Origin of the sequence: Spongorhabdus nitratireducens, from assembly GCA_947387575.1 — a bacterium.
Lineage (GTDB): Bacteria > Pseudomonadota > Gammaproteobacteria > Pseudomonadales > Endozoicomonadaceae > CANDOC01.
Map to the genome: position 1 here is coordinate 802,997 of CANDOC010000001.1, position 194,312 is coordinate 997,308.

Consider the following 194,312-nt stretch of genomic DNA (forward strand, 5'->3'; position numbering starts at 1 on the left):
TGTAATCTGGGCAGAAAATGGTCAGGGTGGTTTACCTAACTTCCAGTCAGTGCTGGTTGGCAGCGACGGCAGTGGCAACCCGATACCGGTTACCCGTCATCTGACGCTATAACCGCTGCTACTTTCCATTCCATGAAAAGCCCTGCTATGCCGCAATATACCGTTAACGACGGTTAACAATCATGACTTTTTGAGCACCGCCAAATCCCTGCGGTATACCGATAGTGACTGAGCACGAAACGTTCACCGATCGCTATCAAAAGGGGATACCCATGGAACTGGCCGTCTTTATTCAGAAGCAATCCGACAAGGTTGTGGCACAACTGCTGGATGTACCACTGCGCACAGTAGCGTCCTGGCGACGACTGGAGCGGGCGCCACGACCTCAGCAGGCCCTGAATATTATCAGCAAGACCGAGGGTCTGGTCAGCTGGCAGGGTATTTACCAGCCCTATGCTCGATATCAGTCACGGCTGCAGGCCCGGCAGCAGCGTTATCTTGAGCGCAGCCAGCTTCATGCTGAACAAGTATGAGGGTTCGGTATGCATCCAGCTTTGCAACTGCAGTTGTTAAACCTGAGAAGTCCGTCCTGGCAGCGCAGTGGTGCCGCCTATAAGTCCCTGCAGTGGGAAGATGTTGCTGCGGCGCTGGGCATGGGCCAGTTGCCGCCTATTCCGCTGGCTCTTGCCCGGGCAAAATTCTGCGACGACCGTCACCAGGGCAAGGTATTGCTGGTGTTGATGACCGAACAGGTACTGAAACTGGCGGAGCAGGAAAGTTGGCGTTGTCGCAAGGCGGTACTGGTCAAACTGGCACAGTTGGCCTGCCATGAACTGCTATCGGCTCATCACTGTAAACAGTGTGGTGGTCGCGGCATTACCCGCCGGGGTTTGAGTTGCTCACCCTGCCGCGGCAAAGGGCGGATACCCATGACAACCGCAGCTCGCTACCGCTTTGCAGCCATCGACAAGCGCAACTGGGACCGGCGCTGGAATCAGCGTTATGAACAGGTTTACAGCCAGCTGTGCGAAGCCGAAAACCAGCTGCTGGGACATCTGGCCCGACAGCTGAATGGCCGGAACACGGATTGATCCGGCTGTCGATGCCCAGGCCGCTCCATGTTGTATCAACAGCAGCAAAGCCCTGGGCGATATACAGGGAATTGCCATGGATACGCTTGCGCCCTCACCCGTAAAACAACCGAAAAACGACAGTCACCCCTATGACAATCATCAGGCTCCTAACCATCGGGCTACGGATCAGTATGATGATGCGCAGGATTACGACAATGAACCCACAGCCAACGGAATGGCCGTGGCAAGCCAGAAAGATACTCCGGAAAAGGACATCGCCATGGAGAATGCACAGTGGAAGGATCTGGTCAGCAGTGTTGCCCCGACGCTGGCCGGAATGCTGGGCGGCCCGCTGGCAGGAGTGGCTGTCAGCATGCTGGCGGAAACCCTGCTGGATGACCCCCAGGCCACCGAAGATGATATTGCCACCACCCTCAGTGCCGCGAGGGTTGAAGATCTCAACAAGCTGAAAAATCTCGACAAGGACGTACGGGTACAGTTACGGGAGCTGGGTATTCGTGAACAACAACTGGTGTATGACGACAAGAAAGATGCCCGCAACCGTCAGATGCAGCTGAAGGACCGGATGCCGGGTATTCTGTCAGTATTGCTGACGCTGGGTTTCTTTCTGGTACTGACCGCGATGATTCTCGGCCATGCCGACCCCAATAATGAAGCCGTGCTGCAGGTTATGCTGGGCGCATTGTCTACGGCCTGGATCGGCTCGATGCAGTTTTTCTTCGGCACCACCCAGTCCAGCCGTGACAAGAATCAAATGCTTCGTCGCTGACGGGTATGGCTGTATCGGGTTCGGGCGCCATACCTCCGCCATCTTCATCCATGCCAGCCTTGTCGCCGCAGGCATTACTGACCGATTGTTCGGTATTGGGCAAATTACCGTTGCGACCACCGCAGCATATTTTTCCGACACCGCTGGACAGTGGCAGTTATCGTGCCGGCAGTTGTTTTATGCTGGGTAATCATGCTCTGCAGCAGGGCTTCTGGGCGCTGGCCCGCAGCTGTTATATCAGTTGCCTGCATCGCCATCTCGAGCGGCCGGCACTGCATTACAATCTGGCTTTGTGCGAGCTGGCGACTGGCCGTTACCGCCAGGCTTCCATGCGACTGAACCGTGCTTTGCTGCTAGCACCGGGACATCCGGATATTCAGCAGCGGCTGGTTGATCTGGCTGTGATGGAACAACAACATAAGGCGGTTGACTGGTACTATCCGGTCACCACCCTGAACCGGGAACTGTTGCTGGAGCCGCTGCAGTTACGACACCTTCCGTTGGTCACAGAATTATTCCAGATACCGGCAACGGCTGCCCGGATTCAGGTGCCCGTACAATCCGGCGAAAGTGGCGTGCGGGACTGGTGGCGACAACGGCTCAATAATGGCAACCGGCGACTGCTGGCCGCCATGCATCGTGATCTGGGCTTTAGCGGACTGAGCCAGGTTTCAGTACATCGGCAGGACGGCTGGTGTGTGTTCTGGCTGGGTCAGGACGGACTGCATCCGGAGCTGGCGTTTCAGGTGATCCGACTGACAGTACGAATGATGCAAACCCGTGGGCTGGAACGGCTTTATACCGCCGTGTATCCGGACAGCCGGATCAGCTGGCGAGCACTGGAACGGGCGGGGTTTGTCCGGCTGGGACAACAGTTGCCCGACCATAAACCACGAGTGTGGTTTTATGGCCGCAAGCTGACCCAGTCGGCTGGTAAAGTGCTGGATCAGCAATCATTGCGGCTGTTTCTGCAGCAGGCGACAGCGGCTGGTGATGTGCTGTAGCTTTATAAGTCGGTAGAAGGGTTTTCCGGCTTCAATCGAACCGGCTTCTTTTTCAGGGCATCAAACATCATCGCGCCTTCTTCCCGAACATCTTCCAGCCGGTCTTTCAGCAGTGGCAGCAGGTCTTCACTCAATGCATCAGGCTTGAATGAACTTCCCCACCAGGACTGTACGGCCCCGGCAGCATTGGTACCGGGTTTCAGATGTTGATCCATTGATTTTTCAAGCGTACCGGGCACATCCATCAATGCAGCCAGCTGATTCTGAAATTCTTCCGGGGTTGAGCTGGTATCGACCAGACTCTGGACAATGGCGTTATCCAGATCCCGGGCGACCAGATTAAGCGCCGTTTTATGAAACAGGCCAGAAGCCGAATCATAAACCTCCTGGTTTTTCGCCCGCATCGCCCTCGCCCCATCCATAAGCCGGCTGGTTGAATGATAAGAGCTGTCGAGATGGTCCTGAAGATCCTGCAGGGTAACATCTTCACCCTCGAACAGATCGTTGACCAGATCCAGCAGTTCTTCATGGTACAGATGCCCGGCCCCCTCGCCATCTGTTACCTGGTCAGTCAGTTCAGCATGACGAGGTGGTGCAGACTGAGGCTTGTTGGTACCCGTCGGGGTTAGTGTTTCTTCTGGTGCGGGTGCGGTTGTCGTAGTTTTTGGCGTAGCTTGTGCAGTCGTTGTCTCCGGCCTGGGAGAAGGCACGGGGGCAACCGGTTCAGGTGTTATTTCAGGAAGCTGTGGCGATGACGTGGTGGTTATTGGCTCAGGGGAAGGCGTAGTAGCAGTTTTGAAAACCGGTGGCTCGGGTGCAGGAGCTGGGGTTTCAGGTCGAAGCCGGGACTGATCAGCAAATAATACAAAATCATCAAGAGCATCACCCCGGAGCCCCGCGCCTGACAGAGACAGCGTTGGATCAGGTTCAATAACAGCCAGCCTGAAGCTGTCCAGTGACCGAAAGTCCTTACTGGTTTGCTGAGTTCCCGGAAGACCACCGCTAAAGCGTGGCGGTTGATCGAACTTCTGCACTCCGAACTGTTTGAAGGTGCCGGTCTGCTCTGATGGCGGCTGACTTTTGGCAGCCTGTGGCTGATGAAACAGCCTGCCGACCTGACTGGCAATATCTCCGAGTCTGCCCACGGTTTCTTCCCTGAGGTTTTTTTATTCAGTTTAGACCTTGCTTAAAGATCGCCATGCTCCGCATGCAAGGCAGGAACATTTCCTGCCATCCAATTTAGCCACAAAGGATCTGCCAAAATGTATATGAAGCATCAAAATCATGCACTGGAATCAGGAGCAGCTCAAAAAAGACAGGCAGATGTCATTCAAAAGAAGGATGGGCTTCCGAACAAACTGAAAAATGGTATCGAACAATTATCTGGCATTGATATGAGTCATGTGAAAGTTCACTATAACTCATCAAAACCGGCTCAATTAAATGCTCATGCATATACACAGGGAAGCAATATTCACGTCGCTTCAGGCCAGGAAAAACACCTCGCTCATGAAGCATGGCATGTGGTTCAGCAAGCCCAGGGACGAGTTAAGAATACGAACCATGAGAATGGAACAGCAGTCAATGATGACCCGAAGCTGGAAAAAGAGGCAGATGTTATGGGGGCTCGAGCACTACAGCTTAAGGCAGATTTAGCTCCACACCAAACCCGGGACAAAGTGGCCCTTTCAAGAAATAGCTTTAATAGAATTGACTCCCCCGTCATCCAAAGAAAATTGGGGTTGGAGTTTGAAACAAGTAGTATCAGTGTAAAGCCATCTTCATATAAAGAGGTACTGGCAACAGGTGATGGCTTCAAAGTTGAGGGGGATAACGGTAATCTCGAAATAGTTACTGACCCTTTTTCAGCAAATAAAGAAGGCAAAGAAAAGCTTGTTCAGTCAGTTACCAGAAGCAAGTCTCTAATTTCATCCCTTATTTCTGGAACGGAACAAACAATTAAGAAAGACGATATAAAACATAAATTCGGACAGGTAAATTGGAAGAAAAATAGCAAGGGTGTTAAGTTAAAAAAGAAAAAGCATCCAGCAACAGCTCATCCTCAGGTAACAATGGGGATACCTTTAGCTAAAATGCTTCAAATGTATGAAATTATAAGCCAGGACAATCCTTCCATCCCTACCACAAATGGTGAAAATAAAAACCTACCTCATTTTGAAATGGATCAAAGAAAAAACAAGAAAACGAAAAATTTGAAATGGGATAAAATGAAAACCCACATGAGGCAAGCAATAGCTGACGTTAAACATTACATCAAGGAATATAAAGACGTTCATAAAAATACAGACGATCTTGATACATCAAAGCTGCAAGGACTTTTAACACAAATTTTAATATCAACAAATTCCGCTTCTGATGCAGATTTTCAAAAGAATGCAGAATGGAACCAGCACAATGTAATGAAGAATCAATTTGTAGTTCTTCCGAAAACAAAACTACATCACCTGTATAAATTAATGAGTAGAAAAGAGAGGTTAATATTTGTTGAATGGTCAAAGAAAGCAGAAACCAAGGATAAATTTTCTAAAATTGAAATACTTGAAGGAATACCCGTCAACTCCTGGATTGAGAACATATATAATCCAAATAGCGGAACCGAATTGGCAAGTTTTGATAGCCAGATTGAAGGACTTGGGTCAAAGCAATTTGAAACAGATGATCAAAATGGTGCTGCCGATCGAACACTAAAGGCCATGACTGAAAATCTGGGCTCGCCAACCAATATAGGTGATAGCAAAGACGACAGAAATGAATCTGGAGGGATTTTTGAGTTCCGCCACCTGAAAGCCTCTGTCCCAGTGAACGAATGGCCTGATGTTGCTGAAGAAGCCATGAGTCTGGCCATTTGGCTGGAAAGCACAAAATGATACACATCACTATCACTTCGCCTTATCCTCATTATAACTATCCAGCAGTTTGAATTGATCTGCCAGCCGCCATGAGAGTCTCAGATGTACAACCCGGCGACACCATCTTCTACAACTTCGAACCAGAAGACTTTCTTGAGCAGCGGGGCCTTGCCCCCGACATGAAGCATGTGGCTATTGTTACGGCTCAGTGCAATGGCATCATACCGGAAGTCGCTCATTTAACCGAACTCGGATTGCAGCTGAACCTGCTGAGTCAGAAGTTTATTGATTACAGTGGCAACACCGGCTGTAAAGTTTACCGCTATCAGGGCGATGTTATCCGGCTGCAGCGGGTAGCCGAACAGGCCCGCTGCTGGGTGATTAACCATCCCGACAGTCAAAGTCATAGTAAATACGGCGTTACTGAAAGGGACGATATTTCCGAAGACTGGACCTGGATCGATCCCACCGGCTATTCGATTACCATGGCAACTAAGTCCTTTTCTAAACTCGCCGGGATTCGTGCCTCGGTGGGCTTGTCATATTATGGCTCCAAAGCCCGGCGACAGGTGCATTATCTGGTAGAAGAATGCAGCAATAAAACGCCTTCGTGGTTTATCAATGCAGAAGGCGGCGGTCATATCTGTTCCTGCTTTGTGATTGCCGCCTGGCAGGCGGTACTGGGAGAACAGTCAAGCGCGTGCCATATGGCACTGGATGCCTGTGCAACCCGGCCGGAAACCCTATATGAGTACGTCAACCATCATTCAATATGGCAGAGCCTCGGCTATATCGGCCTGATTCCTGACGATGAATAAACTTACCTGATCCAGACTTCTATCCCCTGCCCTTCAACTCGCTCCCCAGGCAACCCGGAACCCTTTACAAGGAACGTTCAATGGCCAACGAAACCCAGAAGCAAACCCTGAAAGACTATTTCAAACCCGGTTCGGTGCCCACTGCTGCCCAGTTTTCCGAGCTGGTTGATTCCGTTGCTGATGCCACGCTGATCGACAAGGGTAAAATCGGCAATACTCATTTACCGGACAACATCGACCTGACCGGTCGCAACGGTAATTCTGAAATAAAAGCCGACACCTTCAATGGTGATGGCGCAGAGCTTACCCGGTTGAATGCCGGCAATATTACTCAGGGAACACTTGGTAACGCGCGTCTGCCCAATACCATTGATCTCACTCTGAATGCAGGCGGTACCAGCATTACAGCGGGAGCCTTCACCGGCAATGGTGCTGCACTGACACTGCTGGATGCAGACAATATCGCTGATGGCACCCTGAATAATGCCCGCCTGCCGGCAGCCATTGATCTGACCCTGAATGATCCAAACTCCAGCTTCAAGGCAAAGCAGGTCAACGCTGCACAGGTTGATATATCCGGCGGTCTGCAGGTTGATATTGATGCCGGCATAAACGGCAAACTGGGCGTCTCGGGTTTAACCACCCTGTCCGATGTTACAGCAACCGGTAATGCTTCTGTTCAGGGCATGCTGACAACCGGCGGGGAATCATTAACCCTGCTGGCCAACCAGTCCGGCACTCCGGCAAAAAATGCGGTGATAAAAGCGGATCGGGGTGATGAAGGTGAGCTTGCGATACTGACGTTTAATGAGTCAGCCGACCATATCACTGTACCGGTGATGAAGGATGGCAGCTTTGTTCAGGATGAGGTGGCGGGAAAGTCCTGGGTCAGTGCTGAGGTCGCAGTCAATGCTCAGGCTGTTGCCGCAGAAAAAAATCGTGCGACAACCGCAGAATCGACCCTGCAACAGAATATCGATACCGAAGCCGGTAATCGTCAGACGGCAGACAATCAGTTGCAGCAAGCCATTACTACTGAGAAGCAGCGGATCGACAGTATTCTGCAGAGCAGTGATGCCGACAAGGACTCCTTCGCTGAAATCGTTGCCCTGATCAATTCGGTCGACAAGGACTCCGACGATGTCTTTGCCGGTTATGTTACCAGCAACAATAACCGGGTCAGCCAGATTGAAACCGATCTTTCAGCCGAAACCAGTGCCCGCACAACCGCGGTCAGTAATCTGCAAACAGCTGTGAATGGCAAGGCTACTGCCGGCCACAACCATGATGCGGCCTACTATACCCGCAGTCTTGCTAACAGCACCTTCTTCCCCAAAACCGGTGGCCAGCTGAACGGCAACCTCGGGGTATCCGGTACCATTACCGCCACCGGCACCATCACTTCCAATGGTGATATTACCGCCTATTCCGACCGGCGACTGAAGCAGGATATTGCACCAATCGGTAATGCGCTTGAGAAAATCAGTCAGCTGCAGGGCATTACCTACAGTCGAAATGATCTGGTGACCGACAAGCGCAGCACCGGGCTGATTGCTCAGGATGTTGAAGCCGTAATGCCGGAAGCCGTGCATGAGTGTAATGGTTACCTGGCTGTCGCCTATGGCAACCTGACCGGCCTGCTGGTTGAAAGCATCAAGGAGCTAAAACAGCAGGTAACGTCCCTGCAGGATGAACTGAGCGCACTGAAAAAGCTTCAATAATCTTGGCAGACAGGGACGACAGATGACATTACAACAAAATGGCCCGATATCTCTGGGGCAGATTGCCACCGAGTATGGGGGTGAAACGCCCCATACACTTTCAGAGTACAGTACCCACCTTGATAAAACGCCGGGGCAACGCCTGAGTTTTGGCGACTTTCATGGCACCTCCGCTCAAGCTATTTTGCTACCTGAAAAAACCTTTCAGGTTTATACCACCAAGACGGCAACGATTCCGGCATCGAATATTCTGGCCGGTGCCGTAGATGAATTCAGTGGCGGGAATGATCCTGTTCAGTTGGTAAGTGTTCAAAGTCCGGTTAATGGCAGCGTCAGTAAAGACGGCAGCAATATCAGGTTCACTTCGACCGGGAGTGTTGGCCAGTCGGCCAGTTTTGAATATACCGCCCGTAACAGTATCGGCAAGATCAAAGCTCAGCGTGTCACCATGCAGGTAGTGGCGATTCCACCGATTATCTGCAACCCGGACACCTTCGATCTGCAGCAAGGTGAAACCGCCCTGATATCCCGCTCCAAACTGATTGCCAATGATACTGACGGCGCCGGCAGGCCGCTGACCGTGACGCAGGTAGGCTCAGCAACCGGCGGCACGGTATCACTGAATAACGACACTATAACCTTTGTTTCAACCGGGATTGCCGGGGAACCGGCCGGCTTTGAATATACCGTCAGAAATGACCAGAACACGACACAGACCGGGCGGGTTTATATCAATGTAACCCCATTACCCGAACAAGAACTGTATATCTACCGGGATACGGCTACGACCAACACGGCCCGCGCCAGTCAGACACCACCCACCGTTCAGGATGTTTTTGATTCCTGGGGACGTTTCGATGGTAACCAGTTTTATTCAGGTTTGTCTGAAGCCAGTGGTAATGCCGCCGCCTGGCAATTTCTGACCGGACCGGACCGGGTACAGATGCCACTTAACGTTTATCCGCCGAACGGCTTTGTTGCGCCGGATGATGAGAAGGTTGATAACTATACCTTTGAGGCCACACTGAATTCCAATGACAGTGATGACGATACCATCGGTCTGGTCGCCGCCTTTACCCGGGAAAAAAATGCCCAGGGTGCCGACGTTAACAATATTCTTACTATTGTGATAAACACCGGAGGAACACCACCGCACAGTACTGGCTGTGGGGTATATTTGAATTACGACAGCATCGGCTCAACCAACCGCCTGCTGAAGCAATACAATATCGGTACCGGTGGCGGCTGGTCCGGCAAGAAAGTTCGGGTCAAGATCCAACGCCAGCAAGACATCTTCAAATTCTATGTCAGCAACTGGAATGATATTGATAATTACAATATTGCCAGCGAGATGATTATTGACCTGAACTCGGATCCTGAGCTGCACCGGTTCAAGGGTAAACGATCCTACGGTTACATCACTTACTCCCAGCCCGATTCCACCTACCTGGATATTAAATTCAGCGGCGGCCTCAACAAATCCATGCTGTGTGATATCGAAGCCAATAAAGTCTGGCGTTTTGAAAACGGACAGTGGCGTGACAAGGGCGAAACCATTCAGCAAGTGATCGGTTATACCCGCAAGGTGCTCAATCCGGAAACCGGCCGTCGGTATATCATCAAACAGTCATCTATCACCTATCTTGGCAAGTCAACCAGTGCATCTGCATTCAACAGCAGTCAAATACTGGCAGCGCAACAGAACCTGGTACTGACAGCTGCCCGCAACCAGAACGGTGCAAGCAGCGCTATTAAGGTTGTGGCGCTGTATGAAAAAGACCGGGAAGAACATAACCACCTGCAGGGCAAATCGACCCTGACAACCACTTCAACCCATACCCTTTCCGGCAAAACCAACAGGGTCGGCAACTTCAACTGGTTTGCAAACAACGGCATCAACCTTGATATCAGCAACTTTATCGATGGCACCGTGGTATTTGCAGACGGTACTGCAGGCCGTATCACCGCCATTGGCAATACCGACGGCAGCAGTGCCTTTATCCGGTACGATGTATACGGCTATACCCTGTACGATCTCACTTTGTGAATTCTCCCCCTCGACATTAATCCAGCCTTTGCCTGTTTTCGATGCCCGGTCATCGACACCAGACTCCCTCGCTTCGACCCGTCGTACGACGCGAACCGGAGTATCCCCCCAAAATACAAGGAGAGTGCCTATGGCAAATAAAACCCTGTCCGGCAAACTGGCTGCAATTGATCCAGCTGCCGTGGCAAGCAATGCTGACAATATTGCCGGCAATATGAAGGCGGCAAAGTCGTTGTACCGTTTTGTGGGCATTGTCGACAAGGTGGCCAAGGTTGAAACCGCCAATATGGCAATGAGCGGCCACAGTGCAGCAGACAACAGCCGTATCCTGCTGACCGGCCAGACCACCGCCACTGAAAACGGGGTATATCAGGTCAGCGGCGGTAACCTGACCAGGGTAAACCATTCTCTGGAAGCCGGTAACCTGGTTGAAGATATGGAAAATGCCGACAGCAGCAAGACCGTGTTCTGGAAGTATGCTGATGGCGACAACTGGAGCAAGGAAGAGTTTATCGACGGTGCAGCATCCTGAACCTGAGCTCTGACCTTAGCTATAGAGCAACGTGACAGGAGGGAGCCACGCTCCCTCCTCTATTAATTCTGCCAACAGAGCCGCAGCATGGATAACAAAACAACAATCAGTCTGCAGGCACTGCTACTGCAGCTGCATCAGGAAACTTTGAAAATTGACCAACTGGCACGCACAGTAATGTCAGTGGCTCAGCAACAGCAGGATCTTGGCCGGTTTATGGGATACCTGGGGCGAATCGATTATGTGGAAACCTCGGCACCAACTATAGAAGCCCTGTATCAGGCTACCTCAGATCTACCAAAGAACAGTCGTATTCTGGCCACAACCCTTGATGGCTACATCTGGCGCAAGGAAGAAAATGGAGAGCTGATCCGGCAGGCTTTTATATCCCCACCGGAAACCGGCAACCGCATTTTTGGTCCAGTGTCCGATACCAACCCGACGGGACAGTGGCAGGTGACTGGTTTCTCTACCGACAACATTACCTGGCAACCAGTCACTTGAAACAACAATACTCAGCCTCTACTCCCCGATATCTTCATTCCACAAATCAGGATGCTGCCGAATAAAGTCACCCATCAGTTTGATGCAGTCCTGATCCTGCCTGATATCCAGCACCACCCCTCTGCTTTTCAACAGTTCTTCTTCACCCGTAAAGTTGCTGTTCTCACCAATAACAACTCTAGGAATGCCATACAACAGAATCGCCCCGGTACACATGGCACAAGGTGACAATGTTGTATACAGCGTACTGTTTTTATAGACCGATGCCGGCTGTCGTCCGGCATTTTCCAGCGCATCCATCTCCCCGTGCAGAATCGGACTGCCCTGCTGAATCCGACGGTTATGACCCCGCCCGATAATCCTGCCATCGTGCACCAGCACTGAACCAATAGGCAATCCGCCCTCTTTCAAGCCCGCCTCGGCTTCTTCTATCGCTACCCTGAGAAACTGATCCAAGTTGAACCTCCCGCCCTGAGTGTACCCATTGAGCTGTTAACTCGATTTTCACACTACTTTATTTAACTCTTTTTTGGCTCGGTATATCAGTATGGCGCTTAATTTATAAGATATATGATTGTATAAAATACTATTAGTATATATTTAAGCAAAATCGGCTGAAGCCGATGGTACTGAAAGTCCTTCTCAAACCAGATGGCTGTGCAGACACTATGGGTAAACCTGTTACCTCCCACAAACCGGTTGCATCTCATCAGCCTGCCGGTTCTGCCGACCCGCTCAAGCAGTCACAGCCTGAGGGGCAGGCTTTTGGCCATCGCAAGGCCCGGTTGCAGTCTCCCAAACAATATCTTGGTGAGCTGCTGGAGAAATTAAAATCCAGCCGCCTGGTTCAACGCTTTATTTTGCTGGTAACACCCAAACACAAACTGAAGCCACAAAAGGAAGCCCGGGGTGTTGTACCGGAATATATGGGCAAAGTGTCCCCTGCCCCTGAACTTAAGCAAGTACAACTCGGAGAAATGCTGGCCAATGGTAGCTTTGGCACAGTTCATCTAGCCAAAACTGATGATCCCGTTGCGAAAGCAGGTCCACTACCAGGGGCTCTCAAAAGACAATATGTAGTTAAGGATCAAAAACTACCTCGCCATAACCCTGGTCAAAAAGCCCACGCTATTCGTGAAGAAGTCCGAATGCAGAAAATGAACCCCGAAGCAGTCAGAATCCCGGCTCATGGGGACATAGATAGTGAGCAGTACCGTATTATTATGGAGCATGGAGGCTCCGACCTGTTCACCCTGTTGCACGGTCGCAACGGCAGAGATGAACAGCTGTTTACCGATGCTCCTCTTCCCCTGCCCCTGGCATCGAGCATCAGCCGGCAAACACTTGAACAGCTAAAAACCCTGCATGAAAAAGGCATTGCCCATCGTGATGTCAAAATTGAAAATATTCTGATAGACCATACCGGCAGTGTGCGTCTGGCCGATTATGGCGCCACTCGTGAGGGAGAAGGCGAAGCACACAGGTTTCATGACTTCGCCGGAACTCACGAATATATGGCGCCGGAAATCCTTGCCGCTGAAGAAGGTGACCCTGAAGGATACACTGCAAAGGCTGATGTCTGGTCCACCGGCATCGTGATGTTTGAAATAATGACAGGGGAACTGTTTGATATCATTGCCCCCAAATACAACATGATGGGAGACCGTGAAGGTTATGAATTTCACCAGAGTGTCTACGACCACTGTATTCAGTCGATAAAAAATAATCGGCGGCTCACACCTGATGCCAAAGATCTGTTGCTGAAAATGCTCGACCTTGATCCCAACAACCGCCCATCCGTTGAAGATACACTTCAACACCCCTTCTTTACTCGTAAACCTCTGGCAAAGCAATCCTTTGCCATGCTTCAGACGCAACACACTACAGCCTTTAAAAAACTGGCCCGGCTCGAACATGAACAGGCTCAACTGACTGGACAGCCGCTCTGGAAAAGAAGCGCAGAGACAAAATCCCGACTGGAGCAACTCGAAACAGAGATCAGCCAACTGCAAGAAGAGGTCAAAACCCTGCAGCAACATATGCAGGCGAAACAAACAAAAGCATCATCACGTATCGAGCCGGCAGCCATGACAACCCAGCTTCTCCTGGACAAAAGATCAGAACTCGATGCAGCCAGAGCAGAAATAGAACACATTAATACTATTCTGGAAAATCAACAGCAAACTCAAAAGTCAGGGAATACCCACCAGATAGCTCAACTGATCCAGCGTCAGGAACAGCTGCAATTGCAAATCAAGGACCTTGAACAATCGATTCAGAGCCTGGAAGCGGGCTGGCGCTAAACATTGAAATCGCCTCTGACCCCGCTTGATCTTAAGCACTGTCTTGTTTACATTGCGCTCCGGTTTTTTCGGGTTTTCGGAGTGCATTTTTTTATGAAACGTATCGTACTTTATGTGCAGGACAAATGTCCTCATTGCAAGGATGCCCAGCGTTACCTGGACTCAAAAGGTATTAAATACCGGTTACAGAATGCCAAGCTGCATCGCGGCCGACGTGAACTGGACGCTATGGGTGCGCGTAGCCTGCCTGTATTAAAAGTAGGTGATCAAATAATGGTTGGTTGGAATAGCAAAAACTTTGATGAATTATACAAATCTTGAATTAACCAGAATATTCAATATTTTGAATGACTGATTAAAATCAAAAGATACATATTTGAAATTCAATTTAGTATAAATTCAAATTCACCATCTTTATAAATAACAAAGTACATATCGGGAATAAATATAAATTAATTCATGGACGTATAATGACTATTGATCAAAAAATGGACTGGAAAATATAATAACCCCACCTACTCTGATCCTGATTGCTATCAATGCAAATAGACAGGAGATCAGAATGAAATATCAAAATTCCAATGCTTTATTTAGATTAGGCTGTATTTTTACAATACTGTTACTACAGCCCTTTTCTTTTGTTTATGCTACAGGTAATTTCATACTTAAGTCGTTTCCACAAGCTGACTCAACAATAACATTAGTTGATTCAGATGATGCCACCAAACGAGAAGTAACCTTACACTTTCTTACCAATTTTGAGGCGGGAACCACCACAATTGACCCGGGCACAGACGTTACTTGTTGCGTAACAGAAAAAGTAACTGATGATTTCAAAGCTGAGGCTGAAGCCAAGACTAAAGAAAAAGAAGGAACTGGCTCAAAAGAAAAAGTAACGGCTCATGCAGCTCCACTTAAGTACACAAACAGCCTTGGTGTAATATTCCCACCTTTTTCTCCCATGCATTCCACGTATTGCTTTAGTGACAAAGATCAGGCCCCTTATGAAGTTGCACCTGTTATGTTAATCGGATTTACAGTTTTTTTGCCTGAACTCGGGAAATTAATTGCCTCAACAGGAACTCCACTGAAAAAAATCACAGGCGACTCTACCCAGCTTACTGTAGGCCTGACAGGTGAAGAAAAAATATTAACATGGCACTTTCCTTGTTTGCCCAATACAACAATTCAGGTTGTAATTCCCAAGGTGCTGCATAGAAGAGTTGTTTTTAAACTGGTAACTGACTTAACGGTGACAAAGGAATTCGTTTATAGTTGGGAATCTGTTTCTCCTCCAGTTTTCTATACAAAAGCAATGCAAAAAGCTGATTTTATTGTAGATAAAAACCAAACAGACAGTTCAACCGCAAGCCACATCGCTTCTCAAACAACTGGCGCAGGAAAATTCACTACCACCAAAACCCAGTAGCTTTATCGTATATATCGCTTCATATGCAGGTCTGCGAGAGAACAGACCTGCATATGAAGCCGACTACGTTCTGCACACTCAAAACACCGACCGATCCTCAAACACCTGTGGAAAGTGCTTCGCATGCAGCCCGTTCTTCATGGCAATACGCTGGTTCTTCCGCCCCAGTAACCGCAGCTGCAGAAAACGTTCCCACCATAAAGACCGTCTCGGGTTGGCCTTCCAGGTTTTCTTGAACAGTTTCTTCGACGCAGCAATGGCATCCGGTGACTGTTGGCAGATTTCATCCGCCAGCATTTCCGCATCATCCATTGGCTCGAAGCTGATCTTGCTGATCAGGCCATATTCACCTGCCTGAATCCCGGAAAATACCCGCCCCGTCATGGTCAGTTCCAGCGCCAGATCATAGCGGGTCAGCGTCGTCATTGTGGTGGTCAGACTCATATCCGGTATCAGTCCCCACTTGATTTCCATCACCGATAATTTGGCATCCGGGGTTGCAATCCGGTAGTCACAACCCAGCGCGATCTGCAGTCCGCCACCAAAGCAGTTGCCGTGAACCACACAGATCACCGGCACTGGCAAGGTTCGCCAGACGTAGGCAACACGCTGAAAGCTGTTGGCCTTGACCCAGGGCAGCTTCATAAACAGCCGCACCAGGGAGGACGGTTTGGCCGACATTTCACGGAAATCCAGCCCGGAACAGAAGGATTTCCCTGCCCCATACAGAATCACTGCCCGGATGGATTTGTTGCTACGGATTTCTTTCGCGGTGGCAATCAGTTCGCGAATCATGGTATCCGTCAGACCATTATGTTTAGCAGGACGATGAAGAGAGACATAGGCTATGCGTCCTTTCGTGAAAAGGCGCACCTGTGACTTCTCAGGCATATAACGTCTCTTTAGTTAATTATTTATAGATACTGCTTGGCCATTTTTTCACAATAACTTGATCTAAGTCATATTTATTTTTTTAGTGCATCCCTTCGACATCTTTTTCATAAAATTAAACTATTAATCTTCCGTCGTCTACACCAAGCGCTACTCCGGTAGTGCATCGTACTGATGGGCATCACCACCAATCTCATCCCACTCGGCTTTAGAGGCAACGCAGATATGCTGCTTCACCTCCAGTCCCTCGTCGGATTCCAACAGCCCTGCCGGTACCCAGTATTGCGTGTCACGGAAGATATTGGGAACAGTAGACCCACAATGAGTACAGAAACTGACACAGTAGCCCGTGGGCTTACGGTAGGTTTTGATCTGGTCACCGCCAGCCAGCCATTGCAGCTGCTGTTTCGGGATCAGAAAGGCGGCATTGGCAGCAGCACCGGTGACTTTACGACACATGGAACAGTGGCACTGATATAAACCCGGAATCGGGCCACTCACTTCAAACTGTACGGTTTCACAAAAACAACTGCCCTTCATCCAGCCTCCGGTGCTGTATCTGTTGTTTTTTCATTGAATCATTCAACAGATAGTAAAGCCATGCTGACATAAGTTTGTAGCGGATAGTCGACGATAAATATGAAAACACCGCCCATCATACGCCAAATACCGCCACTGCAGCAGGCACCGGTTAGGGATAAAACAGCCAATGACTGCCTAAATCGCTTATTGTTGGCATTGGATCAGCGAGATAAAACTGGGTTTTAACAAACCAGAGTTTGAACCATCATGTCTGTTCTGTTCGCCATCTCCCTGACGACAGGGATTCTGTCCGGAATCTGGGGCTGGCTGTCGGTATCCCTTGGTCTTCTGACCTGGGCCGGATTTATGGGTTGTACCAGTTATTTCGCCTCCCCCAAAGATGGATTGCCGGGGCTGGCGTCGAGCATGGTTACCAATATCAGTGGTGTATTCTGGGCGGTCGTTATTATTCAGCTGTCGACTTTTATGGATGTCACCATACTCGGTTATGTCATCACCGGTATTGTTTCATTCCTGATGTGCATTCAGGCTAAAAAGCAGTGGCTGAGTTATATTCCCGGTACCTTTATCGGATGTGGTGCCACCTTTGCAGCCAATGGCGACTGGCAACTGGTGCTGCCGTCACTGCTGGTTGGCAGTCTGTTCGGTTATCTGATGAAGGCCACTGGCCTGTGGCTGCATGCCCGTATGACCAGACCGGCTGAGTCCAAGCCTATGGTTGAAAGTACTGCCGTAGAAGGTACCGCTTCAGCCTGACAGTAGATCCTGTCGTGTTTTCGGGTCGGCTTTCCCCCCTTTGCCGACCCTCCCCTGCCAGCGTTTGCACTTATCCCCCGCTACTCCTTGTCAGCCATCACTTCCACCAGCTGTGCCAGCGCCTGCCGTTCTTTTTGGCTCATTCCCATGGCATGGCCGATAATCCGCTGCAGATCCTGATCAATCTCCATATGCCCAGGCCTTTCGTCCCGGAATACCGGACCGTTACCCTCCAGATACCAATCAGTGGTAATACCATATAGCCGACACATGGCGACCAGGTCTTCATGTGTTCGTGGACCTGCACCATCACGCTGTTCCCAGGCATGAACGGTACTGCGACTTTTCCCCAGGCGTCGGGCAGCTTGCTGTACCGATAAGCCGGCCATTTCCCGGGCAGCCTTCGCCCTGCGGTACTTGTCTTTCATGTCCAGTTCAACTGGAAATGCCCCTTCAAACGTCCAGTTCACCCGGATCTTGTATGACGCGGGTCATGTTTTGGTGCAGTTCTTGTTGCACCCGCCAGCTCCTCTCTGCAAAGGTTGAGCGGTAGTAGGAAGTACCCGCAATAACAATAAGGAAGTGAAGCTGATGTATAACGAAGCAGGCGATGTTATAACGAATAACACCGGGGACAGCAAAGAACAGGCCGAAGCCATTCTGCTGCAGTGGCTGGCTGCGTGGCAGATCAGGGATATCGAACAGCGACTAAAAGCCTGCACCCGGTGCAAGCTGCGCACGATTGAATGGGGACAGCATTACCACCCTCAACCCTGACTGAAAATAACGACGAATGTCGTTATGACGGTATTGATTCCAGGTTCTGTTGACATAAGTTTGCGGCACTCAGCCAAAGCGAGAGTTTTCGTGGCAAGACGCAACAGCGCCGGAATACTCATGTCTTTCAAGTTGTTGCAACGCCGTCCACGGAAGCTCTCGCTTTGGCCCTTCGGGTGGCCCGTTAAGCGGCCATCCGACTGCGTTGGACTTATGCGAACATAGAACAACTATGTCCAGCACAAGCCCGCCTTGCGCATGACCGCTTTACGGGCCACTGAGTGCTGCAAACTTATGTCAACAGAACCTTGTACCGGTCTGATAACAACGTTCAGGCCGGTTTACAACATTTCCAACAGTCCCTGCACGGTATGGGCCTCGATATCCTTCCAGTCCAGCTGTCGCCTGACCGCATCACGATACGCCGCGGTGTATATTCTGGCCCGGGCCGGGGCATCCAGCACAATTCCCTCTTCCAGCGCCGTATTTTCCACGGCCTCAATTACAGCACGCATTAACGGCCGGGATATTTCACCCGGTTGTGGCGGCTGCACCGCGAGCAGCTTTTGCAATAATTGCGCCAGTTCAGAAGATTCGAGAGGCTCCCAGTGATTAATGCGTCCGGGGATTTTGTCATCACCCCATAGCGGAAAGGTACCGGCATGACCGACGGCCAATTCAGTTAATTGCTGCGGAGAAATATGACCGGAAAAACAGCTATGGCCAGCGCAAAGTTGCTGCAGGGTTTCTGCCATGGCAGTCGTCAGCGTTATATTCAGTGTCCGGGCCCGGGTATAGGAAACCAGTGACTTTTTATAGCAATGGATCGCACTCCAGCGTCGCATCACGATCAGCCGGTTTCCGTCTGTTAGCAAAAAAGTATCAGCCGCGGCCTCTTCGGGCTCGCTCCAGACTTGATGCAATTGATCCGGATTATCGCAGAACCCAACCTGAAACGGCTGTCCGGCTCCGGCCACCAGCCAGTCCAGATTCACTTGCTCCTGCTCCCGAATCGCCTTCAGAATATCCGACCCGGGAATAATATTTTTGCGGATGCCTTCCACGGCACCTTTGGAAATACCCAGCGCTTCCCCCCAGGGGTAAATTTTGCGTCCGGCCAACAGGAACTCAATCCGTTCCAGAAATTGCCCCATTGTTATTGTTCTCCTTGCGGGTAAAGGCCAATGCAGTCATCAATTAACACCACCTTGGCTGTTAACAATGTTAAACAGATTCCCGAAATAAATACATCTTTTCCGTCAGGCTGGCAAATTTCGTATCAAAACAGCATGAAAACAATATCCAAAATACAAAACGACAGAATTTTATGTTGCTTTTCCCTTTTTTAAGGGATAGTTTTTTATTGAACGCTGTAAAACATCATATAAAAACAACCCATAATTGATGGACGTCTACCATGACTGGCAGCCTCTCTACCCAAGCGCCCCGCCCGACGACCGTTCTCGGCTTTCGTACAACCGAGTCACTGATTAACCGGCTGGATATTCTGGCTCGCAAGGATAACCGCACCCGTTCACAGATGGCACGACTGTTACTGGAACAGGCTCTGCTTCAACACGAACAGCCTGAAGAGCACAGATCAACCACAGACAATAGTCAGTAAAGCTTACAGCCCGACCACCAAATCCCTTTTAAAAGGGAACAACAAAACCAAAATCATCTATCCCGGGGAGTCATCATGAAACTGACCCGCTACGGCACACCTGTGCTCAATTCGACCCCTCCACCCGCTCATACTGACTGGTTACCGGTATTTGCCAGTAACAGCTGGGGCTGTAACCCCGCCACATTTGTACTGGACCTGAATATGACTCGCCGGGATGTGGCATTGCTGGGCCATTTCTGTGCTGAGCTGCGCCGGCATCATTTACATCTGAACGGTGCCTTCTGTGACCGCAAGGCGGCGGAGCTGTTACAGCTGCTGAACCGGATTAACAACCATCTGATACCCGCACCCACGGAACAGGCTGCTGCACATACCCTATGATGGATCTGGAAGATCTCAAGGCCCGTATCGACCTGCATCAACTGGCGCAATTACTGGATATGCGCCGGGCCAGTGGTTCGATTCAGGGTAATGCCAGTTATCACTCACCGGTCAGGGAAGACCGTCATCCATCCGTATCCATCTATCGCCGTAACGGCCACCAGCGCTGGAAAGATCACGCCACCGGCGAAGGTGGTAGCTGTATTGATCTGGTTATCTATGCCGGCAAAGCCACAACGGTGGCCGAAGCCAGTCAGTGGCTGCACGACGCTTTTGCTATACCTTACGACCCTGGCGGTGGAAGTTATCAGTCTGCAACAGAGCCGCAAAGTAAAGAAGAATGGCTGGCCGAACGCTGTCTGGTTAATGCTGAAGCGGTACAACCCTATTTAATCGAACAACGCAGTATCAGCCCGGCCGTTATTGCAAAGGCCGGTGATCACAAAACGCTGGGATATTCTGACTACACCAGCAGCAAACCCGCCGGCGAAGTATTTCACGGTGGCCCGGCAGCCGCTTTTATCTGCCGAAACTCCGCCAATAAAACAGTAACCGCGATCGAGTATCGATATATTGATGCGGCACTGAATGGCGGTATCAAGAATCACTGCCATGGTCACAAGGGCAGCGCCTTCTGGTGTCTCGATCCAACAGCCGTCGCCTCAGCCCATACTATTGTGGTTGTCGAATCCGCTATTAATGCCCTGAGTGTTGAAACGGCTATCGCCCAATATCCTCAGTTAGCTGGCTGGACCACACTGGCCACTTTAGGCGCCAGTAATCTGCATGAAAAGGACTGGACCCGGCTGGCCGGCAAGCGGGTATTGATTGCCATGGATAATGATCAGCCGGATAGCCGCCCCGGCCCACGTCAGGGATTAAAACCCGGCGCAACAGCAGCCTGGGCACTGCATGAACGATTGTTAAACCTGAATATTGCCGCCCATCTACTGGATCACAGTGAATGGCAGGGACTGAATGATCTGAATGATGTGTTACAGCAACAAGGGGTTGATGCCGTCTACCGGCTGTTGCATAAAACCGAACCCTGGCTGATTCCCGGGGTTAATGGCCATCCCGGCAAGGGCCGGGGCCGGTTATGGCTGCCGTCCCATGATTACAGTCGTTACAGCCAGTTTCGTATTCAGGAAGACTTTACCTGTTATCAGCGCCAGGTGACTGACCGTACCGGTGAACAGCAGACCATTACCGAAGACTTGTGTGGGTTCCGGCTGGCCGCCCTGTCACGGATTCATATTCAAAGTGCAGCGGCCACAATGAGTGGCCGCCCGGATAATCAGCCGGCAGTAGTGTTTGCGGCCAGCATTCAGACCCCACGCCACGGCAACCGGCTGGTACGACAGGTTATTGCGGATGACCAGCTGTATAATCTGGAGCGCTGGCGCAGTATTGGCGGCGCTATCTATAAACCTGTACCGTTTACCCGCATGCTGAATATTCTCGAGCGGGCAACCAATATTGGCAGCCGGGATGCAATTAACTTTGTCGGACTGGCCTGGCGCAATGGGCAACCCGCCGTAAACCAGGGGCCGGACTGTTACTTCAGTGAACCGGATCGACAATGCCCTTATTACAATCTGCAGTTCCCTTCCGGGCCAATCGCTAATGCCCGCCGGGTACTATTGGCCTGGCAGCAGACCTTTAAGGCCAATGCCGCGACCTTGCTACTGCTCTGGAGTCTGGGCGCTCACCTCAAGGCCTATCTCGGGTTCTGGCCCCATATGGTGCTGCAGGCGGATAAAGGTGCCGGTAAATCCACCCTGATCAAACAACTGGAACAGTCTATTGGCTTTACCATGTTTTCCGGCCAGAGCCTGCATACCGAGTTCCGGCTGGTCACCTCAGTGTCCCATACCTCTCACCCTGTGGGCTGGGAAGAATTGTCAGCCCGTCGGGCTGAAGTGATAGACCGCGCTGTCGCCCTGCTGCAGGAGACCTATCAGTACACGATTACCCGTCGCGGCCCCGAGATGACGGAATATGTCCTCTGTGCCCCGGTATTGCTGGCCGGTGAAGATGTACCGGTGCAGTCATTGCTGGGCAAGGTGGTCCGCACCGAACTCGAAAAGAAAGGTGAGTTGCTGCCGAACAGCCTGCCCTGCTTTCCGGTTAAAGAGTGGCTCGATTTTCTGATCACAATACCGGCACAACAGATAAAGGACCGATACCAGCAACAGCTGCTGCATCTCAGCCAGTACTGTTCGACAGACAGCCAGGATAACAGTGTCGCCCGCATGGTCGGCAACTATGCGGCGCTGGCCACCAGCTGGCAGCTGCTCTGTGAGTTCAGTGGACTGTCACCTCATCAGGGTAATACCGTCAGAGATCTGCTGAAGGCCATGAACACCCATGTACTGGAAACCCATAATGACCGTGAACCCTGGGTCTGGATTATGGAAATTATTCTTGGGGAAATAGACGCCGGTCATTACCTGCGCCCGTTCCGCTATGAGCTGCACGGCGATGACTGTCTGCTGTTTATCCGTACCCCGCATATTATGCAGCATCTGAGCCAGACACCGGCCCTGCGCAGCAAGTACGACGCACTACCGGTAAAGACAGACCGGGCGCTTAAAAAGCAGTTGCTGAAAGCCGGGGTGCTGAGTCAGGAAAACGAGGACCGCGAGCGAAGAATCAACGGCCAGCGCTGCGCCCATATGAGCGGCCTGTCGCTGGCAGTGCTGGAACAATACGGCTTAAGCCCGATGCTGCCGGATGATCCGGTGTTTCTGAATAACCGCCATAACCTGCCACCCACCTGATAACGGAGCCTGGCCATGCTGACCACCGAACTGATGCTCTACGGCAAATACCGCAAGCCGGTGATTCATCTGAGTGAATGCTGCGATGATGTGCTGGGGCTGTGTTACAAGAATGCCCGCGAAGCCGCCCGGCGCGGTGAGCTGCCATTTCCGATTATCCGCACCCGGGATACCCGTAATGCCCCGTATCTGGTGCATATTCGGGACCTGGCGAGGTATCTGGATAAGGCTTTTGAGCAGGCGAGAAAGAAGCCCAGTAGCAACAACATATAGACTTGCACGAACCTAGAAACTATCAAAACGATTGATTTCAAGATGTACTGCCCTATTTTGTTGCTTATCTATAAAGGGTTATGTGAATAATGACTCAGACAGGCTCTAGTCGGCCTACATCCTGAGTATTTTGATTACAACGCTATAGAATCGTATTAAATGGCTGCACATACCAAAAAAGTAACTATTGCAAGAGAGCAGTTAGAAGACGCCATAGAACTGTTTTTAGATAAGCGATATATATCAGCATTAACTCTACTTGGTGCTGTAGACATTATTTTTAATGAAGAAATAAAGAGGAAAAAAGGCATAGACATAGATGAACAACTCTGGGAAAGAAATAATAGAATTCGCTCAAAGTTTGGCGTTCAGCATATGTCAAAAAGCAAATACATCTCTGGTCACAGAAAAGCTTATAATTCTGTAAAGCATTATGATCATAAGGATAAATCAGACAGACAATATATTGAGCCTTTTGCTGAAGCATTCATGCTTATCCAGCCCGCCATAGCAAAGGCTGATTTTTTAGAATTGAAGTATAAAAATCGCTCAAAATACATGGATTGGTATAAAAAACACTGGGAATAGTGTGCCCAATAGGGCAAGCCTTGACCACCCTTAAACTGAGACACTGATTTGCCGAAATAATCTTAAATAACCGGCAAGCATGGACAGTGGACAGGGATGAACAATTTTACCATCGGTACCAGTGGCTATTCGTCAATCCTGAATATCAGGGCTCTGACGCTCTATTTTGGGCTGATATTTGGTCTGCTGGGGTTTTCACCGGCGGCGGTATCACTGGTCTGCTCCGGCGATAAAGCCACTTACCCGGTTGAGTTTAATGATCCCGCACTTGCCGGGCAGCCGGGTAATCAATTCAGAGTCACCCGGTTTGAGCACCTGGGCAACAATATGTATGCGCTGAAAGTGGCGCCGCTGGCACATAATGTCAATCCCGACCAGGGGACTGAAAACTGGCAGGGCGCCCTGCTCTGGGTACAGTTGCAGGCGGAAGACCGGCCGATCATGAAGATTGTGCGCAGTGTATCTCTGCAGGACATCCATAAAAAACTGCCAGCTTATGAGGATGTGACTCTCCGTTTCTTCAGACAGCTGGTTCCCTACAGCGACGGTTCATTTACCGTGCTATACACCGGACGTGCCGCAAGACTGAAACCCCAGCCACCACAGGAAAGCGGGCAAATTTATCTGGCACGCTTTGATGCTGAACAGAAACTGTTATGGGATCAGGCCGTTTTTAGCAATGACTTCGGGTTAGGCGTTTATAAAATCATGCGATTCCCGGCCAGCGATGATAATCCGCAGGCCACGGTTATGCTTTCAGGCATTCCCCGGGAGAGAATTTCTGTTGCTGCGGTACAAAAGATCGGGGATGAGGCAGAACATTTCCGAATGAGAGTATTTGATGTGACGGGTTCAGTTGTTGCGAATGAGGCACTGGTAGATGGTGTTACTGCCATCGGGCTGATAGAAGGATCCAACGGGGGCTACATGGAATCCTCAATCGTCCAGCACGGCCCCATGCGTCGTCCGGTGATAGTATTTCACGAGCCATACACACAGACAAACGCATCGATTGCACCTGGTACCTTATTCAGACAGCCCAAGCATCTGGCCGCATCTTACGGCAATAAAGCACGACTCCTTATCCCGGAGGCCAGAATCCTGCTGCAGACAATGACCGTCAGCATGTCACCGACAGCCGGTGCCCGACGGGATTCATCGGTTTCACTGGGGTTTGGTGCGCTTGGCACCGGTGCTGCAGGGCTGCAGCAACTGCCCTGGTCACGTGAGCTGAGGATTGCCAGTATTAACCCCGGAGATTATCCAAATGATCAGTGGGAAGACATTTTCAACAGCGTAGCAAGTATCAGCTACCTGGGTGATCAGGAGATTCTGGTGCGGGACGGCTGGCAGTTTTATCTGCATAACCTGCAGACAGGTGCGCTGATTAGAGAAGGTTTGTTCAGTTATGGCCTCGGTATTGATGATCCACAACGGGCTGAGTCCAGCTTTCCAGCGACGGTTACCCTGAGTGCCCCGGATAGTAGTCAGACTGACTATGAAGAAGCAGTCGCCTGGGTTAATGGCAAAGGTCAGCTTGAGATGGGCATGTGTTCATTTGATGATGAAGAAATGTAGTCAGGCATGTCAATGAAGTCATGTCTTTCTGGCATGACCGGCAGCCATCACCGCATCACTTGATATCTGTTTCATACCTGAGAAATGGCTTAATGTCGTTTCTCCAGATTTTCGCCCTGCAATTTGATTTAGACCATAATACCATCCCCCTTGACATGCTAGGATACTCACAGTAGACGACACAAACCATCACAAAAATGTATAGCAAGGAAAGCTGTCGTGGTGGGGGCGGTAGCGTACCCAAAATAGTGCGGCCCAGGAGCAAGCTTTGAAGAACGCTCTTCCATAGCAAGAAAACAATATAGATACCCCCCTATCACTCTGATTTTGCGTAGAAAAACCAGCCAGCCTCCGACATAACAGCCCGGAAACTACCGGGTGAAATCACAAAAATACTAAAGAAGCATAATTCGAATAAAAACACCTGAAACAGAGGGGAATTTCTCATGAATAAGAACAGATGCCTTATTGCTCTCAGCATATCTCTTTTAATTGGAGGCTGCGCATCAACCTCAGATTATTCAGAGTCAATTTTACGACTCGATAAAGCTATTAACGACTCTGCAACAACAATTCAGGCCATCGATACCGATATTACTGCAAAAAATAATGCAAAATTAAAAGAAAAAATCATTTCAGGGGAGCTTCTTCTTGAAACGGCAAAGGGTGAATGCGCGGCAGGCACAAACTCATGTTCACTGACAGTCCATGAAGCCAGAGACGGTGAGAACACTCTGGTCAGCAGCTACCCAATCCAGTCAAGCATGCCAAAAGGACTGAAGGCTCTTGATATGGTGAAAACCTATGCCGGCAGGCTTAAATCGATAGTCGAAGCAGATACCGCAGCAAAAGTAGTCGCCAGTGCTAATGCCACTCTGGGAAGTCTGGAACAAATGACGAACCAGCTGGCAAAGGAAAACCGAAGCACTCACAGCAGCGTAAACAAAATCACAGAATATAAGAAACCCGTAATGGGTGTTATTGAGTGGGTCACGGATAAATATGTGGAACGGGTAAAAGTGGAAGCGCTGGCCCAAACCACACAGGATGCCCACCTTGTCATTCAGGATCTGACTGCATTTTACGCCACAGCAGCACAAAGTCAGAAACTTGCCAAATTTGCCGGGCAACATACAGTGTTTATGAAGAAACAGGAAACCTATGATGACAGCTCTGCCACTTCAAAATCTGTAGATGCTTATGTTTCTGCGGCTGCCGATTATGATGTTGCACTCAAAGCACAGACAGCCAACCCGCTGAAAGCATTTGAGGCAGCGCATGAAGCGCTGATGAAACAGCTTAATGGCGTATCTGATGAACAAGCAACACTGGTCGAAGTGGCATCTGCTTTAGATCAGCTTGAACAGGAAGTCAGTAAAATCAAGGCGTTGATCGATGCCTTTAAAAATAACAAAAAAGAAACAAATAAAGGAGATCAGTCATGACAACCATTGCTGAAGTCAGGGAGTGCTTTGAAATTGAGCTGCATGCCATTTTTGCACTGGATCAGGCTCTTGCTGCAGAACGTTCGGCGCTGAAGCGAAAAGCATTTGCGCAATCAAGAAAGCTAACAGATCAGGAGGTAAAGCGCCGTAAAGAAATTGTAGCCACACGGGTAGAGTTGGCCGAAGCAATAGAGGCTCTGGCGCTGGACACAGTAGACGCTCTGGAGAATGCTTCTGATGTTGACAGTTTGCTTGCCAATATCGGAGCAATCAATCAACAGCTTGAAGATGATTTAGACCACTTGAAACAACTCCAGAAAAACGCAGAACAAGCACAAAAAGTTGCAGAAGGCATGGCTGCGGTTGTAGACAAACTCATTGCCCTGAAAGGCGTACTGACTTAACCAAGACGCTTCAGTAAACGCCCATGGATCACGATACTCTCACTATTTTTTGAAGTGCCGGGTATCGTGATTCAAATATTGGATAAAGTCCCGAGGCTGGAGAGGTTCTAAAAAATGATGATCTCTGGTTTATGGCATAACCTCGATACGGGAAAAGACAGATAAAAAATCAACAGGACGAAGGAATGAAAAGAACAATAGCGGCGCTTTTTACAGTAATTTTCATATTAACCGGATCACTCGTCATTACTCTTGACTCATATCCGGATACAAGCATTGGCCTGTTTCTTATGCCTTTGAAATCTCTGATTTTTGGGGCCCACATGGCAGGATGGATGATCCTGGGCATGATATCCAATTATCTATGGGATTTGTTCAAGTCTGGAAAAACAATGAAGGATATATATTTGCCAGACTTAATGCTGCCCATATTAGTTTCTCCAATCGTTTTCTTTGGAATATGGTCCATGTGGCCTGACAAAAATATCGTATTTGCCCTGAATCTGGTGGCCTTTCAAAACGGTTTTTTTTGGCAGGTTATCCTTAGCAAATCCGGCCCTGTTACAACGAAAGTCCCAAACATTACAAGCTAAGACTCTGCTAGCCCTATCGTTAAGTAGACAAATCTTGCCCTCCGGACTTTTCCCTCCAGACTTTCCCTATCCTCTTCTTCCTAATGCCCACCTGCTCCCATAAACACCATAGTCCCACCTTTTGATCCATGTTAGCATCTCAAACCTAGACGACAGAAGCCGTAGCAGTGAACCCACCCCCTCGCAGGCCGGGCAATACCCACGGAGGCGGTAGTGTGCCTGTAAAATACGCTTCATCCCCGGCAAACAATAAAAACAACGAGCTTCAGCATGATCACTTGCCATGTCCGCTACGTGATTGACCCCGCCAAAACCGTCCAGTTCGAGCGCTATGCCAGGCTCTGGGTTCCGCTGGTCGAAAAGTTTGGCGGCACCCATCATGGCTACTTCCTGCCCGGTGAAGGTGCCAACAATATTGCCCTCGCCCTGTTTTCATTTCCCAGTCTGGCTGAGTATGAGCAGTATCGTATTCGCTCAATGCAGGATGAGGCGTGTCAGGCGGCGTTCAGGTATGCGGAGGATGAGGGTTTTATTGTCAGTTATGAGCGGAGTTTTATGCGGCCTGTGTTGTGATTGAAGCAGTGGCTGGCGAAGGAGGCACAGATAGTTCGTCCATGTAGTTGGGCGACAAATAAACAGCTCGTGAAAAGCGGCATGTGAATTACATGTAACATAGCCGGTAAAATAACCTGAAGGCCTGCTGTTTACTGGCTTGCAGGGGAGTGTCGGTTGCACACAGATAATATGTTATGCATTAAGGAGAAATTTCGTGGGATTAGCAATATCAAGTAGTGAGTATGCTTACTACCTAAAGGAAGACCCTGAAGGTGCTGAGTGGATGGAAGAAGACTTCAATATCATTAATTCAGCATTAAAGAAAAACGGAATTTTAGAGCATTCTGAAGCCACCGAAGTGCCAGATGTCGCCATGTCGTCGATTGAGGGCTTTCCTTATAGTTTTTTACACTATTTAAGAAGGGTTTTTGCTTTAGATAAGTTGGGGAAACCTGTCACGCCAACTAATGGCAACCTTACTACAGAAGATGATAATTTTATAATGGAAGCATCCGAAATGTTGGATTCTCATCTGCTTTGCCATTCGGATACTGAAGGATACTACGTTCCCATTGATTTTGATGAGGTGATATTTGATGAGAAGTTACCTGGAGGGATGTTAGGATCAAGCCAAAGGCTATTTTCAGAAATTCTTAAGGTAGCACATTTAATAGGCATAGAGATTAACGGTAGCGAAATATCCGAATCAACTCATCAAGAATTGGCGAAAGCAGATGAAAGCCATCCTTATTATATTGAAAGGGTAGTATGGTTTAACTTATTCGAAAATTGTCAGAACAGTATCGAAAACAACACTCTAATTTCTTTCGGATAGAAAAGAAAAAGAATGAGATAAAAGATAAAAAGATAAAAAGATAAAAAGATAAAAAAATAAAAAAATAAAAAAAATAAAAAGGACATCCATAAATTTTGTTAGGGTTACGAGGAAGGAACGATGCAGCATATCAAGTCAGCAATTATTGAATTAGAGACTTCTCTTTTCGCTCCCGAAACCAGAGCTTCTTCTGATAAGCTAAACAAGCTCATAGCTAATAATTTTACAGAAATAGGCGCATCAGGCATTAAATTTGACAAAAAGCATGTACTTAAACGCCTGCCATCAGAAGATGCCCCTAAAATTACCGCAATAGACTTTGAGCTTCGAGTTCTAGCACCTAAGTGCGTTCAATTATTGTATCGTGCTGTAATGGTAAAAGCTGGTGAATCAGAGCCTAACTTTTCATTGCGCAGTTCAATATGGGAGTTAAATAATAATCTTTGGCAAATGAGCTATCACCAGGGCACGCAGTGCGAGCCTTTCGAAATGTAACCCTAACAAGGCATTCAATCGGAAAAATACTTGCTGGCTTTTTTCCGCTGCGCTCCAAAAATTTAGCCAACAACCATTTTCCACTTAATGCGGCGTTAGGCGTCCGAGTTACCCATAACGAGAAAATCAATATGGATATTCATAATACAATTGTGTTGTCAGGAGTTTTATACAAAGTTGTTTCTTTAATCGTAGGAGCATTCTTTGGTTATCTTGGGTACAAACTTTTCATAAAAGGTATTTGGGGAAGAAGTGGAGACTTAGAAGCAAGCTTTAAAGATAATAAACTGATTGTCAAGCAAGCCGCACCTGGGACATTCTTTGCCCTGTCTGGTGCAATTATTATTTGTGTAACAATATATACAGGGATTGATTTCAAATCTGGTTTTAAGGATCACCCTAGAAATGAACAGTCAAAACAAACAATAGAGATAGAAAACGATGACCTTCCTGAAAAGCCTCCCTTTTAGAGTGTTAGTGCTAAATTGTATCCTCTTCTGCAATACTTCATATGCGGCTGAACGTGAAGATCTTTATGAACTGGGCAGAGCAGCCCTCAAAAATCAGGATTATATCTCAGCAGTTAAATACCTATATGCATTTTCAGTCGTAAACTCTGAAAAGCTAGATGATGATCCTGCATTCAAAAATACAATCAACACTAAAATCATGCAAGCGGAAACTGCTCTGGAGTTTGCAGTAAAGACAAATAATCGCTTTCAATTTACTGATGGGGGTGTACTTGTACAAGCCGGAGCAAAAGCCCCAGAAGGAACAGTAGATATGGATACATTTATAAAATCCTTAAACGAGACTCTTCAATATAAAGGTGGACAACCTGAAGTAGAACCAACTAATAAGTAAAAAGAAAGCAAGGAACAGAAGGAAGGGGTAAAAATCAAATAAAAATAAATAAAGATAAATAAAAGAAATAAAAGGACATCCATATATTTTGACATCATAAAATATATACAACATAGCCGGTAAAATAACCTGAAGGCCTGCTGTTACTGGTTTGCAGGAGAGTGTCGGTTTCACACAGATAGTATGTTATGCGAAGCTTTTTCGCATAAACCACTGTTATGTTACCTCAGACATTTAAGTCTGAGTCATCTTAATTAAAAACAAAAAGAAATCAGAGAAAATGACTAAAATAGCTTTTATAATCATCTCATCATTATTAATTACCAGTTGTGCCAGCCTAACTGGAGTTGATCCTTCAAGTCTAAAAAAAACTACCAAGACCAATCGTGTCGAGATTGAAGAAGACTTTAAATGGGAAGAGCATTTTGCTTTGGGTAATGTACATTTCCTAACGTTAAAATCTGGAGTCTACAATGCTTATTTAGACGACAAACGAGGCACCTATTATGAAGGTAGTGATATGTGTCTCGAATGGATTCAGACTTATGATGTAGCAGATCCATCTGACCCCAGTGCAATCACTAGGAATTTAAGATGTGGTATATATGTGCCAAACAATGATTCTAAACAGGTAAAAGTCTATTACTACATTAATATTGAAGAATCTAAAAAGGTTATCGGTGAACATAATCCAGGTATTATTATTCGAGCATTAGATAAAGCTGAATGGGATAACCTTAAACATCTAATGTACCAACCTGATAATAATAAATTGAAAGCTATCATTAGCGTAGTAGATTGATTCCTTAAACTTAAGGAACATAACAAAGAAAAAAAGTCAAAGAAAAAAAGGACATCCATTAATTTAGACAACCACCCGACCTGCTCTATCTTTCAGTTGAACTCCACTCCGCCGGTGATAGTTTCAATGACTCAATTATCCGAGTATTTCTATGACTTTTGAAGCTACGCTCATGTAATTTTCTATAAATTAAATGGATGTTATTTTTATTTTTTTGTGTTTCCTTTTCCCATTTTTCCTCACCAAAAAAATAGCAAACTCAAAATAACTGACTCAGACTTAAATTTAAGATGCGAATAAAAACCCTTAATATTACGATCACATTGTTACTTGTTACATTACTTAATGGATGTGCTAGCCCGGAAAAAAAACATCAACCAAGCAGTCCCGTGACAAGGCAATATTTAGAAGAAAGAATAAAGAATGATCCAGTTTTAACTGAAAAAACGGTTCAAAACATTCATATTCTTGCTGCCAGTTTATTACTGGGTGAATTCGGATACTTCGATGAAAACGGATATATATACTGGACTCAAAGACTCGGTGATAAGGCCTCCCCGGCACACAGGCACGTACTCCGGGAAGTTCAATTCATCCGCAGCCTCCAGGAAGATAAATTTCATGAGTTATCTGAGGTATATGTAGAACTTGTTGAACTCTGTGATGATAAAGCTCTTTTCCCAGAGTCTTTACATATTAATGATCAAAATAAAGCGGCAGCTTACCTTGCTGCTAAAGAGTGCATGCTGGATCGTCTCCTTAACAGTAAAGCTGCACGAGAAACCTATCAGCGCCATCTGGCTATATTTGACTTTAACAACAACGCTCAACTTATGATTAAAGGGCTTGGACTCTATGAATCCAACCCTTCAGATTATGGCAATCTAAATGAAGATGATCAGAAAGCGCTTCTTTTTGCAAAATTTCAATTGAATTCAATCAAAACAATATATCGAATTCCAATCCCGGTTAAAGATTTGGATATGCAATGGGATCCTGATTACAAAATTCTCACCAATCTTGTTTCATTGACAGAAAGTAACAACAATCATGACTGGAAGGTTTTAACTGATACATCAAGAAAGATCTTGATGAATACAAATGTTCCACATATTGATAAACTTTATATCGCAGAGATGGTGGCAACTGCAAGCTCTCTGAAAAGGCGAACCAGTCCCTATATTGAGTTCACTGATTTTATACTGGAAAATCCGGCAGCCACTAAAGCAAGGAAAAAAGACTGGGTTCTTGCTCGCACTTTTTTCCTGTTTGAAGCAGAACATTATTATATTGGCTTGTTAAATCTTGATTCTGGTCTTAAAAAGCTATAGAGCTTTCCATTAGGAAAGGCAGAATACAGAGAATAAGCTGAACCCGTAACACTTACTTTAAGTTTGAACAAGGGCTGGCTATCCTTGATAGCAATACTCCAGGCTGAGTCTGTAATATTTTCCTCTCACTGGTAAATAAACATAAAAAATGAATTCAGGCCTCAATACTGAAACCTGAATTCCGGGGATGGGGCTAATTATCTCACTGGTGGAATTTGCATGTGAAAGGGAGACCTTTCAACTTGCATCCCCCGGGAGTCAACAATGGCTTCCGATTCTAACTCGTCAAAGTGCCGGTGCACCAAGTGGAAATCCATAGCACTTGCACTGCATCCATAGCTTTCATTCACATAATGAAAAGCCTGCCACCACTTCAGAGTGCGGGTTACAACCGTTTTAATATCCAAAGATAAAAGCTCACCGTAATAGGGAGGTTGATAATCGGAGATCATAGGGTGTAAGTTACACTGAACCACTTTAAGTGCACCTGAGACATCATCACCTGATAAACTGCCTATAGGCCTATTAGATCTCCCCTGGAAGCCTAGAAGGAGCTGAAACAAACTCAGGCGGATACCTGAAATCAGTTCTGGCTCCATCGTAATCCCTGACCTGAGATGCCTATAAATACATTGTACTACTTGATGTGATTGCTTTCGTATTGCCAGCTCTTCAAATCTGGAAGGGGAATCATCATGATCGTCCACACAGGAGTAAGGAAGCCTGTTGCAGTCTTTATAACAACCGTTATGATCCATTATCGATTTTTCTACAGTAAATCTAACTGGAATCAACGGGAGGTAATGCGTAAGATTTGAATCATCAAGGTTAAGGGAGCAAAATACTGGCCAGTATATATATTTATTTTCAAATAGTTGGCATAGCATTCGGCGATAAGACGAATCAGTGGAACGTGCTCTTTGCATTCTTATTGGCTTTTGACCAGATGCCTTCATCCTCCTTGCCATCTTATTAATAGCTTCCTGAGGAAAGAGTTCTGAACCAGCCTGGTAATCCATATTTAGTTTTTCTTCAGAACAAAGCTGATCTATAGCAGCAAGGGTATACGGGTACAGCTCTGTCCGCTGGAAATCGCCCAGCATTTCAGCCATTTCTTCTTTTATTGTGCTGGCATCCCAGGTAGTCGCGCCATACCAACGAGAAGACCCAAGACTTCGCTGCTCCATACCTTCCTTAACGTAGTATATTTTCAGTATGGAAGAAAAGATAAAGCAGGCTGATACAGACTCGTGATAAGGAAAGTTATAGCGCCTAAGTTGCCCCAGATACTCAATAAAGTCTTCTAATCCTTGCTTATCATCAGGTAAAAGCCAATGGGAAGAAGAGAGAATATCATTAATTTTTGTTGTCATAATCTCCACATTGCCCTTCATACAAGGCAAACTGAAGCTCTCACCAGATTTGAGTTTATCGATCATGGAAATGGTTAGCTCCCAAGCCTCATCACCTTGCTCGCTTGTTAGTAGAGCCAACATGCCTTCTGCCGTCATGCCTGCATAATCAACCGGAGCCTCGCCATCAGTTATGGCTTGAGCCTCGAGACCAATCATGGCCTGACTATATAAACTATTCAGCATTAGAAAACTAAAGATAAAATAAAAAAGAAACCTTATTGTTTTGGGTTTCTGAAAGTATTTACTGAAACTAAAAATCATTGCTTTCATCCAATGTTACTATTTTGTTGATAATAGAGCTGTCATTGTTTGATTTGGAAAAGTTGAGTTTTCGCAACTTTTCCATTTCTGTTTTCAGTCATAATTTAATTCAGTTTATATAGCGCCTGTGGCGTATTTATCAAAAGAATAAATTTAATATTTGAATATCTTAAGGTCTGAGGAGCTAAATAGTTTGGTGATGTTTCAAATGTGCTAATTACGACTATTTTTATAATGAACTTTGGGAAGCAAAAAATAAAAATCTCTGGTGGTGTTTCAGGTGCACTAACTATGACCATTTTCAGCTGGATTATTTGACATCATGATGCTTATTTATGCGTTATGGCAACCTTTGAAAGATCTGATCAACAAAAACAATAAAAAAAGCGAAACAAAAAGATATAAAAATGACATCTATTTCCTTCAAGATTCAAGAACAAACACCAGCCCAAAAATTATAAAAAGATATATACAACGGTGATATTGCAAATGAATAAAACTCTAATATTTTTGTTGATTTTTCCATTGAGTACATTCGGTAGTTTTATGAGTGAGTGTGTCAAACTCACTAATGAAAGAAGCTACTCTGAGGCTGAGAAAGTCTGCATGCTTGATGCAAAGAAAGGTGATAGAGAATCTCAGTATCAACTGTCATGGATTTACTCACAAGGCAAAGACTTTCCCATAGACTATGAAAGGTCAAGATATTGGGCTGAAAAAGCAGCCATGCAAGATCACCTTGAAGCCCAACACCTATTGGGTGTTCTTTATATAAAGGGATGGGGAGTAGATAAAAACCCTGATGTAGGTATTGATTGGCTTACAAAAGCTGCCACCAAGGGTGAATATTTATCAATGCATGTACTGGGCGAGCTATATTTTGAAGGAAAAACCGTACCAGAAAACATTGAAAAGGCTATTAATTATTTTGAAGGTGCAGCCTTACTAGGTCATTCTGAATCCCAAGAAAACCTTGGAATTATATATTACCAGGGCATTGATATTGATAAAGATTATACTCGCTCCTTTTCATGGGCTTCGATGGCGGCAATGCAAGGGAACGCACGAGCATTATCTTTAATTGGTCTGCATTTTTTTAATGGAAAAGGTGTACCACAAAACTATGTGATGGCATACGCATATTTTCTAGCAGCACAAGAAAGTGGCATTAAAAAACTTGAAAAAGTAATCAATGTTTCCATTCAGAATTTAACTGAAAAACAGTATATCACCGCAAACTTTATAAAACGGCAAATTCTGAGCAGAGGAAATATCGTGAGTAGAAACAATGCAGATTAGGTATAAATAACTAATACAAAAAGAATAAAAAATAGAAAAAGAAGGACATCCATATTTTATACATACAACTTGTCCAAAAGAGAATAAATATGAAGTTAACAATCCCCCTTATCTTTATGCTCTCCATAAAAGCGCCATATGCCCTAGCTAGCAACGGTTCCTATAAAGTGGACGACACCGCAGTAATCACCAATGAACGGGTTGCACAACAACACTGTTCCCCTCATATGCTGGCGGCGTACAAAGTCAATCAGTCGCAGTGCATATCTGCAGCAAAGAAGTGTCTGGCCAAACTCGAAACCAATAAAATCGACCTGGAGGCGGAGCCGATGTATCACATCACCTGTCTGACCCGCGAGTTGGGTATTAAACTTCCCGCATTGTCTGAAAAATCCCAATAGCGATCATTTAATGATTACTACGGACTTTCTGTTTTATTTTTATTCGTAATTTCTAATAAAAAAATATAAATGGAGTTATTATGAGCGTTATACTCCTGATAAGTATGTATAGCTACCCATTGGTGGTATTCAGCCTAGTTATTCCTCCAATATCTTTCTTTTTCTGGGTCAAAGGTTTGATAAAACCAGGAAAAAACAAACCGAGATATATTATTTCCAATATTGTATTCATAGTAGCAGCTACTGCATCTCTAGCATTTTTATACTACCTCATGTATGACGATGTAGGTCTTATGCTTGGATGGTTCATCGGGATTGCTGCTTTACTATCCAACATTCTTTTTATCGTACATATTTTTTTGTACAAATCCTCATTTAAACCAATTAAATTTCCAGCAAACACCGCGCAACAATAGAGAACACCTAATGAAGTTGGTCTGGATACACGGCGCACCTGCAGCAGGCAAGCTGACAGTGGCGACAACATTACAAAAGAACCATGGGTTCAAGTTGTTTCATAATCACCTGGCGGTTGATATCAGCCTGGCGATCTATGATGAATTTGGTGAAAAAGATTTTTACCAGTTTACCAACGCGATCCGGTTCAAGGTGCTGAAAAAGGCCAATGAGCTGGGTGTAGAACATCTGGTTATGACCTATATGACCTGTGCCGAGGAAGATAACCCGCAGATTCAGGCCTATCTCGAGTTTTTCCACCGGGAAAATATTGATGTTTATCCCATCCATCTCAAACCGTCAGACGAGGTATTGCTGGAGCGAACCACGGCTGCCGAGCGCATCAATAGCCATAAGATCTCATGCCCGGAGCAACTGGGAACCTTGCTTGCGAGCAGCAAGTTCAAGCCAATCGAGCACCCTCGCACCCTGTCTATAGACAACAGTGAGCTTTCCCCTGAACGCGTTGCTGCTATGATCCTGAATCACATTGGATATTCGCCCACTTAACGCAGCACCCCTCACCCTATAAAAATAATGAAAGTTACAGAAACAGACCGAATTGAAATCAGGGAGTTTTGTGAAGTTGATACCGGGAATCTGGCTATCGTATTTTCGGACCCTGACGTTATGCACTACTCCTCACACGGGGTAAGAAACAAACAGCAGATAAAGGACTTCATTCAACAGTGCCAGCAAAATTACAGATCCGATAATTTCGGGCAGTGGGGGCTATTCCACAAACACAGTGGTGAATTTTTAGGCGTCGCCGGTTTGAACAGAAGTACCGTAAGTGAACGTGAGTTAATTCATATCAGCTACCGGCTGGCAAAACCCTGCCAGGGCAAAGGTTATGCGCTGGAAGCCGTCAGAGGTATTCTCAGTCATGCAAGAAAAAATCTGGGCTTCTCCCTGATGCATGCCATGATTGATCCGGGGAATACCTCATCCCGTAAACTGGCACACAGGGCTGGTTTTCGGGTGATATCCAAATGCACCTTCAAAGGCTCGGAGCTGAACCTTTATCGCCTTACGCTTGATAATCGTGACGGAGTGACACCGAGCTTAATGGAAGTAGACAGAACATGAGCAAGCCTATTGAAAACCACGCCGAATACGACTCGGAAGCCTTTAATGATATTGATTTGAGTAACAGCAGGCTGACGGATATAGAATTCGATGCCTGCACCTTTATCAACTGCGATCTGAGCGAAACCGTTTTTGAAAAATGCCGGTTTATCGACTGTCTGTTCGACAAATGCAATCTCAGTCTGGCCCGCCTGGACCATAGCCGGTTGCTGGAGGTCAGCTTCAGAAACAGCAAACTGATCGGTATTGACTGGACCCGGGTCGACTGGCCACAGATTTTGCCTGCTGCCCCGGTCAGTTTTCATAGCTGCATTCTCAACGATGCCTGTTTTTTCGGCCTGAGTTTATCTGAACTTATCATGGAAGACTGCAAGGCGCATGACGTGGACTTTCGTGAAGGGGCTTTTGTAAAAGCCGTATTGAATGGCACTGATCTAACGAACAGTCTGTTTAATAATACCGACCTGTCAGCTGCCAGTTTTATTGAAGCAGCTAATTATAATATTGATATCAACTTCAATAACGTCAAAGGCGCCAGCTTCAGCCGCTATGAAGCTACCCGGCTGTTGGAGAGTCTGGGGATAGAACTCGTGGATTAAAGCATTCCGTTAATGAATTGAAGGCATTTATTTCATAGTGCCCGACCTGTCGCCTGTCAGATATATCTTTTACTACTCCTTATACCAAGAAATCACTATGACCAAAGCCGCTGAAATTGTTAAAAAGCTTGAATCCCATAAACTTCCCACCGTGAAAATCCAGCCATTACTTCGCAACGCTGATGATATCCGCAGCAGCAAGTTTGGCGGTAAGCCCTACTGGCCCAAGGGGATGGATTACCCGGTAAACAAGGAAGGCAAGGCACTCTATTTGCTGGCTCAGATCAACTTTGAAGAAGTACCGCCCCTGAAAGACTATCCGCAAACCGGCATCCTGCAGTTTTTTATAGAAAATGATGATCTGTACGGGATGGATTTTGACAGGCCGATACAAGACGTTATAGAAGACCAAAGCGGATACCGGGTTATTTACCATAAGGACATCATTCAGACAGATTCCGATCTCGAACAGACACTGCCGGAAGCCAATCAGGACACTATCCTTCCTCTGGAGCGGGAATATGCGGTGAGTTTCAAGCTGGAACAGGAGCTTCCTGCCGCAACGGATTACCGCTTTGAGGCCATTGCAGGCGACATATTCAACTTCGAAGAGGATGTTGCAGAATATATCTACGACAATTTCTCTGCCGTTGGTAGCAAACTGGGTGGCTATGCCAATTTCACCCAGGAGGATCCTCGCGCACAGGGTGATGAACAATGGTTGCTGCTGTTTCAGCTGGATTCCGAGTGGGATAACGATATTGAAATTATGTGGGGGGATATGGGCGTCGCTAATTTCTTTATTCGGCAAGAGGATCTGGAACAGCAAGATTTTTCCGGAGTCTGGTATAACTGGGATTGTAGCTAAGCAGTTATCGGCCCGGCGGCCAGCCATACAGCAGTGCTAACTGTTATATGGCTGGTCGTTTCAGGAACAGTACCCTGTAGACCTCCGGGTTTATTCTGATACCAAATATCAGGCAGCTGCTAATATCGTACGATGAATCCTCTACCCTACATAAAAAATGTCCGTTTAAAGCGCGATCAGGTTGCCTCATTTAATACTTATCCTTTCTCCATTCCTGCCATCAAGGAACTGTATGATCTTGAATTTTCAGACACCGTAACGATTTTTGTTGGTGAAAATGGCAGTGGTAAATCCACTTTGCTGGAAGCCATAGCGGTCGCACTGGGCTTTAATGCCGAGGGCGGCACCAAAAACTTTAACTTTGGTACCCGTCATACCCATTCCGATCTCTACCGATTTTTACGCCTGTCCAAATCCTATAAAAAATACCGTGACGGTTTCTTCCTGAGAGCTGAAAGCTTTTATAATGTCGCCACCAATATAGATGAGCTGGATGAAGAATCCGGTGGCCCGCCGATCATAGACTCTTACGGTGGCATATCGTTGCATAAGCAGTCCCACGGGGAGTCGTTCCTGGCATTGATGATTGAGCGGTTTGGCGGACAAGGTCTGTATATTCTGGACGAACCCGAAGCGGCACTGTCGCCCTCACGACAACTGGCAGTACTCAGCAGAATGTCGCAGCTGATTAAACAGCAGTCGCAGTTTGTGATTGCGACCCACTCTCCCATCCTGATGGCTTACCCGGGGGCGCTGATTTACCAGATTGACCAGTCGGGTATTTATCCTGTCAGGTATGAAGACACCGAGCACTACCAGATTACCCGCGCCTTCCTTAATAACCCGGAGTCAATGCTGAAAAATCTTACGAGATAATGGAATTTAATGACCTATACAAGCCGGGGTGATATAGATGAGCCTGAAGAAGATTAATCGACAATAACGCTTATGAAATATTTGATTGCTCTGCTGCTGATTCCACTCACCGGGTTTGGCATCGAACTTGAAACCGAAAGTCACATTATTTCCATTGATTCAAAGTGCTCTGAAGGTGAAGTTTCCTGTGCCCGTTATTTCTATACTGGCACCAACAAAACGACAGGTGAGGTCATAACGCTGCAAGGCTCATCCTGGCATACCACCTGTAATGACGGGGTTACACCCTGCCGGTTTGTCGGTTATAAATTCAGTCAGGGAAATACAACGTACTGGGTGCATCAAGATGGTCTGTTTGAGGTCATACAGAATAGCCGGCAAGTGCTGATCAGTGAACAGGGGCAATGGAAGTAATCAGCCCCCAAAACCAGGTTTTTTCCAACCAGAACCCGGTTCTGCAAATAACAATAACAAGAGCATGACTCCATGGAATTTTTCTACAGTTCCCCCCTAGGCGCCCTGCACTCCCTCTCAGCCCTGGTGGCTCTGATTGCCGGAGCCATTGTATTCCGGAAACGGAAAGGCACGGGTCAGCATAAAAAGGTCGGTTATATCTATATCGCCTCGATGCTGACACTGAATCTGTCGGCCCTTTTTCTACAGAATATGACCGGCGGCTTCAGCTGGTTTCACCTGTTTATCCTGATGAGCCTGCCCTATCTGTTGATCGGCATGTACTACCCGATATTTGCACGACAGAAAAACAAGCGGTGGCAAGTCTACCATTTTGAGTACCTGTCATTCAGTTACGTGGGGCTGCTGGCAGCTTTTGTGGCAGAGGTTATTATCCGGGTGCCGCTGGCAGCGGGAGTATCATCGCTTAACCAGTTTATTGTCGGGATTTTTGTTGCGGCGGGTATGGTTGGGTTCGTCGGAGACCGGGTGATCAGATACTACCGGACGAAATTGTTCGGGTAATCCCGAGCCAGTAAAACTCCTCATTTCAGGTTGAACAAACAATGACTCCCATGTACAGCCAAAGTGCTGATTGATCCTGAAGACAGATAGGTAAAAAATGGCGTGCTGGCTATCCTGAATCTGTGACATATAATGCGCCATCCATGATGTAAGGTCGCAAACATGACAACAAGAACCTACCGCCTTCTGATCTCATGCCCGGATGCCAGTGGCATCGTTGCCTCTGTCAGTGATTTCATTGCCAGCCATGGTGGCTGGATTCTGGAAGCGAACCACCATTCTGACCCGGAGACGGGTCGCTTCTACATGCGTAATGAAATCAGGGCTGACAGTCTGCCATTTGATCTTGAGGGTTTCAGAACCGGTTTTCAGCCCATTGCTGATCGCTTGAAGCTGGAATGGAGTATCAACGATTCAGGCACGCCCCATAAAGTGGCGCTGCTGGCCAGTAAACAGGCTCACTGTTTGTCAGACCTGCTCTACCGCTGGCGCAGTGGTGACCTGCATATGGATATTCCCTGTGTCATTTCCAATCATGATGATCTTCGCGGGTATGTAGAATGGCATGGCATTCCATTCCACCATGTTCCGGTCAATAAAGAGAATAAAGCTGAAGCTTACAATCGTATGACTGAACTACTGACTGAACATGATGTGGATTCCGTTGTATTAGCGAGATATATGCAGATTATTCCGCCAGCGTTGTGTGATATCTACAAGAATCGCCTGATCAATATTCATCACAGCTTCCTGCCCTCTTTTGTGGGTGCCAAACCGTACCATCAGGCCTATTCCCGTGGTGTGAAACTGGTGGGTGCGACCTGTCATTATGTGACGGAAGAGCTGGATGCAGGTCCGATTATCGAGCAGGACGTTATCCGTGTGGGCCATAACCATTTGCCGGAAGATATGGTTCGACTGGGCAAGGATGTAGAGAAAACGGTTCTCGCCCGCGGTCTGCGATATCACCTGGAAGACCGGGTCATTGTTGACGAAGGCAAAACCATCATTCTTGATTGATGAGCCGGGGCCTGATGATCAGCCGGTTATTGAGACCACTCCATCACCAGGCCATCTTCAATATAATGAAACCGCCTCCTGTTCGGACCAACCGCTAAAGAGGTCCAGTCACTCTCCTGTGACTGGACATAGCCGCCAATCATCTGTCCCTGATCGTTGATCAGGCAGTTCATGGTATAGAACGCCATGGTGACACCGTGGTGCACATCAGCCCTTATTAATGTATTGCCATCAATGACCAGCGCCTTTGTCTCATTAAACAGGAAGGCCGGCCTCAGATATTCCCGCATATCGGAATCGTATTTTTTCATCACCCTCATACAACCGGACTCAGCCCGGTTCACTGTGCTCAGGTCGATTACCTCATCAGACGTTATCTCATTCCCCATGATCCCGGAAAATGATTGATAGACATGCTGCCACTCGGCAGGTATTTCACCGCGGGCTACTAATGGTTTCTGACCTTCATGGCTGAAGATAAGAAAGCAGATAGCAATAACAATCATCCCTGTTCGGGTAAATGCCAGCCGGATGGCTAAAAAGATCGTAAACAGCCAGGAGAACAGCGGGAAGCCTCCGTTATCGTTACAGCTCATAGATCAGGAACTTCTCTGCGGGGCGGGACTTTGGGTGTTGGCAGTTAAAATCTGATTTGCAGTATGCTTCAGACGCCTCATGATCGCAGAAGAAAGCTACGGATCAATCCGCATCTGACGCAGTGAAATTTAATTGACAACTTCATTATAATACACAAAAGTCTCTTTATTTGAGGTGTTAGTAGTGAAAGAGTGGTTGTTCTTATTTATTGCAATAGCAGGTGAAGTGGTAGCAACGTCATCCCTGAAAGCGGCTGAAGGATTCACTAAACTCACGCCCTCCATTATTGTTCTGGCGGGTTATTCTGTAGCGTTCTATTTTCTGTCACTCGCGTTAAAAACCATCCCGGTTGGTGTGGCCTATGCAATCTGGGCGGGCCTGGGCGTGGTGTTAGTGGCTTTGGTCGCCTGGCTGGTGCTTGGTCAGAAGCTGGATCTGCCATCAATGGTCGGCATGGGATTTATCGTTACCGGCGTTATTATTTTGAATGTTTTTTCAAAAACAAACGTTCATTAACGCTGACCTAGCATAACATGCAACAACTCATCTCATCCGCAAAACACCGGCTGGCAAAAACTGACGCCCTGCCCTTCACTGTCTACACCTCCATCAAAGAACAGCATATCTTCAACGTCAGAATCAACAAGCCAATGCTGATCTGCGTGCTGGATGGTTACAAGCAGCTAGGGAAACAAGGTGATTTCGAGTGTGGCACTGGAAGTTTTGTCTTTCTCTCCAACAAGCCGGCGCTGGAGCTGCGTAATATTCCCGGAGACACGGAATACTTCGCGCTGATTATCGAGTTTGATCACAGTGACTTTGACTGCTTCGAAACCAAAGAAGCAAGCACCGATACCTTTTTCCAGGGAGCAATCGATCAAACCCTGCAGCAAACACTGCAACAGTTTGTTGAATGGTCTGCCTTTGCACCGCCGGAGATGTGGCCACTGCGGCGGCGGGAAATTCTGCAACTGCTCTATCACCATGGTTATAAGCAGGTCTGCTCAGTGATGGAGCCGCCGGGTCTGAGCCATAAGATATACGGCATGATGGCGAGCCATATCAATGATGACCTCAATGCCGCCATTGTCTCGGCCAGACTGGCTATGAGTGAATCGACCTTGCGTCGCAAACTCAACACAGAAGGCACCAGCCTGCAGGAGATTAAAGACAGTGCCCGGCTTAACTATGGGCTGCATCGGGTACAGGTCAGTGCTGATCCCATCGGCCGGATTGCAGAACAGTGTGGTTTCCAGTCCCAGTCCCGCTTTACCGATAAATTCAAAAAGCTGTTTGGTATGACCCCCACAGCATTAAGAAAAACCCGCTTGAGCGATTCAGGCGAATAGTTGGCTGGTTTTGATCTAATCCTTCGGCCAGATACATTTTATCCTGAAGCCCTGTTAACAAGCCTGACTTGAGACGGGGTAAAACGGATGATGAGAAAAGTAACAACCCGACTGGTGTTGTGTCTTTCAGTTGTATCAAGCGCAGCACTGGCTGATTCATTCACACTACAGAGTGAAGATATCGCCCAAGGTCAGTTTATGAGCACGGCGCAGGAATATCAGGGTTTTGGTTGCTCCGGAGGCAATACTTCACCACAGCTGTCCTGGTCTAATGCCCCACAAGGCACCAAAGCGTTTGCGGTAATGGTCTATGACCCGGATGCGCCCACCGGCAGTGGTTGGTGGCACTGGCAGCTGGTTAATATTCCAGCCAATGTGGCCTCACTGCCGGCCGGAGCCGGTGACCCGGCTAAACGTCTTACACCTGAAGGCAGCATCCAGATAAGCAACGATTACGGTGCCAAAGCCTTTGGCGGCGCCTGTCCTCCGCAAGGGCATGGCGTGCATCGCTATCAGTTTACCGTTCACGCACTGTCGCAAAAACTGGATCTACCGGAAAATGCCTCAGGCGCACTGACGGGTTATATGGTCAACGCCCACTCACTGGCATCAAGCCGTATTGAGGCCCTTTACCAGCGCGAATAAAAGTTATCTGTAAAACCTCAAGCTGCCGTCAGTGTGGGCCTGACGGCTACTGGCAAGTGGCTTTATACTGGGACCATTCGCATATAAAAAAGAGAACAAACATGAAGGATCAGCCGTATACCATCAGCTACTTCTCCGGCCCGGAAGCCAGAAAATATCGGGATGATATTGCTGCAATCCGAATCGGTTTGTTCAAGGAATTTCCCTATCTCTATGAAGGCGACCTGACATACGAAACCGAATACCTGGAAACCTATTTCTCCCAACCGAATGCCCTGATTATGCTGGCCTTCCATAACAACAAGGTGGTCGGGTATTCCAGCTCGGTATCACTGGCGGATGAACTCGAGGAGATCAAAGCCCCCTTCTCTGGCGACAATGTGCCGCTGGATAAAATGCTCTATATCGGCGAGGCGATGATTTACCCGAAATTTCGAAGTAAGGGCATGTTCAGGCACTTTATGGAAAGTCATGAGCAGAAAGCAAAAACAGACGGTTTTGAGCAGATTGTTTTCATGACCGTAGACAGGGAAAGCGATCACCCTTTGCGACCCGCGGATTACCGGGAGCTTGGCCCTATCTTTGAATACTACGGATACAGCAAGATTCCGAACAAGAGGGTTCATATGGAATGGGATCAGGTCGACACGGGTGCTGATACGGCCAACACCCTCTCTCTCTGGATCAAGGCGGCATAACCGGGCGCCAGCCCGGTGCACGTGCGGTCTTACTGCAGCCGCTCATACATAGCGACACCACCTTCAACGCCGTTATAGCCGATATAGAGCCGGCTACCGTCAGCATTGAAAACCGCAGCCTTGTAGCGGGGCCCCACAGCAACCTGAGGCTTGTAGGTGCCTTCTTCGCCCATCCTTAATTGCTTTGCCTCGGTCATTTCACCGCTGTCACCCAGCTTCAGAAATGTCAGACGCTGGCCTCCCACTACCACCAGCAATTCGCTGTCCGGATGAAATACCAGGTGGTCTCCGCCTGCTTTAAACTCGTTGGGTGGCAGATTCTTTACCCGGGTTTCATCACGCTGCCAGATATTGACCCGGGAACCCACCACGGCCAGAAAACGTCCGTCCGGGCTGTAGGCGGTGTTGCGAGCTCTGTCGGTGGAATGCTGATACTTCTGGCATCCCAGGATGTCACACCGGCCTTCTGTTACCAGGCATTCTGAAATTGTGTCTTCATGCTCATTGATATAAGCCAGTGCGCCGTTGACACTGCTCATACCTGCCACATTGGCGGAACGGATGGTTTCACCCAGAAAGCGTGGGTCGCCGTCATCCGGAACAGCAATAGTGCGAATGGTATTGCCGGTATCGTAGACACTGGAGCCTTCCGCCGTCATCAGACAGCTGTCCCCTGCAGCAAACACCGGCTGATGTTTGGACAAATTTAGCAACACCCCGCACTGGCGGGCATCACAACCCTGTTTGAAGATTTTCTGCAAGCCATTGGCAGAGGGCTGCCACAGAATAGTTTCACCGGTCAGGCCCAGAGTAGCCAGCCATTCACCATTTTCGCTGATATTCATCCAGTTGGTACGGTCCAGCCCGCGATGGATGTATTGTTCTCCCGCTTCGTTTAAATGCGGAGTCGGCACGCCGAACCGGTCAAACTCAAATTCGGACAGGGAAACTCCATCGGAGAAACTCACCCCATAGAGGCGGTTTTTCAGGATCTGCATGGCATCAAAGCTGATCGGCCCCCAGCCTTTCTGACGTTTTTTCTCATCCGGTTCCTGAGTAAAGTGGCCGATATAGCGCCAGCCGGAAGGCTGAATAACGGTTTCCCATTCATGGCGACTGACGCCGATACCCCGAACCGGTGCAAGATTAACCTGCTGACCATTAATAGTGGCCTGAATAAAGGCCTGAACAGTAGCCGGGCCGGTGTCATCCTCGTCATCATCATCGCCCAGGTCCGGTTGTGGCTTGCCGGTGCCGACCCAGACTTCTTTGGACTTGCGTTCTTTCTGCGGCATTTCACTGCGGCCATAGCCATAGACTTTGTACGGTTCCTGCTGCCCGGCCGGTGGTTTAAAGGTCACCGTCACCAGCAGACAGCCGTCCTCTTCCCGCGCAGGCGAGATATCGAAGTAAGGCGCCAATGACCGATCGCTCAGTGTCAGCCCGGACACCGCTGCTGCCGCAGGACGTTTATCTTGGCAATCTGTTAATTCCCGCTGTTCCGAGCCACCCGCAGGCACCTGTCCAAAGTACAGCGACCCGACAAAGGCGGCATGGCCAGTAAAGGGCAACAGCATCAGGATCGAGAACAGGACAGGCTTCAGATTCATTGCGGGCTCCGCAGGGACTGGTTTAACAGTCCATCGGCGCTCTCGGCGGATGCTTGATAGCGCTGGTCAGCCTGATGATCATTGGCTTTCAGACAAATCCGGTGCCGCTCTGCCACGGCGCTGGATATAGCGTTGCATGGTGAATAAAGCGCACAATAGTGCCACCTGTTTTTACGTGCTAGCATGCCATCAGCCAGACGACACAGAATACAGTTTTTAGGCACCCGGCTGGAAAATATGGATTACGAAGTCGTATTTGAAATATCAAAGATCGGATTGCAAGACCTGAGTTTTCTCTTACCCCTCCCGGGTATGATAATAATCTTGCTCTTGATCTATAAGAAGGCACCGGATTTTTCGGAACAGCACTTATCGATTTCCCGGCAATACGTAAAGAAACTCTGCGTAAGCTGCATAGGCTTTGCCGTTTTTATAGCGGTAGCCAGTACCAGTAATATCTATAACAAAAAACAGACGCTGCGAGCCCTGTATGAACAAGGCAGGTTTCATGTTGTTGAGGGTATCGTTGAAGACTTCGACCCGATGACATCCCGGGGAAATAAAAACGAAAGCTTTACTGTAAATGGCGTGATGTTTAAATATTCGGGTTATCGTATCACCCAGGGTTTCAACCAGACGGCATCAGAAGGCGGCCCTGTCCGGGAAGGATTGCCGGTACGGGTTTCATATATTGATCAAGATAATACGATTATCAAACTGGAAACAGGCCGGATAGCCCATAACTAGAGAACAACGGTTCAGTATCACTCACTATGCGCACACTGCTTTTACTTTCTCTGCTGATATTGAACACAGCAACAGTCCGGGCCAATGAAGCCATGCAACTGAATCACCGGCAATGTGATGAGTACAACCGGCACCAGCATGACTACAAGCGCCTCGGTCTTGCCAGTGGTGCCCAGCACAACACTGTGTGTATTAATTACCAACCCCCTCAGGCTGGTGAATTTGAAAGTCTACCTCTGTTCGAAACATCAGGTCATTTTAAATACCGCAAAGCAGTGCTGCTTTCGATATCAACAGAAGATACCGGAGCGTGCTTCAGGTTTGCAGGGCTTGATAGCAGCGACTTTGAGATATGGATCAGACGACTCATAGCGGATTACTCCGATATCACTGCGGATGACTACGTTATTAGTTTCAAAAAAAATCCTGTAATTAAATAACGCGCCTGGCATGCCAACAGGCGCACTACTACACTGCGACTTTAACGTCGAAATATAAATTTAGTTAGCAATTACAGAAAATCAGAAGATAAAAATATCAATAAAATACAGATCAGGACTTCACCCACGCCCATGCTTCATCGAGTTCGTCCGGATCAAAGTTATCAAGGTGAACATCAAACAATCTGGCAAAGGGTTTGTCTGCGGAAAGCCACCATTTCCAGAGTTTTTTCGAGGTTACAAAAGCAATTTTTTCCATTTGTCGGGTATGGGTTGAAATCCACTTGAAGTCTTCATAGCCAGCGGCCATATCCCATTCGGCATTATCATCAAGAATTACCAGCATTCGAAGTTTTTTGTGCTCCTTCAGATGTTGTTCAATCTTACCCAGCCAGTACTTTTCCTCATCACCTGTAACTTTCCCTGATATTTTATAACCCAGCACATCATCTGTGCTTTGTGGGAGAATCTCGATCATAAGTGTTTACCTGTTTTAAGACACAGGAGATATAGTAATCACAATCCGTCAAAATGGTATTTTTTGAGACACATATGATTAAACAGTATTTGAATTTTTTATATTAATTTAATAGTTATAAATATCAGCACTAAGCCTTATCACCCGCCCTGGACAATATTGAAGTAGTCAATGAAGAAGATATTACCGCTCGTTTTCGTAGCCATTTCCGGTTGCAGCACAATGGATCAGCATCCAGCCAGAACACCGAAACCTGCAATTACCAAAGCTCAGCTGACAGGATCCTGGCATTGTCTCGATCATGGTGAAAAAAAGGACGGAACAAAGGGTTCTGTTGACTCTATTACAACGTATAGCGATGACAATACATTTACCGGGACTGGTACTGTATCCATACGCCCCAAAGGATCAAGCACCGACTTGTTATACACGGTAGATATTCGCGGAACCTGGAAGCTTGAAGGAAGAATTGTCACCGATAAAACCGAAGTGGTAACCGCAAAACCACTCAATATCATTGCCCACCGGTCATTACAGAAAGTTCAGGTAGAACTGAACAAGGCGTTTTCCAAAAACATTTCCAATATGATCCTGTACATTGACGACGATAAAGTCATCTTCAAAAACAGCCGAAAAAAGCGAAGCCTCTGTCAGAAGGTCAAAACCTGACGCAGGCTAAACCCTTCGGATTAAATCCGGGCAGATATTGGCAAGCTGGCCCGGGTTCTGTTAAGACCGGTATTTCACAACAATACTAACAAAAGGATTATCATCCCGTGCAGGATTCGCACCATGACGAAAAACAGGTCATAGCCGCCGTTAAAGTGTTTGCCCGGTCGATCAGCTCCAGTCGCAAGGTGGTTGCGGATATGACGGCTCTGATAGAAGCGACCAATCAACTGCCCCTGTCCAACCTGGAATACTGGGAGCGGTTAATCCGGTCAGAGTTTTATGCTGCCCTGCATGAAGCTGAGCAACCCGTTTTGAAGTTCTGGAAAAAATCGCCCCGCCCCAATGTTTTAACCTGGCTCGATCTGATCAGTCACGACGGCTATAAGCGGGAGACAATCTTATGCTCCCTGAGTGGCGGTGCGCCCAACCGTTTCTTCTTTGCCCTCGCGCTGCGCCGACTGAACGACTGGGTCGCTCCGGTGCGGGCGGCCGCCAGGGAGAAGCTGCCTCAACTAGCAAAAGCTTCGAATGCTGCAGATGTGACGCATGCCCTTTGCGTTACCCTGCACCACTGGGACTCCTGGGGCCGGATAGAGCCGGAAGGTAAAGCCATCATTCTGCAGCTGCTGGCGGAGCAGAATACAGCGGAGGCACTAAAAGCCAGCATCATCTCCTCCAGCACCGGGCCAATGGCACGCTTGCTGGCCCAGATCGGCCGTACATCAGCACTCGACAACTGCCTTGAAGAGATCGCAGCCTCAGCGATACAGCCTGCAGTCAGGGCCAGGGCATATCGCAGCCTGTTTGAAGGGCGCATGACGTGGCCTGAAGGACGTAAATATGAATGGACAGATATTCGATATTGTGAAGGCAGACAGGTCGTTGTAACGGGAGAACGCAAGCTCACGATAACCACACCGTTCAGGAACCTTTTGGCCAGATCCGCCAATGATCCGTCTTCTCTTGTCAGGCGAATTGCCGCCGAGTTTTTTATTCGTGAACTTGCAACGCTGGGTGAAGACGCGACCCAACTGGCTCGCCAGTTTGCTGCGGACGCTTCAGGGCCTGTTGCGGAAAGGGGAAGGTTTGCGCTGAAGCAACTGGAAACAATCAGGCATTAATACGGGCCCCTCCCAAATCGAGTCAATATGCTGGCAAGGGAACATGCCGAGATTACTCACGATGCCGGTATTCTCAAGCGGGTCGAAAAATACAACGGTTTGACCATTGAGCAGATCCAGGTGGGTGAAACAGAATCTATCAACGTTTTGATTGCCATGGCTCAACATCCGCTGCCAACCGGTGTTGTACTGCCCAATGGCAATATGGATATACTGGTTGCCACCGTGATTACCGACACCGAGATGCGCTGGTCGATGGTGCATGGCAGAGATCAACTGCTCAACAAACTGATCGCCTCCGGCGCCGGGCAAATCAGCGTACGCGGCCGTCAGTCTGTAGTTGATGTGGTTGAGTAACCGGAGAAAGCTGACACCGAAGCAGCCACTGCCCAGCAGGCCAGACACAGTTCTGTTCCTGCCTCCAGTCCTATACAACAAAGAAGTAGTTAATGAAAAAGTTATTGCCGTTTGTTTTTGTCGCCATTACCGGCTGTAGTACTGTCGATCAAAACATAGTCCCCACGCCTGAATCCGACATCACCAAAGCACGCCTGACAGGTTCATGGCAATGTAATTCCGCGTCCTATATAGAAGACGCCCGATTGACTTTCAATATCGTAACGGAATACCGGGAAGACAATACATTCAAGGGTAGCGGAACCGTCACTGCCCGGTTCCGGCGTGACAATACCTATATCTCTTTCGCGCTTGATGCCAACGGCAGCTGGGGGCTGAACGGCAGAATTCTCACTGACCAGACAGAAGACGTAACGGTCAAGGCATTGAATGCCATTTCAGTGCGGATACAGCCAGAGTTTCAGGAGGAGATGGATAAGATGCGCGATGAACCTTCATCCAGCGTAGTTATTTATGTTGATGACCAAAAACTTGTGACTGAAGACCGCCGCAAGGAGCGGTCAAGCTGCGTGAAGATTAAAGCCTGATATGTACTGAAACCTTCAATACAGGTTACGCAGGAACTTGTTTAATCGTACCGGTAGCAGCTGTCTGACAGTCTGCTGCCGGCACTTAGTTTTTCACCTGTGGGCAGGACATCGGTTCAAACTCGCCACTCTCAAGCCGGGCAAAGCAAACACCAAACTCCCGTTTTGATACAAACAGGTTAAGTTCACTGAGTGTGGCATTGGCAAGTTTCATCCATTCGACCGCTTCCTTCGGGGTGAGGTCGGGAGATGGAATTTTGTATCGTTTATACAGATTCAGGGTGGTTTCAAAATACGCTTCAGCCGTATCAAAATCGCAGGCGCCGTGCTTCTCCCATTCACCCTGTAACAGCCTTGTACCCGGGCTCATACAAATATAGCGGGCAAGCAGATCAAGACTGACCGGGGCAAGATCGCCTTTGCAGAACCTGGGGTGTGCAGTTTTACTCTTGCTGATAAAGCCTGCTCTGGACTCGCCCCACAAACCATGGATTACCCAGCCAAAGTTATTACCGGAAGCGCACTGAAAAGCAACATCTTCCAGCCGGCCTTTTGCTTCCATGTACTGGCAGAAACGGGGTGAGTTGGAATAGACCAGAAGAAAGAAGTCCGTCGGAATATCATTCACATAATCAATGCCGATGTCATAATCCGGATTTAATTGGCCTCTATCCACGGTACAGTATTGCCCGGCAGGGAGTATGGTCTTTCTGGTTTCGTCAGCTGTACTGGCGCGGGGAGTCAGCCAAAAAAGAACCAGCAAAACAGCCAGTATATTCTTCAAAACAATATCTCCCTGTTGGTCTCCCGCGCCGTCCCGGGCCTCAGTTCAAAACTGTAACAGTCCTGCCGGAATAAACCGAAATTAAATTATGAAACAATACCTGCTTCCTTCCCTGCCAAACTCCCGCTCCGGCTGAAACGTACAATAGTGCCAGTCATTGTTCCATGCTAGCATGCCTCAAATCAGACGACACAGGTCGTCACATCCAGCGATATCCTTCCGGGCATGGCAGCGGAGGCGGTAGCGTGTCTGCGTTTTACATTTCCCGCACCGAAATAACTGTAGAGATCACATGAAAGCATTCAGATCACCGGTTTATCTGTTCTCACTGGGCATGACGATTGCGAACATCCTATTCCTGTTTCTGGTGTTGCGCGGTTACGAATACGAAATCCTGCAGTTTATCGTGCTAGTGCTGGTCAATCTCACCATGACCCTGCCCTTCTCCGGTGTGGCTTATTATTTTGGTATTAAGAAGGCCGGCTCACACCCTTCTGTAGCGACAGCAGTAATGAATGGCTTTCTGGCCTTATCTACGACCCACCTGCTGGATAAATACCTCACTTTCAGCGAAACCAGCCCGTTTATGATTATTCCTGTAATTGCTGTCCTGTCTTTTGTTATCGGGTTGCGGGTATCCGGGCGGAAAAATACCAATAGCGCCATACAGCCATCCAGTCAGGCCCATTAACAGCAAGCATCAGGCCTCAGGCTTTGTCATAAACAAATATCTATTCAGCAGTGCAGTATGAATAAGACCAGAATAATCACCATCAACCTAATTTTAGGTTTGATGTTTTCCCTGTCCCATGTGCCAGTGGTTATTTTCAGGCTAATGGGTGACGCATCATTTCAGGATTTCAGCTTTATAAAACTGGCTCCCTATCTGACCATCGACATGATTCTGGTAGCCGGTTCGCTGCTGGCTTACTTCAGCAAGGAACTCACCAGAGAGCGGGTGATAATGGTGCAAGCCTGCGCCCTGATTGTCCTCAGTCTCATGCTGGTAGCCCCCATGTTGTGGTACCTGGTCACCTCTTTGCCGGACGGTAACTTCAGTGTTTCACTGGGTTATGGCGCGGCGATATCAGGCTATGCGGCCTATCTTGGCAAGACACTTTTCTACAAGGGCCAGCACAAAGTAATGCTGAACCTGGGTTGGGTTGTGTTTGTTGCAACACTCTTTATTGAAGTGCTGCTGATGTACAGGTTCTTCTTTGCACATTTCACTTGATGCCAGTGACATAACCTGAGTGATTTCTCTATGAAAACAACACCCGCTGCTCTTGTTCTCTGTGTTGCGATTATGACAGGCTGTGCTGCCAGCAAACCTGCTACCACTGACAGAGCGGAATCAGGTCCGCAAACATCAAAAACCATGGTTATTGAAGTTGCCCCGTTCAAGGCAGACTGCCATGGCATGATGCCCATGAAATGTCTGATCGTGGACGGTGACTACTTTTACAGTGATATTCAGGGCTTTGAGTTTATAAAAGGCTACAGGTACAAGCTGGAAATTCAGCGCATTCAGCAATACACCACTGATAATGTGCCGGCTGACGCCAGTTTGTATCACTACAGGCTGATCAGGGTGTTGGAAAAAACCAAAGTGAAAAAATGAGAAGGTACTATTCACCAGAGCTTCTCAGGCATAAATGATGACAATATGAACAAGCAGTACTATCTCAATAACCTGTACCGGGGCAAGGTAAAACAACAGTTTGGCCTAGAAACCGCAATAACAAAGACACCCGTCACTGATGATATATACCTCTCCACCGAAGGACTGGAAGGTGACGAATGCGCCGATCAACGTCACCATGGCGGACTGGAACGGGCACTACATCAGTATCCGGCAGAACACTATGGCTACTGGCAGGAAAGATATAGTACCGACAATGCGCAAGATAATGACTGGCAGGCCCCGGGGATGGGTGAAAACATCAGCTCGACCGGCATGACTGAAGACAATGTCTGCATTGGTGACCGTTACCGCTGGGGCGCAGCCATTATTGAAGTCAGCCAGCCCCGCTCTCCCTGTTTCAAGCTGAATAAACGCTGGAATGCCGATGATCTTTCCGTTCATATGCAGGACACCAGTCGCTGTGGCTGGCTGTATCGAGTGATTCAACCGGGTGTCGTTAATGCCGAGCAGCCGCTGGAACTGATTGAACGACCAACCAATGCCATGACCGTACGTGAAGTTTGTGATATTTACTTCGGTAACCCACTGGATCGGGAAGATTTACTTAAACTGCAGCAGCAAACCCGGCTATCCAACAGCTGGATGCAAAAGGTCGTACAACGGCTGGAGACCGGTGAAGTCGAGAACTGGAATTTCCGGCTGTTGGGCCATGCCTGATAGTGCCTATCAAGAGTAAATTCCCAATGCGTCTGATAACCTCTGAAGCATACTTCTCTTCCCGACTGATACGCCGGCGGTCTCTTGAAGAAGAGACCGCCCGGGTAGTATCCACTAATCGGGTTAGAAGCAATGAAAATAGCCAAACGTTCTGTGAGAAGACACCACAGGGAACGGTTGAAAAAGGCCAGACAGCATTTTTGGGGGCATGACTCAAAGCTCTCTGCCAGGCAGATTGGAATTTATGCGACAACAGCATGTGTTTGCTCTTGCTGGCTTTGTGGTAACCGTCGTCGGCATTACGGGCTGACCAGACGTGAGCGCGTCGCAAGTGCTGCCTTTGAGTATGAAGTTAAATTGTATAGTTGACCGATTACATTAAAGCTTAAGGACGGCAGGTTAGCTATCGAAGAAACATATTCAAGATCATCATAGTTCCCCTAATAGCGCCCGTATGTAAATATCGCTACATACGGCGCACCTGCTTCGAAAAATAATCATCAAAGCTATGAATGAAAAATATCTTCTTGAAACAGACAAACTATTGCTGAGGCAGATAACATCAACAGATTGGGACTTGTTCTACTCCCTTCAAACCAATGAATCTGTCCAGAATTTTGTTTCCGATATAAAAAACGATGAAACCATAAGACAAGCTTTTGATTCACGCCTGCCCATATGGAACAAATTGAATCCTCAGTGGCTTTGCCTTGTTATCATTCTCAGGGAAACCGGCGAGAGAATAGGATTAACAGGCTTTTTCCCTGAATGGGAGCCCCACCAGCAGGCTGAAGTCGGCTTCATGCTGTTGCCAGAGTTTCATGGCAAGGGTTATGGCAAAGAGTCCCTGATCGCTGTTTTAGAGTTTGCTTTCAGGGATTGCAGTTTCCACAAAGCCAAGGCAACAGTGACTGAAGGAAATACGGCATCATGCTGTCTTCTCAATAAGGTCGGTTTTCAGCAGGAAGGCATCATTCGGGACAACTACAAAATTGGCGGAACATGGAAAAATGATATTGTTTTTGGCATGTTCAGCAATGAGTTAATCACCACATAAGCAGGTATCGCGGGACATTAGAATCCTTTCACCCTGCACAGTGCTGCTGCCGCGTACGGTAAACCATCTCGAAACTTCCAAAGTAGTAAAAATGAACCATGATCACATCAGAGTTCGATAAATTCTGTTTTCATGATGCCCGGGTGATCGAGATCACTAGAGACAATGGCTCTATTTCATGTGAGTTTGAAAGTGCCTTCATGAGTAAAGATCACCCAGAGTCTGGCGGCAATGACTGGGTCATTGATCAGGGCGTGTTGCAACTCTGCAATGTATCGAAAGAGGTGGCGCTTTTCTGGTATGACAGCATCGAAGGTAAATCCCACCCAAGACCGGAACTGCCCCTGGATGAGATATCCAGTTTAGAGTTTAATGGGGCAGTCTTTGATTTTGGTGGTTTTCTGAATCGTGAGCCATGGGCTCAATGGCTGGTGTATGCCTCAGAGTTCAAAATTGAAATCAAGAGTAAGCACATCGAATCCAGTTAAAGAGATTCAGATTACTGCTAGCTCAAGGGTCAAATACCCGCCTTACTGAACACCCAGTAATCGCAACAATGCCGTGGCGCCGGCAGCCAGAGTAATCACAGCCAGAAACGGTGCTCTTGCCAGGCAGAGAATGACCGCAACAACAATTCCAGCCAACCGGGCGTGACCGGCATATTCGCCGCTTTCATACACGGTGGCCAGTACTGCAACGGAAAACAGCAGTAACAGGCTTGCATCTGAAAACATCTGTTGCCGAGCCGCGGTCAACCAGACCTGTTTGCCAAGTCGAGGGCCGGCATACCGGAATCCATAGGTGCCTGCAGCCAGCAGCAAAATACCGGCCAGCGTCAGGTAGGTATCATTCAGCATGCGTTTTTTCCTCAATACCTGATTTTCTGACACACAGCCCAAGAAGTCCTGCCAATGGGGCCAGACCGGCGACAGCGAAAGGTGCTGCGATAACGGCCGCTGCCGCTCCAAAACTGGCGGGTATCAACAGTTTTTGCTGCTTCAGTGCCGGCAATGTCAGCGCCACCAGCACGGCAGGAAACATGACATCCAGCCCGAACTGCGCCGGATCTTCAATAGAAGAGCCGATCAGGCCACCCAACAGCACACCCAGCGGCCATAACAATAAAATGCCAAAGCCGCAGAACCAGAAAGCATAATGACTCAGTCTTCTGTTTTTATGGGCCAGGGCAAAGGCAACAGATTCATCATTCATAAGATGGCAGGCCAGAACGCCCCGCATGCCGTCAGGAATGGTTTGCCGAATTGAAACGCCGAAAGGCAAATGCCGGCTGTTCACCAGCAGCCCCGCAAACGCGCCCGCAAACGGACTGCCACCACCGGATAGAATGGCAATAAAGATAAATTCAGAGGCGCCGGCCAGTACCAGTATGGACAGGCTCAGCGGTAACCAAAGCTCAAAGCCTGAGCTGACAGCACTGGCACCATAGGAGACACCCACCAGACCATCAGCAAGGCAGACAAATAGAATTGGCAGCAGAATCCTGCGTCGGTGCAGCAACAGAACACCCCGAAACATACTCATCCTCCGAACATTTGTTTGATATAATGGTCACAATTATCAATATTGTCAAAACGTACATACGTTTTTTATAAAGAACGGTCTGAGTATGGAAAAGAAACAGGCACTGATCCGACAGATTGCCCAGGCGCTGGTGCGCGAACGACGCAAGACGGGATGCTCCATTGCCGAGATTGCCCGTAGAGCCGGCATCGCCAAATCGACCCTGTCACAACTGGAAGCCGGTAACGGCAACCCCAGCATTGAAACACTCTGGGCTCTGAGCGTAGCGCTGAATATCCCTTTTGCCCGGCTGATTGAACACCGTCAGGCCGAGGTACAGGTTATTCGCAAGGGTGAAGGCGTATCAGTTACTTCTGACCAGGCTGATTATGAAGCGTTTCTACTCTCCACTTGTCCGGCCACGGCGCGGCGGGATTTATATCTGCTCTGTGTCCAGCCGGGTGAGCCGCGACTGTCAGAGCCGCATAACGCCGGGGTCATAGAGCATTTGGTCATCACCCAGGGGCGGGCTCTGGTTGGGCTGGAAGATAATGCTGTCGAACTGGCGGCTGGCGACTACATCACCTACCCCGCAGATGAGCGACATATATTCAAGGCGCTGGAGCCAGATACCATGGCATTGCTGATTTCGGAACATAGCTGAGATCAGTTTCTTGATGCTCTCCCTAACGAGAACCCGTTATGTTAGAACTCAAAACCATTGGTTTGTTTATTCTGACGGCTTTGGCAGAAATTATTGGGTGCTATCTCCCATACCTGTGGCTCAAGCAGGATAAAAGTGCATTATTGCTGATTCCCGCCGCCATTAGCCTGACAGTATTTGCCTGGTTACTCACTTTGCATCCGGCCGCTGCAGGCCGGATTTATGCAGCGTATGGCGGGGTTTATATTGGTGTTGCCATGCTATGGCTCTGGATAGTCGACGGTATCACGCCAACTGTTTGGGATCTTGTTGGTTCAGCCGTCGCAATCACCGGAATGGCCATTATCATGTTTGCGCCCAGAAGTGCATAACGCGGCGCTATGGATACGTGTTACCCATCACTGATGACAACATACCCTCAAAATTTCATGAGTAGTAAATTATGAATCCGGCACCTGTAAAAGAAATAATTTCAATTGAAGATCTGGACAAAATCGACATTCGTGCAGGCACAATTCTGTCAGTCTCAGAGATCGAAAAGTCTGACAAGCTGATGAAGCTGATCGTGGACTTTGGTGACCATACACGCTCAATCCTTGCGGGCATAAAACAGGAACGGGAAAACCCGAAAGAGATTGAAGGAAAACAGGCTCTGTTTGTCGTTAACCTACCTGAAAGAAAAATGGCAGGCGAGTTATCTCAGGGCATGCTCTTTGATATTGGCTATGCGGACAAGCTGACACCCTGCCTGGCGGTAACAGAAAAGCCTTTGCCTAATGGTGCTCGTGCGGGTTAATCAGAACAACAACACAGCACAGAGGTTGCGGCAACCGCCCTCTTCTTAAACAAGTGCGATGAGTATGAGAACACTGGTTTTATTATTAACGGGCATTACATCATTCAGTAGCGCAGTGATGGCAGAATGTGAGCTTACCGATGAATATAAGCAGGCTCGAACCCTGTACGTTCGGGAAGCGCGTCAAGCCTACAATGAATGTGTCAGCTCGGTAACAAATGCTGATTACTGGTATAAATACGTTCAGTGCATTGAAGCCGGCGACGGCAAGGCTGTTGGAGGCGGGTGTGCACATCTGGCCACGACTTCCGGTGAAAAATATCAGTCATTGGATATAGATACTGATTTCTGCACACCGCTGAAACCAACAGTCCGCTTCCTCAAGACAGGTTTTGAGCAATATATGCAGGCGTACAATGTCGCAATGTGTAAGTAACTTATGGATAAAAAGAAAAAATGAACACTAAAGTTGTACTTATCACCGGCTCAAGCCGGGGCATCGGTGCTGCAACCGCAAGGCTGTTTGCTCAAAAAGGTTTCTCGGTTTGCATCAACTACAAATCAAACCGGAATGCAGCTGAGGCGTTAAAACACGAGATCCACCAGCTGGGTGTGAAATGCATCGCGGTACAAGCGGATGTGTCAGATGAAGACCAAGTGATCAGGCTGTTCGAAACCGTCGATGAAAGCCTTGGTACCCTGTCTGTACTGGTCAACAACGCCGCAATTCTGAGACCCCAGTCGCGGCTGATGGATATGAGTGCTGACCGGATCAATGAGATTCTCAGCGCCAATGTCACCAGTGCGTTCCTGTGTTCACGTGAGGCCGTTAAACGCATGTCATCACAACAGGGCGGTACGGGTGGGTCGATTATTAATGTGTCATCAGTCGCATCCCGCACCGGGTCACCGAATGAATATATCGACTATGCCGCGTCTAAAGGTGCAATGGACACTTTAACCCGAGGGCTGGCAACCGAGGTGGCTGCAGAAGGCATTCGTGTTAACTGCGTCAGGCCTGGCCTGATCTATACCGATATGCATGCCGACGGCGGTGAACCGGACCGGGTTGACCGGCTGGCCAGCAAGCTGCCGATGCAGCGGGGCGGACAACCTGCCGAGGTTGCAGAAGCCATCTACTGGCTGGCCTCCGACAAGTCATCATTTGCTACTGGCAACTTTATTGATCTGGCCGGCGGGCTGTAGGTGTAAACAAGGCTTCGGCCCTGTTCCTGCTATAACCCCCTTAGCTGGCTTATCAATGCAACAAGTTCATTCATGACCAAACCGGCTCCCCTGGGGAAAGCACACTGCAGCGTAGCATCCACCAGCGCCGGTGTGGTGTCCGCGTTTTGACGGACAGACATAATTATAATGTATGCCAGTTTTTGACAGACTGTATTGATCCCCCTGGGGTAATCCTGAATTCCATGCAGGCAGGATAAATTCAGCACGACGCAGGTATGTCCATGAATAGCAATCGCCCTTTTCATGGCTTTTGCCAAAATACAGGGTGAGCAGCCAGATTCGCCATCATCACAGTCAGGATTCAGGATACTGCTGGCTATCAGTGCCACCCCCCGACTATAGATCAAACTGTGATTTTCGAGGTCGTCCCAGAATGCCGTATAGGTATAGTCGGAGCACGTTTTGTCCAGCTGCTCCATAATGTAGATGTCCAGCGGAGTAATAGGAAATTCATCGCCTTCATCTTCATCTCCGCTGTTGTTGTACGAACCTTCGACAGATACCTGTATAAAAGCTTGCCCGTTAAATGACTCATCTGAAAAAGACATCCCCATCACAGTAAAAAATAATACGCCAAACAAAATGCGTAGAATCAATATTCTCCTCCATCTGACAGGTTCTGCTCTGTCGCAAGAATAGACCAGTAAAGGCGGGCAATATTGATAACTGTTTGCCTATCTCTTTATTGGCTTAACAAGCTGTAGAAGATCTATTTATGAAAATCCATGAATTGGTACACGGTGTTGAAGCCGTTTCAAAATCCTACGCTGAAAAGCATGATATTGACCGGACAGATGAATGGTTTCTGCTCAAGTTGACTGAAGAAGTAGGCGAACTGACCCAGAGTTATCTCAAAATGAAAGGTCAGGCAAGAACCCAAGGGGCCGACCCGGAAACGCTGAGAGCAGACTTTGAGAAGGAAGTCGCTGATGTTCTGGGTCAGGTACTGTTGCTTGCCAACAATCACGACATAGACATCGAACAGGTTATGACACAAAAGTGGCTTTCATGGCTGGAGCAAAAATGAAAATACCGCATACCATTGGCCACAAGTCTACAGCACAGCATATTGAGATACTGCTGAAGAGTTATCACAACTACTTTGCCGAGCCTCTGTTGCCGGGTACAGATCACGACAATGCTGCTGCCCTGGAAACTTTGTGGAACGCTGATTTTGTCGTTGTCTCCCATGGTACAGAACCCGACCCGGTTTTTAACTTCGGCAACCCGACAGCCCTGAAACTGTTTGAACTGAGCTTTTCAGACTTAACCCGGTTGCCATCAAGAAAGTCGGCAGAAGCCGTATCACAGGCTGAAAGAGACAGGCTGCTGGCAGAGGTAACAGAGCATGGCTGCATTCAGAACTATACCGGCGTAAGAGTTTCTTCAACCGGTAAGAAGTTCTTTATCGAAAATGCCAGAGTGTGGAACTTATACGTTGAAAGCGGCGCATATTATGGCCAGGCCGCGATGTTTAAATCCTGGAAATTTGTGTAAAAAATTGCACAGGTTATGATAGTTACCCTCTATAAACCCATGATCTATTCCGGCTTTTGTTGAGTAGTAAATATGACAAAGCAATTGAAAGGCTCCTGCCTCTGTGGCGCGATTGAGTTTCAGGTTGAAGATAATTTTGATTACGTTGGGAACTGTCATTGCTCAGAGTGCAGAAAATTTACCGGTTCAGACTATTCGTCTGCAGGCGGCATAGCATCGGATAAATTCAATTTCGTTAAAGGTGAAAATGCTGTCAGCTTTTACAAAAAAAGTGAAAACACCGAATTGGCATTTTGTAAAACCTGTGGTTCCAGTCTGTTTTCCATTAAATCCGATAGTGGCAGATATAATATTCGCCTTGGTGCATTGGATGATGCACCCAGCCAAAAACCGGGGTTTCATATCTATGTTGGCTCGAAAGCAGCCTGGCTGGAAATCAATGATGATTTGAAGCAGTTTGAAGCACATCCTGAAAAACTTTAATCATCCGTACAACAGAAGTTTCGAGATAAATACGAAAGAAAACGATACTAATGAAAAAGTTAGCTGTATTTTCACTATCCCTTCTTATCGCCGGCTGCAAAACAGTAGCTGTAGACGAAAATTTTGAGGCCAACCCGGATCTGATCACTGGCTCATGGCATTGTATCGAGAGACAAAACCTTTCAGACAGAATGAGAATGACGCTGGACAGTAAAATCGAAATTCTGGAAGACTCGATTTTCACCTCTAAAAGCCAGATCAGCGGTCGCATAGACCTGCAGAACAGAGCAGTATCCTACACCGTTAAGGAAGCCGGCACATGGATGCTGGTCGGAAATATGATGTATACCGACCTTGATCTAGAGGATGTGTTCGCACTGAATTCATTATCAGCGCGTACAAAAGACTCGTTTATCAATAACTATATGAGAGACAGAAGAAATAAAAATTCTGCCGTTCAGATCACCTACCTGGACCAGCAAGTTATGCGCTATCAGGGCTACAGGGGAGAGATGGCTGAATGTAGCCGGGTATAGCTGTACAAGGAACGGGTTAGTGTTTAAACGATGTTCTCCACTGCGTTGGCGATACATGGAACGCAGCTCTGAAATGTTTGCGAAAAACACTTTCTGATCCAAACCCGGCCAGCTCTGCAACCCGGGAGACAGGACTTTGCGTGGTTTCAAGTAATCTCTGGCTCAGCAGCAGACGCTGATTCAACAGCCATTTATTAAAAGTGCAACCATAGGCTGACTTGAATTGTCGGGAAAAAGTACGCGTGCTCATCGCACAGCGCCGGGCGACATTCTCCAGCGAATGTTGTCGGGTGAGATTCTCCTCAACATCTTCGATGATCCGGCCCAGGCTGTTTTCTGCCGGCAACTTTACGCTGATCGGAGCAGGAATATACTGCCGCTGACCTCCCGAACGAAAAGGCGCAGTGACCATTCTTCTTGCCAGTTTGTTGGCAAATTCACTGCCATAGTAACGACGGACGATATGTAAACAACAATCAAGCGACGCAGCCGTACCGGCAGAAGTAATAATCTGCTCATACTCAATAAAAAGCGGGGCTGGGTCGACTTCAATATTCGGAAAACGTGACTGAAATTCACTGGCAAATTCCCAGTGTGTTGTCATTCGTTTGCCATCAAGCAGACCGGCACAGGCAAGGACATAGCTTCCGAGACACAGTCCGACCATCAATGCGCCTCGCTCATGGTGACGTTTTAAGGCCTGCAACAATCGGGGCCCCGGCTCGGGTAAATCGTTTGGCCAGCTCGGAATCACGATGACCTGCGCCTGTTCCAGTGCCTGAAGATCATTTTCCACTGTGATGCCCAGGCCGGAACTGGTTAACAGATGATTGTTGTTCTCGGTACATATATTCAGTTCAAACCCGGGTGATTTGTCCTGTATAGCATCCTGAAATACAAGACAGGGTACCGAGATATGAAAGGCACTGATATTCTCAAAGGCCAGCAAGGCAACATTGATCGGTTTTTCTGAAAGACTCATATTACGTTGGCCGGATTTGAGCGAACATTGGCTGGAAAGACAGTATTGCACCTTTGAACGGACCGTCATACTGGCCCCCTGTTTACACGCTTTCTCAAGCAAAGCTCATATTTGAGATTCAGGGGCAATATGAAAATTCATCATCTGCGTAGTGCGACTTTTATTATCGAATCCGGTCATCATTATATTCTGGTTGACCCCATGCTGGGAGCGAAAGGGTCCCTTCCCCCGTTCTCAGTCATTCGTGCCAAAGCCCGCAAGAATCCGACCGTAGACCTACCTGACAATGCCAGTACGTTGCTTGAAAAGGTCACCCATACGCTTGTAACACACAGTCAGACCTTTGGTATCAAGGCATTGCAGCACGGTGATCACCTTGATGCCGCAGGTGAAGCATTACTGGCAGAACGGAAGATTCCGGTAGCAACACCGATGAAAGACCAGGCTTATCTGGAAAAATACGGCCTGAATATCACCGCGGGCATTAATCACTGGGAGACCATCGATTTCATTGATGGCAAGCTGACCGCTGTTCCGGCACAGCATGGCCACGGCTGGATTCACAAGGTTATGGCCAATGGTGTCGGCTTCTTTCTGGCATTACCGGGCGAACCGTCAATTTACATCAGTGGTGATACGGTTCTGACAGATGATGTGAAACGTGCACTGGATGAATTGAAGCCTGATATTACCGTGGTGGCTGCAGGCCAGGCACAAATGGATGTCGGTCAACCCTTGCTAATGGCTGAAGATGAAGTGATGGAGTTTATCCGCCTGTCACCGGGCAAGGTGATTGCAAACCATATGGAAGCCCTGAATCACTGCTCAGTCGATCGTGACACACTACGAAAGTCATTACAGCGACATGGACTGGCAGACAAGGTGTCTATTCCTGCGGATGGTGAAACGCTGGTGTTTTAAAGGTCAGTCTTGCGCATGAAGTTTTGATCCAGTCAGTTGTATTTCAACATATCGCTTGTCACGAGGGCTATATAGGTCGGGTATTTACAGCCCCAGAAGATGTACATAATGAGTATCCTTTGAGTATTTGTTTTTTGCTCAATTATCAAGCTAGGTATGAAATACAGAAGGTTTTGTCAGAAAAGATCTATTGTAAGTAACGTCCCCCCTGTTAGCAGACTATGATTTATACGGCATTCAGGGCATTAATCATCCAGCTTTGAATGCCTTTACCACCCGGCCCGATCTGTATCGACCCAATGTAGATTTATAAATCATCAGATAAACGTACTGTGTACATTGATATAAACGTTCTTTACATCTTCATTTAAACCTTTGTATTTTTCTTACCTTTTTAACGACTTGATCTCTGGTCGACTACCCAGCTAAAGGGCTATTGCATGCTACGGCTGTAGCAATCAAATTTAAGATGTTGCATTATTAATCCTTGAGCACAAGCGCTCAAAAAAGCTTGTCCCATACAATAAATACAAATAAAAACATGAAATTATTATTTGCAACGCTTATCGCTTTTATTTCCATCTCTTCAGCCAATGCCAGCTGCAAGCAATTTAACGAGCTGATAGATACAATGAGTGAAATAAAAACTGACAACAATGGTATACCTGAAGAATACAACAGAGTTACTGTTGAGAGTTTTTCTCATTTTTCCACAATAAAAGGTTATATCAAAGGCTATGCCAGAGGGTTTGCAAGTGCCACAGACAATGAATCGGAGCGTTTTTTAGCCCTTCTTGCCAGTGCAGACGACAGTTTGTCAGACGAAGTTTTAGCTTTCACTGTGCTTTCTTGTCTCGAGGATGAGGAAGCGAATATGACAACTGTTATTTCTGACGCACTTGATATCGCTTTTAAAGGAGAATAACTCAATCGTTTTCATTGAAAACAGGCTTGGCAACACTATGTAAAATATACGATTGCAAGATGACTTAAAGGGTCAAAAAAACTGCTTTCCTGCAGGGCCCTTTACTTTTAAAAACCTGACTTTACCTGTGTATTGAACCGCAAACTACCAACCTCGCTGTTATCATTATGACGCCAGTTAACCTTAAAACCTGAACTGCTAGAATTGCACTTCGTTTAATACGGCCTATATGCCCCTGTCAATATCTTGCATATCTCGGCGAGACAACAGATATTATCTCCTTCAGTGATATCTGATTCTCTGTTTTTCCAGCGGTTTAGCTAAACATATCTACAACACAAAATCGCAGACCTATACCTGAATAACAATTGAACCGAACGATAACCATGACCATTGCACCTGCAGTACAATCCGATCTGGAAGCTTTCTTCACCTACATCGACCAACACCTTTCCGAAAGCGGCACCGGCGACACTCCGGTATTTCAACCGACCCCGAAATCACAGCAAGGCTTCCCCGCAGCCGGCAAGCAAACATTCATAACCGGGCTGGGATGCTCCCAGGGGGACAAAGGCTGGCGCAAACTCTGGCTGGCAAAGGACGACGCCAACAACATCATCGGTCATGCCGATATCCGTTATCACGGCGATGGCCTCAGTTTTCACCGGGTTCTACTGGGTATGGGTGTAGACAGTAGCATTCGCAAGAGCGGGCTGGGTACCCGGCTACTGAATACTGTTATTGCTTTCTGTCAGGAAAACCCGGAGATCGAATGGCTGGATCTTTCCGTGCTGTCAGAAAATACCCCGGCAAGGAATTTGTATCTGAAATCCGGCTTTTCAGTAACCGGCGAAGTACGCGACCGTTTCAGGGTTGATGGTCGGTCTATTTCCGATACCACTATGACCCTGAATGTTAAAATGGATTCATAACCAGACTTTCAGTTCGCTTAGCGGAGCAAAGATGGAAACTATTGTTATTACCGGTGGAAACCGCGGTATTGGGCTGGAGCTGACCCTGCAGGCGCTTGATGCTGGCATGAAAGTGATTGCAACCTGCCGCGATTCCAGCAATGCTCCGGCGCTGGATGCCCTGCGCAGTCATCCGGCACTGGAAGTACTTGAGCTGGAAGTCACCAGTACTGAGTCCGTTCAGGCTTTTACCCAAAAACTATCCGGTAAAACCATCGACGTGCTGGTAAACAACGCCGGCATCAAAGGCAGCAATGAGCAAGGTCTGACGTCAATGGACTACAGCGCCTGGTTGCATACCTTTGAGGTTAATACCCTCTCCCCCTTCCATTTGACCACAGCATTACTGGAAAACCTGAAACAGTCTTCGCGGCCGCGGGTCATTGCTATTTCCAGCATGATGGGTTCACTGAGCCGGGTCAGCACAGGCCTGTATGCCTATCGCAGCTCCAAGGCTGCACTGAACAAGGTGATGCAGGTCATGGCGCTGGAACTGATGGAAGACGGCATTATCGTCTGCCCGATGCATCCTGGCTGGGTTAAAACCGATATGGGTGGTGAAGCAGCGGATATTACCGTACAGGAAAGTGCCTCAGGTCTCTTGTCTTTTATCAATCAGGTGACGCCTGAACAAAGCGGCCGGTTCTGGACCTGGGAAGGTGAAGAACACCCCTGGTAACTGTAACGCTGTCCGGTGACAAACCCGGACGGCGGTCAAGTTTCACTGAAATGCCGGATGATAGGCAATATGACCTTCGGCCGACGTATCTTTCAGGGTTATTGCCATAAAGTACTCGGCCGGCACCCCGGGCAGTGTAATGGCATCACATACTTTAAAACCAAACCGGTTGTAATAGCCGGGCTCTCCCAACACTACGATGCCTTCGGCACCCCGTTGTATCATGGTGTCGATGGCCTTACGAATCAGGCTCGAGCCAATGCCCTGCCCTTGCACAGCCGGTAGCACCGCCACCGGACCAAGACCATACCAGTGCTGCTGACCCGACGCGATGGTGACTGGTGAGATCGCAATATGTCCCACAATTTGATGGTCTATTTCAGCCACCAGCGACAGTGTCAGTGCATTATCCGCACGCAGTCGCTCGACAATCAGCTGCTCTGTTGGCTCAGCTCCCGGTTTATGATGCGGATGATTTTTAAAGGCCTGATAATTCACTCTGCTTATTGTGGTGAAATCAGCCGCTGTTTCGCTTCGAATTAACATCTGCTGTGCTGTTTCCTGAGAACAATCATCATGTAAGTAGTGAGCGGGACAATCCCACCAGCAATGCCAGCAGTGAAAACCGGCACATGCTCCCGCTCCAGATGAACAGGCAGACATCATAAAGTATGAAGCCTTGGACAGGTCAAGCCTTGTTGGATAGCATGCCTTGTTGCTGAGATTCCTGCACTTAATGTGACACGCTGTATAAGAATGACAGAAACAATCATTGGCATATTAATACCACTGGCCATTATCGGTTTATTTATGCTGGCACCGGTATGGGTTAATTTTTTTACAATTGCAGAGAGAGACAAAAAACACTGGGCATACCCGATGGTAGATGAGGTTTTAAAATCACCAAGGGACTTCACGGGAAGGTTACTGGGGCAGCCCCTGTTATTTTTTACATGTACCCAAATTCTGACAGATGACAGTTTCACGCTGGATTTGAGTCTTCCATGTCTACTGGGAGCCTTGATTTTTACTGCTGGCAACGGCGTAGTTAAAGCATTTCTGACCCGTCCGAAACTAAGACAAAACTTTCTGCTGACACTTGCGGCACAAGGCACCCTGATTACACTTTACCATCAGGGTTTTCTGAGCATCACACTTCATTACCTTATGGGGCTTTTGATCTCTGTTTATCAGGCCTTTGTCATTCTTTTTTATAGCCTGCAGCTACAGTATCAGGCAGCATGTATTGATAAAAACGCCTGACTATCAGCCATCCGTAACAATCAGCAACTATCTGACACGATATTCACTATTGAATAATTATGCTTCAGGAAATTATGCTTCTCACCCCAATCTCTAACACAAAAAACGAGAAGAATTGTGAGAGCAAATTCCATTTATTGCCTGCTGACGGCTGCCCTGTTACCACTGGGTGCCACTGCCGGTGGCAGTCATAGTCATGACACTGTTACCGACCAGATTATTGACCAACAGCGCGCTCTGTTGCAGCAGAATACCGAAGGTAAAGGCTTTGGCCCCCAGGCACCGCGCGATATTGATTCACTAAACGGCAGCAACGCGGTCAGTTTTAATATGGCACCGCCCGCTTCCGAAATGAACCTGTGCAATATTCATTTCCATAAAAATGCCGAGCATAAAGGCGGTGAATTTACCCGTTTTGCCGGTAATGGTGATGGCCAGGGTTTCTCTACCGGATACCAGTACAATGGTCAGTTAACCAAAGCCGAGCTGGCGCCGGTGGCAAATGAAATTTGCCCCAGCAAGCATGGTGGTCTGTCTTCCGGCGATACCATTGAAGTGCATTATGTTCACTCCACTGCCCAGGTTGGTCCGGGCGCTACCCTGGGAGCCTGCCTGAACGAGGCGATCAAGAATCCACAGCTGCGGGTAGAAACCCAGGTTTATGTGCTGGTCAACGATGACAAAGCGGCTGACTTTATGAAGCTGACCCTGCATCAGAAGCGGAACGGCGTCCATCAAGCCTTGAATATTCCTGGCAACACCGGCACACCGGTGCAGTACACCGGCTCAACCACCGGCCCCGGTTATAACGAGAAAGGTTCACCGTTCCAGGTCAGCTGGAGTGTGCGTCCACAGGTGACCAAGGTGAATATTGAGTCTGTGGGCCAGTGGTGCAAGGGTAATGCATTCAAGGAAGACCATGCACACGGCGTGCGTAATCTGGTGGTCAATCCTGATCTGCTGTCGAATATTGCCGGGTAAACATTAAACCGGATTTCCGGCAGCTAAACCTGCTGCCGGATTCGCCCATCATGCTTGCTGTTATCAACGCTGTAATCTACCCACCATTTTATTTGTCTCCTGCTATCCGGGGAAATAACTCCACATGACATAAGCCCATGAACGGCATTCCGCTTTCCTATAGACTCTTCGCAACGTCTATAAGGGCATCGCAAGCCCTGTTCGAACCGGGAGATTTATGAATAGCTATTTCAAGGATTTTGATCTGTCCGACTTTTGGGAAGACTGCGACTATGCCAAACAAAGCTATATCTGTGAGCCGATAACGGACGCGCTCGTTCAAGAGATCGAAGCCGAGCTCGGGTACAAACTGCCTGCTTCATATATCGCTTTAATGAAAAGCCAGAATGGAGGCATCCCCAAAAACACCTGCGCACCCTGCAGTGAGCCAACCTCCTGGTCCGGTGATCATATTGCCATTACCGGCATCTATGGTATTGGACGCTCAAAGCCGTACGCGCTCTGCGGCAGTATGGGCAGCCATTTCAGCATTGAAGAATGGGAATACCCTGAAATCGGCGTATACATCTGCGACTGTCCATCAGCAGGGCATGATATGGTTGCACTTGATTACCGCAAATGTGGCAAAAATGGAGAGCCTGTAGTCGTCCATGTGGATCAGGAAGACGACTACAAAATAACGTTCCTGGCCACCAGCTTTGAGGCATTTATTCAGTCCCTGAAGCATTCTGACGACTATGAGTAACTGCAGCATGAAGCGATCAATGCCCAGCTGAAAATGGCCGAGTCACCCAACCATACAACGGTTTATATTCCCGTGGGTACCAATGGTATTCCTTTGGTGAAAGGCACCAAATAACCTTCAGCCGCATCGCTTCTCTATCACCGATGCGGCTTTCCCTAGTGTTCCGATTAAACTCGACGCGACAAACGTCATTGCAAACCATTCGCATTTGGCCTAGATTTACTGCTACTGTGAAAGCCACTTCATAAAACCTCTGTTTTTGAGTGAATTTCAATGAGCAAAAGGCTGTTTGCTGGTTGTTTTTGCGCCCTTTTATCCATGTACGTGTATGCGCACGTGCACAAGGTTCTGAATCCCGGAGACTTATCACATGAGTTACAGCAGGGTCGCATTGTAAAAGGCCATATCAATCTTCATCGCTGTACTGCTGATGACGGCCTCGCACCGCCAACGTTCCTCGGCTCCATTGCCATCGACTTTTCAAGGCATATGCTGGATCAGAATCGCTGCACCAGAACTAGTGAAGAATACGGAACGCTGGTCGCCCACGAGAAAGCATCTCAAGAAACACCAGTAACAGAAATCATCGCTTCAAGGGTTTTTTATACGGTGATTTCGTGTGAAGGCAAGCCAGTGAAGGTCACAATTCATTATTATGATCTGAATAATCAACTGCTTCTTGATAAAAAATTTTCCTGTTCCTGGCGAAGCTGGGGAGCACAGATGCAGTTGCTTTCCTACCCTTCCTCATAACATTGCCAACCTTGCTGCAGAACTATTTATCCAGTTGTGCTTTTAACTGTGCTTCCAGTTCACCCACCTGCTGTTCCAATATCGATATTGTCTGGTCTTTTTGCTGCATCAGGCTTTCAACATCCTCCCGGTCAAAGCGCTGCGGAATATGTTGTGGGCAGTTACGGTCAATGGCTTCCACCGTGAATTTGAATACCTGCTCGGGTTGGGCCTGATATTTATCTGCCGGCGGCATCAGGCTTTCCAGTAAATTCTGGTCGTTTTCAATAAACTCAGCCGTACCCCAGATTTTGACCCTGCGCTTGTTGGCATAATCAATCAGGAAGATAAAGGCCTTGTTGTTTTCGAACAGGTTGCCTTGACTGATAAACTGCTGATTGCCTTTATAGTCAGCAAAAGCCAGGGTCTTTTCATCCAGCACCTTTAAAAACCCTTTGGGCCCGCCACGGTGCTGAATATATGGCTGTCCCTGTTTATTGGTGGTTGCCAGAAAAAAGCTGCGCTGGTCTGCTATAAATTCCGCATTGCGCGGCGAGATAAACGTCTCCCAGCTGCCGTTCTGCTCCATATGGGCATAAGCATCTCTGGAGCCTTTGCGGGTCTGAATGCTTTTTACGGTATCGGTAAAGGCGATATCACTTGAATAGTTCATCCCTGTGACTCCATGGGTTTTCGGAGAGGGTCAAAAGTCCCTCCCCTTTTTAGAAGGGACAGTCTGAAATCAGAGTGGCTTGACGGGCGGAAAATCAACCTCGGTGCCCAGCACTTCGTTGAGGTAATTTGTCAGGGTATTCATAGCGACATGACCGACGATTTCCACAATCTCTGCATCACTGTAACCCGCTTCACGCACCGCCTGAACATCAGCATCATCGACCTTGCCACGGGCCCGGGTGACTTTGACCGCAAACTCAATCGCAGTAGCGACCTTTGCATCACTGGACGTTCCCCGGCGATTGGCTTCGATCTCTGCCGGGCTTAGCTTGGCTCGCTGTGCACCCAGATAATTATGTGCCGCCAGGCAGTAGTCGCAGCCATTGATTTCAGCCACTGCCAGCGCAATACCTTCACGCACCTTGACACTCAGGGATCCGTAACCGAGCGCACCATTCAGACCCAGATAACCTTCCAGCGTCTGCGGACTGTTGGACACTATACGGAACAGGTTAGGTACACTGCCCAGCAGATTGTTGACCGCTCTCAGTGATGCTTTTGCGCCTTCCGGTGCTGTATCAATCGAAGTCGGAGTCGGTATGCGTGACATAGTTTTATTCTTGTTGTGGCCGTTAAGGAGGCTCCACTATACAATTGCCAAACTGATTAATAATTGATGCCTTTTAAAATTCATTATTTCAGAAATTTAAATAATCAAAGGTGGGAAATAACCGCCTGAAAGTAAAAGGCAGATAAGGGGCACACAAAACAGATCATGGACAAGTTCGAAGCGATGCGGGTGTTTGTGACGACAGCGGAATCCGAGAGCTTTGTCATCGCCAGTCGCAAGCTTAACTTATCCGCCCCGACTATTACCCGCTCTGTTGCCCAGCTGGAGCAGTCTCTGGGCGTACGACTGTTTAACCGGACAACCCGCCATGTTCGTCTGACCGAGGCCGGCATCCGCTATTACGATGATGCCAGACATATTCTCGAACTGATCGAAACCGCTGATGCCACAGCTTCCGGGGTCTACGCCGAGCCCAAGGGAACATTGACGGTGACGGCACCGGTATTATTTGGTCAGAAACATGTCATTCCGATTATCAATGACTATTTGCGGGACAACCCTGCGGTCAATGTTAACGCCATGCTATACGATCGGGTCACCAATATTCTGGATGAAGGCATCGACGTTGCCATCCGCATCGGTCATCTGAAAGACTCCAGCCTTTTTGCTGTGCAGGTGGGCAATGTTCACCAGGTACTGTGTGCGGCTCCGGCCTATCTGCAGCAACATGGAGTGCCGGAACACCCTGCCGACCTGACCCGACATCAGATTATTCAGGCATCAACCGTCGAAGCCTCAACCACCTGGGGATTTGATTCTGCTAATGGGAAGGTTTCAGTCAAGGTTGCTCCCCGGCTGATCTGTAATCAGAATGGTGCCGTAGTGCGTGCAGCTGAAGATGGGCTGGGCATCACCCGCCTGATGTCCTATCAGGTAGGCAAAGAATGCCAGCAAGGCTCGCTGGTGCGGGTATTACAGGATTACGAAGCAGAACCACTGCCGGTTCATATTGTTTACCTGGAAGGACGCCAGGCCAGTGCCAAAGTCAAAGCCTTTGTAGATATGGCGGTTGAGCGGCTGCGGGCGAACCCCTTTATCAATATTCGAAGCCCGGGGATTACCTGAATACGACTCCAACAAAATTGCAGTGTAGAAACTGTTTCAGAGGATCGGGTAGCAATGGCGCTGGTATATCTGGCGATGATCACATTTATGGTGCTGTTAGGTGGATGCGGTGATAGCGAAAGGAATACCGTTATCCTGACGCAGGGCACCTGTCTGTCAGCTGATCAGCATGATGCGATCAACAGCAACTATGGCTTTATCGTTGAGATGCAGAATGATATTGCAGATAAATATCAAATTAGGGCATCAACTCGAAAATATGTTCTGCAGGATACAGTCCGTCTCGGCAACACTCTGCCAGTCTTCGATCATTTTCTCAGGGTTACCGGTGCTCGAATTAACCTGAATTACGCTTTATTTGTTTCCAGTCCTGATCAAGCCAATAACAGGGCCGCGATAAAGGGCCTGATCGCTCACGAGCTTGCTCATGCCCAGCATTTTCTCTGCTTTTCCGGGCTGGAACTATTGCAGCTCGGGCTGCGTTACAGCGCTTATGAAAGAGCCCATTCCAGAAGCAAGTGGGCTTTATGGGTCAGGAGTTATGAGCGATTTACCGATCTTCAGGTTGTGGCCTACGGCTTCGCTGATGAGCTTGTCAGTCAGAAACAGAAAACGCTGGAATACCTGCAACAGCATCCTGATGAAGACGCGCTCTATGAATTTACTGCCTATCTGACCAGAGCAGAAATTCTGGCCGTCAGGGACAACTTATCTGCTTTTGACAAGATGTTGCATGAGATACTCGATCTTCTTGAGTGGCCGGTATTCAGAGAGATCGCCGCCAGATTTCCCAGTTGTAACTAAACCGCCGCAGTGATTCCGGTATCTGGCAGGGTGTTTCCGGTGGGGGTGAAAACAATGAAACCTGGCTTCAGGCCGCTATCCGGGAACTCGACGAAGAAACCGGATTAACCGGCACTGACTGGAAACAGCTGGATGCCCTGTGCATGTTGCCCGGAATTTATTATAAGGGGCATGAACGGTGGGAGGATCACCCCTATGTGATTCCCGAGTACTCATTCTCGGTGCAAGTTGATACCGAGCCGGTGCTTTCAGATGAGCATAGTGAGTTTAAATGGTGTTCGGAAACTGAAGCCCGGGAATTGCTTGAATACGACTCCAACAGAATTGCAGTGTGGGAGCTGTTTCAGCGGATCAGATTTTTTTAGAGCTTGTTCATAATCTTTCGCGGATAGCGAGAATGTTGAGAAAAGTCCCAGATTCTTCGATTTTTCGAGGCGCATAGTGGTTCTATGTAACGAGGAAAAGCGGAGAATCAGGGGCTTTTATCGGCATTTGTAGCCCGCGATAAGATTGTGAACAGGCTCTTAGCGTAAAAGTCGAAATAGCGATGTTGAAATTATTACTTTTTATACCCGTATGCTTTGCTCTGAACATGACGCCCGGGCCAAACAATTTATTATCCATGAACAACTCTCGTTGTTATGGTTTTAAAGCGGCTGTTATCGCTGGACTGGGGAGAATCGTGGCTTTTGCTGTGATGATTTCACTCGCTGCTTCAGGTTTGGCTGTTATTTTGTACTCATCTGAAATGTTGTTCTTTCTGATAAAAATAGCGGGTGCACTTTATTTGCTCTGGATTGCCTGTCGCCTCTGGCTTTCAGGTTCAAGCCCCGTTACAGATATCACTCAAGGAAGAAGTCGTTTTGGACTGGCAAAGCAGGAGTTTTTATTAGCCGCTGGCAACCCCAAGGCTATTCTCATCTTTACTGCTTTTCTGCCTCAGTTTGTCGATATAACCGCCAATGTAAGTGAACAGTTTTTGGTTCTGGGTATCACGTTTTTAGTGCTCGAACTGTTTGCCATAGCAATCTACGCAATGTTCGGCATTTATCTAAGGCATTGGTTTTCAAAGCCTGAAATGGCAAAACTCTTTAATAAAGGTTGTGCTGTGTTCCTTGGATTGTCTGGTGGCAACTTGCTATTAACACAGCAGCAATGAAACTGAAAAAATTATAATCCGGCTGAACCTGCAGTCCCGGAATTTATAGCCGGACACACCAGGGGATTGTGTCACTGTTACCTGCAGGTTCTTTGCCGTTCGCTCACTAAAAAATGAATACAACAATAAATATATATACGGTGAATGGTTTTGTTTGAAACAATTGCAACCCTGTCCGGCTTGATCGCAACAGTCTGGATTACTGCTGGTGTTATATTGGCGGCCCGGTTTTACCCGGGTTACGACCATTCCCGCCAGTTCTGCAGTGAACTGGGCGCTGCCGGCAGCCCTACCGAGAAGCTTTCTCCTGCCATCAACAACTATCCACTCGGATTTTTGTTTTGCCTGTTTGGCTGGCATCTTATCCAACTGTCAGAAGCTGGCACTGCAATAGCCATTGCCGGGCTGTTAATTATTATTCATGGCATCGGCACCTGGGTGGCAGGCTTTTTCCCGATGGATAAGGATCCCTATACCAAAACACCAAGCTTTAACTGTAAGGTACATTCCTGGGCCGGGTTTATAATGCTGCTGTCGCTACTTGTAGCCCCGCTGTTTGTAGCGTTCAGTCCGGAAATTGCTGATATTCCGCTATGGTTCCGAGTCTGTTCAGTGGCCACTGTGGTGCTGGCCACTTACTATCTGGTGAAAATGGCCAGGGCAGTTAAAACACAGGGACAGGTTGGCACCTGGCAGCGGATCTCCTACTGGATCAAACTGATCTGGTTAAGTGGCTTGTCGCTGATGCTGTGGTTGGGATAATGCCAAAAGCCATTGGGCAGCTTTGAGCAATGCAGTAAAACACAAGGATTCTGACAGCATGGTCAGTGTAGAAGAACACTATGATGCGTTATTGGCTGATGTCTATACATGGCTGATGGGCGGTTTTGAGCAGGCCAAAGCAAACAACATTCAGTTTTTCAACGACAGAATGCTGTCGCCCACACGATCAGGCAATGCCTTTGATCTGGGTGCAGGTTCCGGGTTCCAGACCATTCCGCTGGCAGAAGCCGGTTATCATGTCACCGCCATTGACTTGAGTGACAAGCTGCTTGACGAGTTGCGAGGCCGGGCAGGAAACCTGCCGGTTAATACGGTTCAGGACAATATTCTGAACCTGCACAAATACATCAAGACACCTGTTGAACTGATTGTATGCATGACCGATACCCTGACGCATTTAAGATCAAGGGAAGAGGTTCAGGATCTCTTCAGCAAGTCCTTTAATACACTGGAAGCCGGTGGAAAGCTCGTGCTGACCTTCAGGGATTTATCTGAAGAGCTGATTGATACCGAACGTTTTATCCCGGTCAGAAGCGATGACAATATTATCTTTACCTGTTTTCTGGAGTATGAAGCAGACACGGTGAAGGTTCACGATATTGTCTATATCAGAACCGGAAACGAGTGGACTTTACATAAGAGCTGTTATCGCAAGCTTCGAATTTCAGGTCTTTGGGTCAAAAACCAGCTCAGTCAAACCGGCTTTACGATTCAGGAATTTAGTTGCCAGCAGGGTTTCACAACAGTTGTCGCGGAGAAACCCGCCGTTTGACATCAATAGCATTCCCCTGCTCTATCAATACCGGGAAGTCAGCCATGGAAAAGATTCTGGTAAGCGCTTGCCTGCTGGGCAATAAAGTCCGTTACAACGGCAAAGACTTGCTATGTGACGAAGAGATTCTGCTGCAGTGGTTGAATGAAGGTCGGGTTATTCCGTTCTGCCCGGAAGTTTCGGCAGGCCTTCCAACGCCCAGAGCACCGGCGGAAATACAGCACGGCGGTGGTGACAACGTCCTGACCCATCAAGCCAGAGTAATTGCCAATACGGGTGATGATGTCACAGCACAGTTTATCGCGGGTGCAGAAAACACCCTGAAAACATGTCAGGACAATCAGATCCGGATTGCCATACTGACCGAGTCCAGCCCGTCCTGTGGCAGTACGACAATCTACAACGGACAGTTTTCCGGTACCAAAGTAACCGGCACTGGAGTGACAACCGCGTTGTTGATGCGGCATGGTATCAGGGTGTTCAGTCAGCACAGCATTCGGGATGCTGCTGCATTGATTGGATATTAAAAGCCAGAAACCTGAAGATCCCAAAAGAAGTATCTATGAGTGAACTTGCATCAAGAAAAAGACCGGGTGTAGAAATTGCCAGTGCCACCTTCGCCGCCATTGTATTTTGCTTATTGGTCAGTATGGAAGGCGACAGCATGATCGTTGCGATTTTGGTGTCATCAGCAATGATTCTGGCTGCTGTTATGCAGTCCCTGTATTTCTACCGCAAACCGGCAGCATGGGTTCAAGACGGTGTACTGCACCTGAAGGCCTGGCCACTCAGCATCACCAGAATCACCTTGAGTGAGGTTGAACAGGCCACGTATGAAACAGGTCATAAAATGCCTGAACGTGGTGGTTACCGCGAGTTCCACCAGCTCAAGTTAAAGCTGGAAAACAGGTCGGAATGGGTGCTCACAGTAACGGATCAAGCTGAATACATACAAGGCTTGCGGTTGTATAAATATCTCCAGCAGGCACTGCCTCAGGTCAAGCTGGTGAAACGTTCCTCACGCTCTTGAACAACATCAATGCAATAACAAGACGTCATCAGAAATGAATAAGCTCTCCGCCTTAATGGGTGCAAAACTGGAAAGCATATGTGAAAGTACCGCTACGTATGAAGACACCGATAACAATACAACGCCACTGAAGATTAAAGGTCTGTCATTGGCCTTTGACAAGGGCTCGCTGGTAATTGAAAACCCCTATCAGCTTGCTGGAGCACCCGACCTAGATTCACTGATTGGTTCAAGGATCATCGATGCCATCGCGGGTGATATTGAACTGTCACTGGCTTTCGATAATTCTGCCAAAGTATCTGTTTCGCTGAGGGATGAAGACTTTAGCGGACCAGAGGCCGCCAGCTTCACACCTCTTCAGGGGGATATCATTGTCTTCAATTAAAGTACAACACATTCTGTCAGTGCATTATCCCGACAAAAAGCCATGAGTTTACCGAAATTCAAATACCATCCGGATCCTCTACAAACAGGGTCTGTCATAGAATCAGAGATTGAGTGCGAGTGCTGCGAAAAAGCCCGAGGCTATATCTATACCGGACCAGTATATGCTGAGGAAGAGCTTGATGACTGCATTTGTCCGTGGTGTATCGCCAGCGGCAAGGCATATGAAATGTTTGATGCCGAGTTTACTGACTATGACGGCATTGGCAATTATGGTGCCTGGGGGGATATTCCCGACAGCTTCAAGGAAATTGTGGCCAGGAGAACCCCCGGTTTTCTCGGCTGGCAGCAGGAACGATGGTGGGCACATTGTGGTGAAGCTGCCGCATACCTGGGGGCTGCAGGTAAGGATGAAATTGAACAATATGGGGCGCGGCTAAAACAGCAGCTACAACAGGAAACCGATTTTAACGATACGCAGTGGGCTGCCTATTTTGAAAACCTGTCGAAAGACGACTCCCCTACCGCCTATATTTTTCAATGCCTTCACTGCGGTGAGCTAGGCGGTTATTCGGACTGTCATTAGAACATCCTTAACACGTCATGAGTTTCTCTCCCTGCTGCTGAAACTTTATGTTGCGCCTGCCATTCAGATTCGACGATGAAGGAATCCCGCCCATGCTTAAAGTCATGATTAAATGACTGGGAAACTATAGTGAAGCATTTTCAAAATCCATCCAGTAACTTTTTGTACGAAGCCAGCTTTAATGAAAATCGAGCATTACCAACAATTCACAGAATTCGAGGCCAGGGGCCTGAAAAAACAGGCAACAGCAGCTATCCGGGCATTTATAGATTCATTTGATGACAGTGAAGAAATCGAAGCCTGGGTCTGGAAGTATCTGCCCGGTTTGAAAAGAAACCGTAATTCAAGAATCCGCCACGAGATTTTCCATGAGCTGGTGTATCCCGTTCTGAAAGCAGGGTATGAACGCGACGATTTCGACTGTACCCTGTGGTTGGGCAAGCTGTCACAGAACCTGTACCAGTCACGCAGGCTGCACGAAGAGTCAGGATGGATCAGTGCGCAGGAATTATATGAAAAATGCCATGAAATTGACCCTGAAAACAGCGAAGTCAGGCTGCTCCTTCTTGGCTCCATCATATCCTGGCTGGAATATACCGAGCATGAATGGCCGGCCGGTATTCTATACGACAACAACGGCGCCACGCTTGAGCAGTGTGATGAGATAAGCGCTGAAGTTGAGAAAGTACTCAGGCTTGATCAGGAACAAAAATACACTGCATTTATCAGCCAATACACCCCGAAGCTGAAGCAGTACCGGACGAAGTTGGTCAATCGATAAGAAGCAGGTGCTTATTGCCAGAATAAGACACCGGATAATGAAGGACCCGAATCAATGAATATCGTCAAAGTAACCAACCGGATTGCACTCGCAACGGTCATCCTGCTGATGTACTGGGTGTTTATCTTTATCTGCTCCACCGTCTTTGGCTTCAAGGTGTTTCGGGAGAATATGACCGAGATGTTCTTTATGAGCATTGTCGGCATTTTCGCCATTCTGGGCGGCGCCATTATCCTCAATATCATGTTTAATCTGACGGCGATTGCTGAAGGCAGAAAGGCTGGGGAAAATAATACTGAGACCAAGCAATCCGCAAAGAATACCACACGCTTCTTTATGCTGTTTCCGGTATCTCTGGTGGTGATCTTCGCCCTGCTCTATGCCGGCGATCTGGCAACTTCCCGCAAAAACGAGCAATACCTGGTATCTTCAGCAGCGGATCTGCTGCAGGAACAAAACCAGATTATTGACCGACTCTCTGACTACACCTTTTCCCGTGAATATATTGAGCAGGCCAGTGAAGATATCAGAATCCTGGGAAGGGTCGAGGAGAAATTCCCCCAGATTACGGTTATTACCAGAGATCAGTTGATGGGCAAGCCTGTACTGCTCGGATTTACCGGTCATACCAACCTTGGCAAGAATGAAAAGGCTTTGAAAGCGGATTATATCCTCAGTACGTCAAGCGAGGAGCGCAAGTATCTGAATGCTGTTTTTGATGGTATCACCCGCGAGCACCGGTTCTCGTCCAGCGATGGTCGTCATGAGGTTTACTACCCGGTCACCACTGAAAAGGGCCAGGTCGTGATTCATCTGACCCGCTACAGCCGTTATGGCAAGATGGGCTCATAATCTGAACCGGGGATAACGGGATGCACGGGAGCGGTCAGCTTCCCCGTACCCCGGATACAGGTATCCGGACCCGCCTGAAATGTATCATTCGCTCGATGAAAAAGTGCATTGCCCAGTCATCCCGGGACAGCTCCAGTGAGAACGGCTTGGGATCGCGCTGAACTTCCTGAGTCCAGGCCTTGAGTATGATATTCTGCTCACAGTTAAATTTGATCAGATAACCACAGTTTATATCACAGTTCAGTATCCTGAACTCATCCAATGGCTTGGGTCGGAAGAATAGCATCAGGTATTTTCTGAACAGGAAACTTGCCGTCATACAATGCAGGGTCATGGTCTGTATATAAGTCAGACTCAGTTCTTCAAAGCGAGCTGAACGGCAGGCTGCATAGTTCAGCGCGGTATCATAATGTATCCGGTCAACCATACTGGCCAGAGACCGCAGTTCCGAATCAACTGCCGCGATGAGTTCATGATAAAGTGGATACCAGGCCGTTACTCCTTCTGGCAGATATACCATTCCAATAAGATCTTCAGGTGTCAGCTTCAAATCTTCATCTGCCATCCACCCCTGCAGATGATAGTTCCAGAGAGCATGAAACTGCAGGGTATCCAGCGCTGCAATAATATTGGTACGACTCTGTCTGGTAATCTGACTGCCTTTACCCGCAACACACTCGGCATACGCCAACTGGTTTTTTTGGGGGACATTAGTAATTTTTGCCAGGGAGTGAATATGATGCTTGCTTTTTTGTTTCTGGTATTTCGCTTCGATACAGTAACAAAACCGGAATTCAACAGCTGTTTTTTGAGTCGCATTATGAAGGCGCAAAGTATCAGTCACTCTGAAAAAACGGTTCGCAATAAATAATGCCAGTTGGGCTCGCTGCCTTCTGCCTGCACCTATCTGTTCCAGTAACGCTGCATCTGTTTCCAGAATCGTCTGAACGATTGTGTCCTTGGCGCCGGAATTCAGGTGCAAGGCAAAACCATCCAGGCAAACGAAAGTATTGAGACACAGCTTCAGCCATACAATTTCGTAGTCCAGCTCCGGCCGGGATTTTAGTAGTGAAACAGCTTCCGCGTTAAAGTCATGTAATGACTGTGCCAGCGCTCCACCACTGCGGCAGGGCAACCAGGTTCGGGAATAGCGCAGCCAGGACATCAAACATCCGGTACTCATCCCGCTACCGGGATCAATCGGATAACGCTGGCGGTCAAGCCACTCAGAGAGTTCGGGCCTGATCAATGGGCCAGTGTTCTCTGACCCCGTTTGGGATTTGATTAGTGATGCCCCGGGCTTCCCGTTATCTTCGGCTGGCAGCTCAATATGCTCAATACCGGTGGTTTCATCCTCATATTCCTGAATGATCTCAATGCACTCTGAGCCAACAGCAGGAAGTGTAATTTCCTTGGTATGTTCTGAAACATCTCCCGCCTTTTCCGCATCAGTGCTGTGATCAGTTTTCTCCGGTAGCTTCGACTGTTCTACCTCTTCTTGTGTCACCTGACTCAAAGAGCGATAGCTGTACCCCAGGCTTGTAAAGATACCGGCTCGTTCCTGATTAACTTTTTTTCGTTTACTGACATTTCTTGTCGCAAGTGATGATCCTTGCACTGAAGATACTGGCAGGTGCTGAGCCACCCTCCGCCTCAGTCCGGATCCAGCGGGTTCAAGATTGCTACCACTTTCTTTGGACCAGTTATACCAATAGGGTCGGGCGTGCTCTTCTTCCAGCATAGCCATCGTGAGTGGTTTGGGCTGTAACCGCACCATACCTGTGAAATCCGGATTATCACCGGCCGGATCACTGCCCGTATTATCCGCATCATCCGTGAAAACCCGGCATGTTTCTCGCACCCGTGCTAGAGCAATATCTTCCTTGTTTTGTTTTTTGACAACTAAAGGGTGAAGTTTTTTCTCACCTGACTGTTTCTCCGCTTGTTCCAGGTAGCGACAGAAATCGGTCAGACTCATGGAAGCATATTGATACTGCTTTCGCCTCCGAGGTCTGATTCTTTTAACCCGTTTTACCGCAATCGCCTTGTTGAACGCCTCTGAACCCAGAGCAGGAAATTCCTCTGCAAGACTCTCACCCGGTGGATTGGACGCCCCGGAACAAATAACCGAACGGTAATCTGCAGCCTTTGCTTCCTCTTGAGTCATACCCATTACTGTATTCTCAGTCACCGGGAAGGTCATTGGTGCGGCAGGTGTGGAATAATGGCCGGGAACATATTGCAAAGCCGGGTAGAGGCCGTATGGGGTCTGGATATATACCGGTTGAACCACGACCCAGCTGACAGAACCCGAAGTAGTGACTTCCTGTTGTAGATCCTGCTCACCAGCGAGGCGATAGACACCTTCGCTCTGTTTCGACTGCAGGCAGAAAAACCCTTTACGCTCTGTTATTTGAAGACAGTCCTCTTCTTTCAGCCAGCACTCAACATTCATTCTGTAAACATGACCATGCCAGTCATACAGATAAGGGGTTTTTTCCATATCAGCCAGATTCTGCCCGAGCATCATTCTTTTGCCGGGAATTAATACCTCAATACTCTGGTCACTTTGCTTCCAGCCAACGTCCCGGCTACACCAGATACTTTCGTCGAAAATAACCATCAGGTACTGGCTTAAAAACGCTACCAGCTCAGGTGATGTATCTTGTTTTACAGACAAGGTATCTATAATTGAAATGGCAAGATCTTCAATAGATACCAGTTTCATTTCTGAATACAGGAAAGCGGGATAATAAAGCAGTAAAAACCAAAGCAATGAGAATCTTTTTCTTATCATATGAATCTTCAACAGCTATTTATAACTGACTAAAGCAGACCAATGTTCATCACTCCTCAACGCCTGCAAAAATCACATCAAATGCACTTTCAAAATGAAAAAATACTGCCGGCGTCAATAGTCGTGCGCAGCTTTGAATAACTGAAGCGCAGAACAACGCCTTACCATGTTTCAGGTAATACAGCAGCTCCAGGTCCGATGACAGGTAAGGCAGTGGAGTTTCGAACGATAACAGTTCGGTGGTGTCATCCCGGAGCCCGAGTTTAAACATTCTCAAAAACATCAGGGACTCAATTCTCCAGTGGCATGCTGTTTCTGGCAGTTCTGCAACCGTCCAGGCCTGAGCCTGCATATTTGAAAGCGCTGACAGTGTCAGCAGGAAACCATACAGCTCGTCCTGAAAGACCGCTCCCCGACACGATTTAATGACGGCCGGATAAATCTCGGCTTCTCGCATATAAAGCTCAAGAGCAGCATCCGTCAGTGTGATATCAAGGCAAGTATTGCCCTTTGCTGTAATCCATTTCACCGAGAAAGCCGGGGTTTCATTCTCATCCATTAACCCCAATGTCATGAATACCGGAAAAGCCTCCAGTCGGAATTTCATGACATGATGATGCAGCAAGCCTGCTTCTTCTTGAATAACCCATGGAAAACGCCCGGCATCAACGGGTTCTACAGAGTTAAACCAGCAAAAGAAATCATCCTGCACCAGAGCGTACAATTGTGCATTGGCTGAAACACTGATAAAGATAAGCCCAAGTACAACATGACATAATGTCTTGACTGACACCTGCATACCCCGGAACAGTCAGCCAGCTAAAGCTGCCTGCAACAAAGATAGACTAAAATCTCAATTATCATGCATCTTTAATCATAAGATAATCTCTTCACTCCCGATCAGAAAAACAATATTTCAATGCTGACAATCAGAAAATATAAACAAAGCGAAGCGTCTGAATTATGGAATATTTTCTTTAATACCATTCGCAGGATCAATAGCAGGGATTACACTGAAGCCCAGGTTCGAGCATGGGCACCAGATACATTTGATGAAACAGCGTGGCAGCAACGGATGGCAGCAATTGACCCGTTTGTTGCCCTGACCGACAACAAGATTGCAGGCTATGCTGACATTCAGCCTGATGGCTATATCGACCACTTCTTCTGCCATGCGGATTACCAGGGACGGGGTATTGGTAGCGCCCTGATGCAACACATACTGGCAACAGCTGAAGTGAATTAAATTACCCGTTGCTACTCCCATGCCAGCATTACCGCCAGACCGTTTTTCGAGCACTTCGGGTTTGAAGCAATAAGACGGCAACATGTGCGTATTAGAGGCGAACAACTCACTAATTATGTAATGGAAAAAGCGTTGTAATATATCGCAACAATCCCTGAAAACAGCAGCAGCGGACAGCACAACTAGGGGCTGTTGACAATTAGACATTCGACCAGTTCATCACACAAGTCCTCAGGCAAGGCGAGCGATGCGGGGCATGGTGGTTCCATGTTCAAGTCGTTCAACGCGGCATGAGGGCTTGTGTGATGAACCCGAAGGGCCGCTCATGGTTTACGCCATGCCACGTTGCTCACTGTTTATGTGGAATTACCACACCACACAGTTCGCGCCTAACCTGGCGTAAACCATGAGCGGCTGGTCGTATGTCTAATTGTCAACAGCCCCTAGAGAAAGAGATAAATAATTTTACCCTTACTGTTCAACTACAGGTTCTGATAAACCCTGTGACCAGATCAAGCTCAGGGTGCCATTAAGCAGGAAATCTGCCATCGACAACTCCTCCCCCTGGCATAGCCGGAAACCCTGCCACGCCGTAACGCCTGACCAGATCAAAAAGCAGCTGTACTGACCCAATATCGACAGGTCATACCGCGTATGCTGATGGTTTTGTTGCTGTAGACAGTTGTCATAAAAAGCTCCCAGACAATCAAACAGTTCGATCAACTGATGTTGGGTTGATACGCTCAGAATAAGTTGTGGGGTTGAAAGGTAAACACGATAACCCGCGCTGCATTTGCAAACAGCAAGAAAATCTTGCTGTAACGTACCATAGGGGAAGTACAGAAACGAAAGTGGTTGATCCTGAATAGACCTTGCATACTGAACGATGTCAACGGTTTCCTCGACACTGAATCTTGAGGGCAGCGTCTCCTGAATCAGGTTGTTAAACGCGACAACTTCTTTACAGTAACGGCCTTTGATTGAGCTGGCATAGGGTTCTTCGGCTTCATGACCCAACTCCCGAATCAAAAACCGTTTCAACCATTCGCAGGCAATCTGCTGCTCCGAAGATGCTTTTTTCCAGAAGCCTTCATTCTGACTCAATAGATTGACAATCAGGCTGGCATAAATGATATGCCTGAGCCGAAAAGCATTCGGCCTGTCCTCCGCCCGATCATAGTAGCTATCAGCCAGAAGATGTGCCTGACAGGCAGCCACATTGATCCTGTTGGCTGTAATTTCAAGTCCGGGGGTTATGGCAAGCAAAGCAGGTAGCAGTCTGGCGATCTCTCCAATGGACAGAAAAGATCTTGAATCAGCCGTGACTGGCACCAGAATCGGAGATGCAGTCCTGGCAGCCTGGCGAAGACCATTCACACTTAAATATGAAAGCTGCAGCTTCTGCCGATGTTGTCTGCCCAATAGCCCTGTCGTCTGATAATCTTCAAGATTGTTCAGATAAGTCTGCATTGCGCTGCAGTTGACCGGTTGATCCTGCAATGCATTGATAATAACCCCCAGTTCATTTTTTAATTTATCAAAAAACGCACCGATAGCATCCGGAAAACAATCGCACTGTTCACAGAACAGTTCGCCGTTGTCCAGCTCTTTCATGAGGGAGTCACAATCCGGGCAATGGTAGTCAGCCTGTGCGCCAAAAGATAATAAACTGGCCAGTATAATGACAATAACCTGCAGCATTTTTACTACTCATTATTATGTCATCAGAGATAATCCGGGCAGTATACTTCAGCAGTTTTACTATCCGGGCAAGCATGCATCGATTGATTGTAGACTGTATATTCAGGGCAGATGCAATTTCATGTGATGCCTGATGCACTAACTACCCATAAAGCCTGACAGTCTATCTGCTTCCAGTTCCGTCCCGCCAACATCGATGCCTCCTGTCGTCAAAATCTGCAACCAGTTTGTAATAAATTCCCTGCGTTCGTCAGAACACTCGTCAAATGCATCCTTTAGCAGTTCGTTGGCTGTGGGCCGGTAACGCGGATCCGGTACAAAACACAGGGCCACCAGTCGGGCCAGCTGCGGCCAGTTGGGATATACCCGGCACAGCAATCCAAGCCTGGTCACCTCGACCACCTGTTTTGCCAGCTTCGAATCGAAACTACCACCATTGACAAGAGCATCTGCCAACAACCCCAGACACGCATAGGCTCTTTGAGTCGATATCCCCGAGTGAGATATGAATATTTTCAGTACTGTACAGCCAAAGCCCCAGCTGTCGATTGCCGTGAAATAGGTGCTATCGAGCACATCGATCAGCCGCTGCCCTTCGGTTCCAAATGCTGTAGATGTGGTTACGTTGGTAAACATCAGAAAGCAGATACCCAAGTCTCTGTAGCCCGGGGTGCCAATCGGGCTGGCATTTCGAGATAGCAGTATCCGGCGTAATTTATCGGGTGTAGTAGTAGAGTCAAAATCTGTTACCCGGCATTTCAATCCACCGGTTTGATGAGCAGTACACAACAAAAAGTTAACCGCCTGCTGCCTGGGCATAGCGCCACCTGCAGGCATTACCCAGCGACAGTAAGGGCAATCCAGATATAACAAGATATTGGAGGGTTTGACATCATTATGCACCAGACCCGCCTGGTGAATAATGACCAGCCCCTGCAGGATACTCCGCAGAATACTTTTTACATTATCGACAATAATCTGTAGTGCTGCCGGTGAGTCCTTGCACTCCATCAGGATATTGGACAAGGCGCCATTTCCGAGACTGGTGAGCATCGTCTGCAGGTCAAATGACGCTCTTTCTGAATAGTGGTAGCAATAGTATCTTCGGGGCCTGTCCGGGTCTTCTTCAGCCATCTGCACAGCATTCAGCAAGGCGATATAGTCTGCTGCATTTTTCTCTACAGACATGTTTTCATACGCCTCAATCTCCGTCAGCCTGAAATGTGTTTTCTTGCAGGCATACTCCCTCTGGCCATGATAGATATAAGTGACCTGTCCGTTTCCTCCCTTGCCAATCTGTTGATCCAGGGCCTCTTTGGTGGGTAGCGGATAAACCCTATGCTCCCTAAAGCCCGCCGCAGGCCTGATAACTTTCACCATTCCTTCCGGCCAGACACTATTAAGCGGGTAAGGAAAATCCACCAGTTTAATATCCGGCTCCTGCCCTGCAACGGCAGGCTGCTGTTTTATTTTCGCTAGTTGACCGGCAAATACACCCTGCAAAGGTTCGCGGGCAGGTAGCCGTGTTTGATTTGCGGGTTGATTTTCAGGCTTGGATTCATTGGCAGAAAACCGGCAGGAGTGAATGGCAAACCCCAGGCCTGCGACATGCTCACCCGGATTCTGGTCGGTTGCTGCAATGGAGGTCATGATGCCGGCACTTGAGGAAGATCGACTATCAACATTATTGTCATCCAGCCTTCCCTGCCCTGGTGACCCTTTTCTGCTAAAGCCTTTATTCATTACTTGCGGCAACAATCCGGGATCAGGCGTTGTTGTTACCAGAACATCGTCAGGCTCGCAGGGAAATGGCTCCTGTGAACTGACGACTGCGGTAGATGTTGCACAGGCTTTCGGTGGCCTGTCACGATCAATAGCGGAGTCATGCTCCATGCACCGGGTAAAGGCAAGCCGCTCATAAGTATCCGTCTCTTGCCTCAGGTAAAATATACCGAGAGTGCAGCTTGATAACAGCATACCGGGCATTTTCAGGGGCAGCTGAGTAGAAACAACAGTATTGTCACCACTGATATAGGGCTTTACTTCATGGTGTTTACTGTCAACAGCCTCAACAGAAAATCCGGGATCAATATTCGGCTCCGGTGTATCAGAAGCTGAAGAATCATCCGCTCCGACCTGACAGGCGAAAACAGCAAGCCAGAGCCAAAAGAATTGCTCCGGAAATTTAATGGACAGTTTATTTTTCATTCGCTTCGTCCTGTAAAGACATCCGCCCTTGCACCGGCAGTACAACAGTCTTCATCAGACAAAATAACGTGTATCTATTATAACCTTTAAATAAATAGTACTGATTTTATATTCATTCAAAGGCTACAGACCTGAAAAACAAAATAGAATTTCTTATTTAATGAATGTTCAGTGGACACTTGGAGAATCCCGGACTTTACTGTAACCACATTGTTTTTTTACCGGTTGACCCCAGCCACAAGGGTGCCCCATGAAACTCAGCCGGATATTCCGTTTTTTTCCTGCCCTGATGCTGGGTGCATTGTCTTTGCTCACTCATTCTGCCTTTGCTGGCTACCTTTATTTTGAAATTTATCTTGATGATGTACTGATCGGCATACTGGAATACGGCACTTATAAAACGTATTGCTCTGATATTAATGAAAACACACTTTTAAATCTGGGCTGGAATAAAGTGGCACGGCGCCTGTCCGATGATGAGGAGATGAGCTGTCATTATAATCCTGCACCACAGACCAAAGGGTGCCACTATCTCTATGCTGACAGTCAGCCAATCATCAAAAGAGAGTATCGGTATTATTTCATTGTAAAGCTGGATGCACTGGGTGATATCTGGCAGCTGGATCCGAAGCATGCTCAAATCCGGTGGAGTCATTTTCACCTGACGGCTTTTGGTGTCGCTGAATGTCTTCCGGTGTATTTAAGATATTATGCCACCAGCTATGATGACCTAGGAAACCGACACTTTAGTTTCGATAAAAACAACCAGCAGGCAATACTCGGAAAGCTTTACAATGCAAACTTTCTGATTGACCCGCTGCTGGACTCAGGCTGGTACAGTCATACATCCGGGTTTAAGTTTGAGAACCCGAAGATTCCGGGTATTGGCTGCATTCACTGGGGTTCCCGGGGCCTGCCTGTATATGTTCAGGTCAATACTCCGATGGCTGACTCTGGATATAATCATCAACATGACAGCGTGGATTATCATGGGGCTTATGCCCTGATCCCAGTCAATCCCAGCCTGCATCAACTGAACCTTGAGCTAACTACCCGGTTTACTTTTCAAAATGACCGTCACAGGTTTCCCATAGAAGAACCTTATGACACAGAAGAGTCATATCTTAATTCTGTACATGCTCAGTTCACATCCGGTGGTGAGCCACGCTGTTTACAATATGTAGCAGTGCCCCGATCATCGTTTGACCTTGATAAATATGAACAGTGTGCAAGGCAGCGACTTCTAAACAGAGGCCCAGTAGAACCCCAACAGCTAGAGACCTCATCAGCGTTTACAAAAACATTCCGAACCCGCGGCGGCGGGATCAGGCAAGTATTCATTCAATCCACTCCTGTGCATTAGCGGACCAGTCTGCATACCGACTGTACTTTTTTGCCACATCTCTTTGCCATTCCGCTGCACCCATCTTTACCACCCTTCAGAACGGAACATTAGTACGAAGTAGTATTCCGTGCTAGCATGCCCGCAAACTAAACGACACAAGCCGTCACAATAACAATAATACGCCACGGTCCTTTCTATACCGACGGGGGCGGTAGCGTGTCTGTGCTAAAGTGGCTGTCGGGTTGTCAGACAGAGTTGTCAGACAATCAACCATCCCAGAAAAAATCACCTGAGCAATCATCCCGGAAACAATAATGAAAATCGCAATCTATTGTGGCTCCAGCGCCGGTAACGATGCCGGATATGTCGAGCAGACCCGGAAACTTGGCCACTATCTGGCCGAACAACAGATTGATGTTGTGTATGGTGGTGGCAAGGTCGGCCTGATGGGCACAATCGCCGACGCGGTGCTGGAAAAAGGTGGCCGGGTTTATGGCGTAATTCCTGAATACCTGGAAAGCAAGGAAATCGCCCACCCTCACCTGACCGAACTCAGTATCGTCCCGGATATGCATGCCCGCAAAGCCCGAATGGCCGCTATGGCCGATGCTTTTGTCGCCCTGCCCGGTGGCCCCGGCACACTGGAAGAGATCTTTGAAGCCTGGACCTGGGGCCAGCTGGGGCATCATGCCAAGCCCTGTGCTTTCTATAATATCGACGGCTATTACACCCCGTTACTACAGGGCATGATCCCGCAAATGGTGAATGCCGGTTTCCTCGGTTCCAGCTATGCCGACATGATTATTCAGGCCGATCAACCGGAAGCTCTGGTCACAGCCCTGCATAGATATCAGCCACCCCGCCACAAATGGAGCTAACAGGCAGCGCGAAAATGACCTGCACCGTTATCTTTGACGATGGTAATACCCTGTGTGAAGTGGGTTCACTGGCAACATCACTTCCTGCGGTATTCGACCACCCACGGGCACCGGAGATCGGCCAGTATATAGAACAAAGCATTGTTTGTTTTTGACAGAGTCCGGTTTACAGCGAGTTTGCGAGAGGTGATCAACGGAGCTCTGCAAACCTGAAATCCCAATAAGTGAAAGAATAACGGGACTAAAATGAAGAATAACACCTGCCCGGCCCCTGAATATTCAGCTGCAATTATGCTGGCGCTGACCTCTCTGTTGGTAGCACATTTATTTATTTCGTTGATATTTGATTTTCTGGACTTTCCTCATGCAGCCAGTCTCTGGAACAGTGATAAGGGCCTATATATCAAGGGCGTGATTATTACGCCCGTTATTACCTTTTTACTCAGTATGAGAATGATCAAGCAATCTCCTTCCCACAGAGTCTCAAGCTTTGTTCTGGCAGGTATTTATGCTGCATTTTTAAGTGTACTATTGACTGTTTCAATACACTCGCTTGGTTATGAGTCACTGGAAAGCCTATCTGAAGCAACATCGAGGAATAACCTGATACTTTTCACGTTGGTCGTTACATTACCCTTTGGGATAATTGCTTCAATTATTTCGATACCCTTCAGCTTTATCGTCGGGATAATTCATAAAAGTTATATAAAGCCTCAATATTAATATTCAATAGTGTTCCTCTGAAAAAAATTAAAGTTCCTGTTTTACAGGATCAGACATTACATTTACTGGCTATTCAGTTAAGATCATCGATGGCTATAGGATTTCCCATGCGAGCAAATAAAAAATAGAAAGCGCTACCTTTCAGCCTTAAAAATAAAGTCATTCTTTCTCAATATTTTCCTGTTTATTGTCTACGTTTAGTCCTGATTCAAAAAACAGAATCGGGATCAAAAATGAATAAATTAGTCCGTTGCTGTGTTTCATTATGTGCGTTGTGTGGTTTATTGATCTCTGGATCTGCATTTGCTGTTTATGGCGAAGCAGATCTTCCCTGTGTACTGGGTGCCGATAAGCCTGCGGTTTTTGGCTGGGATAATGTCGCAAGGTCATTTCATATTGATGAATGCAAATGTACTGGTGTTGCAGCCTGTGATAAGGGCCCAGATTGTGATTACAGGCCAACAAATCAGGATCGAGTGATACTCACATCCACGCGTATTGCTGTCGTTGATGGGAATGGCCCCAAAGGAGATCAGGTTGCTGATCAGTTAGCCTCACAACTGATACAAAAACCGGCGATCAAGGCGGTACCAGAGACACAAACCTGGATTAACAACAGTAACTTCGGTGAAAGTGCCGGTGGCGCATGTTTCGCAGCCCTGGAATTTCTTCCGGACAGTGAATTCCAAATAGATGTCAGTGGCGACTGTACCATTCTGATTGTTCCCCGAATCAGTATCTCCCTGGGTGATGACTTGCTGACTCTATTGCAAGCTGATCAAAGGCTGAAGTGGTATGGGGGAGTAATGGAAGGCATTAAACAGGCCGATCTATCTTTTTTTATGATATTCCATAATGCATACCCTGATGCCGGGCATATTGCTTCCGAGGTGCTTAACGAGGCCAGTAGTGAGGTATTTTCATATGTGCAATTTTTGCGAAAGGGGCATCACTCACCGCTTGATTATGCCACCCTGGTTTTTAGCCATAGTCGCCGTAATAAGCCGTACTTTTGTCTTCATGGCAGAAGTGATAAAACCATGCCGCAGAGCCAGATTTATAAGCGAACAGGGCCGGTCAGGGTCTATCTGTTGTCAGACGGTGTTTGCATTCACCCGGAAGAGCTGATCATTAACACCTACAGTGAGAGCTGTGAGGGTGCTGTAAGAATGATCGAGTCAATCACAACTCAGCGAATGACTGATGAATCGGGGTCCTGTAGCGTTGCTTTCGGTCTGGCCGAACGTTACGGCCTGAGCGGTCAGACTCAGGTAGCATCTTTATCGTACAAGACAGAAGGCGGAGAGATGGATGACTCTCTCGATACGGCCCTGAAAGCCGGCTGGTTGCTGCCAGCCGCCAAAGACAATCGCAGCATCGTGGTTATGGATATTGAGGACTAAGAAGGCTGCAACGATAAAACCCGATTATCTTGACACTGCATTTAAAACAAGCAAAACCAGCCTGCTAAACTGGGCCGTCATTCCTCAAAAAAGATGATGAGTGACGAGCCCTTTTTTACATATTTTCATTGCAACTGTTCAATACCCAACCTTCCAGACTGTCCTCTATTTCAAGAATCAGTACACCCATTTCAGAGGACCTTGAAGCGTCCAGACTGAATTCACCTGATAGTTTACAGCTATAAAAATCACTCTCAAACAAGAAGAAATAATGAAAAAAGTCCTGTTAATTCCTGTCGTTTCCTTGTTAACCGCCTGTTCTAGTACGCCATCTACTGGAAAGAAATCCGAATCCTACACCGATCGGATTTTCCGCATGGGGATGAATATGGCGTGTGATATGAAGTATTCAGATGAAGCGATGTGTGACTGCCAGACGGATGTGCTGGTTGAGGCATCGACTGCGAACCTGAGATACCAGTTCGTCAATAACCCGGACGCTCACCAGTTTGAAATTTTTTCATTAATGATGGAAAACACGGACAAACTTGAAGCCTGCAAGCAAAAAACAACCACTGTTGATGATATTCCCGCCACCCCTATTACCGCAGAGGAAATTCGGACGTATATTGACAAGATGGAGCAGCGGGTGATTCCTGATGTCGATATAGAAAAACCTTTTCCATGGAAGCAGAGAACCTCACTGGTCATCTATTCCGATGTTGCTCCCGGCGATAATCCAGATAAGAAAAACCCGTCACTGGTGTTCCATAATTACCAATACGAACGAATGGCCATTATCTCTGATGGGGCACCTTACCTGATAGAAGCCTCATCAGATAACATGGGGGAGATCATCAGCCAATGGATAGATAATGCCCGTGATCAGAGTGATCTGAACCGTGCAATGATTGCCCGGCAATGGGTTAGCGAAAAAAGCAGCGAGTATTACTTTATCGAGCTTGAACCTGCTGAAGTCGCTGGCAACGCCTACCCCTGGGCCAGACATGCAGATCAACAATAACCCCTGCATATATAACCGTCCTCTCCTTCCGCTATAAAATCCAAATATAATTTCTGGAAGAATAATGAAAAAAGCCTTCTTATTTGTTGTTGCTTTATTAGGTTCGATTTATGCCCACGCCAACACCGAACTTTCAAAGTCAGAATTCACCCAGGCCTTCGTCAACAAGATAGAACAGGCCATACCTGATTCAGCGTTTGTCATTGAGTCCCCGTTAAATATCAAATCCGATGATCTCAACGGTTATGAAATGACACTGAATCTGGAAAATGCCTATGCCCAGTACACCGCAAAGCAGAAAACGCTGGATGCCTTGACTGCTACCCAGATCGCCTCAATGAAAGCTACTGAAAAGGATTTTGGCCGAAGTGAGGCCGACAATATATTCCCTGTACTAAAGCCCAGATCTTATCTGGTAAACGTAAGAGAACACCTGAAAGCCAGAGGGTATGACGAGGAAGAGCTTCCTTTTTACTGGCATCAGCTGACTGATAGTGTTCTCGTACTTTATGCCTTTGACACACCGGAAAATATGCGATTTGCCACCCCGCAGGATGTCAAAGAACTGGGCTTGTCTGACGAGATGGTCAGACTTAAAGCCGCAGAAAATCTGGATACTTACTTTTCGGAAATCGAGCTGTCTGTGATGAAAATGGATACTCATGAAACCGGCAGTTTGTATTTCCTCAAGGCTGATGACAACTACGAGGCCTCTGCCCTGTTGTCTGATTTTCTCTGGAGCAAGGATAACTTTCCGGTTAAGGGTGATTTTGTGGCCTTCGTACCGGCAAGAAATATGTTGATCGTGGTGGGTTCTGAAGACAAACAAGGTATCACAATCGCATCGATGTTTGCCGAGCAGAGCTATCAGGATCTTGGTTACAGTATTTCGCCCCGCCCCTTTATCCGGCTGAATGACACCTGGCATGAGCTGCCCTGATAACACAAAATAACGTCCGTTTTACTAGCTGTTTCAAAGCATAAAAAGAGATTCAGAATGAAAAAGATAATCGCCTTACTGTCATTGACCCTGCTTGCAGGCTGCAGCGCGACCGCTACCCAGAACAGTATCAAACAATCCAAGGCCTTATACGGTAAAACCTTCACTCTTGAGGCTAGCAAGGAAGGCAGATTTTTCAGCCCCACGGAAAAGATCAAATATTTCGAAGTTGATTCATATCTCAACCATGTATTTACTGATCTGCGCTTCATGCTGGATGATAAATACCCCGAGCCACCACTGGTTGTAAGACCCACCATCCTTGAAACACAGACGTCCCGGGCCATCTACGCTTCCTGGGTACCCACTGGAGTGGGCTATACCGTCCTGCCAACGGCACACTACATGCTGATTACCGATGTATCACAGGAAGAACCTGTGACCAAACGATATATCATGTTGAAAGCTCTGGAGAAGATCAGTGAGCGGTACACCGTGGAAGAAGTCAGCACCCCCTTCTTTCATTATCTGATTCGAGTAGACGAGTCTGATCAGACAGATTTTGAGCCCACTGTTATTGCCATGTTGAATGAAATTACCGATGTATAAATGTAGTGACGTGTAACAGATAATAAAATAGATTTGAGCACCTCAGGAGGTTACAGCTATGCCAGTAAAGGTTGCTGTGATCTCCTGAGAAAACACTATAGGGGCTATTTTACTCCCGAATGTATTTTTAGGATTTCATAGCAACATGGGGGGCTTTAATACAAAAAATCTCACAACTTATAAAACATGCTTGAAAGATCTTTATAACAACAAAAAACACCATATAAACATGAAAACAAAGATAATACCAACTCTATTGACCTTCACTTTATTTGCAACACCGATAAATGCTGACGTAATTCAGGATTGTAAAAACTTAGCAAAAATATTTTACAAAGCCGCAGAATACCGAGACAAAGGAAAGCATATAATCGAAACATTGGAATATTTAAAGTCAACCAAAGTAGAAGATGATCTTATTTTTGAAGCTGCCAGAAACGCATATAAAAACCCTGATTTCCCCCCACAACATGTTGAACAGTATAGATTCATGTACTGCGTAAGAGAGATTACTCAAAAATATCCATGGGTATATATTGAATACCACAGTAAAGAAATCGGTGATACCTACAGCATTGAACGCCTCTTTGAAAAAAATACGATCAGAATAGTAATGGTTGATGATAGCACTTTGGAATTGTGGGTATCTTTCCCAGGCATTCATAAAGAAAAAGAGATCCGAATTATTATCGGAGAGACAGAATACTATTTGATCGCTCCGGCTCAATCAAAAACTCAGACAACTTACAGCCTGAAGAGAAGCATCAATGATCCTGAAGCAAAAAGAATATTGAGCACCATAAAAGATGCTAAAAAAATAGTCATTATTAAGAAATCCACAGCACATGAAATCGAGAACTTCTATATAGAAAAACCAGTAGAGCAACTCCTCAGTAAATTATCATCAGAAAAATAAAATGTGTCGGTTTATTTGATTTTATTCATAAGCAGCACACCTAATGATCTTAATCATCTAAAGACGGCAATGAAAATTTCAGTAAGATGAACATTAAACATTGAGAAGCAATATATGACAACTGTCCTCGTTGCCATGGATAGCGCAGCCTTTGAAAATTATCTGCAAATCGCTATTCCTGCCTACGCCCAAACCAATATCGAATCTGGTCGCTGGGAAGCAAGTACTGCTCTGGAGCAATCCCGCCAGGCTCACAGTGCTCTGCTACCCCAAGGAGCTGAGACCGAAAACCATTACCTGTTCAATATCAGAACTGAAAACAGTGACGAAAACGTGGGGCATATCTGGGTACATATCGATGACCAGCATAGCCTCCGGACAGCCTTTATCTATGATATTGAAATTTATGAATCATTCAGGCGTAAAGGCTATGCCCGCTCTGCCCTGAAGAATATTGAAGAATTTGTTGCCGGACTCGGAGCCCGGAGCCTTGGTTTGCATGTGTTCAATCACAACCAGTCCGCCCGTGCGCTATATGAGTCAATGGGATTTGTGACAGTCAGTCATAATATGAAGAAAACGATATGACCGCTTTGCCCTACCCATCAGGATATATCATGAGGGTCTGGTGCATTTCTGAGAACATGATGCCTTCTCATGCTTGAAAGGACTGGTACTCAATTACGAATTCGCCCGATCATAAACTGACAGTTTCTGTTCAAACTTTTCTTCAAGCTTGCACTGCAGCAGAGCCTTACTAAGGATCAAACCGGTTTGACCTTTGCCGAGGCCGATAATTATGTTGAACAAAACACACCCCTGTAGATCCTGCTTATGGATTCTGGATTTCTCATCAATTTCGACGTAACAATACAATGATTGCAACATTAAAGACTGTTTTTTTGTTTATATGCATCTCAACACTTGCTGGATGTGCTCAAATGTCATATTACCCATACCTAAGTGAGTATGGGAACGAAGAAGCAACCGGCTTGGTGATTGCTTCGGTATCGGTTAATTCAGATGAAAAATATGAACTCGGCAACCTAGTCATCAAAAGAGTACAAAAAGATAAAAAATTTGATGACTGGGATATGTACAATTTACCGAATGAACTAAGAGGAACCACTAATCGAAGTGGATTATATTCTGTTGGTTTACCTGAGGGTAAATACCAGATTTCAATGTTAAGAAAAGTTTATCCTTTAAGAGATTACATCAAGGTAGAAAAAGAAAGCGAAAACCTTACTTTTGAAATAAAGTCTGGTCAGGTGACAGATCTTGGAAGAATCATATTTTCTTCATATGATTACAAAACCTATATCATCGGAAAAAGCACAATTAATACAGACAACCATGAACTTTTCAACATATATCTTGAAAACTACAATCACTTTTTGAAAGACAAAAAAACAATCAAATGGAACCGAAGCAAAGCAGACGAAATCATTAATAAGCATGCAATTGATAACCCTATTGGCATAAACGATATTCTTGAGTTAAAAAATGGTGAGATTATAGCTTCAACCAATCTTGGAGTTGTTTTAAAAAGGCTTCAGAATAGAAAATGGAAAAAGGTTTTTCAGTCTACCAAACAGGCTTCCATTTCAGCTATTGATATTATGGGTTCTCATCAAGTCATTGTGGGCGATGAACTTGGATTTATCTACACTATCGACACTAATACAGGAGAATACGCTTCTATCGAAAACAGTCTTCCAAAAGGTGCCATTATTTTCATAAGTCATTCAGGTGAACATAACAAGTGGTTTGTTTCAGTAAAACATAATGAACAGGCTACTCTTTACACCGCCAGTAGTATTCACTCAAAAGAGTGGGAGCCTGTCAGGACTGACTTGTTCGGACGGGATTTTATGAATGGTGATACACAAATTTGGACACTTCGACATCCCGGTGGTTTTGTTTATGCATCCGGAAGCCGGAAGAGTATTGCTTGCTTTAATTACAGCCGCAACCAGTGGACAACCAATAAAACACCTCTCAGTAGAAGTATCATATCGATTTCCGGGTCATCACATCATACTGGAATGGGCATCCTAACTTCTCCGATTGGTGGACTATGGGGGATTACAGCCCAAACTCACATAACATATAACTGCGGCGAGTCCTGGATCAAAACAGATACCCCATACTCCATAAAAGCAACAGCTCCGATCGTTCTCAGTAAGAATAACATTATTGAGTCCGGTGCTCATGACGGAGATACAGGCATCTATTCCACCTCTGACAAGGGTAAAACATGGCAAAAGATATCTGGCATGCCTGTCATGAATATCGGGACGTGGTATACAGAAAATAATGGATTATTTGCTGTGTTCCGAGCTCAAGACGCTTTTGAGGTTATTTATAACTCGCTTGATAGCGGGAATACCTGGAATGTAGACCTTACAGTAGCAAGAATTTTGAAGAAATAATCATATTTGGCGTATATCTTCTTACAACCCAAAGATCAATCCTCGGAAATCTATCGCCTGGTCACAAGCCATTCCTTTGTATTAAAACACCTCGCTACACTGCAAAAGAGATAACAATAATGAATGACCAAAACACTAATCGCCCTGCCTCTGGCTCTGATACTGGCCGGCTGTACCACCACGCACATACAACCAGATGCAGATTATTGTCTGTAAGTCATAACATGAAAAAAAATCTGAAATAAACCCTGAACAAAGTTGAAAATTTATATATGAGGATAACAGTAAAAAAGAATAGATTGATATTTAAGTTAAAGAGCATCGAGCACAAGATTAAACCTTATAATTTATCATTCTCACTCCCCCATTTATACAACCAAAATAATAAAAACAATAACATGAAGAGAATTTCTGCATTATTACTATTTCTTCCAGTAAGTACTTTTGCAACAGCATTGGATACATGCATAGGCCTGATCCAAAAAAAAGAATATGCCCAAGCAGAGCGAGTATGTACCATCGAAGCAGAAACAGGTGACAATGATGCCCAATATGAGCTATCCAGACTTTATTTAATTGGAGAAAACGTATCCGTTAATTATAAAAAATCCAGATACTGGGCAGAGGCAGCAGCCCGGCAAGAAAATGCTGAAGCTCAACTTTTACTTGGAGTTACTTATCTGGAAGGGCACGGAACGAATAAAAACCCTGAACTGGCTATAAAATGGTTTAAAAAAGCTGCAGAAAACGGAAACATCAGATCGGCTTCTATTTTAGGTGACTTGTATTATGAAGGTAACATTGTGCCTCAGGATATTGAAAGGTCTGTAAGGTATTACCAGTCAAGCGCTCTTTCTGGAGATGATACAGCTCAGGAAAATCTGAGCATTATCTATTATCGAGGCAGTGGAACAATTAAAAAAGACCACAATCGATCCTTTGCATGGGCATCAATGGCTGCAATTCAAGGCAATGCCCGATCATTATCAATATTAGGGCTGCATTTTCTTAATGGTCAAGGTGTGCCTGAAAACAAAGCAATGGCATATGCGTATTTTCTGGCAGCGAAGAAAAAAGGGGTTGAGAATCTGGATGACTTAATCAATATTGCAAAAAAAGGCCTGAAGCGTAGTCAATATGTAAATGCACAAATAACCAAAGATCAAATTTTGAGTGGACTATCTTTATCCAATAACGAATGGCGCAAAGATATAACATTCAAATAAGAAATATTTACAAGAGTTCCAGGCCAAAGCGGTGCCATCACTTCTACTAACAATAAATAGAAGCGAGTAAACCGGAAATATTGAAAGTAAGCCCCATATACCTGAGGGAATTCCACTTAGCCTTAATGAAAGCAAGACTTGATAATAATCAGGTCTCTACGACCGTTGCTTAAGCTGGTAACTGGTTAAGTAAAATTCCTGTCCATAAGAAAAATTGCACTCAACTAATAAGTAAAACCAAAATGATAAAAAATCTTACCGCTCTGTCTCTTGGTCTGATGCTAGTCGGCTGTACTACTACACCTTCACAACCGGATACCAACCACTGCCAGAAACTGCAGCCACTTACCGTCAGCGACTATGCCCGGGTACTATCCTACCCTGATGCTGATAAGTTTCCCCTGCCTAAACGGCTGTATTCACCGGATTATCCCCGGGCATTACTGATCAAAGGGATCTCCGGCAAAGCAACGGTTCAATATGATGTGTTGGAAGATGGCACCACAGCCAATATCAAGGTTGTTGCAAAAACCCATTCAAAGTTCGGCAAGAGTCTGGAAAGAGCTGCAGCCTGCTGGAGCTTCGAGCCCATAAAAGAAGCCCGAAGCCTGCAGCAAAGTTATGAGTGGTTTGCACGCTGAATAACCACCTGTTGCCCTGTCTGCCAGCACTTACAGGGACGCAGACTGATGGCCCCTGCCATCGATATCCCGGAATCATTCCTGACTGTAATCCGACAATATAATTCAAGACAGGCAATACCAAATCCTGCTAGAGTTCCCGCCTGTTGTCGACACAATCGACTCATGATGCTGCCATGTTGGAGAAGTAGTAATGGAGCAGGAAACAGCCCTCAAGCTGCTGGAAGCACTGGAACTGTTAAATAGTAATATGCAAAACTTGGCATACCTGCTGGGGTTTATTCTGGCCGGTATTCTGGCTATGGGCGTTGTGAGCATCTGGGTTGACCTGAGAAGCAAAAAACAGCAAGACATTGCTAAGACAGCCAGTCTTCAGGAGACTCAGGAGCATAGCCCCGAGTTTGACCCCGTCCGTGCCGAAGATCTGTATGCACGGGGACAGGTCGAAGAACTTATCACCTACTGCGAAGCTTTCCAGCAAGAGTACCCCAATGATGTCCAGATATACTGGTACCTGGGACTGGCTTACTTTACCCGAGACGAGATGAGTCAGGCCAGAATCAATTTTGAACAGGTCATCAAAATAAACCCTAACTGGAAGGATCCTGTCAGCGGTTATCTGGCAGAAATAGAAAGCACTGATAACAACTACTTGCCGCGCTCATTGTCACTGCAATAATCAGGAGGCCTGCCCGGCTCAGGAAAATCAACATTGGCCCGGGCTCTTGCCCGGGAAACCGGTGCGGTGTATTTGAGCATTGATACCATTGAACAGGCAATCCGGTTTACCAAATAAATATCACCACCAACGGCGCAGATGATCACGAATTCCGGCTTTACCCCTTGCTGCCCTTGGTGAGGCCCTGTTTATCGCTTTGAAGATAAGGCTAGCTAATGAAAGCAGGTGAGAAATAAATATTATAGATGCATTTCATTTTCTCTTTGGCTTTAACGCACTGAAAGCAAGACTTGGAGGGGATGACATATATGTATCCCAAAAATTGTTATCTTTCTCATCCGGATTTAAAAAAGGTCCAACCCATCGGAATTCTTCAAATCCAGCCTCACTGAATGCCCACGCATAAGTTTCGGACTTATAAAAATAGCATTGAAAATCAAAACACGATCCATCTTCATTAATCCATTTATAGAGAATTTTATCGCCCTCCTTTATTTCAGATGAATATACTTTTTCAAATCCATATTTTTTATATGACGGCACCATTTTTGGAAGATATTTGGCATTTTCATTGTAGCCAATAAATCTGCCACCAGGCTGTAATAGACTAAACGCCACTTTCACAAGTTTGAGAAGCTCATCTTTATTCTGAGCGTAATTCAAGAGGTAGATTGCTATTACCAAACTGGCTTTCTTTGAACACTGAATTTCAGCAACATCCTGACGTATATAGTTACATCCCAGTGGGTATGTGCGTTCATTTTCTTGTGCCAGATTGATCATTTCGGATGAAATATCAATACCTGTAACAGATATGGCACCAGCCTGCCTGATTTTACGAGTGTAAAACCCATCGCCACATGCAAGATCATAAACGGTTTCATCACAAACATCGCCTAAAACTGAGAACAATGTATATGTTTCAATACACTCTCTGAAACCCAGATTTTTGGACTCTCGATAAAGCCTGGCGATAGAATCATACTGATCATTGAGTGTATTCATAAAACTGATGCTACTTAATGTCTTTAATGCTCAACTCAATTGACTGCTGACACTTCCGAAATCAAAAAACAAAAACTTTACTACCATAGATCAGATCATCTATAAATTTAATCCCATTAGCATTTTATAGGCTAAAAAACATCTAAATCAGAATCAAATGAATCATAAAAACTCTTTGACAGAGTCGCTGCCGACTTATTTGGCTCCTTCAATGATATGCCATTTTCCTTCCGGCAATGAGGGCACTTTGCAGCAACAAGACTGCCACATAGTTTATCAGCACATTCAAAACTTTACCGCCTGTTGTTGACACAATCGACTTATGATGCTGCCATGTTGTAGAAGTAGTAATGGAGCAGGAAACAGCCCTCAAGCTGCTGGAAGCACTGGAACTGTTAGTGGATATCTGGCCGAAATTGAAAGTGTCAGCAGCAACTATCCACCTCACTCACTGTCATTGAAATAGAGCCAACAGCCAGTCCTGCAGGCATTTAATGAATGCCTGCGTCGCTGAAATCCAGTTGGTATTCGTTATGTTTCAATAACTGGAATGCATCATACCCTCTCAGGGTTCGAGTTTTTTCGTTGAAATAAACCAGATTACGACATGAGAGTTCGCTCAGCCTTGCTTCATTAAACGCCTTGAAATAATCCTGCCGCCGCATTATCAAATGATAGTTACAGCCTGCCCTGGCCAGTGCCTGCCGCACCTGTTGCGGAGTTTCAGAGATAATGACTATCAGGGTGCCCTCTGACGCATAATCCTGCTGTATTTGCGGCCATTGCGCAGCCAGCTTTGCAGGGGTAAATGCCTCGCACACATCCACCAGCATCAGGTGTTTGATTTCAGAATTCGGTAAATGACAAACCCTGATTTCGTGCTGAGTGCGATATTTCGGGCTCCTCAGTTTGAATACCTCGGTCAGGTGACCCCCGGGGTTAAGTACTTCGTAATCCTTTCGGTCTTCCCTCCAGCGCATTTTATTGAAGCCATCCTTGCTGTCTTTGGCCAGGCAGAGGCAGACATCTTCATCCCACCCGGAGGCCATCATCTTGAAGTCCTTAAGATAACTGACCTCTGGCCGCTCAAGCGTGCTAAAGCCACGTTGTATCGAGAGCAGGCCACATGTAATCAGACCCGACTCGTCCACCCATCGCTCAATAAACGGCACAGAAAGTGTAGCGCTGCCCCATATGACTGTGTCTCCCTCCTGCAACCAGTCTCTCTCCAATAACTGTCTTTCCGGAACCAGATCTTGCTCCAGAGTTTTCCAGAACCGGGTAGGTTCTCCATGAAACAGATGCTGTTGAATTTCCGGTTCGATACCAATTCTGGTAACAAGCCCGTCAATTTCAGTATCAGGCAGACGTATGGCATGGAGTGGAAGATGGATATCGAGACCCCGGCCTTTTACCAGTACCAGTCTGTAATTTCTGACAGGATCCTCACTCTGAGTGGTTGGAAAAATTCCGGTTTCAATTCTTGACGTATGTGCCGCAACATACAGCTTTGAAAGATAGTGTCCCTTGCAAAGCGGGGCCTGCTGATTAAATTCAGCGGGAACAGAAATATCGATTATTGCCGCCCCTCTGACCCGATCCGGAATATTGTCATAAACCAGTACCTGCATATCGGCCAGACTGGAAGTATATGCATCGGGGGTTGCCGGCACTTTTATCAATTGGAGCCTGAACATCCAGTTACAGCCAGCCATCGGATAAGTGTGCTGCCCCAGGTCAATACGGGTTCTGATAATACCTTCGGCAGCAATAACAGGCACCGACGGTATAAAGCCTTTATGATAGGAACAGTCCTCGTTATCTTGGGCAAAAATCAGGATTTCATAGGTCCCATCTTCTGCAACTTCAAGATCCAGATCGAGCATCATGCCATCATAAATAACCCGGCCTTCGAAGCCTTTCACAGGAGGCATATGATCATCTACAGCAGATGAAATTAACGCTCCCAGAAAAGGAACAGGTGTCGGGTTCGCTACAGAATAATGTTTGTAAGAGTCTTCTTCCCCGACAGGCGTCGAAAAATCAAACTGATACTCAATGATGCGACCAATTTCAGCCTGTAGCGGCTGAACAGCTGCCAGAGTTAACAGGCCTGCTATCAGGAGGGTGTTTCTAAAACCTTTGATACATGGAACATCACCCACCGTCGATGACATCTGGGCTGCTAATCGGGTTAACCTCATCAGAATAATTCCTTGCTCTACTATTTTTTAACATTTCTAACACTGATAGTTTGAGCTTTCTCCTGAGGGGCAGTTCCAGATATATTTGCTATAACTACCAATAATAGTAATAACAACAAAAAAATCAGGATAGAAAGAAATAAATCCCCCCACCCTCCTTGATCAAAGGTAATGGTTACCGGCTGGCCTATTGAGTTGAAGCTGGAATTGCAGCTATGGCATGGGTTCAGCCAAAGCCATGCCTGTTCGCGATATGGCTGACCCAACTATGTACTTGATCTGGTAAAACACCGACATACTGTATTAATATACAGTACTAATAATTTTCCTATTGAAAGTATGTTTTTTCAACCTCACAAAAGGAGCGCTGCTAATGACCAAGGGCCAGTGCCACTGTGGCAATATCCAGCTCAAAATCCCTCATCTGACAGAAACCGGCACTAGCTGCACCTGTTCAATCTGTTCCCGTTATGGGTCGATTTGGGGTTTCTTTACCGATTCGGAAGTTGATGTCACCATCGGCGAACAGGGTATGTCATCCTATTGCCATGGCGACAAAATGATCGAGTTTAACCGCTGCAATCAGTGCGGCTGTATGACTCATTACACGTCAACAGCTCCGGGACCTGATTCACGGGTAGCTGTCAACTATCGAATGTTCCCTGCCCTGGCATTAAAACAGATCCGTATCAGGGTATTTGACGGTGCCGATACCTGGCAATATCTGGACTAAACCCTTTCTTAATTGAAGCCAGATGCAAAATCATCACTACGCGGGTTGTACCGGTTAAACAGAGCAGAATAATCAATGGATCTGAAAGCACTACAAGACCATATCAGACAACATGATTTTACGCCTGAGCAGGCACAGGGATATTTTCTGAAACTGGTTGAAGAAACCGGCGAGCTGGCACAGGCTCTGCGCCACAATAAATCCGGCCAACCCGGCATGGAAGACCTGAAAGGTTCGGTGGCAGAGGAACTGTATGATATTCTTTATTACGTCTGCGCCCTGGCCAATATCCACGGCGTGGATCTGGAACTGACCCACCAGCTGAAAGAGCAGTTAAACAAGACAAAATATAACCGTTAGCTCACTCAAACCTGCTCCACTTCTGTTCACTGCATACACTGATAATGACAATAATATGATTCAGGTAAACACCTCTGTAGTTTCCGGTGTCGCTCTTTCTGAAATTGATGGCGAACTGAAAATTCTGTTGATGAAACGTGCCAAAGAAGGCTTCTGGTGTCATGTCGCCGGCAAGATTGAAGGTGATGAGACCGGCTGGCAGGCTATTATCCGCGAATTCGCAGAAGAGACCGGCATCAAGGTCACTCAACTGTATAATGCAGAATACTCCGAGCAGTTTTATGAGCCTGAAAAAGACCGGTTTATGATTATTCCGTCGTTTGTCGTATGGTGTGAACCGGATCAGGCAGTGTCCCTCAATCCGGAACATACTGAGTACCGCTGGTGCACACTGCAACAGGCGCTAGAACTGGTACCATTTCCTAATCAGGAGAAATATTACCGGCATATATGGCATTACTTTGTCGATAAAGCGCCTTCGGATTTCATGCAGATCAAGCTGCCTTAACATCAGCCTTCAATCAATCAACAACAAGAATCCGCGATGAAACAAGCAGTAATTCTTCTCGCTATTTCCGGCCTGCTGGCCGGTTGTGTTAATACAGGTTCTGGTTTAAAACCTGGCTATTGCTATAAGCAATCTTACAAGACTTACAATACTGAAGAGGCTATTACTTGGACTTCAGCATCCGATACCACAGTGGAGGTATTTCCAAAACGGATTACCTTTCCCGTCTATCCGGCACAGGCCATCATCAAAGGTATCGAAGGCAAGTCAAAAGTACAGTACGAGATAACAACTACCGGTCGAACTGACAATATTAAGGTACTATCAAGTTCATCCCCGGCCTTTGGCAAGTCACTTGCTCGTTCAGTAAGCTGCTGGGAATTCCAGCCTGTAGCAAAACCGGTGACCATGCAGCAAGACTATGAGTGGGTGCTCGAATAATATTCAAGGCCTGATCACGGGCGTTCATATCCGGAACGCCCTGGATACTATTTTATTCCGTTACCCGGGCAACAATCTTTCTCACAAAAGGCGCCACAACAAAGACCGCAGGAAATGCTACTGGCCAGGTTGTCAGGCAACTTTTCAGCCACAACATCAGAAAGTCCGGTTGCAGTCCCTGGGAAGTGAACAGTACAAAAGCAGAAACAATAGCAACCATAATGGCTGACAGCAGTCCACTAAACAGCAGATTGGCAAAACGTGATGGTATACGCATGGTATTCTCCCTGTTGTTATTCAATTATTCCCGCAAAGCTGAAGATTGACTGTATTTAAAGCAGCTATTTAAAGCTGCAACAGCCACTTACAGCCCCATCCCGAAAAATAGAGCCCCAACCCGAACACACCATGAGTGATGATGCTTTGTAATCGGGCTGCAGCAGGATTCGGGGTTTTACTGGCAGCAATACCCGCGCCCATTCCCGGCTGCATAATCAGAAACGGTGCCAGTACTGTTCCAATTCCTACCAGCAGCGCAGTTATAAGGGTTGGATGGTGAAGCCATTCACTACCTGCAATAAAGATAAGTAACGCGGCAAAGCTGATGCCAATAAGATAATGAGCGGCCCACCCAATCAGATGCTCTGCCGGAATCTCAGCACTTTTTCCAATCGTCTGATGAATGAAACGGCCACGTGGAATATGGCCGATCCAGCGCCCGACCATGCCATAGTTTGGAAAGGCCTGCCCCAGTAAGTATTGCCGCAGCAGGCACCAGATATCCATTACGACCGTGGCACCAATACCTGTCAACAGCACAGCAATAATCAAATTCATACGCTCCCCCTTTATTTGTTTTCCAGAGCTTGTATTGATAGCGTACAACTTCAAGTCGACTTGAGGTCAAGGGGAAATTCATGGATATATCTGAAGTGGTTCGTCGCTCGGGCCTGCCCGCTTCGACCCTGCGATACTATGAAGAAAAAGGGCTGATTCGCTCCACCGGACGACGGGGATTACACCGGGTATTCAGTCCAGTAGTTCTGGAACAACTGGCCTTGATTGCCCTGGGTCGTACCGCAGGCTTCAGCCTGGATGAAATTCAGGTGATGCTGGGTTCCGGGGGAGATCTTCACATTGATCGGCAAATGCTGAGCAGTAAAGCTGATGAGCTCGACACCACTATCAGGAAGTTGACCGCGATGCGTGATGGCCTGCGCCATGCCGCGGTCTGTAGCGCTCCCAGTCATATGGAATGTCCGAAGTTCCGCCGTCTTTTAAATCTTGCGGCTGCCGGGGCTATTGGTGAAAAGAACACGCGTAACCTGAAGTCCAGTCATCTGAAAACAGGCAAAAACTCGAATAAATAAAGCAACCGCAAGCCTTTATCCGCTTGCACAGCTTTTTTGATATCACCTGAATCCAGCTGCGTATTACCTGCGTACGTATGGGTATCAGCATCAGGAAACAACATATATGTTACCCATGGGCACTATTATGACCACCGCGATGGTCATCGGCCTTGTCAGTGCAGCACCCTCCCCGGTCAATAAAATATTGCCGGACAGTGTCCGGAAAGTTTTACGTAGTCTGGTGATACTGGCCGGTTGCTGGAACGTATTCTGGTATTCACTGCAACACCTTGCTGAGTTTTGGGGACAGGCAGCGCTGGTTTCCGGACTTTTGATGCTGGTGACAGGTTTTTATATTTTCGGAGAGCAGCAATTACCGGCGGTACTGCGTAAAGCAAGACCCGTCGTATTGTCAGGGTTACTGTGTTGCGCCCTGCTCTACGGCATTACTATTTATCAGCTTTAATCCTTTTACTGATTTATTAAACACCCGACACAGGATTTGTTATGAGCTCTGCAATTTTTTCCCAGCGTCACCACTGGCAACAGGCCGTCGATCAACTGGCTGCTGATACCGGTCTACACTCCATCCTGATTATGGAATCCCTGCCGGACACCATGAAAGTTGTCTGTGCCAATGGCAGCCAGGATATTTATCATGAAGGCGATGCCGGTCCGAAAAGCGTTCAGCCCGGCTGTCATGAATTGTATTGTGAGCGGGTGGTTAATACGGGCGAGGAGCTGTTTGTCGCTGATGCTGCCATTGATGATGAATGGAAAGGCAATGAAGATCTGGTCAAGTTCGGGCTGGGTGTTTATCTGGGTTTGCCTGTACGTCAGAACGGTGAAATTGTCGGCACTGTCTGTGCCCTGCATGATCAGCCGTTCGATTTTGAAGCGGGTGAAGTCAGCACAAGGGAACGTCTGTATACATTACAGCAGCAGATTGAAACCCGGCTGGCAGCAAGCTGATTCAGTAAGACGGGTGTTAATCATCTGATAAATGCCCGTTTTGTTTCTCTGCAGAAAGTTTCGAAGATAGCAATCTGACCGAATCGTCGACCACAAGACAACTTTTATTTGGTTTGTTCTGATCATCTGGGTAGACAAGAATAACGGATCTTTTTTGGCTCATTACATGGATATCCTTGATCGCTGAAATAAAGTCCCCTTCGTTTGTATACAGGGCCCAGACAGCCTTGGGTAGCAGCATGCTATCCAGCAAACGAAGTTTGTATACCGTATCAAATTCCTGAATCTCAACTTCCGTGGCAATGTCCACATCCACATTATTTAAAACAGAAAAAGCGATCCCCTTGGCATCACAAAGATACCAGGTCGGGAACAGCAGCAGGGAAGACCCAACCAGACGTACTCGGTGAGATTGCTGGTTTAATTCGATCTGGCCATCATACAGAATACTGCCTCCAGCATTAGCCAGCGCTGTTCTCGTGACAAGAGCAACAGCCACAATGAAATAAAACAACAGGTTATAGGCTTTTAATACAATTCCGAAACACCGAGACTGGGCATAAACCATAGGCCACCCTGACAGTTGTTTTCACAATGGAGAATCGGCTACAGCCAGAACTGATCAGCTCGCAATTTATTGTAGAAAAAGACTGTAAAGCCCGCCCGGGAATGATAAAACACAATCAGCATGGTAATCTGCCAGCCGCAACACAATAACAATAAATAACAATAAGGAAGTATTGATGGCTTATTTCAAAAAAGCCCTGACCTGGCTTGCCTGGTTTCCACTGATTTTGCTGGGTTATTTTCAAAAAGCCCCCTACTTCCCCGAGAGCCCTTCCCTGCCCCTTGCCGACCAGTTTTATTATTGCGCTATTACCGCCGGTTTACTGCTGATTGCACACCTGCTGGTTTCGCTGCGCATCAATACCATAGCTTTGGGTGTTTATTGTTTTCTGCTGCTGCAAGCGGTTGGTTTCCAGCTTGATGTCAGCTGGGTCAGTCAGCTGCAGCTGTTGTTGCTTGAATCCGGCATGTTCGCCGTGATTGCGATCACCGCGATGGGCAGAACCCTTTTGTCCAGCCAGGGCTGTCTCGATAAGGAACTGTCCCGCTGGGACCACACCCGCACAGCATCACTGGTCATTGTACTGGCAGCCACCGTCGCCTTTATGGTGTCCTGGCAGTTCCGGGGTAATGTCCTGTTTTCGATTTATATCCCGTTACCGCTACTGCTCTATCTGCAGGGTATGCTGCAGACTGCCTTTGACCGTAACCCGCTGAAAGTACAGCTGTCCTGAGAGAACTCCCGTTACGCCAGAGTCATCACATCATGAAAATAACAACCGCGAGCCGCAACGATCTGCAACAACTGGCCGAAGTACATATTCGCTCATGGCAGCAGGCTTATCAGGGGCTGGTTCCACAGCAGGTTCTGGATAATCTTGATCCCGTCCAGCGGGCAGCCAGCTGGGAAAAACGACTGGGAAGCACTGACAGCCATATTCTCACCGCCCGTGACGATCAGGGCATCACCGGCTTTATTCATACCAGCCGCTGTCGGGATGTTGATCTTAATCCGCAATCCACCAGCGAAATCACATCAATCTATCTGCATCCGGATTATTTCAGGCAAGGTATCGGTACTTTATTGTTGAACAGTGCCGTTGATTCACTCCGGCAGGCCGGCTATCAACAAGTCAGCCTGTGGGTACTGAGCCGCAATAGCAATGCCCGTGCCTTTTACCACAAGCATCACTTCGCTACCGATGGTCAGGTTAAACACCTTACCCGGTTGCAGGCAGATGAAGTGCGCTATATCCGTTCAATCAATTAAACCTTTATTGACAGTAACTTTTGACCAGCAGTGAGTCCAAAATGATCAGACCGTTCGGCAAGACCGCAGTAACCCTTGCCATGATGATGACGCTGAGTGGCTGTGCCACCAATACTACTAAACCTGTCACTTTTGACCCGGCCCATTGGAAAACCGATGCCGAGCAACAGCGGCTGACCCGGGCCTATGCTGAAATCCCTGCTGTCGCCAGCCGCTGGCACCCGGCGATTAATGACTTTGCCAACCAGTGGCAGCAAACAAAGCAATACGATCAGGCAATGACACTGGTGACAGAGGCGGCCAATAACCTGTGGCAACAGGCCAAACAGGATATGCGCAGTCGCGGTGACTACGATGATCGCCCTTTGTACTGGGCCCGGCTGGGCTTTAACTGGGTTATTGCCAATATCCCTCCCGGCTTTGTTGTAAACGACTTGCAACGGAGTGCAATGCTGGAACAATTTGAAGAAGTCAGTCGTGGTCGCCAGGATCTGGCCTTTACAACCAATGCACCACTCAAAATTCTGATTACCGGATTTGATCCGTTCCTGCTCGACCGCAATATCAGTCAGGGTAACCCTTCCGGTCTTGCTGCCCTGGCACTGGATGGGCAGGTTATTGAGTATCAGGGACACAAAGCTGAAATCAATGCGGTTATCTTTCCTGTACGCTACGGCGATTTTGATGCCGGTGAAGTCGAAAGTCTGCTGACACCTTTTTACACCGATAATACTGTCGATATGGTGGTTACCATCAGCCAGGGCCGCACCGAATTTGATCTTGAGCGTTTTCCTGGTAAGCGACGCAGTGCTGGTGCACCGGGCAATCTCAATATCTACACCGGTGCCAGCAGTCGTAATCCAATTATCCCGATGCTGAACCAGCAACCCCTGCCCGGTCCCGAGTTTGTTGAGTTCAGTTTGCCTGTAGCCGCTATGCAGCAAGCTTCTGGTGAATACCGGATCAATGATAATTACCAGGTGACTACGTTGGAAGATGGAGAGATTGAAGCCGCTTCACTGGCACAGTTGGAAGGCAAGACCGCTGTTCGTGGCGGTGGTGGCGGTTACCTGTCGAATGAAATCTCCTATCGCAGTATCCGTCTGCTCAATCATCTGGGGTCAGCTATTCCAACCGGCCATATTCATACGCCGATATTAAGGGAATCAACACCGGAGCATGCCCGCCCAATTATTGAACAGATTACCGGTATGCTGCAGCGGGCACTGCCGAGCCTTCAAACGCCATCAAAATAATATATTCCGGACAGAATCAGGGGGAAAACAATGTATCAGGGCAGCTGCCTGTGTGGCGCAATCAAGGTTGAAATCGACGGGCCCATTACCGATATCATTCACTGCCATTGCTCATTGTGTCGCAAATCCAGCGGCACCGCATATGCAACTAATGGTTTTATTCAGGCTGAAAGCTTCAAGGTCATCGACCCTGAGCAACAGTTGGGGTATTTTGAGCGCAAGGAAGGTAGACGTCGTCACTTCTGCGGTAACTGTGCGTCACCGGTTTACAGCTCCAGTTCGGCTGACCCGGCTCGCTACAGAATACGACTGGGGATTCTTGATACACCGATCCGTGAACGGCCGATATCCCATAATTTTGTGACCTCAAAGGCGGACTGGGAAGATCTGGATGCAGCGCTACCCCGTTATGAGCAGTACGAGCCTTCTCGCAATAAGTAACGCAAAATCAAGGGGTTGCCACCCCTTCTGAAACCGGAATAACAACAATAAAGACCTGTCATATGGATATTGAATTTATTCCCGTTGATCTGTCACAAAGCCTGACGCTTTGTATGCAATTCCGAAAAGATGCCTGGGTTGCCAGCTTTGGCACAGAGCAGGGGTTTTCAGAACAGGAAACACTGAACTGGTTTCACCGTTTGATCAGCAATCACCCTGCCGGTTTCCTCCATATCCGCTGGCAGGGGCAAATTATTGGCCAGGTTGAGTTCCAGTCCGGTGTCGAGACCAGCGACGGTCTTCGGGCTGGCTATATCAATCTGTTTTACCTGCTGCCTGAATTCCGGGGCACCGGACTGGGGCAGCAGTTGCACGACAAAGTTCTTAAACAAATACAGGCTGACCGCTGTGATGGTGCCATGCTGCGTTATATTCCGGGGAATCTTCGAGCCGAGCGCTTTTATCTTAAAAATGGCTGGTATCCGGTAGGTGAGCCTGAAGCCAAACGCGGTCAGTTAATGCGACTGGATTTTGAATCAAACCAGTAAGCCTGCAAAAAACAACTCATTCCGGGGGGAAATAATGATAACAAGATCCGCCACTGTCGATGATGCTCCTGCCATGCTGGACCTGTTCAGGGATCTCGATTCAGAAACTCAGTTTATGCTGTATGAACCGGGCGAACGCACCACCACACTTGAACAGCAGCAAGAGATTATTCAGGACTTTATCGAATCACCATCCAAAACCATGCTGGTTGCAGTCGACGAGAGCTCGAATGAAATAGCCGGTTTTACCGTCGGTATCGGCAATACCAAAGCTCGTAACCGCCACAGCGTTTACTGTGTGATTGGCCTTCGCCAGCAATATACCGGACAGGGTGTCGGCAAACAGTTAATCGACAAACTGGAAAACTGGTCCAGGGAGCGACAGCTGCACCGAATGGAGCTGTCAGTGATGGAGCATAACCACCGCGCTATTAGCCTGTATCGCAAGTGTGGCTTTCAGTCCGAAGGGATTAAACGGCATGCGATCAAAATCGATGGGCAGTTTATCAATGAGTACCTGATGGCCAAGCTGCTGTAGATCAAACCAAATACGCTGGCCAGTCATACTGACTGGCCGTAACGTTACCTGCTATCCAATGCCCCCTACTTCCACCGGATCAGACTTTCCTGTTGCGGGAGATTGAACACTTCCCTGCCCGCCATATCATTGATAATCACGGCCGAGCGCCAAGCGGCCAGACTGAGCTGAGGTTCTGCAATACCATGAGAGTGCATACCCGCATTCACCGCGTAAATCCTGTTTTCAGCCGGGCCATTCCACTGGACTCTGAACTCAGGTGACAAGGTAAAGCGGCCTGAGTCATCCAGTTCCAGTTCCGGCATCAGCGGCTCGAGATACTGGGGCAGTTTATGTTCGAAACCGGTACACAGAATTACTACGTCAGCCTGCAGTCGCTCATCGCCACCACTCAAGGCATTTTCCAGGCGCAGATCCAGCATCTGGTTTGATTGCTTATCCATACCCGTCAAAGTACGGTCCGGCAGCAGTTCCCAACGGGTAGTCTGGTCATCAAACAGATATTTCCTGTCGTACAGCTCACGGTACAGTTCCTGTAGATACAGCGGAGTAATACCATCACTGGCCAGTTTCTGACGGCGGACAATGGTTTCCCTTCTGTCGGCCGGCAGGGTCAGGAACTGGTCGACATATTCCGGGGTAAACAGCTCATTGGTAAATGGACTTTCATCCAGCGGTTCAAAATTGGAACGACGTGATACCCAGCTGATTTCAGTCGCGGTGCCCCACTTCTGGCGCAGGGCATTCAGGAAGACTTCTGCGCCGGTCTGACCACCACCCACAATGGCAACCCGCTTGCCTTCCAGATTAACCGGTCGTGCAGCCAGTTCACTGGCGTGGAAACAGTTGTCGCTGATATAGGGTCTGGCGCATGAAGGCAGGTGCGGTACCTTGCCGGTTCCCAGACAGATATTATTTGCCCGGGTCAGTTCATTATTCGCCGAACGCAGCACAAAGTGCTCACCATCAAAGCTGACCTCACGAATCTCGGAATCAAACTGCAATGATTCAAGCCCGGCCGCCACCCAGCTCATATAGTCGACAAACTCATGACGACTGATAACCAGTTTTTCAGTGGAGAGGAACTGATAGAAGCGGCCCTTTTCCACCAGGTAAGAGAGAAAACTCCAGCGACTGGTTGGTTGTACCGCGGTTACCATATCCTTCAGGCAGGATGTCTGCATATGGGCGCCTGGCAGCATCAACCCCGGATGCCAGCTGAATTGTTTTTTAGCATCAAAAAAGCTGGCATTGATTTCCGGTTTGCTGTCCAGCAGCGCGGCAATACTCAGGTTAAACGGGCCCACACCCAGTCCGGCCAGATCCAGTGCCGGTTGGTCGTTGTATTTGGTCAGTTGCATTATTGTTGTTCCTGGAATTATTCCCGGGTCAGTGCCAGCGGATTAATCAGATTGGTTCCCAGCTCCGGAACCGGACGTTCGGCATCATCGCCATAGCCCAGCCGGAAACGAACCCGGTTAAGGCAGACCCGGGCAATCTCCGGGGTAAACAGATCAAACAATTCAAACCGTGATTTCAGTTCCGGGCTGGCCGTCATATAGGCCGCCAATTGCTGACCCAGCAGCTGATAGAAACGGTGCTCGGAATAACCGGTTTCAGCCATTACATTGGAGATAAACCGCAGCACGGTCACAAAGTGACCGGTTTGCAGATCATGAATCAGATATTCAGCCGGTAGTCGTACGGTGACTGAACGCACCGATTCCGACAGGGTTTCCAGCTCAGGAAAGTCCTGATTTACCAGGCGCAGATCCCCCTGGAAGTCCTTTAATGCCACCTTTACCGGAATATTGTTCTTTAATACCAGGGTCACATTCTGGCCATGAGCCACCAGCCCGACACCATACTTACACAACAGGTGATACAGCGGAACGACCACAGCATTAAACAGCTTGCTCAGCCATTCATCAGCACTTAAACCGGACTGACGAATATATTCGTTAATCAGTGGTTGGCCATTGCCATCCTTCTGGAACAGGGTCGCCATCAGAACAGCCTGTTCATTGTCGCCGGTTTTGCTGTGAACACTGTGACGCCAGATACAACCTAGCATCTCATGATAACGGTACGGACCATCCTTTACCTGACTATGCAGCGGATGGGGATAGAAGGCACCTGCCGGTTCTTCCAGAATGATTGCCCCACGGGATGCCAGTACCGGATCATCTGCCGCAATATCTGCCAGCCAGCGGGACAGCTCCGGGCCGGCGGTAATATAACGTCCCGGAATACCGCGATAGCAGGAGGTATTCAGAATTGATAGCGGCAGTTTGATATTCAGCTGCTTCGGCCGTGCACGATTCGACAGGGTACGCAGTGACTGCTGCGGCAACATCGGGTCACCAAAAGCACCCAGATGGATAATACGACCGGCAGCAATTTCTCCGGCAAACAGATTGACCAGTTTATTCTGCCACTGCCAGGGATGTACCGGCATCAGGAAGAAGCGACTGCGATCAACCTTCAGCTGATCACAGAGGCTGTTCAAACGCTGCTGCTCGCTTTGATCCAGCACTGCATTGATCAGTTGTTGTTCATCCAGCTCTTCAATCAGTGCCAGTTCACACTGTTCACGATCCAGCGCCAGCCATTCAAGCTGAATATCCGGGCGGAATTCAGTGGCATAAGCCTGATAATCCTCCAGTCCCCAGCCCATTCGACCTTTACTGACGGTCACTTTCGGGTGGCCGTCCAACAGGCACTGCAGCTCATCATCGGGCAGGCGGATCATATCGGCGGCAGTCATGGCCTGATAGTTTTCATGCACCTGCACTTCCGCCATCAGAGTATTACCCAGCTCTTCCAGAAAGTTGCACATGGTCGCTGAACTCATACCCAGTTCGGCGCGGGCATCCAGAAAGAACTGACTGGCATCACATGAATCGGTTTGCTGCCCCTTCTGATCCAGTCTGATAATAGAATTCGGCTCTACTATCAGCTGATCCCAGATACTGGTCCAGCCGGAGAACTGATATTCAGTACCGCTCTCCAGTGTCAGCTGATACCGGCCAGGCTCAATCTCAACCGGAGTCAGTACCTGCTCCCAACCCAGTTCATTAAAGGTTTTTGCCAGTAGTCGTCGATTAACGGCAGGCCAGTGTTGTTTGATCCGGTCCACCTGACTCACAGCTGAACCTCCTGAAAGAACTGTTGACGTTGACAGTCAACCAGTGCCGCCCGCTTATGGGGGAAATCAAATTCTTTCACGAAACGCCACGCAGCCGGCGCCAACAGTTTCATTACCCGGCTGTTATCTGCTCTGGGTTCACCCACCAGTCGCATAGTGCGCGGATCATCAAGGTACAGGAAATGGCTGATGGCACAGGTCCATGAACGGGAGTAACGCGGTCCCAGATATTTACGATTGCCTACCAGCAGATGGAATCCACGATCCCAGGCCTGACAGTCATAGTACGGCGCAATCCGGTCTTCCATGGCCCAATACACTTCCATATAACCGAAAGGTTCACCATTAAAGCAACCGACCAATGGCCAGGTACGGCGATCTTCGAGCAGGGTCTGAATATATGTTTTCAGTTCTTCCTTGCTCTGGTCCATTTCCCAGAATTCCGCGACACGTGACTGGTTCATCCACTGATGAAACAGTTCAAGATCCAGTTCCGGGTCAATGGTTCTGAACGACACTACCACGTCACTCTTGAAGTCATAGCGCTGGTAAACCGTGCCTGCCGGTTGCTCCGGACGCAACGGGTGGGCTGTACCCTTGTCGTTTTCAGTCCAGATTTCAGGGAACGTCCGCTCCTGCAGATGCGGTAGCCACAGTAACGGGTTCTGGTAAAAACCGGTACGGAAACAATTGCCCATTCCGGTTTTGGAATCGATCGTATGCACCAGACCGGAGTTCACACCCAGCTCCGGCGCCAGTGTGATCACAGACACTTCTTGTGAGTGGGTAAAGAGATAATCCAGTGCGGCAGCCAGCAGATGCACAGGCTCCACTCCCGTCAGATCTGAACGGTTTAACAGATCCAGTACCGGCTGGTCATCACCATAAACCTTCAACGCCAGAGAGTTATCGTTATCACTGACAATCAGCTCACCATTACCATAAACCTTCAGCGTGATACTGCCATTATCTTTCCATGGCAGATTAAATTCAGTTGTATCAGTCATTGTTCTTGTTACTTTAAAGTCATTCTAATGCTGTGATTCAGGCGGACTGCAGCAGTGGATTCTTCATGGCGTGATAGATCGCCAGTGGGTCATTCAGGGTGTTTTCATTCAGGTTGTTAAAAGCACAGTAGAAGTTGCCCTTGGACCATAACTCGGGGCTGTCGAGAATATATTCGAGACAGCTTGCATCCCGAGGTCTTGAATCCCGCAGCTTTTCCAGAAACAGTCTGAATCGGTGCAGCAGACGCTGTTCACCAATAGCGGGGTCGGAACCCAGCGCACTGATCAAGCCGAAGGTTGAATTAATAATCAGGTAATAGGTAAACAACCGGTTACCCAGATTTGCTTCAACATGATGCTCTGGGCTGTCTTCCGTTTCCTGCTTGTCGTGACCCAACAGGCTTCTGGCGACATGGCTGTAGCCGGTACCCTGACAGTCCCGGAACCAGGCCTTGCGCGGGTAGCCATCTTTCAGGTTGATCAGAATGTTCTGCTGATGGGCACCAAACAACAGTCCGTAATTACTCTGGGCCATCATCAGCGGTTCCACGACGGCTCGCAGATATTCATGGAACCATTTGTCAGCCACCGTACTGACGGCAACACCTTCTGCCGCTGCCAGCTGCTGCACCCGGTTAATCACCCGGGGATCACCGCACGGATTATCCTGAGTGAGCACAGCCATAAGCTCGGTATCGTTACAAATCTCATCACTGGAGAATGGATTCTCCCTGAACACCATCATGGTTTCCGGCAGTACTTCACCATCCGGGCCCTTGATGGCCGCATGCGCCGGCTCGGTCAGAATATCGAAGTCTGGATAACTGGCACGAAACTCTTTGCCGACCTCGGTCTGATATTTCACCTGATGAATCTCCTTGCCACGAATCACTTCCTTTGGCAGCAGGTGACGCATGGAGTTGGTCAACCGAACACTCAGTGAGTACTTCAGCATAAAGGAGGCATGCGGTGCATAGACGGAACGCACCGAGGATGTTGCCCGCCATTCACTGCCATAGACACCACAATCAACCAGTCTTCCATCTGCCAGCAACTGCTGAAACCATGGCGTCGCCAGCCATTGTTCTGCCTGCCAGGGGTGGGCCGGAATTAGAGTATGGCCGGACGGTATTTCACTGATAATCCTGTCATCAAGCTGGGGATCTTCCTGTGCCAGTTGCCGGGTCAGTTCATCAAAGCTTTTCTCGTGAACACTGTCAGCTTCCAGCAACGTGCTGTCGACAGTAAACCAGTGTAACCTGAAGCCACGACCAAACTCTGGAACAAACTGTCGAGCATCACCGGCTGTCATCTGATCCCGGCTTTTTGGCGTCGGGTGTACCGAGTGACCGGCCAGCAGTGACTGTTCCGAGTTCTGGAAACAGGTTGCCGAGGAATAAATATCAGACAGCTCTGATCTACGTTCACGCAGTGCCGTGGCAGTATTTTCAATACTGCTGGAAACACGACTCAGGAAGATCGACCGGGCCTGATCATCAACCGGCCACAGTGACTGGCTCTCGGAAAGAATCTGTACCAGCTCGGGAAATGTCAGGGTTCTTTTGATTTGCTGCTTGCGGTTACCCAGCAGCAACGGAAAAAGAAACCGGTGGCGCCCACAAACTGACTGGTGCTGCAGACAGATATAAATCACATCTCGGGTATTTTTCACCGGAATGGAAATAGCCGCCCGGGCCTTGCTATTAAGTTCACTATCAAGCTTGCTGACAGCCTCTGCCGGTACCCAGGACCATCCATCCCACTCACGCAGAAGAGCGTTTAAAAAGCAGCCGGCTCCCAGCTGCTCGGCCCATTGCTGAACTGAATTCGGGTCATAGCTGACCTCTTGCTGACACACTTTGACTAGGCTCCTGACGGCAACTGTTATTTTTGGAAGAGCTTTTCTGCTCGAAGCTAATGACCAGACACAAAGAGGATTTCTTTGAAAAGGCAGCGCTTTTTTTTTAGCAGGTAGTTATATCGCGTTGCATACTAAATAAAAATCGTTATCATTTGCAACAGTGTCGTGTAAGTTTGTTGCAATGAATAAAAATCAAATCAATCCCGGCGGTAGTGATTTGCTTGCCGCTACCAGCGCCGATTTCCAAAAAAATGAACCCAACAGCCAAAAGACAGCAAAGATTAGCCAACTGACTCGAACAGGATGTTATCTTGCAGTTTTATTACTTGGGATGGGACAGGTATCACTGCTGATTTGCCTGCCTGTTTTTGTGGCTAAAACCGGAATCGGTTATGACATTTTCGCAGCACTGGTCGGACTGGGAACCTTTCTGTTTATTTTTGCCGCACCTGTATGGGGAAAAATCAGCGACACACATAGCAGAAAACTACCCGTCGTCGTCGGGTTGCTTGGCCTGATAGCCAGTAACGGGCTCACCGTTTTTGCGCTGGAAAGTCTGGTCAGGGGAAGTATTGATCAACAGTCCACTATATTGCTGATGTTGCTTGGACGGATTATTTATGGACTGACGGTTGCCGGTCTCTACCCCGCAGTGCAGGTCTGGGTATCAGAGTCCACCCTGACTTCTGCCAAAGCCATTGAACTCGGTCGGGTCACGGCATCCATCAGCATTGGCAGATTAGTGGGGCCACTGCTGCCGTTTTTCCTGTTGCCACTGGGTTTTACAGTGCCGCTGGCTATCTTCGTGATGCTTGGAATACCGGTTTTACTGATAGTTCTAGTGGTAAAAGCACCCGATAGAACGCCCGACCAGCAACACACAAGTAAACCTGATCAACCCGATAACCGACAAATGCTGAAAAGTATCTGGCCGATTACTTTGCTGGCCGTATCTGTCACAACTCTGTTTGGCATTTTGCAGTATCTGGCCGGCCCTATTCTGCAGCAACGGCTGGGTTATACCGCCACAGACGCATCTCAGATGCTGTCACTGATGATGACTGCAGCAGCCTTTGCTACCTTGTGCGGCCATTTACTGCTGAAAAAGCTGGCTGGAGCCCGCCCCGTCAATACATTGCTGACAGGTGGTTCGCTTTTGCTCGGTGGATGCCTTGCTATTCTGGTTGCCGGAAATATCTATCTGCTGTTCAGTGGCGTACTGTTGAGTGCCGCTTCCGTTGCATTGCTGACACCGGTTTATACAACGTTGGCCATGAACCGGATCGAGTCCCGACAGGGTGCTGTAACCGGGCTATTAAGCACTGTACATACTACGGGTTACACTCTGGGTGCGCTGATTGCCGGGCTGATCGGAGCGCAGTTTATGGCTTGAGCAGGGAACGTGTGGCTGCATTCTTGATACATGGCAAAAGCCATTGAACTTGAACCTGCAGCCATTCACACTGCATAATCCGGAGTGATAAGAGTAGTAAAAACAATAAAAAGATAGAATGAAGATAAAAGAAAAAACCTACCCTCAGACCTTTACCGATAGATATCTTCTACCGTTGCTTCCCGGTATTGCTGTAGGGCTGGCTCTATTTCGAGACGATATCGCTCCTTGGTTCATGGCCGTTTGTCTGTGCTCAGCATTGATTCTTTATATTGCACATGTGATTTATAAACGGAAGAACGCCAGATTCGACAATGTGTTCGAGATCAGCGACAACAGAGTGATCTGGAGTTTTAATCAAGTGCAGCCCTCCGTCTCAGTCGATCTGGACAAGATCGACACCATTAAATATGGCAAGGGGTTTATGTGGTTTGGCGGACGTTATCCCTATGCAAGGGAAGTCTTTTTTCCAGAACGGCACCGTACTACCGTGCTGCGTGTGGTGGCGCACCTGCGACAGAAGTATCCCGATATCACCTTTGCAAAAATATAAGTCGTGCTTAGCATAACAAGCTAAAAAACAAGAATTGTATGTCTGACGCTATATTTACCGAACGGTTGCACTTGCGCCCATTCACTGTTGCTGATGCTTCCAGGGTACAACACCTGGCTGGCGACAAAAGGGTAGCGGAAATGACGGCCAATATTCCTCACCCCTACCCTGATGGAATGGCCGAAAGCTGGATCAGCTATCACAGAAAAATGATGACTGCAGAAAAAGCACTGATTTATGCCATTACCCTGAAAAATTCCGGAGAACTGATCGGTGCCACAGGTCTTCAACTTGACGATAATAACGGCGCCGAACTGGGTTACTGGATTGGCGTTGTATACTGGGGCAACGGCTATTGTACTGAAGCAGTTAAGGCCCTGATTAAGCAGGGTTTCAGCCGGCTACCTCTTGCGACAATTTATGCCCGCCATCTGGCTGACAATATTGCCTCGGGGCGAGTCATTCAGAAATGTGGATTCCAATATCAAGCCATACAGGATGAGTTCCTGAAAGGTAGTCCCCGACAGATTTGTCATTATGAGCTGACCAGCACTGCATAGCCAAGGTAGTCAACCATGGCTGTTCATTATTACCGGGATAGTTTATAAAGCAGCTCAGAACAACAGCAAATCCAGAATAGCAATAACAAACAAAGGGGCTGCCAATGGCGACGACCAACCGGGGGTTACTGCTGGGTGGGTACAGCAGTCTGGCAATCAGTCTGTTGCATCTGCTGATGATCATTGGCGGTAGTGACTGGTATCGTTTCTTTGGTGCCGGTGAGGCTTTTGCTCAAATGGCAGAGTCCGGTTCACTTTACCCTCACTTTGTTACTGCCGTTATTGCCGGTATTTTTGCAGTCTGGGGAATGTATGCCCTGTCTGGTGCCGGTGTTTTCAGACTGCTGCCTCTTACCCGCTGGGTTCTTGTCATTGTTACCGCCATTTATCTGCTAAGGGGCCTGAAAGGTATTCCGTTAGTGTTGTTTGCCGATCATCCCTACCTCGCCGAACTGGGCGACCGCATGCTATTTATGCTGGTCTCTTCCGCCCTTAGTCTGGCACTTGGCATCATGTACCTTGCCGGTACCCGCCAGTTATGGAAATCATAAACCTGACCACGGACGACTGAGACTCTCATTTAATAACAAGAAAGTGACCTGACCTGTGTACTGTACAAAAAAATTGAGTGCGGAGTTTCCGCTGGTTCAGAACCTGATCGATATTCAGGAAACCGTCTGGTTTAACCATAAAGCCACCAGCCTGGAACAGGGATTGCCCTATGTCGGACTGACTGTTTCAGATGTCAACGATGCCAGCCAGCGACTACAGCGTTTTTCCCGTTTTATAGCCGGTGCTTTTCCTGAAACCCGACCCTATAACGGGCTGATCGAATCGGAATTACGACCCCTGCCCGCTATGCACAAGGCGCTGGAACAGTATTTTGGTCAGAAGCTACCTGGAAGACTGCTGTTAAAGATGGACAGTCATCTACCAGTATCCGGTTCAGTCAAAGCCCGCGGTGGTATTTATGAAGTATTAAAACATGCCGAGCAACTGGCATTATCTGCCGGCATGCTGGCTTACGATGATGATTACAGTCAGCTTTTGACTGATGAATTCAGGCAGTTTTTCGGACGTTATCAAATTGCGGTCGGATCTACCGGTAACCTGGGTATGTCGATCGGAATTATCAGTGCCAAGCTCGGCTTCAGGGTTTCGGTTCATATGTCAGCCGATGCCCGGGAATGGAAAAAAAACCGGCTGCGGTCACTGGGTGTTGAGGTGGTTGAACATCAGGATGATTATGGCAAGGCAGTAGAACAGGGACGGGAACAGGCAGAAAGCGATCCAAACTGTTTCTTTATCGATGATGAAAATTCCCGTGATCTGTTTCTTGGCTATGCCGTTGCGGGTGAACGGCTGAAGCAACAGTTCGATGAGCAGGGTATCACTGTTGATGAAGATCATCCGTTGTTCGTCTATCTGCCCTGTGGTGTTGGCGGCGGACCGGGCGGGATCGCCTTTGGCCTGAAGCTGGCATTTGGTGATCATGTTCACTGTATTTTCGCTGAACCGACCCATTCCCCCTGTATGCTGCTGGGGGTTTATACCGGACTGCATGACAATATCTCGGTACAGGAACTGGGTATCGACAATATCACTGCTGCAGACGGGCTGGCTGTAGGACGTGCGTCCGGTTTTGTTGGCCGCGCCATGGAACGCCTGCTGGACGGTTTCTATACCCTGCATGACAGTGAAATGTACCGGTTACTGCAGCTACTTGATCAGACCGAGAAGATTCAGCTGGAACCATCAGCACTGGCCGGTATGGCTGGACCAAGGCATGTAGTCTCATCACCGGAATATCTGCAGCAACAGCAAATTGATGAAAGCCGGCTGAAAAATGCAACCCATCTGGTCTGGGCTACCGGTGGCGGAATGGTGCCGGAAGAAGAAATTCAACGTTACCTGAATGTTCAGCACTGACGCTATGATTCAGCAACTGGCCCATCAAACAGACAGTACTGCCCGCGAGATCCTTGCGATTTCGCGGGAGGCCTGGCAAACAGAGGCAGCACTGATCGGGATATGCCCTGATCAATTCCCCCCACTTGCGGAGACTTTGACGGATATTTTAACGACAGATAACCGGTTCTATGGTTTTCTGATCCATAACCGGGTTGCAGCTGTTATTGAGGTCGAAGCAGAACCGGAAGGTTATTTGATTGCACGGCTGGTTGTATCCAATCAATTCAGTCGTCAGGGGATTGCCACGCAACTGCTCAGATATATCAAGACACGCTATTCAGAGCTACAGGTAACTACGGCCACTGATAATATCCCGGCTGTCACTCTTTACCAAAAACAGGGGTTTAGTATCACGGGTACAACCCGTTGCCCGAGAACCTCACTTTCGCTGGTTCACTTCACTCTCTGAAAGTATGTAATGAAAGTCGCTCATATCAATCCCGACCACTACCTGGAAACATCTGAAGGACGACTATGGACACCCGAACGCAGCAAGCAGGCGTGGGAGTCAGCTTATACTGATTTCACCAGCGTGCTTTCGAAACAGCCAAGGCTTTTGACGGCCTATATTGTCTTTGGTGTACAGGGCAGTGGGAAATCCACCTGGATTCAACACCATTGTCCACCAGCACCTGCGATCTATTTTGATGCGGCTCTTCCTGCAGCCAGACATCGAACCCGCTCAATAGCAATTGCGCAACAGTATGCCCGGCAAATCATTGCTGTCTGGATTGATACACCGCTGGAATTGGCGCTGAAGCGTAACATACAGCGTAAAGCGGACGAGATTGTACCCATAGATGCCATCAACAGTGTCTATGGACAACTGGAACCACCTTCAAAACAGGAAGGTTTTGATCAGATTTTACAGATCAATACAACTGATCAGGAAACGGTAACTAACTTATAGAAACTATCTGCCATGAAAATAATAACAACTGAAACCACCCTGCCCTGGCGTCAGCAGCTGGAAGCGCTGTTGTGTAATTGTGTCGACAGCGGCGCATCCATCGGTTTTATTGCACCGCTGGAACTGGAAGAGGCAGAGGCCTACTGGCAGTCCGTTGATAACGAACTGGCAGAAGGTGCAAGAATTCTGCTGTTGGCAATCGATAAGGACAAGGTTCAGGGCTGTGTTCAGCTGGCTTTATCCTGCAAGAAGAACGGTATTCACCGGGGTGAAGTAGAAAAACTGATGGTCCATACCCGTGCCCGAGGACAAGGCATTGGCCGGATCTTGATGGCGGCTCTGGAAGAACAGGCTCTGCAATACCGGCGCTCTCTGCTGGTACTGGATACCCGTAAAGGTGATATTGCTTCCGGTTTGTATGAATCCTTAGGCTACCGGTTTGCCGGCGAGATTCCAGACTTTGCCCTGAATTCAGACGGCAGCTATTCACCGACCCTTTACTATTACAAGCCGATTTAACCCGCAAGACTCCGGGCGATTCAGTCGTCCGGAGTCATATATCATAGCTGTTTAATTACATGAGAATCTGATCGAAGAGATCCGGTCACCTTTACTGCTGAAATTGGCTGAATAATAGCTGCCCGACTTGCTGTCAAGGTTGCTGTCCCAACCAAAATTATCTCCACCGCTACCAGCACTGATGGTAAACAGTGGCTTTTTATAACCACTGTCGTTGTACGCCGTAAGGGTACAACCACCGCGAACACAGTAGGAGATGGCGCTGGCCTTGTCGCCAAAATTAACTGTACTGCGGTGGAGATACTTAAAATCCTCGCGGTACTGATTATATTCGGTGATGGTGATATTGCGGTCTCCGTCCATGCCGGAATCATCATATAGTGTCGCCCAACTGCCATTGCCACAGCTGCCAAAGTTACTGTCGATCGTGCGCACATTGCGGTTGCGAAACTCGGTGATTGGCGCCAGGTTGGAATTGGGGCCGCGGTCATCATCATGGGCGGTAGCCAGAATCGTCAGCTCACCATTACTGTTACCATACTCACCCGGCACTACATGCACGCCGGCACCGGCTGCAAAGTCACACATTCGGGTGGTAGAGCTGACCCAGTTGCCGCAGTACATTCGTTTTTGGGCCTGATAGACCAGACCGGGCTGACCGGTCAAATAACCGCTGCCGTCATAACCCAGACCCGATACCCGGTAGAGAAACATATAGTCATTTTCCAGCACGCCTTTCTGGGTTCCGACCACAAACAGCTGGTCATCACTTTGACGCACCAGATTGATTGACTGGTGTGCTCCGGTGCCGGCTTCCCAACCATTCTGCTGATTCGTCGGGGTTGACCAGGTTTTCCATGATGAAGTTGCGGTCATGCGGCTGCCCTCAAGCCGGAACTGTCTGAACCGAACCTTGCGGTTACCGTCAGCAAATACCATCACCGTATAAAGATTATTACTGTCCTCGATAATGCCGACAGCACCGGCGGTACTGTAGCCGACATCAATCGAATCCTGTCCGAACTGACCATCAGCGCTGACATCGATCCGTACCGGGGTGTATTGGTTATAGGTGTAGTAGAGATAGATACGGGCCGACTGGCCGTGGGTTCCGCCATTGCAGTTATCTGCGGAGACGGCCAGCACTTTGCCGGCCGTCTGTAATCCACCGTAATGATCACAGACATCATTCAACCGATCTTCCCAGTAGGTTGTCGCATAACCACCAGGATTGGTGCCACCCGTGGTGCTTTTATTGGTCTGCCACAGATTATGGTTCATATACCGGCTATTGGCTTCTGCCCCCAACTGAACCGCCATAATGGCAGCGGGCGAACTGCTGTTCCCGCTTTTTGAAACATAGAATACATCCGGCAGGCTGGTGCTGCGGCCAATACCCTGATAGTGCTTGGTCCAGGTTGGATCGATACTGCCACGCCTGAAGCCAGAGGCATCACCATGATCATTGATGGTATTAAACTGACTGACGACACTGGAAACCTTGGACGTCAGCGGATTGATAGCTGGGCTGGCAGCCACACTCATAGCCGTCAGGGTAAAGAGAGATAACAGTCCGTTTTTTAGCAGTTTTCTGGTTCTCACGGGTTCACTACCTGTTGTTCAGATATCAAGCCCCCTGCTACTTGCCAACCCCCACCCCCATATGCGGCGGAAAGATACAGGGAGACACCACGGTCACTGCCGGACCCCGTTGATACAGCTGGAACCCTGACTACAGGCTCTGGGGGGCAACAGTGAAACACGAACAGCAACAATGCAATTTGGCTGCCAGAAAATGGCTAAAAACAGTACAGGACTGATTATTCTGGAAACGTTCAGGAAATAGATGGCAAGTCACACTGATCTTGCCCTGAAACGACAATAAAACAATAATGAGCGCTGTCAGCAGTCAGGCTGCATTGTCGCCTGACAGAGGAAAACAGCGGAAATAAAGCTACCTCTTCAGGCCGCCTCGCTGAATCGAAAAATAACGACAAACCCGGAGCAGCCATGAAGTTAGTTACACCCGGTTTAGAATATAAAGTCATGTTCCTGCAGTTTATTCAGGACCTTGAGCAGAATGATCCTGAAAGAGCCTGGATTTATGCCGGTGCCAGCAAAGACTTCAGCATCTATCTGCAACAATTGCTGGACAGTCAGGCCGGCCGTAATTTAAAACCCGGCTATGTTCCCTGCAGTCATTTCTGGTTGATTGATAACGGACAGATGATCGGTGCGATCCGGGTTCGGCATAATATTGATAATGAGTTTTTGCGTCAGGAATGCGGTCATATTGGTTACGATATTGCTCCGGCATTTCGTGGCTACGGGCATGGCACAACAATACTGGAGCTGGGGCTACTGGAAGCTGAAAGGCTGGGTATTACTGAGGTTCTTGTAACCGCTGACGAGGATAACATTGCTTCAAGGAGAGTAATTGAGAAAAATCAGGGACGGTTTGAGTCAACCATTATTGGCGAAGAATCGCAGGCCAGAATTTCAAGATATTGGTTTAATTTGGCTACTGCAGATTAATCGTATAAGGCTTTGACAAGATATCACAAACATAAAGATATCGCGTCAAAGCCATCTTTTATGCAGTTCCTTTAGATTTAATAGCGCGGCTCTAAAGGTGCCTTATTAAACAAAAAAAGGCTATTTTGTATTTAATGCTGGCTCCGTCATAGCCTTTTTCATTACCTTCTTGCTTGGAGCAGATAGTTTTGGAAACGCAGTGTCTTTCAAACTGAGCACCCATTCAGTTTCGTCTGACAGCTTCAGTACAACCGTAACCAATGACTCTGTGCTTTCATCTGCATCTGCATCAAAATATACTGTCAGTACACCGCTTAGATTCCCTGCTTCACAGGGCTTATCAACACCAGCGGACTCACTGCAACAAGCGCATCCAACACAGAAATTGATATCAGCAGTATCTGTATTCTTGCCACATCCGGTGCAAGCACAACCTTCACAGCCCTGAGTAGTTACAGCTATCGTTATCGGTGGTAGGCCTGTCGGATCATCTGACGCTTTCTGTTCAGGTTCTTTAGTTATTACAAAGAAAGGATAAATTGTTCCAGACGCTGACGTTGGCATTTCAGATGCCTGTATATAAACCCTTTTTTTGACTGGAAATGCAGCTTTGAATACCTCCAGTAAATCATCATCTGCTTGCAGGTCGTTCAGGCTTTCAATGAATGCATTTAGCCAGATCGCCGTTACATACTGCCCTCCCTCATAAGCCAAGCTGACTGTTTTCACTGTTGCTCTTCCCTGAACTGCCGTTGACTTGACAGACAATGATCTTTTAGCGGGTTCAGTGGCACGCCCCTCCTTAGTGGTCACAATCGTTAAGCCTTCAGGCTCACTGCCTGATTCTATATCTGTATGCCCTTGCTCTAAAATGCTCGAATCCAGGGCCCTAGCTTCGCTTTTTGATGTGGAGACAGGCTGTTCTTTGACTTGATAGTAACGCGTTCCGGCTGAAAGGTTGTGTGAAATAACAGCAGTAAAAAGCACAAAAATACTGCAAAGTAATGTCAGTACATTGCGCAAGGGGTTTGGCGTTTTCATTGGATGCTTCTCTGAACCATGATGAAATCAACATCCACAATGCTGTTGACAGGAAATTATTGCAGATGCACTGCCAATTTATAGACAACAGCGGTACAGCCTGCAGAAACAAGCGATTGTTTTTTCTTCTATCAAGTGGTTTTTTAATAAGACCTTCAAAAATAGAATGACTTGATTTATTCGAATAAATCGTAAATCAACCAACAACAACATCCTGATCTATGGAAATCATCCCGGTAGTCAAAGAAGACTTAAATGATGTAGTGCAATTAATCACAGAAGCTGCAGAGCAGGCAGTCCTGCCATTATTCTCGGAGGAGGGGCAAAACAATTTTTCAGCGGCTATTCCTGAGGATACTCGTACGGCATTTTTCAATCCGCGTTTTTATGCCGTAAAGGCGGTCATCAAAGGGGAAGTTTCAGGCTTTGCGGCACTGCGCGACAACTACTATTTAACTCATCTATTTGTACGGCATGAACTGCAAGGTCAGGGCATCTGTCAATGCAGCCGGCTTCTATCGTCGACTTGGGTTTGAGGAGACCGGGCCAGAAGCTACAGTCGAGGGCATACGATATATTCCCATGACCTTGCAGCTGTCACATCTGAGGGATCATCATGCCTGATCAGGCCGACTGCGCAATTGCGTTACAGGATTAATACGGTTTGACATTCAGTCATAATTTCCTGAAAATCAAAACCGACTGATTAGTCGGTTGAAGCAGTAGTGAGATTTATGTCTAAACGGGAACAAATTCTTGAAGCTGCCCTGCAGCTATTTATGGAAAAAGGGTTCGAGAAAACCCCGACGTCTGCCATTTCCAAAACCGCTGGTGTGGCAACAGGCACCCTGTTTCATCACTTTAAAACCAAGGATGAGCTGATCAACGCTCTGTATCTTGAGATCAAGATGGAAATGCGGGATGCCATTCAGGCTCATGCCAGCCAGGATAACAGTATCAAATCCCGGTTTCTGGCAATGTGCGAAGCGGTGATGGAATGGGTGCTGGTTCATCCGGAAAAATTCCGTTTTATGGCTCAGTTTGGTAATTCAGCGTTTATTGCTTCCAGTACCCGGGAACGGGTTGATCAGGCATTTGAAGAGTCTTTGTCGATGCTTGAAGAAGGTATGCAGAATGGCACGCTGAATCCATTGCCCGTTGAGCTGATGAATCTGCAGCTGGCATCCAACCTGATGGCCAGTGCCGATTATCTGCTGAAAAACCCGCAATACTGGCAGGACAGAGATTTCCGTCAGATGGTATTGCAGTCCTTCTGGCAACAGATTGCCCGGTACGATTAAGTCCGGGTTATTTTTTTGATTCAAAGCCGACTGATTAGTCGGTCAAAAAAAATAAACCTGCGAGAAGTCCTGAGTGAATAAAAAACGCTTCTTCCTCGCCCTACTGATTACAGGCACTCTTATGACCAGCATGATGACCAGTTGCACCCGATTCTCCGGCACCACAGCGGAAACCCAAGCACGCCTTGAGCAGTCTCCCCAGTACTCTGCAGAACAAGGAAAATTTGTTAACTGGCAACCGGTTAACCAGCTTTCCTTGAGTAAAATCTGGGATGGTATGAAAGAGATGCTGTTCAACCGCGACAAGGAAAGTGTGCCTGTCAACCCGGTGCCAGTGCGTACACTGGATCTGGCACCGTTTGCCGATGATGCTCCCACCGGACTGCGCTATGCCCGACTGGGGCACTCTACCCTGCTAATCCGGCTGGGTGACAAGAACTGGCTGACGGATCCGGTATTCAGTGAGCGCGCCTCACCGGTGCAGTGGATGGGGCCAAAACGATTTCACCCGGTGCCGCTGAATCTTGACCAGCTGCCGGCCATTGAAGGCGTCATTATTTCCCACAATCACTATGACCATCTCGATTACGGCAGTATTCAGCTATTGAAAGATCGGGTGGGTCACTTTGTGGTACCGCTGGGCATTGCCGACAAACTGGTCAACTGGGGTGTTGCCCGACACAAGATCACTGAACTGGACTGGTGGCAGCAGACCCGGATTGCCGGGATTGAACTGATTGCTACGCCGACCCAGCACTTCTCCGGTCGTGGGGCTTTTGATTCCGATAAAACACTCTGGGCGTCGTGGATCATTCGTGATGAGCAACACTCCATCTATTTCAGTGGTGACAGCGGTTATTTCCCCGGTTTCCGTCAGATAGGCGACAAGTACGGCCCGTTTGATCTGGCTTTCATGGAGTGTGGTGCCTACAACCCACAGTGGGCCGATGTGCATATGATGCCAGAGGAAACTCTGCAGGCTTTCAAGGATGTACAGGGCAAGGTTCTGGTACCGATTCATAACGGCACCTTTGATCTGTCGACCCATGCCTGGTTCGACCCGATGCAGCAAATCTCTGCCCTGGCTCAACAGCACAAGATTGATTTACAGCTTCCCGTGATTGGCGATGTCATCAACTACCCGGCTTCAGCCTCTGATAACAACGCTGACAACCGCTCTGACTGGTGGCACTAATCAAAATTAAAAGGAGAAGATAATGAAGCAACCTTCACGCCCCACTGTACTGATCACAGGCTCATCATCCGGTTTTGGCTTGCTCTCTGTTCATAAATTCCATCAGCAGGGCTGGAATGTAATTGCCACACTGCGGTCTCCGGAAAAAGCACCGGAGCTCACTGAGTTGGAGAATGTGCTGGTGCTGCCACTGAACGTCACCAACCGCGACCAGATTGAAAGCGCGGTTAATCAGGCCGTCCAGCATTTCGGTCGAATTGACGCGCTGGTAAATAACGCTGGCTATGGCACTGCAGGATTGCTGGAAGAAGCCAGTGAAGAGGAAGTTCGCAGCCAGATGGAAACCAATTTTTTTGGTGTGGTGAATATGATTCAGGCGGTATTGCCGGTCATGAGAGAACAGCAAAGCGGCACAATAATCAATGTCACTTCAATGGCTGGCTCAATTGCGCCACCTTTGCTCTCGCTTTACTCTGCATCCAAGTTTGCGGTTGAAGGGCTGTCCGAGTCCTTGTCGTATGAACTGAAACCGCTGGGGATATCCATCAAAACCGTTGCTCCGGGCGCATTCAAAACCGGTTTTGGCAATGCGGTTAACTTCCTTTCAGGCAATGCCAAACCTGAGCTTTCAGAGTACAGTTCAACCCTTAAATCAAACATCGCCAGCGCGATGGCGTCTCCTCCCAAACCCTTTGGTTTCGGCGATCCCCGGGAGGTTGCTGACCTGATCTATAAATGTGCAACTGAAAAACCGTCCGGAACCCTGCACTATGTGGGTAAGGATGCCAGGTTGATTGCCCGGTTAAGGCGTCTGCTGCCATACCGTGTGATTCGTCGTATGATGGAGAAAAGCCTGATGCCCAGTCAGTGACAGGTTTCTGTATCCATGTTTTATATCCGGAGTATCTGATACAGGCACTCCGGACAGGATCAAACAAGAGCAATAACAAATGACAGATTTCACCACCCTGACCGGATGCCGGCTACCCATTATCCAGGCACCGATGGCCGGGGTTCAGGACAGTCGACTGGCTGCTGCTGTATGCAACGCCGGAGGCCTTGGTTCGTTGCCCGCTGCCATGCTGGCGCCGGAACAGTTACAACAACAGCTTGATAACCTGACCCGCGCCACCAGCAAACCCTTTAATATTAATTTCTTTTGCCATACCCCGCCTGAAGCCGACCCTGTAAAAGAACAGCACTGGCTCTCTCTGCTCAAACCGGAGTTTGAACGACTGGGACTCGACAACACCGTAAATACTTCTGGCCCACAGCGACAACCTTTCAGTGATATTCAAGCTGAGATACTTGAACCATACCGACCAGCAGTCATCAGCTTTCATTTTGGTCTGCCATCAAAGCCTCTTCTCGACAGGGTAAAAAGCTGGGGCTCCAAAGTTATTTCATCGGCGACAACAGTTGCCGAAGCCCGCTGGCTGGAAACACAGGGTGCCGATGCTGTTATTGTTCAGGGATTGGAAGCAGGTGGTCACCGGGGGCATTTTCTTCGACCGGATCTTGAAGAACAGCAAAGCCGGAATACTCTGTTACAGCAGGTGAAGGAAGCCGTACAAATCCCTGTAATTGCAGCAGGAGGCATTGCCTCCGCAAAAGAGGTTGAAGCGGTGATATCACAAGGTGCAGTTGCAGCCCAGGTAGGTACCAGCTATTTGCTCTGTCCGGAAGCAACAACCAGTCCACTGCATCGAGATGCCCTGACTCAAGCCAGAGATAATCCCGGATCACGCCAGACAGTGATTACCAACCTGTTTTCAGGTCGCCCGGCCAGAGGACTGGTCAATCACTTGATCCAGAAGTTTGGCCCGATAAATCAGGAAGTACCTGATTTTCCTTTAGCAGCCGTAAGTATTGCCGGCTTACGGGCAAAAGCGGAATCACAGGGACAGGATGATTTTACTCCGTTGTGGAGTGGCACCAACCTGTCGGGTTGTCAGGATATATCTGCCGCAGAGCTGACCCAGCTGCTGGCATCAACGATTACCAGGGTATAAGACTGCCGTCATAGGCATAAAACCGGCCACTGTCTTCCGGATTCAATCCGGCAATCACATCCAGTAGTAACCCTGCCGTTTTTGCCGGATCGAACAGCTGTCCTTCCTGCACATTACGCTGAAAGGGTTGGGATAGCTGTGTATCGGTAGTACCCGGATGCAACACCGTCACACAACAACCAGGTACGGCTCGCTGCCATTCGATACTGAGGGTTTTCATCGCCATATTCAGCGCTGCCTTGGAAGAGCGATAGCTGATCCAGCCTCCCAGCCGATTATCCTCAATGCTGCCAACCCGGGCCGAGATGACGGCAAAACAGCTGCGAGCAGACTTCTTTAACAGCGGCTGAAAATAACGGGCCAGCATCAGGCTGGGCGCCACATTGACTTCCATACTGCGCTGTAGCCATGACGCTTCAAAGCGGGCAATAGACTTCTCCGGACCATGTTGCTCATCATGCAACAGACCAACGGTATTGATAAGCAGATCAAGCTGCTGGAACTGCTGCGCCAGTTGCTTGATGTCCTGTTCACTACAAACATCAACCTGATACCACTGCAGATTATCACACGCTAAAACCGGCTTATGCCGGTGCCAGGTTGCAACAATTTGTGCATGCGGATATCGCTCAAGACAGTCTTCAACCAGTGCCCGACCGATGCCGCCATTGCCACCCATAATCAGAATATTCAGTGTCGTGTCCTCTGAACCGGAATACATCCTGCTAACAGAATTAACATGGCTTTGTGCTCACCGCCAGCCAAACGCTATGCTTATGGCTATAGTGCTTGCACGTAATGACAAGTGCCTGCACGCAATGACAGGGAGTCGTGTAATGAATATTTTTATTCTTGATACCAATATCAACACCTGTGCCCGCTATCACTGTGACCAGCATGTGGTGAAGATGATTCTGGAAAGCGTTCAACTTCTTTGCACTGCCCTGAACAAAAAAGGCTTTGAAACTCCTTACAAATCCACCCATATGAAACACCCCTGTGTGCTCTGGGTCGAAGAGTCGTACGATAATTTTCTATGGCTGCGAAAGCTGACGCTGGCCCTGAATAAAGAGTACCTGTACCGGTTCAACAAGGCGGAAGACCATAAATCCATTGCCGTGCTGGATAAGATTGCCCACTGTAAGTTTGAATCCAAAGGGCTGACACCTTTTCCTCAAGCCATGCCGGACCAGTACAAGGTTAAAGATGACCCGGTTGAAGCCTATCGACGGTTCTACCGTGGTGACAAAATGCACTTTGCCCGGTGGACCCGGCGCAAACCTCCACGCTGGCTGAATTGAGCATTTTGATTAAGATTCAGTCTGACTCTCAGTTGAAAAATATCAGCTAAAGCAAAGTGTCATTTTTCAGAATAAAATCACCGCTTTTTACACTTCTATCGATTTCTTTCTATCGAGCGGAACATTTACTCTTCACTTATATCTAACAATGTAAGCAAGCCAGAGTTACTCTACCGATTATCCTGTAATCAAAACAGACTGTCAGGAGTCCGTAGCAGAGATAATCAGACTAACCCCTTGAAAATATATTATTTTCTATGGCAGCCCATACAACCAAGGTCGGTCATCTACAGGTGAACATTTTTAAAGACTTAAAGTCTAATGAACCTAAGAATCTATCCTCATTCAAGCTATAACAAGGATGTTGATATGCTGAATCGCAGTTGTTTTTCAGTTTTTTTCTATTGTAGTTTGCTCATGCTACTGCTGTTCACAGCTGTAGCCGAGGCATCTGGCAAGGGCTCAGTCTGCCTGCTGACAACACGAACCAATACAACTAGTGGACAACCTGAACTTTGTGTTGTCATGGTTTCAAACCCGTACACTTACCGGTACGAGTTGCCGAGTAGTGCAACACTTCCCAGCGAGGGAGGTTTGCACTTCAAGGCGGCTATCAGAGCAGCAAACTCACAGCTGGGACTCAAATTCGATCTCAACGACATCACTAACCTTAACCGCAGTTATACCTGGGGTGACGAAACAGTTTATGTCGTTGGTGATAAAACATGTCGTGAACTATTTCTTTTTGACGGCAAAAAAACACCGCTTCCGAGTTACACCTATCCAAATCAGTTTGACAAAGATGAACTGAGGCGCCTGACGCGAAATGTGCTTTGGGGATTCCGCAGCATTTCTGTGGAACTGGTACCTGTCAGATCTATCATCGATGGTATTACCGACTACCTCTCTGACAGCACTTCATCCTATATAGCAAACACTCATTTTCTATATGAGTCCGGCGGGCTGTACGGACGAAACTCTCACATGGTTGACCGGCAATTTATGGAGGTTATCTCTCACGCCTTTGTAAATGAATGTCCAACCTGTACTGCGAAGGGGATGTTTGAGCTGATGGATCAACCGGCTCAAAGATTCCAGCTTACACAACAACTGGCTTCTTTTTTCGGCTACCCACCGGAGTGGGGCGTTCCATCACCAACTGCCTCTGCAGGTCCACTGTCAGCATCATCTGAAGTACACCATGCACCGGTTGAAGGCTCATCCAACGGATATTTGTGCTTGCTGACGACTCGAAAAAATGCCCGGACAGGCCTGCCCGAAGTCTATGTTGTCATGATTCGAAACCCGGTCACTTACGACAGAGAACTGCCGGGAGGCGCTGTGCTTTACAGCGACGGAGGGCTTCATTTCAAAGCCGCAATCAGGGCTGCCAAAAAGCAGCTGGGGCTTGATTTTGATATCAGTGATCTTACCAATCTCAACCGCAGTTACACCTGGAATAATCAGACGGTGTATGTTGTTGGCGATGAAACCTGCCGCGACCTGTTTCTCTGTGACGGCAGCAAATTTCCTTCAGCCGGTTATACCTATCCCAAGAAGTGGGAGCCATCAGAACTGCGTCGTCAAATGCAGAGAGTTAACGGCAGCTCTGAGGATTTTGAGCTGGTTCCTCTGAACACGATTCTTGAAGGTATTCCTGAATACCTTGCATCTCCCCCGACCAGCTCGACGGTCGTACTGCTCGGCAGCAGCACAAGCTATACCTATGGCAGCTCTTATCTGGTAGCCAAAAAATTCATGGAAGTACTATCACATGCTTCCGTAAATGAGTGTCCACAATGTACCGCCACCGGTATGTTTGAAATAATGATTCAGCCGGCCAACCGAACACAATTCAGACAACAGCTGGCTCCGTATTTCGGTTACCCTTCTGAATGGAGCATACAGCCGGTTGCAACCGCTGTCGGCTCGACACCCACAGCTACAGCTTCGCTATCAACACCTGTTGCTGAGCAGGCAAAAAGTTACATCTGCCTCCTTACAACAACACCAAATGCTCTGACCAGAGAACCGGAAATCCAGGTTGTCATGGTCATGAACCACTCTTCTTGCGAATTTGAACTGCCGGGAGAAACATTGTCTGCCGCTGACAACGGGCTGCATTTTCTAGCGGCAATACGGGCAGCAAAGCAACAACTGGGGCTCGAGTTCAATATCAATGATATTACCAACCTGAACCGCAGTTACACCTGGAACAACCAGACTGTCTATGTCATTGGCGATAAAACCTGCCGAGACCTTTTTCTGTGTACAGGGAATAAGCTTCCTTCTGCAGATTATAACTACCCGGAAAAATGGAAAGAATCGGATCTTCGACGCCAGATGCAGAGATCTCTGGGTGTAGTACTCCCTTCTGTCAGACTGGTTTCACTGCGAACTATTCTCGATGGTGTTCAGGAGTATTTGTCAGACCCGCTTTCACCCGTCATGGAGTCAGTTTTTCTTCACGACAGACGTGGTTTAGGGTCAACCCAGATTGTTGACAAAAATTTCATCAATGTTCTGTCCCATGCCTGCATGATTGAATGTCCGGAGTGCACGGCTACCGGCATGTTTGAAATGATGAATACACCGGCAACACGAGCCAGTTTGAAGCAGCAACTGGCCGGGTATTTTGGATATCCGCCAGAGTGGGGTATCCCGGCACCAGGGCAACTGTTAAGCAGTCGCACAGAAACCTCTTCCGGGGCTTCCGCCAGGAGAAACATATCATCAGATGTCGATCCCGGTTTCGAGCTAGGCAATGAGCAGGAACAAGCCATGCATAGGTTTTTCAGTACCCTGTCACTGATGGACCCGGCTACATTGTTTCAAATTCCGGAGCCAAGCCCGACAACACCTTTTACTCCGACGGCAGCTACGGCTACGGCTACGGCTACGGCTACGGCTACGGCTACGGCTACGGCTACGGCTACGGCTACGGCTACAACAGTATCAAGCATCGAAAGTCCGGTATCAACAGCTGTCGTCAGCTATACCGAGCCTGATTCGAGCGGCTCGCCAGTCCGGCAGCCAACACAAACAATTGTACCTGTTGCATCCTCGTTACCCGACCTGGTTCCCGGTACTTCTTTACAGGTTTCACGATCAGCACGGTTAACGATTCATGCTGGCCGTGATCATAATGCCTACTGGCTGACTTCCGGTAAAAAAGCCCCGGCAAAAACAGACAGTACGCATGATATTGCCCCCTATTTCAAACTTTATAGTGACCTTGCTCCCGGCAATGCATCAGTTCCAGAGCGTGAACGTTACCAGAGGCTGCTGGCCAGAACCGTTGCCTTTATTGACTGTGGTATGTTGCCGGTTTCCGAATTAATTAATCGTCGAATCGCAGACCAGTCTGAGATCGGCCCCCTGCTCGAGGGAATAACCTCTTGCCGGGTAATGGTACACTGCCAGGCTGTACCATCCGGGGTAGAAATAGGCAAAGTCACCCTGCACCCGGGAACCTGGCTGAAAACGCCACGCTGCAGGGTTCAGGTAGGGCTTGAAGGCTGTTACTGTCCTTACGATATTCGCCTCAAAAGTAACAAGGCACCCTCTGGACTACTTTCAGATTCATTCCTCTATATCAATGACGCAGAAGATACCCTGCCACTTGTTGAGCAGGTCAACCCGACGATGGGTCCGTTCAGTATTCTCATGGGAAGTGCGCCCGGTGAAACCATTCGTGCGGTATCGGTCATTAAGGTCGATAACGGCCTGGCTGAACGTGGTTATGATGTTGTCCTGACCATCCACCGGCTGTACAACGAAACCCTCTCGGAAAGAACATGGGATAACTCCTGCCTGAGTGCAACTACCTTCCCCTGTCAGCTGGCTACTGTAGCCTGGGGTGGTACCGATACATCATTCACTCACCTTATCCAAGCAGGCTATGTTCTCGCTGCATATGGCCTTGACGCCAACGCTTATGACCGGTTTGACAACCTTGATCGTGGCAAGCTGGCAGTCAATTTTGGACTACTTCCTGAGATTTTTGACGGCGCGGGTTTACTCTCCTCTGAAGCAGAGCGAGATATTGCTCTGGAAAGCCTGCTGTGCCTGATCAGCAGTCCGGAAAGGGGAGGAATGATTGTGGACAGGATTGCAGCAGATACAACAACTGCTCCACACGGTGTGACTCCTTTACAAGGTTTGCTACAACCTTTGATCAACTACCGTCAGACGGGTGACTTTACCCGGCCTTTCGATCTGATGTCATTACTCAGAACTCTTACCGATGCCGGAGAGATTGGGCTACCGGAAGGAGGCAATCGGAAACTATGCAGCAAATTTGAAGGCCACCTGCGTGAGCAGGGAGCAGATCTACCGATGCTGTATCTGTATATCGAGAACTATATTCGCTTTCTGGCTTCTGATGATGAACAAAACATGATGGGAGGTTACGGTCCATTCCAGGATTTCAACCCTCTGGCTGAAGGTGAAAACTTCGAGATATCAGAACGACGTAAATCCATTCACATGGGAATGCTATGTAACCGCATCTCCTATATGCAGCTTGTTGCCCTGGACAGGGTCAATAACCTGGCTGAACTCAACAGAAAGTTTGAGGCCTACTGCACTATTCACGAAGACTATGAAACCTGGATGAGGGGTGAGGTCAGCCGGCGCTTTTCTCATTACTACAGCCTGGATAATGCTGCCCGCAGTATAAAACGTGACGAATATGCCGTTATGACTATCAATAAAATCCAGACAACGATTCCAGAATTGATTACTACAGGAAAGCTAAACGCTGCTCAGCTGGCAACATTTAATCAGTATATTGAGCAAGATGAGCCTCAAGCCGCTATTGAACTGATGCGAGAGTATCTGGGTTCGAGATGGGTCACAATTCTCAGAATCTAAAACAATGTTCAGCATTCATCTTTTGCTCAGCATACTGCAGGGTCCCGGTATCCGCCGGGGCCTCTTTCCTGTTGATTAACAGCTTATCCAGCTATTGACCGCTCCCTTTTAGCATCGTGAGGATGGGTATTTCCCTCATCCGACTTGCTGCGACTTAAGTCTATAGAACACTTTGGCATATCTGTAGTCCAACATTACACGAGTATATCCAGGCTTAGCCTGATCTGGTCTCGTCATGATATGACAAGGAAGTTGATATGTTGAAACTAGTAAGAAACATCGTTATCAGTGCTCTACTACTGATAGCAGCCACAGTACAAGCCTCTCCGGGCAAAGGTTTTGTCTTCCTGCTCACGACGCAGGATGATTTCTGGAGCGGGAGAACCGAGCTTCAGGTTGTGATGGTGACCAACCCCGAAACATACTCTCTTGAATTGCCCGGAGGAGACATTCTGCCCGGTGACGGGGGTTTACATTTCTCTCCGGCTTTACGTGCAGCTACAGAGCAGCTGGGCCTTAAGTTTGATATCAACGATCTTACCAACCTCAACCGCAGCTACACCTGGGATAATAAAACAGTTTATTTTATTGGCGATGAAACCTGTCGTGACCTGTTTCTACTGGCTAACAGCAGAACGCCTGCTGAAGGTTATCGCTACCCTCAGCAATTTAACCTGTTTACCCTGCTGCAGGAACAAAACCGTCGAGCAGTAGTTGCCGGCGTTGAAATGGTTCCGCTACGACTTATTATTTCTGGTTTAGCCAGTTACCAACCTGATAACAGCAGAACCGACCCAGGAGCCTGTTACCATGTAGAAGATCCCGAAGTTTATGGCAAGAGCTATATCCTTGCTGATGAATTCATGAGTATGCTCTCCAGGGCCAGGTTGATCGAATGCCCTGAGTGTTCCGCTTCCGGCATGCTTGAAATTATGAGTACTCCTGAGAACCGGGCCCAGTTCAGACAACAGCTGGCCCATTATTTTGAATATCCTCCTGAGTGGGGTGTTGTTGCCTCGAATATTTGCTCTACAGCGACATTAGCCTCACTGGATCAGGTAATCACAACATCAGTTGCTCCATCAATAGACACACCAATAGCTTCATCAATAACGACATCAATAGCTCCACCAATATTTCAGGCAGCATCGATATCATCAACGGCCAGTATCTATAGTCAGGATAGTGATCATTCAGCAGCATTACCTGTGTCGGTGTCTACGCGACCTGATGTGATCTCCCCATCATTATTGACACTACCTGATCTGGTTCCCCCTTCGCCTCTCAGGGTAACCAGGACCAAGACGCTGGTTGTTCATGCCGGTCGCGACAATACCACCTACTGGTTAACATCCGGGGCCAAACCACCCGCAAAAACTGATAGCGGGCACGATATTGCCCCCTACTTCCAGCTATTTGATAAAGAGAAAGTTGTGCACGCAGATCGAGATTCGGGATTCACAACAACTCGGCACAAAGAAATCGAATCCCGAACAATAGCATTTGTAGACTGCGGTATTATGTCCGTAGAAGAGCTGATTAACAGCCGTGTCGCAAACCAGCCTGAAGTGATGGCATTACTTAATGGCATTAAATCCTGCCGGGTAATGATACACGTTCAGACAGCCCCCAACGATGCCGTTATACATAAAGCCTCCCTGCACCCGGGAAGTTGGCTGGCGACAGATCGTTGCAGACTTCAGGTGGGACTGGAGGGTCTATATGTCCCTCATAATATCCCGTTAAAATCCAGTAGAAGTCAGCCCGGGCAACTATCTGATTCATTTGTATATATGAGTGCGGCGACTGATGGTCTGCCTGAGGTTCAAAGCTGTATTGATAGCACCGCCCTGATGGACTTCCAGTTGAGAAGCAGCACAAGTGAAGTGATTACGGCGGTTTCTGTAATAAAAACAGACACCGGCCTTAAAGATCGGGGTTACGATGTTGTCCTGACCCTTCATCGCCTCTACAGCAGTGAATTAGCGAGCCGGCAAAATCAAGGCATATGTACTAATGCAGAGACATTTCCTTTGGCCCCTTATGGTGTTGATTGGGGCGGTTACCTGAGATCCCAGCATCTGGATCAGTGCAAACTAGTGACACCTATACCTATACTGCCTGAAATTTTTGCCAGTAGCCAAGCACTCCGGCTCAGCACCGAGAATGACACTTCACTGGACAGCCTGCTGGCCCTGATTTGCAGTGATGAGAAAAAGGGCGAGATTGTTGTTGCCATCGAAGATGAGGAAGAAGATGAAGTCGATTTGCCTCCGTTACAACGGTTGTTAAAGCCTTTGATTAAATACCGGATGGCTGGCGATTTTAGCCAACCTTTTGATATTAAATCACTGTTAACGGCGCTCACCGATGAAGGAGAAATTGGATTACCGACTGGTGGAGACCAAAAACTGTGCAGCAAGTTCGCAGGACATCTGCGGGAGCGGGGCGCCGACTTTAAGATGCTGCATCTGTATCTCGAGAATTATATTCGATTCCTGGCCTCTGACGATGAAAAAAACATGGTGGGTGGGTATGGCCCGTTCCAGGATTTCAACCCACTGGCTGTGGATGAAAACTTCGAGATTTCAGAACGACGCAAGGGCATTCATATGGGTATGCTTTGTAACTGCATCTCTCAGATGCAACTTATAGCTCTGGATAGCGTCAATGACTTGGCCGAGCTCAACAGGAAGTATGAGTTCTACCGCAAAATTCATTCTAGTTATAGAGTCTGGATAGATAGAACGGCCCGTGGACACTTTGCCGGGTTCGACGGAATGGACTCTGCGGAACGAAGTAATAAACGCACAGAGTGTGCCGAGATGATGATCAGAACAATCCAGGACAAAATGCCTCAACTGCTATCGTCTGGCTCTCTGGATGATCAACAAATGTCGACATTTAATCGATATCTCAGAGAGAACGAACCTCAAGCCGCCATTGAGCTTATGAGGGAGTACCTGGGAGAGGACTGGACAAGAATTCTTGGAATATAAGCAGCCTCCGGCATATAAAACCACCCCGGCATTAAGCCGGGGTTCCTTTCTTCTGAATAAACAATTTATCCAGCTATCAACTGTTCCCCATAAACGTCTTTAAGCCTGATATTTGTCTCCCCCGTTTTGACTTGCTGCGACTTATGTCGTATGGAGCGCTTTGCCAAAGTTTTGGTCTAATATCACACGATAATGTTCCGGCCTAACCTCACAGGACTCCTCATGACATAACAAGGATGTTGATATGTTGAAGTTCATAAGAAACATTGTTATCACCGGTTTACTGTTGATAACAGCCACAGCACAAGCCTCTCCGGGTAAAGGTTTTGTTTTCCTGCTGTCAACACAGGCTCATTACCTTACCGGACGAACAGAGCTTCAGGTTGTTATGGTCACCAACCCTGAAACCGGGTCTCTTGAATTGCCCGGCGGTGAGATTCTGCCGGGTGACGGAGGGTTACATTTCTCCCCGGCAATACGAGCAGCGGCGGAACAACTGGGCCTCAAACTAGGTATCAGCGATATCACCAACCTTAACCGCAGCTACACCTGGGATAACAAAACTGTCTATTTCGTTGGCGATGAAACCTGTCGCGACCTGTTTCTTCTGGATGGCAGAAGAACACCTACTGAGGGTTACTATTACCCATGGCAGTTTGATCGGTATACGTTAATGCAGGAACAATCCCGACGAGCAGTAGTCGGCGAAGTCGAAATGGTTCCACTGCGACTGATTATTTCAGGACTGGCCAGTTACCAGCCTGATAGTTCCAGAACCGGTCCGGGAGCCTTCTATCACATCGATGATCCTGACGTTTATGGCAAGAGCTATATCCTTGCCGACGAGTTTATGTATATGCTGTCCCAGGCCAAGTTGATCGAGTGCCCTCAATGTACTGCTTCCGGCATGCTTGAACTTATGAGCGCGCCCTACAATCGGGCCCAATGCAAACAGCAGCTGGCACACTATTTTGGATATCCACCCGAGTGGGGGATTGCTGCACCAACAAGTTACTCGATAGTTACAGCAAGTACCTCTGACTCAGGAAGTACACAGGAAGCAGTAACAACAACATCATCGACTGAACTGCCCCCTGTCCTTCCTTTTCAGGCAAAACCCCTGGTTTCAGCTATCGAACTCCGCAGCCGTAGGGCCAGCCAGTCATTTACACCGTCTTCTGTTTCATCCCGGCCTGATGTGGTATCACCAGCACTACCTGACCTGGCACCACCTGCTGCGCTTAAGGTAAGCAAAGCCCAGTCACTGGTTGTCCATGCCGGACGCGACGATAAAAGCTATTGGTTAACATCCGGAAACAAACCACCGGCAAAGACCGATAGCGGGCATGATATTGCCCCCTATTTCCGGCTATTCGATAAAGAGAAGGTTGTGCATGTAGATCGAGATTCAGGATTCACAACAACTCATCACAAGGAAATTGAATCCCGAACAATAGCATTTGTTGACTGCGGTATTATGTCCGTAGCAGAACTGATTAACAGTCATATCGCCAACCAACCCGAAGTGATGGCACTACTACAGGGAATTCACTCGTGCCGGGTAATGATACATGCTCAGACCGTTCCCGACGGAACTGTCGTACATAAGGCCTCCCTTCACCCGGGCAGCTGGCTGGCCACAAATCGGTGCAGACTTGAGGTAGGACTGGAGGGTCAGTATTCCCCTCATAATATCCCGTTAAAATCCAGTAAAAGTCAGTCCGGGCAGCTCTCTGATTCCTTTGTTTACATGAGTGCGGCTACTGATGGCCTGCCTGAGATTCGAAGCTGTCTTGATGACACTGCCCTGATGGACTTCCAGTTGAGAAGCAGCTCAAGTGAAGTGATTACTGCGGTTTCTGTAATAAAAACAGACACTGGCCGTAAAGATCGGGGTTACGATGTTGTTCTGACCCTTCATCGTCTCTACAGCAGTGAAGTCGCAAGCCGGCGAGATCAGGATTCCTGCCTCAGTGCAGCGACATTTCCTTGCCAGATTGCATCTGTCGCCTGGGGAGACACCGATACTGCGGTGACACACCTTATGAACGCATCATATAAGCTGGCCTCTTATGATCATGAATGGGGAGGTATTTTGAGATTTCAACGCTTGGACCAGGGCACACTGCTGACCCCCTTAACCAAACTGCCAGAAATTTTTACCGGTAGCGGATTGTTTGAGCTGAGTACCGAGCGTGATTCTTCATTAGACAGCCTGTTGACTCTGGCCTGCAGTGAGGAGAGAAAGGGCGAAATTGTTGTTGCCATCGAGGACGAGGAAGAAGATGAAGTCGCCATGCCCCCGTTACAACGGCTGTTAAAGCCCTTGATTAAATACCGGATGGCAGGCGATTTTAGCCAGCCCTTTGATATTAAATCACTCTTAGCTGAGCTAGCCGCTGAAGGAGAAATTGGACTGCCAGCAGGAGGGGATCAAAAACTCTGCAGCAAGTTTGAAAGTCATCTGCGGGATCGAGGCACTGATATCAAGATGCTTCACGTCTATCTCGAGAATTATATTCGCTTCCTGGCCTCTGACGATGAAAAAAACATGGTGGGAGGATATGGGCCATTCCAGGATTTTAACCCACTGGCTGTGGATGAGAATTTCGATATTTCAGAACGACGTAAATCCATTCATTTGGGAATGCTCTGTGACTGTATCTCTCAGATGCAGCTTATTGCTTTGGACAGCGTTAATGACCTGGCCGAACTCAACAGGAGGTATAATGCTTACTGCAGAATCCATTCTGGTTATCAGGTTTGGATAGAAAGAGCTGCCAGTAAACACTTTGCTGGATACGGAGGAATGGACGATGCAGAACAAAGCAACAAACGCACACATTTTGCCGAGATGACGATCATAAAAATTCAGGGAAAAGTGCCTCAACTGCTATCGTCCGGCACTCTCGATGATCAACAAATATCAACATTTAATCGATATATCAGAGAGAATGAACCTCAGGCCGCCATTGAATTGATGAGAGAGTACCTGGGGCTGGACTGGACAAGAATACTTGAAATATAAGCAATCTCTACCAAATAAATACACCCCGGCATTATGCCGGGTGTTTTATTGATATCGCTATTGGCTCAATTCCTTCTGTCGCAATTTAACCCATTGAAAATTATAATATGCTCTCATCTATTATCGGCGGAATCAGGGAGTTTCTGTCATGACCGAGATTGATAAACTGGCCTGGCTTAATATTCAGCACCACCGGGTACTGGCGGTTCGTTCCAGGGGCAAGGAGCTGTATTACATTCCCGGCGGCAAACGTGAAGCCGGCGAAACCGATGAGCAGGCTTTGACGCGGGAAATCAGGGAAGAGCTGTCGGTCGATCTGCAACAGGACACCCTGCACTACTACGATACCTTTCGTGCCCAAGCTGATGGCAAGCCGATGGGAACCGAAGTCAAAATTACCTGTTACAAGGCAGAGCATACCGGCGAACTGGCCACTGATTCCGAGATCGAGGAAATGCGCTGGCTGAGTTACAGTGACCGGGACAAGTGTTCTCTGGTGGTACAGATTATTCTGGATCAGTTAAAACAGCAGCAACTGATTCACTAACCCGCCACAAACAGACCTGGCAGCCTGTTCCAGTTTCAGGCTGCCAATCTCCCCTCTCTCAATGGCTCAATAAGGATTCAGCTCTTAAACTAAATCGCGGTCACTCTATCCATCGAGGTTGCTGACCGTGTTCTGGCGAGCCGTTTCCATCTGTCATTCGCTGTCCTTGCTGTTACCCTGCGTTCTCAGCCTGTTGCTCTTGTGTGCTCACTTGCCGGCTGAAAGTGTTGATGGTGATCCTTATCTGCCTTCAAGAGACCTGCTGCGTCAGCGGCTGGATTCCCTCCAGGGCAAAGAGTTGTTACCCGAAGAAAAAGAACTGCAGGTTCAGCTGCGCCAGACGCTGTATTTTCTTGAGCAAATCGAAGAGACCAATAATGAACTGGAAACCTATACCAGTGAACTCGAAAGCGTCGATTCCGAGAAACAGAAGTTACAAAAACAGGTTGACCGTTTCAAGGAAACTGAAGATCTGACAATTCTGAAGAAGTTCCACAACAAGGATTTGCCAACCCTTGAAGCTACCTACCACGAACTGGAATCAGAACAGGCCGCACTGCAGGAACAGCTGGCCAAAACCAACGGGCGCCTCTCGCAGGAACAGTCACGCCCGGAAGCCAGTCAGGAACATCTGGATACCAATAAAAAGCGGGAAGCGCTGCTCAAGGCCAAACTGAAAGAGCTGACTTCTGCTGCCGGAAGTGATCAACTGAGTGAAGCCAGGCAGGACAATATTTCTGCCGAACTGGCCTTTCTGACGCGCTCCGATGTGTTGCTGCAGCAACAGGCCAGAGGCAGCAGTACCCTGATCGCAAAGTTTCTGGTGCAGCGTGATCTGGTACACAAACAACTGCAGCAGTCTACTCGTGAACTGCAAGTGGTTCAGGGGCTGATCAACCGCAAGCGCAAGGCTGCCAGTGAAGCTGTACTCAGCATGTTTACCAAAGAATCAGAATCCGGTGAAAACCCGGCCATCAAGGAGTCTGTGGCCGATAATATTCAGCTGAGCCTCGATCTGCTGCAGGTGACCGACTATCTGACAGAGATTGGCACTGAACTTCGACAGGCCACCAGTCAGCTCACCATTCTGCAAGATATCCAGCACTCCCTGACGCTGGATATCAGCCCGTTAAGCAATATGCCCGATCTGGCAGCCATGCTGCAGGAACAGAAAGCCGCACTACCCAAAATCCGGGTCAATCCAAAAATTCAGGAAATTATCAGCCGCTACCAGCTGAAACAGTTCAGCTATACCAACGAATTAAGAAATATCAGCGCCTCGGGCTATCAGCAAACATGGCTGCAGGAGCTGGATTACAGCGGTCAGTTATCCAAAGAGGAACAGACCCGGCTGAAGCAGCTGTTTGATGCCCGCAAAAAAGTCCTGACCGGGCTGGTAGCCAATATCGGTAACCTGCTCAGTCAGGCGACAACGCTGAAGGCCAAACAGGATCAGCTGATGAGTAACCGGCAGTCACTGGAAAAACTGTTGAACCAGCGACTGTTCTGGCTTGCCAGTAATCGTCCATTGTCATTCAGACAGACGGTTCATATATTCCCAACCATTAAAGAGGCAACGGGTCAGTTATATCAGTCGTTTCAGTCTGCTGATGTTATGCTGCACCTCAAAGAGCAACGCAAACTGCTGGTCGGGGTCGCGCTTGTTATCTGCTATCTGTTATGGCGCAAACGAAAATGGCAGTTGATCGAGCGCAAACTGGGTTCATGTGCCGGTAATGTGATTCGCGACAATTACTATGTCACGCCTTACGCCCTGCTGATCTCTGCCCTTCAGGTCTTACCGTTACCATTATTGATATACACCCTGGGCCGGACACTGGAACAAACTGCAGCCGACGCCATGCCGCTGGAGCTGCTCGGGGATAACCTTTCAGCTGTCGGTGTCGTCTGGTTTATTTCGCTGTTCGGACGACATCTGTTACAACCCAACGGGCTGGTAAAAAAGCATTTTTCATGGGCACCTGATAATCCCGAAAAACTACGCCAACTTGCCCGCTATCTCCATTACGTGTTGATCAGCCTTACCTTCCTGCTGATCTGGCCAGACGACTGGCAGGTTGACGCAGACCAGAGTGCCCGAATGATACTGTTCGCGGTGCTGCTGCTATGTCAGAGTGCTATCGCAGCCAGTATCGTGCTCCAGCCCTGGGCCAGAAAATACTCACGGCCGGTATGGGGGGCAGTACTGTTTGCTGCGGTGATATTGCCACTGGGAATGATGGTTCTGGTTACCCTGGGTTACTTCTATACCGCTACCCTGCTGGAATTCGAATTAATCAGTGCCTTTTTACTGGTGTTCTGCTGGGCCCTGCTGCGGGGAATCATTCTGCGCATCATGCATGTTGCTGCCGAGCGACTGGCACTCAAGCGTTACAGAGAGCGGCTGGCAGCACTTCATGACGACTCTGTCGAGCCGGTACTGGTCGAGCGAATGGATATGAATCAGGTGGAAGCACAGTCATTGCGACTGGTGAATGCGGCGATGATTGTGCTGTTCTGCGTGATGTTCTATTTGTTCTGGCAGGATATGATCGAGCAGTTCACTTATCAAGACCACTATGTACTGTGGCAGTATGCCGCTGACGCCGGCAATGAAAGAATCAATGTCGATATCATGACGCTGCTTTCTGCCCTGTTTGTTACCGTCGCCACGGTATTACTGGTACGCAATATACCTGGACTGCTTGAAGTCACCCTTCTTAACCGCCTGTCGTACAGCCCGGGCAGTGGTTTTGCCCTGACCCGGATCTCAGTTTATCTGATCGCAAGTATTGGTACAGCGATCGTGCTGTCAATGCTGGGGGTCAGCTGGAGCAAGCTGCAGTGGCTGGTTGCCGCGATGGGGCTGGGTATCAGTTTTGGATTGCAGGAAGTCTTTGCCAACTTCTTTTCCGGCCTTGTCATTCTGTTCGAACGCCCGGTGCGGCTGGGTGACACCATTACCGTCGCCGGTGAAACCGGCAGTGTACAGAAAATCCAGATGCGGGCGACGACTATTCAGGACTGGGATCGCAAGGAAATCATTATTCCCAATAAAATACTGATTACCGAAAAGCTGGTGAACTGGTCACTGAGTAATTCCGTTATCCGGGTGTTGGTCCATATTGCAGTACCTCATCGGGTTGACCCGGAAACTGTCCGTTCCACCCTGTTCGATATCATACAAACTCGTGGTCATATTCTGCGGGACCCGAAGCCGGAGGTATTCCTGATCAGTCAGGGATTGAATGCGCAGGAGTTTGAACTGCAAGTCTATGTGGCTCAGACCAGCGAACGGCTATTGGTAAAAGATGCATTGAACCGGGAGATCTTCAGGAAATTCACCGAACTGGGAATTCCATTGGCCAGGCAGACCGGTGATTTGCGGGTTGAAATAACCGAAGAGATAAAAGACAAAACCCCTGCCTGAAGACTCAGGCAGGGGTTTTAATAAACTGACTTTCAATGCAAAGACCGAAGTCAGTCAAGATCAAGTCTGCAAACGATTTTACATTGCAGCTGCAAAGATTGCAGTGATCTCTTCAGCAGTTGCCTGCTTCGGGTTGGTCAGGCCGCAAGCGTCCTTCAGGGCGTTTTCAGTCAGGGTCGGGAAGTCTTCTTCCTTCACACCCAGCTGCTTCAGACCCGCCGGAATATCGATGCGGGCAGACAGTTCCTTGATCAGTTCAACCGCCTTGGCAGCACCTTCTTCAGCAGTCATACCAGTGATGTCGGCACCCAGGGCAACAGCGACGTCAGCCAGACGCTGCGGGCAAACCTGAGCGTTGTAGCTCTGAACGTGCGGCAGCAGAACCGCGTTGCAAACACCGTGTGGCAGGTCGTAGAAACCACCCAGCTGGTGCGCCATTGCGTGAACGTAACCCAGGCTGGCGTTGTTGAAGGCCATACCGGCCAGCAGCTGAGCGTAAGCCATGGCTTCACGGGCTTCCATGCTCTGACCATCTTTAACGGCAGTTTCCAGGTTGTCGCGGATCAGTTCGATTGCCTTGATCGCGCAGCAGTCAGTCACCGGAGTGGCGATTGTGGAAACGTAAGCTTCAACGGCGTGAGTCAGGGCGTCCATACCGGTTGCAGCGGTCAGACCCTTCGGCATGCCGGTCATCAGCTCAGGATCGTTCACAGACATCAGCGGGGTGGTGTTCTTGTCAACAATCGCCATCTTCACGTGACGCTCTTCGTCAGTGATGATGCAGAAACGGGTGATTTCAGAAGCAGTACCGGCAGTTGTGTTAATCGCTACCAGCGGGAACTGAGGCTTGGCAGAAACGTCAACACCTTCGTAGTCACGGATGTTGCCACCGTTGGCTGCAACCAGAGCAACACCTTTGGCGCAGTCGTGCGGAGAACCGCCACCCAGGGAGATAACGAAGTCACAGTCGTTTTCCTGCAGCAGTTTCAGACCGGCTTCAACGTTGCCACAAGTCGGGTTAGGCTGAGTGCCGTCGAATACGACAGATTCGATGCCCTGCTCGCCCAGTTTTTCAGCTACGGAACCTACCAGACCGATCTGGTTCAGAACCGCGTCGGTAACAATCAGGGCTTTTTTGAAACCCAGCTTGGCAATATCGGTAATGGAAGATTCAACACAGCCCTGACCCATCTGGTTCACGGCAGGCATAAAGAATTTCATGGCAGACATAACAGACTCCATAACGAGATTTTAAATTCGATTCACTGCTGAATGCAGAAAATCATGAAGAAGCTTTGGTTTAGATACTAGGCTCAGTTATGGCGGGAGTTATTGATTTGGATCAAGCGTTAATTATTCAAAAAATAACGGTCATAATTAAAACAAAAAGAGTACATTTATTTATTCGTTATTGTTCGGATGTGATTGTTTTATCAAAAATTATTACCTTTATTATTTGATTCATTCTTTTTGTTTATTTTCACTCTTGTCTTTTAGCTGACCCGCTTGTTAATTTTCAGGAGAGAAACAAAACAACACAGATATTGTCAGCATGCAGGCAAGGTAAAGGGCAATCCAGCGCGGGTACTGCCGGAACCGCTGCTCCCTGATCGCTACAGAGATTCCCTGCAACACGATCAGAGGGGCTACACATTCAAAATTCCTGACTATCATTATCAAGTATTTATTTTTGAATATTTCCGAAATTCATTTTTTTCGCAGGATAAGATCCCGAATATCATATTCCCTCCTAAGGTCAAATTGAAAACCACAAAAACAAGCCTTTCAGATTATTCCCTCTATACTTTTGTGTTCATTTAATTAACTCTGAATAGCGCTATAAATAGTACTGTGGATCATTCCTGTTTACATAGTCTGCTAATCATCGCAGCCCTTGTTTTTGCCATCGTGATACTGATTGGCTGGAGACGTTATTCTCCTTTTATAGTTTTGCTTGTCTCATCCTGGGTTGTAGCTGTCGGTTCAAATATTCCGTTGGCAGATATCACTCCCATGGTAAGCCAGGGGATGGGACAGGTTTTTGGCCAGACAGCACTGATTATTTTCCTGGGAACCCTGCTGGGTAATGTGCTGGAAAAATCCGGTGGAGCGCTGCTACTGGCTGACCGAATTATTGCCTTTTTGGGCAAACGATATCCTGCCCTGGCACTGGCCATGACCGGTTATCTGGTTTCTATTCCGGTTTACTGTGATTCCGGATTTATTCTGCTCAACAGCATCAGGGAATCCATTGCCCTTAAAACTGACAGCCACCCCGTTACACTCAGCACCGGGCTGGCCGGTGGATTATATGCAACGCATACTATGGTTCCCCCTACGCCCGGCCCTGCTGCTGCCGCTATCATTCTGGGGTTATCGCCAAGTGTGATTATTCCGTACGGAGCGGTACTGGCATTAGCCGCTACACTGGCTGCACTGTACTGGGGACACCTGGCAGTCCGCTGGATATCGGTACCGGAAATAAAAATCACCAAAAATACTGAATGCGACACAACTCCAGATCCTGTATCGGGCTCCATCTGGATCGCACTGTCACCTATCCTGTTGCCTTTGGTATTGATGTCTGTCGCAAGCTTTCACTCTCAAGCAAGTAATAGCAGCTGGACAACAATTTTTGCTCAACCGGCCAATGCACTGGTTGTTGGGTTACTGGTTGCCATCCCGCTGTTCAGGCTATGCAGGCAGCCTTTGTCTGAAATGGTCAGCGAAAGTATTCGCGCCTGTGGCGGTATTATTCTGGTTATCGCAGCGGGTGGTGCTCTGGCTGAAACACTACAGCAAACAGGCCATATTTCGGTCATATCCCGGACACTGCCCTGTGAAACAGGCCTGTTACTGCCCTTTCTTGTAGCGGCTGTATTCAAAATTGCCCAAGGCTCATCGACAGTAGCACTGATAGCCAGTGCGTCGATGATCGAACCTATGTTACCGGCTCTGGGGTTGGGCTCGGAGACAGGAAGAATACTGGCCCTGTTTTCAGCAGGTGCCGGGGCAATGTTTGTCGCTCATGCCAACGACAGTTATTTCTGGGTCGTTGCGCAGTTTTCCCGGTTTGATGCGGTGACGGCATACCGGTCATTTACCATGGCAACACTGGTTCAGGGTATAACCTGCTACCTGCTGGTGCAGCTGGCTGCGTTGTTTGTGCTTTAACGTAGCCAGATATAAATGTCTGACACATCTAAACCGGTATCATGAGCCGGTTTCATTGATCATTTTCAACTTTACTGCAGCCCCTGTCAGCCCCGGGTACTCTGCCAGTACCAGCCAGGAAGGTGTTTTTTTCATAAATGGCTTTATATCTTCCCGATCTTCGAAGGCTTCCCGGAAAGCCTCTCGATCAAAAACCGCCCTGATTTTTGGTACAATACCTCCCGCAATATAGACACCTTGCCAGGACCCGCTGATAGCCGTGGCATTGCCGGCAAAGTGTCCCAGTAGTCGACAGAACAATTCCACTGTTTGTACTGAAGTTTGATCACTGCCATGAATGGCGGTTGAAGTTATATCTTCTGCCGCAAGAGTCTTTTGCATGCCCGCTTGATCACTACAAAACTGATAGAGCAGCTCCAGCCCTTTGCCACAAAGCAGACGCTCCCAGTAAACCTTTCCCTGTACTTTTTTATCAACAAATTTCCATATCTCAATACCGTTCTGATCTGCCGGTGCAAAATCAGCCCTGCATCCTTCACACGCTATGGCTCGCCACCTCTCTGTCTGTATCAGTAGACTTTGTCCGAGTCCGGTACCCGGGCCAATCACCAGAATCGGACTATTGTTGTCTCCCTCCACCCTGGGGCCAAACTGTTCCCTTTCCTCATCTTTCAACTCGGGTATTGCCAGCGCGAGCGCCTCAAAATCATTAATAACGTCTATCGTTTCACAGCCTTTCAGTTCTGGAGACCGCTGCAGTTTTGAGCGACTGATCGTCCAGGCACAATTTGCTGAAGTCACTTCACCATCAGCAACAGCCCCGGCTGCAGCCAGACATACAGCATTAATTTCTGGTGAAGAGTGATTTAAAAGGTATTGCTGAATTGCCAGCTCGACAGTCGTATAATCTGCTACCTGCAAGACCTCTATATTCTGCAGCTGCAGACTTCCTTCTTCCACGAGTGCAAAACGTGCATTGGTACCACCGATATCCCCTACCAGTGCTGTTGCAAATACGGATGAACAACAGATACTGAAATACAACAACGCCGCCAGAACAAATCGATACTTCAAGTGTACAGAACGCATTGGCATCAAACTCCCTGACTAAAACATCATTAGCAAGCCTAGTTGCTTCTTAAACTCATCAGTCTGATTTGCATTGAAAATTCTGAGACATATTTACCGGAGACAGCCGGCCTGAATTAATCAGATAAAAATAGTTCAGTAAGAACATAATCAACTGACATTTCACGATCCGAGAAGCAATCTGCGATTAGTTTATGGTGTAATAACCCGGCTCTGGTTTTAACTATAAAAAAACACAACAGGAGTCCTGTTATGCCGCGGGTTTTGATTGCTTTTGCTATTGCCGCCATGGCACTGCTGATTAATGGTTGTCAGTCGTCGTCAGCCTATCGCAACAGCAGTGTGATGGATTATCTGTATCCTGAGTCCGAGAAACAGGTGGTCAGTCAAGCCATCCCGACCCTGCGGCTGCCGCTGAAAGTCGGCATCGCCTTTACTCCGGACAGTTACCGCCACAACCCGGTACTGTCTGAATCGCAAAAGCTGGCCTTGCTGGACAAGGTCAGTGCCTCATTCCAGTCTCTGGAGTTTGTTAGCGGTATCGAGGTTATTCCATCGGCTTATCTCAAACCACGCGGCAGCTTTCAGAACCTGGATCAAATCCAGCGGATGTTTAATGTCGATGTGATTGCTCTGGTATCGTTTGACCAGACCCGTTTTACCGAGGAAGGTGTTGCCTCTTTAGCCTACTGGACACTGGTCGGCGCTTATATCATACCGGCAGAAAAAAATACGACTCACACACTGCTGGACGCCGCACTGTACGATATCCAGAGTCGCAGCCTGCTGTTCCGGGCACCTGGTCTGAGTACAGTTGACAGCCGTTCAACCTTGGTGAACCTGGATGCCCAGGTACGGGAGGATTCCGCCAAAGGTTTTGATGAAGCAGGCAAGGATCTGATTACAAACCTTGAGCTGCAACTGACCCGTTTCAAGGAAAGAATTAAAAACGACCCTGCGGCAGTCACTATTGAACACCGGCCGGGATATACCAGCGGTGGCAGTAGCTCCATTTTACTGATACTGGCTTTTATTGCTCTCGTGGCCAAATGGCGTCATCAATCTAAAAAAGTAAAAACTACAATCTAAAGCCTGTGCCCTTCAATAAGGAAAGCTATTTCTGCTTTCCTTATATGTACATCAACATCTCAAGCCGCTAGGGTAACGCACCATTAGAGAGAGCAGAATACATGGGTAACGTTGATGGAAGCATCATTCTGGCACAGCAAATGGGAAAGTCAGCAAATCGGGTTTCATCTGAGTGATGTAAATCCTTTCCTTGTACGTTATTGGGAAAAGCTTGGACTGGATGGTGGAACAGTACTGGTTCCCCTGTGTGGTAAATCCCTTGATATGGCCTGGCTCCACCAAAATAACCATTTTGTTATCGGTAATGAACTGAGTAAAACAGCTTTAGAAGCTTTTATCAGTGAGCAACAATTACAGGTTGTCCACAGTAATCATAACACCCTCGATTGCTACAGTAACGACAGCTATCAGTTATGGCAGGGCGATTTCTTTAACCTAACCACCAGTAAGCTGCCCAAGCTAAATGCTTTTTATGACCGCGCAGCCCTGATTGCCCTGCCGCCAGAGATTCGCCAGCACTACTGGACTCACCTTGCCTCAATGCTTGAACCGGGCACACCAGGACTATTAATCACCCTGGATTATCCGCAACAACAACTCAGCGGCCCTCCGTTCTGTGTCACTGAGGATGAAGTAAAACAACTGTCTGAGGGGCTGTTTGAAGTGGAGCTGCTTTGTCGCGAAGATGTACTGGCGGAAAACCCTCGATTCGTGAAGAAGCAGGTCGAGCGACTTGATGAGCTGGTTTTTCGGTTGATTCGGCTGTAATAGCACTCCCTTCGACAGAAAGTCGCTGCCAGACCAATCTATTTTGTATTTTTATCCGTAGCCGTACAGCCGTTGACTGAAGTCAACGGCTGCATCCCACGACCGGCGTATGCTCGGGCACAAACAGTTTTTCGGCAAACCTCACACCAGCCAGGTGTGTCCCGGTTTATGGAGAATAATATGCGCCTGATCAAACACGCTCTCGCTGTCACTATTGCTGCGGCTATTGCAGCACCGTCCGCACTTGCCTGCACCAGTGTGGTGGTGGGTAAAAATGTATCTGCCAGCGGTTCGGTAATTATTTCTCGCAATGAAGATTTCTCGTCCAATAACTGGGCTAAACATCTGGCAGTCTATCCGGCCCGTGCCTATGAAGAAGGCGATATGATCACCCTGTCCAACGGGTTGAAAGTACCGGCACCGGCAAAAACCTTCCGCTATACCGCGATGATTGACTGGGACAGTTTTTCCTATACAACACCGGGCGAAGGCAAGGTGTTTGAAGAACGAGGTGTTAATGAAGTCGGTGTAGCCATGTCCGCTACCAACTCAGCCGAAGTCAATGAGAAAGCTGCCAAGGCCGATCCGCTAGCTGACCAGGGTATTATTGAGCAGAATATGGTTGGACTGGTGCTGGGTGAAGCCACCACAGCGAAACATGCAGTTGAAATCCTGGGTCGTTATATCGAGAAATACGGTGCTGGCGAAGGTTACGGGGTACAGTTTGCCGACCAGAATGAAGCCTGGTATCTGGAATCCGGTGCAGGTCACCAGTGGATAGCGGTTCGGGTACCGGACGACCAGTATCTGGTAATTGCCAACGGCCTGCGGATTCACGGTGTAAATCTCGATGATGAAAACGTGATGCACTCTGAAGGTTTGTTCGAAATGGTCAGCCAGAACCAGCTACTGGCCAAACCGGATCGCACCAGCTTCAACTTTGCCAAAGCCTTCGGCGTGGTGGGCGATGTTTACAACACCGATCGTGAATGGCTTAGCCAGAAAATGCTGACGCCGTCTACAGGTCAATTGCCAAGACTGGAACAGTATCCACTGTTTATGAAGCCTGACGAAAAGATCAGTGTTGAAGCCATTGCCGAGGTACTGCGTGCTGATTATAAAGGTACCCAACTTGAACAGCGCGGCAAGCGCCCCAGTGGTGTCGACCGCAATTCCGAAGCTCATATTATCGAGATGTTTGCGGATATGCCGGCCGAGCTGGCAGCCGTGATCTGGCAAACCCCCAGCAGCGTTAAATACAGCCCGTTCATTCCGATGTATAACGTGATGGACCGGATTCCGGCAGAATATGCATCCGGAACCGACCGCTATTCTGACGGCTCTGCCTGGTGGAATTTCCGGACTATCGGCTCACTGGCTGCACCCGGCGTACTGGATGGCAAGTATCGCAAGGTCGTAGACGATGCCTGGGAAGAACTGGAAGAGCAGTTCATGGACTCCGAACCCTATATGCACGATATGCTGAAACAGATGTACAGCCGCGATAGCGATCTGGCGATTACGTTTGCCGCCGACTACACCAACGGTGTGCTGCAAACGACACTGGATAAGGCTTCAGAGCTGAAATCTGCTCTGCTTACTGATCTGACTCGCAGTACCGAGAAGAAGTACGACCCCGAGGAATTTGAAAAAATTTCCAATCTCTGACAATGATGACCGGGAGCGTTTTTAGTGAAAACGCTCCCGGGAGTCTGTTCACAATTAGACATTACTCCTCATTTGCTGCTGGTAGCTCCTCTTATAAAATGCTCTTCCATTTAAACGACAACCAGCAGGAAATATCATGGCTCTGGCATGTGCCCGTCATATTCTGGTCAAGCACCGGGATGAAGCAGAAAAAATTAAACAGCAACTCACCAGAGGCGAAGACTTTGCCAAGCTGGCGAAGAAATACTCCAAATGTCCTTCAGGCAAGAAGGGTGGAGATTTGGGCGAGTTCCGGCCGGGGCAAATGGTAAAAGCTTTTGATCAGGTCGTATTTAAAAAGGAAGTACTCAAGGTTCATGGACCGGTGAAAACCCGGTTTGGTTTCCACCTGATCCAGACGCTGTATCGGAATGATTTCTAGGCTGCATAATCGCCAACAGCAACAAAACTCTGTAGCGCTTTCAGGAAAGCCTTGAGTTCTGCTGTTGGCTGCTCAGTCCGGGTCAGGGCCGTAAACTGGACATAGTTGGTAAACCGCTCGCCCCCCAGAGGTTTGAGTCGCCCTTCCTGAACAAAACGCTTTGCCATGGCTACCGGAAGACAACCCAGATAACGCCCGGTTAGCACCAATGTTGCTATCGCTTCCATATTCTCGGCATTGGCACCCACTTTTATGCCTGAAGCCGGTAGCATCATTTCCAGTTGAGACAGGCAGGGCGTGGCAGCAAACGGATAACATAATACCTGTTCCACCGTCAGCGAGTCGGGCAAAGCTGAAAATAGCGGGTGTCCTTCACCACAGTAGATCTGCTGCTCGACCGAATACAACGGGGTATAGTTAAATCCGGATGTCTTTTTACTCATTGGCACGATAGCAACATCCAGCGTTCCATTTTTCAGCTCCTTTTCCAGTACTGCACATCCATCCACTTGCAACGACGGAATCACTTCTGGCATGTTATGAGCCAGATCACATAATGCTGGTTGCAGGGGACAGACAGGATCATCAATCGTGTTATCAACCACACCAATCTGAAGCTGGCCACTCAGTACTGACAGCCCTTTTCCCACCTGCTTCCGGAAATGCTCCAGATGATCGAATAATTCCAGCGTTGACTGATAGACGACATCTCCGAATGCGGTAAGCTCAAACCCTTTTCTGCCACGCTGACATAGCTTTCCCCCACCCAGTCGCTCCTCAAGCGCACGGATTTGAACGGAAATGGTAGAACGGCTTGTACCCAGCAGCCCCTCTGCTGCCGCAAAGCCTCCGGCTTCAACAACAGTTTTATAGATACGCAGGTATCGCAGATCTTTCTCTGCCACCTGACCAAGCGGTGAGGGTGAAACCGTACCAGGACTCAAATTCATCTGTTTGATAAAACTATAACTTTATGTTCAAAGTGCAGTATTTAAAGCAACAAGTGTTCCAGTTAATAATCCCTGCCGTCACGAAGTGATCATGGTTCGGAAAAATTGTGCATGACGCATCCTGTTATTTTCGAATCAACCCTCCGCTGCCGATGACATAGCTGCAGGACAAACGCGGCGCTGTTGCCGTACCTGCTGTGCTGAATTGTAGTTACAGCCAGTGAGTTGAATATCTGACTATGTACACACCGCCTGATGTCAGTGATATCGCCCTTCAACCCGAGCGTCCCCGTATTCGCCCGGCTATTGCCAGAATTCAACCGTATATCCCGGCCACCGGTCTAAGCAGTGGCAAGAAGCGTACAATCCGGCTCGCTTCCAATGAAAACCCGCTGGGTGCCAGCCTGAAAGCAATGCAAGCCGTTGCTGCCTCCAGTGTTGATATGGAACGCTATCCTGATCCGGAATGGGATACCCTGCGTGCAGCCATCGCGAACACTTTCGAATTGCCAGTTGAGCATCTGCTGGTAGGTGCAGGATCAGAACAGCTGATTCACCTGATCTGTCGCATCATGCTGGAACCGGGCGACAATATTGTTCAGAGCCGCCACGGTTTCTTTGTTTATGAAAATGCTGCGACAGCCTGTGGTGCCATGACTCACTATGCTGCTGGCAATGATTATCAGCACTCGATTGATAATCTGCTGGCAGCCGTCAATGATAAAACCAGAATTCTGTTCCTGGATAACCCCAATAATCCCAGTGGCAGCTGGCTGAAAAAGAATGAGCTGGTACGGTTGAGAGCAGAGCTGCCTTCTCACGTCCTGCTTGTTATCGACAGCGCCTATGCCGAATATGTTACCGATGAGGAATACAGTGCCGGGCATGACCTGGTAAAAGAATCAATCGAGAACAATCTGGATAATGTTGTGGTACTGCACTCCTTCTCCAAGCTCTATGGTCTGGCCGGATTGCGGATTGGCTGGGGCTTTATGCCGCCACAGATTACCGATGCCATCAATCGCCTGCGGACAATTTTCAATGTCGCCGTTGCTGCCCAGAATGCTGCTGTCGCCTCACTGGAAGATCTCGACTTTCTTCGACACAGCCGCAGCTATAACGAACTCTGGCGGGAGATCGTTCGCAAGTCCCTGTTGGAACTGGGACTCATTGTGCCGGAGTCCATGGCCAATTTTCTGCTGGTACGCTTCCCGCAAGGACGGGAACAGGCCAAAGCCGTTTACCGCGGTCTGTTTGAACAGGGCATTATCACTTACTCGCTGGATGCCTATGATATGGCTGACAGTTTGCGGGTTACTATCGGTACCGCAGAAGAGAACGGAATCTTCCTGGATACCATCGCCAAATTGCTGAAACAGAGCTAACTCACTTATTTCCCCCTTCTTCTGTATGGAAACGGAAAGGGGGAAATCAAACACTGTCGACCGCCTCACTCGCTCCCTCCCGTTTTCTTACTCTCAAATTTAATCAGTAACTGTCTTGTTGTGTGCAGTATTACGGTGAATCATACTGGCGAAGACATATAACTTATTTATATAATTCAATTCTTTTAAGTTATATAGATTGCCACCATGGACCTTACCCTGTTTCAATTAGCCACCGCCCTTGGTGCTGTTTTTATGGGGGCACTGCTGCAGGGGATGATCGGGTTTGGTCTTGCCATTGTTTCTGCCCCGATACTCTACGTTGTAGCCCCATCACTGGTGCCAGGCAGCCTGATTATGGTGGGGCTGATGATTGCCCTGCTGACGCTGAGAAAATATTGGGGATCACTGCAACTGACAGAAATGAAGTATGCCATTGTCGGGCGTATTCCCGGCTCATTGGTCGGTGCCTATCTTTTGGCCGCCGCTTCACACAACCAGATGAGCTTGCTGATGGGCGGCACCCTGTTGATGGCGGTTGCTGTCAGTCTCTGCCCTGTTAATATTCAGGCCACCCGGTCATCGTTACTGGCAGCAGGTGTGGTATCAGGTATTACCGGTACAACCTCTTCTATTGGTGGCCCCCCCATTGCTCTGGTCATGCAAAATGAAACCGGGGACAGAATGCGTGCCGGAATGTCAGTATATTTTGTCTGCAGCAATATCATCTCTCTCGCATTCCTGGCCGCAGCGGATATGTTTGGCTGGGCTCATATCAAGCAGGCTCTGCTGATGATACCCGCCATTCTGCTCGGGAGTTGGCTGGCATCAAAGCTGGCTGTTTATGTCAGTCAACAAGTTGTACGGCTTACCGTTTTAGCAGCATGTAGCCTGGCGGGTTTCACTGCCATAGCAGGCGCTCTAAGCGGTTAGTGGAGGGGGAGCGCACAGCGGACAGGTACAGATAACCAATACCATGTAAAACGAAGAAAGGAATACTCACCTGCAGGCCGAATCTATTTTCCGAAGCAGTTTGTGGACACTGTGCTCAAGTGCGCAATGACCTGCAGCACTTCTGCAATACTCCCTTGCCCTGCTCCATAAATCAGCTTTGTCTCTTCCCCTCCAAATGTCGGGATTGATTTTCCTCTCAGCAACATTACAACCCAGCTCATAGTAAATCTTTGCAAGATAGTAGTGTGCTGTTGCTTTAATCATGCTGTCTCTCGGATTGCACTCGACTACCCGTTTCATAAGATCATAGGAGTGTACGATATCCTTCAGGTTAAAAGCCGCAACTCCCATCTCACAAAGAAGCGACGGACTACTTCTATAATGTGAGATGGTTTGCCCCCACTCCAGACAGTCATCAAAAAAGTCCTGCTTGTTCAGTGCCCGTGCTTTCCAGCCGAGCAGCTCATCACACTCACCAAATAGCAACATGCCCTGCTCAGCACTCTCTACCGCATGGCGAAACTCACTTACACGGCAGTAGTGCTGCACAATGGTGGTTGCGAGTAACTGAAACTGCTGTAAATGCTCACTACAGTCAAACCCTGCAATACGCTCAAGCTGAGTTAAGGCATACCGTGGCTGTTCCAGCATAATGGCACTATAAACGCCGACAGAAGCCAGATTCTTCCGGGTTTGGCTATTTAAAGTGTGTAGAACCACGCCATACTTTTCCCATACGGAATCAACGCAGGTCAGGGCCTGCCTTGCCTGATCAGGGCCCTTGATCTGCTCTTTTACCCGGACATACCTCTGAAGCTGATGCATTATTCTTTTATTGCGTGCCTGGGACAGATCTTCCTGGAGAGATTGAGATATTTCAGCCATATCCGCAACCGGCCTGCACTGTCCGGCCAGCTCGTACCACTGCCTTGCACTTTCCTCAATCTCTTCATATAAAGATTCATGATAGGCCTGACCCGCAATCACAGCGTGCCAGACCCTGAAACAGTAAACCAGACTATGGTTATATTGATCGCTGTCAGTCATGTTTCCGGTGCTTCCAGCTCCCTGTATACGACTTGCCCGGATATAAAAAGATCGTTGGATACGGTTAATGGCCTTGATACATTCAATACACTTGTCACCATACTGCCGCCATGTATCATCGGGAAAATTCAGCGGCCTTCGCCGGTCCACCTTTTGCAGAATATCCTGATACTGCTCCAGCACACTTGCTCCCCATGTTTTTTGCATCGGCTCAATCAGCTGATCAACCCTGTAAGGGTCTGTCGACTGCCAGACATCAGCAGTCGCTATCAGTGCTTCAGCCTGCCAGCGCTGTAACTGTAGTTGCATTTGCTGCTCCCTGGACATTGACGGCTCTGAAGGCAATGCAAAATCACAGGCAGCAACTTCACCCAGTTTTTGATGCTCCTTACTTTTCAACCATTGGTCCTGCAGACAGTGCACCAGATAGAAACCGGCACCGTGATAGAGCTCAACATTCCATTCAATGACCTGTTGAAACAGCTCCATTAATCGCTTTGAGAATGATTTATCATGGTGTACGTGGACGAGGCCACCCTTGACTGTGCTTAAAACCAACTCAGTCAGGGCGCAGCGAAGATTGCGATTAATTCCGTCAACTGCGTCCGCTTCCTCCCAATGGCAGTTTGAGACTATAGGCAGCGCTCGTTTACACAGAGCAATACATTGCTGATATCGCTGACACCGCTCATGAACCAACAGGTCTAACAACTCAATTACATGCCTGCAGAGTTTTTGGCGAGCATCATGGCATCCAGCCTCCTGATAGAGGCCCTTGCGATGAATAAAACTGGTCAAGGATTGCAGCTGCTTCAGCATATCCTCAATGCCCCTTTGATAATGTCCTGGTCTGCTGTTAATTACAGTGCTGATATTCGCCTGATATTGATACCGAAGGCTTCTTGCAGCTTCTACCAGCCGCTGTATTTCATCTGGATACAATGTCTGCTGCAGCCCTTCGGACAGTAACCGTCTATGGCTAGAAGATTTATGATTATGCGTTTTTATAGTGCGGCCATCAGGACTATGAAAGGGACGATGCTGAAGTCTCTTGGGCGAAGATGAAGATATGGTCACCAATCGGTGAGTTCTCCTGCCGGTGATTTCATCACGATTCGGAGAGTACAAAGGATCCGATAGTTCCCTTTCAGCACTGAAATCCCTCCAGCATTGAGTGCGGGATTCCAGATATTTCCAGGTTTGTGAAGTCATCATAAAGCAGGGCAATGCAGCACCATTACTGTACGCTACATGACGAAAGATGCCTGGACGATACCTGTCCAGAATCTGATGTGGAGGTGCTTCATAATTATTTACTTCTATGATCAGCCTGTCTTCGCTGAGATAAAGACACCCAACCCTGCCGTCTATTCCCTTAAATAAAACACGTGGACTGCAATGATAATTCTGAGCTATAGGATCAAACTGATGATATATACCCTGATGTGTTTGTAATCCCTCTGCCAGCCAGAACTGATGTTTTCTGTCAGGAGCAACCAATAGCAGGCTTTTAATAATATAAGTTTCATATTCAATGCCTTCGACGTAGCCGAAAGGAATCGCAAACAACTTACCATTTTCATCCCAGTAAATAACCGAGCATCTATTGGCAAAAGGCTCATAGTGAGTAATAAGCACTTCGGGTCGATTCTGCGCCAAATCTGAAAGTTCACGTTCCTCATCAGGTTTCAAGCGAACCCAGGCAGCGCGTTTATGGCGGCAATCAAGCCATGCAGGAAACTTCGGCAAGCCAGGTAGCACCGGTAAACAGGCTTCTTTGTAATGCCTGTGAGTACCATACTCATGCCTGCCTCCATCTCCGGTTTCCCTCCCGGCCTCACCATAAAACGGCAGGGTTACTCCTGCCAGCAACAAAGCGGCCAGCATTGCGCATCTAAAATTCATTCAGGCCTTATGACATCGCTTAATACTCTGGCTCTTAAATTTAGCTGCTTTTCCTCCTTCTGATCGATTTTCATTCGGTGATGCGACTGATAAAGTAAGCTCGAATATCCGGAGTAATTAATAAAATGAATAACAAAAACTATCCGGTCTCCCTGACTGAAATCATTCGGGCAAAAGCGGTCATTCAGCAACACCTGGATAAAACACCGTTAAGGCATTATGCCGAGCTGTCCCGGGTTGCAGGTGCCGATATTTATATCAAGCATGAAAATCATAATCTGACCGGCAGCTTTAAGATCCGTGGCGGAATCAATTTGATGCATCATCTAACCCGACAAGATGTGCCCGGTGTTATTACCTTCTCAACGGGTAATCATGGCAGCTCAGTAGCTTTCTCAGCTGCACGATTTGGGCTTGATTCAGTTGTCGTTGTTCCTGAAAAAAACAACCCGGCCAAAAACAGAAATATTCTCCAGTATGGTGGCGAACTGATTGAAGCCGGGAGCAGTTTTGAGGAATCAGCAAAGGTTGTGGAGTCATTGTGTCAGTCTCGCGGACTCTATTACGTCCACCCGGCTGATGAACCTCATCTTGTAAACGGCGTCGGAACCGGATTCCTTGAGATAATGGAAGATCTGCCAGATCTGGATGCCGTTATTATTCCCATCGGTGCAGGCAGTGAACTGGCTGCCGCTGTCACCGTCATGAAAACAATAAATCCGGCCATTGAGATCTATGCCGTCCAGGCCACTGCCTCACCTGCAGCATTTCAATCCTGGCAGCAGGGAAAAATAGTCACTGCGGCGAACACAACATTTGCAGGCGGTTTTGCCACAGGTGCAGGGTATGACTTGCCGTTTGAGATTTATAAGGATCAATTGGCTGATTTCATTCTATTGTCAGAGGATGAAATCTATCAGGGTATTGCGCTGGCCGCCCATTATACCCATAACCTGATGGAAGGTGCCGGTTCAGCCAGTCTGATGGCTGCACTCAAGCTTGGAAAGCAATTGAAAGGCAAAAAGGTTGCACTCCAGTTCAGTGGTTGTAATGCATCTACTGATGAGATAATAAACGCATATAAACGTCCTGCGTTTAAAGGAGAGTACAACCTTTCAGAGGAACCAAAAGCAGTTGCACATGAGACGAGATGAACCTCTTTAGCTATTTCTCACATACAATGCTTTTATCTGTATTGATAAAACAGCCACAATAGTGTCTGCACATCAGATGGAACTCTCTGTAATCTTTTGCGTTATAAAGGGCCTCAAGCTTTGCCCGGATTTGTTTCTGGTTAAGTTTCTTGGTCTTTTGGCCCTCAATTGGTGGGGGCTTACAGCTGCTGGGTATACAAGTAAATGCTTTCAACTTTAAGGTCTGTATCACAGCTTCTTCCACGATATCATTAAAGTCCATATTTGCATGCCGGGTTTTGGCTTGTGCAGTCGATGAATGGCTTTTAAGTGATGATGAGCCGCTGATAACCGATGACGGGGATGTAGATAATAGACTTGATCTTTTGACACTGGCGGCTGACTCAGGAGAACTACTACCACCCTCGCTTTGAGATAGAGTTAATGAGGACACTGTGACGAGCGCTGGCGAATGGGCAGGCATGAGGTTTTGACTACTGCTATCAGGTATATTAATTGGAGACGTAGAACTGCTTGTAGCAGGAGTTGCAACCACAACATCCTTGCGAGTGGTAAATACCAATGAAGTCGTATTATCACCGTCATCAAGCCCATTTACTACAGGGTCGCTTGATGATGTAAACGGAGAGCCATTTAAGGATGTACCCGAATCAACAGTCAACATATCGAGATCTGGTTCACCACCAGTAAGTCCTGAGCCTGACTGTAATAATGAAACCAGCACAGAATCTGCAGGCCTTGCAGGATGGATAACCTCGACTGGAGCGGAGTAATCACCAATAACCTTTAAAAATAACTCTTCGGATGTTTCGGTTGAAAATAATATGGTCAGCAGACTCGTGTGTTGATCCAGCCGTTGCTCCAGCCTGTAGAAATCATTTGATAACTTTCCTCCAATCCGGCTTTGCTGCTCACATACAGATAACCTGGCAAGAACATTTGTACAGACTTCAAGGACGGTATTGGCCTGTGCTGAATAGGTATGACAACCATCTGTTGACTGATATAAGCCTGCAGAACCAGAAGTAGCGCCAGATAAAAAATTATACTCCTGAGGAGACTTCAACCGCTCCTGTTTTTCAAAGTGGTAGTGCTCTGCAACTTTACCCCACATGCGTCCTGTTTTTCTGGCAGCATCCATGACTTCTTTTGAACAGGTTACTTTTACCTCAGACATAGAGCAGGCACTACCACCGTCAACAGGAAATTCAATATCAAAAACGCGCCTTGCTCTTTCCCAGTCCTCCGAGTCTGTCCCTCCCAATCGGTCTCCAGCCCTTTTATACATATACTGGCCTTCTTCCAGCTCTCCAGACCAATCGGGTGTAAACGCCAGATAACAACGCTCAACTTCTGTTTGGCTGAGATCCAGTACGGGAGAAATCCCGACGTTAGCCATGAATGATTTTCTTATTACAGTTACGCCGTTAATTACAAAATCATTCACCGTTTTTTTAATCTGTTCCGCCAACATGCAGTAACTGGCTTCATCTGGCAGAGCACAGACATAACATCCCATATGACCGGACTGAATACTAACTGCAACCAGTGTATAGCTCTCATCATCCAGTAATAAATGGGTTACAGGACATGGCGGGATTTCATGGTCCACTTTTTTGACAGTCATTTTTTCCAGATCTGTTCTCAGAACAGCTTTTATATCAAATGATGGTAACTGACCAAGGCCAGACAAAGAAAACCAGCAGAAGTAAGACCAGACATAATCAAGGCAAAGGATTACCTGACTGTCACTTTTTGAATCTTTCCGGGCAGAAGTAATAACAGCAAGATGAAACGGAACACGGGATATCTCGGACTGCATACATTCAGACTTGTTTGCAATATGGCGATGCCTTTGATCAAGCACAAAACCTTGCTCAGAAGACAGTCCGGATGGAAATGTAGCCAGCCAGCAGCGAAATGCCCCGGAATCAATCCATCTTCGTGAGTTCAAAACAGCGGTAGGAAGTTGATCACACTCGTACCAGCCAGACGTTTTAAATGGCCTGCCTTTGTCAGTTGAAATTGTATAGCTGACAATAGTGTCATCATGCAGCTCACCTAGTTTCTGAAGCGATCTGGTAGCTGTGATAAAAAACTCTGACTGGCCTGAAGCACTAGCTATACAGAGCAATTCAACTGAACAGAGTAAGAGTATCCATAATGGGAATGCTTTTAGCATCCCCGACCAAAATCCTGTTTTATTTATATTTTCAAGGATCATAGCTGCCACATTAATCTTCAGCACATTAAAGATCGCTTAGAATTATCAAAAACTAGTTGAAGTTTTTGTGACAGACAAAGTAAAACAAAAAATGAATCAATTCCCGGTAAGAAGCACCATATTTTTATAGCAATCAAAGAATCTTTAGGAACTTTTATGAATCACTTGCTTCATATTTATTGCATTGAATTAAAAGGTAACAAACAAAATAACTGTTACTATTGTGTTTGTTACCAATCGGAATTTAAGCGCTCATCATAGCTTTATCAGAAGCCAGTCGATTAGCAAACAACTCAGTGGAAAACAGTCGGTTCTTGTAAGCCGCCAGCTTCGGCCAGCGAGTAGAATCAACATCAACACCCGCATACATTGCATTGATCAGGTTAGAACCCAGTGCCAAGTCTGCCACAGACACTGCTTCACCGGCAATAAACCCGGCTTCATCCAACTCCTGTTCGAGATAACCGTAAACCTTCGGCATTTCTTCTTCAATAATCTGGGAAACTCTGGCTTCATCAGTCTCCTGCTTCAACATGACTTTCTTGACCACCCGCTCAAAAAACAGCGGACCGGCAACAGCCAGTACAGACGTATCGGAGAACTCCTCAAACCAGCGAGCACGGGCACGAGCAACAAGGTCTTCAGGGTAAAGCGGATTCTGTGGATAGCGCTCTTCAAGATACTCACAAATAACGGTTGAATCCGCCAGAGTGACCAGATCATCCTGCAGTGCCGGAATTTTTTTCAGTGGGCTGATGTTTTCAAACCCCTCCGGCTTGTTCATCGGAGTGACGGGATTGATTTCAAATTCCACCCCTTTTGCTTCCAGCGCCAGAATGACCTTGCGAGCAAAGGGAGACAGCTGAATACCATATACTGTTGTCATTTCCACACCTTTTACACTATTGCATTTATCTGGAATGGCACTGCAGGAGGAGTACCAAACCATAAGTAACCAATCGGTTCAAAACAATACCGGACTCCGAACGGATCCTGCAACAGTTTTTTACCACTTGGTTCAAAACCCCTATAATCATCGACCATCGATAACAGGAGAGCTTCGTGGCCCGCCCCAAGAGCTATCAACGTGAAACAGTGATTTGCCAGGTACTGGATGTATTCTGGCGCAAGGGATTTGCTGCAACCTCTCTGAGTGACCTGACGGAGGCAACCGGGCTCAACAAGCGTAGTCTTTACAATGAATTCGGTAGTAAGGAAGCGCTGTTTCTGACTGTACTGGAGCATTATCGAAAGCTGCAGCAACCGGTTATTGAGCTGTTACTTAGAAAACCGCTGGGGATGCAGAATATTCATGATGCATTCGAAGTCATGGCCGGAAAAATCGACTCCAGAGGCTGTTTGATTGCTCTCTGCCTTAATGAACGTGAGCTATTGGGCGAACAGGTTCTGAATCAAGTCACTCGTAGCGTAACCGCTATGCGGCAGCTGTTTCTGGACAATCTGGCGTCCGTTGAATTTGTTGCGAAAGTGGATCGTGAAGCACTGGCCTGCCTGCTGGGGATGCAAAGCCTTGCCATTGCCGGTATGGGACGAATGCAGGCTGAAAATTGTCAGGTTCAAGCCATGGTGAAACAGTTTTTAGCGATTTTACCCAAACCGGTGAAAGGGTAGCTTTCAGGCTACTGTATGGCCGGTTTATATTTTTATAAGAAATTAATTCCAAAAACGTCTTATAGTCAAAATTATTACTGACCTGTCTCAATACTGTTAGACAAATCCACTGATCTGCCTATCATGAAATACTGTAGAAAATCGCATTAAAATCCAATTGTTACTCACTGCTCTGAAGAACTAACAACAGGCAATAAATCAGACCAGCAGCATGTGATGATAAATGTATTCAAAGCACGAACTGTAAACTCATGGTTAATTCTGCAGATATGCTTTGTTTGCATAGGTATACTGCTATTCCCTTCCCAGGCTAAAACCTCCGGCACCAGTTACTGCAAAAAACATCACAAGGTGCATACCTTTATTTCAGAAATAGGCCGGGTCGCATGTCCTGACTGCGCAAAATCCTGTACTTCTGCAAATCTCTCCAGACCGGCAGGGCCAACCCGAAGCGAGCCTATCTCAATCCCACCCCCCCCTCGCAGACAAACAAGCGAAACACCGGATATTCACTTACCGGAACCGATAAATCTTTTTCAGATAAAACTGGAAACAACTCTGAGCAGTCAATCACTTTCTTTTCACTATGTAGACCCGCCTGACCTTGAGCCTTTTGATTTCCTTCATGTTCTGCGACAAAATCATGATCCGGCTTTCATCAGCTTGATAGCAGCTCACTACAGTATTTGTCCTTCCGAACAATTTTCTGTCCCCCAGGATGGCCCATTACCCTATGGGTTATCACAGTTGTGTTTCAAGGATTCATACCATGGCTGGCACATCGCCGTGCTGCATTTTTTGCCCGGGCCTCATAACCAGTATCAACTCATAAGTGAGGACGGGATCGTGACCGAGCCTCTTTCTTGTGAAAGGGTTCACTCATTGCTGCAAGACTTATTGAAGCCCGGGGATGAATACTCTGGCAAAAAAGTCTCATTCTTTACTTATCATCCTGGTCAGGTTTTCGACTCAAGGGGCAAAGCACTCGATCAATACCTTACTGATTGTTCAACAGTATCAGACCTGACCGAAAGCGTTGAGGCTGATAAAGAGAGTGTGCCGGAAGAAACACCACCGCTCTGTACAACCAAATCGTCAGGCTCATGGGAGGTCGTTTATCGCGAGAAACGGCCAGAAAGAAAACAAAGCCGACCCAAGGCCATGGTTTTAACGACTGATACCAGCCCCGGAAAACTGTCAATCGATAGTCCTTCACCCGGCTTTAGAGACAGAAGTTTAACCATGATCAGCTCCAGCAGCAGCTCTGGTCATGGTTTATCCCTCAAGCGAACTTTCAGCGATTCCATGCTATCCCGCTATACCTTGTCAGAATCAGAACGGGAAAGGGCAAAGATAGCATTAAATATAGCTTTCCCGACCGCAACAGAAGAGACCATGTATCAACTTCTGGCCAACCAGCTCACAGAAGATGATCCACGGACCTATGAATCAGTCGATGTTCTGGAGGAGGATCTCGCTCCCGAAGCCTTTGTTCAGGAGTCTGTGCTGGAAACATCCCCACCTTCAGATAGTAACATATGGTCAGTTCTCCAACTGGAGACACACCCGGACAGGCCGCACTGCCTGCTGAACACAATCGCCGTACAGAGCTTGGGACAGCCAGTGTGTGACATGCCCTGCTATGACCGTGATGCACTCTATGAATTGTGTACTCGCAGCCTGGGGAGGTTACAGCAGGTAGAGCATATTAAACCGGAGTCCCTGAAAGACTCGCTGACAGTGATTATAAAGTCATATCAGCCTGCATGTTGCCGGGAACTATCCGAGCTCGGCCATATACTGACACAAACAGCGTCTCGGCCAGCCACTCAAATATGTGAAATTGCTAGCTGGCTATCCCCTTTATTATCCAGACCTGCTGAAGAATTCAATTTTTTTGGAACTATTCTGGATCAAGTACTCGATACACTGCATCGGTCACCTTATCGAAGTTTGGGTACAACGGATTATGATCTGCTGATTCAGAAAGCCAAAAGTCTTATTACCACCTTCGATAAGGCATGTAAGAACTTACGGGAGATGGAATCACTACCCGCTTATCTCAGAGAGGCCATTACAACGGACCAATCCAGCCTGAAAACTCAACTAGAAGAACACTGCAGTATGCTGGAAGTATTGCAGACAAATGATTTCCGGGGTATTTCCTGTGCTTTAAACAGCGTGGTATTGAGCCATTCAACGGCTAATCAGTTGCTATCAACGAAAAGCAAAAATAGAAAAGCAAGGGCATCACTACAGGTCATCAATGAAGCACACGACAAGGTAAATCTTCAATTAAGCGCAGCTAACTCAATCTTCTGGCCTGATATGATTGCCCGCTTACTGGGTTTCGAGTCACTAATACTCGAGAAATTGCATGATGCAGGCCTGGACAGCGAATACGAAGAGACCCTGATCCAGCAGATACAGGAAACACAGTGTCAACCTTTCACCAAAACGATCATGTACAGGTTTGCGGGTAAATACCATCCGCTGGTTTTGAAATATGAACCTGCCGGCGCCCTTCGTGTTGAACCACCCGCCCATATCCCGGCCAGCCCACAAAGTCTCAGTCCTCCCGGAGCCAAACCCAGAAATAATTGCGATCCATTTGAAATTCAGTACAACAACCGGCTCAGTCCATCAATGAAAAGAGATGAAGCCGAGCACTGTGTCAATATGATGCTGGCTTCAATGAAGCTGGGCCCGTTGGTCATTTATGATGAGATCAGGGTAGGTATTCCTTACGCCTTTGCTGTCGATCGGCAGAAACGCAAAACAGTTACGGCTCTGCGTTGGAGAGAAATCCTCACCGCAGCCCTGATACAGAAGTACCCCGCAGAACTGGCCCGGGCAATGGCAATGCCCCACTCTCACCCTCCTGTCAAACTGACAATTTTTTATAACTGCCTGCTAAGTCCTGATTCAGTAAGAAGCAAGATGCCTATCGACGATAAAGAACAGAAATGGGTGCTCAAAACCAGAGAATATATCAAGCAACTGAATAGCGGCCCCCCGATAACACTCTCGATCACCGATCGCAAAGGTGGTGTACACCCTGTCACCGTCCAGCCGCGAATTTTTATGGTGGTCTGCCCCTGTAACGAGCTGGCTTTTGACAGTGTGATACCCAGCCTTGGCACATGGCACTGCGCTGATGATGTAACTCAGGACACTCTGCTGGAGCTTTTTGGTTCACTGGATCCGATAGAAGCATATACCGGTTATACCAATCAAGTAGCCTCGAGATTATCTGCAGACAGTGCAGAGCGACAGGAAATTGAGGAGCTGGTACAGCTGATTCGATTTTTGTTCAGTAATCAGCTCCATCGCAAACTCCTTCCGGAGCCCATGTATTTCAGCAACCTGATAACTGAACTGGGACGAATGCTCGGTGCAGTCAATGTGATTGGCTGTAAAAGCGCCAAGGACAGAACCGGAAACAAAAGCCAGAGCGATATGAAAATGGCAGCTGACTGCTACTTTGCGAGGCTTCAGTATCAGCAAAACCCCACATGCCTGATTGTACCGCTACCTTTCAGGTATCTTACCGAAACCGATCACTTTCACTGTTGCCAGTTCAGCCTCAACAGTGGGCAGGAAGAAAACCAGTTAATGTCAACTGCAATTCCAGGATACAAGGTCAGAAAATATATGATGGGGTGTGCCGTTACAGTTTTTCCGGTATTGAACCGAAGGGTGAAGCCAATCAAAAACTGGTGGTAAATATAAGCTCACATTTTTTAATCAAGAATTACTGACCTCATCCCTTTCAGTAAGATAAAAAGCAAAAATATTCAAATATCAAGTATTTATAACATCCACCTTCTCATGCTAAAACGACAGGACGCGTATGTATTTTATCCTCCTATAATAGCGACTCACCCACTTTGATACTGTGATATTGGAGCAATAACCATGTACCAGTGGTTTCTTCGTTCTTGCAGTTTATTCATTGCCGGCCTGTTTTGTTTTATTCAGAGCTCGCTTATTACGGCCAACGGCACTGTATATCCCCTTAAGTTTGATAAAACCGATGCCGTAGTGCGAGAAAAACGCTTTAAATATTCTGCTACCGGTCACAGCCCCGGACAGCATATAAAACGCATTGAAATTCGAAAGGTCGGAGAAAATCAGGAATTTACAGATTCAGCTGAGGACGATGCATTTCCCCTAACCCCCGACATCATCTGTCATGCGAAAACATTCTCGTCTTTTATTGAACCGGAAGAAGACACTGACTCTACTTCCGTAGCCGGTCCTCAACCCGATAAGCCAATTACCCAAACAGCAGCTTTTATGGCTATCGCAGCCACGCTTGATCCATCACTCACAGCTTTCAACCTTGGGAAGGATCAGACACCAGCAGCTGCATTACAGCAGGAGTTGCAGCAGTTCACAGCCACCAATGACAAGAGTAAGCTTATGAATGGCTGCGGTATTGACGATAAAAGCTATAAGTTAACGAGGGTACCGGGAATTCCCGCTTATTTTCATGCCCTGCCGGCAGAGCAGATCTTTGAGATGATTATCGGCGGTCTTGGAGAGCAGGATTGTCTCTGTATCAATCTGGTATATGCTCCGCCAGAGGGCGACAGTGAGGACACAACAGGCGATTTAATTGAACTGTTTATCACCCTCTATACCGGCGGAAACCACTGGATTGATCTCACCCAGATTATGACGGTTGATGAGGGTATGAAGCAAACCCCGGGATATACCCCTGCTCATGCTCTGCTACCCGGAGAAGATCAGCTTCATGGTACTAGCCCCAATATAGTACTACCGCTGTTGGATAAACCCATACTTGGAACCATGCTTCGCCTGATGTGTGCAACAGATAAAACGGCCATTCCACAGGCAAAACAGGGTGATGACATGCAACAGGATCAGGAATCACTTTCTCTTGCTCCCTTTCCCTGTACAGTGAACAAGCCTGCAGGCTCCAGAATGGAAATCACTGTAGATTCACTGGGACAAACCTATGTATATGAATTCAGCGAAGCAAAAATTACGTCTCTTGAAGTTCGCCGGGACAATCTATCACCTACACGAACACCGGTAACCTCCTTTAAACTGCATACAACTCAGTGGACCCGCTTTTCTTCATCAGCCAGCGTTAATTGAGTGATCAGATCGCAACCGGAAGAGGGCATAAGCCCGGCAGCAAACTGGATCAATGATCTGGTTTGTTGCTGTTGATATATTTGCTGCACTCGCATCAAACAAGCCGCTCCAGCCTGTCAGAGATGTCAATAACATCCTGACACAGTGATGAAATGCCATGCTGCCGGTAAAACTGCACAACGCTTGAAAAGGAAAAATCAATGCGAGGCAACATAAAGAAACGATAACGGGTAGATATCCGCCACATCCCCATTTTCAGATAGTAATTCTCTACCCCCTCCAATGCTTCAAGCGCCAGAAAACTGCAATCACTGTGAAACCTCGCAAGATCAATGACGCAGCAAAGCAGCAACTGCCCCAGCTGACGCCCCCGGTATAAAGGCAGTACACCAATTCTTTCGATAAAAACAGCATTAGGGTTCTGAAATTCGGCAGTTTCAAGATCAGGATCATCGCCCAGCATAAACATGGTGAACCGTTCATCCCTTCCGGTATAGATACGCTGGGTAAACTCGACAAACCCGGCCGGCTTTGACGGCTGCTCCAGTGGCATTAATGCAACCACACCGGATAGCCCCGGTGGATTCATATCGATAGAAAAGTCGTATCGTGCTTCCTGAGCTGCAATATATTCCCCCCCACGCAACTGCTCCCATAGATTATTCATGCAAACCGCCCGGCTCCACGGGTAGTAGACAGGCTTGAAGCCGGCATCCAGCACAGCATTATAAACACTTCGATGCAGTAGCATGGCAATCGCATAAGGTACGCTAAAAAGAGCTCCTGCCCAAGAGCGTAGAACTGATAGGCTGAGAGTAACAGCAGGTTGCTTCCTTTTTCCCGGCCAGTAAAATCCGGGCAATAAAGACATCAACAGGACAAACTGTAATGAACCCATCAGATAACTATCGCGCGCTGGATGCACTACAGTTTGATAATCGCTTTACTGCAGAGCTTCCTGCAGACTCTGAACAATCCAACAATATCCGTCAGGTCAGAAATGCCTGTTATTCCCGGGTGCAGCCGGTCGGGTTCAGCAATCCAGAACTGGTTGCCTTTTCCAGAGAAATGGCAGCAGAGCTGGATCTCAGCTCCGAAAGCTGTCTGACACTTCGCTTTACAGAAGTATTCAGTGGTAACCGGCTTCTGCCAGAGATGGACCCCTACGCGACCTGTTATGGTGGTCATCAGTTCGGTCAGTGGGCGGGCCAACTGGGCGATGGCCGAGCCATTAATCTCGGTGAGGTGATAAACCGTCACGGCAAACGCTGGGCGTTACAATTGAAAGGGGCAGGCCCAACGCCCTACTCCCGCATGGCTGATGGCCTGGCAGTACTCCGGTCATCGCTGCGGGAGTTTCTCTGCAGTGAGGCTATGCACCACCTTGGTGTTCCGACCACCCGAGCGCTGAGCCTTATGCTGACCGGGGAAACAGTTACCCGGGATATGTTTTATGATGGCCGTCCGAAAGCCGAGCCCGGCGCGGTGGTCTGCCGTACAGCGCCGTCCTTCACTCGCTTTGGTAATTTCCAGATTCTGACGGCTCAGGGAGATACTGATCTGCTGCGCCGTTTTACCGAGTACACTCTGCGGACAGATTTTAATGAGCAACGGGAATTAACCCCAAAGGTTATTACCGAATGGTTTACAGATGTCTGTCGCCGCACGGCCATTATGATTTGCCACTGGATGCGAGTCGGGTTTGTTCATGGGGTGATGAACACTGACAATATGTCGATTCTAGGCCTGACCATTGATTATGGCCCCTATGGCTGGCTGGAAGACTATGATCCCGGTTGGACTCCCAATACTACCGATGCCTCGGGCCGTCGTTACTGCTATGGACGACAGCCGGAAATCGGGCTGTGGAATCTGGTTCAGCTGGCAAATTCACTACTTCCAATGGTAGAACAGGTTGAACCACTGCAGCAGGCACTGGAAGTCTACTCAGAAACCTTTGTCGCCCATCGACAGCAAACCATGGCAGCCAAGCTGGGACTGAAGCATTATGATGCTGCGACTGATGACACGCTGACCACGGATCTGCACCAGACACTTAAACTTGCCGAAACGGATATGACCGTTTTCTATCGCCGCCTTGGAGCAATGGATATAACTTCGGACAGTTTTAAAGAGTCGACAAATGACGAGCTGCTCAACCCATTGATGGATGCTTTCTATCAGCCCGAGCAGTTATCAGGTGACACGCTGCAGCAGTTTGCCGACTGGCTCAAAAGTTATCGCCACCGAATGATGCAGGATGGCTCCCCCTACAAGGAGCGCCGCCAGCGCATGGATGCCGTCAACCCTAAATATGTACTTCGCAATTACCTTGCCCAGATGGCAATCGACAAGGTCGAGCAAGGCGATAATTCCCTGCTTGAAGAACTGATGGATACACTGCGTCACCCATATGATGAGCAGCCTGACAAGGAGCAGTTTGCAGCCAAACGGCCGGAGTGGGCACGTCATAGGGCTGGATGCTCCATGCTCTCTTGCAGTTCATAACAAACTGACCACAAAGAGAATGCTTAAAACTTACTGCATGAGACATAAATAATTACAAAACATAAAGAACGTTTTGCATCAGATGGCTATGTTTTTTATAAACTGTAGAAATCAACATGCTGGCTGAATGTTCTTATGCTTTGTAATAATAAGATTGAGCGCCTTTCACTAATCCTGCTGTTCATAATTATTGCTTTGCTAGCACAATCAACTTATTCCGGTCCAGCAACGTGCTATGTATGTCAATCAAGACTTGTTAAGGGGTACTGCAATAATTGCGGTGTTCAGCGAGTCCGAGTCACACCTGACCGCAGGCGAGATAATAAAATACCTCATCAATACCGAAGACGAGATCATCCTCCAAGAAAATCGACTCCACCTCCACAATTGATAGATGCTGATGAGGTATTGATCGAAATGAATCAGAAAAACAATCAGAATCCTTCACCTGAAACAGTCTCCGTAACTCAAACAGCCTCAAAAGACGCAGGCATATCTGGACCTCTCACTTCGCTGCAAAAGACTTCGGCTTTTGTAGCCCCATTAAAACCCCAGCAACGAAAGCGCCCCTCACAAGCAAAACTAAATATTCAAAAGCGTGTAAAAGCAAAGTGCGATATTGTTGAAGAGTTTGGATCCGATCCAAGTTTCAGGAAGTGCTTTTTATTGTCAGATTATTTGGAATGGGAGGAATGGCTTGACTGGTTGATTTACAACCATGATGAAATAGCCCGGCTTACGGCTGCTGGTCGCCATACTCAAGAATTAACAGTTCCTGCATCGATGAAACCACCTGCCCTTACTCAGGTAGATGTAGAGAAAAGTAGTGAATGCCTATGGCTACAGACTATCTATCAATGGGCTCAAGAGAGTTGCAGAACTGGTGATGGCTTTGCTCTGGATGAGATAAAGGATTGGCTAAAAAGTCAACAACAATACCGGGTTGTGCCTCTGGAATACGCGCCCGGCACAGGGTTTATCTCATTTCTTCGAACGCAACTGCAACAAACAAGTACCTGTTTGGTGATGAAATTATACAGCGCTGATTATGATATGAGTTATTTCTTCTGCTTTGAACGATCTCCTGTATCAAGGCATTGCTTTTTATTGAGTGATGGAATCGGTGAATACGCGAGCTATATGGTTCCCGGTAGAATTAATGACCTTCAAGGATTTTTACAACGAATGGAAAAGATATATATCGAGACAGAAAGCGATGATACCCACACCATGAGTGTCACAGTTTGTTTTTTCAAGTGTGAGAAAAATGACCAAACCAATATGGTAAGTGAAATAGATGAACCAGACTAAAAGCTCACAGACAGCTGGTTCGAATAGTTAAACAAACATCTTTTCCCTGTGATCTCGAACACGAAATGGCGCAGGAAAACGACTTTCCGAGCCTCAGAATCCAGCACGTTAACAACTTGTTACCCACTCTGTGCAGCCGGGATACCTGAGCCAACAGTACGTCAAAACCCCTATATAAAAACATACTCATAAAAAGGACGATTAACCTGTCAAAAAACCCGCCTAACCGCTTCAGGTATCCGTTACCGGGGGATAATCAATGAAAAAAATATTCGCCACTGCAGCACTGCTGCTGACACTGCCACTCACTGCTTTTGGCTACAGCTTTTCCGAAGGCCAGAACTACGACAAGCTGCCAGCCCGCTTTGAAAAGACTGACGCTCCGACCCTGACAGAAGTCTACTCTGTGTATTGCGGTCACTGCTATCGCTGGGAACAGCAATTGCTGGGTGCGGTAAAAGAAGATATGGTCAGCAAAAAGGTCAAGTTCAATCAGGCTCATATCGCCTTTGTTGCCGATTATGGCGATCAGGTTAGTAAAGCTCTGCTTGCAGCTGAGCAGACCGGGGAAGAGGCTGCTGTCAAAAAGGCACTGTTTACAGCAATACACGACGAAAGAATCGGGGACTGGAGCTCTGATAAACAGTTCTTTGCCACTTTGGCCAAAGCCGGATTGACCCGTGAAGAGTTTGATAATGCGGTCAAGACTGCCGAGCTTCAGCAGAAGTTCCAGCACTGGGAAGATTTCGAAAAGACTGTTCCTTCCACCCCGGCATTTATTGTCAATGGTCGCTATCTGATCCGGATGGACAGTCTGGAGTCTTTTGATCAATTCTATGCTTTAATCGACTATTTGCTGGCTCAGCCCTGAAGGTTACGGGCTGGTTAACCAACAAGGAGCTGTACTGACTTGAACGCATTGGCAACACTTTGGGCGGACTTCCGCTCTGCTCCGCTGACCGCTATTCAGAACTGGCAGAATTACCGCATTACCTGGCTGATTATGCTGCTGACAGCGGTATTTCTGGAATCAACCGCCTGGTATTTCCAGTATGTAATGTATCTGGACCCCTGCGAGCTTTGTGTCTATCAGCGGCTGGCCGTTATGCTGCTGGCAATTGCTGCCGCGGTTATGATGATTGCCCCGAGAAACCGGATCGTTCGTAGCATTGGTTATCTGATCTGGATTGTTGGCGCCGTATACGGCTTAAAGGTGGCCATGAAGCAACTTGGCTACTATGGTGCTGACGGTATGTTTATGACCTGTAATGCCCTGCCCACCTTTCCGTTTAACCTGCCGCTGTACGACTGGTGGCCGGATATGTTCTTCCCCACCGGCTTCTGTGGTGAAGATGGCTGGTCATTGCTTGGCATGAATATGGCGCAGTGGATGACCGTTATCTTCAGTGTGTATATTGCAGCTTTTGCACTGTGTGTTATCAGCCTGTTCAAGAAGAAGTAATAATCAGGCGTCGGGTAGTGAGAGACTGCCCGACAGCCACCGACATTCTGAGCAGTTCATATTTACAAGCCAGCGGAGATTCATAATGAAAGTAAAAAAATCTGAAGCACAATGGCGGGAAGAACTGACTGACGAACAATTCCGGGTCTGTCGCCAGTCCGGTACTGAAATCCCTTTTTCCGGCGAGTACGCAGTCTTTGACCGCAATGGCGTTTATCATTGTGTTTGCTGCAATCAAGTGCTGTTTGATTCAACCACCAAGTTTGATGCCGGCTGTGGCTGGCCCAGTTTCTGGCAAACAGTTGATCCCGACGCCGTTATCTACATAGAAGATCACAGCCACGGTATGCACCGAACCGAAGTGCGCTGCGCCAACTGCGAGGCTCACCTGGGTCATGTTTTTCCTGACGGTCCCCATCCCACCGGAAACCGTTACTGTATGAATTCCGTCGCACTCAGCTTTAAAGACGGTGACAACACCTCTCAATAGCTGCCAGACGCCTGCAATTCACTGGGTTGCTCATAAAGATAATTGACCAGTGCCGGGTACAATGAACTGGCACCAAATCTCAAATGAGCATCTACCCACTCGGCGCCCAGTGTTTTATTGACGATCGCCAGATATCTCTCAGCATCTTCGCAGGTACGGATACCTCCGGAGATTTTCAGGCCATGCCGGCTACCACGAGCTTTTATCACCTCAGCCATGGTTTGTACGGCGTTTTCTGTGGCACCGACAGCGATCATACCCGTTGATGTTTTAATGGTGTCTGCCCCTGAGTCCAGCACCAGCCCGGCAAGCTTTCTGATCTGCCCCGGGCTGTCCAGTGCTCCGGTTTCCAGAATAGCCTTGAGCTGCATCCCGCCACAGGCGTTCTTACACTTTTTTACCATCTCAGCCACAATATCACTGTGGCCTTTTTTAAATTCGTTATAAGGCACAACCAGATCCACTTCATCTGCCCGCCCGCGGCGTGCAGCAGCAATTTGATCCAGTGCGCTGGCGATATCAGGACCTCCGTGGGGAAAGTTCACAACCACAGCCACTTTGACATCGGTTCCCGCCAGTTGCTCTTTGGCATCATTCAAATATTCAAGTGGAATACATATTGCTGCAGGATATATTTTGTATCGTTCTCCATTCTCGACAACCCGCTTGCAGAACTCGGCAATATCAGTGTTCGTCAGAGTCTGGCCTGGTTTTGGCAGTCTGGTATGGTCGGTATGCTGAATAGCCAGCAAGGCATTGCTTCGTGCCTGTTGTTGATCAGGGGCATGTGCCATAGTCTGAGCTACAGCCTGACTCACAGCCACAAGTTGAAGCACTGCTAACAGAGCAAAACTAACCAGCAGACATCTTTTTGTCAGACAGACAAAATGGATATGAATGCGCATAAATACTGGCCCCTGACCTTTTATGCCAACTTTTTATCTCGACCTGCCATAACCCATGACAGGCAAGATAAATGATTCTAGACCAGTATTTTTATGCTCATAACAGTCTCCAGCAAATATCTATCTTCAGGAAAACGCATAATGCAAACCAGACCGATTAAAACAGCCGTTGTCGGTTATGGCTATTCAGCCCGTACGTTTCATATCCCTTTTATTTCTCAACTACAACAGTTTGAGTTCAGTGCCATCAGCAGCTCGCAGACAGGGGCGGTTCAACAAGACTGGCCGAATGTTGATCATTATTCTTCAGCAGAGGCTTTGCTGACCGAGTCAGATGCCGAACTGGTTATTATTACCGCCCCTAATGACGTTCATTTTGAACTGGCAGCCCTGGCGCTGGAACAGGGTAAGCATGTCATTCTGGAAAAGCCATTTGTCACCCGGGTAGCAGACGGTGAACGCCTGATCGAACTGGCCAGAGCAAAACAGCGGGTACTCAGTGTTTATCATAATCGCCGCTGGGATGGTGATTTTATGACCGTTAAAAAGCTGATTGAGAACCAAAAGCTGGGTGATATCAAACTGTTTGAATCCCGCTTTGACCGGTTCCGACCGGAAGTCAGACAACGCTGGCGGGAGCAGGCCGCTGACGGCGGTGGTATTCTGTTTGACTTGGGACCTCACCTTATTGACCAGGCACTGGATCTGTTTGGTCTTCCCGAGGCTTTAACAGCACAGTGCCAAATGCTGCGTGATAAGGCAGAAACCGTCGACTACTTCAATATCATCCTGCACTACCCTGATAAGCAGGTCATTCTGCACAGTGATCTGTTCAGTGCCGGTCCCAATAAACGGTTCAGCGTTAGGGGCACTCTGGGCAGCTTTGAAAAGTACGGCCTGGATCCACAGGAAGACCAACTGAAAGCAGGCATAAAACCGACAACACCGGCCTGGGGTCAGGAAGCACAGACACAATACGGCACGCTCTACACTGCCGAAACACAGCAACCGGTAATAACCGAAACCGGAGGCTATCAGCACTATTTCAACGCTATAGCCGCTGCGATTCGAAACGGTGCTGAAGTGCCGGTAACAGCCGAAGATGCTCTGTGGAATATCAGACTGATCAAGCTGGCCATGCAAAGCAGCGCACAGGGTCGAACACTGACTGTCAGCCATGATGCTGCAGAATCAGGCCGTTAATTCGACCAGCGAGCTGATATCCCGGGGTGTCTTGCCAAAATAGCGTTTGAATTCCCGGCTGAACTGGGTGGAGCTTTCATACCCTACCCGGTTTGCGGCCTGCTTTACTTTTAACCCCTGATCCAGCAGCAGTTCCCTGGCCTTGTTCAGTCTCAGCTTTTTCAGATACTGAATCGGTGATGAAGCCATAATCTGGCGAAAGTTACGGTGAAACGTTGAAGGACTCATATTGGCCAGCGCTGCCAGCTGATCCACATCCAGCGGTTGGTCAAAATGCTCATGCAGATACTTCAGCGCCCGCTCCAGCCGGGCAAGATGAGTATTATGCAATGCCAGCGAAAACAGCGGACCGGCCTGTTCACCACAGAGAGCATGATATAAGACCTCACGCACCAGACTCTGGCCCAGCACATCACGCTGCAATGGCGACTGCAGGCTTTGAGCCAGTCGCAAGACAGTAGCCGCAAACGGTTCAGTAACCCGGCTCACATACAGGCTTTTGCACTCAGCCAGACTATTGTCGGTACAAGCTTCACCATGTTCATCAAATAACCGCACCAGCTCATTCAACTGGTTGATATCAATATCGATAACCAGCGACAGTAACGGTTTGTCAGGCTCCACCAGCGTTTCGCATTCAGCCGGCATCGGCAGTGTCAGTACCAGATAGTTATCCGGATTATATTCAAACACTGCTTCTTCCAGATGAACCCGTTTAAAACCCTGCGCCATAATAATCATGCCCTGGCTGTAACACAGGGGCTGGCGAGGGCTGGAAGTAGTGGCCTTAAACACGCCCACCCCTTTTAGAGCTGTCGGGTTATAACCCTCCTCCGGTGCCAGATTGTTCAATAAATTGGCCAGCGGGTTCATTAGCCATACTCCAATCGTGCCTTGTATATTGCTGTCCCGCAGCATAACCCGTTCCGTTTAAAAAGCACACATAAAATGCATAAGTGATAGTTTTAGGCATGTTTTTGCGCGGTTTACCTCTTCTTAATTTTCAATGCTTAGGTAACCTGTAGGCCATAAACGAGAGGATACAAACCATGCAATCTTTTGATTACTTCAACCCGACTCATATTGTGTTTGGACAGGACCGACTGGCGGAACTGGACAAGCTGGTACCACAGAATGCCAAAGTACTGGTGCTGTACGGCGGTGGCAGTGTTAAAAAGTTTGGCACGCTGGATAAGGTGCTTAACGGTCTGGGGCAACGCGAAGTGATTGAATTTGGCGGCATCGAACCTAATCCCCAGTTCGATACCCTGATGCGTGCTGTAGAACTGGTACGCAAGGAGAATATCGATTTTCTGCTGGCCGTTGGTGGTGGCTCCGTAATGGACGGCACCAAGTTTGTTTCAGCCGCAGCCCCTTACGAAGGTTCTGAAGAAAGCCTGTTGCAACATGGTTTTTCCCCGCTGCCTATTGAAAAGGCAGTGCCGCTGGCAACCGTAGCCACACTGCCAGCCACCGGCTCCGAAATGAATATGGGTGCTGTTATCTCCTATCAGGGCGGCAAGTTCCCGGTAATGAGCCCGATGCTGTTCCCGAAGTTCTCATTCCTTGATCCGACCCTGACTTTCAGTTTGCCAAAGGTTCAGGTTGCCAACGGTGTAGTTGATGCCTTTGTTCATATTCTGGAACAGTACGTCACCTTCCCGGTTAATGCCTCAGTACAGGACCGTACCGCAGAAGGTCTACTCAAGACCCTGATCGAAACCGGCCCGGTCACCCTGGCAGAACCGGAAAACTACGATGCCCGTGCGACACTGGTATGGAGTGCAACCTGGGCTCTGAACGGCTTTATCGGCGCCGGCGTTCCCCAGGACTGGAGCACCCATATGATTGGTCATGAACTCACCGCACTGTTCGGTATTGATCATGCCCAGAGTCTGGCCATTATTCAGCCTTCACTCTGGGCCCTGCGTAAAGACAAGAAGCGGGCCAAACTGCTGCAATATGCCGAGCGTGTCTGGGATATTACCGAAGGTGATGAAGAAGAGCGGATTGAACGGGCGATCAGCAAAACCCGAGCCTTCTTTGAATCTCTGGGTGTTAAAACACGCCTGTCTGAATACGGCGTAAAGCGTGAGCAAGTCAGTGATGTTATTAATGCACTGGAAGCTCATGGTATGGTTGCAATGTCTGAAACTGGTGACCTGACACTGGAAACCAGCCGCCAGATTCTGGAGCATTCTTACGCGTAATCGCCGGACGCCCTAAGGTTACAATCAGGCCAGCTCGCTTTCAGGGCTGGTCTTGATAATGAAGAGCATGTGCTATCGAGCCATTGGCAGACATTCGTTACACCAGACTAGAATAAGGATTGTTTATAAGGCCAGGTGCTCAAATTAATGCTGCAGTTTCCACAACTGACAACCACAATCGAGACCTTCTTTTCTCCAGATACATATCCCTGCTCCCGACTTATTTCCCGTCACTTCAGAAACAAACCAGAGCTTCAGAACCAGCGGGTGTTGTTCGCATGTCCTTTATTTATGGGGACTTTACCTGCTCTGCTACCCTAGCTGGAAGCCGGAGCCAAAGTGACTGTCAGCTGGCCTCAGGAAATCCATCCTGATCCAGATACAGTGACGTTACTTCAACAGTGCAATATAGACTGCAGGCCACTAATAGATCCTGCCGAAACCTTTGATATCGTGCTCGACTGCACCGGACAACACCGACAGAACGTTTCCCGTTGCGGGTATATCGAGTTAACTCGCAGTGGTGCAATGCTGTATGCTAGGAACCCGGATAAGAACTGGATTAATGTTGACGGCTCCAGAATCAAAAAAGTAGAAACCATACTGGGTACACCAGACGGCTTTATAAGATCACTGAGACAACTCGGACTTGATCAGCTTGATGGCAAGCCTTGTCTAGTATTTGGATTTGGCAAGGTCGGCAAAGGTATTACAGCCAGTCTCAAGCATCAGGGCGCTATTGTAACGGTCACAGATTTCCCCGGGACTTTTAGTTCAAATAACAACTTCGATTTTATTGACTGCAGGCAAATCAACAGGGTGATGCAGGCAGTGCAAAAGACTCACCTGATAGTAACAGCAACAGGCGTCGAGAATCTGATTTCACAACAATATCCGGTGGAAGACTTTATCAATAGCAAGGCCATCCTGGCCAATATGGGCGCTCAGGATGAATACGGTGATGCCATCCCGAAAGCACGGGTTCTGAACCAGCGCTTGCCACTAAACTTTATCCTGCAGGAGCCAACCCAGATGAAATATATTGATCCGATTATGACTCTCTATTCTGCCTGCGGACTGTATATGCTTGAAGCAGCCGAATCAGGTCAACTCAGTACCGGGATGCAGTTGCCGCCAGAAAAGCTCGAACAAAAGATACTCGATTGCTTTTTTATACAGCATGGAATTCCATCCAATATTCAAAAGGGGCTTCTTGCAGAATATCGTTATACATTGTGACAACTCTGCAGCAACTGGCATCTATCCCTATTGTCAGCCCGACAATTCCCTTTGATAATCCGCCCCCTTATAGACCTCTCACCCGAATCAGTACTGACCTGCCCGAGTGTAATGGTCCCTTGTTTTTCCTATTGAGAAATCACCATGAGCCAGGCCAGCGGCTATATCGACTCCTACTATCAAGCGACCGGGCATCAACTGCCATTACAGCCTGAACTGGACAGTGAAATAACCGCAGATGTCTGCATTATTGGCGGTGGGATGACCGGCTTTAATGCCGCTATCGAGCTGCGCAAGCGTGGCTATGATGTGGTGATACTGGAAGCCAACCGTATTGCCTGGGGTGCTTCCGGACGGAATGGAGGCATGTGCCTGGTCGGATATTGTCTTGGTCTGCATGAAGTAGATGAAGCTTTTGGGCCGGACTGGGGCAAAAAACTGTGGGATCTGTCCTGTGAGTCACTGGATATTGTGCGCGACCGCATCAGGGAATTCAGTATTGACTGTGATCTTCAGCAGAACTGCATCGAGCTGGCGATCAAGCCCAGTCATGTGAAAGAGCTGAAAGCCTATCAGGACTTGATGGAATCTCACTACGACTATGACGGCATCAGCTGGTGGGATAGGGACAAGATACGTGAAGTGACCTCTTCAGATCGTTACATTGGCGGACTGTTTGACCCCAACAGTGCTCATATTCATCCCCATAATTACACCGTAGGACTGGCTCGTGCGGCGATGAATCTGGGCGTAAGAATCTATGAGAACAGCGCTGCCACCAAAATAGTCCAGGGCTGGCCAAACCGGATTAACACCGCAAAAGGCAGTGTAAAAGCAAGGCAGGTATTACTGGCCTGCAATGCCTATATTGACGGTCTGCACAAGAAAGCTGAAAACAAGGTGCTACCGATTATCTCCTATATCGGCGTAACCGAGCCGCTGGGTGACAGACAACCGATTACAAACAAAATGGCCATGTCCGACCTTAATAACTGTCTGGACTATTTCCGTCCGACTGCGGATGGTCGTATTTTGTTCGGTGGCGTAAATCACCCTTTCAACGGTGAACACCCGGATACCCGGGAACGCCTGCGCCAACGCATGCTGAAAGTATTCCCCCAGCTGGATGATGTAAAGATGGAATATCACTGGGGCGGTCTGTTCTCTGCCACTCGTGAATATATGCCCCATATCGATCACTTGGGCAATGATATCTACACCGCTCATGGTTATACCGGACACGGTGTATCCCTGACCAATATCGCTGGTCGTGTGGTGGCTGAGGCGATGGCGGGTACCGCCGAGCGCTTTGATGTATTTTCCAAAATACGTCACAAGTGGATTCCAACACCCAAAATTTTGCGCAAACCGGCGCTGGCCATGGCAATCTGGAAAGCCGAACTGCAAGACAGGCTGGGTTCATGATGAACAGTGAAGTAATAACTCACAGTGCAGCCAAGGCTGCACTCAAATGGATAACCGATTATCTCCACCAGCAGAAGATTCCCTATCTGATTACCGGTGGTCTGGCTGCTATTGCCTATGGCAGCAAACGCCCATTGGCAGATATCGATATGTATATTCCAGCGGAATATTATGCTGCGGTACTGGATTTTGGCGCTGACTATATCAGCCAGCCTTCAACCCGTTACCAGGATGAAAACTGGGATCTGGAACTGGCAGAGTTGAATTATGAAGGTCAGCTGATTGAGATCTGCAAGGCCGATAATATTCGGATGTTTAATCAGTTAACCGGACTTTGGGAAGTTCAGCCGGTTGATTTTGATCGTCACTCACGAATAGAACTGATGGGTTTAAAAGTTGCAGTAATGAGTGCAAAAGATTTGATTGGTTACAAACAGAAGCTGGGACGACCAGTCGATCTGGCAGATATCGCTGCTATAACAACCTGAAAGATTATCTGGAAGGGTTAAAACAATCAGCCTGCCAGCTACCAATAAGCATCTTGACCCTGGTGATGCTGAAAGGCTCGAATGGCCTCACTTAGCTTCACCCTTCTACGGACGGGAATTTTTTATATTTAACAAGTTTGGTTTCTGCTCTTCCAATCGATACTAAACAAAACAGATATGATCAGTGCAAAATAAGAATTTAGAGAAAGCCATCCAGTTAAAGCGTTTTTATCTTACAGTCAAACTCGGTAACTTGATTAATGTATATCCAACAATAACCACAGATTAAATTCAGCGGCTAGACTACGTTTCCATAGGTTTTAATAACAACGAGAAACAGCAGCCCATGCCAAGAGGTAGATGTTTTACCTTTCTCTGCAGTATTTCATGTGTTTTTTGCACTGAAGCCGCTATTTTCTGGCTTAACCCAATCCCTGAGCCCATTAGAGATGAATCAACTGAAGTTTCTTTGAATGAAACAGAAGGTTCGCTTACTGGCTTTGCTGTGGCAATAGCCAACAAATTAACAGATAAATATTGTGAGATTGATTTCGAGAGGCACTTGCTACCCTCTTTTTGTTTCTATCAACACTATAACCCCGGGCAAAATCAACCTGCTATCAAGCTCAATAAAGTATCCTATGATGCTGACGGTCAGTTACATCTGCAACTGAATATTGGTGATATAAGACTCGAAGAGCAATGGCACCCCGAAGGATACAGTCTGACAACAGGATATTTCTACAAACCTGACTTGAGGATTCCTGTATTAGAAATTATGGTGGCAGCGAAAACATATCAGTCTGATAGTGCACCGAAAACGCCAGAGGAGCTTGCAGATTACAAGGAGGAGCAGTGGCATAGAATCAGCTGTTCTTATCAGGCTCTGACACGCAGCAGGTTTGCAAGCATAGGACATAGTTTACAACCACTTGAAGCGTTAGCAGAAATTACGCTACAAACTTTTATCAGGCAGCCCGAAGCTGAAAAAAACAAAAAAGGGAAACGTCCCAGAAAACAAGTACAGCCTGAAGATGTTCCAGATATACAGTTCATCTTTTGTCTACCTCTGCAGCTACAAAAAATTATGGATCCTGAGCTGTACTCCGCAACTAGAACATGGATTGATAATTACATTTATGTATCAATGCCCTGCTGGGAGGAGCTTCCACCAGAGCTTCAGGGAGCGTTCAATCAACTGTTTATCTTGTTTACAGAATTGACAGCATCTGCCGACGAACTTGCTCAAGCCATTACCTGGTGCCTGTATCAGGATAAAAATTACAGAGCCTATCGAATCATCCGCCATCTCTATCTTTTCACGAACTGGCAAAATGTCCCTTTCGCCACAACCTCACCAAACTAATATTATGTTACATATACCATTCAAAGCATTATCCCTTTCTGGTTACCCATAGATAATTATCAGCCGATAAATTTGACTCACCCGACCACCGATAAGCCACCAGCTTGCCGCCCGGTTTGGCCACACTGTAATCCACACAAGCAAGCTTGTCCGATGTCGGCTCAGGTCTTCCGCCAAACCAGTAGTGACCAAAAAACAAGGGAATATCATCCTGATATCGATATCTATCCTCAGGTAGCTTTATCGTCTTCAAGGGCTCCGGCGGTGCCAAAATGGCTACCTGATCAAGTGTTGTCGCCTTATCCTTCCACCACTTTATCCGGGCACTTGTGCGGATAGTGCCGCCAAAGTCCTGAAAGCTTTCACCTGCAGGCAAAGGCATTTCAATCCCTTTCAGCAAATGTTCGACAGCATCATACAGCGGATGGTCTTTATCTGATGCAGCATGATAGGCATCCGGCTTAAGACAGTTTTTCCCGTCGAGCCAGGGCTTGGCTATTCGAAGGCTGGGGTGATGCCAGACTGCATGAATAACCCGAATACCATCCAACTCAAGAAACAGGGGTAGTGTTTTAAACCATGCAATCGTTTCCTGGTGTTCAGGAGATTCAAAAGGATACTCGGCAAGAAATGCAGCATGCTCGGTGGTATTTCTGGGCTTTCGGTGCGAGCGGAGATAATCATCCTCACTGCCTACAACCCGCGTCGCATAGCAAACAGCATTAAACTCATGGTTTCCCATTACAGCCAATGCACTGCCCTGCTCGACCATAGGACGGCAAATATTAATGACCTTTCTCTCTTCCTGCCCCCGGTCAATAAAATCTCCGGCAAAGATCGCAGTCCTTTCTGGATGCCGATATGCCCCGTTAGAGAGACTGTAACCCAGTTTTTCCAGCAATAGTTCCAGCTCTGTTCCATGACCATGGATATCGCCAATAATGTCGTACATATAGAGAGTTTTTTCTGTATGAGCAGATTAATTATTCATTCTGCTCTTTAATAATCAGCAGAGGCAAGCCGGACATTATGCTTCCTGAATAAACTGCCGCCACGCAATCAGCATCTCCTGAAAGTCATCCAGACCACAGTGACTACACGATTCATCGTCGTAGTAATCCAGCTCCGAGTCGTCAGGCAACATATCGGTATCCAGCAGATCAGCTCTCACTTCGGCTGAATCCCGGGTAAGTGTCAGGTTGAACTGTTCACCTTCGTGGATAGATTCCCAGCCCTGCCCTTCCTTAAGGTTTGCAATAACATTCAGAAGTTCTGAAATTTTGCTCTGGCGGGTACCGACCTCTTCCAGCAACCAGCTCCCTATCGCCTCATGGCCCATAGAGAAAGTGGCATCGGCACGCCCGAACAGATCACGTCGAAATTGATATTCCATAAAACAGACTCACTCAAAAGTGAGCCTATTTTATGAACGCAGGATTTATATTGAATAGGTATTTTCAGGGGACTGGTTTTTCCAATTAGTTACTCTTCAGAGCCAAACCAGCACCCAGACTGACCAGCAGTCCGCCGGTCAGGGTATTAAACCCACGATTGACTGAAGGCTTGGCCAGCCAGCTCCGAGCCTTGTTTACCATCAGCGCCAGTCCAGTCTGCCAGATCATTGAGATAATAAAGTGCATACCTGCCAGAATCATTGACTGAATCAGCGCCGAACCTTCCGGATCAATAAACTGCGGCAGGAACGCCATATAGAAGATAACTGTTTTCGGATTAAGTACATTAGACAGCAGCCCCTCACGATAGGAGCGCACAGCACTGAAAGTCTGCTTGCCTGAAGCTTCAACATTCAACCCGCCCTGGCCGTTAAACACCTGCCTCAGGCTTCCGATACCAAGCCAGATCAGATAAGCCGCACCTGCCAGCTTAAGCGCACTGAAAGCCATGGCAGACTGAAGCAAAATAACGGAAATACCTGCTGCAGATACCAGCGCATGAACAAACAAGCCGCTACCAATACCTAAACTGGTAACAGTACCATCCAGCATACCGCCGCGGCTGGTATTACGCATGATAATCAGCGTATCTGCACCCGGTGCCATGGTTAGGAGTGTTAAAGCTATAATTGCAGGCCAGAGATCAAACAGCATATAGAAATCTCGTTAGTGGTTTTATGCTGCCGATTATGTGGGGAATGCCCCGCCAAGTAAATCAACCTGGTCATAAGCCCCACAAGCCAGGCCCCGTTTACGTCATCAGAAGGGATCATCAACCCACGGGTATTTATGCAGGTCAGCATGCTGGTAGGGAATCTCCTGAAAGCGGGTATTCAGGGGGCCGGGAGCAGCCATCAGGATAATTTGCTCTGCCACTGACTCGAAAGCAGCATAAAAGTGAAAAGTGGATTTAACCACCAAGAGTTTTAGCTGCTCCAGCTTCAGACCAAATGTAGTAAAAATCGACGGGTTGAAAACCTGGGAGCGAGTACTGTTAACAATAATAAATATTCCATCACTCTCAAGGCAAACAGTATCACCACAGAGAGCAGGCACTGCTTCAGATCTGTTCTGGGGAAAAAGCTGAATCAGATTTTCTTTGATGCCAACAACTTGGACTTCAAGATCCAAAGGTATTCCGGAACCTGATGTAGCTTTTCCGCCCAGTCGCACATTCAAAGTAGCGCCTTCACCAGCTCTTTTGGCAATTTCCACCACTTGCGGATCCCATATCATACCCACAGCTGCCGCAGCTACTTTCCTTTCAAGCATGGCTGCCAGAGCAAAGGTAGAATCACCAGCAGCACCACATCCTGGATTGTCTGATTGATCTGCCAATACCAACGGTTTTCCTGTGTGAGGAAAAATTGCTGCCCTGTTCAATGCCTCATCCAAGCCTAGAGGACGTAGTAGCAATTCATGCCGGTGTCTATAAATATCCTCACCCAGTTTACAAGCCAGCTCCTGAGCCAGATGTGGATCGTTGTCAGTAATAACCAGTGTTCTGGTGCCACAGTCTTTAACGTCACCCCAAGGAAAGCCATGACCGATATTAGCTGAAATCACCTCAGGCCGAGATTCATATTGCTCCAAACTATCAACTATCTGCCGCATGGGCTGAAGTGCCGTTGGATACAGGTTGACCATACGGCAATCATACATTGCCATTACCGGCCGGGTTTTTCCGCGCACGATGTCAGCCAGCATTAAAAAAAGTGCTTCAGCCCGTTCGATAATGTCGGTATGGGGATACTCCCGGTAAATGGCAATCACATCCGATTCATTCAACATGGCTTGTGTCAAATGACAGTGCAGATCCAACTCCACCCCAATTGGTACCTTTGCCCCTACTACAGTTCTGACAGCCGATATGATGTCGCCTTCACAATCAGAGCAATCTGTTGCCACCATTGCACCATGCAGATGTAGAAACACCATATCAACCGGCATGGCCTGTTCAAGCTCTTTTAACAACAGCTCCTTGAGCGTTTTATAGGCCGTAGCGGTAGTAATACCTCCAGGCACAGCAACCGCGATAAATGACGGGTGGTATATCCAGCCCTGCTGTTCGGCCAGACGCCCGACAGCCTGTAGAATTTCACTTTCACAGGAACGGCTTTCATTATCAATACGACCAACGACAAAATCACTTAAGCCGGTAGGAACAGGTGAAAAAGTATTGGTTTCGGTGTTAATGCCACCCGCAAAAACTTTCATGGTACAACCTGCGCTTTGCTCCGGCTTTACACCAGAGTGTTCAGTAGAACGGTCAGAAGCAGATTAGCATGAATATAAAAGCGTGATGAATGAATGACTGGTTTGAAAGACAGGAAAGTGTGGATATAAAAAAACCGACTCGTTTGAGTCGGTTTTCTCATTCAGATGCATCCTTGTTAAAAGTGCACCCGAATTATGGCTACTTAAGCTTCACCAGAGAGGCTTACAGAACAACGATGTTCTCAGCCTGAGGACCTTTCTGGCCCTGAGTTACGGTGAACTCAACTTTCTGGCCTTCAACCAGAGTCTTGAAGCCGCTGCCAACGATAGCGCTGAAGTGAGCGAATACGTCAGGGCCGTTTTCCTGTTCGATGAAGCCAAAGCCCTTGGATTCGTTGAACCACTTAACGGTACCGGTAGTAGTAGACATAGTCATATCCTGAATTTATCAGTCGTAATTAATAGCTCATGCTGAGCGGTTGTGCGAGAAATATTGCTATTACTTATGACAAACAGGACGAGACTGGAAACAGGGCGTCGAAGAGAATTGCATAAATATAAAACGAATTTCAAGCATAAACGATTATATAGAACGGGTACTGCCCGTCAACGAATATTCCCTGATATTGCCGAATATCATTCAAAAAACTGAGATAAATCAGTAACAAACACGTGTGGATATCAACACAGAAAAGGAATTTCAGGCCAATTACCCACACGTTAATTAAATACAATTTGCAGTGTTTAGAATTGTAACTTGATTCACACTGGCAAACGCATTTGATTCTGCATTCAGGTGAAGTATTCGCTCACTTAATCAAGAAAGCAGACACCGGTTCCACCCAACCCGCAATAACCGTCCGGATTCCGGGCCAGATATTGTTGATGGTAAGTCTCGGCAAAATAGAAAACCGGGGCTTCCCTAATTTCGGTGGTGATTGCTCCCTTACCTGCAGCATCCAGTTGTTGTTGATAATGGCTGGCTGATGCCCGGGCCTGCTCTGCCTGTTCTTCACCAAAGGTGTAAATAGCAGAGCGATACTGGGTTCCGCGGTCATTACCCTGACGCATACCCTGGGTCGGGTCATGGGATTCCCAGAATACCTGCAGCAGCTTTTCAAGGCTGGTAACGGCAGGATCAAAAACAACACTGACGACTTCAGTATGACCGGTTTTACCGGTACACACTTCATCATAAGTCGGGTTCGGGGTCACACCACCGGCATAACCTACAGCGGTAAGCCATACACCTTCCTGTTGCCACAGGCGACGTTCCGCTCCCCAGAAACACCCCAATCCCAGCAATACTTGCTGGAAATGTTCCGGCCAGCCCTGATCCAGCGGTCGATCAAATACCACATGATTTTCGGTGACCGGCATGGCCTGTTCACGACCGGGCAAGGCTGTTTCGGTATCAGGTAATTCGGATTTCAGATCTGGACACATAACAGCCCCCTTCCACTTCATTGACTACTCGGACAAGTCGGAAGAGATATACCAGTAATCATGCCGCTGCTGCAACCAGCCATCGGCCAAACGTTGTAAAATCCAGTTATTTACCAGATTAAGGCCATCAATATCGCCCCGTGGCAACATAATTGCCTCCTGCCCTCGGAAGAAAGGTTCATCGGTGGGCATAAACAGCTCGTCTTCATGTTGTCGCCACAGTTGCTGTGCCCGGGAAACCTCCACCAGAGTGATATCTGCCGAGCCCGACAGCAGGGCTTCAAGCTGATCTTTCTGGCTGGGAACCTGGTGATGAATCGCATCTGGCAGTCGCTCTTTTGCCAGCCGCGCTTCTACCGTTCCCTGCAGGGAAACAACTTTAACAGCACTGCTATCAAAGTCCTGGATCTGTGTTTTTTTATCCAGCGCTTTATCCTGCCGGGCCAGTAATACCAGTTTGGTCCGGTTATAGGGAATGCTGAAGAGGCCTTTCAGATTGCGTTCAACGGTAACCGTCATACTGCTGATAGCCATATCAGCCTTGCCAGCACTGATAGCATTCGACAAGTCCTGCCAGGGCAGCTCGACAAACTCGGGCTCGGCTTTTAACTCTGATGCCAGCTGGCGTGCCACATCAACATCAAAACCGGATAGCTGCCCAGCTTCATCTTTCATTACCCCAGGGGTATACAGGGCGACAGCTACCTTGATTTTCCCGGTAGCAATAACCCGATCAATCAATGATGTTCCCGATTCTGAATGATCAGCGGCATTTAGCGTGGTCGCCATTAACAGCCACCAGCCAACCAGCAGAAAGTTAACTCTTGTTATTATTGTTGCAGTCATTTGAACCAATCCTGTTATTCAGATACTGCCTTTATCATAGAGAACTATCTTCGAAGCGAACTAGGGAGCGTTCTCAATTAAACATATGACCAGCCGCTCATGGTTTACGTCAGGCAAGGCGCGAACTGTGCGGTGTGGTTATTCCACATAAACAGTGAG

Annotated in this window: 209 protein-coding genes and 1 pseudogene (1 of these 210 cut by a window edge); 159 read left to right on the forward strand and 51 right to left on the reverse strand. The window is 47.8% G+C overall.

What is annotated here, in order from left to right:
* From ACYZZ0_RS03620 to ACYZZ0_RS03640, 5 genes are all read left to right on the forward strand, one after another.
* Nucleotides 1-112, forward strand: partial view of a Pvc16 family protein gene (locus tag ACYZZ0_RS03620; RefSeq protein WP_461535213.1) — the 3' portion only. Its footprint begins 812 nt before the window's first position; only the last 112 of its 924 coding nucleotides appear in the window; the start codon falls outside the window, past its left edge; the stop codon is at nt 110-112.
* A gap of 160 nt (nt 113-272) precedes the next feature.
* On the forward strand, nt 273-533 hold the full coding sequence (locus ACYZZ0_RS03625) for a hypothetical protein (protein WP_461535214.1): 261 nt from the start codon (nt 273-275) through the stop codon (nt 531-533).
* Nucleotides 534-542: 9 nt separating this feature from the next.
* A complete protein-coding gene (locus tag ACYZZ0_RS03630) occupies nt 543-1,091 on the forward strand; it encodes a hypothetical protein (protein WP_461535215.1) in 549 nt (182 codons plus the stop codon).
* Entirely contained in the window at nt 1,072-1,863 is a 792-nt protein-coding gene (locus ACYZZ0_RS03635) for a hypothetical protein (protein WP_461535216.1), read from the forward strand. Before ACYZZ0_RS03630 ends, ACYZZ0_RS03635 begins: the two co-directional genes overlap by 20 nt.
* Before the next feature lie 5 nt (nt 1,864-1,868).
* Nucleotides 1,869-2,867: a GNAT family N-acetyltransferase gene (locus ACYZZ0_RS03640; RefSeq protein WP_461535217.1), complete on the forward strand. Its 999-nt coding sequence runs from the start codon at nt 1,869-1,871 to the stop codon at nt 2,865-2,867.
* Between the two features lie 2 nt (nt 2,868-2,869).
* Here the strand turns inward: ACYZZ0_RS03640 and ACYZZ0_RS03645 are convergent, their stop codons facing one another.
* Nucleotides 2,870-4,012: a hypothetical protein gene (locus ACYZZ0_RS03645; protein WP_461535218.1), complete on the reverse strand. Its 1,143-nt coding sequence runs from the start codon at nt 4,010-4,012 to the stop codon at nt 2,870-2,872.
* A gap of 117 nt (nt 4,013-4,129) precedes the next feature.
* Between ACYZZ0_RS03645 and ACYZZ0_RS03650 the strand changes: the two genes are divergently transcribed.
* The 6 genes from ACYZZ0_RS03650 to ACYZZ0_RS03675 all read left to right on the forward strand — a co-directional run bounded on the left by ACYZZ0_RS03650 (nt 4,130) and on the right by ACYZZ0_RS03675 (nt 11,359).
* Complete coding sequence (locus ACYZZ0_RS03650) at nt 4,130-5,755, forward strand: eCIS core domain-containing protein (RefSeq protein WP_461535219.1); 1,626 nt, start codon at nt 4,130-4,132, stop codon at nt 5,753-5,755.
* A 71-nt stretch (nt 5,756-5,826) separates the two neighbouring features.
* Complete coding sequence (locus tag ACYZZ0_RS03655) at nt 5,827-6,555, forward strand: hypothetical protein (RefSeq protein WP_461535220.1); 729 nt, start codon at nt 5,827-5,829, stop codon at nt 6,553-6,555.
* An 80-nt stretch (nt 6,556-6,635) separates the two neighbouring features.
* Nucleotides 6,636-8,276, forward strand: a complete 1,641-nt coding sequence (locus tag ACYZZ0_RS03660) for a tail fiber domain-containing protein (protein WP_461535221.1) — start codon at nt 6,636-6,638, stop codon at nt 8,274-8,276.
* A gap of 22 nt (nt 8,277-8,298) precedes the next feature.
* Nucleotides 8,299-10,323 carry an Ig-like domain-containing protein gene (locus tag ACYZZ0_RS03665; protein ID WP_461535222.1) on the forward strand — a complete coding sequence of 675 codons (2,025 nt, stop codon included), beginning with the start codon at nt 8,299-8,301 and terminating at the stop codon, nt 10,321-10,323.
* Between the two features lie 130 nt (nt 10,324-10,453).
* A complete protein-coding gene (locus ACYZZ0_RS03670; RefSeq protein ID WP_461535223.1) occupies nt 10,454-10,855 on the forward strand; it encodes a hypothetical protein in 402 nt (133 codons plus the stop codon).
* An 87-nt stretch (nt 10,856-10,942) separates the two neighbouring features.
* Nucleotides 10,943-11,359, forward strand: coding sequence for a hypothetical protein (locus ACYZZ0_RS03675; protein WP_461535224.1), 417 nt, complete (start codon nt 10,943-10,945; stop codon nt 11,357-11,359).
* Nucleotides 11,360-11,377: 18 nt separating this feature from the next.
* Here ACYZZ0_RS03675 and ACYZZ0_RS03680 read toward each other — a convergent pair whose 3' ends face one another.
* On the reverse strand, nt 11,378-11,815 hold the full coding sequence (locus tag ACYZZ0_RS03680; protein ID WP_461535225.1) for a nucleoside deaminase: 438 nt from the start codon (nt 11,813-11,815) through the stop codon (nt 11,378-11,380).
* A gap of 167 nt (nt 11,816-11,982) precedes the next feature.
* Here ACYZZ0_RS03680 and ACYZZ0_RS03685 point away from each other — a divergent pair, with 167 nt between their 5' ends.
* From ACYZZ0_RS03685 to ACYZZ0_RS03695, 3 genes are all read left to right on the forward strand, one after another.
* Complete coding sequence (locus tag ACYZZ0_RS03685) at nt 11,983-13,662, forward strand: serine/threonine-protein kinase (protein WP_461535226.1); 1,680 nt, start codon at nt 11,983-11,985, stop codon at nt 13,660-13,662.
* 93 nt (nt 13,663-13,755) lie between these two features.
* A complete protein-coding gene (locus ACYZZ0_RS03690; protein ID WP_461535227.1) occupies nt 13,756-13,983 on the forward strand; it encodes a glutaredoxin family protein in 228 nt (75 codons plus the stop codon).
* A gap of 241 nt (nt 13,984-14,224) precedes the next feature.
* Nucleotides 14,225-15,091: a hypothetical protein gene (locus ACYZZ0_RS03695; protein WP_461535228.1), complete on the forward strand. Its 867-nt coding sequence runs from the start codon at nt 14,225-14,227 to the stop codon at nt 15,089-15,091.
* Between the two features lie 78 nt (nt 15,092-15,169).
* Here the strand turns inward: ACYZZ0_RS03695 and ACYZZ0_RS03700 are convergent, their stop codons facing one another.
* Nucleotides 15,170-15,982 carry a crotonase/enoyl-CoA hydratase family protein gene (locus ACYZZ0_RS03700; protein ID WP_461535229.1) on the reverse strand — a complete coding sequence of 271 codons (813 nt, stop codon included), beginning with the start codon at nt 15,980-15,982 and terminating at the stop codon, nt 15,170-15,172.
* Nucleotides 15,983-16,132: 150 nt separating this feature from the next.
* Nucleotides 16,133-16,522 carry a GFA family protein gene (locus ACYZZ0_RS03705; protein WP_461535230.1) on the reverse strand — a complete coding sequence of 130 codons (390 nt, stop codon included), beginning with the start codon at nt 16,520-16,522 and terminating at the stop codon, nt 16,133-16,135.
* Between the two features lie 249 nt (nt 16,523-16,771).
* Between ACYZZ0_RS03705 and ACYZZ0_RS03710 the strand changes: the two genes are divergently transcribed.
* Nucleotides 16,772-17,281 (forward strand): DUF1097 domain-containing protein, encoded by a 510-nt coding sequence (locus ACYZZ0_RS03710; protein ID WP_461535231.1) that lies wholly within the window; start codon nt 16,772-16,774, stop codon nt 17,279-17,281.
* 80 nt (nt 17,282-17,361) lie between these two features.
* Here the strand turns inward: ACYZZ0_RS03710 and ACYZZ0_RS03715 are convergent, their stop codons facing one another.
* Entirely contained in the window at nt 17,362-17,751 is a 390-nt protein-coding gene (locus ACYZZ0_RS03715) for a helix-turn-helix domain-containing protein (RefSeq protein WP_461535232.1), read from the reverse strand.
* A 121-nt stretch (nt 17,752-17,872) separates the two neighbouring features.
* Between ACYZZ0_RS03715 and ACYZZ0_RS03720 the strand changes: the two genes are divergently transcribed.
* Complete coding sequence (locus tag ACYZZ0_RS03720) at nt 17,873-18,058, forward strand: hypothetical protein (protein ID WP_461535233.1); 186 nt, start codon at nt 17,873-17,875, stop codon at nt 18,056-18,058.
* Nucleotides 18,059-18,399: 341 nt separating this feature from the next.
* Here ACYZZ0_RS03720 and ACYZZ0_RS03725 read toward each other — a convergent pair whose 3' ends face one another.
* Nucleotides 18,400-19,212, reverse strand: a complete 813-nt coding sequence (locus tag ACYZZ0_RS03725; RefSeq protein ID WP_461535234.1) for a hypothetical protein — start codon at nt 19,210-19,212, stop codon at nt 18,400-18,402.
* A 263-nt stretch (nt 19,213-19,475) separates the two neighbouring features.
* Between ACYZZ0_RS03725 and ACYZZ0_RS03730 the strand changes: the two genes are divergently transcribed.
* From ACYZZ0_RS03730 to ACYZZ0_RS03805, 16 genes are all read left to right on the forward strand, one after another.
* Nucleotides 19,476-19,682 (forward strand): ribbon-helix-helix domain-containing protein, encoded by a 207-nt coding sequence (locus tag ACYZZ0_RS03730; protein ID WP_461535235.1) that lies wholly within the window; start codon nt 19,476-19,478, stop codon nt 19,680-19,682.
* 75 nt (nt 19,683-19,757) lie between these two features.
* Nucleotides 19,758-20,066, forward strand: coding sequence for a hypothetical protein (locus ACYZZ0_RS03735; RefSeq protein ID WP_461535236.1), 309 nt, complete (start codon nt 19,758-19,760; stop codon nt 20,064-20,066).
* Entirely contained in the window at nt 20,063-22,849 is a 2,787-nt protein-coding gene (locus tag ACYZZ0_RS03740) for a toprim domain-containing protein (RefSeq protein ID WP_461535237.1), read from the forward strand. Before ACYZZ0_RS03735 ends, ACYZZ0_RS03740 begins: the two co-directional genes overlap by 4 nt.
* A gap of 15 nt (nt 22,850-22,864) precedes the next feature.
* Nucleotides 22,865-23,122 carry a pyocin activator PrtN family protein gene (locus ACYZZ0_RS03745; RefSeq protein ID WP_461535238.1) on the forward strand — a complete coding sequence of 86 codons (258 nt, stop codon included), beginning with the start codon at nt 22,865-22,867 and terminating at the stop codon, nt 23,120-23,122.
* A 159-nt stretch (nt 23,123-23,281) separates the two neighbouring features.
* Entirely contained in the window at nt 23,282-23,710 is a 429-nt protein-coding gene (locus ACYZZ0_RS03750; RefSeq protein ID WP_461535239.1) for a hypothetical protein, read from the forward strand.
* A gap of 96 nt (nt 23,711-23,806) precedes the next feature.
* Nucleotides 23,807-25,288 (forward strand): hypothetical protein, encoded by a 1,482-nt coding sequence (locus ACYZZ0_RS03755; RefSeq protein WP_461535240.1) that lies wholly within the window; start codon nt 23,807-23,809, stop codon nt 25,286-25,288.
* A gap of 446 nt (nt 25,289-25,734) precedes the next feature.
* Nucleotides 25,735-26,733, forward strand: a complete 999-nt coding sequence (locus ACYZZ0_RS03760; protein ID WP_461535241.1) for a hypothetical protein — start codon at nt 25,735-25,737, stop codon at nt 26,731-26,733.
* Complete coding sequence (locus ACYZZ0_RS03765; protein ID WP_461535242.1) at nt 26,730-27,137, forward strand: hypothetical protein; 408 nt, start codon at nt 26,730-26,732, stop codon at nt 27,135-27,137. Before ACYZZ0_RS03760 ends, ACYZZ0_RS03765 begins: the two co-directional genes overlap by 4 nt.
* A 185-nt stretch (nt 27,138-27,322) precedes the next feature.
* Nucleotides 27,323-27,730 (forward strand): hypothetical protein, encoded by a 408-nt coding sequence (locus tag ACYZZ0_RS03770; RefSeq protein WP_461535243.1) that lies wholly within the window; start codon nt 27,323-27,325, stop codon nt 27,728-27,730.
* A 270-nt stretch (nt 27,731-28,000) separates the two neighbouring features.
* Nucleotides 28,001-28,303: an NIPSNAP family protein gene (locus ACYZZ0_RS03775; protein WP_461535244.1), complete on the forward strand. Its 303-nt coding sequence runs from the start codon at nt 28,001-28,003 to the stop codon at nt 28,301-28,303.
* Nucleotides 28,304-28,499: 196 nt separating this feature from the next.
* Entirely contained in the window at nt 28,500-29,120 is a 621-nt protein-coding gene (locus ACYZZ0_RS03780; protein ID WP_461535245.1) for a hypothetical protein, read from the forward strand.
* A 120-nt stretch (nt 29,121-29,240) separates the two neighbouring features.
* A complete protein-coding gene (locus tag ACYZZ0_RS03785; protein WP_461535246.1) occupies nt 29,241-29,615 on the forward strand; it encodes a nuclear transport factor 2 family protein in 375 nt (124 codons plus the stop codon).
* 131 nt (nt 29,616-29,746) lie between these two features.
* Nucleotides 29,747-30,085, forward strand: a complete 339-nt coding sequence (locus tag ACYZZ0_RS03790; protein WP_461535247.1) for a hypothetical protein — start codon at nt 29,747-29,749, stop codon at nt 30,083-30,085.
* On the forward strand, nt 30,057-30,479 hold the full coding sequence (locus ACYZZ0_RS03795) for a hypothetical protein (protein ID WP_461535248.1): 423 nt from the start codon (nt 30,057-30,059) through the stop codon (nt 30,477-30,479). The genes ACYZZ0_RS03790 and ACYZZ0_RS03795 overlap by 29 nt, the downstream gene beginning before the upstream one ends.
* Before the next feature lie 280 nt (nt 30,480-30,759).
* Nucleotides 30,760-31,281 (forward strand): hypothetical protein, encoded by a 522-nt coding sequence (locus tag ACYZZ0_RS03800; RefSeq protein ID WP_461535249.1) that lies wholly within the window; start codon nt 30,760-30,762, stop codon nt 31,279-31,281.
* A gap of 290 nt (nt 31,282-31,571) precedes the next feature.
* Nucleotides 31,572-32,612, forward strand: coding sequence for a hypothetical protein (locus ACYZZ0_RS03805; protein ID WP_461535250.1), 1,041 nt, complete (start codon nt 31,572-31,574; stop codon nt 32,610-32,612).
* Nucleotides 32,613-32,809: 197 nt separating this feature from the next.
* Here the strand turns inward: ACYZZ0_RS03805 and ACYZZ0_RS03810 are convergent, their stop codons facing one another.
* On the reverse strand, nt 32,810-34,297 hold the full coding sequence (locus ACYZZ0_RS03810; protein WP_461535251.1) for a hypothetical protein: 1,488 nt from the start codon (nt 34,295-34,297) through the stop codon (nt 32,810-32,812).
* Between the two features lie 480 nt (nt 34,298-34,777).
* Here ACYZZ0_RS03810 and ACYZZ0_RS03815 point away from each other — a divergent pair, with 480 nt between their 5' ends.
* The 10 genes from ACYZZ0_RS03815 (at nt 34,778) to purU (ending at nt 41,874) form a co-directional block, all read left to right on the forward strand.
* Nucleotides 34,778-35,587, forward strand: coding sequence for a tetratricopeptide repeat protein (locus ACYZZ0_RS03815; protein WP_461535252.1), 810 nt, complete (start codon nt 34,778-34,780; stop codon nt 35,585-35,587).
* Nucleotides 35,588-35,676: 89 nt separating this feature from the next.
* Nucleotides 35,677-35,988 (forward strand): hypothetical protein, encoded by a 312-nt coding sequence (locus tag ACYZZ0_RS03820; protein WP_461535253.1) that lies wholly within the window; start codon nt 35,677-35,679, stop codon nt 35,986-35,988.
* Between the two features lie 426 nt (nt 35,989-36,414).
* The gene (locus tag ACYZZ0_RS03825; RefSeq protein ID WP_461535254.1) at nt 36,415-36,954 is read left to right on the forward strand and encodes a DEAD/DEAH box helicase family protein; all 540 of its coding nucleotides are present in this window, start codon (nt 36,415-36,417) and stop codon (nt 36,952-36,954) included.
* Nucleotides 36,955-36,981: 27 nt separating this feature from the next.
* On the forward strand, nt 36,982-37,533 hold the full coding sequence (locus tag ACYZZ0_RS03830) for a GNAT family N-acetyltransferase (protein ID WP_461535255.1): 552 nt from the start codon (nt 36,982-36,984) through the stop codon (nt 37,531-37,533).
* Complete coding sequence (locus ACYZZ0_RS03835; protein WP_461535256.1) at nt 37,530-38,132, forward strand: pentapeptide repeat-containing protein; 603 nt, start codon at nt 37,530-37,532, stop codon at nt 38,130-38,132. The genes ACYZZ0_RS03830 and ACYZZ0_RS03835 overlap by 4 nt, the downstream gene beginning before the upstream one ends.
* Before the next feature lie 97 nt (nt 38,133-38,229).
* Nucleotides 38,230-39,000: a YwqG family protein gene (locus ACYZZ0_RS03840; protein ID WP_461535257.1), complete on the forward strand. Its 771-nt coding sequence runs from the start codon at nt 38,230-38,232 to the stop codon at nt 38,998-39,000.
* Nucleotides 39,001-39,132: 132 nt separating this feature from the next.
* Complete coding sequence (locus ACYZZ0_RS03845) at nt 39,133-39,876, forward strand: AAA family ATPase (RefSeq protein ID WP_461535258.1); 744 nt, start codon at nt 39,133-39,135, stop codon at nt 39,874-39,876.
* 72 nt (nt 39,877-39,948) lie between these two features.
* On the forward strand, nt 39,949-40,290 hold the full coding sequence (locus ACYZZ0_RS03850; RefSeq protein WP_461535259.1) for a hypothetical protein: 342 nt from the start codon (nt 39,949-39,951) through the stop codon (nt 40,288-40,290).
* A 72-nt stretch (nt 40,291-40,362) separates the two neighbouring features.
* Nucleotides 40,363-40,854, forward strand: a complete 492-nt coding sequence (locus ACYZZ0_RS03855; protein ID WP_461535260.1) for a DUF2306 domain-containing protein — start codon at nt 40,363-40,365, stop codon at nt 40,852-40,854.
* A 162-nt stretch (nt 40,855-41,016) separates the two neighbouring features.
* Nucleotides 41,017-41,874, forward strand: a complete 858-nt coding sequence (gene purU, locus ACYZZ0_RS03860) for a formyltetrahydrofolate deformylase (RefSeq protein WP_461535261.1) — start codon at nt 41,017-41,019, stop codon at nt 41,872-41,874.
* A 26-nt stretch (nt 41,875-41,900) separates the two neighbouring features.
* On the opposite strand, the gene ACYZZ0_RS03865 is transcribed toward purU, so the two are convergent.
* Complete coding sequence (locus ACYZZ0_RS03865) at nt 41,901-42,470, reverse strand: hypothetical protein (protein ID WP_461535262.1); 570 nt, start codon at nt 42,468-42,470, stop codon at nt 41,901-41,903.
* Between the two features lie 184 nt (nt 42,471-42,654).
* On the opposite strand from ACYZZ0_RS03865, the gene ACYZZ0_RS03870 reads away from it, so the two are divergent.
* From ACYZZ0_RS03870 to ACYZZ0_RS03885, 4 genes are all read left to right on the forward strand, one after another.
* Nucleotides 42,655-42,987 (forward strand): DMT family transporter, encoded by a 333-nt coding sequence (locus tag ACYZZ0_RS03870; RefSeq protein ID WP_461535263.1) that lies wholly within the window; start codon nt 42,655-42,657, stop codon nt 42,985-42,987.
* A 17-nt stretch (nt 42,988-43,004) separates the two neighbouring features.
* A complete protein-coding gene (locus ACYZZ0_RS03875) occupies nt 43,005-43,820 on the forward strand; it encodes a helix-turn-helix transcriptional regulator (RefSeq protein WP_461535264.1) in 816 nt (271 codons plus the stop codon).
* Between the two features lie 87 nt (nt 43,821-43,907).
* Nucleotides 43,908-44,465 (forward strand): YbhB/YbcL family Raf kinase inhibitor-like protein, encoded by a 558-nt coding sequence (locus ACYZZ0_RS03880; protein WP_461535265.1) that lies wholly within the window; start codon nt 43,908-43,910, stop codon nt 44,463-44,465.
* Nucleotides 44,466-44,566: 101 nt separating this feature from the next.
* A complete protein-coding gene (locus ACYZZ0_RS03885; RefSeq protein WP_461535266.1) occupies nt 44,567-45,163 on the forward strand; it encodes a GNAT family N-acetyltransferase in 597 nt (198 codons plus the stop codon).
* A 29-nt stretch (nt 45,164-45,192) separates the two neighbouring features.
* Here the strand turns inward: ACYZZ0_RS03885 and ACYZZ0_RS03890 are convergent, their stop codons facing one another.
* Nucleotides 45,193-46,773 (reverse strand): hypothetical protein, encoded by a 1,581-nt coding sequence (locus tag ACYZZ0_RS03890; RefSeq protein ID WP_461535267.1) that lies wholly within the window; start codon nt 46,771-46,773, stop codon nt 45,193-45,195.
* 324 nt (nt 46,774-47,097) lie between these two features.
* On the opposite strand from ACYZZ0_RS03890, the gene ACYZZ0_RS03895 reads away from it, so the two are divergent.
* Nucleotides 47,098-47,520: a hypothetical protein gene (locus ACYZZ0_RS03895; protein WP_461535268.1), complete on the forward strand. Its 423-nt coding sequence runs from the start codon at nt 47,098-47,100 to the stop codon at nt 47,518-47,520.
* A gap of 26 nt (nt 47,521-47,546) precedes the next feature.
* On the forward strand, nt 47,547-47,960 hold the full coding sequence (locus ACYZZ0_RS03900) for a hypothetical protein (protein WP_461535269.1): 414 nt from the start codon (nt 47,547-47,549) through the stop codon (nt 47,958-47,960).
* A 112-nt stretch (nt 47,961-48,072) separates the two neighbouring features.
* Here ACYZZ0_RS03900 and ACYZZ0_RS03905 read toward each other — a convergent pair whose 3' ends face one another.
* Nucleotides 48,073-48,438 carry a SpoIIAA family protein gene (locus ACYZZ0_RS03905; RefSeq protein ID WP_461535270.1) on the reverse strand — a complete coding sequence of 122 codons (366 nt, stop codon included), beginning with the start codon at nt 48,436-48,438 and terminating at the stop codon, nt 48,073-48,075.
* A gap of 222 nt (nt 48,439-48,660) precedes the next feature.
* On the opposite strand from ACYZZ0_RS03905, the gene ACYZZ0_RS03910 reads away from it, so the two are divergent.
* From ACYZZ0_RS03910 to ACYZZ0_RS03925, 4 genes are all read left to right on the forward strand, one after another.
* The gene (locus tag ACYZZ0_RS03910) at nt 48,661-49,107 is read left to right on the forward strand and encodes a hypothetical protein (RefSeq protein WP_461535271.1); all 447 of its coding nucleotides are present in this window, start codon (nt 48,661-48,663) and stop codon (nt 49,105-49,107) included.
* 107 nt (nt 49,108-49,214) lie between these two features.
* On the forward strand, nt 49,215-50,231 hold the full coding sequence (locus tag ACYZZ0_RS03915; protein WP_461535272.1) for a hypothetical protein: 1,017 nt from the start codon (nt 49,215-49,217) through the stop codon (nt 50,229-50,231).
* 27 nt (nt 50,232-50,258) lie between these two features.
* The gene (locus ACYZZ0_RS03920; RefSeq protein ID WP_461535273.1) at nt 50,259-50,588 is read left to right on the forward strand and encodes a hypothetical protein; all 330 of its coding nucleotides are present in this window, start codon (nt 50,259-50,261) and stop codon (nt 50,586-50,588) included.
* Between the two features lie 92 nt (nt 50,589-50,680).
* On the forward strand, nt 50,681-51,175 hold the full coding sequence (locus tag ACYZZ0_RS03925; protein ID WP_461535274.1) for a hypothetical protein: 495 nt from the start codon (nt 50,681-50,683) through the stop codon (nt 51,173-51,175).
* Between the two features lie 85 nt (nt 51,176-51,260).
* Here the strand turns inward: ACYZZ0_RS03925 and ACYZZ0_RS03930 are convergent, their stop codons facing one another.
* Entirely contained in the window at nt 51,261-51,959 is a 699-nt protein-coding gene (locus ACYZZ0_RS03930; protein WP_461535275.1) for a ribonuclease T2 family protein, read from the reverse strand.
* 292 nt (nt 51,960-52,251) lie between these two features.
* Between ACYZZ0_RS03930 and ACYZZ0_RS03935 the strand changes: the two genes are divergently transcribed.
* The 7 genes from ACYZZ0_RS03935 to ACYZZ0_RS03965 all read left to right on the forward strand — a co-directional run bounded on the left by ACYZZ0_RS03935 (nt 52,252) and on the right by ACYZZ0_RS03965 (nt 55,866).
* A complete protein-coding gene (locus ACYZZ0_RS03935; protein ID WP_461535276.1) occupies nt 52,252-52,650 on the forward strand; it encodes a hypothetical protein in 399 nt (132 codons plus the stop codon).
* A 57-nt stretch (nt 52,651-52,707) separates the two neighbouring features.
* Nucleotides 52,708-53,193: a hypothetical protein gene (locus ACYZZ0_RS03940; RefSeq protein ID WP_461535277.1), complete on the forward strand. Its 486-nt coding sequence runs from the start codon at nt 52,708-52,710 to the stop codon at nt 53,191-53,193.
* Between the two features lie 30 nt (nt 53,194-53,223).
* Nucleotides 53,224-53,580 carry a DUF4377 domain-containing protein gene (locus ACYZZ0_RS03945; protein WP_461535278.1) on the forward strand — a complete coding sequence of 119 codons (357 nt, stop codon included), beginning with the start codon at nt 53,224-53,226 and terminating at the stop codon, nt 53,578-53,580.
* Between the two features lie 45 nt (nt 53,581-53,625).
* A complete protein-coding gene (locus tag ACYZZ0_RS03950) occupies nt 53,626-54,321 on the forward strand; it encodes an MOSC domain-containing protein (protein ID WP_461535279.1) in 696 nt (231 codons plus the stop codon).
* Between the two features lie 26 nt (nt 54,322-54,347).
* Nucleotides 54,348-54,533 (forward strand): hypothetical protein, encoded by a 186-nt coding sequence (locus ACYZZ0_RS03955; protein ID WP_461535280.1) that lies wholly within the window; start codon nt 54,348-54,350, stop codon nt 54,531-54,533.
* A gap of 296 nt (nt 54,534-54,829) precedes the next feature.
* On the forward strand, nt 54,830-55,378 hold the full coding sequence (locus ACYZZ0_RS03960) for a GNAT family N-acetyltransferase (RefSeq protein WP_461535281.1): 549 nt from the start codon (nt 54,830-54,832) through the stop codon (nt 55,376-55,378).
* Between the two features lie 98 nt (nt 55,379-55,476).
* Nucleotides 55,477-55,866, forward strand: coding sequence for a hypothetical protein (locus ACYZZ0_RS03965; RefSeq protein WP_461535282.1), 390 nt, complete (start codon nt 55,477-55,479; stop codon nt 55,864-55,866).
* 42 nt (nt 55,867-55,908) lie between these two features.
* Here ACYZZ0_RS03965 and ACYZZ0_RS03970 read toward each other — a convergent pair whose 3' ends face one another.
* Nucleotides 55,909-56,235: an AzlD domain-containing protein gene (locus tag ACYZZ0_RS03970; protein WP_461535283.1), complete on the reverse strand. Its 327-nt coding sequence runs from the start codon at nt 56,233-56,235 to the stop codon at nt 55,909-55,911.
* Nucleotides 56,225-56,920 (reverse strand): AzlC family ABC transporter permease, encoded by a 696-nt coding sequence (locus ACYZZ0_RS03975; protein ID WP_461535284.1) that lies wholly within the window; start codon nt 56,918-56,920, stop codon nt 56,225-56,227. Before ACYZZ0_RS03975 ends, ACYZZ0_RS03970 begins: the two co-directional genes overlap by 11 nt.
* 85 nt (nt 56,921-57,005) lie before the next feature.
* Here ACYZZ0_RS03975 and ACYZZ0_RS03980 point away from each other — a divergent pair, with 85 nt between their 5' ends.
* From ACYZZ0_RS03980 to ACYZZ0_RS04000, 5 genes are all read left to right on the forward strand, one after another.
* The gene (locus tag ACYZZ0_RS03980; protein WP_461535285.1) at nt 57,006-57,563 is read left to right on the forward strand and encodes a helix-turn-helix domain-containing protein; all 558 of its coding nucleotides are present in this window, start codon (nt 57,006-57,008) and stop codon (nt 57,561-57,563) included.
* Nucleotides 57,564-57,601: 38 nt separating this feature from the next.
* Entirely contained in the window at nt 57,602-57,934 is a 333-nt protein-coding gene (locus tag ACYZZ0_RS03985; RefSeq protein ID WP_461535286.1) for a YnfA family protein, read from the forward strand.
* Nucleotides 57,935-58,005: 71 nt separating this feature from the next.
* On the forward strand, nt 58,006-58,359 hold the full coding sequence (locus ACYZZ0_RS03990) for a hypothetical protein (protein WP_461535287.1): 354 nt from the start codon (nt 58,006-58,008) through the stop codon (nt 58,357-58,359).
* Between the two features lie 64 nt (nt 58,360-58,423).
* Entirely contained in the window at nt 58,424-58,795 is a 372-nt protein-coding gene (locus tag ACYZZ0_RS03995; protein ID WP_461535288.1) for a hypothetical protein, read from the forward strand.
* A 20-nt stretch (nt 58,796-58,815) separates the two neighbouring features.
* Nucleotides 58,816-59,565: an SDR family oxidoreductase gene (locus tag ACYZZ0_RS04000; RefSeq protein WP_461535289.1), complete on the forward strand. Its 750-nt coding sequence runs from the start codon at nt 58,816-58,818 to the stop codon at nt 59,563-59,565.
* Between the two features lie 29 nt (nt 59,566-59,594).
* On the opposite strand, the gene ACYZZ0_RS04005 is transcribed toward ACYZZ0_RS04000, so the two are convergent.
* A complete protein-coding gene (locus ACYZZ0_RS04005; protein WP_461535290.1) occupies nt 59,595-60,203 on the reverse strand; it encodes a hypothetical protein in 609 nt (202 codons plus the stop codon).
* Between the two features lie 119 nt (nt 60,204-60,322).
* Here ACYZZ0_RS04005 and ACYZZ0_RS04010 point away from each other — a divergent pair, with 119 nt between their 5' ends.
* The 4 genes from ACYZZ0_RS04010 to ACYZZ0_RS04025 all read left to right on the forward strand — a co-directional run bounded on the left by ACYZZ0_RS04010 (nt 60,323) and on the right by ACYZZ0_RS04025 (nt 62,123).
* A complete protein-coding gene (locus ACYZZ0_RS04010) occupies nt 60,323-60,634 on the forward strand; it encodes a MazG nucleotide pyrophosphohydrolase domain-containing protein (RefSeq protein WP_461535291.1) in 312 nt (103 codons plus the stop codon).
* Complete coding sequence (locus ACYZZ0_RS04015) at nt 60,631-61,104, forward strand: MEKHLA domain-containing protein (RefSeq protein ID WP_461535292.1); 474 nt, start codon at nt 60,631-60,633, stop codon at nt 61,102-61,104. Before ACYZZ0_RS04010 ends, ACYZZ0_RS04015 begins: the two co-directional genes overlap by 4 nt.
* 72 nt (nt 61,105-61,176) lie before the next feature.
* Entirely contained in the window at nt 61,177-61,587 is a 411-nt protein-coding gene (locus ACYZZ0_RS04020) for a GFA family protein (RefSeq protein ID WP_461535293.1), read from the forward strand.
* A gap of 50 nt (nt 61,588-61,637) precedes the next feature.
* Nucleotides 61,638-62,123, forward strand: a complete 486-nt coding sequence (locus ACYZZ0_RS04025) for a hypothetical protein (protein WP_461535294.1) — start codon at nt 61,638-61,640, stop codon at nt 62,121-62,123.
* A 16-nt stretch (nt 62,124-62,139) separates the two neighbouring features.
* Here the strand turns inward: ACYZZ0_RS04025 and ACYZZ0_RS04030 are convergent, their stop codons facing one another.
* On the reverse strand, nt 62,140-63,174 hold the full coding sequence (locus tag ACYZZ0_RS04030) for a GlxA family transcriptional regulator (protein WP_461535295.1): 1,035 nt from the start codon (nt 63,172-63,174) through the stop codon (nt 62,140-62,142).
* 60 nt (nt 63,175-63,234) lie between these two features.
* Here ACYZZ0_RS04030 and ACYZZ0_RS04035 point away from each other — a divergent pair, with 60 nt between their 5' ends.
* The 4 genes from ACYZZ0_RS04035 to ACYZZ0_RS04050 all read left to right on the forward strand — a co-directional run bounded on the left by ACYZZ0_RS04035 (nt 63,235) and on the right by ACYZZ0_RS04050 (nt 66,601).
* Nucleotides 63,235-64,026 (forward strand): MBL fold metallo-hydrolase, encoded by a 792-nt coding sequence (locus tag ACYZZ0_RS04035; protein WP_461535296.1) that lies wholly within the window; start codon nt 63,235-63,237, stop codon nt 64,024-64,026.
* A 541-nt stretch (nt 64,027-64,567) separates the two neighbouring features.
* Nucleotides 64,568-64,951 carry a hypothetical protein gene (locus ACYZZ0_RS04040; RefSeq protein ID WP_461535297.1) on the forward strand — a complete coding sequence of 128 codons (384 nt, stop codon included), beginning with the start codon at nt 64,568-64,570 and terminating at the stop codon, nt 64,949-64,951.
* Between the two features lie 368 nt (nt 64,952-65,319).
* Nucleotides 65,320-65,883, forward strand: coding sequence for a GNAT family N-acetyltransferase (locus ACYZZ0_RS04045; protein ID WP_461535298.1), 564 nt, complete (start codon nt 65,320-65,322; stop codon nt 65,881-65,883).
* Between the two features lie 31 nt (nt 65,884-65,914).
* Nucleotides 65,915-66,601, forward strand: a complete 687-nt coding sequence (locus ACYZZ0_RS04050; RefSeq protein ID WP_461535299.1) for an SDR family oxidoreductase — start codon at nt 65,915-65,917, stop codon at nt 66,599-66,601.
* 42 nt (nt 66,602-66,643) lie between these two features.
* Here the strand turns inward: ACYZZ0_RS04050 and ACYZZ0_RS04055 are convergent, their stop codons facing one another.
* Complete coding sequence (locus ACYZZ0_RS04055) at nt 66,644-67,147, reverse strand: GNAT family N-acetyltransferase (protein WP_461535300.1); 504 nt, start codon at nt 67,145-67,147, stop codon at nt 66,644-66,646.
* Nucleotides 67,148-67,357: 210 nt separating this feature from the next.
* Between ACYZZ0_RS04055 and ACYZZ0_RS04060 the strand changes: the two genes are divergently transcribed.
* The 4 genes from ACYZZ0_RS04060 (at nt 67,358) to ACYZZ0_RS04075 (ending at nt 70,343) form a co-directional block, all read left to right on the forward strand.
* Nucleotides 67,358-67,864, forward strand: coding sequence for a hypothetical protein (locus ACYZZ0_RS04060; protein ID WP_461535301.1), 507 nt, complete (start codon nt 67,358-67,360; stop codon nt 67,862-67,864).
* A gap of 117 nt (nt 67,865-67,981) precedes the next feature.
* Nucleotides 67,982-68,845 (forward strand): delta-class carbonic anhydrase, encoded by an 864-nt coding sequence (locus tag ACYZZ0_RS04065; RefSeq protein WP_461535302.1) that lies wholly within the window; start codon nt 67,982-67,984, stop codon nt 68,843-68,845.
* 217 nt (nt 68,846-69,062) lie between these two features.
* Nucleotides 69,063-69,590: an SMI1/KNR4 family protein gene (locus tag ACYZZ0_RS04070; protein WP_461535303.1), complete on the forward strand. Its 528-nt coding sequence runs from the start codon at nt 69,063-69,065 to the stop codon at nt 69,588-69,590.
* A gap of 273 nt (nt 69,591-69,863) precedes the next feature.
* On the forward strand, nt 69,864-70,343 hold the full coding sequence (locus ACYZZ0_RS04075; protein WP_461535304.1) for a hypothetical protein: 480 nt from the start codon (nt 69,864-69,866) through the stop codon (nt 70,341-70,343).
* Nucleotides 70,344-70,365: 22 nt separating this feature from the next.
* Here ACYZZ0_RS04075 and ACYZZ0_RS04080 read toward each other — a convergent pair whose 3' ends face one another.
* Both ACYZZ0_RS04080 and ACYZZ0_RS04085 read right to left on the reverse strand, forming a co-directional pair.
* Nucleotides 70,366-70,995 (reverse strand): pyridoxamine 5'-phosphate oxidase family protein, encoded by a 630-nt coding sequence (locus ACYZZ0_RS04080; protein WP_461535305.1) that lies wholly within the window; start codon nt 70,993-70,995, stop codon nt 70,366-70,368.
* A gap of 69 nt (nt 70,996-71,064) precedes the next feature.
* The gene (locus tag ACYZZ0_RS04085; protein ID WP_461535306.1) at nt 71,065-71,607 is read right to left on the reverse strand and encodes a carboxymuconolactone decarboxylase family protein; all 543 of its coding nucleotides are present in this window, start codon (nt 71,605-71,607) and stop codon (nt 71,065-71,067) included.
* Between the two features lie 165 nt (nt 71,608-71,772).
* On the opposite strand from ACYZZ0_RS04085, the gene ACYZZ0_RS04090 reads away from it, so the two are divergent.
* From ACYZZ0_RS04090 to ACYZZ0_RS04145, 12 genes are all read left to right on the forward strand, one after another.
* Nucleotides 71,773-72,693, forward strand: a complete 921-nt coding sequence (locus ACYZZ0_RS04090; protein ID WP_461535307.1) for a LysR family transcriptional regulator — start codon at nt 71,773-71,775, stop codon at nt 72,691-72,693.
* 54 nt (nt 72,694-72,747) lie between these two features.
* Entirely contained in the window at nt 72,748-73,497 is a 750-nt protein-coding gene (locus ACYZZ0_RS04095) for a hypothetical protein (protein WP_461535308.1), read from the forward strand.
* Nucleotides 73,498-73,517: 20 nt separating this feature from the next.
* Nucleotides 73,518-73,862 carry an NUDIX hydrolase gene (locus ACYZZ0_RS04100; RefSeq protein ID WP_461535423.1) on the forward strand — a complete coding sequence of 115 codons (345 nt, stop codon included), beginning with the start codon at nt 73,518-73,520 and terminating at the stop codon, nt 73,860-73,862.
* A 176-nt stretch (nt 73,863-74,038) separates the two neighbouring features.
* A complete protein-coding gene (locus ACYZZ0_RS04105) occupies nt 74,039-74,656 on the forward strand; it encodes a LysE family translocator (protein ID WP_461535424.1) in 618 nt (205 codons plus the stop codon).
* 150 nt (nt 74,657-74,806) lie between these two features.
* A complete protein-coding gene (locus tag ACYZZ0_RS04110) occupies nt 74,807-75,418 on the forward strand; it encodes a DUF998 domain-containing protein (RefSeq protein WP_461535309.1) in 612 nt (203 codons plus the stop codon).
* A gap of 58 nt (nt 75,419-75,476) precedes the next feature.
* A complete protein-coding gene (locus ACYZZ0_RS04115; protein WP_461535310.1) occupies nt 75,477-76,211 on the forward strand; it encodes a class I SAM-dependent methyltransferase in 735 nt (244 codons plus the stop codon).
* A gap of 44 nt (nt 76,212-76,255) precedes the next feature.
* Nucleotides 76,256-76,738: a 2-thiouracil desulfurase family protein gene (locus ACYZZ0_RS04120; protein WP_461535311.1), complete on the forward strand. Its 483-nt coding sequence runs from the start codon at nt 76,256-76,258 to the stop codon at nt 76,736-76,738.
* A 35-nt stretch (nt 76,739-76,773) separates the two neighbouring features.
* Nucleotides 76,774-77,241 carry a hypothetical protein gene (locus ACYZZ0_RS04125; protein ID WP_461535312.1) on the forward strand — a complete coding sequence of 156 codons (468 nt, stop codon included), beginning with the start codon at nt 76,774-76,776 and terminating at the stop codon, nt 77,239-77,241.
* Nucleotides 77,242-77,275: 34 nt separating this feature from the next.
* Nucleotides 77,276-77,626, forward strand: coding sequence for a hypothetical protein (locus tag ACYZZ0_RS04130; RefSeq protein WP_461535313.1), 351 nt, complete (start codon nt 77,276-77,278; stop codon nt 77,624-77,626).
* A gap of 42 nt (nt 77,627-77,668) precedes the next feature.
* Nucleotides 77,669-78,211, forward strand: a complete 543-nt coding sequence (locus tag ACYZZ0_RS04135) for a CbrC family protein (RefSeq protein ID WP_461535314.1) — start codon at nt 77,669-77,671, stop codon at nt 78,209-78,211.
* A 181-nt stretch (nt 78,212-78,392) separates the two neighbouring features.
* Nucleotides 78,393-78,992, forward strand: coding sequence for a hypothetical protein (locus tag ACYZZ0_RS04140; protein ID WP_461535315.1), 600 nt, complete (start codon nt 78,393-78,395; stop codon nt 78,990-78,992).
* Between the two features lie 54 nt (nt 78,993-79,046).
* On the forward strand, nt 79,047-79,844 hold the full coding sequence (locus ACYZZ0_RS04145) for a hypothetical protein (protein WP_461535316.1): 798 nt from the start codon (nt 79,047-79,049) through the stop codon (nt 79,842-79,844).
* 34 nt (nt 79,845-79,878) lie between these two features.
* Here the strand turns inward: ACYZZ0_RS04145 and ACYZZ0_RS04150 are convergent, their stop codons facing one another.
* A complete protein-coding gene (locus tag ACYZZ0_RS04150; RefSeq protein WP_461535317.1) occupies nt 79,879-82,572 on the reverse strand; it encodes a hypothetical protein in 2,694 nt (897 codons plus the stop codon).
* 118 nt (nt 82,573-82,690) lie between these two features.
* Nucleotides 82,691-83,434, reverse strand: a complete 744-nt coding sequence (locus ACYZZ0_RS04155; protein WP_461535318.1) for a hypothetical protein — start codon at nt 83,432-83,434, stop codon at nt 82,691-82,693.
* Nucleotides 83,435-83,560: 126 nt separating this feature from the next.
* On the opposite strand from ACYZZ0_RS04155, the gene ACYZZ0_RS04160 reads away from it, so the two are divergent.
* A complete protein-coding gene (locus ACYZZ0_RS04160; RefSeq protein ID WP_461535319.1) occupies nt 83,561-83,887 on the forward strand; it encodes a GNAT family N-acetyltransferase in 327 nt (108 codons plus the stop codon).
* Between the two features lie 471 nt (nt 83,888-84,358).
* Here ACYZZ0_RS04160 and ACYZZ0_RS04165 read toward each other — a convergent pair whose 3' ends face one another.
* Together ACYZZ0_RS04165 and ACYZZ0_RS04170 are read right to left on the reverse strand one after the other, a co-directional pair.
* Nucleotides 84,359-85,588: a hypothetical protein gene (locus ACYZZ0_RS04165; RefSeq protein ID WP_461535320.1), complete on the reverse strand. Its 1,230-nt coding sequence runs from the start codon at nt 85,586-85,588 to the stop codon at nt 84,359-84,361.
* A gap of 138 nt (nt 85,589-85,726) precedes the next feature.
* Nucleotides 85,727-87,796: a protein kinase domain-containing protein gene (locus tag ACYZZ0_RS04170; protein WP_461535321.1), complete on the reverse strand. Its 2,070-nt coding sequence runs from the start codon at nt 87,794-87,796 to the stop codon at nt 85,727-85,729.
* A gap of 250 nt (nt 87,797-88,046) precedes the next feature.
* On the opposite strand from ACYZZ0_RS04170, the gene ACYZZ0_RS04175 reads away from it, so the two are divergent.
* From ACYZZ0_RS04175 to ACYZZ0_RS04245, 15 genes are all read left to right on the forward strand, one after another.
* On the forward strand, nt 88,047-89,159 hold the full coding sequence (locus ACYZZ0_RS04175) for a hypothetical protein (RefSeq protein ID WP_461535322.1): 1,113 nt from the start codon (nt 88,047-88,049) through the stop codon (nt 89,157-89,159).
* 296 nt (nt 89,160-89,455) lie between these two features.
* Nucleotides 89,456-90,019 (forward strand): LOG family protein, encoded by a 564-nt coding sequence (locus ACYZZ0_RS04180; RefSeq protein WP_461535323.1) that lies wholly within the window; start codon nt 89,456-89,458, stop codon nt 90,017-90,019.
* A gap of 14 nt (nt 90,020-90,033) precedes the next feature.
* Complete coding sequence (locus ACYZZ0_RS04185; RefSeq protein WP_461535324.1) at nt 90,034-90,174, forward strand: hypothetical protein; 141 nt, start codon at nt 90,034-90,036, stop codon at nt 90,172-90,174.
* A gap of 91 nt (nt 90,175-90,265) precedes the next feature.
* Nucleotides 90,266-90,742, forward strand: a complete 477-nt coding sequence (locus ACYZZ0_RS04190) for a hypothetical protein (RefSeq protein ID WP_461535325.1) — start codon at nt 90,266-90,268, stop codon at nt 90,740-90,742.
* Nucleotides 90,743-90,975: 233 nt separating this feature from the next.
* Nucleotides 90,976-92,145 carry a hypothetical protein gene (locus ACYZZ0_RS04195; RefSeq protein WP_461535326.1) on the forward strand — a complete coding sequence of 390 codons (1,170 nt, stop codon included), beginning with the start codon at nt 90,976-90,978 and terminating at the stop codon, nt 92,143-92,145.
* A gap of 271 nt (nt 92,146-92,416) precedes the next feature.
* Nucleotides 92,417-93,169 carry a hypothetical protein gene (locus ACYZZ0_RS04200; RefSeq protein WP_461535327.1) on the forward strand — a complete coding sequence of 251 codons (753 nt, stop codon included), beginning with the start codon at nt 92,417-92,419 and terminating at the stop codon, nt 93,167-93,169.
* 64 nt (nt 93,170-93,233) lie between these two features.
* Nucleotides 93,234-94,109 (forward strand): DUF1444 family protein, encoded by an 876-nt coding sequence (locus tag ACYZZ0_RS04205; RefSeq protein ID WP_461535328.1) that lies wholly within the window; start codon nt 93,234-93,236, stop codon nt 94,107-94,109.
* A 57-nt stretch (nt 94,110-94,166) separates the two neighbouring features.
* Complete coding sequence (locus tag ACYZZ0_RS04210) at nt 94,167-94,718, forward strand: hypothetical protein (protein ID WP_461535329.1); 552 nt, start codon at nt 94,167-94,169, stop codon at nt 94,716-94,718.
* Nucleotides 94,719-94,863: 145 nt separating this feature from the next.
* Nucleotides 94,864-95,634: a hypothetical protein gene (locus tag ACYZZ0_RS04215; protein WP_461535330.1), complete on the forward strand. Its 771-nt coding sequence runs from the start codon at nt 94,864-94,866 to the stop codon at nt 95,632-95,634.
* A gap of 114 nt (nt 95,635-95,748) precedes the next feature.
* Entirely contained in the window at nt 95,749-96,222 is a 474-nt protein-coding gene (locus ACYZZ0_RS04220) for a GNAT family N-acetyltransferase (protein WP_461535331.1), read from the forward strand.
* Between the two features lie 287 nt (nt 96,223-96,509).
* A complete protein-coding gene (locus ACYZZ0_RS04225; RefSeq protein WP_461535332.1) occupies nt 96,510-98,069 on the forward strand; it encodes a beta propeller repeat protein in 1,560 nt (519 codons plus the stop codon).
* A 272-nt stretch (nt 98,070-98,341) separates the two neighbouring features.
* Complete coding sequence (locus ACYZZ0_RS04230) at nt 98,342-99,295, forward strand: tetratricopeptide repeat protein (protein ID WP_461535333.1); 954 nt, start codon at nt 98,342-98,344, stop codon at nt 99,293-99,295.
* Nucleotides 99,296-99,537: 242 nt separating this feature from the next.
* The gene (locus tag ACYZZ0_RS04235; protein WP_461535334.1) at nt 99,538-99,936 is read left to right on the forward strand and encodes a TonB family protein; all 399 of its coding nucleotides are present in this window, start codon (nt 99,538-99,540) and stop codon (nt 99,934-99,936) included.
* 193 nt (nt 99,937-100,129) lie between these two features.
* Nucleotides 100,130-100,615 (forward strand): tetratricopeptide repeat protein, encoded by a 486-nt coding sequence (locus tag ACYZZ0_RS04240; RefSeq protein ID WP_461535335.1) that lies wholly within the window; start codon nt 100,130-100,132, stop codon nt 100,613-100,615.
* A gap of 9 nt (nt 100,616-100,624) precedes the next feature.
* On the forward strand, nt 100,625-100,732 hold the full coding sequence (locus tag ACYZZ0_RS04245) for an AAA family ATPase (protein WP_461535425.1): 108 nt from the start codon (nt 100,625-100,627) through the stop codon (nt 100,730-100,732).
* 135 nt (nt 100,733-100,867) lie between these two features.
* On the opposite strand, the gene ACYZZ0_RS04250 is transcribed toward ACYZZ0_RS04245, so the two are convergent.
* Nucleotides 100,868-101,620: a class I SAM-dependent methyltransferase gene (locus tag ACYZZ0_RS04250; protein ID WP_461535336.1), complete on the reverse strand. Its 753-nt coding sequence runs from the start codon at nt 101,618-101,620 to the stop codon at nt 100,868-100,870.
* A gap of 491 nt (nt 101,621-102,111) precedes the next feature.
* Nucleotides 102,112-103,824, reverse strand: coding sequence for a hypothetical protein (locus tag ACYZZ0_RS04255; RefSeq protein WP_461535337.1), 1,713 nt, complete (start codon nt 103,822-103,824; stop codon nt 102,112-102,114).
* Nucleotides 103,825-104,197: 373 nt separating this feature from the next.
* Between ACYZZ0_RS04255 and ACYZZ0_RS04260 the strand changes: the two genes are divergently transcribed.
* The 4 genes from ACYZZ0_RS04260 (at nt 104,198) to ACYZZ0_RS04275 (ending at nt 105,866) form a co-directional block, all read left to right on the forward strand.
* Complete coding sequence (locus ACYZZ0_RS04260; RefSeq protein WP_461535338.1) at nt 104,198-104,557, forward strand: GFA family protein; 360 nt, start codon at nt 104,198-104,200, stop codon at nt 104,555-104,557.
* Nucleotides 104,558-104,632: 75 nt separating this feature from the next.
* On the forward strand, nt 104,633-104,917 hold the full coding sequence (locus tag ACYZZ0_RS04265; protein ID WP_461535339.1) for a MazG nucleotide pyrophosphohydrolase domain-containing protein: 285 nt from the start codon (nt 104,633-104,635) through the stop codon (nt 104,915-104,917).
* A gap of 55 nt (nt 104,918-104,972) precedes the next feature.
* On the forward strand, nt 104,973-105,425 hold the full coding sequence (locus ACYZZ0_RS04270) for an NUDIX hydrolase (protein WP_461535340.1): 453 nt from the start codon (nt 104,973-104,975) through the stop codon (nt 105,423-105,425).
* A gap of 36 nt (nt 105,426-105,461) precedes the next feature.
* Nucleotides 105,462-105,866 (forward strand): energy transducer TonB, encoded by a 405-nt coding sequence (locus ACYZZ0_RS04275; RefSeq protein WP_461535341.1) that lies wholly within the window; start codon nt 105,462-105,464, stop codon nt 105,864-105,866.
* 52 nt (nt 105,867-105,918) lie between these two features.
* On the opposite strand, the gene ACYZZ0_RS04280 is transcribed toward ACYZZ0_RS04275, so the two are convergent.
* Complete coding sequence (locus tag ACYZZ0_RS04280) at nt 105,919-106,143, reverse strand: DUF2798 domain-containing protein (RefSeq protein ID WP_461535342.1); 225 nt, start codon at nt 106,141-106,143, stop codon at nt 105,919-105,921.
* Between the two features lie 68 nt (nt 106,144-106,211).
* The gene (locus ACYZZ0_RS04285) at nt 106,212-106,703 is read right to left on the reverse strand and encodes a DUF2938 domain-containing protein (protein WP_461535343.1); all 492 of its coding nucleotides are present in this window, start codon (nt 106,701-106,703) and stop codon (nt 106,212-106,214) included.
* A gap of 80 nt (nt 106,704-106,783) precedes the next feature.
* Between ACYZZ0_RS04285 and ACYZZ0_RS04290 the strand changes: the two genes are divergently transcribed.
* The 3 genes from ACYZZ0_RS04290 to ACYZZ0_RS04300 all read left to right on the forward strand — a co-directional run bounded on the left by ACYZZ0_RS04290 (nt 106,784) and on the right by ACYZZ0_RS04300 (nt 108,190).
* Nucleotides 106,784-107,236 carry a helix-turn-helix domain-containing protein gene (locus ACYZZ0_RS04290; protein ID WP_461535344.1) on the forward strand — a complete coding sequence of 151 codons (453 nt, stop codon included), beginning with the start codon at nt 106,784-106,786 and terminating at the stop codon, nt 107,234-107,236.
* A 106-nt stretch (nt 107,237-107,342) separates the two neighbouring features.
* Entirely contained in the window at nt 107,343-107,684 is a 342-nt protein-coding gene (locus ACYZZ0_RS04295; RefSeq protein WP_461535345.1) for a hypothetical protein, read from the forward strand.
* 41 nt (nt 107,685-107,725) lie between these two features.
* Entirely contained in the window at nt 107,726-108,190 is a 465-nt protein-coding gene (locus ACYZZ0_RS04300; RefSeq protein ID WP_461535346.1) for a GAF domain-containing protein, read from the forward strand.
* 16 nt (nt 108,191-108,206) lie between these two features.
* On the opposite strand, the gene ACYZZ0_RS04305 is transcribed toward ACYZZ0_RS04300, so the two are convergent.
* Nucleotides 108,207-108,758 (reverse strand): hypothetical protein, encoded by a 552-nt coding sequence (locus ACYZZ0_RS04305; protein ID WP_461535347.1) that lies wholly within the window; start codon nt 108,756-108,758, stop codon nt 108,207-108,209.
* 175 nt (nt 108,759-108,933) lie between these two features.
* On the opposite strand from ACYZZ0_RS04305, the gene ACYZZ0_RS04310 reads away from it, so the two are divergent.
* From ACYZZ0_RS04310 to ACYZZ0_RS04335, 6 genes are all read left to right on the forward strand, one after another.
* Nucleotides 108,934-109,491, forward strand: a complete 558-nt coding sequence (locus tag ACYZZ0_RS04310; protein ID WP_461535348.1) for a hypothetical protein — start codon at nt 108,934-108,936, stop codon at nt 109,489-109,491.
* Nucleotides 109,492-109,523: 32 nt separating this feature from the next.
* Complete coding sequence (locus ACYZZ0_RS04315) at nt 109,524-110,027, forward strand: GNAT family N-acetyltransferase (protein ID WP_461535349.1); 504 nt, start codon at nt 109,524-109,526, stop codon at nt 110,025-110,027.
* 41 nt (nt 110,028-110,068) lie between these two features.
* Complete coding sequence (locus tag ACYZZ0_RS04320; protein ID WP_461535350.1) at nt 110,069-111,283, forward strand: hypothetical protein; 1,215 nt, start codon at nt 110,069-110,071, stop codon at nt 111,281-111,283.
* 30 nt (nt 111,284-111,313) lie between these two features.
* Nucleotides 111,314-111,724 (forward strand): GFA family protein, encoded by a 411-nt coding sequence (locus ACYZZ0_RS04325; protein ID WP_461535351.1) that lies wholly within the window; start codon nt 111,314-111,316, stop codon nt 111,722-111,724.
* A gap of 62 nt (nt 111,725-111,786) precedes the next feature.
* A complete protein-coding gene (locus tag ACYZZ0_RS04330; RefSeq protein ID WP_461535352.1) occupies nt 111,787-112,272 on the forward strand; it encodes a GNAT family N-acetyltransferase in 486 nt (161 codons plus the stop codon).
* A gap of 34 nt (nt 112,273-112,306) precedes the next feature.
* Entirely contained in the window at nt 112,307-112,810 is a 504-nt protein-coding gene (locus ACYZZ0_RS04335) for a GNAT family N-acetyltransferase (RefSeq protein ID WP_461535353.1), read from the forward strand.
* Nucleotides 112,811-112,875: 65 nt separating this feature from the next.
* Here ACYZZ0_RS04335 and ACYZZ0_RS04340 read toward each other — a convergent pair whose 3' ends face one another.
* Genes ACYZZ0_RS04340 through ACYZZ0_RS04355 form a run of 4 tightly spaced genes read right to left on the reverse strand, consistent with a single transcriptional unit; the run spans nt 112,876 to nt 118,823 of the window.
* Nucleotides 112,876-114,171, reverse strand: coding sequence for a lysine N(6)-hydroxylase/L-ornithine N(5)-oxygenase family protein (locus tag ACYZZ0_RS04340; protein WP_461535354.1), 1,296 nt, complete (start codon nt 114,169-114,171; stop codon nt 112,876-112,878).
* A gap of 17 nt (nt 114,172-114,188) precedes the next feature.
* Nucleotides 114,189-115,958, reverse strand: coding sequence for an IucA/IucC family protein (locus ACYZZ0_RS04345; RefSeq protein WP_461535355.1), 1,770 nt, complete (start codon nt 115,956-115,958; stop codon nt 114,189-114,191).
* Entirely contained in the window at nt 115,955-116,965 is a 1,011-nt protein-coding gene (locus ACYZZ0_RS04350; RefSeq protein WP_461535356.1) for a GNAT family N-acetyltransferase, read from the reverse strand. Before ACYZZ0_RS04350 ends, ACYZZ0_RS04345 begins: the two co-directional genes overlap by 4 nt.
* Nucleotides 116,966-117,002: 37 nt before the next feature.
* Entirely contained in the window at nt 117,003-118,823 is a 1,821-nt protein-coding gene (locus ACYZZ0_RS04355; RefSeq protein ID WP_461535357.1) for an IucA/IucC family protein, read from the reverse strand.
* Nucleotides 118,824-119,007: 184 nt separating this feature from the next.
* Between ACYZZ0_RS04355 and ACYZZ0_RS04360 the strand changes: the two genes are divergently transcribed.
* The 8 genes from ACYZZ0_RS04360 to ACYZZ0_RS04395 all read left to right on the forward strand — a co-directional run bounded on the left by ACYZZ0_RS04360 (nt 119,008) and on the right by ACYZZ0_RS04395 (nt 124,732).
* Nucleotides 119,008-120,219 (forward strand): MFS transporter, encoded by a 1,212-nt coding sequence (locus ACYZZ0_RS04360; RefSeq protein ID WP_461535358.1) that lies wholly within the window; start codon nt 119,008-119,010, stop codon nt 120,217-120,219.
* A gap of 118 nt (nt 120,220-120,337) precedes the next feature.
* On the forward strand, nt 120,338-120,772 hold the full coding sequence (locus tag ACYZZ0_RS04365) for a hypothetical protein (RefSeq protein ID WP_461535359.1): 435 nt from the start codon (nt 120,338-120,340) through the stop codon (nt 120,770-120,772).
* 38 nt (nt 120,773-120,810) lie between these two features.
* Nucleotides 120,811-121,332 (forward strand): GNAT family N-acetyltransferase, encoded by a 522-nt coding sequence (locus ACYZZ0_RS04370; protein WP_461535360.1) that lies wholly within the window; start codon nt 120,811-120,813, stop codon nt 121,330-121,332.
* Between the two features lie 104 nt (nt 121,333-121,436).
* Entirely contained in the window at nt 121,437-121,883 is a 447-nt protein-coding gene (locus tag ACYZZ0_RS04375; protein WP_461535361.1) for a hypothetical protein, read from the forward strand.
* 73 nt (nt 121,884-121,956) lie between these two features.
* Nucleotides 121,957-123,261 carry a D-serine ammonia-lyase gene (locus ACYZZ0_RS04380; RefSeq protein ID WP_461535362.1) on the forward strand — a complete coding sequence of 435 codons (1,305 nt, stop codon included), beginning with the start codon at nt 121,957-121,959 and terminating at the stop codon, nt 123,259-123,261.
* A gap of 4 nt (nt 123,262-123,265) precedes the next feature.
* Nucleotides 123,266-123,712, forward strand: coding sequence for a GNAT family N-acetyltransferase (locus ACYZZ0_RS04385; RefSeq protein WP_461535363.1), 447 nt, complete (start codon nt 123,266-123,268; stop codon nt 123,710-123,712).
* A gap of 9 nt (nt 123,713-123,721) precedes the next feature.
* On the forward strand, nt 123,722-124,213 hold the full coding sequence (locus ACYZZ0_RS04390) for a hypothetical protein (protein WP_461535364.1): 492 nt from the start codon (nt 123,722-123,724) through the stop codon (nt 124,211-124,213).
* Nucleotides 124,214-124,225: 12 nt separating this feature from the next.
* The gene (locus ACYZZ0_RS04395; RefSeq protein WP_461535365.1) at nt 124,226-124,732 is read left to right on the forward strand and encodes a GNAT family N-acetyltransferase; all 507 of its coding nucleotides are present in this window, start codon (nt 124,226-124,228) and stop codon (nt 124,730-124,732) included.
* Nucleotides 124,733-124,783: 51 nt separating this feature from the next.
* Here ACYZZ0_RS04395 and ACYZZ0_RS04400 read toward each other — a convergent pair whose 3' ends face one another.
* On the reverse strand, nt 124,784-126,334 hold the full coding sequence (locus ACYZZ0_RS04400) for a hypothetical protein (protein ID WP_461535366.1): 1,551 nt from the start codon (nt 126,332-126,334) through the stop codon (nt 124,784-124,786).
* A 408-nt stretch (nt 126,335-126,742) separates the two neighbouring features.
* On the opposite strand from ACYZZ0_RS04400, the gene ACYZZ0_RS04405 reads away from it, so the two are divergent.
* A complete protein-coding gene (locus ACYZZ0_RS04405) occupies nt 126,743-127,267 on the forward strand; it encodes a GNAT family N-acetyltransferase (protein ID WP_461535367.1) in 525 nt (174 codons plus the stop codon).
* Between the two features lie 120 nt (nt 127,268-127,387).
* Here the strand turns inward: ACYZZ0_RS04405 and ACYZZ0_RS04410 are convergent, their stop codons facing one another.
* A complete protein-coding gene (locus ACYZZ0_RS04410; RefSeq protein WP_461535368.1) occupies nt 127,388-128,308 on the reverse strand; it encodes a hypothetical protein in 921 nt (306 codons plus the stop codon).
* A 221-nt stretch (nt 128,309-128,529) separates the two neighbouring features.
* On the opposite strand from ACYZZ0_RS04410, the pseudogene ACYZZ0_RS04415 reads away from it, so the two are divergent.
* The 5 genes and pseudogenes from ACYZZ0_RS04415 to ACYZZ0_RS04435 all read left to right on the forward strand — a co-directional run bounded on the left by ACYZZ0_RS04415 (nt 128,530) and on the right by ACYZZ0_RS04435 (nt 132,816).
* Nucleotides 128,530-128,932, forward strand: a pseudogene (locus ACYZZ0_RS04415) (GNAT family N-acetyltransferase).
* Between the two features lie 110 nt (nt 128,933-129,042).
* The gene (locus ACYZZ0_RS04420; RefSeq protein ID WP_461535369.1) at nt 129,043-129,609 is read left to right on the forward strand and encodes a TetR/AcrR family transcriptional regulator; all 567 of its coding nucleotides are present in this window, start codon (nt 129,043-129,045) and stop codon (nt 129,607-129,609) included.
* 73 nt (nt 129,610-129,682) lie between these two features.
* Complete coding sequence (locus ACYZZ0_RS04425; protein WP_461535370.1) at nt 129,683-130,804, forward strand: MBL fold metallo-hydrolase; 1,122 nt, start codon at nt 129,683-129,685, stop codon at nt 130,802-130,804.
* Nucleotides 130,805-130,826: 22 nt separating this feature from the next.
* Entirely contained in the window at nt 130,827-131,675 is an 849-nt protein-coding gene (locus ACYZZ0_RS04430; RefSeq protein ID WP_461535371.1) for an SDR family oxidoreductase, read from the forward strand.
* Between the two features lie 79 nt (nt 131,676-131,754).
* On the forward strand, nt 131,755-132,816 hold the full coding sequence (locus ACYZZ0_RS04435; RefSeq protein WP_461535372.1) for an NAD(P)H-dependent flavin oxidoreductase: 1,062 nt from the start codon (nt 131,755-131,757) through the stop codon (nt 132,814-132,816).
* Here ACYZZ0_RS04435 and ACYZZ0_RS04440 read toward each other — a convergent pair.
* Nucleotides 132,803-133,537, reverse strand: a complete 735-nt coding sequence (locus ACYZZ0_RS04440; RefSeq protein WP_461535373.1) for an SDR family oxidoreductase — start codon at nt 133,535-133,537, stop codon at nt 132,803-132,805. The two genes, ACYZZ0_RS04435 and ACYZZ0_RS04440, sit on opposite strands and share 14 nt — an antisense overlap.
* Nucleotides 133,538-133,652: 115 nt before the next feature.
* Between ACYZZ0_RS04440 and ACYZZ0_RS04445 the strand changes: the two genes are divergently transcribed.
* The 6 genes from ACYZZ0_RS04445 (at nt 133,653) to ACYZZ0_RS04470 (ending at nt 148,996) form a co-directional block, all read left to right on the forward strand.
* Nucleotides 133,653-134,117, forward strand: coding sequence for a pyrimidine dimer DNA glycosylase/endonuclease V (locus tag ACYZZ0_RS04445; protein ID WP_461535374.1), 465 nt, complete (start codon nt 133,653-133,655; stop codon nt 134,115-134,117).
* Between the two features lie 417 nt (nt 134,118-134,534).
* Complete coding sequence (locus tag ACYZZ0_RS04450; RefSeq protein WP_461535375.1) at nt 134,535-138,992, forward strand: hypothetical protein; 4,458 nt, start codon at nt 134,535-134,537, stop codon at nt 138,990-138,992.
* 257 nt (nt 138,993-139,249) lie between these two features.
* On the forward strand, nt 139,250-141,991 hold the full coding sequence (locus tag ACYZZ0_RS04455) for a hypothetical protein (protein WP_461535376.1): 2,742 nt from the start codon (nt 139,250-139,252) through the stop codon (nt 141,989-141,991).
* Between the two features lie 244 nt (nt 141,992-142,235).
* Nucleotides 142,236-145,019, forward strand: coding sequence for a hypothetical protein (locus tag ACYZZ0_RS04460; protein WP_461535377.1), 2,784 nt, complete (start codon nt 142,236-142,238; stop codon nt 145,017-145,019).
* 148 nt (nt 145,020-145,167) lie between these two features.
* Nucleotides 145,168-145,566: an NUDIX hydrolase gene (locus tag ACYZZ0_RS04465; RefSeq protein WP_461535378.1), complete on the forward strand. Its 399-nt coding sequence runs from the start codon at nt 145,168-145,170 to the stop codon at nt 145,564-145,566.
* A gap of 127 nt (nt 145,567-145,693) precedes the next feature.
* The gene (locus ACYZZ0_RS04470) at nt 145,694-148,996 is read left to right on the forward strand and encodes a mechanosensitive ion channel domain-containing protein (RefSeq protein ID WP_461535379.1); all 3,303 of its coding nucleotides are present in this window, start codon (nt 145,694-145,696) and stop codon (nt 148,994-148,996) included.
* Between the two features lie 78 nt (nt 148,997-149,074).
* Here the strand turns inward: ACYZZ0_RS04470 and yiaY are convergent, their stop codons facing one another.
* The gene (gene yiaY / locus ACYZZ0_RS04475) at nt 149,075-150,226 is read right to left on the reverse strand and encodes an L-threonine dehydrogenase (protein ID WP_461535380.1); all 1,152 of its coding nucleotides are present in this window, start codon (nt 150,224-150,226) and stop codon (nt 149,075-149,077) included.
* 621 nt (nt 150,227-150,847) lie between these two features.
* Here yiaY and ACYZZ0_RS04480 point away from each other — a divergent pair.
* Nucleotides 150,848-152,170 (forward strand): GntP family permease, encoded by a 1,323-nt coding sequence (locus ACYZZ0_RS04480; protein ID WP_461535381.1) that lies wholly within the window; start codon nt 150,848-150,850, stop codon nt 152,168-152,170.
* A gap of 39 nt (nt 152,171-152,209) precedes the next feature.
* On the opposite strand, the gene glk is transcribed toward ACYZZ0_RS04480, so the two are convergent.
* The gene (gene glk / locus ACYZZ0_RS04485; protein ID WP_461535382.1) at nt 152,210-153,259 is read right to left on the reverse strand and encodes a glucokinase; all 1,050 of its coding nucleotides are present in this window, start codon (nt 153,257-153,259) and stop codon (nt 152,210-152,212) included.
* Between the two features lie 252 nt (nt 153,260-153,511).
* On the opposite strand from glk, the gene rhlP reads away from it, so the two are divergent.
* The 4 genes from rhlP (at nt 153,512) to ACYZZ0_RS04505 (ending at nt 157,205) form a co-directional block, all read left to right on the forward strand.
* A complete protein-coding gene (gene rhlP / locus ACYZZ0_RS04490; RefSeq protein ID WP_461535383.1) occupies nt 153,512-154,348 on the forward strand; it encodes a rhombotarget lipoprotein in 837 nt (278 codons plus the stop codon).
* Between the two features lie 114 nt (nt 154,349-154,462).
* Nucleotides 154,463-155,116, forward strand: a complete 654-nt coding sequence (locus ACYZZ0_RS04495) for a thiopurine S-methyltransferase (RefSeq protein WP_461535384.1) — start codon at nt 154,463-154,465, stop codon at nt 155,114-155,116.
* A gap of 180 nt (nt 155,117-155,296) precedes the next feature.
* Nucleotides 155,297-156,784: a C69 family dipeptidase gene (locus ACYZZ0_RS04500; protein WP_461535385.1), complete on the forward strand. Its 1,488-nt coding sequence runs from the start codon at nt 155,297-155,299 to the stop codon at nt 156,782-156,784.
* 136 nt (nt 156,785-156,920) lie between these two features.
* The gene (locus ACYZZ0_RS04505) at nt 156,921-157,205 is read left to right on the forward strand and encodes a peptidylprolyl isomerase (RefSeq protein ID WP_461535386.1); all 285 of its coding nucleotides are present in this window, start codon (nt 156,921-156,923) and stop codon (nt 157,203-157,205) included.
* Here the strand turns inward: ACYZZ0_RS04505 and ACYZZ0_RS04510 are convergent.
* Nucleotides 157,202-158,155, reverse strand: coding sequence for a LysR family transcriptional regulator (locus tag ACYZZ0_RS04510; protein ID WP_461535387.1), 954 nt, complete (start codon nt 158,153-158,155; stop codon nt 157,202-157,204). The two genes, ACYZZ0_RS04505 and ACYZZ0_RS04510, sit on opposite strands and share 4 nt — an antisense overlap.
* A 239-nt stretch (nt 158,156-158,394) precedes the next feature.
* On the opposite strand from ACYZZ0_RS04510, the gene ACYZZ0_RS04515 reads away from it, so the two are divergent.
* Nucleotides 158,395-159,540, forward strand: a complete 1,146-nt coding sequence (locus ACYZZ0_RS04515; RefSeq protein WP_461535388.1) for a pyridoxal phosphate-dependent aminotransferase — start codon at nt 158,395-158,397, stop codon at nt 159,538-159,540.
* A gap of 207 nt (nt 159,541-159,747) precedes the next feature.
* Entirely contained in the window at nt 159,748-160,473 is a 726-nt protein-coding gene (locus ACYZZ0_RS04520) for a sulfite exporter TauE/SafE family protein (RefSeq protein WP_461535389.1), read from the forward strand.
* 66 nt (nt 160,474-160,539) lie between these two features.
* On the opposite strand, the gene ACYZZ0_RS04525 is transcribed toward ACYZZ0_RS04520, so the two are convergent.
* On the reverse strand, nt 160,540-163,446 hold the full coding sequence (locus tag ACYZZ0_RS04525) for a hypothetical protein (protein ID WP_461535390.1): 2,907 nt from the start codon (nt 163,444-163,446) through the stop codon (nt 160,540-160,542).
* Between the two features lie 125 nt (nt 163,447-163,571).
* On the opposite strand from ACYZZ0_RS04525, the gene ACYZZ0_RS04530 reads away from it, so the two are divergent.
* Nucleotides 163,572-164,600, forward strand: a complete 1,029-nt coding sequence (locus ACYZZ0_RS04530; protein WP_461535391.1) for a threonine ammonia-lyase — start codon at nt 163,572-163,574, stop codon at nt 164,598-164,600.
* A 10-nt stretch (nt 164,601-164,610) separates the two neighbouring features.
* Here the strand turns inward: ACYZZ0_RS04530 and ACYZZ0_RS04535 are convergent, their stop codons facing one another.
* Nucleotides 164,611-166,848, reverse strand: a complete 2,238-nt coding sequence (locus tag ACYZZ0_RS04535) for a hypothetical protein (protein ID WP_461535392.1) — start codon at nt 166,846-166,848, stop codon at nt 164,611-164,613.
* A gap of 220 nt (nt 166,849-167,068) precedes the next feature.
* The gene (locus ACYZZ0_RS04540; protein WP_461535393.1) at nt 167,069-167,710 is read right to left on the reverse strand and encodes a glutathione S-transferase family protein; all 642 of its coding nucleotides are present in this window, start codon (nt 167,708-167,710) and stop codon (nt 167,069-167,071) included.
* Nucleotides 167,711-167,886: 176 nt separating this feature from the next.
* Here ACYZZ0_RS04540 and ACYZZ0_RS04545 point away from each other — a divergent pair, with 176 nt between their 5' ends.
* Nucleotides 167,887-168,456 (forward strand): TetR/AcrR family transcriptional regulator, encoded by a 570-nt coding sequence (locus tag ACYZZ0_RS04545; protein WP_461535394.1) that lies wholly within the window; start codon nt 167,887-167,889, stop codon nt 168,454-168,456.
* 1,115 nt (nt 168,457-169,571) lie between these two features.
* Here the strand turns inward: ACYZZ0_RS04545 and ACYZZ0_RS04550 are convergent.
* A complete protein-coding gene (locus ACYZZ0_RS04550; RefSeq protein WP_461535395.1) occupies nt 169,572-169,700 on the reverse strand; it encodes a hypothetical protein in 129 nt (42 codons plus the stop codon).
* Between ACYZZ0_RS04550 and ACYZZ0_RS04555 the strand changes: the two genes are divergently transcribed.
* Together ACYZZ0_RS04555 and ACYZZ0_RS04560 are read left to right on the forward strand one after the other, a co-directional pair.
* Nucleotides 169,699-172,182, forward strand: coding sequence for an inositol phosphate phosphatase SopB (locus tag ACYZZ0_RS04555; RefSeq protein ID WP_461535396.1), 2,484 nt, complete (start codon nt 169,699-169,701; stop codon nt 172,180-172,182). The genes ACYZZ0_RS04550 and ACYZZ0_RS04555 overlap by 2 nt on opposite strands.
* A 573-nt stretch (nt 172,183-172,755) precedes the next feature.
* Nucleotides 172,756-173,583 (forward strand): hypothetical protein, encoded by an 828-nt coding sequence (locus ACYZZ0_RS04560; protein ID WP_461535397.1) that lies wholly within the window; start codon nt 172,756-172,758, stop codon nt 173,581-173,583.
* A gap of 94 nt (nt 173,584-173,677) precedes the next feature.
* Here ACYZZ0_RS04560 and ACYZZ0_RS04565 read toward each other — a convergent pair whose 3' ends face one another.
* Nucleotides 173,678-174,334 (reverse strand): GNAT family N-acetyltransferase, encoded by a 657-nt coding sequence (locus ACYZZ0_RS04565; RefSeq protein WP_461535398.1) that lies wholly within the window; start codon nt 174,332-174,334, stop codon nt 173,678-173,680.
* 137 nt (nt 174,335-174,471) lie between these two features.
* On the opposite strand from ACYZZ0_RS04565, the gene ACYZZ0_RS04570 reads away from it, so the two are divergent.
* The 5 genes from ACYZZ0_RS04570 to msrB all read left to right on the forward strand — a co-directional run bounded on the left by ACYZZ0_RS04570 (nt 174,472) and on the right by msrB (nt 179,354).
* Entirely contained in the window at nt 174,472-176,091 is a 1,620-nt protein-coding gene (locus tag ACYZZ0_RS04570; RefSeq protein ID WP_461535399.1) for a protein adenylyltransferase SelO, read from the forward strand.
* Nucleotides 176,092-176,508: 417 nt separating this feature from the next.
* Entirely contained in the window at nt 176,509-177,402 is an 894-nt protein-coding gene (locus ACYZZ0_RS04575) for a hypothetical protein (RefSeq protein WP_461535400.1), read from the forward strand.
* Nucleotides 177,403-177,661: 259 nt separating this feature from the next.
* Entirely contained in the window at nt 177,662-178,273 is a 612-nt protein-coding gene (locus ACYZZ0_RS04580; RefSeq protein ID WP_461535401.1) for a thioredoxin domain-containing protein, read from the forward strand.
* Between the two features lie 39 nt (nt 178,274-178,312).
* Nucleotides 178,313-178,864 (forward strand): disulfide bond formation protein DsbB, encoded by a 552-nt coding sequence (dsbB, locus tag ACYZZ0_RS04585; RefSeq protein WP_461535402.1) that lies wholly within the window; start codon nt 178,313-178,315, stop codon nt 178,862-178,864.
* 82 nt (nt 178,865-178,946) lie between these two features.
* Nucleotides 178,947-179,354: a peptide-methionine (R)-S-oxide reductase MsrB gene (gene msrB / locus ACYZZ0_RS04590; protein WP_461535426.1), complete on the forward strand. Its 408-nt coding sequence runs from the start codon at nt 178,947-178,949 to the stop codon at nt 179,352-179,354.
* Here msrB and deoC read toward each other — a convergent pair.
* Nucleotides 179,348-180,259, reverse strand: a complete 912-nt coding sequence (deoC, locus tag ACYZZ0_RS04595; RefSeq protein WP_461535403.1) for a deoxyribose-phosphate aldolase — start codon at nt 180,257-180,259, stop codon at nt 179,348-179,350. The genes msrB and deoC overlap by 7 nt on opposite strands.
* A 141-nt stretch (nt 180,260-180,400) precedes the next feature.
* Here deoC and ACYZZ0_RS04600 point away from each other — a divergent pair, with 141 nt between their 5' ends.
* A complete protein-coding gene (locus ACYZZ0_RS04600; RefSeq protein ID WP_461535404.1) occupies nt 180,401-181,462 on the forward strand; it encodes an oxidoreductase in 1,062 nt (353 codons plus the stop codon).
* Here the strand turns inward: ACYZZ0_RS04600 and ACYZZ0_RS04605 are convergent.
* Complete coding sequence (locus ACYZZ0_RS04605; RefSeq protein ID WP_461535405.1) at nt 181,451-182,380, reverse strand: AraC family transcriptional regulator; 930 nt, start codon at nt 182,378-182,380, stop codon at nt 181,451-181,453. The genes ACYZZ0_RS04600 and ACYZZ0_RS04605 overlap by 12 nt on opposite strands.
* A 131-nt stretch (nt 182,381-182,511) precedes the next feature.
* On the opposite strand from ACYZZ0_RS04605, the gene ACYZZ0_RS04610 reads away from it, so the two are divergent.
* The 5 genes from ACYZZ0_RS04610 to ACYZZ0_RS04630 all read left to right on the forward strand — a co-directional run bounded on the left by ACYZZ0_RS04610 (nt 182,512) and on the right by ACYZZ0_RS04630 (nt 188,190).
* A complete protein-coding gene (locus ACYZZ0_RS04610; protein ID WP_461535406.1) occupies nt 182,512-183,672 on the forward strand; it encodes an iron-containing alcohol dehydrogenase in 1,161 nt (386 codons plus the stop codon).
* A gap of 339 nt (nt 183,673-184,011) precedes the next feature.
* On the forward strand, nt 184,012-184,911 hold the full coding sequence (locus ACYZZ0_RS04615) for a Rossmann-fold NAD(P)-binding domain-containing protein (protein WP_461535407.1): 900 nt from the start codon (nt 184,012-184,014) through the stop codon (nt 184,909-184,911).
* Nucleotides 184,912-185,055: 144 nt separating this feature from the next.
* The gene (locus ACYZZ0_RS04620; protein WP_461535408.1) at nt 185,056-186,336 is read left to right on the forward strand and encodes an NAD(P)/FAD-dependent oxidoreductase; all 1,281 of its coding nucleotides are present in this window, start codon (nt 185,056-185,058) and stop codon (nt 186,334-186,336) included.
* Nucleotides 186,333-186,824: a nucleotidyltransferase domain-containing protein gene (locus ACYZZ0_RS04625; RefSeq protein ID WP_461535409.1), complete on the forward strand. Its 492-nt coding sequence runs from the start codon at nt 186,333-186,335 to the stop codon at nt 186,822-186,824. The genes ACYZZ0_RS04620 and ACYZZ0_RS04625 overlap by 4 nt, the downstream gene beginning before the upstream one ends.
* Before the next feature lie 346 nt (nt 186,825-187,170).
* A complete protein-coding gene (locus ACYZZ0_RS04630) occupies nt 187,171-188,190 on the forward strand; it encodes a hypothetical protein (RefSeq protein WP_461535410.1) in 1,020 nt (339 codons plus the stop codon).
* Nucleotides 188,191-188,218: 28 nt separating this feature from the next.
* On the opposite strand, the gene ACYZZ0_RS04635 is transcribed toward ACYZZ0_RS04630, so the two are convergent.
* The 7 genes from ACYZZ0_RS04635 to ACYZZ0_RS04665 form a co-directional block, all read right to left on the reverse strand.
* The gene (locus ACYZZ0_RS04635) at nt 188,219-189,142 is read right to left on the reverse strand and encodes a metallophosphoesterase (RefSeq protein ID WP_461535411.1); all 924 of its coding nucleotides are present in this window, start codon (nt 189,140-189,142) and stop codon (nt 188,219-188,221) included.
* A 75-nt stretch (nt 189,143-189,217) separates the two neighbouring features.
* The gene (locus tag ACYZZ0_RS04640) at nt 189,218-189,583 is read right to left on the reverse strand and encodes a YacL family protein (RefSeq protein ID WP_461535412.1); all 366 of its coding nucleotides are present in this window, start codon (nt 189,581-189,583) and stop codon (nt 189,218-189,220) included.
* Between the two features lie 85 nt (nt 189,584-189,668).
* Nucleotides 189,669-190,298, reverse strand: coding sequence for a LysE family translocator (locus tag ACYZZ0_RS04645; RefSeq protein WP_461535413.1), 630 nt, complete (start codon nt 190,296-190,298; stop codon nt 189,669-189,671).
* Between the two features lie 105 nt (nt 190,299-190,403).
* Nucleotides 190,404-191,861: a M81 family metallopeptidase gene (locus ACYZZ0_RS04650; protein ID WP_461535414.1), complete on the reverse strand. Its 1,458-nt coding sequence runs from the start codon at nt 191,859-191,861 to the stop codon at nt 190,404-190,406.
* 223 nt (nt 191,862-192,084) lie between these two features.
* The gene (locus tag ACYZZ0_RS04655; RefSeq protein WP_461535415.1) at nt 192,085-192,291 is read right to left on the reverse strand and encodes a cold-shock protein; all 207 of its coding nucleotides are present in this window, start codon (nt 192,289-192,291) and stop codon (nt 192,085-192,087) included.
* Nucleotides 192,292-192,674: 383 nt separating this feature from the next.
* Nucleotides 192,675-193,307 (reverse strand): peptide-methionine (S)-S-oxide reductase MsrA, encoded by a 633-nt coding sequence (msrA, locus tag ACYZZ0_RS04660; protein WP_461535416.1) that lies wholly within the window; start codon nt 193,305-193,307, stop codon nt 192,675-192,677.
* A 24-nt stretch (nt 193,308-193,331) separates the two neighbouring features.
* On the reverse strand, nt 193,332-194,153 hold the full coding sequence (locus ACYZZ0_RS04665) for a transporter substrate-binding domain-containing protein (RefSeq protein ID WP_461535417.1): 822 nt from the start codon (nt 194,151-194,153) through the stop codon (nt 193,332-193,334).
* Nucleotides 194,154-194,312 lie beyond the last annotated feature (159 nt).

Bases quoted from the DNA above. Each gene is read 5' to 3' on its own strand.
- glk (WP_461535382.1), bottom strand. From the start codon at position 153,259: ATGCGTTCTGTACACTTGAAGTATCGATTTGTTCTGGCGGCGTTGTTG.
- ACYZZ0_RS03695 (WP_461535228.1), top strand. From the start codon at position 14,225: ATGAAATATCAAAATTCCAATGCTTTATTTAGATTAGGCTGTATTTTT.
- ACYZZ0_RS03830 (WP_461535255.1), top strand. From the start codon at position 36,982: ATGAAAGTTACAGAAACAGACCGAATTGAAATCAGGGAGTTTTGTGAA.
- msrA (WP_461535416.1), bottom strand. From the start codon at position 193,307: ATGTGTCCAGATCTGAAATCCGAATTACCTGATACCGAAACAGCCTTG.
- ACYZZ0_RS03855 (WP_461535260.1), top strand. From the start codon at position 40,363: ATGGAATTTTTCTACAGTTCCCCCCTAGGCGCCCTGCACTCCCTCTCA.
- ACYZZ0_RS04525 (WP_461535390.1), bottom strand. From the start codon at position 163,446: ATGAATTTTAGATGCGCAATGCTGGCCGCTTTGTTGCTGGCAGGAGTA.
- ACYZZ0_RS04315 (WP_461535349.1), top strand. From the start codon at position 109,524: ATGAAAATAACAACCGCGAGCCGCAACGATCTGCAACAACTGGCCGAA.
- ACYZZ0_RS04360 (WP_461535358.1), top strand. From the start codon at position 119,008: ATGAATAAAAATCAAATCAATCCCGGCGGTAGTGATTTGCTTGCCGCT.
- ACYZZ0_RS04405 (WP_461535367.1), top strand. From the start codon at position 126,743: ATGAAGTTAGTTACACCCGGTTTAGAATATAAAGTCATGTTCCTGCAG.
- ACYZZ0_RS04530 (WP_461535391.1), top strand. From the start codon at position 163,572: ATGAATAACAAAAACTATCCGGTCTCCCTGACTGAAATCATTCGGGCA.
- ACYZZ0_RS04190 (WP_461535325.1), top strand. From the start codon at position 90,266: ATGAAGAATAACACCTGCCCGGCCCCTGAATATTCAGCTGCAATTATG.
- ACYZZ0_RS04560 (WP_461535397.1), top strand. From the start codon at position 172,756: ATGGCTATCGCAGCCACGCTTGATCCATCACTCACAGCTTTCAACCTT.
- ACYZZ0_RS03790 (WP_461535247.1), top strand. From the start codon at position 29,747: ATGGATATTCATAATACAATTGTGTTGTCAGGAGTTTTATACAAAGTT.
- ACYZZ0_RS04495 (WP_461535384.1), top strand. From the start codon at position 154,463: ATGGAAGCATCATTCTGGCACAGCAAATGGGAAAGTCAGCAAATCGGG.
- ACYZZ0_RS03935 (WP_461535276.1), top strand. From the start codon at position 52,252: ATGAAAGCATTCAGATCACCGGTTTATCTGTTCTCACTGGGCATGACG.
- ACYZZ0_RS03945 (WP_461535278.1), top strand. From the start codon at position 53,224: ATGAAAACAACACCCGCTGCTCTTGTTCTCTGTGTTGCGATTATGACA.
- ACYZZ0_RS04215 (WP_461535330.1), top strand. From the start codon at position 94,864: ATGGGGGGCTTTAATACAAAAAATCTCACAACTTATAAAACATGCTTG.
- ACYZZ0_RS04465 (WP_461535378.1), top strand. From the start codon at position 145,168: ATGACCGAGATTGATAAACTGGCCTGGCTTAATATTCAGCACCACCGG.
- ACYZZ0_RS03850 (WP_461535259.1), top strand. From the start codon at position 39,949: ATGAAATATTTGATTGCTCTGCTGCTGATTCCACTCACCGGGTTTGGC.
- ACYZZ0_RS03625 (WP_461535214.1), top strand. From the start codon at position 273: ATGGAACTGGCCGTCTTTATTCAGAAGCAATCCGACAAGGTTGTGGCA.
- ACYZZ0_RS03800 (WP_461535249.1), top strand. From the start codon at position 30,760: ATGACTAAAATAGCTTTTATAATCATCTCATCATTATTAATTACCAGT.
- ACYZZ0_RS04225 (WP_461535332.1), top strand. From the start codon at position 96,510: ATGATTGCAACATTAAAGACTGTTTTTTTGTTTATATGCATCTCAACA.
- ACYZZ0_RS03995 (WP_461535288.1), top strand. From the start codon at position 58,424: ATGAGAACACTGGTTTTATTATTAACGGGCATTACATCATTCAGTAGC.
- ACYZZ0_RS03760 (WP_461535241.1), top strand. From the start codon at position 25,735: ATGAATAAGAACAGATGCCTTATTGCTCTCAGCATATCTCTTTTAATT.
- ACYZZ0_RS04435 (WP_461535372.1), top strand. From the start codon at position 131,755: ATGACAGATTTCACCACCCTGACCGGATGCCGGCTACCCATTATCCAG.
- ACYZZ0_RS04515 (WP_461535388.1), top strand. From the start codon at position 158,395: ATGTACACACCGCCTGATGTCAGTGATATCGCCCTTCAACCCGAGCGT.
- ACYZZ0_RS03630 (WP_461535215.1), top strand. From the start codon at position 543: ATGCATCCAGCTTTGCAACTGCAGTTGTTAAACCTGAGAAGTCCGTCC.
- ACYZZ0_RS04375 (WP_461535361.1), top strand. From the start codon at position 121,437: ATGGCGACGACCAACCGGGGGTTACTGCTGGGTGGGTACAGCAGTCTG.
- ACYZZ0_RS04600 (WP_461535404.1), top strand. From the start codon at position 180,401: ATGCAAACCAGACCGATTAAAACAGCCGTTGTCGGTTATGGCTATTCA.
- ACYZZ0_RS03845 (WP_461535258.1), top strand. From the start codon at position 39,133: ATGAATCCTCTACCCTACATAAAAAATGTCCGTTTAAAGCGCGATCAG.
- ACYZZ0_RS04205 (WP_461535328.1), top strand. From the start codon at position 93,234: ATGAAAAAAGCCTTCTTATTTGTTGTTGCTTTATTAGGTTCGATTTAT.
- ACYZZ0_RS04500 (WP_461535385.1), top strand. From the start codon at position 155,297: ATGCGCCTGATCAAACACGCTCTCGCTGTCACTATTGCTGCGGCTATT.
- ACYZZ0_RS04650 (WP_461535414.1), bottom strand. From the start codon at position 191,861: ATGAAAGTTTTTGCGGGTGGCATTAACACCGAAACCAATACTTTTTCA.
- ACYZZ0_RS04605 (WP_461535405.1), bottom strand. From the start codon at position 182,380: ATGCTGCGGGACAGCAATATACAAGGCACGATTGGAGTATGGCTAATG.
- ACYZZ0_RS03825 (WP_461535254.1), top strand. From the start codon at position 36,415: ATGAAGTTGGTCTGGATACACGGCGCACCTGCAGCAGGCAAGCTGACA.
- ACYZZ0_RS04135 (WP_461535314.1), top strand. From the start codon at position 77,669: ATGAGTTTACCGAAATTCAAATACCATCCGGATCCTCTACAAACAGGG.
- ACYZZ0_RS04115 (WP_461535310.1), top strand. From the start codon at position 75,477: ATGGTCAGTGTAGAAGAACACTATGATGCGTTATTGGCTGATGTCTAT.
- ACYZZ0_RS03835 (WP_461535256.1), top strand. From the start codon at position 37,530: ATGAGCAAGCCTATTGAAAACCACGCCGAATACGACTCGGAAGCCTTT.
- ACYZZ0_RS04450 (WP_461535375.1), top strand. From the start codon at position 134,535: ATGCTACTGCTGTTCACAGCTGTAGCCGAGGCATCTGGCAAGGGCTCA.
- ACYZZ0_RS04060 (WP_461535301.1), top strand. From the start codon at position 67,358: ATGACAGAAACAATCATTGGCATATTAATACCACTGGCCATTATCGGT.
- ACYZZ0_RS04040 (WP_461535297.1), top strand. From the start codon at position 64,568: ATGAAATTATTATTTGCAACGCTTATCGCTTTTATTTCCATCTCTTCA.
- ACYZZ0_RS04140 (WP_461535315.1), top strand. From the start codon at position 78,393: ATGAAAATCGAGCATTACCAACAATTCACAGAATTCGAGGCCAGGGGC.
- ACYZZ0_RS03675 (WP_461535224.1), top strand. From the start codon at position 10,943: ATGGATAACAAAACAACAATCAGTCTGCAGGCACTGCTACTGCAGCTG.
- ACYZZ0_RS03900 (WP_461535269.1), top strand. From the start codon at position 47,547: ATGCGCACACTGCTTTTACTTTCTCTGCTGATATTGAACACAGCAACA.
- ACYZZ0_RS04555 (WP_461535396.1), top strand. From the start codon at position 169,699: ATGATCAGCTCCAGCAGCAGCTCTGGTCATGGTTTATCCCTCAAGCGA.
- ACYZZ0_RS03950 (WP_461535279.1), top strand. From the start codon at position 53,626: ATGAACAAGCAGTACTATCTCAATAACCTGTACCGGGGCAAGGTAAAA.
- ACYZZ0_RS03730 (WP_461535235.1), top strand. From the start codon at position 19,476: ATGACTGGCAGCCTCTCTACCCAAGCGCCCCGCCCGACGACCGTTCTC.
- ACYZZ0_RS04385 (WP_461535363.1), top strand. From the start codon at position 123,266: ATGATTCAGCAACTGGCCCATCAAACAGACAGTACTGCCCGCGAGATC.
- ACYZZ0_RS04120 (WP_461535311.1), top strand. From the start codon at position 76,256: ATGGAAAAGATTCTGGTAAGCGCTTGCCTGCTGGGCAATAAAGTCCGT.
- ACYZZ0_RS04505 (WP_461535386.1), top strand. From the start codon at position 156,921: ATGGCTCTGGCATGTGCCCGTCATATTCTGGTCAAGCACCGGGATGAA.
- ACYZZ0_RS04280 (WP_461535342.1), bottom strand. From the start codon at position 106,143: ATGCGTATACCATCACGTTTTGCCAATCTGCTGTTTAGTGGACTGCTG.
- ACYZZ0_RS03635 (WP_461535216.1), top strand. From the start codon at position 1,072: ATGGCCGGAACACGGATTGATCCGGCTGTCGATGCCCAGGCCGCTCCA.
- ACYZZ0_RS04180 (WP_461535323.1), top strand. From the start codon at position 89,456: ATGAAAATCGCAATCTATTGTGGCTCCAGCGCCGGTAACGATGCCGGA.
- ACYZZ0_RS04550 (WP_461535395.1), bottom strand. From the start codon at position 169,700: ATGGTTAAACTTCTGTCTCTAAAGCCGGGTGAAGGACTATCGATTGAC.
- ACYZZ0_RS03725 (WP_461535234.1), bottom strand. From the start codon at position 19,212: ATGGGGCAATTTCTGGAACGGATTGAGTTCCTGTTGGCCGGACGCAAA.
- ACYZZ0_RS04185 (WP_461535324.1), top strand. From the start codon at position 90,034: ATGACCTGCACCGTTATCTTTGACGATGGTAATACCCTGTGTGAAGTG.
- ACYZZ0_RS04195 (WP_461535326.1), top strand. From the start codon at position 90,976: ATGAATAAATTAGTCCGTTGCTGTGTTTCATTATGTGCGTTGTGTGGT.
- ACYZZ0_RS04305 (WP_461535347.1), bottom strand. From the start codon at position 108,758: ATGGTTTATGCCCAGTCTCGGTGTTTCGGAATTGTATTAAAAGCCTAT.
- ACYZZ0_RS03810 (WP_461535251.1), bottom strand. From the start codon at position 34,297: ATGAAAGCAATGATTTTTAGTTTCAGTAAATACTTTCAGAAACCCAAA.
- ACYZZ0_RS04290 (WP_461535344.1), top strand. From the start codon at position 106,784: ATGGATATATCTGAAGTGGTTCGTCGCTCGGGCCTGCCCGCTTCGACC.
- ACYZZ0_RS03905 (WP_461535270.1), bottom strand. From the start codon at position 48,438: ATGATCGAGATTCTCCCACAAAGCACAGATGATGTGCTGGGTTATAAA.
- ACYZZ0_RS03775 (WP_461535244.1), top strand. From the start codon at position 28,001: ATGATCACTTGCCATGTCCGCTACGTGATTGACCCCGCCAAAACCGTC.
- ACYZZ0_RS03745 (WP_461535238.1), top strand. From the start codon at position 22,865: ATGCTGACCACCGAACTGATGCTCTACGGCAAATACCGCAAGCCGGTG.
- ACYZZ0_RS03985 (WP_461535286.1), top strand. From the start codon at position 57,602: ATGTTAGAACTCAAAACCATTGGTTTGTTTATTCTGACGGCTTTGGCA.
- ACYZZ0_RS03735 (WP_461535236.1), top strand. From the start codon at position 19,758: ATGAAACTGACCCGCTACGGCACACCTGTGCTCAATTCGACCCCTCCA.
- ACYZZ0_RS04620 (WP_461535408.1), top strand. From the start codon at position 185,056: ATGAGCCAGGCCAGCGGCTATATCGACTCCTACTATCAAGCGACCGGG.
- ACYZZ0_RS04370 (WP_461535360.1), top strand. From the start codon at position 120,811: ATGTCTGACGCTATATTTACCGAACGGTTGCACTTGCGCCCATTCACT.
- ACYZZ0_RS03910 (WP_461535271.1), top strand. From the start codon at position 48,661: ATGGATCAGCATCCAGCCAGAACACCGAAACCTGCAATTACCAAAGCT.
- ACYZZ0_RS04070 (WP_461535303.1), top strand. From the start codon at position 69,063: ATGAATAGCTATTTCAAGGATTTTGATCTGTCCGACTTTTGGGAAGAC.
- ACYZZ0_RS04610 (WP_461535406.1), top strand. From the start codon at position 182,512: ATGCAATCTTTTGATTACTTCAACCCGACTCATATTGTGTTTGGACAG.
- ACYZZ0_RS04510 (WP_461535387.1), bottom strand. From the start codon at position 158,155: ATGAATTTGAGTCCTGGTACGGTTTCACCCTCACCGCTTGGTCAGGTG.
- ACYZZ0_RS04330 (WP_461535352.1), top strand. From the start codon at position 111,787: ATGGATATTGAATTTATTCCCGTTGATCTGTCACAAAGCCTGACGCTT.
- ACYZZ0_RS04460 (WP_461535377.1), top strand. From the start codon at position 142,236: ATGTTGAAGTTCATAAGAAACATTGTTATCACCGGTTTACTGTTGATA.
- deoC (WP_461535403.1), bottom strand. From the start codon at position 180,259: ATGCGCATTCATATCCATTTTGTCTGTCTGACAAAAAGATGTCTGCTG.
- ACYZZ0_RS04000 (WP_461535289.1), top strand. From the start codon at position 58,816: ATGAACACTAAAGTTGTACTTATCACCGGCTCAAGCCGGGGCATCGGT.
- rhlP (WP_461535383.1), top strand. From the start codon at position 153,512: ATGCCGCGGGTTTTGATTGCTTTTGCTATTGCCGCCATGGCACTGCTG.
- ACYZZ0_RS04055 (WP_461535300.1), bottom strand. From the start codon at position 67,147: ATGTTAATTCGAAGCGAAACAGCGGCTGATTTCACCACAATAAGCAGA.
- ACYZZ0_RS03765 (WP_461535242.1), top strand. From the start codon at position 26,730: ATGACAACCATTGCTGAAGTCAGGGAGTGCTTTGAAATTGAGCTGCAT.
- ACYZZ0_RS03815 (WP_461535252.1), top strand. From the start codon at position 34,778: ATGAATAAAACTCTAATATTTTTGTTGATTTTTCCATTGAGTACATTC.
- ACYZZ0_RS04455 (WP_461535376.1), top strand. From the start codon at position 139,250: ATGTTGAAACTAGTAAGAAACATCGTTATCAGTGCTCTACTACTGATA.
- ACYZZ0_RS04025 (WP_461535294.1), top strand. From the start codon at position 61,638: ATGAAAAAGTTAGCTGTATTTTCACTATCCCTTCTTATCGCCGGCTGC.
- ACYZZ0_RS04260 (WP_461535338.1), top strand. From the start codon at position 104,198: ATGACCAAGGGCCAGTGCCACTGTGGCAATATCCAGCTCAAAATCCCT.
- ACYZZ0_RS03880 (WP_461535265.1), top strand. From the start codon at position 43,908: ATGATGAGAAAAGTAACAACCCGACTGGTGTTGTGTCTTTCAGTTGTA.
- ACYZZ0_RS04445 (WP_461535374.1), top strand. From the start codon at position 133,653: ATGAATATTTTTATTCTTGATACCAATATCAACACCTGTGCCCGCTAT.
- ACYZZ0_RS04655 (WP_461535415.1), bottom strand. From the start codon at position 192,291: ATGTCTACTACTACCGGTACCGTTAAGTGGTTCAACGAATCCAAGGGC.
- ACYZZ0_RS03755 (WP_461535240.1), top strand. From the start codon at position 23,807: ATGAACAATTTTACCATCGGTACCAGTGGCTATTCGTCAATCCTGAAT.
- ACYZZ0_RS04235 (WP_461535334.1), top strand. From the start codon at position 99,538: ATGATAAAAAATCTTACCGCTCTGTCTCTTGGTCTGATGCTAGTCGGC.
- ACYZZ0_RS04365 (WP_461535359.1), top strand. From the start codon at position 120,338: ATGAAGATAAAAGAAAAAACCTACCCTCAGACCTTTACCGATAGATAT.
- ACYZZ0_RS03875 (WP_461535264.1), top strand. From the start codon at position 43,005: ATGCAACAACTCATCTCATCCGCAAAACACCGGCTGGCAAAAACTGAC.
- ACYZZ0_RS04350 (WP_461535356.1), bottom strand. From the start codon at position 116,965: ATGACTGATACAACTGAATTTAATCTGCCATGGAAAGATAATGGCAGT.
- ACYZZ0_RS04095 (WP_461535308.1), top strand. From the start codon at position 72,748: ATGGCGCTGGTATATCTGGCGATGATCACATTTATGGTGCTGTTAGGT.
- ACYZZ0_RS03685 (WP_461535226.1), top strand. From the start codon at position 11,983: ATGGTACTGAAAGTCCTTCTCAAACCAGATGGCTGTGCAGACACTATG.
- ACYZZ0_RS03740 (WP_461535237.1), top strand. From the start codon at position 20,063: ATGATGGATCTGGAAGATCTCAAGGCCCGTATCGACCTGCATCAACTG.
- ACYZZ0_RS04630 (WP_461535410.1), top strand. From the start codon at position 187,171: ATGCCAAGAGGTAGATGTTTTACCTTTCTCTGCAGTATTTCATGTGTT.
- ACYZZ0_RS04035 (WP_461535296.1), top strand. From the start codon at position 63,235: ATGAAAATTCATCATCTGCGTAGTGCGACTTTTATTATCGAATCCGGT.
- ACYZZ0_RS04275 (WP_461535341.1), top strand. From the start codon at position 105,462: ATGAAACAAGCAGTAATTCTTCTCGCTATTTCCGGCCTGCTGGCCGGT.
- ACYZZ0_RS04300 (WP_461535346.1), top strand. From the start codon at position 107,726: ATGAGCTCTGCAATTTTTTCCCAGCGTCACCACTGGCAACAGGCCGTC.
- ACYZZ0_RS04240 (WP_461535335.1), top strand. From the start codon at position 100,130: ATGGAGCAGGAAACAGCCCTCAAGCTGCTGGAAGCACTGGAACTGTTA.
- ACYZZ0_RS04075 (WP_461535304.1), top strand. From the start codon at position 69,864: ATGAGCAAAAGGCTGTTTGCTGGTTGTTTTTGCGCCCTTTTATCCATG.
- ACYZZ0_RS04295 (WP_461535345.1), top strand. From the start codon at position 107,343: ATGTTACCCATGGGCACTATTATGACCACCGCGATGGTCATCGGCCTT.
- ACYZZ0_RS04410 (WP_461535368.1), bottom strand. From the start codon at position 128,308: ATGAAAACGCCAAACCCCTTGCGCAATGTACTGACATTACTTTGCAGT.
- ACYZZ0_RS04570 (WP_461535399.1), top strand. From the start codon at position 174,472: ATGAACCCATCAGATAACTATCGCGCGCTGGATGCACTACAGTTTGAT.
- ACYZZ0_RS03920 (WP_461535273.1), top strand. From the start codon at position 50,259: ATGCTGGCAAGGGAACATGCCGAGATTACTCACGATGCCGGTATTCTC.
- ACYZZ0_RS04320 (WP_461535350.1), top strand. From the start codon at position 110,069: ATGATCAGACCGTTCGGCAAGACCGCAGTAACCCTTGCCATGATGATG.
- ACYZZ0_RS04540 (WP_461535393.1), bottom strand. From the start codon at position 167,710: ATGACAACAGTATATGGTATTCAGCTGTCTCCCTTTGCTCGCAAGGTC.
- ACYZZ0_RS03700 (WP_461535229.1), bottom strand. From the start codon at position 15,982: ATGCCTGAGAAGTCACAGGTGCGCCTTTTCACGAAAGGACGCATAGCC.
- ACYZZ0_RS03785 (WP_461535246.1), top strand. From the start codon at position 29,241: ATGCAGCATATCAAGTCAGCAATTATTGAATTAGAGACTTCTCTTTTC.
- ACYZZ0_RS04395 (WP_461535365.1), top strand. From the start codon at position 124,226: ATGAAAATAATAACAACTGAAACCACCCTGCCCTGGCGTCAGCAGCTG.
- ACYZZ0_RS04165 (WP_461535320.1), bottom strand. From the start codon at position 85,588: ATGCTGCAGGTTATTGTCATTATACTGGCCAGTTTATTATCTTTTGGC.
- ACYZZ0_RS04635 (WP_461535411.1), bottom strand. From the start codon at position 189,142: ATGTACGACATTATTGGCGATATCCATGGTCATGGAACAGAGCTGGAA.
- ACYZZ0_RS04665 (WP_461535417.1), bottom strand. From the start codon at position 194,153: ATGACTGCAACAATAATAACAAGAGTTAACTTTCTGCTGGTTGGCTGG.
- ACYZZ0_RS03670 (WP_461535223.1), top strand. From the start codon at position 10,454: ATGGCAAATAAAACCCTGTCCGGCAAACTGGCTGCAATTGATCCAGCT.
- ACYZZ0_RS04050 (WP_461535299.1), top strand. From the start codon at position 65,915: ATGGAAACTATTGTTATTACCGGTGGAAACCGCGGTATTGGGCTGGAG.
- yiaY (WP_461535380.1), bottom strand. From the start codon at position 150,226: ATGTCTGCCATGAAATTCTTTATGCCTGCCGTGAACCAGATGGGTCAG.
- ACYZZ0_RS04150 (WP_461535317.1), bottom strand. From the start codon at position 82,572: ATGAAACTGGTATCTATTGAAGATCTTGCCATTTCAATTATAGATACC.
- ACYZZ0_RS04130 (WP_461535313.1), top strand. From the start codon at position 77,276: ATGAATAAGCTCTCCGCCTTAATGGGTGCAAAACTGGAAAGCATATGT.
- ACYZZ0_RS03795 (WP_461535248.1), top strand. From the start codon at position 30,057: ATGACCTTCCTGAAAAGCCTCCCTTTTAGAGTGTTAGTGCTAAATTGT.
- ACYZZ0_RS03655 (WP_461535220.1), top strand. From the start codon at position 5,827: ATGAGAGTCTCAGATGTACAACCCGGCGACACCATCTTCTACAACTTC.
- ACYZZ0_RS04200 (WP_461535327.1), top strand. From the start codon at position 92,417: ATGAAAAAAGTCCTGTTAATTCCTGTCGTTTCCTTGTTAACCGCCTGT.
- ACYZZ0_RS04090 (WP_461535307.1), top strand. From the start codon at position 71,773: ATGGACAAGTTCGAAGCGATGCGGGTGTTTGTGACGACAGCGGAATCC.
- ACYZZ0_RS04430 (WP_461535371.1), top strand. From the start codon at position 130,827: ATGAAGCAACCTTCACGCCCCACTGTACTGATCACAGGCTCATCATCC.
- ACYZZ0_RS04390 (WP_461535364.1), top strand. From the start codon at position 123,722: ATGAAAGTCGCTCATATCAATCCCGACCACTACCTGGAAACATCTGAA.
- purU (WP_461535261.1), top strand. From the start codon at position 41,017: ATGACAACAAGAACCTACCGCCTTCTGATCTCATGCCCGGATGCCAGT.
- ACYZZ0_RS04625 (WP_461535409.1), top strand. From the start codon at position 186,333: ATGATGAACAGTGAAGTAATAACTCACAGTGCAGCCAAGGCTGCACTC.
- ACYZZ0_RS03975 (WP_461535284.1), bottom strand. From the start codon at position 56,920: ATGAGTATGTTTCGGGGTGTTCTGTTGCTGCACCGACGCAGGATTCTG.
- ACYZZ0_RS03970 (WP_461535283.1), bottom strand. From the start codon at position 56,235: ATGCTGAATGATACCTACCTGACGCTGGCCGGTATTTTGCTGCTGGCT.
- ACYZZ0_RS03805 (WP_461535250.1), top strand. From the start codon at position 31,572: ATGCGAATAAAAACCCTTAATATTACGATCACATTGTTACTTGTTACA.
- ACYZZ0_RS04310 (WP_461535348.1), top strand. From the start codon at position 108,934: ATGGCTTATTTCAAAAAAGCCCTGACCTGGCTTGCCTGGTTTCCACTG.
- ACYZZ0_RS03960 (WP_461535281.1), top strand. From the start codon at position 54,830: ATGAATGAAAAATATCTTCTTGAAACAGACAAACTATTGCTGAGGCAG.
- ACYZZ0_RS04170 (WP_461535321.1), bottom strand. From the start codon at position 87,796: ATGAAAAATAAACTGTCCATTAAATTTCCGGAGCAATTCTTTTGGCTC.
- ACYZZ0_RS03710 (WP_461535231.1), top strand. From the start codon at position 16,772: ATGTCTGTTCTGTTCGCCATCTCCCTGACGACAGGGATTCTGTCCGGA.
- ACYZZ0_RS03980 (WP_461535285.1), top strand. From the start codon at position 57,006: ATGGAAAAGAAACAGGCACTGATCCGACAGATTGCCCAGGCGCTGGTG.
- ACYZZ0_RS04420 (WP_461535369.1), top strand. From the start codon at position 129,043: ATGTCTAAACGGGAACAAATTCTTGAAGCTGCCCTGCAGCTATTTATG.
- ACYZZ0_RS03660 (WP_461535221.1), top strand. From the start codon at position 6,636: ATGGCCAACGAAACCCAGAAGCAAACCCTGAAAGACTATTTCAAACCC.
- ACYZZ0_RS03640 (WP_461535217.1), top strand. From the start codon at position 1,869: ATGGCTGTATCGGGTTCGGGCGCCATACCTCCGCCATCTTCATCCATG.
- ACYZZ0_RS03665 (WP_461535222.1), top strand. From the start codon at position 8,299: ATGACATTACAACAAAATGGCCCGATATCTCTGGGGCAGATTGCCACC.
- ACYZZ0_RS03840 (WP_461535257.1), top strand. From the start codon at position 38,230: ATGACCAAAGCCGCTGAAATTGTTAAAAAGCTTGAATCCCATAAACTT.
- ACYZZ0_RS04030 (WP_461535295.1), bottom strand. From the start codon at position 63,174: ATGACGGTCCGTTCAAAGGTGCAATACTGTCTTTCCAGCCAATGTTCG.
- ACYZZ0_RS03750 (WP_461535239.1), top strand. From the start codon at position 23,282: ATGGCTGCACATACCAAAAAAGTAACTATTGCAAGAGAGCAGTTAGAA.
- ACYZZ0_RS04265 (WP_461535339.1), top strand. From the start codon at position 104,633: ATGGATCTGAAAGCACTACAAGACCATATCAGACAACATGATTTTACG.
- ACYZZ0_RS04230 (WP_461535333.1), top strand. From the start codon at position 98,342: ATGAGGATAACAGTAAAAAAGAATAGATTGATATTTAAGTTAAAGAGC.
- ACYZZ0_RS04285 (WP_461535343.1), bottom strand. From the start codon at position 106,703: ATGAATTTGATTATTGCTGTGCTGTTGACAGGTATTGGTGCCACGGTC.
- ACYZZ0_RS04020 (WP_461535293.1), top strand. From the start codon at position 61,177: ATGACAAAGCAATTGAAAGGCTCCTGCCTCTGTGGCGCGATTGAGTTT.
- ACYZZ0_RS03650 (WP_461535219.1), top strand. From the start codon at position 4,130: ATGTATATGAAGCATCAAAATCATGCACTGGAATCAGGAGCAGCTCAA.
- ACYZZ0_RS04125 (WP_461535312.1), top strand. From the start codon at position 76,774: ATGAGTGAACTTGCATCAAGAAAAAGACCGGGTGTAGAAATTGCCAGT.
- ACYZZ0_RS04010 (WP_461535291.1), top strand. From the start codon at position 60,323: ATGAAAATCCATGAATTGGTACACGGTGTTGAAGCCGTTTCAAAATCC.
- ACYZZ0_RS03865 (WP_461535262.1), bottom strand. From the start codon at position 42,470: ATGAGCTGTAACGATAACGGAGGCTTCCCGCTGTTCTCCTGGCTGTTT.
- ACYZZ0_RS03705 (WP_461535230.1), bottom strand. From the start codon at position 16,522: ATGAAGGGCAGTTGTTTTTGTGAAACCGTACAGTTTGAAGTGAGTGGC.
- ACYZZ0_RS03885 (WP_461535266.1), top strand. From the start codon at position 44,567: ATGAAGGATCAGCCGTATACCATCAGCTACTTCTCCGGCCCGGAAGCC.
- ACYZZ0_RS04565 (WP_461535398.1), bottom strand. From the start codon at position 174,334: ATGCTACTGCATCGAAGTGTTTATAATGCTGTGCTGGATGCCGGCTTC.
- ACYZZ0_RS04645 (WP_461535413.1), bottom strand. From the start codon at position 190,298: ATGCTGTTTGATCTCTGGCCTGCAATTATAGCTTTAACACTCCTAACC.
- ACYZZ0_RS04085 (WP_461535306.1), bottom strand. From the start codon at position 71,607: ATGTCACGCATACCGACTCCGACTTCGATTGATACAGCACCGGAAGGC.
- ACYZZ0_RS04160 (WP_461535319.1), top strand. From the start codon at position 83,561: ATGCTGACAATCAGAAAATATAAACAAAGCGAAGCGTCTGAATTATGG.
- ACYZZ0_RS03925 (WP_461535274.1), top strand. From the start codon at position 50,681: ATGAAAAAGTTATTGCCGTTTGTTTTTGTCGCCATTACCGGCTGTAGT.
- ACYZZ0_RS04250 (WP_461535336.1), bottom strand. From the start codon at position 101,620: ATGAATACACTCAATGATCAGTATGATTCTATCGCCAGGCTTTATCGA.
- ACYZZ0_RS04175 (WP_461535322.1), top strand. From the start codon at position 88,047: ATGAAACTCAGCCGGATATTCCGTTTTTTTCCTGCCCTGATGCTGGGT.
- ACYZZ0_RS04575 (WP_461535400.1), top strand. From the start codon at position 176,509: ATGAATCAGAAAAACAATCAGAATCCTTCACCTGAAACAGTCTCCGTA.
- ACYZZ0_RS04580 (WP_461535401.1), top strand. From the start codon at position 177,662: ATGAAAAAAATATTCGCCACTGCAGCACTGCTGCTGACACTGCCACTC.
- ACYZZ0_RS04220 (WP_461535331.1), top strand. From the start codon at position 95,749: ATGACAACTGTCCTCGTTGCCATGGATAGCGCAGCCTTTGAAAATTAT.
- ACYZZ0_RS04325 (WP_461535351.1), top strand. From the start codon at position 111,314: ATGTATCAGGGCAGCTGCCTGTGTGGCGCAATCAAGGTTGAAATCGAC.
- ACYZZ0_RS03690 (WP_461535227.1), top strand. From the start codon at position 13,756: ATGAAACGTATCGTACTTTATGTGCAGGACAAATGTCCTCATTGCAAG.
- ACYZZ0_RS03940 (WP_461535277.1), top strand. From the start codon at position 52,708: ATGAATAAGACCAGAATAATCACCATCAACCTAATTTTAGGTTTGATG.
- ACYZZ0_RS04270 (WP_461535340.1), top strand. From the start codon at position 104,973: ATGATTCAGGTAAACACCTCTGTAGTTTCCGGTGTCGCTCTTTCTGAA.
- ACYZZ0_RS04015 (WP_461535292.1), top strand. From the start codon at position 60,631: ATGAAAATACCGCATACCATTGGCCACAAGTCTACAGCACAGCATATT.
- ACYZZ0_RS04145 (WP_461535316.1), top strand. From the start codon at position 79,047: ATGAATATCGTCAAAGTAACCAACCGGATTGCACTCGCAACGGTCATC.
- ACYZZ0_RS03965 (WP_461535282.1), top strand. From the start codon at position 55,477: ATGATCACATCAGAGTTCGATAAATTCTGTTTTCATGATGCCCGGGTG.
- ACYZZ0_RS03770 (WP_461535243.1), top strand. From the start codon at position 27,323: ATGAAAAGAACAATAGCGGCGCTTTTTACAGTAATTTTCATATTAACC.
- ACYZZ0_RS03720 (WP_461535233.1), top strand. From the start codon at position 17,873: ATGTATAACGAAGCAGGCGATGTTATAACGAATAACACCGGGGACAGC.
- ACYZZ0_RS04440 (WP_461535373.1), bottom strand. From the start codon at position 133,537: ATGTATTCCGGTTCAGAGGACACGACACTGAATATTCTGATTATGGGT.
- ACYZZ0_RS03955 (WP_461535280.1), top strand. From the start codon at position 54,348: ATGCGTCTGATAACCTCTGAAGCATACTTCTCTTCCCGACTGATACGC.
- ACYZZ0_RS04520 (WP_461535389.1), top strand. From the start codon at position 159,748: ATGGACCTTACCCTGTTTCAATTAGCCACCGCCCTTGGTGCTGTTTTT.
- ACYZZ0_RS04080 (WP_461535305.1), bottom strand. From the start codon at position 70,995: ATGAACTATTCAAGTGATATCGCCTTTACCGATACCGTAAAAAGCATT.
- ACYZZ0_RS04640 (WP_461535412.1), bottom strand. From the start codon at position 189,583: ATGGAATATCAATTTCGACGTGATCTGTTCGGGCGTGCCGATGCCACT.
- ACYZZ0_RS04255 (WP_461535337.1), bottom strand. From the start codon at position 103,824: ATGAGGTTAACCCGATTAGCAGCCCAGATGTCATCGACGGTGGGTGAT.
- ACYZZ0_RS04340 (WP_461535354.1), bottom strand. From the start codon at position 114,171: ATGCAACTGACCAAATACAACGACCAACCGGCACTGGATCTGGCCGGA.
- ACYZZ0_RS03890 (WP_461535267.1), bottom strand. From the start codon at position 46,773: ATGAATCTGAAGCCTGTCCTGTTCTCGATCCTGATGCTGTTGCCCTTT.
- ACYZZ0_RS03820 (WP_461535253.1), top strand. From the start codon at position 35,677: ATGAAGTTAACAATCCCCCTTATCTTTATGCTCTCCATAAAAGCGCCA.
- ACYZZ0_RS03990 (WP_461535287.1), top strand. From the start codon at position 58,006: ATGAATCCGGCACCTGTAAAAGAAATAATTTCAATTGAAGATCTGGAC.
- ACYZZ0_RS04335 (WP_461535353.1), top strand. From the start codon at position 112,307: ATGATAACAAGATCCGCCACTGTCGATGATGCTCCTGCCATGCTGGAC.
- ACYZZ0_RS04210 (WP_461535329.1), top strand. From the start codon at position 94,167: ATGAAAAAGATAATCGCCTTACTGTCATTGACCCTGCTTGCAGGCTGC.